This window comes from Enterococcus sp. DIV2467a, assembly GCF_050532945.1.
Taxonomy (GTDB): domain Bacteria; phylum Bacillota; class Bacilli; order Lactobacillales; family Enterococcaceae; genus Enterococcus; species Enterococcus faecalis.
Genome location: NZ_CP172896.1, coordinates 282,672 through 513,357, shown reverse-complemented (window position 1 = coordinate 513,357; position 230,686 = coordinate 282,672). Strand labels below are relative to the sequence as shown.

Below are 230,686 nucleotides of genomic sequence, written 5' to 3'. Positions count from 1 at the left end.
GATACCAATTTCCTTAATCCGTTCTGAGACCGAAATGTACATCATATTCATAACGCCGACCCCAGCAATTACCAGTGAAATGGCCGCAATTGCGGAAATAAACAAGGTTAAATTATTTAATAAAGAGCCCATTTCTTTGATGGTATCTTTAACATTATATTCTTGATATGTCCCGCTGTTTTTCATGGTTCCTTGTTGAGAGAGAGTTTTTATTGTTTCTTTCAATACTTGATCTGGTTGATAGCCAGGTGCTACTGTTAGCTTCAACGTAGATGTATCTTTTAGCTTGCCGAAATAATGTTCATAGGTCTTTTTGGGAAAATAAAGCAATGAGTCATCATTACCTGGACCAATGGCACCGCTGGTATTGGTTGTCACGCCAACAATGGTAAAAAGTTGCTCTTTATATGGAAAAGTTCGATTAACTGCTGCAGTTGGGTCTTGGTAGAGTTCTTTGGCAACCAGTTCATCCACCACCACTGTTTTATCCAGTTTTGCATTGTCTCCATCATTCAGTTGGCGTCCCGCCAACAATTCTTTGGTGGTTTTGTCGGCAAGTTCATAGGTTACGGAAAGATTTTTCGGTCCTGCTTGAAAATTCAGTGTACCTTTTTGGGCGCCATCAACTTCTCTTTGATCAAAATCAATTTTTTCTACGCCAGGAACCATGCGCACGACCCCTAAATCATTGTCGGTAAACATCGCTTGGTCACTAAACATATCCGAAGTGTTGTAGGCCGAAAAAGAAATCTTTTTCACATTTTCTTTTTGTTTTTCAGCAGATAATTTATCGACCATGTCTTCTTTAAAGCCGTTACCGATAGCCACGATGGTAATCACCGAAGCGATCCCGATGACAATCCCTAGCATCGTTAACAAGCTGCGTCGCTTATTTTTCAAAATGGAACGGAAGGCGGTTTTCCAAATAATTGAACGTTTCATGTCAGCACCTCCTCTAAAATCTTTCCATCACGAACTTTAATCAAACGATTGCAGTATTCAATTGTTTCTTCATCATGTGTCACTAAAATAATGGTGACACCTTCATTGTTTAATTGCTGAAAGAGCGTTAAAATTTCTTCCGATGTTTTACTATCTAAAGCCCCAGTTGGTTCATCTGCAATAATAAAACTTGGCCGATTGACAATCGCACGCGCAATGGCAACACGTTGTTGTTGTCCGCCCGAAAGTTGTTTTGGATGCTTCTTGCCTTTATCTGGCAAGCCGACTTTTGTCAGAACTTCGTGGACACGATCTTTGGCTTCTTTTGGGGTTAACCCACTATATAAAAGAGGTAATTCAATGTTTTCTTCAACTGTTAGTGTTTCAATTAAACTAAAATTCTGAAAGACAAAGCCGACTGCTTCATTTCTAATTCGGGATAGTTCCTTATCAGAAAAGTCGCCAATTTCACGGTCTTCAAATAAATACGTTCCTTCAAACTTTTTATCAATAAAGCCTAGCAAATTAATCAAAGTCGATTTCCCAGAACCAGAAGGACCCATAATCGCTAAAAATTCTCCAGCGTCTACTTGGAGGTTAATATCATCTAACACATGCAGTGTTTCTTCTTCGGAATAATAATATTTATGAATATGGGCTAGCTTAATCATTGGCAGCTACCTGAACATCTTGATTATCTTTTAATTCTTTATTGGGATTGGCAATCACTTGGTCTTTCCAATTCAAGCCACTTTTGACAACTTTACGACCTAAATTTGTTTCTGTTTCAATCGGTGTTTTTTTCGCTTTGCCCGCTTTGTAAACATAGACAAATTCTTTTTGGCCTTCTTTTTGGATTGCTGCTGTCGGTATAATCATTTGCTTTTGCGGCACAGCGATGCTAGTAGACAAGCCTTCTGCCCAAGGAAAATCACCTTCTACTGTAAATTGATAACTCACTACTGGATTGCCTTCATTTTTAGCTATTGGGGTTTGCGCAATGGAAACAATTTTGCCTGGTGCTGATTTGCCTGAACCAACGGTCGTCACTGTTACTTCTTCCCCTGTCTGTAATTTATCGTAATCATATTCGGTTACTTTTCCTTGAATATTTTTCTTTTGTGTTGCAATTTTAATGACTGGTTTGTCGGTACTACTCATGGCACTAGCATCAACAGTGACTTGGCCATCAATTGGTGCTGTAACAACTGTGTTGACTTTGCCACGTGTTTGTTCAAGCGTGTTTGCTGCTCCGACGGCATCACTGTTGGCTAATTGAAGGGCTTGGTTAGCTTGGGCGACTTCACTATTCGCAGCACTAACGGCTTCATTCAATTGCTGAATTTCCGCATTTAGTGTTTCTTTCTCTTCAGCCTCTTTTGCGGTGTTTAATTTTTGCTTGGCTGCAGCAACTTTGTTTAACGCTTCATTGTATTTTTGAGTGGCTAAGTTAACGTTCTCTTGTGCTTGTTGAACTTGAAGATTGTTCCGATTAACGGCATTCGCTTGTTCTGTTTCTGTGGCTTGGATGTCTGAGTTATTGTACGTTAACAATGGACTATCTTTCTTGACTTCTTTACCATTTTCAACATTTATTTCGGCAATTTTTCCTAGAGAAGGATCAAAGAAAATATCCCGAGTATCTAGAAAACTCACTTGACCATCTAATTTTAATGAGGCCATTTCTGTAATGGTATACGTTGTGTATTCAGGTTCAACTTCTTTTGAAGAAAAAACTGTTTTTGCTCCGATAAATCCGACGACGACCACTGCGGCACCAATACCGAACCACACTTTTTTATTTCGCTTCTTCTGGCCTGACTTTTTCATTTATTTGTTCCTCCTTGATTTCTGTTGACGAGTTTGTCATTTTATTTAGTATATAATGAATAAAAAAACTGGTCCCTTCATCTTCCTATCATTCCTCTTACAGTTTTGACACATCTTTATCTAACAAAAAAACGTTTATCCTGTGTAAAAGGATAAACGTTTTTTGTTATTTTATTGTTCTAATTGACCCAACCAGCCAGATGTACCACCTAGAACATTGGTTACTTGATACCCTTGTTGACTGAGAAACGCACACGCTTGTGCGGAGCGCGATCCCATTTGACAAATCAGATAATAGGGTTGGTTTTTATCTAATTGCTGATAATTTTCGGTTAAAGTACTTAAAGGTAAGTTGATGGCCTGAGGGACATGCCCCAGTTGGTATTCCATTTCTTCTCGTACATCAATAATCGGTAATTTTTTTCGTTTTGCTTCCTGATAAAATTCAGGCATGCCAATCGTGTTATACATTTTCTAGTTCCTCCGGTTTTACCATTCGATATAGCGCAAAAGCACCATCTAAATTTTTGGCTGAGATGCCTGCTTGTTTTAGCATCCGTTCTGCAATATAACTACGCAAACCACTGTGACAACTAACAATGTACTCCGTTGACTTGTCTAATTCCTCCAAACGTTCTCTTAACTCATTTAAAGGAATAGACACAGCATTTTTAAATTGACCATTGGCTCGTTCGGCGGGATTACGGACATCTAATAAAACAGCCCCATTAGCTAATTCGTTGGATAACTCATACCATTGAACGTTTTCACTCAATCCTTCTACAAGGTTCATCGCTGCATAGCCTAACATGTTCACGGGATCTTTCGCTGAACCAAACGGCGGCGCATAGGTAAACTCTAATTCAGGTAAATCAAAAATAGTTAACTGTCCTTTAATAGCGGTCGCAAGAATATCAATCCGCTTATCTACGCCCTTGGCCCCAATTCCTTGTGCGCCATAAATTTCCCCTGTCGTAGGATGGAAAACTAATTTTAACTGAAGATCTGTTGCGCCAGGATAATACCCCGCATGGTCTTTTCCACTGATATGCACAACAGCTGTTGTTAGTCCAGCAGCTTTAGCAGCCCGTTCGCTTAAACCAGTTGAAGCAGCGGTTAAATCAAAGACTCGCACAATGGCGGTCCCAATGCTTCCTTGATTTTTTCTCTCTAACCCAGCAATCACATCCGCTACTTGACGTCCTTGGCGATTGGCAGGAGAAGCTAAAGAAATCAGCGCATCTTCTTGAGTGATTTGTTGTTTCACTACAATAGCATCCCCAACCGCATAAATATCGGGTTGATTCGTTTGATAGCGTTCATCAACAACAATACCGCCACGTAAACCAGTTGCTACACCTGCTTCAACTGCTAAGGTATTTTCTGGTTGGACACCCACCGACAAAATGGTTAAATCAGAAGCTAATGTTTGACCGTCTTCTAAGCGAATCACTTGCCCTTCTTCTTCAAAAGCAACCGCAGATTGTCCCGTAATTACTTGAACATTGTTTTTGCTTAATTCAGCTTTGACAAAAGCGGCCATTTCTTCGTCTAATGGCGGTAAAACATGGGGTGCCTTTTCCACGAGAGTGACTTCTAATCCGCGTTTTTGCAAGTTTTCTGCCATTTCCAAGCCAATGAAGCCTGCGCCAATCACGACGGCTCGTTTTGTTTCTGGTGTCAAGGCTGTCATAATTTGATCTAAATCAGGAACATTTCTTAATGAAAAAACATTTTTGGCTTCTGCCAATCCTGTAATTGGTGGCACAAAAGGTTTCGCCCCTGGTGATAAAATTAATTTGTCATAGTGTTCTGTTAAAATTTCTGTTTCATGTTTCACTGTGATCACTTTTTCTATTGGATCAATCGCCACGACTTCATGGTGAGGACGAACATCTAAATTAAACCGTGCCTTTAACGCTTCGGGTGTTTGAACAAGCAGTTGCTCTCTTTCTGCGATTTCGCCAGAAACGTAGTAAGGCAAACCACAGTTTGCAAATGAAACAAAAGGGCCTTTTTCCATGACAACAATTTCAGCATCTTCCATTAAGCGACGTAAACGTGTCGCTGCTGACATACCACCAGCCACGCCTCCGATAATTACAATTTTCATTTATTTTCCTCCTTTAATTTGACCAGACCATTGGGACATCCCGCCACGAACGTTAATCACGTGATAGTTTTTTCTCGCTAAAATTTTGGCCGCATTTTTGCTGCGCATGCCGGACTGGCAAATCACATAGACTTCGTTAGCGGATTTGTTGTAGGCGGGAATTTTGTTAAGTGGGACATTAATCGCTTGTGGAATATGCCCTGCGCGGTATTCGCTAGGTGTCCGGACATCTAATAACGTTATCTCTTTAGATAAACGTGACTGAAGTTCTTTTGTTGAAATACTTGGCGTTTTTTTAAACAATTGAAATAACATCTTTTTCTCCTTCTCTTATATACCTTACGGGGTATATTTAACATGAAAAAGTTAGACTTGTCAACTGAAGAGATTTCTGCCATTTTTAGATTCAAAGAAAAGATAGTTGACAAAAATACCTCGTGTAGGTATATTTTAAACCAATCACTACTCTTAAGGAGGGGCAAAATGACTGAAGAAAAAAAGAAAGTGCTGAATCGTTTACGCCGCACAGAAGGTCAAATTCGCGGGATTCAAAAAATGATTGATGAAGAAAAAGAGTGTATCGATGTTATCACTCAGTTGAGTGCGGTCCGTTCTAGTATTGATCGCGTAATGGGGATGATTGTTGCGGAAAATTTAAAGCATTGCTTTGAAAATCCTGAAAAAGATCCTAAAGAACAAGAAGAGCGATTAGCACAAGCGATTAATATGATTGTCAAAAAGTAAAACAACGCAAACTTATTCAGCGAAAGATAAGTTTGCGTTGTTTTTTTATTTATTAGACGAATCTGCCCTGCGTTTTTTTAAATTGACAAGCATAAAAAGAATCGTGCCAATTAGTAAAATCACGACGGCGATATAAAAGCCCATGACTTTCGAACCAGTTGTGTCAGAAATTTTCCCAGTCAAAGCTGGGGCGATCACAGATGACATCATGCCGAAAAAGTTAAACACGCCCAAAGTAGTGCCAATTCCAATTTTTGGTGCATTTTCACCTAGCCAAGAAATAATAATCGGTTCAACAGCTAATTTTCCTAAGAACCCATACATAATTAAAGCAATTAATAACAACGTCGCATTACTTACTTGTACAGTTAACAAAAGCATGGCTGTTGCTAAAAATTCTAAAACAACGATGAATTGAACTTTTTTATGCATGTACTTATCCGCCAACCGACTAAAAAATAACGCTCCTGGAATAGAGGCAAATGCTACCAGTGAAGAGGATAACCCTATTGCTGCTCCTTGGAAACCACGTTCGGTACTTAAAAAATTAGGTAACCAAGTCACAATCATATAATATGCATAACAAGTGCCAAAATATAAAATGTACGCAAATAGCATATGTGGCGCAAACAGTTTTTTAAAGGGCACTTTTTCTTTTACCGCTCCGTTATCTTTTTCATCAACAACGGTTGGCTGAATCAAGGCCATGTCTTCTTTATGATTGCGAATAATCACTTGAAAAGCCACTAACATACAAATAATCATAAAGGCGGAAATGTACATCATCACTTGCCAAGGTAATCCTTTTTGGGCAACTAAATAACTAGATAAAATCATCCCTAAACCTGAACCAACTGCTGAACCACTGTTGACAATAGCTGTTGCAAAACTTTTTTTGGCTTGAGGAATGTTTTGCGACGTCAACGAGTAAGCCGAGCCATAGAAAGAACCACATCCTAAGCCTGCCAATAAGCTACCTAAGTAAATTGTTCCAATCGTTTGGGCTTGGGCAATCAGTAATGCTGCCAGCGCAAACAAGATAAAGCCTGGAATTAATACACGTTTTTTCCCAATTTTGTCTACCAAGAAGCCTGCAGGAATCTGCATGACTACGTAACCGAGAAAATAAAAGCTAGAAATGGACCCTAGGGCCGTATCGGAAGCGTTACCATTTAGAGACGCGCGAATTTGTGGATAAACGGGAGAAAGCGCGGAACGATAAATCCAGATTGTTACCCAGCCCATACATAGTAAAATAACGATTTTTTTCCAATAAGCCAACGAACTTTTTGTCTTGTCTGTCATTTTCTTTTCCTCCACCAATCATTTTTTTGGTTAACGTTTCACAAGGAACAAAAGCACTACGCTTTTTTACGTAGTGACCTTTGTCCTACCTTCTTTTTTAGTTTAAATACTCAGCCAATGCATGAGTACTACCGCTACCGCCTTCAAATTGATAACCTTGGTGTTTCAATACAGTCTCAAAGGCACTTAAAAAATGCAACACATTGTCTTCGCGACTGCTGTAACCCATATTACCGACCCGCCAAATTTTTCCTTTTAAATCACCGAAGGAAGAGGCAATTTCAACTTTAAAATGATCCAGTAATAAGCTCCGCACTTTTTCACCATCAATTCCTTCTGGAATGACCACAGGAATGACTGTTGGTGTTTTTGTGTCTAACTTCCCGAAAATTTCTAAGCCCATTTTTTGCAGACTTCCAACTAAAATACGATCGTTTTTCCGATGGCGTGCGTAGACATTTTCCATGCCTTCTTGAAGTAACAAGCGCAGCCCTTCATGTAGCCCATAAATCATTGTAGTCGCTTCTGTATGGTGATTTAAGCGCTCTGGTCCCCAATATTTTTCTAATTGCGATAAATCCAAGTAGTTACTTTGAATGAACCGTTCATTCCGCGCATCCGCGCCAAGCCCTAACTCTTTTTGGTAACGACCCGCCAGATAATCGGCTACACGTTGGTTGTAGGTAATTAAAGAAAGGCCTGAAGGTACGCTGACACATTTTTGAGTGCCTGCTACCGCAATATCAATTTTCCAATCATCGACCTTTGTTTCGACACCGCCGTACGTCGCCACCATATCTACTACAAAGAAAATTTCATTTTCCCGACAAAAGGCGCCAATTTGATCCAGTGGTTGCATTTGTGCATTCGCCGTTTCGCCGTGGACCATCGCAACAATTTTTGGTTGATGTTCTTTAATCGCTTCAATCACCGTTGTTTGTTCAAACGGTGCGAGCCAGTCCTTTTCTAAATAAATGACTTCGGCCCGGGCGCGTTCGCAAATTTCACCTAATAAATAAGCAAACCGGCCATACGCAGGCACAAGCACTTTGTCGCCTGGCTCAATCAACGCAAATAACCCCGCTTCCAAGCCTGAACGTGACGTGCCATCAATGGCAAAGGCTTGTTGATTCTTTGTGGCAAAAGGTACTTTAATCATTTCCCGAACTTCGTCCATAATCTGTAGAAATTCTGGATCAAATTGCCCTAAAATTGGTTGACCCATTTGACGAAGTACCGATGGATGGGCTTCGACTGGTCCCGGCGTCATGATTGTTCGCCGTACAAAATTTGGTTGTTGATACATAGTAATCCCTCACTTCATTTTTAATTCTTCTCTTTTATTATCTTTGGAAAAACCCAGAAATTCATTGTTCAATTTGCACTATTTTGACTTTGTTTTTTAGACATATTCAATAACTATCTTTTGTACTCCTTTTTATTCTTCGCTATACTATAAAAAAAGGAGGTTGTTGTGATGAAAATATTAGCTGAGGTCTTGGCTTTACCAAGATTTTCTGACTTACAATTATTATCGTCTCACTCAAACTTAACACAGCCCTTGGAAAGTGTAGAAATCACGGAAACACCTGATGTGGCTGATTTTATCCCTAAAAATGTCATGATTTTAACAACGGCAATGATTTATAAAGATGATCAAGAAAAATTGAAACCTTTTATTGACTCGCTAAAACAAGCAGAGTGTACGGCTTTAGGAATCAAAGTTGGGCGGTTCCTTGACGAAATTTCACCAGAAATTGTTGCCTATGCCAGTGCCGTTGATTTGCCCCTGATTAAAATTCCTAGCACACAGCCACTAGGCGGGTTGTTGCATGAAATTGTAGGCTATCTTCGTGATAGCAAAACCGAACAGATGTCTGTAGCATTTGACATACAAAAGCGTTTTTCAACATTATTAATGCAAGATGTTGATACTACGCGCTTCATCGCTGAATTTGCGAAAATTTTAAATGCGCCAATTATTTTATTAAGTCCTTGGCAACAGGTGATTGCCCACTCGAATTATTTTTATGGCAATCAAAAATCGGCGGAGTTTTTCATCGAACAATTATCAAAAGACCACTTTCAACAATTGGCACAAGAAAAGAAAATCTTTCGTTTACAGGATGAGCGACAAGAAAACATTCAAGTAGCTGGCTTTCCAATTCGTGTGAACGATTATTTTCCCTATTATCTATTGGTCTTATCTCCTGAACAGATTCCTTATCCTATTTCTGAATTTGCCATTGATCAGGCCATTTTAGTTTTGACTTTTATGTTATTTAAAAACCAGAAAATTGCTGAATCTTTTGAGCATCTCAAAACAGACTTTTTGGACCGCTTGCTTGATACACATCAAGAAGCGCTGAGTAAACATCAAAATTGGTTGGAACTTTGGAAAAATTATCGTTTAATCAACAGTGATTATTATCAATTAGCGATTGTCTACGGCGTGACTAAACCAGAAAATGAAACCCATATTCGTTATCAGCAAGCGGAAGGGCAACTAATTTTCCAATGGCTCAAAGAACAATTGCCGGAAATCCTGCCAGATGTCGCCTTGTTTAAATTAAAAAATCAAAATAAAAGTATCTTGATTTTTCAATCTAAAAAAAATGACCATTTGATGATTTTGCAAAACCTCGCTGAACGTTTGCAACAGGCTTTGCCTATTACCATTCGCTTTGCTTTAGGCAATGCTTATGAAAACCTAGAAGATTTGCCTAATTCTTATATTGAAGCTTCCTCGACATTAGAGGCTTCTTTACACGCTCAAAAACCAGCGACTGTGCAATTGTTCCATCCCAAAGGCCTAGCTGGACTTTTTGAAAAGATTGGCACTGAAGATGTTGAATACTTTTGCCAGCAACAATTGAAAGAGTTGGCCTATCCGACGGAACCGACGTTACAAGAATTACGAAAAACCTTGAAAGTTTTTTTAGATTTCAATTGTGAAATTACTAAAACGGCCAACGCTCTTTACCTTCACAGAAACACCATTAAATATCGCATGAATCAATGTGAAAAATTATTAGGCACCTCTATTCAAGAGCCTGAGACGAGTTTACTCTTACGGGTAGCGCTAGAACTTTCAGAAAAATAATTAACAGGAAAATAGCCGAATAAAAGTAACGTCTACCAAGAAAAAGGACTCTACCGTTCACCACTGCGTGTTCAAATCCTATTGTTCCGAGGTCATTACTTTACATTCGGCTTTTCGTTATAATTCTGGTTCACGATTGGCATCTTTGGAATAAACGTACATTAGCGGTTCTTCACGGCCAACCGCATAGGCTGCTTGTGGCACATAGGCACTCATGAAAATATAGTCTCCTTTTTCCACTGGATACCATTCATTGTCCAAATTGTACATCCCTTGGCCACTAATTAAATACGCACCATGCTCTTGGACATGCGTTTCAATATAGGCATGACTAGCACCTGGTTCAAAAGATAAGATATGCATATTCATATCAAAGTCAAACTCTTTCGGCAATAAACTCCAAAGCAAGACGTCTGTCATTCCTTCATATTCTTCGGGTTGTTGGTCATGAATTGACCCAACCACTTTATAAGGTTGATGGTCTGCCAACGGCTGATAGCGTTTTTTATATAAGAAAACTTCCGTGTCCGCTTCCTGTGCATTCGCTAAATACATTTTCATTTCAGGCGTAAAGTAGGCATAGCCCCCGGCTTCAAGTTCATGAGTTTCTTGACCATCTGAAACGCGCAAACGACCGTCAATGACATAAACCAACGTTTGAATCCCGTCGCCACCAAAACCAGTTGTTTGTTGACCATTTTTATGAAACGTAGCAATGTAATCCACAAATGTCGCACCTAATTTAGGCGATCCCAAAATGGAAATATCGACATTTTCAAAACCAGGTACTGCATTTTGCACCAAACCATCATGGGGAATAATGGCGTAATTGTCTTTTTTTATCACAGCTCTTGATGTTAACAATTCTTTTTGGTAACCAACTCGATTATTTTTATAACCCATCACAATTCTTCCTTTTCTATCTTATTTATACGCTAATTCATATAAGGTATCTGCTAAAAGCTTGACGCCTTCAACCAAATCTGGAAATGCCGTTGCTTCAGCTGGATTATGACTAATCCCACCAATACTTGGCACAAATATCATCGCTGTCGGGTAATGGGGCGCAATAATTTGCGAATCATGCCCAGCGCCACTATGCATCATACGATACTGATACTTGCCTTCTTTGGCTTTTTGTTCAATAACTTCTACAATTGCTTGATTCATCGGTACAGGGGCTTCATCCATCCAGCGGTCAATTGCAATCGTTAAGCCTAATTCTTGAGCAATTGTCTTCATCCGTTCTTCTAATTCACCGGTAAAATGTCGTAAAAAAGCAGCGTCGGTATGACGGCAGTCAATTGTAAATTCCACTTCTCCAGGCACCACGTTGACTGTATTGGGTTTCGGAATGACTTTGCCGAATGTTAAAACTAACGGATCCCCAATTTCGTTTGCACGATCAATGGCTTCTGCACAAATTTTAGCAAAGCCGTACACCGCATCATGACGGTAACTCATTGGCGTAGTGCCTGCATGATTGGCTTGCCCTTTTAAGTTAACCGTGTAGCGACGTTGCCCTACAATACTATGAACAACACCGACTTGGAGCTTTTCGTTCTCTAAAATATTGCCTTGTTCAATATGAATTTCGACAAATGCTTCAATGTCCTCACGTCTAGTTTGCTCCTGCCGAAAATCAAAGCCTTGGCGATGCATCTCATCAACAAACTTTTTGCCTTCGTTGTCAGAGATGTCGACTACTTCTTCACGTTTGGCTTCACCAACGACATTTTTGCTTCCCCAGAAAACCGTTGGAAAACGACTCCCTTCTTCTTCAGCCATGGAAAGCACTTCTAGAGAACGCCGTGGTTTCCCATATTTGTCTAATAAATATTGAACAGCCGTCATGGAAGCAATAACACCATATTGACCATCTAAGGTTCCACCATTAACTACTGTGTCAATATGCGACCCAGTTAAAATCGTTTCCTGAGGAAATTCCGTTCCTGCCACTCGACAAAACAGATTCCCGACTTCGTCAAATTGCGTTTCCAGTCCAAACGCCTCAGTTTGGCTTTGCACATACTTTTGTGCTGCCAACCACGAATCTGTATAAAGTAAGCGTGTCATCCCTCCTGCAGGATCACTCCCAATTGCTGACAACTCTTCGATTCTTTGTTTTAAAACTTTTTCCAAGTCCATCACAAAACCTCCTGACTGATTACACTCTGATTGTAAACGTTTCCCTAGTCATCTTCATTGTACTTATCAAACAAAATTAAGCCTTTTTTTGTGCAAAACAACCAACGAACATCCTCTAACTCGTGGACAGAGGCGCTAATTCAATTACGCTTCTGTCCCTTTTCATTTCTAAAATAGGTGTTTAATTTTTGATAAATATGCCGTTAAACGCCTCGGTTACCCCAGTTTCTTGTGCGTAAATTGTTTCGCCTCTTAAAATTGTTTGAATCACTTGGGCCCCAATTTCACGACCAATGTAAGGACTAATTTTATTTCGATATTCTAAATCTTCTGCTTTTAAGATATACGGCGCATTAGGTTTAATTAGTACAAAATCGGCATCCTTCCCAATGCTGATGCGGCCCTTTTGTGCTAAGTGATAACGGTCAGCTGGGTTTGCTGCAATCAGATCCGCGAATTGTTTCAAGGATAAACCACGTTTTTGGACGGCTTCATCGAATAACACATCGACGTTATTTTGAACACCAGAAATGCCGCCCCAAGCTTCAAAAGCATTGGTTGTATCTTTTAAGTCTGGCGTACAAGGAGAATGGTCAGAGGTTACAAACGCGATGCCGCCTGTTTGCACGTGGTTCCATAATGCGGCTTGTTGGTCCGCGTCACGAATCGGCGGCGAACATTTGACAACTGGACCAATGGCATCAAGTTCATCCGTGGTAAAATATAAATAATGCGTACATGTTTCACAAGTCACATCTACCCCTTCTGCTTGGGCTTTTAAAACTTCTTCCACGCCTTCTTGACAAGCCACATGACAAATATGAATCCGACAACCTGTTTCTTTGGCAAATAAAATGGCTTTTTGAATCGCTTCAACTTCGGTAAACACAGGACGTGTAGCTACATATGCCGCTAAAGTCGTTTCGCCATTTTGATAAGCTACCGCGCCTAATTTATCCGTAATTGGCGCATTTTCTGCATGGATTGCTAGCACTTTGCCAGTCTTGGCGACTTGTTTCATTCCTTCATATAGTGAATAATCGTCGACATTTTGAAAATCTCCTTCAATTGAACGATCGCCGCACGTTCCCAAAAAGCATTTATAGCCGGAAACGCCTCCTTCATCAAGTTCCTGAATCCCACCAGCCAAGTTGGTCGGGACCACGCCGCCAAATGACCCTACATCTACTTTTAGTTTATTTTCTCCTGCCTTGTATTTGATCTCAAGAGAGGTCTTATCCACAGTTGCTGGAATCTGATTTAAAGGCATTTCCATAAAGGTCGTCACGCCCCCTTTGGCACAAGCGGCCGTTCCTGTGACATACCCTTCCCATTCATCGCGGTAACCACCACCAGGATCGGTAATATGAACATGAGCATCCACCATCCCAGGACTAACGACTAAACCCGTCGCATCAATCACACGTTCTCCTGACAAGTCTTGCCCAATCGCTACGATTTTTCCTCCTTGAACGGCGACATCCGTAATGACTTCTCCAGTTTCTAAAATAACTAACCCGTTTTTAATCACTAACTCTGCTTGCATTTATTTTCCCTCCTGATAAGCTGTTTCTTTCACTTTTTTTGAATCCCAAGTCCATTTTTTTAACACTAAGTACAGCACAAAACCTGTGGCAAAGCCCACAAACCACGAAATATCAGCAATGATTTTAACCTGTGGAATAAATTGACCACTTAAGGAAAGAGCCAACGCTAGAATAGTAGCGACATATGCCGGCTTGTTTAATCCGTAAAAAGGATTAGCTTCCTCTTTTTTGTGTTTATCTACGTATAAAGCATTTAAATCAATTTGTTGCTTTTGAACAAAATAATAATTCGCAATCATCACACCAGCGACTGGTCCTAAAACAGCCCCAATTGCGTTCAGAAAAATAAAAATACTATCGGCGTTTTCCATCAGTTTCCAAGGCATAATAAGAAAGCTAATAACACTGGCAATCATGACGCCTTTTTTATACGTCATTTTTTTAGGAAACAGCGCCGCCAATTGATAACCTGCCGGAATGATGTTCCCCGTTGCATTCGTTGAAATAGTCGTTAATAAGAAAACCGACATGGCTAAGACCACCACCGCCACATTATCTAAACGATCAATAATGTTTAAAATATTCCATTCTTGAATCCCAAAATACAGCGAACCACCTAACAGAATAACCACACTGGAAAAAGCGAAAATCCCATAACCAACAACTAAACCTGCTGTTTGCCCTACAACCTGAGCACGTGTCGAGCGAGCATTCTTAGTAAAATCCGCCACACTCGCACCAGGCGCTGACCAAACGGCCACAACCGAATTAAAAATAATCAGATACGCCACCAGTGGATTGACTGAACGAATCGCACCAGAAACTTGATAGGACAAAATTGGTGTTAAACCTCCCCCAGCTCGAATGGCCCAAATCGTTAATCCAATAATAACGACATAAATCAACGGACTTAAAATGGCGGTAAAACGGTTCAAAATTTTGCTACCACCGAAACCTATTGCCACATTTAAGAGCCAGAAAAGAGTAAACGCCATTAATTCAGGTAGCCTGAGACCAAAAAACTGGAATGATCCACCAATTTCTAAAAAGTTCGGCCAAAATTTCCCGAGAATAATTAATAAAGCCAGCGATCCTGTAAATGTTTGCAGACCAAACCAAGCAATCGCGGCCACACAACCTCTTAAGAACCCTGGCAGTTTTGCCCCGAGACTGCCGTAAGTAGACTGTAAGTGCATCGCAAAAGGAATGCCATATTTAGAGCCAGCCACGCCATTCAAATTCATGAAAGTTGCTACAATGAATGAGCTTAACACAACTGCCAGCATAACTTGCAGCGGCGATAAACCTAAGAAAATAAAGCCGCCCACTGCTGCATAATTCGGGATATTATGAATCGAACCCATCCATAATGTAAAAAAATTGCGCGCGCCCATTGTCCGTTGTTTCGGGCTACTTGGCAACAAATCCTCATTGTAGCCACGTGCTTTCATCGCTGTTTCTTCTTGAGCTGTTACTTGAGACACATTTTTCTCCACGACAAACTCTCCTTTTTATTAAAAATTTTTTTCTATTAAAACACCCTGCCTTCTCTTTTTTGTCACTTTTGCACAAACATGCGTACTACTCTCATCACACAAATTGTAAGCGCTTTTTATAACAACAATCATTAGTTACCCCAACTAAATAACAAACGATTCTTTGTTCACTTTGAACGAAAAAATAGCAACCTTTTTTATATCGTCCTCTCACTCTAGAAAGTAAGAAACAAATCTTTTTATTCACATATTATGTACAACTTCTCTTTTTCAATGCTAAAATACGCTTATTATTAAAAATGACATAAATAAATTATACAATTAAATGAAATCCAACACAACATTTTTTAATCAAACACACACAAAACAGATAAACTGAAGTGGATTTTCAGGAAGAGACCCATCCTGAAAAAAGACGCTGACAAAAGAGTTTTCTCACAAGATTGACAACTTTTCACAGATTCAAAATCTTCTTTTTCAATTTTTACGTTTTAAAAAATAACATTTTGAAAATAAAAAATTGCTTAATTTTAATCAAAAAAATAAACAAAGATTTCTGATTTTATCAGAAATCTTTGTTTCTAAATTTTCTTGCTATAATTCCTTTAACAAAATAAAATCCGTCTGTTCATCGTCTCCCATAAAAAATGAATGTTGACTGTAATAGCGGTAGCCAATCGTTTTATAAAATGCCCGCGCCGCATCATTGTGTTCCCAGACACCTAGCCACAGTGCGTTTTTACCAAATTCACGAGCTTTCTCTTCCGCCAGTTCTAACAATTGTGTCCCCAGCTTCTTTCCTTTAAACGCAGGCAAAATATACAATCGCTCAACCTCGAGCTTTTCTGTCCCCATCGGTTCCGTTTGTGCCCTCTCACGATTTAATTTCATGTAGCCAGCTAATTGATTATCGACAAAGATAAAATAAAAGTCAGAGTGGGGATTAGCCAATTCCTTTTGTAATTTTTCTAAATTGTAGGCTTCTACTAAATAGGCTTGCATATTTTCTGGGGTATTATATGGTCCGAAAGTATCTGTATAAGTTTCAATGCTGATTTCTTGTAACGCTGGTGCATCTTCTATTGTTAATTGTTTTATTTCTCCCATCAATCAGTCGTCCTTTCCTTAATAATTTCGAGTGTTCCCTTTTTTGACAAATTCCCAATCTTCGCTGACATTTTTACGCATCCGGACTAAGTAATCTGCCAATTGTGAAATTTCCATTTCTGACAAGCCTTGCAAAGCAACTTGATTCGAGTGTTGATTTTCGCGCACAATGATTGGATAAACGTTTTTCCCTTTTTCTGTGGCATAAATCCGCTTAATTTTTTTGTTGCTTGCATCTTCTTGACGATAAATAAAGCCTTGTTCTTCCAAACGCTTAATCGCCCGCGCCGCTGTGGTTCGATCAACTTTAATCAGTTCGGCGATCTTTTCTTGGATAATTCCAGGATTTTCACAGACCCTGACCAAATAAAGATATTGTCCTCGTGTTAAAGATAATTCCTTAAATTCAATATTACTGATTGAATCTAAGGCCCGCGCAATCATGCCAATTTCTCTTAAAATATCTGTCACTAGGACACTTCCTTTCGCTAATATTTTATGATTGTCATTACTTTAACTTATTTTTGTTGCAAATGCAACAAAAATAAGTATAAAAACTACAGATTTAAACAATTTGAGCATTCGTGAAAATAAAATAATTATTTCTTTTGTTATATTAACAAGTAAGATAAAATTAGTTATAGCGTCTATAGGAGGAATAGTATGAAAAAATTATTTTGTGTTATTTTAGTTATTTTTTTAACAGGTTGTAGTTCTCAAAAAGCGAATGAACCTAAAAAACAAGAAAATCCTATCAATCATACAACATCAATAAAAAGCAGTACTAATCATTACAGTTCTAGCACAGAAACAAGCTCTAGTAATAAACTAAAAGAAGCTTCAGAAAGTACCAGTACCACTCAGGCTTCGTCAAAGTCTAAAAATGAAGTATCCACAAATGTCGAAGAAACAAATTCTTTAGAAGCAACACCTTATGCTGTCGATCTTAGTAGCTTAAACAATCCACTCGTATTTAATTTTAAAGGAATGAATGTGCCAACTTCAATTACGTTAGAAAACTTAAATTCAACACCAACTGCTACCTTCCGAACTAAATTGTTTGGGGCTGAAAATGGTCAAGTGAAAGAAGCCATTAATAAATATGAGCTATCTATAAATACAATTCCTACAAAAGAGATTAGAATATTTTCAGCGGCCGATAACAGTATTCGCACCGTTAAAGTAAATACAGAGTTAATTTTAGGAACTAATATTTCTTCAAACGATGAACAAAATAGATCGGGCACTTTATACTTATTCAACAATAAAAATGGTTCGATATCTTTAATCACTCCTAACTACGCAGGCAATGTTACGGATGATCAAAAAGACGTTATGCTAGAAGTAATTCAATAAATAACCAAAAAAAAATAATAAAGAGAAAACTTCATACTGAGAAGTTTTCTCTTTATTATTTTTTTAGGAACTCCTCTAGAAACTCGTTTTAGTCCCCACTTATTTTTCTTATTTCTTCACCCATTAAGCCCGCGATAGAAAATAGAACATTTTATTTGAAAATGAATTATTGTTCTGCAATATGCACCGTTTGTAAAAATTCTGCGACTGAGAAATGGTATTCTTTCTCTTGATTTCCTTGAATGGTTCGAATCATTTTTTCAACTTCTGGTTGCAGAGCGGCAAATTGAACTTGTTGTCCACGACCTTCTGCTGCAAGACAAAATTCTTCTAAAATATCTAACGCCGTACTATCAATGCTAGGAACTCCTCGCATTGAAAATACTACACCACTTTTTGTTTCCAATTGCAGTAACGTTTGTTTCAATCGTTCAGAAGACATGAAAAATAACGGGCCACTCAAATAAACCACCACCCAATTTTCCGTACAATCGGTCGGTACTAGCCCCATTCTTGACCAATCAACTTCCTCGACATTAATCGTAATCACGGCACTTTTCGCAATGAAAAACAGGCAACCCGCTAAGACCCCTAAAACAATCGCTAAACTCAAGTCAAAAATAACGGTCGCTACCATCGTTAAGAAGAATAAACATAAGGCTGTGTGGAAACGTTTCTGGAAGAATTCTTTAATCACCGACCATTCATTCATTCGCCACGCTGTCACCACTAAAACACCAGCTAACGCAGGCATGGGAATTTTAGACATGACTGGCGATAAAAGCAACATCGATAACAATAAAAAGACTGCATGAAAAATACCCGCTAAACGTGTTTGCGCACCAGATTTAATCACTACGCTCGTGCGGGCAATCGCTGCCGTTGCAGGTACGCCACCGAAAAATGGCAAAATTAAGTTGCCAATTCCTTGTGCCACTAGTTCCTGATTACTGTCTAATGGTTTCCCTGTCATGCGACCAGCCGAAGCGCCACAAAGCAAACTTTCAATCATACCTAACATAGCAATGCTAATCGAAGGCACCAAAATATCCTGAAACGCACTTAATTGAAGCGAACCAATTTCCAAACGTGTATCACTAAAAATACTTGTCGGAATTTTCCCTACAGTGGCCACTGGCAGTTGAAAAACCACTGTTGCTAACGTAGCTAAAATAATCATCACCAATGAAGCTGGTATCATCGCATTCCACTTTTTCGGAAAGAATACTAATCCAAGCACCACTAAAATCGACATAACCGTCGTTGGTATACTTAAATCAAAGCCCAATGAACGATAACTGCTGATTTTCTCAATTAAATTGTGGCCTTCTGAACGAACCCCAAAGAAATTATCAAGCTGCCCCAACGCAATAATAATAGCAATTCCCGAAGTAAACCCGGTAATGACCGGTGACGGAATAAAAGAAGTCAAGCTCCCTAAACGCAAAATCCCTGCCAAAAGCAAGAAAATTCCCGCCAAAAAGGTGGCCAACAAAATCCCTTGCATGCCATGCACTGCCGCAATTGACATTAAAATAGCTGCCATCGCACCTGTTGGTCCTGAAATTTGATAAAACCCACCCGAAAGGCTCCCAATCACAATTCCAGCGATAATCGCCGTGATCATGCCAGCTGCTGCAGTGGCGCCGCTAGAGACCCCAAACGCTAACGCTAACGGCAACGCGACGGCTGCGACAGTCAAACCTGCCAAGAAATCTTTTTTCAATTTTTTTTGATTATACCCTTTAAATTCATCCCTTATCATTTGTGTGTACTTTTTAAACATTCGCATCCTCTTTTCATGAAATTTCCATTCTAAAGATATCATATTTTCGGAAAGATAATAAGGTGTTTTGTGAAGGAAATCGCTAAAAATTTTTTTCACCTCATTTAGACAAAATTGTCTAATATTTTAAGAATTTAGCCACCGCTGTTTCCTAGAGTATGATATGCTTAACTAGTAAACAGGCTTCACAAACTTACATTAATTGGGGGAAACTATTATGTGTACAGGCATCAAGATTATTTCCAAAAAAAATGATATTTTTTATGGACGTACGATGGATTTTACGTTTGACTTTTTTGGCAACGAAGATCCAATTGCACCAAAAATCCCTACTCTAATTGCTCAATTTCCAAAAGGTACAGTTCTAAATAGCCAACTAAATCCTTGGACGGCAAAATATTCCTTTATGGGACTAGCAATGTCAAGCACAGATCAACCAGCGAACGATGGTAAAACCGTCAGCCTTGCTATCACAGATGGTATCAATGAAGCCGGCTTATCTGGTGATATTCAATATTTAATGGAATCTTCAACAGCACCTGCTGAAAGTTTAGCAGATCGTGGTTTAACACCTCATATTGCAGAAGAAGTTCTCGCTTATATTTTGAGTAATTTTGAAAGCGTTGACGAAGTAAAAGTAGCTTTTGAAAAAATCGGCCTGTTAGATCAAAAATTCCAACTTGATTCATTGGGGGAAGTTCATTTTACCTTACACTGGACCATTAATGATAAAAATAATAATAGTATCGTTTTGCAACCAACAGATAACGGAGCGTTCGTCATTTATGATTCGATTGGCGTAGTCACAAACAGCCCAGAATACAATTATCATTTAACCAATGCACGAAACTATATCGGGATGCGCAACTATGCTATTAAGGAACCTTACACTTTAAAATCAGGCGCAACACTTGACCCAATTGAAGGTGGGACTTCTTACGGACTATTAGGAATCCCAGGAGACTTCACTTCGCCGTCACGCTTCATTCGTGCGTTATACTATTCTGACAATCTCCAAGAATTTGATAGCTCTGAAGGGATTATGCAACTCTATCGCGCCTTCCAAACAGTGATGATTCCTCGGGGGATTGGCCATTTAGGTCAAAGTAATTCTCTGTCTGATTTCACACATTATTGGTCAGGATATGATGTAACTAATTTAACCATGTATGTCCAACCAGAAAGTACTACCTCATTTACAAAATACACTTTGGATCCAGCTTTAACAGAAGTTACTACTTTTGCTGTTTCTAACGAGCTACTACTGACAGATTTAAATCAATAAAAACACAAACAACGTCTCTGACCAGGTCCTTGGTCAAAGACGTTGTTTCGTTCATTTTTCAGATAATGCGTTATACAACGGCGCTAATTCTTGAAGCGCCTGACAACTTTTTTCTTCAATCGTTTCAAGCTTTTCCGTCGCAAACCACAACTTACCGATCTGAAATGAACGATTGCCTATCCGCTCTTCTAGAATTTTCCGTTGTTTTTCATCTGCTAAATAATCTTTTAAAGGCAAATGGTCCACTAGTTCATGCTCCTCCTGCGGCCAAATATAATAGCCTTCGCAGTCGATGGTTTGACTCCAAGCTTCTAAACGATTAAGCAATTGATTGTAAGCGACGACTGAGCCTGTCCGCTCCTCACTTTTGTAATGTTGAAACATCAAATACACTTGAAATTGCTTTTTATTTAATAACAACGCCAAACAAGCATTTTCCGCTTGACGTTGCTCACTGCGATACGCAGCCCAGAAATGACTGCGTAAATTCCAGCCGTTGGTCCAGCTTTCGACTTTCGGCTTAGTTATGCCGAGTTCAGTTGGTAAACCTTGGGCGATTGCGAGGTTTAAGGCTTTCCACTTTTCCCAATGTTGCTTGTAGTTTTGCTTTAAAGCATCGATTTCTGCTGGTGTTTGTTGCTCTTTGAGTTGTTTAAATGTGAAGATTTCTCGGTTGAATAGGTTGAAGTCTTGATGGGTTAGGTTCATTTTATTCCCTCTTTTTAGTATCTTCTAGTTACTCTTAATAATTTTATTTTTCAATAGCCATTGTAAAAATAACACAAGGACTAAAATTGGCCAAAGCGTGATTGGGAAAAAGAGCCCTACAAAAATGCCTGGTACAAGAATCGTCCCTAAAATCTGTGTTGTTAAACTCGTAGCAAAAATTGCGACAACAAAAAGCGAGTCAATTGTTGGGAAAAATTGCGCGACCGCAAACCCGATTAAAATAGCTGAAAAAACGACGGGAAAAATATCGCCACCTATCCAACCTGTCTGTAAACAAACTTGTAAAAATACTAGTTTCATTATCGCAGCGATTACCAAGATATACCAGGCTTGTTGACTACCAAAACTAGGAACTAAATGCATAAAAGATTGTCCTGAAAATAGTAATCTTGGCATTAAAATAACAAAGAGAAAAATACAGGCTGCACCAAAGGTTACCAGTATGCTTTGCTTTTCTTCAAAAGGTTGGCATAGTTTAGCCAGAGCAGCTTGCAACCATTGATAGGCGTTACCAATCACAAAAGCAGTTAATAAAGCGGGTAAAATCAGCCATAACGAAGCCATTTCAATTTTTCCAGTTCCTAACTTCGTAATAAACGATGGGTGTCCCACCAATTTCATTAAAAAGGTAAACACCACCAACCCGTTCACAATAAATAACCCGTTCATCACTTGTTTCAGTTTCTTTTTATCTACAGGAGCGAGCATCGTATCGTAGCGCTGAACAAACTGTTGCGGATGCAGCAAGCGCTGAATTTTTGTCCAAAATACTTGCTGTTCTTGCTCGTCATAATGAAAATAAAGGTATCGTAACTTATCAGATTGCCAGACTGACAACGAAATAATTGCTCCCAACAATGCAGCTTCAGGACCGACACCAGCCCCGAAAATTAAAATTACCAAGGCGGCCAATAAATTTCTAAACACACCTGAATAATCGACCGATTGTTTCGCCTTCAATTCTGTCAGAGCCTCATGCGCCGTTTGTGGTATTTGCCCGAAGCGTTTCTTCAGATAACTCAATACCAACGCTCCTAGCACACACAAGACAAAATAATAGAGAATTGGCCATTTCATTTGCGCTGGCAACACTTCCCAGAGCAGAGTCGTTAGCTCTCCTTCAATGATTAAAAATGCTCCTGAAATTCCCGCGATGATACTACTTAAAAATAACCCACTGACGATAATTGTCCACATTTTTCTGTTACGCATACTTCCTCCAAATGATAGTTGTTTCTTTTATAGTAGCAGATAGTTAGTGGTTTGTGTTTGAAGATTTTGGGAAGGATTTATTTTTTTGAAAAAATTGAGGTTATGAAAAGATTCCATTTTTTATTGATCAAATTATCCTTCTTGTATAATCGTTTCTTTTAGCTATATATATTCCATTAAATTAAAAACCGCCACTTATATTGCTTCTTAAGTTCCCACAAACAACGCCACTTCCAGCGCCAACAAGTCCACTTCCTTATCAAAATCCAACAGCACTAGCTGTTCAATTTTCTCCAATCGCTGTAATAAAGTATTACGATGAATAAAGAGTTTTTTGGCTGTTTGAGACAAGTTTCGTTTTGATTGAAAATAGACATTCAGTGTATGGACAAAGTCGGTATGTTGCTGTTGATCACTTTTCTGCAATGGTTGAAGATATTTTTTTCTGAGGGTTGCTTGTCCTTCTTCTAAAAAATAACGTTGCAATGTCTGTCTAAAATGAAAATTCGCGTAGGAAGCAATCCTCATTTCAGGTTTTTCTGCAACGAATTGGCGTTGAAAGGCTAAAACGTCAATCGCTTGTTGATACGATTCATGAATCTGGGTCAGACCTTGAATCTTAGGTACTATTGTTAGGAAAAGTTCCACATCTTCTTGTACTTTCATTAACTGATTTATGCTACTTTTTGCTAGGCGTTGCATCATTTTCAGATAATCGCCTTCTTTTTCAGGTGGATCTTCAACTAATAAGACAAAGGAACTGTCAATTTCAATACAAACAATTTTTTGTTTGTCCCCTAAGATAACTTGGTTTAACTGGTTACCTAAAATAGACATTCTTTCTTGCCTTTGGCGTTCATTTAAGGTTAATGAAATTAGCAAAATCGCATAGGGCTTATCTATTGCCAAGCGATAATACTGTTGAAATTGTTGGAAAACAGCTTGATCCCTCTTTTCATGCGCAATCAGCTTAAAAAATAATTCGTTTCGTTGTTGGTATTCTTCAAATTTCCGTGAGTATTCCAATTGCAATTGTAAAAGTAAGTAATGAGCTGTGATTTTAAAATGAGCCACATCGACTGGCCGTAATGGGGCCAAGGTGTTCCAGACGAGTAAATAATATAAAATAACATTTTTCTTTTTAATTGGATAAATTTCAATTGACACCACTTGGTTCTGGAGTTTCAACTGTAAATGAATCGGTTCTTGATAAAAGCGTAATAATGGATGACTTTGTTCCAGCAATTGTTTTTGGAACTCTGAGGTTTCTTGTCTATCTTCTAAAATGCTAGAAATACGAATTGGATTTTTAGGCAAGTCAAAAAAATTAACTCCTTCAAAGTGGTCATTCAATAACAAGACAGGATTTTGAATGGTTTCTGCTAGATCCTGCAGCAAATGAAAACTGCTACTTCCCGTTTCTAAGATTTGGTAAATTTTATTATGCAATGCGGTTTCTTGCGCATTCATGTCAAATTGTTCTAACGTGACACGACTTTTCAACACGTCAGCAATTTGCGAAAAGGTGTAATTGTAAGGAATTGCTAAAATAGGAACGTTCATTTCATCTGCTAATTTGATTAGGTCTGGTGGAACTTCTTCAAAATAACGTTGGGTTTTAAATCCTAAGGCAGCACAATGGTGTTTAGCTAGTTCTTTCAAAAAATTTTTCTGTAATTTCCGATCATCTTTAAATATGTACCCTGTCGTTAACAGCAGCTCACCTGCTGTTAGCCAATCTAAAATATCAGGATTTTCTAAAATATTGACTTTTAAAATCGGTTGGTCCTGATTTTTATGTCCTGCCACTAAGGTAATGCCAGGTAATTCTTCTAACGTTAATAAATCACTCACTTTTAACATCATTTATCCTCCCAATGTACAAATTGTCCATTCAAACTTGTAAATCAATGTCATTTTTAGCAATTGTTTAGCGTTCTGGATTCTTTTATTATGAAGTCGTGAAAGCGCTATTAAAAAGGAGGTCGTTGGAATGATAAAAATTTTAGCTTATGACCAAACGATTTTATCGAAACTCCCTCATCAAACATTGACTAGTTTGCAATGTTTTACGCACGCTATTAATTATGGTCATGTAGACACCCAAGAAATTCTCTTGACCATTTCAACGCATCCCGAACATATAGCACCTAACACGATTATACTCGATGAAAAAAACTTAGCCATTTCGCTGATTTACCTGTCCAAATTGAGCCCCTGTTTATCCGGTTAGGCCGACGACAATTAACCCTAGCCGATGCCCAAATTTGGCAACCAACGCCACTTTATTTAACACCCAGTAAAACAAAAATAGCTATTTTTTTAACGTATATTCAGCAAACTCGTTTCAATCCTTGGCAAGCGCTTTTTCCTGCTTCGTCGTCAACCTTTCTTTTTGATTCTTATAGTCGGACCCAGATTCAAAAAGAAATGATTCATTTTCAACAGGCTTGGGAGCAAAAATCTTTTAAAATAGCTCTTGATTGTTTAACGAAGATTTTGGGATTGGGGATTGGTTTAACTCCCACTGGCGATGATTTTATCACAGGATTACTTGCTAGTTTTTCTGCATTACAGCAACTTCCCTCGAATTTCCAACAGCTGGCTGTGCTAGCCAAGGAACGAACGAATGCGGTCAGTTATGCGGAAATCCATGAAGCAGTGAACGAACGGTTTTCTCAACTAGTTCAGCGTGTTTTTTTATCAATTGAAAGTGGAAATACAAACGAAATGGCTCAAGCGGTTTCAGCTTTAGAGGAGGTGGGCTCAACTTCAGGAAGCGACATACTTTGCGGCATTATTTTTGGTTTAAAACTATTTTGTGAGGAGAATAATCATGACAATTCAAACAGTAATTAAAGAGAACGCCTATTTTGATTCAGTTACTTTAATGACCATTTCAACACGAGCCAATGAACTGGCTGGAGTTAAAACTGCAATGATTGGGATGGGAACCGACATGAATCTTGAAGTGATTCGGAATGTTGGTTTATATACACCCGCCTTGGATCATGTTACAACGGGTGATTTATTAATTGTTTTAGATCTTGATGACCAAGCGAACTCAGAAGAAATTTTACAGCAAGTCGACGAGTTATTTACAAAGAAAAAGAAAACCGCTTCTTCTGAAGTAACCTATAAGACGTTAGATTCAGCCCTTTATGAAGAGCCTGATGCCAACTTAGTTGTAATTTCTGTCAATGGAAAATTTGCTGCACGAGAAGCGCATAAAGCTTTAGATCAGCAAAAACACGTCATGCTCTTTAGTGATAACGTGACGGTTGACGAGGAATTAGCGTTAAAACAAAAAGCACACGAAAAAGAACTGTTTGTGATGGGCCCTGATTGTGGAACAGCGATTATTAATGGCGTCGGGTTATGTTTTGCTAACGAGGTACGTTCAGGAGATATTGGAATTGTCGGCGCTTCTGGTACAGGCAGCCAAGAAGTTAGTGTCCAAATCCATAAATATGGTTATGGGATTTCACAATTAATTGGTACTGGCGGCCGTGATTTGTCTGCTGAAATTGGTGGGCTGATGATGCTTGACGGACTGGATGCTTTAATGGCTGACGAACAAACTAAGGCAATTTTGCTTATTTCTAAACCGCCTGCTCCAGAAGTAACAGAGAAAATTTTAAAAAAATTAGCTGTTTCAACTAAACCAGTTGTTATTTATTTTATCGGCAGTGAACAAACGGAACGAAAAATAGACAACGTCACTTTTGCTACTTCTTCTCTGGATGCAGTTCAAAAGGTGATTCAATTTAGTCAAACACAGGAAGCGGAACCCAGCCTCTATCAAAATCCGACAGGCGCAACGTTAACAGCTATCCAACAGCAACAAACCCCTTCTCAAAAATTTGTTCGTGGGTTGTTCTGTGGTGGCACTCTTTGTGATGAACTTTTATATGCTTTAACAGAAGTCTCTGATGATGTTTATAGTAATATTCATAAAATTCCTGAACGACAATTAGCAAATCCTGACCACAGCCAAGCACATACATTGATTGATTTCGGTGATGATCGTTTCACAGAAGGCCGCCCACATCCAATGATCGATCCGACTTCTCGGATTACTCGCATTCTTCAAGAAGCCAAAGATCCTGAAGTGGCAGTTTTAGCGTTAGATTTTGAATTAGGTTATGGTTCTCACGAAAATCCCGTTGGTGTGTTAGCAGAGGCGTTAAAGGAAGCCAAAGCAATAGCGAAAGCAGATGGTCGTGAGTTAGCCATTATTGGCTATGTTTTAGGGACCGAAGAAGATCCACAAGATATTCATGAACAGCGGAAAATTTTAGAAGATTTAGAGGTTCTCGTTGTCGACAGCAGTCATCAACTTTGCGAAGCCACCAAAACTTTTGTAAAAGGAGCGAACGAACATGAGCAGAAATGATCTTTTTAAACAGCCTTTAGATACGATCAATGTAGGCATTGACTTTATTCATGAAGATATGAAAAAACAAGGGATTCCTTCACATCAAGTAAATTGGGCACCGCCAGCCAATGGTGACCCAGAGCTATTGAAATTATTGGATCAATTAAAAAATCCAACACTTTATGAAAAAATCCAACAAGCCAACGAAGAAGCGGTTACCCGCATTATTCAATCAAAACCTATTTTAGTAGGATTTGATAAAGCAATTAATGTCATGCCCGATATGACTGAAACGACCATTTTACATGCTGGGCCACCCATTACTTATGAAAATATGTGCGGACCGATGAAAGGTGCCGTTCAAGGAGCGCTTGTTTTTGAAGGATTAGCAAAAGATCTAGCTGATGCCGATCGGGTTGCTCGTTCTGGCGCGATTACGTTTTCTCCTTGTCATGAACATGATGCCGTTGGTTCTATGGCTGGCGTGACTTCTCCGAATATGTACGTTCATATTATCAAAAATGAAACGTACGGCAACACGGCTTTTACTAATTTAAGTGAACAATTGGCGAAAGTTTTACGATTTGGTGCAAATGATCAATCCGTCGTGGATCGCCTGATTTGGATGCGCGATGTTTTAGGTCCATTACTTCATGATGCCATGACTTTTTGTCCAGAAGGCATTGATTTACGCTTAATGCTTTCGCAAGCCTTGCATATGGGCGATGAGTGCCATAATCGCAATGTAGCCGGAAGTACGTTGTTAGTCCAAGCATTAACACCTTACATGGTTCAAACTGATTTTTCTCGTGAACAATTAAAAGAAGTATTTGAATTTCTTGGCAGTTCTGACTATTTTTCTGGTCCGACTTGGATGGGCGCCGCTAAATGTGCGTTAGATGCTGGGCATAATGTGGAGAATAGTACAATTGTCACCACCATGTGTCGCAACGGGGTCGAATTTGGGATTCGTGTCAGTGGGATTGGCGGAAATCACTGGTTTAAGGGGCCTGCCCAACGGGTGATTGGTCCGATGTTTGCTGGTTACACACAAGAAGATGCTGGTTTGGATATGGGCGATAGTGCTATTACAGAAACGTATGGTGTTGGCGGATTTGCTATGGCAGCTGCACCAGCAATTGTCCCATTAGTTGGCGGAACAGTGGCAGAAGCATTGAATTATTCAAAAGAAATGCTGGAAATTACTACGAAAGAAAATCCCAATGTCACGATTCCTGTTTTAGATTTTATGGGGATTCCTTCAGGCATCGATGTCTTAAAAGTCTTAGAAACAGGGATGCTGCCTGTCATTAATACTGCTATTGCTCATAAAGAACCGGGGATTGGTATGATTGGCGCTGGATTGACTAATCCGCCAGCAAATGTCTTTAACGAGGCACTAAAAGCTTTAGTAGCTAAAATAAACTAATTTCAAAAACTTAGTAAAATGTCATTTTTTTGGAGCGATCATATGAAAAATAAATCGATCAATTACGAAGCCGTTTTAGCTCTTGTTGTAAAAATTTTTTTGGGAATGTTCCTGTATTGGATCATGAATGGCTTTCGACATGTGTCTAACTTTTTTCCTTACAATGACGTAGTTACCAAAGTGAATCAGCAGGGATTTTACAAATTTATCTATTTTGTTATGAACTTCACGGAAGGGGAATTTTACGGTGGACTTTTTACAACGCTTTTCTTACTAATCGGCGGTCTGATTGCTTGGCAACTTTATCGGAAAAATTCAAAATGGCAGGGATTTGCAATTGCTGGTGGTTCTGGTGCTTGGCCTTGGGTACTTGCTTCTCAGCTACTTTCCCTCTTTTTAACTATTTATGTTTTTGATTTTACACGCTTTTTTACAAAAGAAGTGTTGTGGTTACCAACGTTTATTGTGGTGGTCGGCACGCCGCCAGCTTTAACGCTCGTTTATGGTCCTGGCTGGAAAAAATTAGGAACGATTTCTCTGTTGAGTGCGCTTTTCACCTTTCCGTTTGCCAATTGGCTGAATGCGCAATTGATGCCCCTTTTAAATGTACCTGGGACAGTTTCCAACGTTACCACAATGGCTTTTGTTGGCTGGATTGTTTCAGCCATCTGTCATCAACTTCCTTGGATGGTTCCTTCTGTTGCACCAATCGCTCAGAAGCGGCAAAAACAACCTAAAATTGAAAATACGCAAACCTTTCAATGGTCAATACGACGCACTTTTGCTGACTTCTCCGAAGCTTGGTTTTATGGAAATGAGTTAGTTGGAGGTTTGGTAATTCTAGGCGTTTTAACAGATTGGTTTGTCAATATTAATCATATTACAAATGGTTCTGGCTTGGTTCCTGACATTTTAATGGGACAAATGATTGCTTCGGCTGTTGGTGTTTTTCTTTATCGAAAACATTTCGCTGAAGAAGGTTGGTATCCAACGTTTATGCCACTGGTCAGCATTGTTCCTGGTGTGATTTTAATGATGGGTGGTGGCTTTTGGCTTTCCCTGACCATCGCCGTTTTAGCAGGAATTAGTGCGGCCCCTGTCGGTAGCTATATTGCTAAACGATTACCTCCGTTTGTTCCTGGTGCTGTCGGCTTTGTATCAGGAATGGCTGTTGTAACCATTTTATTGTCAGCCGTTTTGCATACATTTGATATTTTTGTATAGTGAATAAAAAGAAGCGAATGACGATTCGCTTCTTTTTTTAATTGACCAATCCCCTTTTTATCCGTATTCTTAAGCAAAAGGAGGTTTTGCCATGTACTCCATGTTAAAACGTGTGATAACGGAAAAAGATTTGCTTCGGCAAATTCGTTTGTTGGAACAGTTGTTAAATGTTCCTCAGCTGACAGCCAAGCGTTTAGCCACGCAAATCCAGACGACAGAGCGAACCGTTTTTTCGGATTTACAGTATATTCGCAGTCAATTACCCGCCGACTGGTCCATTGAAACCGATAGCAGTGGTATTCGGTTACGCAATCAGGGGAATGCGCAAACCAATGAGCTTTGGTCATTATTTTTACCTCAATCCATTAGTATTCAACTATTAAAAGAGCTACTATTTACGAAAGAGTTAGTGACAACTTCTTTTTTGAGCACTAGTGGTGTTTCTTATGAAACTTTGAAGCGACATATCAAAAAGATGAATCTGGCCTTACGTGATTTTCATTTAACGATTCAGCTAACCACAGCCACCATTCAGTTAATCGGGGCAGAAAGCAATATTCGGATTTTTTATCATCGTTTGTTGGTGCCTTTTACTCATAATAATTATTTTTTTGACGATTATTCTATTCATGAGGAGCATTATTTCCAATTTTTGAAACAAGTTTACAGTAGTGAGTTGACGGTGGAAACGGAAGAAATTTTTGGTGCTTGTTGGTTTTTCATTAACACGATTCGCAACAAAGCCAATTGCCGAGTGAGTCAATTTTCTTTTGACTCAAAAGATGTCTTGTTTCAACTTTATCAACCGTCCTTGGCAAAACTTTATGCTTCTGAAGGCATCTATTTGCAAGGAGAAGAAAGTTTTTTCGCCTTCTTTTGTTTCTTAGAAAGTTGGAATTACGATAATGTCTATGGCGAAACGTTGGCTTCTGCGCTCCACACTCATTACAGTCAGCTGCGAAAGTCGTTACAACAGTTTGTCACTAATTTGTCCACTGAAGAAGCCCGGCCTGATTTAATCCAAACAAATTTATTGGATAATCTGTTATTGTTATTCATTAAATATACCGAGTCCCCAACACTTTCTGAGCAATTTCAATTGGAATATCAAGAATTAATGACCGAACAAGCCGCAGAGGACCTTGCGTTATCAAAGAGCAACCAAGAACTTTTGGAGATTTTATCTCGCTACACCACGATTGAAGAACCGACTTATTTTCTTAGTTTGGCTTCTTTGTTAGAAAAACAAGCCAGTTATTCCATTCAGGCGCAAACGATGACTGCCTATTTCCTCTTTCAAGGGGAACCTGCTTGGAAAGCTTTTTTACAACAAGAATTAGCTGCTTATTTAGGTACTCGTGTGAAATTACAAGCTATTGAATATGTGGAACTAAGCCAGTTGACGTTAAATGAAGCCGACATAATTATTTCCAATTTCCCCTTGGATCATCTTGATCTTCCTGTCTTTTATCTCTCTTTAATTCCAACAAAAAATGAACTCCGCCGACTAGCAGAGCTCACTCTTCATTCTTATTTTTAAAGGAACTAGCGAGGACATTCGCTAGTTTTTTGGCTTTCTTTCGTCATGAATCGTTTGGTTATATATTTTTTCCCTTCAACAAGGAAAAACAGACTCACAACATGGACGAAAATCATTGCTAATTGAAGGCCATTTAAAGAAGTTGTGCCAATTAATTGCTGCGCTACTGGCCAGTAAACTACTAGCGCTTGTAGTAAAAAGAGGATTCCTAATGAAGCAAACAACACTTTATTTTGGAAAAAGCCTGTGCTTAACGACGGATCAACCAACTTACGACAGTTGATCATATACGCTGCTTGCGCTAAGACGATACTTTGTAAGAGGAACGTTTGCTGTAAGGCTTGGCCCTCAAATTGTAACGCCATAAGGTAACCTGGTACCATAATGAGTACCGACACATAGACGATTCTAAAAATACTGTACTTTGTTAAAATGCCTTCGTTGACATCTCTTGGTGGTCGTTTCATGGTATCAGCACTCGCTTTTTCAAAACCTAATGCATAAGACAAAGTAATCGTAGTTACCATGTTTACCCATAATATCTGGACAGGTGTCAACGGTAGAGGATGATTCATTAAAAGCGCCCAGACAACAATTAAGCCTTGTGCCAAAGAAGTTGGCAAGAAGAAAGTAATCGTCTTTTTCAAGTTATCAAAAATGCGGCGTCCTTCTTTCACGGCTTTAGCAATCGTATGGAAATTATCATCTGCCAAAACCATATCTGCGGCTTGTTTGGTTACTTCACTTCCTTTAATTCCCATGGCAATTCCGACATCGGCTTTCTTTAGTGCTGGCGCATCGTTCACGCCATCGCCGGTCATTCCGACAATTTCGCCATTGTTTTGTAAAGCCGTGACAATTCGTAATTTATGTTCTGGCGTCGTTCGTGCAAATACATCGACTTTTTGAACGTGCTGAGCTAATTCTTCATCTGACATAGCATCAATTTCTAATCCTTCAAGGACTTTTTTCGTATGCTTTAAACCAACTTGCTCGCCAATGGCTTGCGCTGTATCTTTATGGTCTCCGGTAATCATTTTGACGGAAATACCTGCTTCTTGAGATTCTTTGACGGCTTGAATGGCACTTTCTTTTGGCGGATCGATGATGCCTGCCAGTCCAGCAAACGTCAATCCTGACAATGTTTCATGTGTCAGTTCCTGTTGTGACGTAACTGTCTTATAAGCGAAACCTAATACCCGTTGTCCTTTTTGCGCTAATTGCGCAGCTTGTGCTTGCCAATCACCTTTTTGACTATCAGATAACGTAGAAAGTTGTAACAATACTTCTGGCGCACCTTTGACATAAATAATTGAACCTTCTGCTTGCGGATGGCGAGTGGCCATGTATTTATAACTTGAACTAAACGGAATTTTCTTTTCTACAGGGCGTAAAGACAGTTGATCCTGATCGACATATTGTAGTAAAGCTAACTCGGTAGGATTCCCCTGCAAGTCGGCGATTTTTTGTTGGTCTTGTAATTTCAATTCTTGACAGTTGGCCATAATCTCTTTGACAATGGTCATTTCTTCAGTCACTACATCCATTACCGTCATTTCGTTTTTAGTTAGCGTTCCTGTCTTGTCTGAACAGATAACTGTCATTGAGCCTAATGTTTCAACGGAAGGCATACCTTTAATAATCGCATTTTCTCTAGCCATCTCATGAACACCCATCGATAAAATCATCGTTAACACAGCAGGTAAGCCTTCTGGGATCATTGCTACAATTAATGCAATCATCGCAGAAAATAAGAGGCTCCATTCCATGCCATGACGAAAAGTGGTAAAGAAAATCAGAAACACGATCAAGACCATAATCCCTTGGAAAATTTGCTTGTTTAATTGGTGCATTTTCCGTACGAGCGGCGTTGTTTTTTTATCTACTGACTGCAACGCGTGATTAATTTTTCCAACTTCAGTGGCATCTCCTGTTTCTACTACAACGCCTAAGGCTGAGCCTGCTTGGACAAGTGTTCCTGAAAAAGCCAAATTCTTTTGATCGCCTGTTGGCAATTCTTCATTCAAGGAACCGGTAATTTTCTCCACGGCTTCTGATTCGCCTGTCAAAATTGATTCTTCAATCATCAGATTATGAACATCAAATAACCGCAAATCTGCTGGGACTACATCGCCAGCTTGTAACGTGACTACATCTCCCAGAACTAATGTTTCAGAAGAAACGGTTGTTTTTTGTCCATCAATTAGAACGACTGCCTCTTGGCCCATCATCTGTTTCAGTCCGTCTAATGATTCTTCTGCTTTACGCTCTTGCCAATAACCGACAAAGCCATTGACAAGCACCACTAGAAAAATGATACTTCCTTCGACCACTTCGCCTGTGGCAAATTTTAGAATTGCGGCAGCGAGTAAGACCACCATTAGTAAATCTGTAAAATGTTTGGCTAGCTTTTGCCACGTTTTCAATTGTTGTTTTTCTTCAATTTTATTTGGACCATTCGTTTGTAAACGTTGCTGACGTTCTTCGCTAGAAAGACCCGTTTGCTTCGTCTTAGTCTGCTCGATTACTTTTGTTGAGGAAAGTTGATACCATTTCATTTCGTGTACCTCCTATTTACTTGATACCTTTATTATAGAGAGGATTTTCTTCACAAAATGGTCGATAATTTCAGTGGCCCCTGAAAAAAATGGGGCCGAGATTATTAAAGAAAGGAACAACCCGCATTTTAGCGGGTTGTTCCTTTCTTTTAAATATTTTCTTGTTCGACCACCAATTGACTTTTGCCAATTAACGCTTTGACATCAATACTTTCACCATTTTTACGTCGGTCTGCTAACTCAACTGAGGTGGTAAACAACAAGTCACTAGAAGAGTTCAACGCTGTTTCAATGGAATCTTGGACTACGCCGACGATAAAACCAACGCCGACGACTTGCATGGCAATGTCATTGGAAATGCCAAACAAACTACATGCAAGCGGAATTAACAACAAGGAACCACCAGCAATTCCTGAAGCCCCACAAGCAGAAACAGCGGCGATGATACTCAACAATAATGCTAAATAGATTGGCACGGACATGCCTAATGTGTGGACTGCCGCCAATGTCATAATGGTAATCGTAATGGCTGCGCCGCCCATATTAATCGTTGCGCCCAGCGGAATAGAGACCGCATAAGATTCTTCATTTAAATCCATTGCTTTCGCCAATTCCATATTAATGGGAATATTGGCCGCAGAACTGCGTGTAAAGAATGCGGGAATCGCACTTTCCTTTAATACAAAAAAGACTAACGGATACGGATTTTGCCGAATATTCCAAAAAACAATCGCTGGATAAACGACTAAAGCAACCACGGCCATCGTACCAATTAACAATAATAATAACTGACCATACTTGGCTAACCCTGCAATGCCTGTGGTTGCCACCGAATGAAACACCAAACCTAGAATTCCAATTGGCGCAATGCCGATAATCATTTGAACGACCGTGGTAATCCCTGTTGAAAGATTGGCAATCACATCCTTGGTAGCGACCGAACTTTGACGTAACCCAATACCGATTAATGAGGACCAAAATAAAACAGATAAATAATTGCCTTCAATCATCGCTTGAATCGGGTTTTGGACAACGCTTGTTAACACATTACTTAAAACATCACTAAGTTGCGTTGGGGCTGCTTGCGCTTCCTGCGCCGCCTCCAAGACAATCTTAACGGGAAACAGATAGCTTGCCGTCACAGCAACAACAGCTGCCAAAAATGTCGCTAACAGATACACAACTAAAATTGATCCAACATATGTTTTCGCCCCAGCCTTTTGTTGGGCTAGCGACGCAATAATTAAGACAAAAACTAAAATCGGCGCAATTGCTTTTAAGGCGCCCACAAACAATTCACCAAGAACGCTGATGAAGGTCCATTCTGGCACCAAGAAACCCAAGGTGGTTCCAATCACAATCCCTATCATGATTTTTTGAATTAACGATAATTTCCGAATCGCTTTGACCATTCACTTCACGCTCCTTTAAAATAAAATACAGTTTGGGACATACTACCATAATTATTAAGATAAAAAAAGAGTGTTTCTCAAAAAACTTTCATTTTTCGAGAAACACTTGGTCAACTCATCAATTTCGTCTATTTTTCTGAAGACTTTTCCGCTGAATGTTCTTTGTTTTTATGGTGATGGTGGTGATGACTTTGTTTAGAATACAAGTAGGATTTTGCTACGACCGAAATAAACATAGCCATAATCCCCAAGCCTACTGTAGCATAAACCATGGTGAAAATTTTTCCCAAGTCAGTAACTGGATGCACATCTCCATAACCAATCGTGGTTAACGTCATGAAACTTAAATATAACGAATCTAATGGCGACAATTTTTCCACTGTTGAATAAAAAATGGTCCCACTCAACAACGTGGTTGCCAGTAAAAAGAACAAGGCACGAGTGTCTTCTTTTTTTAAGATACCTAAAAAAGATGAAAATAATTTTTTGACAGAAATAAGTAAAGATAGCAAAAAAATGACCTCTTTCTATTGTTAATCTCTTCTTAACGTTAGCACTTTTTAGATGAAGTTCAACTTTTTAATTGGTGTGGTTAAAGAAAATTTATTTTTTTGTTATTTATAATACACTTCATCTAAAAACAACCCTTGTGCAGGAGCCGTTTCACCTGCGCCTTCTCGGACTTTTGTTGCGAATAATTCGTCAATTATCGCTAATTCTTTGGTGCCTGCACCAATTTCTAAAAGTGTCCCAACGAGGATGCGGACCATTTTATGCAAGAACCCATTGCCCACAAAAGTGAACTGTAACATTTCGCCGTTTCTTTCAATCGTAATCTTTTCAATCGTTCGAGTAGTCGATTTTTTGTTTTTTTTCAATGCTGAAAAGCCAATAAAATCATGGGTCCCTATTAATTTTTGGCAAGCTTGTTCCATTTTTTCTTGATCCAACGCTTTGGGAAAGTGAAAACTATGATACCGTTCAAAGGCATTAGGAATTGGGCTATTCCAAACATAGTAGCTGTATTGTTTGCCTGTGGCATTATACCGTGCATGAAAACGTTCAGGCATTTCTGTAACTTCTTTAACAACAATATCGCCAGGTAAATATCGATTTAAAAAGGATAACATTTCGGTTGTTGTTAGTGAACTAGTCGTTTTAAAATTCGCTACTTGACCACGTGCATGTGTGCCGGCATCCGTTCTGCCTGAGCCAATAATTTCAATCGGTTCACCCGTCATTTGTGTTAAAATACTTTCAATTTTCCCTTGAATCGTTTTCTCTGAATTACCTAGTCGTTGCCAACCTGAGTATCTTTTACCATCGTATTCAATGGTTAATTTTATGTTGCGCATGGGCGAAGCTCCTTCGTATTCTTTTTCTCTATTATCATAGCAGAAATAAGTGGATTTTTCTTCTTTTCCAAGAATAAAACACCTCTTTTCTATAGAAAAGAGGTGTTTTATTTAGTTTAATCCTGCAATTTTCAATTCTTCAACATTCGCTGCTTTAGCATTTTCAGTCACTACGGCTTTAAATGTCACTTGGTCGCCCTCTTCTAAGAATAGCGCCAGCGGACTGTTATTAGTCGTTACGCTAAAAATGGTTTTTTCATCTTCTAGTAAAAATGAAACTACCGTTTGCGCTTCCCCAGCTACTACTGAGACACGAGCTACTTTACCTTGCATCGTTTTCAAGTTGGCTTTGTCTGTATTTTCATTGTTGCTTCCTTTGGTTACTAACTCAATTCGATAAGCGTCTAATGCGCCTTGTGCCGTGTCTGCATCAATCACAATATCATTATCTACGGCGTTTATATAGACATATTTTTTGAAAATCCCTTTACTGTCCATTAACGAAACAATCCACGTTGGCACGCCATCAATGTTATAAAGGACTGGCATACTAGCTTTCCATTTCTTTTCTGGATAAATTTTTGAAGCGATAGAAATGGCGCCATCACTATCCATAATGCCGACTTTAGTATCACGATAATACGTCACTTGGCCTGTTCGGGCATTGATTAAGGAATAACCTAAAGCGGAATCTTGGTCTTTTTCACTACTTGTAAAGTCCGTAAAATAAAGCAACTGGTTCCCTTCCTTGTTCATCATCGGCGTAATTTGTCCTGATGCATAAATACCATTTTCAGTTGGAATTTTGACATCTTTTTTGGCACCAAACATTGTCTGGTTCCACCAGCCTTGACTGTAACGACCAAAGAATTCATTTAAGCTATTCGCCGCTGAGCTAGTAATCGGCGCATCAACGAAACTTGGGGCTTTTTGACTGTCATAAACGTTAACTTCTCCCGTTGTAGCATTTAATACCGCCGTTTTAAATTCATTATAGTGCATGCGACCAGAAACCCCATACTCTTTGTAAAGCGTTTGAATATAGTAAGGATTCCCTTGGTCGTCCAGCTCTAAATTGATTGTGCCAGTTGCTGCATAACCTGGATAAGCGGAATAAATTTTTCGTGCGGCATCTTTGCCAAAGTAAGCTGAAGGAGTATAAACAATTGGTTTTTCTACAAATTCTGGCTGTGCGTTGATATCTGTCGCACTAATGATGAAATAGCCAGGTACTTCCCCCAGTTTTAGCCATTTAAAGAAGCCATTAAATTCGACTGTTGCTACATAAACATACTCGCCATTGACAACTTGTGCCGTTATACCATCCAAAGTAAACATATTGGAATTGGGAATGACAGAAAATTTCTGTAACATTTTTCGTTTCGCCGTTTGTGGTGCAATCGCAATGGGTGTTTCTTTCGCCGAAGTTAAAACTTCAGCTTTTTCTTCCGTTTTTAAAGGAATCGTTTGATAAATTTCATCAATAGAAGAGATTCTGGTAATACTACTGACAATAGTCAACAAAATCATTGCCAAAACGGCAACACCCAAAATTTTGCCAGACCAGTCTTTGTTAGCCGTTTTGTTGGTATTCTTTCCTACTTCTTTGCGGCCCTTTTGGATACCAGGAACTTCGACTTTACTAGCTAAGCGTGTACTCAATAACACCCCACTAGCAATCACTGCGCCAATCAGATTAATCCATAACACGGTTGAAAGATTTTTACTTGGCAAAGTCACAAATAAAAAGATACCTAACAAGAGCAATTCCATCGCCATTAATAGAATGGTCCCCTTACTCTTTTTCCCTTTATTCGCTACAATTTTGGCGCCATTCGCAACTAAGATCCCGATACCAAAAAATAACGTTAACCCAATAAAATTAAAAAACATTCACTTGCCCTCCTCATAGATAAGTAAAAAAAGTGCTCCCACGCATTGTAGAAGCACTTCCTGTGATCCATTCTATTATAACGTTTTCTATTTTTACTGACAATATCGTTGAAGCAAAATCAGTCGGAAGGCTTAGAGTTTGGAAGAATGTTTATTTCTCTGGCTGAATATAAGGAACGATAGGTGCGGTCACGCCAATTGAAGCCCCACGAACAAAAGGTTCATTTTGTAAGGCTTTGAAATTTTTGGTTTGTCCGGTGAGCATGACTCCCCAAATAGGTAATTTTTCGACTTTTTTATTTTTATTTTGTTGGATAAACTTTTGGCCTTCTTGGTTGTCAGCAAACAAGGGGGATTTTTCTAAGGTTTCAAAAAAGTGTTGCTTGTCGTTTTCAGGATCAAATATTTCATTTTGATCGTCCATGCTTAATTGAAAACCATAAGGCAGCGTACCAGAAGGCCCCTCTTTTTCATTAACCGTTTCGGAGTAAACATAGAGCCAAACTAAGTTGACATTGCTCGGTAACATTTTGCGGACTTCTTCATATGGATAAGGTTTATCAAAAGAAATCGCCACTTCCGCTACTTGGTTTTCCATTTTATCTAATTCACTTAATTCGTTTTTGATACCACCATAGTAATTGGTAATCGCTGGATTATAAAAAGATGCTACTTTCTGCTTGGTTTGTCGGTTGTATTCATAAAAATTCTTAGAAGAATAATAGCTACCAGGATAGACTTCATTCCAGTCAATCGAATTTCTGAAAAAGCTATATCTGCTACGTAAATTACTCCACTCCACCGTGTAACCATCAATATTTTTTGAACGATTAGTTACAACTTCGCCCCCAAAAGGCGAACTATTAGCAATTACTTGGGAATCTAATTGAGTGTTTGGTGAAGCAATCATTTCTTGATCATTAATTACTTCTAGTAGGGTATGATAGTTTTTCGTCGAAAGTTTATCCATTCCCACAAAAAAACCGACAAACAATACGGCAAAACTAACAACGGTTATGGCACCAATCACGATAAATTGTTTTCTTTTCGCTTTACGAATACTTTTTTTTAAATCCACTTCTATTCCTCCAGTTCTTTTTTTAATTTTTGACGTGTGCGATACAATTTTTTGCGAACATTTTCAACAGATAATTCTAAAATCAACGCAATCTCGGCATACGATAATTGATAATAATATTTCAAAAGCAATAGTTCTTGTTCCTCATCTTTTAAGGAATCGATCAATAATAATAACTCTTGCCCTTCCATTTTTTCTATTGATTGCACAGGATGACTGTTTGCCACAAAAGTGCGTTCTCGTTTCTTTTTTCGATACATCGTAATGTAGTAATTAAATGTTACTCGGAAAAACCACGGGCGTAGATTTTCTGATGTAATTTCAGGTAATATTGAAAAAATCGTTGTATACGTTTGCGACACTGCATCTTGTGCATCTTCAAGACTTGCTCCTCGGCGAATCAAGACTTGGATGACTTCTTGCCCCAAAGAAAATAGTACTTCGTCAAAATTTGCCTCCTTTTTCATCTGATTTCTCCTTTCACTTATACAACGTTTCAACTAGGGAAAAAGTGGACAGTCCTTCGTTCATTATTTTTATGTATTTTTTCTCTCAATAAAAAATACTCCTGCTTAGGCAGAAGCATTTTTTGTTTTTGCTTATTTATCATTTTCCAATGACTAATCTTCGTGTATAAACGGCTTGCCCAGAATGCATCACTGCATCATCAATCGCTGAAACTAAACGCACTTGTCTAGTCACCGGCGGGGTCCAATTTTTATCAATCACGTCTGACAATTGTTCTTCTTTGACTTGGTCTAAATAGCTTTTGGTAAGTGCCACACTGGCAGCCAAATAGTCACTAAGCAATTGCTTTTCTGTCACCACGACTTTCGCCGCTTCTTCTGGTGTGTGATGCCAGTCTTCTGTTTCATCTGGCAAATCCAAGGCAAATTTTTCTGTCCAGTGTTGGCTAAGCCATAACGGCTCACTATGATTAAGTGCGGAAATTTGTAGGTCTAATTCTCTGGCTGTGTGCCACATTAGCCAAGTAACAGACTTAATTAATGCTGCGGGCATCGTGTTTGCTTCGGCAACGGTCATTTGCTCAAGTGTTTCTTCAAAACGTTCATGCGCTCGGTCAAGGGTTTCACTAGAAAGTTGAGTGACTTTCATAAAAATACCTCCTTTGTGTTGGTGCCTGTTCTTTCGTTTCTATTTTCTATTATACTGCAAAAGAATCCGTTGTAGTTCTTTTTTGGCTGCGGTATCTGCGGAAAGGGTAAAGATCACTTTCTTTCTTCAAAATAACACCCCCCTAAGTAAAAAAGAATTGACAATTCTCGTAGTTTCCCTTAGTATGTGGAAAAGTACCTTTAAGATAGTCCGAGAGGCTAACAAGGCAAAGTTCTGTAAAATTCTGTATTTTTGTATAGTGAATGATACGAGATGTCTTGCCCTTTTTTTGTGTGCAAGGCTTTTTTTGCGCGGTGCTTAATCAATTTATTTGGGAGGCAACAAAGTGGAAAAGAAAAAACGTGAAGTGAAAAGTATCTCATTTACCAAAAAAATGGTGATTTCATTGGTGGGAGGGTTAATCGTTGGGCTCGGCTTTTTATTTTTAAGAGAGCACCTTATTCGCAGCAATCAAGGCGCTGTGTGGCAGACAATCAATCAGATTCTTTTCCAAGATATTTCAGATCCTGAAAAAGGACAATCTGCGATTGGGCTTTTCTATATTATTGGTCAACTATTTATCAACGGCCTACAATTAGTGATTGTGCCGATGGTCTTTACTTCAATTACTTTAGCCATTTGTCATATTACCGATACGCAAAAATTAGGACGAATTTCCTATAAAACAATTTTTGGCTTTTTATCGATGTCACTGATTGCTCTATTAACGGCAGGAATTGTGGGCTATAGCGTATATTTAACTGGCGCTTTTAATGTGTCGTTATCTGAAACGCTAGCTCCTGTCGAAGTAAGTACGAGCGGCAACCCATTAATGGTGATAGTCAATGCTGTCACGAAAAATATCGGTTCTGCATTTAGCGACAATGGTGCGATTTTAGCTGTTGTTGTGTTGGCAGTGATTACTGGTTTATGTATTAATGCATTAGGGGATAAAATTCGTGTTTTCAAAAAATTAATTGAAGAAGTCAATGCGATGGTCACGTTATTTTTAACCTTTGTAATTACTAAATTTGCTCCTATCGCCGTCTTTATGTTGTTAGTTCGGACGTTTGCTTCTTACGGGATTGATTATTTAAAACCAGCATTAGTCTACGTCGTAACAACGACAGCGACGCTCTTAGCCTTTTTGATGATCGGTTACCCATTATTTATCTTATTTGCGACAAAATTAAATCCTGTTCCTTTTATTAAAAAGATTATGAAAGTTGTGGTCTTTGGATTTTCTACTTCTTCTTCGGCAGCCACTTTACCGTTAAATACAAAAACAACGGTTGAAGAGTTAGGTGTCGACAGCGATGTTGCCGCCTTTGTCTTGCCGTTAGGAATGACTATTAATATGAACGGCACAGCGATTATGCAAGTAATTGCGGCTATTTTTGTGGCGGGCGTAGCTGGTTATGAAGTGACACCAGCTAATATTGCCTTGATTGCCATTTTAGCTTTAATGTCATCTATTGGTACACCGGCGGCACCTGGCGCTGGCGGGATTATCCTTTTCACTATTTTAACTGGTTTAAACTATAACAATGAGATTGCGATTGCGACGTATTCATTGATTTTAGCCATTAATCGTCCAATCGAAATGCTCGTTACTAGCCTAAACGTGGTTGGTGATAGCGCCACTGCGATTTATGTTGCACATTCGGAAGATTTGTTGGATGAAGCCACTTATCTGACTGATGTCGCTGACTTGCAAAATGCGGAAGCGGAGTAATTAAAAGCAAATACGCTCGTATGAGATTGAAACAACAGTGTTTAGTTCCTATAAAGCCTTTATCATCGACTATCTAAAAAAAGAGTTTGGGGCATCGGTCATTTTGTAGCGCCCCCAAACTCTTTCTTTTTTTATCAATCCAAAACATTTCTTCACTAAACTGATTTATTTCTGCCGTATTACAAAAGCTTCATATGGTTGCAGCATGATTTCTCCTTGTGGTAATTCCGCTAAATGATAATTGGAAATAATTACTTCTTTTCCCGCTCCTGGCATCGTCCACTGCTGCTGATTCCTGCTGATATTCGCTACAACTAACCAAACTTCGTCATTAAGTGTGCGCTGATAGGCAAATACCTCAGGTGGTGTATTCTCCAATAGTGTGTACTCTCCCCAAACAACAATTTCATTTTTCTTTCGCAACTGGATTAATTTTTTGTAAGTATAAAAAATTGATTCAGCATTTGCTAAATTGGCAGCTACATTAATTTCTCTATAATTTGGATTCACATGTAACCATGGTGTTCCCGTTGTAAAGCCTGCATTTTCTGAGTTGTCCCACTGGATAGGAGTACGTGCGTTGTCTCTACCTTTGGCATTGATTGATTCCATCAGCGTTTCTTTAGAAAAACCTAAAGATAATCGTTCATTATACATGTTAATTGTCTCTATATCCTCCGCTTCAGAAATATCTGAAATTGGGTAATTGGTCATCCCAATCTCTTCTCCTTGATAGATATAAGGCGTTCCTTTCATCATATGCAGCAAAATAGCAAACATTTTGGCGCTCTGTTCTCGGTAAATCGTATCGTCGCCCCAACGAGAGACAATTCGAGGTAAATCATGATTGTTCCAAAACAAACTGTTCCAGCCCTCATCACCTAGTGAAACTTGCCACTTAGATAAAACGGTTTTCAGTTCTGGAATACTTAATGGTTTTAAATCCCACTTATCTTTGCCTACGCCATGTTCTTGGTCCAAACCAATATGTTCAAACTGAAAAACCATGGATAATTCATGCCGTTTCGGATCAGAGTACAGCTTCGCAATCTCAGGTGTCGCTCCCCACGTCTCACCTACTGTCATTAACTCTTTATCGCCAAAAGTTGCTTGGTTCATTTCTTGGAGATATTCATGAAGCTTCGGTCCATTGCCAATTATTTCCTTATCTGGTATTTTACCAATTAGGTCAATGACATCCATCCGAAACCCGCCTACACCTTTAGAAATCCAGAAATTCATCATTTTGTATACTGCTTGACGAACGTTCTCATTTTCCCAATTTAAATCAGGCTGACGTTTACTAAACAAATGCAAAAAGTACTGTCCAGATTCTGCATCAAATTCCCATGCAGAGCCGCTAAATGTTGAACGCAAGCCATTGGGAACCGCTCCAGCCACTCCATCGCGCCAAACATAATAATCTCTGTATTTATTATCTTTACCTTTTTTTGCTTCAATAAACCAAGCATGTTCATCAGAGGTATGGTTGACGACTAAATCCATGATAATTTTAATATTGCGTTTTTTTCCTTCTTCAATCAAACGCTCCATATCTGCCATGGTACCAAATTCCGCCATAATTTCCTCATAGTCGCTGATATCATAGCCATTGTCATCATTTGGCGATTGATAAACTGGAGATAACCAAATGGCGTCAATCCCCAAGTTTTCCAAGTAGTCTAAGCGTTGAATGATTCCTTGTAAATCGCCGATTCCATCTCCATCTGAATCTTGAAAGCTTCTAGGATAGATTTGGTAGACCACTGATTTTTGCCACCACTTTTTTTTCATGTTTGTTCCTCCTACAACTCAATCCATTCAATATCAAATGCTAATTGTTGCTCACAACTGACTGAACGGTCGTCTTTCGTTACTTTTATATGGATTGTATTTCCTAAATAGTCAACAATTGTTTGTTCAAAATCTGTTTTGACTGTAATAATCAGTTTTGGTTTTGTATATTGTGTTAAATCATTTCCGATAGTCTCTCCTAACACTCCTGTATTGCCTAAATTCAAAAAGACAGCTGAATTTTCTTTTATAAAAACAGGGATTTGATGAACTTCAGCAGAAACCTCTACAGTTGTGCCTCCGTCATAAATCTTATGCGTCCAAAAATCTGTCCAACAACCTTCTGGGAATTGCACGTTCCTTGCAATTGCTTTTTCCTCAATCACAGGTGCAACAAGTAAAGATTCGCCAAACATAAATTGATCATAACAATTTTGAAAGTCTTCTTTTGGATACTCAATTTGTAATGCATTCATCAATGGTTTCTGTTGATTCACTGAGTTCATGGCTTGATCATAGATGTACGGTAGCAAATTCATTCGAGTATTTGCAAAAAAACGATATACGTCAATGACTTTCGGTGTGTTCGTTCTTTCCGCTATATTCCATGGCGTTCTATCTTGATTAAATTCCCCTTTACTTTCCGCATGATACTGCATAATTGGACAAAAAGTAGCCATTGAAGTTGCACGCATAAATAGTTCTGCGCTAGGAATATCACCATTGAATCCCCCTAAATCCCAACCCCAAAATAGTACGCCAGACATCCCTGAATTTATTCCTGCAATAAGTTGTCGTTTAAACGCTTCAAATGTAGAGCGTTCATCTCCTGCCCAATGCGCTGGATAAGTTTGAGCTCCTGTATAACCTGACCGACTGAACGTGATGCCTTTGTTTTGCTGTGCAAATTCGTAATATGCTTTGATGTATTCTTTAGGATAGTTATTGCGCATGTTTCTCCCCGTGCTTCCATCTGAGAAGGTCACATCTGCTCCGTAAACCATTTCTCCCCCGTCTGTTTTAAAGCCATCAACACCAATCTCAATTAAATATTGTCGTTTTTCAAACCACCATTTTTTTGCCTCGTCATTCGTAAAATCCATCAAAAGACTATCTGTAAACCAATTTTCTGGAATTCTATACGGCGATCCGTCGGCATTCTTAACTACAAATCCTTTTTCAATCATATACGCTTCGTCTTGATCTTTTAAGGGATGTTTTTGCTGATTTAAATATTTTTCTATCGGAATTTGCCACAATATAAATTTCAACCCATTTTCATGACAATAATCAATCAATCCTTGAGGATCAGGCCAACGCCCCCATTTAGGAAAAGTCATCTGATGATAAGAATGACTCTCACCAGGTTTCAGCATTGGATACTGGGCATCATTAAACATATAATAGGTTGTCTCATCACTCCACTGCTCAAGAACAATCACCGTAGAGGGGATATCATATTGATTAGTCAGTTCTACTTGCTGACGAACAATACTGTCCCGATCCCAATTATTACTAGACATCCAAGGTCCCAATGCCCAACTAGGCACCATAATCGGCTCACCTGTACATGTGATATATTGACCAATCATCTCTTTCATGCTGCCGTGAAGTAGTTTAATTTCAACAAAAAAGTCTGTAGGTTCTGTCTCTATAAATACTGTCACAACACCCGATTGTGCTTTTTGTAAATCAAAGCTTGTATAATAATCTGTGTCTATATACATTCCGTATCCACGATCTGTAAAAAAGTAAGGCATCGGCAGATACGTTCGAGTTCCTTGATCCCGATATTGATTATAGACAAAGCAATCCAGCTGATTTCCTAATTGATTGATTGCGTTATAGCGTTCACCAAAGCCGTAATAAATCTCTGATTGATCGTTAAAATTCATTGAAATGCCACTAATTCCTTGCCCCATTAGCTCGTGTAGTTGAAGCATATTTTCATGAAATTGAAGCAACGGCTCACCAGTCGGTGTCATAATCTGCTGCTGCTCGTTTAAATACATATATCGTTTATTTACTTCCTTTGAGCAAGGTTGTGGCTGCGCCAAAACAAGTTGTACTTTTGCTTGTTGAAACATTAAAAAAAGTGGGGGTCCATTACTCTCCAACTGATAAATATTCCCTTCTACACAAGAACCTAAGAACATAGGCTTAGCCCCAGTCGAAACTTTTTGAATCGTCAATTGATAGGTTTCCGAACGTTCTTTTGTATCTCCTACAGCCAAAAATGAATAGGTTCCACCTGTGTAACCTACAGGAATATTGACAGTTCCTTGATAAATGTTTTGTTGCTCATCTACCAATTCACAAATAACCTCACCTAGTCCATCAAGAATCAAAACAACCTCCTTTACATATTTGCTATTTACTTGAACCTTAAAAGTACAGTCTTCCCCAACGATTGGGTAATGAGGGCTTCTTTCATAAGGTAAGTTATCATAAATATTGCCATTGCCTAATGGCTTATGGATAAAATCATTGGTTGATATACTGGCTTTTTTTTCTTTCAAATAGGTTTCAAAAAGACAGGTGAGTATGTTGCCGTCATCAACTGCTATTTTCGTTTGTGCCAGATAATTGTCTGCTTTCGTAAAATCATATTTTTCTGTATAGTAAATCCCTAACAATGCTGCTTCATTTTTTGATACTAGCTTTTTCTTCTTTGTTAGCTGTTGGATTCCTGCGACCATAACTAAATCTTCTGGTGCAAAAAGGCCAAAAGGCAACACACTTAACACTATGTCAAAATCAGGCTCTCCTTTTTCAATAGACGAAATAAGTGCACCTTTTCGAATCATATGTGCAAAAATATAGTCACGAATTTCTGTAATTTCTTTTTGTAGTTCAAAAAAACTATAATTGTTTTTAACCTCTAACAATGTCATGTAATAAATAGCCAAATTTGATGTATAGATATCCGCGGGTTCTTCAAAGACATTTTTCGTCTTATTTGACCATTCTTTTTGAATTCTATAAATCATCGTATAATCTTCTTCATTTAATATTATGCCAGTTCTTACTTTTACCCAAATTGCTGCGGCTGTGATAGGTAAAGAAGTAGTTGTTAGCTTTAATTTTTGTTCATTATCACGACGACTATTGATATAATTATTATAAAATGAAAGTATTTCTGAGAATTCTTGCGCTAGTTTCATAAATGCTTCCTCTCTTAAAAAAGAGTGTGGTGCGGGGACTCCCCTGTTTCTATACCACACTCAAAAATTTTATCTATTTTCCAAACTCATTTTGAAGTTTATCCAGTGCTTCTTGTGCACTTTCTTCATTCAATAATACTTTTTGGAATTCTTTATCTGCAGTATCACTTACTTTACTCCAATCACTATCTACTGGCGGTAAAATTAGATAGTCTAATGATTCAAATACAGCTTTCCGATTTTCTGGTGGTGTTTGTTCTAAATATGGTTTTAAAGTTGAATCATCCGTAATTGCTGGTAGTTCCCACCCATTTTCTACACGAATTGCCGCAGCTTCTTTGCTCGCACTCATGAATTGAGTAAATTTATAGGCTGCTTCAGCATGTTTGGTATCTTTAGAAACTGCTAAGCCATTCGCAAAAAAGTGCGTTGCTTTTTCTACATTCCCAGCTTCAACTTGAATATCCCAATCAAAATCAGCCTCTTTAAATTGACTAAACATCCAAATTCCAGTATGAACCATTGCTAGTTGACCATTTAAGAAAAGGTCTTCTGAATTTTGACCAGACATTTCTTCTGGCGAAGGGGCTATTTTTTCTTTGGTTACGTTGTTCACCATATATTCCAGTGCTTCAACATTTTTTGAATCATTGATTGTCCAATTTCCAGCATCATCCTTTAATTTCCCACCATTTTGAGCAGTAACTTTGTAAAATTCATTCATTGTAACAGGCGCATACGTGCCATAAATATTTTCTTTTGCATTTGTCAGTTTTTTAGCAGCTGCCACTTCATCTGACCACGTCCAATCTTTTGTAGGATAGTCGATATTGGCTTTGTCAAAGAGATCTTTATTATAAAAAGTCACTACGTTTGAAAAACTTTCAACCATTCCGTATTGCTTTCCATCATACTGATATGCTTCAAAGGCTTCTTTATTCAATGTCTTGCTGTCAAAATTCTGATCCTCTGCAATGTATTTATCCAAGTTTAATAATGCCCCTTTTTCTGCATAGGAAACAAAGTTCTCATAGTTCAGTTCAAAAACATCTGGTGCTTGACTTCCTGCCATCAACGTCTGTAGCTTCGTAAAATAATCGTTGTACGGCACTAATTCAACATCAACTTTGATTTCTTTGTTTGCGGCTTCAAATTTTTCAACCATCTCGTTTAGCTGGTCTTCATAATCAGGTGTAGCTGAAAAACTATAATATTTTATTTCTGTTTTGTTTTTGTCGGATGTAGAGTTGCTTCCACCACAAGCGCCTAATACCAATAACGTCAATGCTGCAATGCTCATAAATAATAATTTTTTCTTCATATTTTTCCCTCCATTTTTTATTCTTTCATACCACTCATGGTCATCCCTTGAATGAAATATTTTTGTGCAAATAGGTAAACTGCTAAAATAGGAATCACGCTAATTACAACGCCAGCCATTACAAGGTTCCAGTTGGTACTCCAACGACCTTGTAATAATGAAAGTCCCAAAGGTAAAGTAGCCATTTCACGACTACTTGTAGCGATTAACGGCCACAAATAATTATTCCATGATTGCATAAATGTAAAAATAAACAATGTTGCTATCGTTGGTTTTACTAACGGCAAATCAACTTTTATAAAAACAGTCCAGTGATTCGCACCATCCATGAAAGCTGCTTCTTCTAACTCAATAGGAATGTTCAAAAATGCCTGTCGCATAAGAAATACACCAAACACACCAAAGATATTTGGTAAAATTAGTCCTTGATACGTATCAATCCAGCCTAAATTTTTCAAGAGAATAAATTGAGGAATCATGATTACTTGTGACGGAATCATCATTGTACTCAAATACAGTAGAAACAATAGGTTTCTTCCTTTGAAACGCATTCGGGCAAAAGCATAAGCTGCCATTGATGCTACAATGATTGTTCCCACGGTTGTCACCAAGGATACAATGATTGAATTTTTCATAAATATTAGCATTGGAAAACGGTCGATTACTTGTTGATAATTTTCAATCATGGGATTTTCAGGAAGAAATGTTGGTGGAAAGACCATTGTCGCTCCACGTTCTTTTAATGACGTGGAAACCATCCATAAAAACGGCAAAATCATAATGCCGCAGCCCATAAGAACGATCAGATATTTCAAAATCGTTACTAGTCTTACTTTTTTCATTTCGTCAACTTCCTTTCTCCCCACATCTGAACAACCGATACGACTAAGATAATCAAAAATAATATCCACGACATAGCCGCCGCATAGCCCATTTCTGAATATTTAAACGCTGAATTATAGATGTTTTGTACCAACACTGTCGTTGCATCTCCAGGACCACCTGCTGTCATGATATTTACTTGATCAAATACCTGAAAAGAATTAATTAACGAAATCATTGAAACAAAAAAGGTTGTTTGTTTTAGCATAGGTAAAGTAATCTTCCAAAATTGATGCCACTTATCAGCACCATCAATATCCGCTGCCTCATAAAGTGATACAGAGATATTTTGCAAACCACCAAGATAAAGGACCATGATAAAACCAATATCTTTCCAAACGCTTGTGATAATAATAGCTAGCATAGCGGTCTTAGGATCATTTAACCAATTAGGTCCATGAAGCCCAATCATTGTCAAAAAATAATTAATCAAGCCATACTTCGGATTAAACAACCATTTCCAAACCAATGATACCGCCACCCATGATGTCACTACAGGTAAGAAATAAACCCCTCTAAAAACAGGTTTTAAGCATAATTTACTATTTAACAACAATGCCACAAGTAGCCCAATTATCATCACGGAAGGTAAATAGCCAATTATAAACAGAAACGTATTTTTCAAAGAATTCCAAAATGTAGAATCATTAACTAAACTTTGATAATTTTTTATCCCAACAAATTTCATTGGATTGATTAAATCCCAATCAGTAAAACTCACCCCAAGAGAATAAAATACTGGATAGATAATAAATACTAAAAAACCCATCAAACTCGGTAGTAAAAATAAACTTATCCATAATGCATTGTTTTTTTTTGAACCAATCATCGCTTTCCTCCCCCCTTAACTTTCTTCTATATAAAAGACTTCCGTTAATAAATCTGTTAACTGTTCATCTTTAAAGCACTTGACAGTTAACAATTTATTTTTAAAATCTGTAGTATCGGCTAGTATTTCCCATAATTGATTTTTTAAATCATAGGAAATTTCTGGTAAATCAATGCGCTCAAAGAGCATATCTGTCATCATTTGTTTGTCTATTTCTTTTACTGGTAACGACAAGTGTTCAACAATCTCTGCTCGGAAAATATTTTCAGGAAAAGCAGAACCATCACCAGCTTCTACACAATGTAAAATCAATCTATGACTTCTGTCACTAGGGATAATCGATAACTCACCATTGATTGCAATTGTCACTTTCAAATTTTCCCAGTCTAATTTGAAAGAAGTAGTACAACGTTTACCCTCTTTTTCTTCGATTAAATGATATTCTCCTGACTGACCAGGAAAAACTTTCCATTCAATGACTTTTGGTAGTTCATCTGGCTTTGTTGTGAGGAAATCTGATGCGGTTGGAATAATAGCTCCTCCTCTGACAAACACAGCGCTTTCATTAATTTTTCGAAAAATACTAATTTCAGTATCCCCTTCATAACGATAGCCATTATGGTAGTCATACCACTTTCCTTCGGGCAGCCAGATATCTTCTTTTGAAAATTTATACGTTTTATCTGTAGGGTGAACGATTGGAACAACCAGAAGTTCATTCCCAAAATAATATTGATTTTTATAGTTATAGGCTGCATCTTTTTCTGGATTTTCGTAATACATAGGTTGTAGCAAAGGGCTTCCTTGTTCACTTAGTTCTACATTTGCTGTATATAGATACGGCAATATGCGATGCCGCTCTCTCAAGGACTCCTTCATGGCCTCTTCAATCATTGGTGGAAAATTCCAAGGCTCTTTTCCATTAAATGGACTGGACGAACTATGTAAACGATTAATTGGACTATAGATACCGAATTGCATCCATCTTAATGTCAACTCATCATCTCTCTTTCCACCCATATGTCCGCCAATATCATGGCTCCACCAAGAATAACCAATGTTAGAAGCAGTCGCTGTAAAATAAGGTTGAAATTGTAGTGATTCCCAACTGATAATCGAATCCCCAGAAAAGCCAACTGGATAACGATGACTGCCCGGGCCTGCATATCGTGAAAGAATCAAGCCATCTTTTGTTTTGTTATTATCTTCAAAATGATACTGGTTCAATAGCCACAAAGGGTCTAAACCATCCTCTTTACTTTGTTCACCTTGTTGCCAGTCAATCCACCAAAAATCAACGCCTTGTTGTTCTAAAGGATGATGGACATCTTTAAAATAACTTTCAACAAATGCTTGACTCGTCATATCAAATTCTGCCGACTCTTCAAGTAAAACGTTTAACTTTAATCGGTCAGCAACTTTCGGATAACAATCTTCAAATGCTCGAATGCCATCAGCAGGGTGAACATTTAACGTTACCCTCAGTCCTCGCTCATGCAACTTTTCTAAAAATTCAGCTGGTTGAGGAAATAATTTTCGATTCCAAGAATAGCCTGTCCAACCACTGCCAAATCGACTGGGAATATCTCGAAGATGCCAGTCCATATCAATCACACTCACTGAAAGCGGGATTTCTTCTTTTTTAAATCGATCCATTAACGCTAAATATTCCTGATCTGTATAAGCCCAAAATCGACTCCACCAATTTCCAAGTGCATAACGAGGCAGAATCGGTGTTGCCCCAGTTAACTTGAAATAATCTTTGAGTGCTTTTTTGTACTCATGTTGGTAACCAAAAAAATAAATATCTTTATGTTCCACTTGTTTTGATTTAGGTAAACCTTTAGTTGATACAATAAATGAGGTGGAATCATCAAGTATGGCATAACCTTGTCTAGAAATGATTCCTTCCTCTAGCTCAATTTCTCCATCTACGTTATCAAGTGTGCGAACAGTTCCTTTTAAAGTATTTACTTGTTGGCCGTAATACCATTTATTATTGTAATCGGTAAAATTAGATTTCATAGTAATTACCAGCCCTTGACTGGTAAAAGCTTTCTTATCATAAGTTAGGTGAAACGCCTCCGTATCAATCTCTAACCGTTCATTTTTTTCCTCTAGTTCAAACTCAAACTCAGGAAACTCTCTATTTTGAATCACCTGTGTCTGCTCATCAATAAAGAAGTTCTCTTTTGAATATTCCATTCGAATTAGCTGTGGCGTTAATACTGTAAATCGATATCCCTTTCCCACTATTTTCTGCTTACTTGATACTTTTACCATCTCACTCTGTCCTTTCCAATACTGACTCTCGACTAATTAGCTGACCTTCAATCATAATATTTCTTTCAAACTGCTTTTCTGACCTTTGAAGCATATCGTTGATTAATTTAACAGCAATACGTCCCTTTTCTTTTTGTCTCAAATCAACGGTAGACAGAGGAGGATTCAATAGTTGAGAAAATATATTATTGTCAAAACTAATCAGTGACTTGAATTGCTGATTTCTTTCTCTTAATTTATACAAATATTGTGCTGCTAAATAATCTGAATTAATGATGGATGCGGAATAAGTTTCTTCAGCTTCTATAAAATTAGTCAATTTTTCTTCCGAAAATAACAGTTTATCGTCAGCAGCCAAGCCAAATTCCAAAAGTGCATCTAAATAACCTAAATAACGTTGTGGGACTACGCCATCATCTTTTAATGAAAAAGCTGGACTGAAAAAGGCAATATTTCGATACCCATAATTTAATAATACTTTTGTAGCTTCATAAGCAAGTTTTCTGTCATCATTATTGACAAATAAAATTTGTGGATTTTGGATAGATAGATCATAATAACTATCAATAAAGACCATGGGTTTACTGATTTTTTTAACAAGTTCTGTAATAATATTTTTAAATGCACCAATAATGATAAAACCATCAAAATTCCAGTTTCTTTGCAATAAATCAATGTCTTTTAATTCATTAAATCCATGAAATAAGATGAACGTCCCTTGTCGTTTTGCTTCAAATTCTAAGCCGGTCATCAAATCAGCAATAAATGGATCGCCAAAATCGATTTCTTCTTTAATAGAGTAATATAAAATACCAATCATCTTTGATTCCTGTGCTACGAGGGAACGAGCATTTAAATTAGGTGCATAATTGTATTTATCCATCAACTCATGAATTTCACGTTTCTTTTTTTCTGAAACACGGTTTGCTTTATTATTAATGACATTTGAAACCGTGGCGATACTGACTCCTGCTTCACGCGCAATATCCTTTATCGTAATTTTTTTCACAAAAACACTCCTATCAAATAAAGTTAAACGTTTAACTTTATGAATTAAGATTAGCATAGTTGCATTCAGCTGTCAACGCTTTCATTAACAAAAAATAACGTTTTTGACCGATTGATTATTCGTCTCGTTAACGAGTTCTATATCTTTTGAAAATCACATAGTATAACTTGTTACCATACCTCCTGCTTATTTCACTACTTTTGCAAAGCTCTTGCTATCCTTTTTACGTTAGGAAACCGCCCCTATTTATGATACGGTTCCCCCTTCATAATCCGAAAACCGCGATAAATTTGTTCAACTAATACCAAACGCATTAACTGATGTGGATAAGTTAAGCGGCCAAAAGAAATTTGTTGGTTACTTCGCTGAAGGACTGAATCACTGAGACCTAAGGAGCCACCAATGACAAAGGTTAGATTACTTTTGCCACTAATCCCTAATTGTTCAATTTCTTTTGAAAATTCTTCACTAGATAATTGTTTGCCATTAATGGCTAAAACAAAGACGTATTCGTTGTCATTAATTTTCCCCAAAATACGTTGGCCTTCTTTTTCTTTGACTTGAAGCATTTCAGCGTCACTGAGTTTTTCTGGGGCTTTTTCATCTGGTACTTCAATGATTTCCATCTTGGCATAGCTATTTAAACGTTTCAGATATTCATTAATGCCTTGAATCAGGTATTTTTCTTTCAGTTTTCCGACTGTTACTAGTTTAATTTTCACCTATTCCACTACTTTCTCGTTTTCTCTTCTTTCTTATTTTAGCACGAAGTTTGGCTACTTTCCACAACGTTTCCACATACTTATACACATATACACAGAGTTATCCACAGAACAAACTAAAAAATTACTTTATTTAACAGCTTTTTCAATACAAACACATATTCGCCACTGATTTGTCCACATTATCCACATTCTGTGGATAACTTTCTTAAAAACTATACACAGAGTTATTCCCGATTTGTTCACATTTTTCTGTGTATAACTTTTTCATTCGTATTTTTTCTGTAATTTTTCCCTAAGTTGTTCATAAAAAATTCAAAGCTATTCGATAGACTAAAGGAGTAGGAAACAGATATACTTAATATAGAAAATTCAGATGCACTTATTGGGAGGTTATTTTATGCAACGAAAAGATGTTACACCTAATTCAGATAAAAAAAGTTTATTGCAAAAATTTGGGATTGGTTTAGCTGGCGGCTTACTTGGTGGCGCTCTTATTCTAGGAGGCGCTTATTCTGGGATTATTCCCACACCCAACGGCGGAAATAATGCGGCGACGACGACGTCCACTAATCACGGCGACACAAAAGTCAGCAATGTGAGTTACAATGTGTCTAGCGATGTCACAAAAGCCGTGAAAAAAGTTCAAAATTCTGTGGTTTCTGTCATTAATATGCAAAGTGCTAGCAACAATTCTTCGGCAGATGATCCTTTTGGGGGATTGTTCGGTGGGAATGAAGGTACTCAAGACTCTTCCGGCAACAATGGTAACGATTTAGAAGCAGCCAGTGAAGGTAGTGGGGTTATTTATAAGAAAGATGGTAAAACGGCTTATGTCGTGACAAATAACCACGTCGTAGATAAAGCGCAAGGATTGGAAGTTGTTTTATCTGATGGTACCAAAGTGAAAGGCGAATTAGTCGGAACCGATGCTTACACGGATTTAGCCGTGATTAAAATTTCTTCCGACAAAGTTGATCAAGTCGCTGAGTTTGGGAATTCTAGTAAAATCACAGTCGGTGAGCCTGCTATTGCGATTGGTTCCCCTCTAGGTTCTGATTATGCTAACTCTGTCACACAAGGAATCATCTCTTCTGTGAATAGAAATATTACCAATAAAAACGAGTCTGGTGAAACCATCAATATTAATGCCATTCAAACCGATGCTGCCATCAATCCAGGAAACTCCGGTGGTCCACTAATCAATATTGAAGGACAAGTCATTGGAATTAACTCAGTAAAAATTGTGCAATCAACTAGTCAAGTGAGCGTTGAAGGGATGGGCTTTGCCATTCCAAGTAATGACGTAGTCAACATTATCAACCAATTAGAAAAAGATGGTAAAGTGACGCGGCCAGCTCTCGGGATTACGATGTCTGATTTAACAGGTATCTCTTCACAACAACAAGAACAAATTTTAAAAATTCCAGCTTCTGTAAAAACTGGCGTAGTGGTTCGTGGCGTTGAAGCAGCGACCCCTGCTGAAAAGGCTGGATTGGAAAAATACGATGTTATCACGAAAGTTGACGGCCAAGACGTAAGCTCTACTACAGATTTACAAAGCGCGCTTTACAAGAAAAAAGTTGGCGACAAAATGGAAGTGACTTATTATCGTGGTTCTAAAGAAATGAAAGCAACCATCGATTTAACCATTGATAAATCAGCTTTAACACAACAAAATAATCGCAGCAATCAATAAAAGAAAGAAACGACCTGTTGTTCAAACAACAGGTCGTTTCTTTCTTTTATTCTCCTACCGCAAATGCAGAACCAACTTCTGCATCAAAAGGCAATTCTAAGATTCCTTTTTTAGCAGGTGCATTTGGTAAACGTAATTCTTTTGCTGAACAAATCATTCCAAAACTTTCTTCACCACGTAAAACCCCTGGCCAAATCATTAAACCATCAGGCATCATTGCGCCTGGTTTGGCCACAACTACTTTTTGTCCTGCTTTGATGTTCGGTGCGCCACAAACAATTTGTAAGATTTCGCCGTTGTCTACTTCTGTTTGTGTGATAGATAAATGATCTGAATCTGGGTGTTTTTTACATGATTTGACAAAGCCGACCACAATTTTAGGGGTGTCGTCTTTTTCAAGTATTTCTGAAAATCCCGCATCTTTAATCGCTGTATTGACTTTTTCAATTTGTTCGTCTGTTAAAGTCACTTGGCCGGTGCCATTAATGTCACCTAGAAGCGCTGAAACATTGAAAATATTCCAAGCTACCACTGTTTCTGGCGCCTCAACTAAACTTACACGTGCCACATCGCCGACACGTTTTACTTGGTTTTCCGCCCCTTGATCGTCCGCAACGATGACAAGTAAGACATCGCCAACGTGTTCTTTGTTATATGCAAAAATCATTTCTGTTCCTCCTAAATTTGAAAGCTATAGGCTGGATAGCTAAATTCTCTCCTGTCCTATAGTAACAAAAAAAGTGGAAAGTTGCACTTACAATTATTGAATTTTAGGCAATCCCTAATGCCGCCAAAAAAATAGATAATAGAATAACCCCAACTAAAAGTGTCGTTGTTTTCACTTTTTTCCCTAATAACCAGTAAATAACTAAGAAGAATAAAGCCGGGAAAAAACCTAACATGATTTGGTCGATATATTCTTGTAATGGCGTGGCGATTTTTCCAGAGCCAACTTTGGCAGTTAACTCAAACACGACATTAGAAGCCGTCATCCCACCAATAACCATTAACCCTAAAATAGAGGCAGCTGTGGTAACTTTTTCGATTACGCCGCTATCTTCAACATCACTAAAAAATTTAGCACCTAATTTAAACCCTTTATCCAAACAGATATACCGTAAAGCAAAATGCGGAATATTGATAATCAGTAAAAAGGCAATCGGACCAAAAATATTTCCTTGTTTAGACAATGAAATAGCTACACCTGTTGCGATAACTTTTAAGGTCCCCCAAAAGAAAGAATCCCCAATCCCAGACATTGGTCCCATTAAACTAGTTTTCACTGCATTAATACTAGCTGAGTTAAATTCATGATTTTTAGCATTTTCTTCTTCCATTGCTCCAGAAATTCCTAATAATAAGGTAGAGATATGCGGAGTGACAGACATAAACTCTAAATGTCGTTCTAAGGCCGCTTTCTTCTCTTCATTATTTTTATACAACCTACGTATAATTGGAGCCATTGCATAAGCATAAGCTAAATTTTGCATCCGCTCATAATTCCATGATGCATCTAACGTTAAAGAGCGAAAAAATACAGACCAAAAATCTTTTTTAGTAATGACAGATTTTGTGTTTTTAGAATTCATTGTCATCGACAACAGCCTCCCTTGTTTGACCATCACTCATATTCATATATAGTAGGACAATCACGATGCCAAACAAAGCAATCCCCACTACTGAAATTTTTAAATAAGCAGCGAATAAAAAGCCTAATAATAGAAATGGAATCATCTTTTTTGTTACCATCATTCTTGCTAACATCGCAAAACCAATTGCTGGAATAATACCTGCCGCAATATCTAATCCATGCGTAATAAAGTCTGGGACATAAGACAATACCTTTTCAATAAACGGCACGCCTAAGTAAAAGCCTAATGCCACAATTAGAGCTAACAAAACTTTATTGCCAACTCCTGCAATTAGTTGAATTCGCTCTACCCCTTGAATATTGCCTCGTTTTGCTTCCTTATCAGCTAAATGGCTAGCGCCTGTAAGTAAAAATGTCATCTGAAGATTATCGATTAAAAGTACTAATGTAGCGATTGGAACAGCTAAAACAACCGCACTAGAAATTGATTGCCCACTCATAATTACATAAGCTGTTGCAATAATCGTTCCTGAAACAAAATCTGGTGGATTACTTGCGCCAACAGGAAATGCACCCATAAATACCAACTCTAATGTTGCGCCAAGCTTAATTCCCGTATCTAAGTCTCCTAAAGCTAACCCTACTAGCGGAGCGACAACAATTGGACGGTTCCACATCGTTGAACCAAACCAGCTATGCATGTAGGCAAAAAAGGCAATTAAAAACATTAATAGAACCTTGATAAATGTCACTTCCATCTATTTGACCCTCCTATTTATTTAATTTAATAACTTGTTTATAGCAACCTTTTGATCGTCAGGGACTAATTGAACGGTTAATTCGATTCCTTCATTAGTTAGTTCTTTAATTTGTGCAATGTCGGTTTCTGATAAATGAACAGCTTTTGAAATTTGTTTGCGCGTTTCCCCATTTTTCATTCCACCTAAATTAACTTCCTTAATTGTTGGCACTTCTTTGACCAATTGATACATATCAGCAACTGATTCACATAAAATAAATAGTTTATATTTATCTGTCACCCCAGAATTTAACGCCTTAATTGAATCATCAATCGTTTTCATAACTAATTTAACACCTGAAGGTTTTGCCATTTTCATAGCGCTCATTCTTAATGGATCCTCAACCAACGTATTACTAGCAATCAAAATACAATCTGCTTCTAAAAATTTTGTCCAAGTAAACCCGACCTGACCATGAATCAACCGATGGTCCACTCTTGTCATTTTAATCATCCTTATTCACCTCTCAGTTCTTTCACAATTTTCATAAACGAATCAACATAAGGAGCATAAATATCTCCCGTATCTTTTCTTGTATCTTTGAAGTTACTCCCTACAATTGCTGCATCGCAAATCGCCAATTGTTCTTTCACATTCTTGTCATTTAACCCCGCTGCGACAATTAACGGAAACTCAGGTAATTGTTTTCTAAACAACTTAATCTTTTCTATTGATGTCTCTTCACCCGTTGCATTTTCTGTCACTGCAATAGCATCACAACGTTGCTGTGCAATTTTCAAATCTTCTTCGACTGATTTTTCAGACAACATTGGTTGATATTTGAAGCGCACGCCACCAATTAATTTTGCTGTTGTTTTTGCACGATATAAATCAAAAAAAGCTTGTAAGGATGCTTCATCCCGCGGTTTCACATGACCAACCACAGAATCAATCTGTAAAAATTGTAAATGATATTTATTGGCTAAATGAAAACCTAATGGGTCAACATTTAACACATTTACACCAATAGGAATCGGTAAATCTAATGAAGTAACATATTGGAGCGCTTTTTCTAGCTGAACATAATCCCCATAATAGTTCTCCATCAAAATTGCATCTATCCCATGTTCACTGTAAATTTGAATCTCTTTTTTTGCTCGCTCTTGAATCTCTTGATCTGTTTTACCTTTTAAATGAATCACCCCAATAATTGGTTTTTCAACAGCAAACAGCTCTAAAAAATCAGCTTTTTTCTTCATTAATACCCCTCCTAGAAATCATCATTTTCTATCTCTTCGATATGAACGCGTTGAATTCCTTGTCGTGCATTTCGAATAATTACCTGAATCTTTTCATCTGTTAATTTTTCTGAACCTGCTAGCATAAGCTCTAGTGCCAAATTCAAATTAACGCCAGAGAAAACGATTACATTTTCAAGTACAGTTAGCCCCATCATAGCTGTAACCACACTTGCACCAAATAAATCACCCATGAGGATAAATTCATCTTCTGGCGCTTGTTCGGCTTTCTTTTTTAACTCTCCAAAAAAATCAACTGCACTTTCACCTGGATACAGACTATATGTATGAACGGCAGCTGCAGAGTGTCCCGCAATCATTTCTAACGAGTGTTTAATCCCCTTAGAAAAATCACCATGTGAAGCAATGTAAAACCTTCTCATTTCATAAACCTCCTTTATTTATTATATGAACGAATGGCTACTTTGTAGGATTCGCTACGGATATATTGCTCATTAAAATATAAAATTTGATTATCATTATCCACAACTGTTTGATTAATTTTGACCAACGCTTCTTCTTCACTAATCGCTAATGCTTCTGCCAACTTTTCATCGGCCAAGGCAATTTCAATGATATTATCAAAATAGCTAGCAATTACTCCTCTATATTGCCGTAAAATATCTAATAATGAAGTATCTGTTAATTCTAAGTCCAACATAAACTGATCTTCTTTTCTAAAATAATCAATCTCGAAAATTGCAGGCATGTTATCTAACGAACGGAGGCGCTCAATAACAATAACTTCTGTCGCTTTTTCAACACCCAATGCTTCTGCAACATGCCCTGTTGCTTTTTTTAAACAAATTGATATGATCTTAGTTGTTGGTTTACGATTCATTTTTAAACCTGACTCAGTAAAACTCCCACCAGCTGTCATGCTCTCAACATAGGATGGCATTGAAACAAATGTCCCTTTTCCATGCCGTTTAATTAAAATATTTTCATCAACTAATTGTTTAATCGCATTACGAACGGTTACTCGGCTCACTCCGTAAATGGCCATCAATTGTTCTTCTGAAGGGATTTTTTCTCCTACTTGATATTCACCACTTCTAACTTTATTTAAAATAGCATCGTATAATTGTTGATAAAGCGGTGCTTTTTTATTTGATTCTAATTTATCCATTAATCATACACCTCATTTTAATACGTCTTAATACGTCTTAAAAATAGCAAATAAAAAAGAGAATGTCAAGAAAGAGTTTCCTTTCTTGACATTCTCTTTTTACTTATTTTTCTTCAGAGTGAACAATTAAGACATCGCAAGGGGCTTGACGAATAATGTAGCTACTGACGCTTCCCATGACCACACGTTCGACTGCGTTTAATCCTGATTGTCCCACCATAATTAAATCAACATTGTATTTTTCAGGTAATTCATGACTCATGACTTCTTTGGGTGAACCAAACATGGTAACTGTTTCAACATTATGAAAATCAACGCTTTCAGCATACTTTTTACAATCGGCCATTAATTCTTCCGCAGCGGCTGTTTCTTGATCAATTAATTGATCATTTAACGTCGAATACCCCATCATTGTATACACTTGATTTTCTAAAATATTTGCAACAATGACTCGGCTTCCGTTTCGACGAGCAACCTCAATTGCACGTTCATAAGCTAAATTGGCTTGATCACTACCGTCTACGCCGACAAGAATATTTTTATACATTTGTTCTTCCATTTTCGTCACCTTCCCGATGGAGGCTGATCTAAAAGGCTTCTTTGACTAAGAAACTAGAGTCAAAAATGAATTTAGGACCCTTGCGCAGAACGCCCTTTTGTCCAGCTGATTCTCTCTTAATTTAATGGTTCCTCTGGTTCATGAAAATTAGCCTAAGCTAGTTAAAAATGCACTGATTTCTTCTTTTGTTTTTCGGTCTTTGTTTACTAAGCGTCCTAACTCTTGACCGTTTTCAATTACGACAAAACTCGGAATACCAAAAATATTCCACTCGGCAGCCACGTCAATAAACTGATCACGGTCAACTTCGATAAATTGAAACGCTGGAAATGCTTCTTCAATTTCAGGCATGACTGGTTTAATGAAACGACAGTCTCCGCACCAATCAGCAGTAAAGAAGAAAACATTTTTACCTTTTTCAACATAAGTTGCTAGTTCTTCTAATGAATTGGGATAAATCATTTAAACATCCTCTACTTTCCGTAAACAATTGTATTAACTGTTGATTTATCCAAGCCACGTAATGCTTGTAACAACATTTCCCGCGCTGCTTCATAATCCGCAATACTAAACATTGTTTGATGCGTATGGATGTAACGACCACAAACGCCGATGACTGTACTTGGTACACCATTATTAGTTGTGTGCGCTGCCCCAGCATCCGTTCCGCCTTTAGAAACAAAATATTGATACGGAATATTGTGTGTCGCTGCTGTATCCAATAAATATTCACGCAAGCGAGGCAATGTGATTAAACCTGGGTCGAAAATCCGTAATAACGTTCCTTCACCTAAATGACCATATGTCCCTTTTTTCGTGTGAATATCATCTGCCGCTGAACAATCCACCGCAAAGAAGATATCTGGATTAAATTTATGAACAGATGGTTTAGAACCACGTAAACCAACTTCTTCTTGTACGTTTGCTCCAGCAATTAATGTGTGGCCTAATTCTTCATTTTGTAACGTTTCCAATGCATCTAATACCAACGTACAACCATAGCGGTTATCCCATGATTTACTGATAATATTTTTGCCATTGGCTGTTTTAATCGTTTCTGTTTGTGGAACAATGGAATCCCCTGGACGAACGCCAAAGCTTTCAGCTTCTTCTTTTGAAGAGAATCCTGCATCAAATAACACATCAGAGACTTCTAATTGTTTTTGACCACTCGTACCACGCAACAAGTGTGGCGGAATAGATGAAGAAATACATGGATAGTTCCCTTTACTTGTTTTTAACGTAAAACGTTGTGCTGAAACAACATAGGGATTCCAGCCACCTAAAGGAACCACTTGGAATAAACCATTATCGTTAATTTGAGTTAACATGAAGCCAACTTCGTCCATGTGAGCTGCTACCATTACGTGTGGCGCTGCTTCCACTTTTGAACGTTTAATCCCAAAAATACCACCTAAACCATCATATTGGACATCGTCCACTAATGGGGTGATATGTTCTTTCATGTACGCGCGAATGTCGTCTTCAAATCCGCTGGTTCCTTGTAATTCAGTTAATTCCTTGATTCGTTGAAATGTTTTTTCTTCCATAGATGTATGTCCTATTGCTTTTGATTTGTTGGAAATTACGCCAACCAAGCGTCACTTTTTCTCTAAAAAGTCACTTTATCCTGTCGATAAAAATAGGTACTCCTTTCATATGATTTCACTCTTATTATAACGCAAATACTAGAAAATGCACATCGCTTTCTCTTTTTAAACGTGACAATGAGAATGCCCTAAAAGAATGATTGAAAAACTTTTTTTATTTCTCAGCGGCCCCTTCTCTATGGTAAAATAAGAGTGATACTGACAAAAGTAATAGTAAGCAGAAACCGACCAAGGGAGGTCATACAAATGAACGAAGAAAATGAGTTGACATACTTTAAAGGCGGCTTAGCGCTAGGCGTTGGTCTTGGTTTAGTAGGCGGCATTGCCTCAACCTTGTTCTACCATAAGAAAAAAACAATCTCCGCTGATCTCGTCTTAGAAAATGTAAAAGCTGCTTTTTTAAAAGAAGGACCGATTGAAGGTTCGTGGATTGAATTTGAGAAAAAGCCCTTGCGGAAATTCGCCATCCACTCCAAAACATATACTGGAGGAATTTGCCGCATTGAAGACGACGGCATTGTTCAATACGAATTCACTGCAGATGCCTACACAGGAACTGTCATTGACATCCAACGATTAAAAGATTAAAAAGATTGTTACAAAAGCACTTATTTGCTTTTGTAACAATCTTTTTTTCTTCTCATTTGTTTTTTGTAAAAGGGATGTTTATTTTATGTCAAAAAAATCAAATCAATGATGAATAAATACTCAAAAATCGAATGTTTTCTGTATGGAAATCACCTCAAATCTTTACTTATCAACGTTTGTCCACTTTTTTCATAAAAAAGATTAGACATTTTTTAAAAATTGATAAAAGAATAATCATTTCTAACGATTTTTTAATTTCTCCTTTTCATTTTTACATTATACTGAGAGTATTGCTAAAAATGAAAAGGAGCGTGTCAAATGAAGAAATCTGTTTTATTTACTTCATTACTTGTATTATCAAGCTTAGCTTTAGCGGCCTGCGGCGGTGGCAGTGACGATAAAGGAGCAAGCAACGGCGGCAGCGACAACCAAGTATACACAATGGTTGAATCCCAAGAAATGCCTAGTGCCGATCCGTCCCTTGCGACAGATGAAGTGAGTTTTACCACTTTAAATAATGTCTACGAAGGAATCTATCGTTTAGATAAAGACAACAAACCCGCGCCTGCTGGTGCAGCCGAAAAAGCGACTGTTTCAGAAGACGGTTTAGTTTACAAAGTTAAATTACGTGAAGAATCAAAATGGTCTGATGGCAAACCAGTTACTGCTGCAGATTACGTTTACGGTTGGCAACGAACAGTGGATCCTGCTACTGCTTCAGAATATGCCTACATGTTTGAACCAGTAAAAAATGCTGAAAAAATTTCTAAAGGGGAACTACCTAAAGAAGAATTGGGCATTAAAGCAATCAATGATCATGAATTAGAAATCACTTTAGAAACAGCAACACCATATTTTGACGATTTATTGGCTTTCCCTTCTTTCTTGCCGCAACGTCAAGATATCGTTGAACGTTTTGGTAAAGATTATACAAAGAGTAGCGATAAAGCAGTCTACAATGGTCCGTTTACGCTAACTGAGTTTGATGGTCCCGGAACAGATACTAAATGGTCTCTAACTAAAAATGAAGAATATTGGGACAAAGAGACTGTCAAGTTAGATAAAGTCGCTATCAACGTGGTGAAAGAAGCCCCAACTGCCTTAAATCTTTATGAAACTGGTGAAGTGGATGATACGTATTTATCTGGCGAACTGGCCCAACAAATGCAAAACTCGCCTGACTTGGTCCAATTAAAAGCCGCTTCTTCTTTCTATTTAGAAATGAATCAAGCAGATGAAAAATCACCATTGACCAACGCAAACTTACGTCGTGCTATGTCTTATGCCATCGATCGCGATTCATTAGCTAAAAACATTTTAGCCAATGGCTCTCTTCCTTCACAAGGCTTCGTTCCTGTGGATGTCGCGAAATCACCAAAAACGGGTGAAGACTTTGTTAAAGAAGCCGGCAGCGACAAATTAGTCAAATACGACAAGAAAAAAGCTGTGGAATACTGGAACAAAGCGAAACAAGAACTTGGTGTTTCCAACTTAACGGTTGATTTAATGGTAGACGACTCTGAAGGCGCTAAAAAAATGGGCGAATATCTTCAAGGATCACTATCTGATACTTTGGAAGGCTTAAAAGTAACTGTGACGCCTGTCCCTATGGCTGTTCGCTTAGATCGTACCTTAAAAGGGGATTTCCAAATCGCTGTTCGTGGTTGGAGTGCCGACTATTCAGACCCAATTAACTTCTTAGATTTATTAGAAAGCTCAACTTCTAATAACCGTGGACGTTACAGCAATCCTGAATACGATAAATTCATTGCTGCGTCCAAAACCACAGATGTTAACGATCCTGAAAAACGCTGGGAAGATCTAATCAACGCTGAAAAAACAGTAATTGCTGATATGGGTGTTGTGCCAATTTACCAAAAAGCAGAATCACACTTACGTGCACCAAACGTGAAAGAAATTATTTATCATCCAACAGGTGCTAAATACGACTTCAAGTGGGCGTATAAAGAATAAAATAAAGGTCTCCTTCAATTTTGGAAGGAGACCTTTATTATTTATAATGACACGTTTCTAAATGATCATTCACCAATCCCGCCGCCTGTAAAAAGGAATAGACTGTCGTGGCACCTAAAAATTTAAATCCTCGTTTTTTTAACGCTCGACTAATCTGTTGCGATAATTCCGTGGAGGCTGGAACCTCTTCTGGCCGCTGCCAGTGATTAACGATTGGTTGCTGATCGACAAAGTTCCAGAGGTAGCGATCAAAGGAGCCAAATTCTGCCTGAATTTCTTGAAAAAATTGCGCATTCGTGATGGTCGCTTGAATTTTTAAACGATGACGAATCACACCAGGATTTGCTAGTAAAGCTAAAATTTTTTCCTCATCATATCGCGCAATTTTCCGATAATCAAACGCATCATAAGCTGCTCTGAGCGTTTCTCGTTTATTCAAAATAATCGCCCAGCTTAAGCCCGCTTGCATACTTTCCAAGGTCAATAACTCAAATAACTGTTGCTCTTCATGAACTGGACGTCCCCATTCATCATCATGATAGGCTTGCATCTCTTCAGTTGTATTCGTTGCCCAAGTACATCGCTCCATTGTCCTGCCTCCTTTTATTTGCTAAAAAAGATGCGAACAAAGGGTACTGCCTGTTGTTCCACACCTTTTCTTATTCCTAATAAAATGCCCAGAAGTTTAACGCTTCATTCATCACTTCTTCGGCTGTAAATGTCCGTTTTGAATGGCCCTTTTCTTCTGAATCGTTTGGATCATTAATCCAGAAATCGCCTTTTTCATCCACACCACTCATCACCATAATGTGACCAGTTGTAGTGAAATAGCCCGGTTTTACAGAAATAATGACTGGATGACCTTCCTTCAAGAAAGCTGCCACTGTTTCAATATCCCCAATTTCTTGACAGTTATAGCCTTTCATTTCAGCATATGCACTAAAAATAGACCACGCCGTTCCTTGCCCTTCCATAAAGAAGTCATTTTTTGCCCAAGCTAACACATCCAGAGGGGTAACTTCTTGGTGATCCATGTATGAACCAACCATCGCAAGCGACACAATCGCACAGCCATTAATTTCGATTGTATTCGGCTTATCCACATTGCCAAATCCGTATGCGGTGTCTTTCCATTTAGCATCTGTCTGCAATTCTAACGGCAAATCCAGATGTCCATTATATTGCTTCTTTTCAATTTCTTGATTGACCTGTTGTCCATAGCTTAAAGGTTTGACTTTTTTCTCAATTTTAACTGGTGCTGGTTCTTTTGTTTTACTTGATTCAGCACTAGCTTTGACATATGAATCATCAAACCAACTTGAAAACCCACCTGATTTCATCGGCGAAAACTGCGCTAACAACCCGCCAAAGCCAAACGATACCAACAACACCGTGAGAACTTTTTTTTGGTAACCTGATGGTTTTTTTGACATACTATTCATCCTTTTCTATCTATTGACTACATCCGATAATCTTATGTATTTCTTATATGCTCACACATTATACTACTTTCTTTTTCGAAAAACAGAAACGTTGGTAAATTCTCATAATTATTGAAGGCGAACATATTTTCTTGAATTTTATCACAAAATTAGGTAAAATACAGGTAATTAGTCATTTGAGTTTTATTCTATTTTATTCGTAAAGGAGGCAGAAGAATGGATCAACATAAAGCTACCATCAAGAGCATTTCTAAACTGATTACGCTCTCTTCCCAACATTTCTTTTCGGCATTTTTAGAAGATTCTCAAGATCAAAAGAATAAAGAAAAGGAACGCAGTGCGCTTTTACAAGAGCTCCAAGTCGCTGCCGCCCAAAAATCCTTAGTGGTCTTACAATTGAAAGAAGTCCCTACAGCGCATAAATTCGAAACGGTGATCGGCTGGATTGTCTCAAAAAATATTTCGGACAATATCGTCGTTCGTTTACAAACGGATGAACAACAGTTGCGCATGATTCCTGTTGCTTCTGTCATGAAAGTCAGCACGTTAGCTAATCGTCACCAACGTCAAATTCACTAGAATATTGAAGTCTTTATAAAATAAATGGAAACCACCAACCCTGGCGATTGCAGGTTGGTGGTTTCTTTTATTTATGACTTTAGTCAAAATCCCATGAAACTTCTGACTTAGGACTCAACTTATTTCTTAGGAACAAATAATTGCGGTGCTACTTTTGCCAATAAGCCTAGAACTAGACTTACATATAAACAATTGACGACGGTACTTGTACCGTTTAGAACAAAGGAATAGAGATATGGGCTCATTCCTTCTGGTGCATACATGCCCCAAACCAATACACCCGCCCAAAAATGCCAAAACCAGCGGGCGAAGACTGCGACAACACTTCCTAAAATAATCGTACGAATGGCTGATTTTAAACGATTCGCTTGAAAATACAGTTGAATTTTTCTAGCGAATACGCCACCCATTCCTCCAAACGCAAAAGCAAAGGGATATTCAAAAATAATCTGCGGAACGGACAAGAAATTTTTCATGGCTGTACCGAGAATAATATTTAACATGCCCCAAACAAAGCCTGCTGCAACTCCAGGAAGCAACCCACGACGAAACGAATAAAGAACTAATGGGACCATTCCCAACGATAGGTCCAAGCCACTATTGGCAAATTCAATCGGTAAAAAAGAGAGGGCCATTGCCATTGCTGCGACGACTGTTCCTTCTACCCAAATACGTAAATCCATTTTTCTAGCCAAACAAATTTCCTCCTATGTTCTGACGCTCTCAACCACTAATACATCGTTATTTTACCATAGGGACTTTAGAAAAACACGTTTGTCGAACAAGCAAAAAAATAGCTGATCAGCATTTAAGGGAATCAACTCCTACTCAAACGCATGCCAGCTACTTTTTATCCATTAATCGTCCCGCTCAGTTGTCAAAATTTTACCAGAATGAGCATCGATTTTTACCTCTATTTTTTGTTGGCCCTCTTTCACTTTCACTTCCCAATAGGTGATTCCTAATTCTTTCTCTAACTTCCAATCTGTTGCCTGGCCGACTTTCGCTTCTTTTTCAGCCAAGGTTGTGGCTTGTTCTCTGGAAATGATATTTGTTAAATCAAGTGCCTCTTCTTGCATTTTAACGCCATTTTGTTCATCGGCATCCAAGGTTTCAACTTTTTCTTTTGTGAATTCGCCTGTTTCTGCGTTCACTTCAACTTGATATTCTTTTTGCTGATCCACGCCTTCTATTTCATAAAAATAACGGCCAAAATCTGTATCTAACTGCAGACTTGTTATTTTAGCTTCTGGATATTTTTTCTCAAATGCTGTCGTTACTTTTTCTAAAGAGACAGCTACCGCACTTGTCTTCTCTGATGTCGTCGTTGCTTCTTGTTGTACGGATGAACTTGTTTCAGTAGTTGATATTACTGTTTCTTTTTGTTCATTTGTTGATGAAACAGCTGTAGGTGTTTTGGATGTACAGCCAGCTACCAAAAAGAGTGCCAAGCCAGTCATAGAGCCATAGAGTATTTTTTTCATTAAACAACCTTCTTTCCTTTTTATCATTTTATTATACTTGATTTCTCATCCAAATCATAGCTACAAAAAAAAGCCCTACTTTAGTTGATAAAGTTAGAGCTCTCTCAGCCTTCATGGGCCAACATAAAAATTTCACCGAAATCATTCTCTTGTTCAATGTGCCAAATGCGTTTTTCACTATTATAGACAAGCGTTGCCAAAATTTCTTCTTTTTGGTAAGAGGTATTTTTCATCTTGCTAAGTGAATCTTCCACCAAGTAAATAGGAATCCGATATTCTTCTTTATCCACTTCCGTTTGTTGGAAGCAAAAAATAACACCTTCTTGCAAGATACCTTTCATATTTTTAAGTAATTCAGGACTTAATTTTTCGACAGGCGTATTTCGTTTAAAGAAGGCCTTTTTCTGGTTGACTTTCTCTAAAACAACACGTGTAATTTTATCAGCAAAGATTCGATAAAATTCATCAATATAACGATAATAGACACGCGTCATCTGATCTGCAAATTCAAAAAAGACAAAATCATTTTGTAGCTTATAAAAGAAAGGCGAATGCAAACTATTCTTCATGTGTCCAAAATAAAGAAGTTCCGAAATTTCTAATGGCGTTAGCTCTTTTAGCATCGTCACATCGGAAAAGTCAATCCATTTAATTTCTTCAGTCATCCAACGACGTTGTAGCGATTGAAAATAGCGATTGACGCTTTCTTCTCCGCGAATAATTTTCAAGCCTGAATGCATATCGTATTCGCCAGCTTCGGCAGAAGGATCTAATAATAGTAAGTTCTGTGGATGATGCACAATTGAACGAACAAAATCGGAATGGGTAATTCCTTTAGATAAAACCGCGTTGCTGGTTACATCTATATGTACATAAATTAAATCAAGCAAATTCCCATCTCCCCTCTACTAACCTCCTTACCATTTTACAATATTTTCAAAAGAAAAGCTTGTTTCTTTTACTTTAAAATTCCATTACAAAATGAGGATTTTTTTGAAAAATCAATCGATTCAGTTGTTTTTTATTAAATCAAGGTCCGGCCAGCTTACCTATTCCCCAAAGAAAATAAATAGGTTTTTCAAATAAATTGTGGTAAACTTGATACATTAAAAGGAGGGAGAATATGCGCCCAAAAGAGAAAAAAAGAGGAAAAAATTGGTTAATCAACAGTTTATTAGTTTTACTATTTATCATTGGCTTAGCCTTAATTTTTAACAATCAGATACGTAGTTGGGTGGTTCAACAAAATAGCCGCTCGTACGCCGTTAGCAAGTTGAAACCAGCTGATGTGAAGAAAAATATGGCTCGTGAAACAACGTTTGACTTTGATTCAGTTGAGTCCTTGAGCACAGAAGCGGTGATGAAAGCCCAATTTGAAAACAAAAACTTACCTGTGATTGGTGCCATTGCGATACCAAGTGTCGAAATTAATTTGCCCATTTTTAAAGGATTGTCCAATGTCGCTTTATTAACTGGTGCCGGGACCATGAAAGAAGATCAAGTCATGGGGAAAAACAATTATGCCTTGGCTAGTCATCGAACGGAAGATGGCGTTTCCTTATTTTCACCTTTAGAAAGAACCAAAAAAGACGAACTCATTTATATCACTGATTTATCTACTGTTTATACATACAAAATAACTTCTGTAGAAAAAATCGAACCAACCCGTGTTGAGTTAATTGATGACGTTCCTGGTCAAAATATGATTACCTTAATTACCTGTGGCGATTTGCAAGCAACGACGCGAATTGCTGTTCAAGGAACATTAGCAGCAACGACGCCTATTAAAGACGCCAACGACGATATGTTAAAGGCTTTCCAATTGGAGCAAAAAACCTTAGCCGATTGGGTGGCTTAATAAAAAAATCCTTGAAAAGTTTTGACACTTTTCAAGGATTTTTTGCTTTATTTCATCACTTGGCGTTCTTGCTGTTTCAGACGAGCAAAACCATAACGAATACCTGCAAATAATAAAACTAACGGAGATAAGAAAACAGAGATCATTAACCATTCACTTGTATACATACTACTAAAAGATAAATGATACGTGACAGCATACACTAGCGGCAGACTCATTATCAACAATAAATAATACAAACTCAATTCAAAAACATAGGATAAATAACTACTGTTCATCTTACTTCCCTCCTGTCTCTTTTTCCCTGAACAATTTGTTAACACTATTGTACCAAGGGGAAACAGAAAGTACTATCGGACTATAGTCCTAATCTTTCAGCTGTGCTTTTATTTTTTTCAACCATTCTGAGGTACCTGCTTCCACTAAGCGGTAAGTTTCCTCAAAATCACCAGTATAATAAGGATCAGGTACGTCCATGGTTTCTTTACCAACCACAACTTCCATAAATAAATGAATCCGCCGTTGCTCTTCTTGAGGAGCTAATGCTTTTAAATCGGCCACATTATTCGCATCCATCCCAATGATATAGTCATATTTTTTAAAATCACTTGGCTGGATTTGTGTCGCCCGCATTCCTTGATAGGAAATTCCTTGTTGCTCCAAAATTTTTCTGGTTCCCTTATGTGGCTGACTGCCAACTTCCCAGTGACTAGTAGCTGCTGAAAATACTTGAATAGTCGATTCTAAACCGGCTTGTTGGACTTTCTGACGAAAAATCGCTTCTGCCATTGGCGAGCGACAAATATTGCCTAAACAAACAAATAACACAGTTACCACAACGTTTCACTCCTTCATAAGACTTTTTATCCTTCACACATTACTCATTGGCTTCTTGTTCATACAAATGATAAGCCATAAATTCTGTATCTTTCGCTAAACGGAATAATTGCGTCGCCATTTCCAAAGGAGTCTGAGGATATTCCTCAAGAATCCATTTCGTTAAGACGCCGCTACATCCATAGGAAAAGAAATTCGCATAAAATTGTTTGTCTTTATCTGTTAAATGGTTCTCAACATCGACTTGTTCAAATAATGAAATAAATAAGCGATTGGTCGAAGCGGAAAAAACATTAAGAAGAACTTCTGAATCTGAGGTCACCGTTGTATAGTAGAAATGGCTCTTCTCTTTAATCGCTTTTAATAACTTCAGGGCTTGTTCCTCCCAGTTTTCCAAACAAATATCTGTTTCCAAGTAAATCAATGCATCGTGACGATAAATCCAACGTAATAAATCATATTTATCTGTAAAGTGATAATAAAATGTTTGACGATTCAAGCCCACTTTTTTGGTAATATCTTGGACACTTATTTTACGAAAATCCTTTTGTTCACATAATTCTATTAAAGCTGAAGCGATTGCTTGTTTTGTATCGTGCGTTCCGCTCATGCTGATTCCTCCGCTCCTAATATGTATATACCTCTATAATTGCAAAAAAACGGCCAGATTACAATATTTTCAGATACATTTTATGCATATATTTAAAATTAAATGAATAAAAAAAGCGGCAACTAACGATTTTTGTTAGTTACCACTCCTTGTTATCAATTATTAATAGATGACTATTTAGCCTGGAAAACGCCATACAACAGCGCGGAATCCTGCTGGTGGTGCTGGTGACCAGTTAGAGTTAGAAGAAACATAACCAGAACCTCCTGGGTTGTTTGCTTCAACGATTTGGACACTTCCACCACTTACACCTGTAACTAAAACAGTATGCACGCCACCAATCCAGCTATCTGGACTATAGGCACTTTCATATTGAACAACATCGCCTGGTTGCACGTTACTCCAGCTAACTTGTGTTGCGCCAGAAGCAACATAGCCACTGTTTGGACCACCATAACCGAAGTTAATACCGCCTGCCGCTAACCAGCGACGAACAGATACTAAACATTCACCTGGTTGATTCCAACCTGTTGCATAAGAATTACCAACATCTGCTAAAGCTGCATTAATTGCGGCTTGTTTTCCTGAAGTCACGCCACCATTCCCTGGTCTTGCTTCATTACCTTTTTCAGGAGTCGTTGGGTTAGTTACAGGAACTTCTTTTTCTTTTTCAGGTGCTGCTGCCACAGGTGTTGTTACAACACTTTCTGTTTCAGTACTTGAAGTTGTTGTTTCTTGCGTTGTGGTACTTTCAGTAGTTGTTGATGATTCTACTACTGGTGTTGCGGCTTTTTCTTCAGCGGCTGATGCTGCTGCCTCATTAGCTGCTTTTGTTGCTTGCGCTTGCTCTGCTGCCGCTTTTTGTGCTGCGGCTTGTGCTTGCGCTGCCGCTTGTTCTTCTGCTTTTTTAGCAGCTGCACGTTGGCGTGCTTGTTCTTCTGCTAAACGTTTTTCCGCTTCTTTTTTCTGTTTAATGAAGCCGTCTTTTTTCCCTTGTTCTTCAGAACGTTGTGCTTCTAAATCATTTTTAGCCACTTCTTGTTGAATCTTTAATGTTTTTAATGATTCTGTTTTATCATTTAATTCTTTTGTTGCTGCTTCTAATTCAGCAATTTGTTTTTCAACATTCTTTGTTTTCTTTTCAACAGTCGCTTTGTCTTCTTTTTGTTGTTCTAGTAATTCATTATTGGCGCTCATCATTGTTGAGACCGCTTGAACGCGACCAATTGCATCTGCTACTGAATCTGCATCTAAGACAGCATCAATAATTGAATCACTTTGACCATTCACTTGGACATCGCGTGCTTGTTTTGTCATTTGTACTTCACGTTTTTGAATACGGACATTCAAATCAGAAATTTCACTATATAATTTAGATACTTCTGATGATAGCTTGTTCTTTTTAGCTGTTAATGTATCGATTTGTTTGGCCGTTTCAACCATATCATTTTCAATCGCGGCAACTTTTGCTTCTGCATCTGACATTTGGCTAGTTAACGCATTAATTTTTTGATCTTGTTGTTGAATCTTTGTATCGTATTCATCTGCAAATGCTGCGGATGGTAACGCTACGCTTGTTAAGGTAATGGAACATACCATTAGAGCCGATAATACACTTTTCTTCAATCTGTTGTCCTCCGAAAATCCTTTTTTGTTAAGCTTTTTTATTATTTATTAAAATTTGAATAAATTTCTCTTTTTCAACGATAGAGCAATTGTAGCATAGCTGTATGTCACTGAGATAATATGGATGTTACAGTAATATTTCAATTTTCTTCTTGTAAATGACAAAAAAAAGCTTCACTTTTTTCACAACTTTCTTCAAGGCTCCAGGGTAAGCTTCTCATCGTTTTGTTATTTAAAGAAAATAAAAAAAGCGAAAAACGCTAACAAATGAGCATTTTTCGCAAACGAACAAAATTTTCAATTTTTATTTTACGGAAAACAGTTTTTTCAGCGGATAAGATAAAATAACATACCACACCATGTTCAATAGCAATGTAGGGCCCAACACACGTGTAATAAATAAAATCGGGCTGACATCCGCTAAATGAAAGGCTACTTGAATCAGTACCGCAATCAGTTCATACAACGTAGTAAAAATAACGATCCCAAAAAAACCAGTTAGTAAATTTGTTTGAATTACTTCTTTAAATGTATACATCAACATAACCGAAATCGTCAGTGCAACTGTATAAATCCCGATAATGCCAATGTAGTAGCTATCGCAAATAAAGCCTAAAATTAACGAAGTAATTAATAAATAACGTTTAGAAAAATTAGGAACGGCAAACATAAACGCAAGTAATAGCAGATGAGAACTGGCGAAGTAAACATTACTTGTCCACGTTTCAAAAGACTTTGTTAAATGAGCATCAATTAACATTAAGAAAAACAAGAGAATAGGTGTGACGTATTTTAAATACTCTTTCCGAATCATTCGCTTTCCCCTGCCGATCTTTTCACGACCGTCACAACGGAGATACCATAGACATCCGCATAAGGTTTCACATAGACTTCACGATCTAAACCAAAACTATCTGGTTTCACTTTAATAACTGTTCCTACCGCTAAATCGGCTGGTGAATTACCACCTAAGCCAGAAGTCTGAACGACATCGCCTTCTTTCAGAGTAGCATCGCCAGTTAATTGTGACACAATTAATGCATTCGTCTTATTGTCGTAATTTTTAAGTAAACCAAACGATTCGCCACTTGCGGAAGTTACTCGCACAGGGAAATGGTTCGAGTTAACATTTTTAGACGTTAGTAGTTCCACTTTTGCAGTCGTTGCATTGACTTCAATAACACGCCCCACTAACCCTTTTTGCGCCATGACCGCCATGCCCGCTTCAATGCCGTCATTGGTTCCTTTATCGATAATTAATAAGTCTTGCCAAGTATCAGGCGAACGCGTAATGACATTCGCAGTTACTTTTTCATAGTTGGCCAACGTTTCGTTCAGATTCAATTCTTGTTTTAAACTATCAATTTCACGTTTATAGTTATTGTTTTGGACAGCTAATTCATTATAGCTATCAATTTTTTCTTTTAGACGTTCGTTTTCTTTAAACGTGTTAATTAAATTGCCCATTGAAGACAAGCCGTTTTCCACCACACGAGCTGGAAAAGAAATCACACGATCCACCATACTAACGCTATTATTGACGCCACCTTGAACGACATTGGTTTTGCCTTTTTCAGAACGTTGCGCAGCAGTTAAACTAATAATGGTTACTAAAATAATGACTAAAATTAAGGTAATGATTATATTTTTATTTGGATTAAATTTTTTCACAAAGACACCCCAGATATTCTTCAGACTGATAGTATTAATTTTACCACTAATTGACTATAAACAAAAGAGTTGGCGATCGTCTTTAGCTTTTTTTATCATTTCTTTTTTAGGGCTTGTTTTCAACGAAAAAACCAACGAAAAGAAAGGAAGCTTCCTTGGTTTTCGTTGGTTTAAAAAGAAATTATTTTTCTTTGTTTTCTTCGTTTAATAATGCTTTTCTTGACACGTTGACACGGCCTTGTTTGTCAATTTCAGTTACTTTGACAAGGACTTCGTCGCCTAATTTCACGACATCTTCAACGTTGTTCACACGTTCGTTTGCTAATTGAGAAATATGGATCAAGCCATCTTTGCCTTTAATTAGGTTAACAAACGCACCAAATTTTTCAATGCGGACAACTTTTGCTAAGTAAACTTGACCGACTTCAACTTCTTTGGTTAATTCTTCAATAATCTTGATGGCTTTTTTAATCATTTCAGCATCTGATGAAGCAATACTTACGTTACCGTCTTGATCGATATCAATCTTAACGCCGGTTTCATCAATAATGCTGTTGATTGTTTCGCCACCTTTACCAATGACATCTTTAATTTTCGCTGGTTTAATTTGAATTATTTCAATTTTCGGTGCATATTGACTTAATTCTTCACGAGGAGCAGCAATCGTTGTTGTTAATTCTTCTAGAATTTCCATCCGTGCTTTCTTCGCTTGGTCTAATGCTTCCGTTAAAATTTGTTCTGTAATTCCTTGGATTTTGATGTCCATTTGTAAAGCAGTGATTCCGTCTTTCGTTCCTGCTACTTTAAAGTCCATATCGCCAAGGTGGTCTTCTAAACCTTGAATATCTGTTAAGATTGTATAGTTTTCGCCATCACTAACAAGACCCATTGCAATACCTGCAACTGGCGCTTTAATTGGCACACCCGCATCCATTAATGCTAATGTTCCCGCGCAAATACTTGCTTGTGAAGAAGAACCATTTGATTCTAACACTTCTGCTACTAAGCGGATTGTGTAAGGGAAGTCTTCTTCTGATGGAATAATTTGTGCTAAGGCACGTTCACCTAACGCACCGTGACCGATTTCACGACGACCTGGTGAGCCCGCGCGTCCTGTTGAACCAACAGAGAATTGTGGGAAGTTATAATGATGGATGAAACGTTTGCTATCTTGGACACCCAACCCATCGATAATTTGATGTTCCCCTAAAGGCGCTAATGTACAAACGGACAAAGCTTGTGTTTGACCCCGAGTAAATAAGCCAGAACCATGCACACGTGGTAAAATACTTACTTCTGATGATAAATGACGAATTTCGTCTAATTTACGGCCATCCGGGCGAATCTTATCGATCGTAATTAACTCACGTACGACATCTTTTTCAAGATCTTCCGCAATTTGTTTCACTTCTTTTAGTAATTGCGCTTCTTCTTCGTGTTCCGCAAATTTTTCAGCGTAAACTTCTTTGACTGTATCTTTTACTTTGTCAATTTCAACTTCACGTGCTAATTTTTCTTCCGTCATTACGGCTGTTTTCATTGTATTGTAGTATGCATCAAAAATTTCTTTTTTAAGATCAGCGTCCACTTGTAATAAGTCCACGTCCATTTTTGGTTTACCTACAGCGGCAACAATTTCTTCTTGGAACGCCACTAGTTCTTTAATGGCATCAAAACCGAAAAGTAAGGCACCTAACATATCTTCTTCTGATACTTCTTTGGCACCACTTTCAACCATGTTGATGGCTTCTTTTGTTCCAGCAACAGTTAATTCAATATCTGTTTGTTCCGCTTGTTCTACCGTTGGATTTAAAACATATTCGCCATTAATACGGCCAACGTCAACACCAGCAATTGGTCCATCAAACGGAATATCTGAAATTGCTAACGCTAAGGAAGACCCAAACATTGCAGCCATTTCTGGTGTACAGTCTTGCTCCACACTCATAACGATGTTCGTAATTTGGACTTCGTTACGGAAGCCTTCTGAGAACATTGGACGAATAGGACGGTCGATTAAACGAGCGGTTAATGTCGCACGTTCACTTGGACGACCTTCACGTTTAATGAAGCCGCCAGGAATTTTTCCTACCGCATACATTTTTTCTTCATAGTTTACAGTTAATGGGAAAAAGTCTACATCTTTTGCTTCTTTAGAGGCAACAGCAGCACTTAAAACGACCGTATCGCCGTAACGTACTAAGACAGCTCCATTGGCTTGTTTGGCTAATTGGCCGATTTCTACTTCTAGTGGGCGGCCGCCCCAAGTTGTTTTAAAGACTTGTTTTTCTGTCATAATTCTTCTCCTTTACTCTTGCTCTTTGGAAAAGTCAGACGGCTACTAAACAAATGAAAAAGTAACAAGTCGTTGCTGCTCTTTCATTTGGTTAGTAGTTCCTAAAAACTTTCCAAAGAGGACCTTCAATAGTGACAATAAGATAAAAAGCGAGATTCTGATTGAACCTCGCTTTATACGTAATGATTAACGACGTAATCCTAAACGTTGGATCAATTCGCGGTAACGTTGGATGTCAGTTTTACGTAAGTAAGCTAACAAGTTACGACGGTGACCGATTTTTTTCATTAAACCACGGTAAGAATGGTGATCTTTTTTGTGTGTACGCGCATGTTCGTTCAATTGGTTAATGTCTTCAGTTAAGACAGCAATTTGTACTTCTGGAGAACCAGTATCTCCTTCATGACGTGCGTATTCTTTAATGATTTCGTTTTTTCTTTCTTGTGAAATTGCCATTCGTTCCACCTCTTTCTCTATTATTCGTCTGATCACTGAGTGAAGCGTTGGTGACTCGCTAAACCAAGTGATAGATGGTGTGTTTCCACACAAGCTTACTTTACAGGAAACACCGCTAAAATGCAAGCTTAATCTCTATTATTCGATAGTTTTTTTAAACAATCTAGCCCCTTTTTTGGTGATTTTGTGATACACTAAATGGTGGTAAACAACTGATTATTTCAGCGCATGAATAAATAAAAGAAGAATTTTTTTATGTTTCAAAGGAGGAACCATTGAATGATTACAATGAAAGATATTATTCGTGAAGGGAATCCCACACTTCGTGCTGTGGCAGAAGAAGTGCCTGTCCCTATCACTGAGGAAGACCGACAATTAGGCGAAGACATGTTGACTTTCTTAAAAAATAGTCAAGATCCAGTCAAAGCCGAAGAATTACAATTACGTGGTGGCGTTGGTTTAGCTGCACCACAATTAGATATTTCTAAACGAATTATTGCTGTCCATGTTCCTAGTAACGACCCAGAAAACGAAACGCCTTCATTAAGTACGGTGATGTACAACCCTAAAATTTTGAGCCATTCTGTGCAAGATGTATGTTTAGGTGAAGGGGAAGGCTGTTTATCTGTCGATCGGGATGTGCCTGGGTATGTCGTTCGCCATAACAAAATTACCGTCAGTTATTTTGACATGGCTGGCGAAAAACACAAAGTTCGTTTAAAAAACTACGAAGCGATTGTGGTTCAACATGAAATTGATCATATTAATGGCATTATGTTCTACGATCATATTAACAAAGAAAATCCATTTGCTTTAAAAGAGGGCGTTTTAGTCATCGAATAAAGAAAAAAACTGCGCCGTTTGTCTGAAAACAAACGGCGCAGTTTTTTTAAATGGCCTTCATTTCTTTTAAGGCTTTCCAAATGCCATCATTATCATTGGTATCTGTGACCATTGTGGCCACTTCTTGAATGGAAGGACTCGCGTTGCCCATTGCGACGCCAATCCCTGCATGGCTTAGCATTTCTCGGTCATTTTCGCCGTCCCCAAAGGCAATGATATTTTTTGCATCAATGCCCACACGTTTGGCTAAATACGTTAACGTAGCTGATTTTGAGCCATCTTTAGGCACAACATCTACGCTATGTTGATGCCAGCGAATAAAGCGAAATTCTGGGTATTCTTCTTCAAACGTACACTGATCTTCTGCGTCATAAAAAGCCAGCGCTTGGTAAATATCATTTTGACGATAAAAGTGTTCATCATAAGCAGGTGAATGAAAATGAAAAGAGTTCATCGCAATTTCCATTTTTTCAGCACGGTGCTGGTTGCTCTTCTTAATATCATCTAAGCCCACACAAGCAAATCCTAAGCCGCGTTGATCACTGTCTTGTGCCAAACGTTCCAACGCTTCAGCGTGCAATAAATTTTGATAATATTGCTCATGATCCACAAAAGCCGCGGCGCCATTACATAATACGTAATTGGTAAAATCTAAATCCCAAATCACCTCTTGCGCCATATAACGACTTCTGCCAGTTGCCAGCGTAACTAAGTGTCCTTGCTCCCGCAATTGTGCTAGCGCTTCTCTCGTGCTATCCAATGCTTTCTTCTCCGAATTTAACAACGTCCCATCAATATCAAATGCAAAAAGTTTTCTTTCCATCATTTCTCCTTATTCGCTCGCTTTCGCTAAATATTTACTGCCTTCTCGTTGTGCTAAAGGACTCAACACTAATTCTTTCATCAATTCCTCGACCCATTGCGGATTCGTTTTACTATATTGGCGTAATGACCAGCCAATCGCTTTTTGAATGAAGAACTCCTCTGTAGTTCTATCATAAATAATCGCCTTTTTCAACAGGTCCTGATTGGTCTTTTCTTTCAACATCAACTGTAAATTCAGCGCAACACGCCGATTCCAGAAATTTTCAGCGCCATAAAAAAGGGCAAAAATCGTTGGCAATTCAGTCAGATGCAACGCCACCCACGACCCAAAAAATTTTCGCCAAGCATCCACACTATCCCACCATGCTTTTTGTGGAACATAGGCTTTAAACGCTACGACCTCTTCTAATGAAAATCTCCGAACATTTTGAAGAGCTAAATCAATAGCGACATACTGATATTCTCGTTCTGTTTTTTGATAATAAGCCTCAATCTCTTGGCATAATTTTTCCTTTGTCCACGTATGACTTTCTTTTAAAAGTTGTTTACTTAACGCTTGACGTTCTGGGGCGGGGATGCCTGCAAAAACAAATTGGTGTTTCATATAAGCAGACATTTTTGCTGCTTTTTCTGGGTTCTTCTGAAATTGAAGTGTGTCCATTCCTTCGCTCCTTATAATAAAAAAACTATACTAAAACAGTGTACCATGTTTTAGTATAGTTGGTTGGTCAATTAATCAAAATACGTTAAGTTTTTGTTGTCTTTATCTAACCAGGCATAGCCGAGACCCATAATTAAGCCACCACCGATAAAGTTACCGATAAAGGCCCAGAACAGATTATGAACAACATTACCAGCTGTGAAAGCTTCAATTGCGCCGTTCGAAGCAAAGTAAGCTAAACTGAAGGCTGGGAAGTTGGCAATCACGTGTTCAAAACCAAGGAACGCAAAGATAAAGATAATGAAAATAATGGCCGCGACTTTGCCGGCGTCATCTTTCATTCGCATACTCACTAATACGGCTGTATTAACTACAATATTGGCGAACATAGCTTCAACTAAAATCTGTAGGGTGGTTTTTTCTAATTTTCCAGCAATCGATGTAAAGAAGAAACTATCTTTTGGCAAATCTTGGAACGGCACCGTAAGTGATACCAAGAAACCAAACAAGACGCCACCAATTAAATTGAATAAGATACAGGTAAATAAAATTTTTGCAGCTAAGGAAAAGTTGACTTTTTTACGATAGACCCCAACAGTCATGTACAACATATTCGAGGTACCAAGTTCGGCATTCATATATAAAATCATCACAAGTGACCAACTGAACATGAAGGCGTAAAGCATTTTCCCTAAACCATGAGAAATTCCTTCTCCTTTAATTGCGATTGCAAAAGCAACGGCTGTTCCCAACGTTAAAAATAGACAAGCAAGCATTGCACGAACAGCGTAGCGGGAAAAGCTGTTTGAGAATAAATTCACTTTCTTGTCGATGGATTTATCAATTTGTTCAAACAATGGTGAACCAGACTTCATTGTAAACTCCCTTTCATTCCGTTTTCAACTTATATTTTCAAAACATCTCCCCTTATTCTAATGAGGAAAAGTGTTTTTGTCTACCTTTTTTTCATATTTCACTTTAAAACCTTGACGTTTCCTATCCTATTAAGTATACTAGATTTTGTGTAAAATAATTGCAGCAGAAGAATAATAACTCGTCAACAGTTCATTGCCAAACTTGGTTCAACTGCGTAACCGCGGCTGCAAAGGCGAAGGTTGAAGAATGAACTGAACGAATATGAATTTTTCATCTAATTATTTTACTCCAAAAAAACATTTATTTATTGGAGGAATTTTTAATGTCTCGTTATACTGGACCATCATGGAAAGTATCTCGTCGTCTAGGTATCTCTTTATCAGGTACTGGTAAAGAACTAGCTCGTCGCCCTTACAAACCAGGACAACACGGACCTAACAGCCGTGGTAAAGTTTCTGAATACGGAATGCAATTAACTGAAAAACAAAAATTACGTCATATGTATGGCATGAACGAACGTCAATTCCGTACGTTGTTCATTAAAGCAAGCAAAATCAAAGAAGGTAAACACGGTGTTAACTTCATGGTTTTACTAGAACAACGCTTAGATAACGTTGTTTACCGTTTAGGTCTTGCAACTACTCGTCGTCAAGCACGTCAATTAGTTAACCATGGCCACATCACTGTAGACGGCAAACGTGTTGATATTCCATCATACCACGTTGAAGTTGGTCAAGTGATCGGTGTTCGTGAAAAATCTCAAAACATCTCAACAATTAAAGAAGCGGTTGAAGCAACTGTTGGACGTCCAGCATTCGTAAGCTTTGACACTGAAAAATTAGAAGGTAGCTTCACTCGTTTACCAGAACGTGATGAACTTTACCCAGAAATCGACGAAGCACTTGTCGTTGAATACTACAACCAAAAACTTTAAGATTTCAAAAGGTCGAACTACGGTTCTTACCTTCTTTCAAAACCTTGCCTTTCTTGGCAAGGTTTTTTTCTTTGCCCTCTTTACAAAATGGTTCACTTCCGCTAAACTATTGTTAACCAAATAAAACAATTGGTTAACAATAGAAAGTGAGGCTTCTTATGAATAAAGCATCGTTACGCTCTTTAATTTTAGCAGCAGAATTCGCTGTGATTATTGCTGTACTTTCACAATTTACAATTCCATTGGGGATTGTCCCACTAACCGGGCAAACATTTGCCATCGGCTTAACCGCTACCGTTTTGGGCAAGCGAACGGGGACCTACGCTATTTTAATTTACTTCTTATTAGGATTAATTGGTTTACCCGTTTACGCTGGGATGTCTAGCGGGTTCGGTGTACTCTTTGGACCAACTGGCGGCTATTTAATCGGCTTTATCTTTAACGGCTTATTAACTGGTTATATTTTAGAAAAAACAACCTTTAACTATACTTGGGCCATCATCGCAAATATTGCCGGTGCCTTAGTTACCTTAGTTTTCGGCATGATTTGGTTGAAATATTCCGCAAATCTGCCGTGGCCAAACGCTTTCGCTGGCGGGTTTGCTCCGTTTATTATTCCTGGTATCATCAAGGCTGTCGCAGCTGCTTATGTTGGTATTTTAATTCGCCAACGCTTTATGAAACGTTTTTTAGCACACCTTTCTTAAGGGGAAAACTTTTTTCTTTTCCTTGTCTGTAGTACACTAAAAGGACAAAGGAGTGAAGTCCATGTCCTCATTATTAAAACGATTGGTTCAGTTGGTTTTGTTAGTCGGCGCTGTCTTGCTGATTCGACACTATGTTTTCTCCCCTGCTGCGGTGAACGGCTCTTCAATGGAACCAACACTTCATAACAACGACCGTTTATGGGTGACCTCGATTAAAAAGCCACAGCGCTTTGATATTATCGCTTTTCCCAGTCCTCGCAACGGCCAACGAGTAGCCAAACGTTTAATTGGTTTACCTGGCGAAACAGTCGAGTATCGCGATGATACCCTTTATATTAATGGTGTATCACTCAGTGAAGATTACTTAGCAAGTGCTAAACGAAATGTCTCTAAAAATGAAAATTATACCCAAGATTTTACGCTAGAGACCTTAGAAGCCACCCAATCCCTGACCGTTCCAGAAGGCATGTATTTTGTCTTGGGGGATAATCGCCCGCGCTCAGATGACAGTCGTTACTTTGGCTTTGTTAAACAAGCGAGCGTGGAAGGTGTTTTGACTTTTCGTTATTATCCATTAGATAAAATTGGCTTTCCATAAAATAGTAAACCGCCCTCAAAAAGTTAGACTTTTTGAGGGCGGTTTACTATTTTTTTAAGGTCCAGTGACTAAGTTCCACGTCACCGTTCCTTGATATTTCTCATTTATTTTCCCTTGATTGGCAGGGACTTCTAATTTCACATTGGCAAAATCAAAATCTAATTGATAGACATCATTACCTGTAAATTGGTTATTAAGAATTACTGGTGTAGATGTACCGTCACTCGTCAAAGTTAAGGCTTTCGTAACCCCAACTTTATTTGTTAACTCTGTGACTTGATTATAGTTTTCGATTGCTATAACATCCGCACTTCCTAATAATAAACGCGTACTAGTTGGCAAACTATCAGCTGATGCTGTTAACTGTGACAATTGTGCTGTTAACTGCCAATTAGGTTGGCTTGTCTTTATTCGTAGATATGGATTACGTGTGCCGTTGCCATAGTAATCAGCTGCTTTTTTCAGTCCGTACTGCTTAGTGCTACTGTTAATCGTAATTTTCCCAAAATCAAACGTTGGTGTACTAATGAAACCTTCTTCTACTGGTGTTGGCGTAATCGTTTGATCTTCTCCTTGAATACGTACAAAGTTACTAGCTGTCATTTCTGCGGTTAAAAGTTGTCTTGGTTCTCCCGTGATTTTCGCTGTACCCACTGTCACTAAGGCTTCACCGTTCACAGGAATCTCTATATCCAAATTAACCCCTGCTTGCCATTGTTCTGCCGTCACTGGAATAATTTTATTTGGTGTATTACCAATGCGAACAGCTAATTGTGTCGGTACCGAAATACCTGCCGCCCATTTGGCAGTTGGGGCTAGTTTAACGTTGGTCAATGGAACTTCACTGGTGTTTTTTAGTCTAACTGTCCAAACCATAGAAGCTTCATTTGGGATCACTTCTAGTAACCGACTAACCGTCATTTCTGCTGTTGGCTGGACTTCCTCATAGACTGCTGTCATGTCGTCTTTATCGTCGTAAGTCACATCGTAACTTGGTGTTTTAGTCGTTGTCAAGGTACCTGGTTTGGTTTTACCTTTGTACCAGCCTCTGAACTTATAGAATTTGTCTCCTGTTGTATAAGTGTCTGGTAAGGCTTTCGTACTAGCGTAAGTGAAATTATCACTATCAATCACTGTTTGTTTCCCTTGCGCGAAGCCTGTTGGCGGTGTAATTTTAGCGCCGCTTGGATCCACAAAGTTTTCAGTGACTCGGCGATTTTCTAAATAATAGTAGATTGTTCCCTCTGGAGAAGCTAGGTTATAGTTTTTTCCGACTGTCCCTGAATAAATTCCCATAGCATACAACGTGTTATTCGGGTCCCATGTCCAAAAAGCTCGTCTGGTTCTAAAAAAAGTTCCAGCGTCAGTTAATTTGAAGGCTTCTGCTCCGTCAGCTTGAGAAACAACCGTATATGGCGCTTCTATATTTTTCCGGACCTCTTTGCTCATAGGATACTTTGTTTTGTCTCCCATATAAGTAGCTAGCGGTGTAATCGACATTGTCTTATATTGTTTAGGAATCGTATGATTAACAGACCTTGCACCGTATGTCTTAAGCTTCTCTATCGGGAAATCATATGACTTGCCAGGAATCGATAATTTTTTTAATTTACTCATCACTTCATCAGTTCCTTGGATTTTCCCTAATACTGTTGATTCAGTTTCGTCACTTTCACCTAATTCGGCTTCTACAGAAAAGCCTGCTGTATTCAATAGGTTACCTGCCTCATCAACATAACCAAAGTACACATCTTTGGCTGGTAAATTATACGTTTTCATCACGACTTCTTCATAGACTACCGTCAAATCATCATCATCATTATAAGTGACTGGATAACTGGGAGCTTTGGTCGTCGTCAAGGTGTCTGGTTTGTTTTTACCTTTGTACCAGCCTTTGAACTGATAGGTTTTCGTGCCGACTTTATAGGTATCTGGCAAATCTCCGCTTTGCTTAAAGGTGTACGAATCACTAGTAATTACTGTTTTTTTCCCTTGAGTGAAACCCGACGGTGCGGTGATTTTAGTACCATTGGTATCTACGAAGTTTTCCGTAACACGACGATTTTCTAGGTAAAGATACATCCGTGCATTTTCATCTAGCGTATAGATAATCGGTTCTACTCCTTTACCAGTGCTAGTAGCACTTAGTAGTGTCGCAAGCCTAACATTTGCAGGCATTGATGACCAGTATATACCGCTCATCGTAAACTTTTGTGGATCTGTTGTCGGGTCAAGACCAATTCGCCATCCAGTTGTATCGATGTCACTTTTGACGCCACTTCTTAAACTAAGACGATACGTTTCTGGAATAGGATAGGCTGTACCTGTATAATTAGGGCCAGGTTGATACGTTACGGTTTTATACATTTTGGGCAACGTAAAGGTTGCATTGCGAACTCCATATTGCAACTGTGTAGGTCTTTCTGTATCGAAAGCCCGACCTGGTATAGTGATTTCTTTTACTGCGCTATTATTGTTAGTCGGAACTGGGCCAATTGGCGTTACTTTGCCATCCGCAACCTCAACTAATTCTCCAGTAAAGCCATAACGATCAGCAAATGTCAGACCTCCTGTTTCATTGATAAATAGGACACGATACATGCGATCAGGCAAAGTCACTGGATTCTGAATCGCCTCATACATCACTGTCAAATCGTCATTCCCATCATAGGTCACCGCATAGCTTGGCGCTTTAGTCGTGGTCAAGGTACTTGGCTTGGTTTTGCCTTTGTACCAGCCTTTGAACTGATAGGTTTTGCCGTCTGCTTGATACGTGTTTGGCAAAGTACCGCTTTGTTTGAAGGTGAAGTCATTGCTGGTCATTGGTGTTTTCTTGTTTTGGGTAAAACCTGTTGGCGGTGTAATGGCTACGCCGTTAGCATCAACGAACTTTTCGGTGACTTGTTTACGGGTGACTTTGTAAACCATTTTTGATTTGATTGTATTTGTCCCATCAAATCCACGTAATATAATAGAGTCATATCCTTGAGCTACCCAATCAGGATAGCCACCACTGGTTATCGACAAGCTATTTGGCTGTATGATTTCAAAAGAATCCAATGTATTTTTTTGGAAGGTCCTATCCTTATTTGTTTCACTTATTGGCGTTACTCTTCCTTCCTCAATACTATCGTCAAAAATACCTGTCGTTGTATTAAATCCTTTGTATATATACAAATACCAGTAACTATCTGCTGTAGCATCATATTCAATGCTCTCCACAAATTTCAATGACGTCGTAATAGTTAACTTGTCTAAAGTAAACGTTACTCGATACTTGGTACCAGGAGTTGTTCCACCAGCACCATATTTTTCTATGAATTGCGGAGTCAAGGGAAGCCCCGCACGATTATTGATACTTAAAATATAGGAACCCGTACCATTTGCCTGACCGTATAGTTTATCATAAGGTGCAGGTAAAGCAGATAGTGGCCCATCTGCGCCCCCACTTCGTGCTAGATAATTTCCCGAAAAACCTAAGGGTGTTGTAAACGGCGCACCAGTTTCATCTACAAAATCATACTGAACTTTCGGATAAACAACTGTTTTTAAGGGGATTCCTCTCGACTCAATTTTGGGTGAATTTGCCTCTGAGGAGGATGTCGGAGCCTCGGTTGATTGCACAGTTGCTCCTTGATTGTCCTCTTCTGAAGTATCCTGTAATGTAGTATCCATTTCGTTATGTACTTGTTGATTCTTGGTCTCTATTGCCTGTTCGGTTTGTTCTGTTGCTACTTTTTTCTCTGTTTCTGTTGTTTCTGTACTTGTTACTGGTTTAGCTGTTTCTTCTGTCTGGTTACTTTCTTTCGGCACAGTTTCTGCAACAGCTGTGACTCCCGTGAATGAATTCACTAATAACGAGCAACATAATCCAAATGTTGCTAAGTGTTTAAATTTAATCTGTTTCATGTTGCTCCTTCTTTCTATGTACCATTCCCGCCAAGCCCAATTAAGGCTCTTCTCCTTTTTATGTATTGGTTTATTGTTCATTGGTATATGTACATCTTTTAATTTTCTCCATTATTCTATCAAAAAAAGGCGGACTTGAAATTTCAAATTTTGCTACAGACAAGTGACTTTTCCGACGATTCCTATTATACCAAGGCGGAAGAGCACTTTTTCACTAGAAAAATGCGCGAAAATCAAGAAAATCTGCCATTTCGCTACTGATTCTCAGTTAAATTCCTTAATCTTTATAAATAAAAGCTCAAAATGTTAGTGTTTAATACTAACATTTTGAGCTTTTCTCATGATTTTTTTACTATTTTAAGGACCTGTCACTAAGTTCCACGTAATTGCGGCTTGGTATTGTTGCCCTTTGACCCCTTGATTGGCTGGCACTTCAAGTTTGACATTGTTGAAGGTGAAGTCCAACTGATAGATATTACTCCCAGTGAATTGCTGGTTGGCAATAATCCTAGTGGCCGTGTTGTTGGCATTCAAACTAATGGCACTCGTAGTACCGACCGCATTTTTCAACTCGGTAGGTTGGTTGTAATTTGAGAAACTCGAAACAGGCGCCGCCCCTAATAATAAGCGGGTCGTTGTCGGCAGGCTGTCTGTCGCTGATTTTGGTTGCGACAGTTGCGCCGTTAAGCTCCAATTCGCTTGGGTTTTCTTGATCCGCAGATAGGGATTGCGTGTGCCGTTGCCATAATAATCAGCGGCTTTTTTCAAGCTGTGCTGTTGCGTGCTTCCCGCTACCCCAACTTGACCAAAATTGAAGGTTGGAACACTAATGAAGCCTTCAGCCGTTGGTGTCACAATTGCTTGATCATTGTCCTTCACACGTACGGTGGCCGAAGCAGAGACACCACTGTAATTCCCACTGGTGGTAATCCCAGCGCGCAAGACTTGCCCCGCTGTCCCCGTCGCTTTCGTAGTGAACTGAACCGTGGCAGATTTTCCTACGGGAATGTCAGTGCCTAAGCTAACACCATTGGTCCACGTAGTCGCTGTGACGGGAACTGTTTTCGCGGTTCCGCCAGCTGGCGTGACAATCATGGCGGTTGGTGCTGCTAAACCGGTTGTCCAAGCGGTTGATTTCTTGATGGTCGCCGTGGTTAGTGGTGCTTGGCTTGTATTGGTAATTGTGGCGCGCCAGGTGACATTGCCGCCGCTAGTCACGGTTTCAGCGGTAGTGCGCGTTAAAGCGACACTTGCTTTGGGCACTTCTTCCTTATAAATCGCCGTCATGTCGTCATTGCCATCAAAAGTTGTGTTATATGTTGGCGTAGTGCTGGTTGTTAAAGTATTAGGCTTGGTTTTACCTTTGTACCAGCCTTGGAAAATATAGGTCTTGCCACCTGCGGTATAAGTTGCTGGCAAGGCTTTTGCGGCTGTGTACTTGAAGGTGTTGCTAGTCATGGGAATTTGATTCCCTTGCGTGAAACCTGTTGGCGGCTTGATTTTAGTGCCGTTGGTGTCCACGAAGTTTTCGGTGACTTTGCGGTTGGTTAGATAGTAGTAAATTGGTTTATCTAACATATGATATAATCCTTTGTTAACTGAGGTAGCCGGATCATAAACGATTTCTCGTAAATTATAAGGCACCTGAACGTCTGCTGGTGCAGCTGCCGTTGTTTGATTAAAGATAAAAGATTGATTATTACTTTTCTTTAATTGAAACAATTGAGGTCTGTTACTTAACGGAGTTGTAGAAGTATTAACTTTTATAGTCGGAAATGGATACGCTGTATCAAAGGTACCATTCTTATTATAAACACTTATATTTTCATAATACTTGGGTATTTTGAATGTTAAGTTAGCGGCACTATATTGTGAATGTCGCCCATTCATTATTTCTAAAGAATGGCTAGGATAAACAATCTCTTTCAAATTATTTTTTGTTAGTGCGACTTGCCCTTTTTCAATATTAGTTGTTTTCCAACCATCGACAGATGATAACAGTTCTCCATGCCAATTATCATACGTCAAATCAATCGTTGAAGCATCTACTCGTTTGCCAGACTCGTCTACGAACCCGAATTGATAGGTCAGCGCTGGGAAGTCAAAAAACTCAATCTCCTCATACACCACCGTCAAATCATCATTGTTATAAGTCACCGCATAGCTTGGTGCTTTAGTCGTGGTCAAGGTGTTTGGCTTGGTTTTGCCTTTGTACCAACCTTTGAACTTGTAGGTTTTGCCACCTGTTGTGTAGGTGTCAGGTAAGGTACCAGCTTGTTTGAACGTATAGTTATTGCTAGTCATTGGTGTTTTTTTGTTTTGCGTGAAACCTGTTGGCGGTGTAATGGCTACGCCGTTGGTGTCCACGAAGTTTTCGGTGACTTGTTTACGGGTGACTTTGTAGTTCATCGTATGTTTGTAATTAGTAGTCCCATCAAAGCCCATCAAAGTTACATTTCTTTGATTAGGCTGATCTTTCCCACCTATTCTTAACAAACGCGGTATTGTGGAAGCAGATCCATTAGCTCCAAAAATAGCATTAATAGAAAATCTCTGATTAGTATTTTTGATAAAAGCTCTTTCTAAAGGATGTAAAATATTAGGGAAATCAATCAAGATTGGGTCTATACCAACATATCCGACTAGATAATCAGTAGCTGGCAATGACGTATTCATCACTTCAATTTTATCTACATATTTCAACTCATTGGTGATTGTTAAATCATGTAACCCGTATTCACGCTTATCGTAGACATCCCCTGTTACATTTCCGTCATAAGTAGCCGAAATTGGAATACGTGACTGTGTTTCAATCTTATATTTATTGGATTGACTAGGATCTTTTGAACCAATCATCGGATACAGATTTCCTGTTGTTTCAAATATATTGACAGTTTTTTTTCTTAAAAACTGTGTATAATTTCCTGAAAATGTCAAAGGATTAGTAAAAGCTTTCCCTTGTTCATCGACAAATTCAGCATAGAAACCTGGATAAACCCATGTATCTCGTGGAACGACTTCCTCATACACCACATTCAAATCATCATTATCATCATAAGTCACCGCATAGCTTGGTGCTTTGGTGGTGGTCAAGGTGTTTGGCTTGGTTTTGCCTTTGTACCAGCCTTTGAACTTGTAGGTTTTGCCGTCTGCTTGATAGGTGTCTGGCAAGGTGCCAGCTTGTTTGAAGGTGAAAGCATTGCTGGTCATTGGTGTTTTCTTGTTTTGGGTAAAACCTGTTGGCGGTGTTATGGCTACTCCGTTAGTATCTACGAACTTTTCGGTGACTTGTTTACGTGTGACTTTGTAATTCATTGTTTGGCGATACGTCGATGTGCCGTCAAAGCCCACTAATATTATGTCCCTCCCTGGTGCCGACCCTGTACCATCTGTACTCATCATCGTTAATACGTCATTAATTGATGGAGCCAAAGCTACTGAATTTAGAGAAAAAATATTTGCACTATTTTTAGAAAATGTTCTATCCCTTTGAGTCAAATTGGCACTACCGTAATTACCAAATTGAGGTGTTTCAGATACTTGTTGATCACTGTAATAAGTCCTTCTTATAGTACCGACCGGAGCAACAATACTGTCGACATATTTTAGTGTGTTATCAATCTTTAATTGTTCAATCGCGTATATATTCACAGCGTAACCTACTGGTAAATTTGTGAGAAAATCGTACGGCATAGGAACCGCTGCATTGACAGCTACTCGATATTGACCACCCCCTGCATTAGAAGAAACAATTGGATATCTAGTAGCGTATGGTCGCCACTGACTAGTTGCCGCGTGACGTGCTAATTTATAATACGTCCCTGATAACGTTAAGTTTTCATCAGCGAAAGTTTTTCCTGTTTCATCCGTAAAAGCAAAGGTCATTCTCGGATAAATCACTTGATTATCAGACACCCAACGTGGAGAAATATTCTTTTGTCGGTCACTCTCACTACTCTTTTCTGCAGGTTGTTCTGTGGTATCTGTTCTCACCTCTGGCGTTTCCGTTGGTACTTCTGCTTCGGCTTGTTCCTCCGCTTCCTTCGTTTCTGCTTCCCGACTCGTTTCAGTCGTTTCTTGACTGCTTTCCGTACTTTCTGGCGTTGCGCTACTTGCTGATGTTGCTTCCTTAGCGCTACTTGCTACTGTCGGACTACTTTCTTCCGCAACTGCGGTCGCGCCAGAAAAGGCGTTAATCACTAAAGAACTACACAAGCCAATGGTTGCTAATCGTTGCCACTTAGTTTGCTTCATGTCGTCCCTTCTTTCTATGTACCATTCCTGCCAAGCCGATTAAGGCTAAGCCGAGAATGCTAAGATTTGCCTGACTCTTGCTCCCTGTACGAGGGAGCTGCGAGCCAGTTGTGGTGGTCTGTGTCGAACCACCACTTCGTTGATCTCCTTGCGGAGGACCAGCTGGTTCCTTGGGATCAGCAGCTGGCGCATCTGTTTTCGGTGGGGGATCTTTTGGAGCGGGTGTTGTCGGATTTTGATAAAATTCAATTCCCACCGAACTAGAACCACCCTCAGATGCTTCAACATTTATAAAAAAACTAGGGGAAAATAGTAAACACGCAATTATTAAATAACGCTTTTTTTTCATTTAAAAACCTCCTTTTAACTCATTCACATTCTTCTATATAAAGAATGCGTAAACAACCTTTTTCATACCTTTATAATAGCAAAGAACTCTTTGTTCAAAACATCATTTTTTTTCATTTGACAACATCTATTCGCGAAAATCCCTTATTAAGCAAGGGTTGCTACTCTTGTTATTTAAACAAAAAAGGCTATCAAAACGTACTTTTCCATAGAAATCAGCCAGTCATCCCTTAATTTTTTTCAAAAAAACTACAGAAAAGCTCACAATGTTAGTAATTAAAACTAACATTGTGAGCTTTTCTCATTTTTGACGATTGGATAATTCGATAAAATAACACTAAAACACAAAATAACTGTCTGTTTCTCTTATTGGGCAACAGCTAATTGATACAATGGCAGGAGTTGTTGATAGGTTGCCAACATATAAGCTCGTGCTTTTTCAGGGTTTTGCCACAAGTCACTATCTTTGGGAATGATGCGCCCAATTTCAAACTCACCTTTTTTTACATCTCTAAAACGAGTTAAGGCTTTTTCTAAATCCGTTTCTGGCAGCGGAGTAATTTGAGGAACCGTATGATCCAAGGAAACATACGTATCTTCTGGTAATGCTTGGAATAATTGCTGATTCTCTAAAAAGGCTTGCGCAATCTGCTTTTCATTTTTAGGATTATCAATGAATGACAACCACATAAACACATAGTCGCCCCAAATGCCTAATTGAAAATGCGGCTGCATTTTATACCCGCGCTTATTCGGACTAAGTGCTGACCAAGTATTTTCTGGTGGATACACGGTGCGACGGCGATGTTGCGCAATATGGACAAACAACTCCGTTCCTAGTTCAGGCGCTAGTTGTTCGGCAAAATACGTGTCTAATTCTTGAAAAATAGGTTGAATTTGCGCACGGATAACCGCCATTCGTTCATCTAATCCAGCAACTTCAAAGGCTGCGAATTCTTTTTCTGTAAACATCAACATTTCTCTAATTCCTCTCTTAACTTGTCTTCCGCTTCTATTTTTGTCGATTTTGCCATGTTTCCAGTGTCATCCCACGATAAACATCTGTGACAATTTTCCCTTTATTAATTCGAGCATTGGGTAGTGTTCCTTCGTAGGTAAAACCAATTTTCTCCATGACACGACCAGAAGCTGGATTGTCTTGATCATGTAAAGCAAAGATTCTCATGAGTTTCATTTTTGCAAAACCCAGTTCAACTAACGCCGTCGCGGCTTCAGGCATGTAGCCATTGCCCCAAAAGGCACGGTTCAAGACATAGCCTAATTCTCCAATATTATTGGTTTCATTGACCCGCAAATCAATCGTGCCAATCATTTTGCCCGTTTCTTTCACTTCGATCCCATATTTTCCTAAAGGTTCCCCCATAAAAAATTTAGCAATGTTTTGTCTTGTCTCAGCGATTGTTTGATTTTTCAAAAACACATAGCGGACCGTTTCCTCATCTGAAGCATATTCGTACATATCTTCTGCATCGGCTAATGTGACAGGTCTTAAAATCAAGCGTTCGGTTTTGATTCGTTGGTTTTCTGCAAAAATCAATGGATAATTCATGAGCAAAACTCCCTACTTTTCTACATACTTTACCGAAAAACAGCGAAACACGCAAGGAAAATCGGCATTTCCTTGCGTGTTTCTTTAATTAGCGTTTAAGCGAATGATGGCAATGATCGTCTGAACAGCTTTGACCATTGATTCAACGGTAATGAATTCATATTGCCCATGAAAATTCTCGCCACCTGTAAATAGATTAGGCGTGGGAATGCCCATGAAAGAAATCTTAGAACCATCTGTCCCGCCACGAAATGGTGTGATGATTGGTTCAATGTCACAACTTTCCATTGCTTGGACGGCCAATTCTACAGGAGTCCAATCTTTTTCGATGATTTCCTTCATATTATAGTATTGGTCTTGGAAAGTAATTGTTAGTCTGGGTTTATCCGCCAGCGCATTTAAACGTTGGACTTGTTTTTCCAAAAATTGCTTTCTCGCTTGAAAGTTTTCTTGATCATGATCCCGAATGATATAGACAAGTTCTGCTTTTTCAATACTTCCTGTAAATTTATTGAGTAAATAAAATCCTTCATTTCCACGTGTTTGTTCTGGCACTTCCTTTTGCGGTAGTGATTGATCAAGTTGTTCGCCTAATTTAATGGCATTTACTAACGAACCATAGGCCGTTCCCGGATGGACACTGGTTCCCTCAATTGTTATCACAGCTTGGGCAGCGTTAAACGTTTCATACTCGAAATGCCCCACGCGGCCACTGTCAATCGTATACGCAAAAGCGACTGGGAAGTTCGGCGCATCAAATTGATCGGCCCCGCGTCCAATCTCTTCATCTGGACCGAAGGCAAGCCAAACATCGCCCCGCGCTACTTCTGGATGTGCCAAAAAATACTCAACAGCAGCTAAAATCTCGACAATTCCCGCTTTGTCATCTGCTCCTAAAAGTGTGGTTCCGTCTGTAGTAATCAACGTTTCCCCTTGATACTCTTTTAAATTGGGAAATTCAGCAACTGATAAAACGATGCCTTGTTCTTGATTCAAGAGGACATCTTGACCATCATAATTAGTGATGACTTGGGGACGGATGTTTTCTGCTGAAAAATCCGCCGTATCCAGATGTGCAATCAAGCCGATACTCTTCGCTGCAGGTTGGTTACCAGGCAACCGTGCCGTTAAAAAGCCGTTTTGTTCGTTATAATGCACATCGGCCAAGCCTAATTCATGAAGTTCTGTTTCAATCATTTTGGCTAAAACCACTTGACCGACCGTCGTCGGTGTGGTTTGACTGTTGGCATCTGAACGGGTGTTAACTTTCACGTAAGTTAAAAATCGTTCGACTAATTTTTCCATTTTTTACTCCTTCTTCCTGAATCATTCTGTTAAATAAGCATTGCGCAAGTGGAAATAGTCCCCATACAAGTGATAACTAATGCCTTTCAATTTAGGATTGATTAGATAATTTGAGGCACTTTGATACAGCGGTACTTGGGCAGCATCTTGATTCAACAAGATGTCTTCCGCTTCTTTGTATTCTGCAAATTGTTTCTCTGGATTATTGGCATTAATCGTTCGCGCATCTTCTACCAGTTGGTCGTATTTGGCATTATGATAATTGCCATAATTGTAACTTGATTCTCCCGCATATAAGTTAAAGTAAGAGTCTAATTCACTACTGCCGGCAATCCATCCTGAAAGGGACAACTCATAATTTTTTTCACGTCGCGATTGATTCACATTATTACTTGGTTGCGATGAAATGGTAATTTCTAAACCTGGCAGATTTTCTTGCAACTGACTTTGAACATATTCAGCAATTCGTTTTCCTTGATCTGTATCTGCCGCCAGCAAGGAAAGTTTCACTTTTTTACCGACATCCGCTTGGGCTTTCGTCCATTCAGCTTGAGCTTTTTTGACGTCATTTTTCAAATATTCGCCACTGTAAGCTCGGAAATCTTCATCTGTTTCTGGGTTCGCATAAAGTTTACTTGGAATCAATCCGTTGAGGGGTTTTGACCCATCGTTTAAGACACTTTGTGTTAAGGCTTCTTTATCAATTGCTTGGCCAATCGCTTTTCGTAAATGAACATTCGCTAATGGCGTTCCTTCTTTTTTGTTGAAATCTAAGAAGTAGTTGGCCACATCTGGATGACTGACATAGCCTGGATCATCTTGATATTGTTGAACATATTGTCCGTTAATGCGAACTAAGTCTAGTTCATTCGCTTGATATAAATTAATCCCAGTATTATCTTCTTTGATTGTGCTAACCGCAACTTCTTCCAGTTTCACTTGATCCGCATCATAGTATTCTGGATTTTTTTTCAATGTCCAAGTATCTGAAGTCGCATCCCAATTGGCTAGCGTAAATGGCCCACTATAAAGTAAATGTTCACTATCCAAGGCGTAATCTTTGCCTTGCGCTTCGACAAATTTTTGATTTTGTGGCGCTAACCAAGCAATCGAAACGACTGCTAAGAAGGAAGGTTGGGCCTGTTTTAATTCAACAATGAATTCTTTGTCATTAGGGGCTGAAATCCCTAATTCATCGACTGACTTTTCACCGTTGCGTATTTCAAAACTATTTTTAACACTGTCTAGTAAATAGGCATTTGGTCCAATCGTCGCTGGTGTCACCAGTTTTTTCCAAGAATAAACAAAATCTTGGGCCGTGATTGGCTCGCCGTTGCTCCACTTAATCCCCTCCCGCAAGGTAAAGTGGTACTTGCGCCCATCGTCACTAATCTTGACATCTTTAGCTAGAGCTGGCACCGTGGCACTATCATCATCAAACCGATAAAGGCCTTCAAATAAATGTTGTGCCATTGTAAAGGTATTTTTATCTGTTGTTTGTGTTGTATCCAATGTTGAGATTGGTGCAGGTGAACTAATACTGATTTTTTGTTCAGCTGCTAAATTTCCCGAATCTACTTTCTCTGCCGCTTCTTTGGTTCCGCCACATGCGGCTAAAAGAAACCCTGTTGCAATCAAACCTACTACTTTTTTCCCCAATTTCATGTTGTTGCCCCCTCATATTTTTTAAACAAATAAAAAAAGCATTCGTCCTAAAAAGGACGAATGCTTATGCAATCGCGGTACCACCTTTGTTGATCTCTTCGCTAAAAAAGATCCGCTCGTTTCCAGTACAATCATACTGTAGCGCTATAACAGGCGCACCTGAATTGGTTTAAGCGAACGGCTTCAACCAACCTGTTCAAAGGCCATTTTCCCCTTTAACGTCACTACCTCTTCTCACCAAACGAGGCTCTCTGCAAGCTATTTTAAAAAGTACTTTCCTTCTCATCACATTTTGTTCTTTTATTTGTTTCATCAATCATACTGATTTACGGATAGTTTAGCAAACATTTTCGAGGCCGTCAACCACATTTTTAATTTAAAACTTTTTTGTTTTTCATCAAAAAAAGAAAAGAGGTTTCAATCCCTCTTTTCTAAAACAATTTTACTCTAATCCTTTTTTAACATCTTCTATCATCAAATGCATTGATTCTAATCCACCACCGCTTAGATACCAAACATCTGGTTGAAGCATAATGACTTTATCATTTTTACCAGCATCGGTTTTTTGAATCAATTCGTTTGCAGCGACGTTATCTTTTGAATCGTCGCCACCAATTGCTTTGGTGCGATCTACCACAAAGAGAATCCCAGGATTTTTTTCTAAAACATATTCGTAAGAAACACTTTGCCCATGAGTGGAAGCTTCAATCTTATCGTCTGCTGCTTTGAAGCCAAATGTATCATGAATTAAACCGAAACGAGAGCCTTTTCCGTAAGCGGAAAGTTGACCTTCGTTAACTAACACAACAAGCGCATTATTCGCGCTAGCTTCTGCTTGTTTTTTCACGTCAGCAATTTCTTTTTCTAAGCCAGTTATTTTTTCTTTGGCTACCTCTTCTTTATCAAAAATAGTGCCTAACGTTTCGATATTTTGTTTCGTTGATGCCCAAGGATTTTTGGCATCTACAGCTAAGTAAATGGTTGGCGCAATGGCTTTTAATTGTTCTTGATAATCTTGTTGACGACCAGAAATAATAATTAAGTCTGGTTTTAGTTGATTGATTTTTTCTAAATCTGGTTCTTTAATGCCGCCTGCTGATTCAACTTTTTGGTATTTTTTCAAATACGCAGGGATATTTTTGGTTGGCGCACCTACCACGCGGTCACCGACACCTAGTGCGTCCATTGTATCCAAGGAACCATTATCAAAAACAACGACTTTCTGAGGATTTTTGGGAACGGTTAATTGACCATTGGTGTCTTTGACTGTGACTTCCGTTTTAGCTGTTGTTTCTGTTGTTGCAGAATCTGCTGTTTTTTTATTTGTTTGACAAGCACTTAACATTAACAGTCCCATCATTGAAACTGCCATCATTGCTAAAAATTTCTTTTTCATTCTTTTCCTCCAAAAATGTTATTTTTAAATTGCCCGATTTAGTGATAAAGACAAAAGCGTTTTCCTTCAATTTCACAAATCCGGATATTCATTTCATAAAGATCATTTAAAATACTTGTTTGAATAACTTCTTCTGTTGCGCCATGCGCATAGAGCTTTCCGCCTTTCATGGCGACAATTTCATCTGCATAGCTTGCGGCAAAATTAATATCATGTAGAACAATCAGAATCGTTTTTCCTAGTTCATCCACTAAGCGTTTAAGAATCTGCATCATTTGAACCGCATAATTCATGTCGAGGTTATTTAAGGGCTCATCCAATAAAATATAATCGGTATCTTGGGCTAAAATCATGGCAATATACGCCCGTTGTAATTGCCCTCCAGAAAGGGTATCAATGTATTCTTCCGCCATTTCAGTTAAGCCCAATTGTTCCAGTGCTTCTGTTACTTTTTCATGGTCAGCGCTTTTTAAGCGACCTTTGGAATAAGGAAAGCGGCCAAAATTGACTAGTTCTCGCACAGTTAATTTAAGTTGTACACCGTTGGCTTGTTTTAAAAGGGCAATTTTTTGTGAAAAAGCCGATTGCTTCCAGGTTTTTACTTCTTGCTTGTCCAGATAAATTTCCCCGGTATCTTTGGGAATTAAGCGACTCATCATGGCTAGCAGCGTGCTTTTCCCAGCGCCATTTGGTCCAATAAAGGCCGTTAATTTGCCTTCAGAAATAGGTAAATCAATGTCTGAAACGACAAATTTATCGCCATATTTTTTTGATACATCACTCATCTGGATCATGTGCGTTGCTTCCTTTCTGCAATAATTTTCCATATAAAATAAACGCCCCCAACAAATTGAATCACCACACTTAGCGGGGTATTCAAATGAAAGACCTGTTCAACCATCAATTGACCGAACACCAGTAAAAAGACTGCTATTAAACTCCCTGCCACAAACAGTTCTCGGTGGCGATAGGTTTTCATGAATTGATAACTCATATTGGCCACGATAAAACCTAAAAATGTAATCGGTCCCACTAATGCTGTTGATAAGCCGACCAGACTACTGATCAAACACAACAACACTAATTGAAACTGATTCACAGCAATCCCCAAATTCTGTGCTTGATGGTTCCCTAAATGTAAAACGTCTAAACGGTAACTTTCCCGCCAAAGTATCCCACAAATCATGAGTACCGCCACACCAACGAAAACGAGATACTGACTATTGACGTTACCGAAACTGGCAAACAACTTTCCTTGGAGTAAGTCGTATTCGTTAGGATCCATAATCACTTGTAAAAACGTACTAATACTACTGAAAAAAGTACCTAAGATCATGCCAATCATCAATAATAAAAATAAATCGGATTGATTTTTGCGTAATAGAAAATACGATAAACTAGTACTTAAAAACACCATTAAAAAGACGTTCATCAAAAACGACCCAAGACTTACTTGACCTAACGCTTGTGCGCCTCCTAAAAGAAAAAATAACACCGTCTGCACAAAGACATACAAGGAATCCATCCCTAAAATGTTTGGCGTTAGGAAATGATTTTGCGTGACCGTTTGAAAACTAATAGTTGAAAAAGCCGCAGCGATTCCAACAAAAATAAAAGCCAATAACTTTTTGCCTCGTAACGCCAAAGCAAAGGACCAATTGCCATAAGTGTTATAAGTTAAATAACAAAGGCTCACAATTACTACGGCAGCTAAAAGCAAAAGTAATGAAAGCCATTTTTTTAAAGGCCGTTTCATTGTTTGCGCCCCCTTAGTAATAATAAAATGAACAAAATGCTCCCTAATGTTCCGACAACCACGCTGACAGGAATTTCATAGGGGGCAATCAATACTCGTGCTAAAATATCACAGATTAACAAGAACAAACTCCCGCAAATCCCAGTTAACCACAAGGTATTTTTCATATGATCGCCATAACGTAAAGACACGAGATTAGGAATCACAACCCCTAAAAACGGAATATTCCCCACCATCAATAAAACGATGGCACTTGCTAAAGCAACCAGCGTCAAACCTAAAAACTGAATTCGCTGGTAATGGACGCCAAGACTATTTGCAAATGCTTCACCCATACCAACGACAGTGAAATGATAAGCAAATAAATAAATAACAAACCACAAAGGAATCATTAAGAATAACCATTCATAATTCCCTTTCATAACTGTGGAAAAATTTCCTTGTAACCAAGCAGACATATTTTGAACCAATTGGTATTGATAGGCAAAAAATGTGGCAATTGAACCTAGAATGTTACCAAACATCACGCCCACCAAAGGGACCATCACTTGATTCTTACTTGGTAATAATCGAATGAGCGCTAAGAATAACAAGGTCCCGCTTAGCGCAAAAATAAAAGCAATTGCCGTTCGATAGAGAAACGGAGCTGTTGGGAAAAATAACATTGCAACTAAAATACCCAACCTTGCACTATCGGTTGTTCCAGCGACACTAGGAGCGATAAATTTATTTTGTGTGAGTTGCTGCATAATCAATCCAGAAATACTCATCGTACTACCAGCAATGATTAAACTCAACGTGCGGGGAACACGGGTGGTAAATAAAACAAATTGTTGCTGCGCATCTAATTGAAACAACTGAGAAAGTGCAATGTCCTTCACCCCTATCACTAATGACAATAAGCTGAAAAGTAATAGTAGAACAAACAAACCAATCTTTTTCATGAGAAAACTCCATTTTTATTTAATTGAGAATGATTCTCATTCTTAGTTACAGTGTATGAGAAAACCATCACAAATGCAACCACTTTTTTTCCTTTATTAAAAACTTCTTCTCAAGCCGACTGACCAACGACTTATCTAAGATATGCTATAATGGAGGGAAACGTTAGGAAAGGAGTGTTACTGAATGGCGAATGATGACTTACAACAACGTCTGGATAAAGGAATGTACGGTACGCCCCTCGTTAATCCTGAAGAACAACACAAATACATGGGCACATTTCGTGAACGCTGCCGTCTCTCCATGACCGTCGCTGAAATGAAAGATGCACAGAACCAAAAACATTTATTAGAAGAATTAGCGAAGCATCCTGAAGTTACAGTACTTTTAAATGGCGAAATCTCTTCTGACCTGCAAAGTACCTATATTAAATTATTAAATCAGCATGGCGCAACCTTTAAGATTGTTAACAATTTTGTGGAGAACAACCCTGACTCTCTCGGCTTACTGTTAGCTGAAAAACATGCAGTCGATGAACCTGTGATTGACGTTACAGAAAAATATCCTCAAGCAACCGAAACGCCAAAAGAAGAGCCAACAGCTAAAAAGGGCTTTTGGCAAAAGCTATTTCACTCATAAAAAGCTCAAGGAAAGTTATGAGTCATTGGATTGTTTAAACATAAGTTATGAGCGCTTCCATTTATAATAGAATTATGCTATTATAAAGATGAAAAAGAGAGGTATGCGGGTACATACCTCTCCTTTATACCAGCGCCAGTTATAAGAACTGGTGGCTTACTGAGTTAAGTTTTGAATCTTAACCGTTCGGCCTACGAAGCTTGTGAACGGTTATTTTTTATTGTTTTTCGGTGCTTCAAGGATACCGAAAATCAGTAGTGCAACAAACGCTAATCAGCTGAACAAAAGCAACACTACGCGTTGCTTCGATCTCAACAACTTCTAAGAGCTAAAGCTCTAAGAGTTGAAGGTCCTTCGGAAATAAGCCGAAATTGTTGAGAATCACGAAGAACGTAGTGATTCGATGATGAACAATACCTACTTGGTCTCCAAAAATCAAAGATCAATTTTCGGAAATTCCTTCTTATTGCTGAGAAACACTATTTGCAAAGCAAATAGATGTTAAACAGTACCTACTTGGTTCTCGGAGCTAAACGCTTTCGCCTTAGCCTCAGAGCAAAACTAATCATCAATTCCAATGCCGCTTCGATTGACAAAAAATGCTCCTTTCGTTAAAGTGCATCGGATACACATAGGCATCACCTGCCTCTCTAACTCAGAGCCACCGTCATACAACTTTCATTGGTAATAGTTTTAGTATAACCTATTGGGTTCACCAAGAAAACGTTTTTATAAAGAATACCGCCAAAAAATCTATTATGAATTTTTTGGCGGTATTCTTTTTTTATTGAACCACTTCTGGGTATAAAAGTTTTAAAACGTCCATTGTCAAGCGTCTACCCTGTCCAGCGTATGGATACACATGCATGTGCATGGCTGGATTAAAGTTTGCTTCGATAATCCCGTATGTTAAGCTATCACGTGTGCCTTTTACGTCTTTGTCAGGAATGATTAAATCAATACCACAAATTTTGGCTCCTAAAGCAGCTACGGCCTCAATGGCGATTTGTTTATAACTATCATCAATGACATCGGTCATATCAATCGAATCCCCGCCCGTGCTAACATTAGAATTTTCTCGCAAGTACACGATTTGCTCTTTTTCTGGCACAGAATAGATAGTTAAACCTTGTTCTTTCAACATTAGTTTTTCTAAATCATTTAACTGGATTAATTCTAGTGGTGCACGGTGATTGGTCCCCCGCAATGGATCACTATTTTTAGCGGCCACCAATTCTTCTACAGTATGTTTGCCATCTCCGGTAACATTGGCTGGCACGCGCAACATGATGGCTTTTACATCATTATCTAACACAAAGAACCGATATTCTGTTCCAGGTAAAAACTCTTCAATTAAAACCGCTGTGTCCTCTTTAAAAGCAATCCGTAACGCTTCCGTAAAGTCTTCCAACGAAGCGCCTTCTTTAAAAATGGTAATTCCTAAACCGTAATTCGTTGATTTTGGTTTCACGACAAACGCTTTATTGGCGTAGCGTAAATGTGCTTCTTGTGCCTCAATAAAAGATGAAAATTCTTCACCGCCAGGCACATGGAACCCTGCTGCAGACAAAATTTTCTTTGTCACGGTTTTGTTTTCCATAATCAATGGTACCACGTAGTTATCTTTACTAGTCATGTTGGCATTTTTGACGTATTCAATGTGCTCGCCATGTTGCAGTTTCAAAAATTGCTCTTGTTCATCTAAAATTTCGATTTCCAAACCTTTTTGAATCGCATCAAATAAGAAAATTTGTGTGGATAATTCCATCTCACGGAAACCAGCTAATTGATAAGGGCGTTCAAAGGCCATACTTTGATATTGGTTTCCAAAAATATTTCCCAGTTCACTGTTGGAGTTTTCTTGAATAATCGTCCACATTTTGCCAGAAACGGTGTCTTGTGGATTCCGCAGTTGTTGATAATACTTACCGACAACTTCTTTACCTTTACGAATGCCTAGAGCATCTAACATATCAATCATTTCTGAAAAAATCCGATCGCCTTCTGCAATTAACTTAATCGTTTCATGAGGATGACCAAGAGCCACTTGTTCATTAAAAATATCGCCAGTTTTTACCCATTCATCCGCTTCTTCTTTTTCATCTGTCCACAATAAATACAACATGAAATAATGTAAGAAATCCACGGTATCTTCCACAATGCCTAAACGTGAAAAAGGATTTAAGTCTAAATTACGCAACTCGATATAGCGAATACCTGTTTTAGGCAGATCAGACATTTGTTTCCCGCCACGTAAGCGCACAGGCGCATAAAATTCTTTTTCTTCAGAAAGTAAACCATTTTCCACCATGCGATGAATATCTTCTAAATAGCGTTCCAATGAGGCATACGATACTTTCACATTGTCATGATTTCTGTAGCCATACGTACTATTCCGAATACTGCGAATGGGTTCTTGCGGTTGGTCGTCATAGACTCTAAAGTAGCCGTCTTCACTAACTGGCGAAGCCCCAAAAAGATACGTAATTAACCAACGATAACGTAAAAAGTTACGGGCAACTTTCATGTACACTTTCGTTTTAAATTGTTTGCAATCTGTCACTTCGGATTGTTCATCATATAATTGCTGAATCAGGGCTTGGTCATATTCAAAATTAAAATGAATTCCGCTGACCATTTGTTTTCGTTTGCCATACTCTTTTGCCAAATAACGACGATATAACACCGCATCATATTGATCTAATTTAGCGATTTTAATCTCTTCATCTTTTGTTGGTAATTGTGGCGGCATACTTAATGGCCACAGCATTTCATCTTCTGGAATCGAACGACGAGCCACATCGTGAATGGCATCTAAAAAACGAAGCATTTCTGTGCCGCTATTTGCTACAGGCGTGATTAGTTCTAATTGTGTTTCACTAAAATCTGTTTGAATATATGGATGATAAGAACGGTTACCAAAAACCGTGGGATGATCAGTTGTCGCTAAAAGCCCTTCTCGTGTACTACGTTGGTTTTCTTTTTCTAAACCAAAACGAGCCATCAATACGTAAGGACGAACATTTTTCTTTTGCATTAATTCTCTATAATTCATCTTGTCGCCTTTCTTTCTACAAACTATCTGTTTCTCTTACTATTATATAGGAAAACGAGTAAATATGCTGTTTTTTTGAACGTTCACTTGGGAATTTTCGAGACACTTTTAGAGAGCGCCTTTTTCCGTTAGACTGAAAACAACTAGTTTATAGAAAATGGGGATTGCTCATGAAAAATCGTGCATTACTTTTAATTGACTTTCAAAAAGGCATCGAAAGTCCGTCGCAGCAATTGTACCGTCTACCAGCAGTGTTGGAAAAGGTCAATCAGCGTATTGCTGTCTACCGCCAACACCATGCGCCCATTATTTTTGTTCAACATGAAGAAATCGAATTAGCTTTTGGCTCAGACTCTTGGCAACTTTTTGAAAAGCTGGATACACAGCCCACAGATTTTTTCATCCGCAAAACACATGCGAATGCCTTTTACCAAACAAATTTAAATGATTTACTGACGGAACACGACATTCAAACGTTAGAAATCGCTGGTGTCCAAACCGAGTTTTGTGTGGACACTACAATTCGGATGGCTCATGGTTTAGGCTATACGTGTTTGATGACACCGAAAACCACTTCCACCTTGGATAATGGACATTTAACCGCAGCACAAATTATCCAACATCATGAAGCTATTTGGGCTGGCCGCTTTTTGACTTTTTTGAGCCTGTGACAAAAATCACTTTGGATTTTTGTTCCGGGCTCAAAATCTGATAAACGGCGGGAACAGAACCAACTCCTTCGGAAATAAGCCGAAATTGTTGAGAATCACGAAGAACGTAGTGATTCGATGATGAACAATACCTACTTGGTCTCCAAAAATTAAAGAGCAATTTTCGGAAATTTCTTCTTATTGCTGAGAAACACTATTTGCAAAGCAAATAGATGTTAATCAGTACCTACTTGGTTCTCGGAGCTAAACGGTTCTGTCCCGACCTCTTTTCCAAAAAATTGTTTGTTCACTATGTTTTCTTGTCGTATTTCATGTTAGTATAAGGAAAAAGTGTTCAGTTGATTAGTTGAAGATTTAGAGTGTGGGACATAAGTCGATTAGGCTTGTCTCTCATGTTCTGTCTTTTTTTATGTCATCATTCACTAAACTAATAAATAATTGGAGGTATTTCATGAATAAATTTTTTACAGCCCAACGTTTAAAAGACACCGCCTATGTAACAGTCGGTGCATTCATTTTGGCCATTTCAATCAATGCGGTCTTATTGCCAAATAAACTTGTCGCAGGCGGAGCCAATGGCATTAGTATTGTTATTAATTATGTTTTCGGGATTAGTCCCGCCATTGTTCTTTACGCCATCAATATTCCTCTTTTAGTGCTTTGTTTCTTACTTCTTGGGAAAGAGGTCGGTGTCAAAACCATTTATGGCAGTCTTATTTATCCATTTTTTGTAGGAATTACTTCGGGGATGCCTGTTTTAACACATAATATTTTTCTAGCAGCATTATTTGGCGGTATTATTACAGGTGCTGGCCTAGGCTTGGTTTTCCGTGGCAATGCTTCAACTGGTGGGACAGCAATCATTTCACAAATTGTCAATAAATACTTCAAAGTTTCCTTAGGTATTGCTATTTTATTCGTCGATGGTTTAGTCATTTTATCAGCAATGTATGCTTTTAATGCAGATATTGTGCTATTCTCTTTAATTTGTTTATTTACAATTGGTCGTGTCGTTGACATGATTCAAGTTGGTCTGGTTCGCTCGAAGAATGTGATGATTATTTCACCAAAATATGTCGCTATTCAAGAACGCTTATTACGTGAACTAGATAAAGGTGTGACCTTGGTGCCAATCGAAGGCGGTTATCGAAACGCGAAAGGCATGCTCTTAATGACTGTCATTCGTGAAAAAGATTTTCCCCGCTTAAAAGAAGCCATTCTTGAGATTGATGAAGAAGCCTTTTTGATTTCAATGAGTGCAAGTGAAGTCTACGGGAAAGGATTTAGCTTGAAAAAAGTAGCTGATTCTTATGGTGTTGAAGCAACTAACGCCAATAATTTACAATAGTTTTTTGTAGGAAAAGAGCCGCAAAATCTGTAGAGATTTTGCGGCTCTTTTTACATCTTCATCCAGACAGGTTCTAAGCTATTGCCATCCAAATCTTGCACCTCTAAGCCATACATTTGCTCTTCTGGTATTCCCATATCAACTCGGTAACAGTTGCCTCCGTTAGCTTTGGCGGTTTCGCCAAACTGTTTTACGGCTTCGGCACTCTCTAAACTAAAGGAAATTAATGCTCCACTGGTTGTTTGCGCATCAATAATTTGCTTTTCTTGGATAAATTTCCCATAAAAGTCATGGTTCAACAACATAATCCAAAATTGATCATCCCACATCATCGAACTAGCTTCCTCTGTTGAAAATTCCTCGTTCTTTTTGAATCCAAGTTTTTCATAAAAGGCTGTAGAACGTTGGACATCCGCTACTGGGAAGTTAACAAAAACCATTGTGCCCATGTGATTCATCCCTTTCTTTTAATCATCTACGACAGCTAACTGTGCGTTGCGACAAAATCAACAAGCTTGTTTGATTTATACTAGCATATTCATAAAAGAAATGTTACTAGAACGTTTTCTTAAGGTAATTCTCGATAAGCCAAGTGCTGAATGATTTCACTATGTTGTGGATAATCGTTTAACAATTCCGCTTGAGTAAATAACTCGAAGTCTTCAAACTCAAAGCCTGGTGTAACTACACAACTGACTAACGCAAATCCTGTCGCTACTGTAGAGCCAAAGATTGTGCCGGCAGGAACTGAGAACGAAAGCTGTTGTCCTTGAACTAAGTCTTTCCCTAACTGAACAGCTTGATACGTTCCATCAGGAAAAATACAGTGAACGGTTAATGGCTGACCATCGTGAAAAAACCATAATTCATCCGCTTTTAAACGATGAAAATGTGACGGACTTTCTGTATTTAATAGAAACAAAATCGCTGTATGCAACGCCCGTTCGCCTCGTTTGGTTGGAATCAATTGTTCACTTTTATTGGTTTGTTTAAAATAACCGCCCTCAGGATGCGCTTCTAATCCTAACTTCTCAATCCACATTTGTTCTGTCATCTTCTCCCTCACTCCTTCATTTTTTCAGAAACGATTTAGGAAGAACTTAGAACATCCGTCCCAATCCTAAAATAAACGGCGGGACAGGAGTAGCTTCTTCATTCTTGAAGCTAAATACTCCTGTCCCACGTTCTTCCCAAACCTGTTATTTTCTACAACTAAACATCTTTTAATAAGCCTTTAAATAAGCCCATTGCGAAATCGTTGGCATTGAATGGTTCTAAATCGTTAATGCCTTCACCTAGACCAACTAATTTCACTGGCAAGTGTAATTCATTCCGAATAGCAATGACAATACCACCTTTGGCTGTTCCGTCTAGTTTGGTTAAAACTAAGCCAGTGACATCGGTTGTTTCTTTGAACTGTTTGGCTTGTGTCATCGCATTTTGCCCAGTAGTTGCGTCCACGACTAAGAGAACTTCGTGAGGCGCATCTGGAATTTCTCGTTGGATGACTCGTTTGATTTTTTCTAATTCTTTCATTAAGTTGACTTTATTTTGTAACCGACCTGCTGTATCCACTAGCAAAACATCGGCCTGCTCTGCTTTGGCACGTTCCACTGCATCGAAAACGACCGCTGCTGGGTCGCCGCCAGCATTCCCACGTACAACTTCAACGCCAGCCCGTTCACCCCAAACAACTAATTGATCGATGGCGCCCGCTCGGAACGTATCGGCAGCGGCCATTAAAACTTTCTTTCCTTCCAACTTGTATTGATGGGCTAATTTACCAATGCTGGTTGTTTTCCCCACTCCATTAACACCGACAAATAAAATCACGGTTAAGCCATTTGGCTGTAAGTTAATCGCATTATTTTCATTAATTCCTGCTTCTTCATACAAATCAACCATTTTTTCAATGATGGTATTTTGAACTTGAGCTGGTTTTTTCACGTTTCGCAGTTTCACTTCTTGTCGCAAGGCTTCTGTAATTTTTAAGGATGTATCAAAGCCTACGTCTGCACCAATTAACGTTTCTTCTAATTCTTCAAAGAAATCTTCATCAACGCTCCGGAAATTAGCAAACAATTCGTTCAACCGTTGACCAAATGTTTTACGCGTTTTTTCCAAGCCTTTTTCATATTTTTCTTGGACCTGCTCTTCTTTTGACTCTTCAATTTCTTCTGAAACCTGCGTGTCTGTTGGTTCTGCCAACGGAGTTACGACACTACTTTCTTCCTCAGGCGCTTCCACAACAACTTCTTGTGTTTCCTCTGTCAGGATTTCTTCTGGCTCTTCTTCTAATGCTTCTTCTACGCCAGCTAATTTTTCCATTTCAGCGTTATCTGTTAAATCGGCTGTTTCTGTGACTTCTTCCGCTGTCGTTTCTGGCATTGTTTGCGCCTCTTCTGCTGCGGTTTCTTTTGATTCAGCAGGCGCTGATTCATCACTAGGTGTTTCGTCTACTGTTTCTTCAACGATCTCTTGTTTTTCTTCTTCCTTTTTTTCAGCGGAAAAAGCTTTTTTAATTTTATCAAAAAATCCCATTCTTATTGGCCTCCTTCCAACGGCGTTAAAATATATTTTTCGACCGCTTTGGCAACGCCATCTTGGTCATTCGTGTCTGTGACGACATCTGCGGCTTCTTTAACTAATGGAATCGCATTTGCCATGGCGACACCTAAGCCAGCGTATTCAATCATCGGTAAATCATTTTCTTCGTCCCCTAGGGTCATGATTTCTTCTGCACGGATTCCTAAATCTTTGGCTAACAAGGAAATACCATAGGCTTTCGTAATCCCTTTTGGCATAAATTCTAATAAGTTATTTCGCGTTTTAATAATTTCAAAGCGCTCATAAAAAGAGGCCGGAATTTCCTTGATGCGTTCATTTAAATACGCTTCATCAATCGCAACAACAACTTTGTTATAAATTCGATTCGGGGTTAACTCTTCTAATTTGTAGGACTCAAAGGTTAATAATTTGTTTAGAGAACTATAAATTGAAGGATAATTAGGTGCAGAAGGCAATTGCATCACGACCTCATCGGATAAGACATCAAACGGCATGTTGAGTGTGGTTGCTAATTGGTATAGCTCATGAATTGCTTCCAAGGGCATCAATGTTTTCTCAATAATGGCCCCTGTATCATTTTTTTGAACCAACCCGCCGTTAAAAGTAATGCTATAATCGCCTTCATCTTGTAAACCTAATTCTTCTAAGTAAGGACCAATAGCTGCCAAAGGTCGACCTGTGCAGATAACAACTTTCACGCCTGCTTGTTTCGCAGCCATCAGTGCTTGTTTATTCCGTAAAGAAATCTCTTTTTGGCTATTTAATAATGTTCCATCTAAATCAATAGCAACTAATTTTATCAAACGTTCGCTCCTCCTTGCTTCTGGCTAATTGCTTTTTTCAATTGCGCCACCTTCTTTGACCTCTTCCAAGCGAACTGAAACGATTTTTGAAACCCCAGATTCTTGCATAGTCACGCCATATAAAACATCTGCGGCTTCCATTGTCCCTTTACGATGCGTCACCACGATAAACTGTGTACCATCTTCAAATTCGCTTAAATAATGGCCAAAACGAGCAACGTTGGCTTCATCTAAAGCTGCTTCTACTTCATCTAAAATACAGAACGGAACGGGTCGAACACGAATAATTGAAAAGAGTAATGCAATCGCCGTTAATGCCCGTTCGCCTCCAGACAACAAGCTTAAATGTTGTAATTTTTTCCCTGGTGGTTGCGCCTCAATCTCAATCCCTGTATTCAAGAGATCCTCTGGGTTGGTTAGCACCAGTTCTGCCCGTCCGCCACCAAACATATTAGGAAATACCACTTTAAACTGGCCACGAATTGCTTCAAAGACTTCTTTAAACCGTTCTTTCACTTCTTGGTCCATTTCATCCATGGTTTCAAATAATTGTTCTTTCGCATTTAATAAATCATCACGTTGACTGACTAAAAATTGATGGCGTTCATCGACTTGTTCAAATTGCTCGATGGCACTTAAGTTAACAGGTCCTAACCGCTCAATTTCTTGTTTTAGGCGTTTCACTGTTTGCTGTGCTTGCGCTAAATCATCGATTGGGAAATACGCTTCATAGGCAGCTTCAAAGGTTAAGCTGTATTCTTCCTGTAAGTAACTTAACGAGCTATCTAATTGCATTTCTGCACGATTTTTTAGGACTTCAATTTGTGTTTTATCTGCTAAATACTGTTGTTGGCGTTTGTTTTCTTCCGCTAATTTTGTATCTAACTCGTCTACTTCTTCTTGCAACGCTTGTCGTTGACTACGTGCCGTTTGTAAAGAGGTTTGCAACGCTGTTTGTTTCTCCGCTAATTGAGCGACTTGTGCCGCTAAGCCTTCTTCGGTTAACTGGTGATCGCTAGAATGGCTACTTAATTGTTGTAGCTGTTGACGGATGGCCGTTTCTCGAATCAACAATTCGTCCAATTGTTCTTGTTTGTCTTGCTTTTGACGAGCAAAATGGGCACATTGTTCCGCCGCTACTGCTTGTTCTGCTTGAACTGTCGTCAAGCGTTCTTGCGCTTGGGCTTTAAAGGTTTCCATTTGGCTAGCTTCTTGTTCCACTTGTTTCATTTCAGCATCTAAACGTTCTTTCGTTGCCGTTAAGCTTGCTTGTTGCTCTGTCAATGTGGCTTTTTTCGCTTGATATTCGGTTAAGAATTGATGCAATTCCCGTGATTCATATTCAAACAAGCGTTTTTCTTTTGTTAAACGAGTAATCGTTTCTGTTTGATTGGCTAATTTATTATCAATTTCTTGTTGTTTTAAACGATTTTGTTCACCAGCAGAGCGCAACATTTCTGCACGTTCCGTGGCTGTTTTCACTTCTTGCGAGAGCGCTTGGACTTCTTGTTCTACACTTCTTAGTTGTGTTTCTAATTGAGTCATTTGTTCAGTGATTGTTTGAAGTTCTTGCGCTTGTGAAAATAGGCTTCCTTGGTTGCCACGTTTATTGGCTCCCCCAGTCATCGAACCGCCAGGATTCATCACATCGCCTTCCAATGAGACAACGCGATATTGGTAATTGACTAATTTTGCTAACTGGTTGGCACTCGTTAAATCTGCCGCTAAAATCGTGACGCCTAAGAGATTTTGAATAACGGTTTGTACTTGTTCTGGATAACGAACTAATTCACTGGCGATCCCCACGAAGCCCGGTGCACCAGCCAAACGATTCTGAACCATCGCCGATACAGAGCGTGGCTTAATGGTTGTCAATGGTAAAAAGGTCGCTCGGCCACTGTGTTGTTGTTTTAAGAAGGTGATGCCTGCTCGACCATCTTTCTCATTTTCCACAACAATATGTTGCGCCGCACCACCTAAGGCCGTTTCAATCGCCAACGTATATTCTTTAGGCACTTCAATTAACTCAGCCACTGCGCCAACAATCCCAGTTAATTGGTTTTTGTGACGCAATACAGCTTTCACGCCTTGATAGAAGCCAGCGTAATTTTCTTGAATTTCTTGCAAACTTTTTTGGCGTGCCTTCGCTTGTTGCACTTGATTCATCGCTTGGTACATATCGTTTTGACGCTGTGCTAATCGTTCACGCTTAGCTTCAAGCGTTGCTTTCAACGCAGTGTATTCTTCCAACTGTTCTTGTAAGCCTTGTTTTGCAACTTTTTGCTCTTTTTCTAGCGTCTCTTTCATTGCGAGAGCTTCAACCATCTGTTCTTCTAGCGCTTCGTGTTTTGCTAGCGATTGTTGATTTTTAGCTGTTTCTTGTTGATATTGTCGTTCTAAATATTTTAAGTCATTGGCTGTATTGGCTTGCTCTTGCATGACTTCCACATACTGACTGCGCAATTCTTCCATTAATTCTTTAGAAGACTTACTATATTTTTCCACATCTTTCGTTGCCAAAGCCAATGCTTCTTTTAACGTCTGACGTTGTGCCGTTTTTTCTGCGATTGCTGTTTCCAGCGTCTGCAATTCTTCTCGATAACGAACAATTTTTTCGGCCGTTTCTGCCAATGTCTCTTCGTATTCGCTTGCCGTTTGGGAGGTGTGTTTGGAACGTTCAATTAAAACATTTTTTTGTCCTTCTGCTTGTTTCAACGCTTCTGTCACTTGTAATAATTGTTGTTGTTCCGTTTCAATTTGTTCATCTAAACGATTGCGCTTGCTGCGTAAACGTACCAATTTGCCTTCTAAGTCATGGACTTGCTTACTTGCGCCAGCTAACTTTTCTTCAATGGCTGTTAATTCTTGCGTTTTCGTTTCCCAAATAGCTTTTGCTTCTTGAATTTCGGTCACAGTTAAATTGACATCAATTTCGGTAAGTTCTTCTTTCAAAGCTAAATACTTTTTAGCCGCATCTGCTTGGGCGGCTAGAGGAACTAATTGGTCTTCCAACTCGTAAATGATATCTTGGACACGGCTTAAGTTGTCCTCAGTTTCGAAAAGCTTTTGTTCAGCCTTTTTCTTCCGTTGTTTGTATTTTAAAACGCCCGCTGCTTCTTCAAAGATCCCACGACGGTCTTCAGGTTTACTATTAAAAATCGCTTCAACTTTCCCTTGTGAAATAATTGAAAAAGATTCTTTGCCTAACCCTGAATCCATAAATAAATCTTGAATGTCTTTTAAACGGCACGCTTGTTTATTAATAAAAAAGTCACTTTCGCCCGTTCGTTTTAAACGACGGGTGACACTAATCTCACTATAATCCAATGCTAAATAATGGTCGCTGTTGTCTAACGTCACGGTAACTTCCGCAATATTTAGCGGCTTACGACCTTCCGAACCGGCAAAGATAATGTCGTTCATTTTGCCACCGCGAAGGTTTTTCGCAGATTGTTCACCTAATACCCAGCGAACGGCTTCCGTGATATTACTTTTCCCACTTCCATTCGGACCAACCACTGCTGTCACATCATCTTCAAATTCAATAATGGTTTTATCTGCAAATGATTTAAATCCTGTAATTTCAATTCGTTTTAAATACACGAATATTGCTCCTTCCAGCCTTACTGAGGAATACTTTTCAGTGCCCGCTCAGCGGCATCCTGTTCAGCTAACTTCTTCGATTTTCCTTGGCCTAACCCAATGAGTTCACCATTCATGTAAACTTCAGTGAAAAAGGTGCGGTCATGAGCAGGGCCTTCTTCTTTAATTAAGCGATATTCAATTGAAACATCGCCTTTGCGTTGTAAAACTTCTTGTAATTGTGTTTTGTGATCCATCTCATGTGAAAAAGCACCGGCATCAATTTTCGGAAAAATAACGTCTTCAATAAATTTCTTGGCTGCGCCAACTTTTTGGTCTAAGTAGAGGGCACCTAAAAAGGCTTCAAATAAGTCACATAATAATGATGCACGTGTTCGTCCGCCCGATGCTTCTTCTCCTTTACCTAATAAAATGTAGTTGTCGAAGTGACATTCTTTCGCAAATTTGGCTAAACTATCTTCCCGAACGATGGCTGCGCGCATCTTCGTTAATTTTCCTTCTGGAAGTTCTGGGAATTTTAAATACAAATATTGTGAAACAATTAATTCTAAAACTGCATCTCCTAAAAATTCAAGACGTTCATTATCGGATAATTTTAAATAGCGATGCTCATTCACATAGGATGAATGAGTAAAAGCTTGCTCTAATAGATTGACATCATGGAAAACAATGCCGTAACGTTCTTTTAACTCTGTTGTTAACTGATTGTCCATTCTCCACATTCCTTTACATTTATTTACACCTTGTTTCATTATACTTTTTTTTTCACTTTTTTTAAATGGTTCTATTCAGAAAAAGCCTGTTATTCACTGTGTTCTCATTATTTTTTAGAAAAAAATAAATAAATAGAGCTGCGACTGAGATAAAAGCGTTTGTTTACGTAAGAGATAGAAAGAGCGTGGGACAAAAATCACTTTGGATTTTTGCGCCACGCTCAAAAACTGATAAACGGCGGGAACAGAAGCAACTCCTCCTTATTTCTCGGAGTTAAACACTTCTGTCCCGACCTCGTTCTATCTCTATTAAATCAGCGGAACGTTGTTTAACGTTTTTCCGCAGTGACACCCACCGTTGCCCATGGATTATCTTTCGTATCAACTGCCCAAGTAAAGTCAACTACACGGTCGTTGACAGGCAAGACTTCATTTCTGTAAAGCGTTGGGATTACAAACGCTTCATCAATGGCATACTCTTGCCAATCGTAGAAGGCTTTTTTACGTTTTTCTTCATCAAATGATGCTTTTGAATCAATCGCATCAAGTAATTTAGTATTTTCTTCTGACTCAAAACGTGTATAGTTAAAGGCTGAGTTTGGACCATATAAGCCGGTTGGTGAAGGATCTGAACCTGTGCCCCACGCGCCTTGATAGATATCTACTTCTGGGTCATCATTTTTCAATTTATCATAGAATGCTTGGAAATCAATTAAGCGTCCTGTTGTATACGTTACGTTTAAGCCAATTTCTTTCCATTGTTGGACATAGTAATCAGCAAGTGGTTGTGCAGTTTCGCCGCCTGACATTGAAGCAAACTTGATTTCTAGTGGTTTGCCTTCTTTGTCTTCGCGAATGCCATCGCCGTCTACGTCTTTATAACCAGCATCGTCTAATAATTTTTTCGCTTTGTCTAAATCAAGCGTATAGCCTTTCGCTTCGCTATCATGCAAGCTCTTGAAGACTGGTGGAATTAACGTTGTTGCCCCTGTTCGTAAGCCGTTGTAGAATTTTTGGCCGACTGCATCATTGTCAATTGCATAGCCCATGGCTTGACGTAAGCTTTTATCTGCCATTTTAGCTTTTGGATTGTATTTCACTGTATTGGTTTCTTTGTCAAACGTACCCATTTTAAAGCCAATATACGTGTAGGCTTGTTCGGGACGTCCTAAGATTTGATACCCTTCAGTATCTTTGTATGTTGGATACGTATCTGTTGGCATTGATAATGCAATATCGTATTGTTTCGCTTTCATCGCTTCTACAATGCTCGCAGAAGGAACAGATTTGAACACTAATTTATCTAATTTAGGTTTGCCACCGTAGTAATGCTCATTTGGTAGGTATTCAACAGATTCACCTGTCACAATATTACTCATGTAGTATGGTCCAATAGTTACAGGGTTTTTACGAACTGCATCGCTTGATTCCATGTCTTTAACAGCAATTCCTTCAAAGGCATGTTTTGGTAAAACTGAACCCCAAACACCGCCACCTAATTGTTGCATTCCTGGGTGAACTTCTTTATAAGTGATTTTAACTTCTTTATCATTGACTTTTTCTATGCCAGAAATGGTTGGCGATTTACCATCATGGTAGTCTTCCATGCCAACAATATTCGTAAAGTTATCATCATAACGAATCCCTGTATAGTCTTTATGACCAATGACTTCATAAGAGAAAATCACGTCATCTGCCGTCACATCTTTACCGTCAGACCATTTCAAATTGTCACGTAATTTAATGGTTGCTGTATTGGCATCTTCATCTAATTTCAGATCCGCAGGACCCCCATCGACAATCTTAAAGTCTGCATCATTGTTAAATAATGGCTGTACCGTTGGAAGCATGTATTGTGCATCATAGTTGTCTTGATAAAATTCTTGCTGGAAAAGTCCTTGGAATTGTGTATCCATAACTACAGCGACATCTAATGTCCCGCCATCAATTGCTTTTTTATCATTTTTAACAGCGATTGGCATTTTTGAAATGTCTTCTGTTTCCGTTGCTTTATTGCCCCCGCCTTTATTGCCGCCACCACATGCAGCTAACCCGAATACTAACACAGAAGCTAACGTGATTGCACCTAAAATCCGTTTCTTGTTCATCTCTTTTCCTCCCTCATTTTTTGGCTAATTAGCCTAATCGTTGTCGTGCATCTGCTGAGCGCTTAAATGCTTGTCCAACATAGTTTATACTTAACATCAAGACTAAAATTAGAATTGATGCAGGTAACCAAACCCATTGTTTATTGACTAATACATCCCCACTGCTGGCGTAGCCAATTAAGGTTCCTAAACTTGGGACACTTTGTGGTAACCCGAAGCCTAAGAAAGTTAACGTTGTTTCGATCCCGATATTGGCCGCGAAATTAATCGTTAAGTTCGTAATAATTAATGAACTTAAATTCGGCATAATTTCTCGAAACATAATTTTAAAATCGCTTGTTCCCATTGTCTTAGAGGCACTAACGTAATCTCGGCGCCCTTCAGATAACGTTTTACTGCGGAACAACCGCGCTTTTCCAACCCAATAAAACGCACACATAATCCAAATAAAGGACCAGATACTATATTTAGGAATCACGGAAACGAACACAATAATAATTAACATAATTGGCAAAATCATAATAAAATCCACAATACGCATCAAAATATTATCAATCATGCCTCCATAATAACCGGAAATAATCCCTAAACCGACCCCGATAATAGACGTAATAATCGTAATGGCAAAACCGATTAAAATCGAGTTCCTAGCCCCGATAATCAATTGTCCTAAAACATCACGACCACCTTCATCGGCACCTAAAATGAACTTGGTGCCATTCATTGTAACGGTACCTGGTTCCGCATATTTATCTAAAATACTTACATGCATAACGGCACTTTGGTCTAACACTAACGAACCGATAAAAACGGCTAATAAGATAATAACCAAAAGGATTAAAGAAAACATCGCCATTTTTTCTTTGACGAATTCTCGCGCAATCATCCGAAAGCCCATTGGTGGAATACTTTCTTGTAAGACTTCTTCTCTTTTTTCTTCTGTCAATTCCATTTTTATCACCCTTTCTTCGTGTTTTTTCTACTGAATTCGAATTCTTGGATCAACAATACTCATTACAATATCAGAAATTAAGGTTCCGATAAGGGTTGCCAATCCCAAAATCAACACGAGAGCGGTAATAACGGAATAGTCACGTTGAATGATACTATCAATAAATAATTTTCCAATTCCTGGGAAAGCAAAAATCTTTTCAATAACGACTGATCCGGCAATCAAAGCAGTAATTTCATAACCTAATTGAGAGGCAATTGGTAATGCTGCATTTCTAAAAATGTGTCGATTAAAAATTTTATTCGTTGGCACTCCTTTTGAACGAGCAGTACGAACAAAGTCCATGTTTTTAACATCAATCACTTCACTCCGCAAATATTGAATAGTGACCGCTGTCCCTAGCAACGCTTGAGTGACCCCTGGTAAAATTAAATGCTTCAGTTTATCTAAATAATACGGCCACGTTCCCTCAGCCAAACCAACAGTCACGGTTCCACTCGTTGGGAACCAGTCTAAGCGATACCCAAAAATAAAGAGCATAATCAAGGCAAAGATGAATAATGGCACGGCAAAACTGAAGAAGTTATAGATAACCACCATTTTGTCAAACCATGAATTTTGGTAACGGCCAGCAATTAAACCGAAAGGAATGGCGATTAAATACGTGATTATAACTGACACAGCAGCCAATGCAATCGTATTCCCCACCCGACCAGCAATGAGCGTGGACACAGGTAATTTAAAGATAAAACTATGACCAAAATCTCCATGTAAGGCATTGCCAATCCAACGGAAATATTGTTCGTACCAAGGATCATTTAACCCGGCAGCTTCGCGCATGGCTTCAATCACTTTCGGGTCTTGGTTCGGATTAATCAATCCTGTAAACGGATCACCTGGCATCATTTTAGCCAACAGGAAAATCAAGACACTTAAAATAATCACTTGCGGAATCATCAATAACAAACGGCGTAAAATTGTTTTCCACATTATTCAGCACCTCCATTTTTTAACGCTACTTGGTGGGTTGGACTAATCGCATGTAAGTTATAAACCCGCCCATTTTCATCATAATAGTCTTTATGATTTTCCCGATACTCTTGCTCAACTCTTCTTCGTTCTTCTTTGTGAGCTTCTCGGTTCGCTACGTCAATTTTAGGAATTGCTGAAAGTAAGCGTTTGGTATAAATGTGTTGTGGATTAGTGTAAATATCTTGGCGTGTACCGATTTCTACAAAACGGCCTTTGTACATAATGGCAATGTTGTCACACATATGTTTAACTACGCCCAAATCATGGGAAATAAATAAGTAACTTAACCCATATTCCTGTTGAATGTTTTTCATAAAATTCAATACCTGTGCTTGCACAGATAAATCCAGTGCTGAAACAGGTTCATCTGCAATAATTAATTTGGGGCTGGTAGCCACCGCTCGGGCGACGCCTAAACGTTGGCGTTGCCCACCAGAAAATTCATGAGGATATTTGTACAACGCATCTTCTGGCATCCCCACAATATCCAACAAACTTTTGACTTTTTTCTTTTCTTCTTGGTCACTTAACCGTTCAAAATTTCGAATTGGTTCGGCGATAATATCTAGTACTCGTTTTTTAGGGTTTAAACTTGACATCGAATCTTGGAAAATCATTTGGACATCTTTGTTGTATCCGATCGCTTTTCGACTTCGCGGCTTGGTTACATCTTGTCCTTGATAAATAATTTCACCATTTGTAATTTTTTCTAAACCAATAATTGCTTTTCCTGTCGTTGATTTTCCAGAACCCGATTCACCAACTAACCCATATGTTTTACCTTGTTCAATCATGAAATCCACACCATCAACCGCCAAAACATGATCAGTGATTCGATTGAAGAAGCCGCTGCGAATTGGATAATGAACTTTTAAATCTTTAATTTGAATAATTTCTGTCATTACGCTTCCCCTTCCCCGTCTCTAAAATGAAAATGTTTATAACATGTACAACGAACAAAATGATTCGGTGCAACTTCATGTAATGTTGGATTTTCTTCATGTTCCGATGCATCAATCCAAGGAATTCGTGGGGCAAACCGACAACCTTTTCTAGGTAATTTGGTTAACGAAGGAACAATCCCTTCAATCACATGAAGTTCTTCTTCATCTGAATTCTCTTGGGGAATGGACTGAAGTAAGGAACGTGTATATGGATGTTTCGGATGACTAAACAATTCTTCAGCAGTGGCTACTTCTACAAACTGACCCGCATACATAACCGCTACACGATCAGCCATTTCCGCAACTACACCTAAGTCATGGGTAATTAAAATAATGCCGCTCCCTGTTTCTTCTTGCAAATCTTTTAACAAATCGAGAATTTGTGCCTGAATGGTAACGTCTAAGGCCGTCGTGGGTTCATCTGCAATTAAAATCGGTGGTTTACACGCGATTGCAATGGCAATAATCACCCGTTGGCGCATGCCGCCAGACAATTCATGAGGATACTGTTTCCCGACACGCTCTGGGTTGGGAATCCCCACTTGATCTAACAGTTCAATGGCCCGTGCTTGTTTTTGTTGTGCGGTCATTTTGGTATGATACGTGAGACTTTCTTTAATTTGGTCTTCAATTCGCATGAGCGGATTCAGTGCAGACAACGGATCTTGGAAAATCATCCCAATATCGTTTCCTCTGACTTTGTTGTACAATGTTTCATTAAACGTAGTTAAGTTTAAATTGTTGTATAAAATTTCCCCAGTAATTTTGGTATGATTGGGATCATGTAAGCCCATAATCGTTGTTGCTAAGGTACTTTTTCCACAACCAGATTCTCCGACGATTGCCAGAATCTCATTTTTCTTCAATTCAAATGAAACATCATCGACGGCATTATAATAATCATCTTTGATTCTAAATGCTGTTTCTAATCCTGAAACCTCTAGTAATTGTTCATTTCCTTGCATCCATACGCACCCCTTACGTCCTTTCAAAAACATTATATAAATTAACTAATATTTAATGATAGCACTTTCTAATTTTTATCAATGTTAATTTACAGCTCATTGTTTTTTCATAATTTTATAGAATTATTCCATAAAAAGCAAGATAAAATAACTTTTTTCGCAGTTATTTTTTTACATGTATGATTTTTTTTACAAAAATATGTGTAAAAATAGCCTTATTGCTTAATAAAATAACCATTATGTACGCAAAAAAAGTCGATTAACAGGAATGTTAATCGACTTTGTCTTATTATTTTTTATGAATTACTCACAATATAATCTACAGCGGCACCAACTGTTTCAATTTTTTCTGCATCTTCATCTGAAATCTCTGTTCCAAATTCATCTTCAAGTTCTAAAACAAACTCCATTACGCTAATTGAGTCAGCGTTCAAATCATCTTTAATGTTTAATTGATCTGTTACTTGATCCGCTTCAATATCAAAGTGGTTTGAGATAATCTTCGCTACTTTTTGAAGTACTTCTTCACGAGTCAACTGTATTCACCTCCACTGCTTTTGAAAAAAGGTTCTTTCTTTTACTAAAACGCTAAGATACATTGTACTCACAATTTGGGTATTTGTCCATCTTTTTTTCATTTGAGTAACAAACTGATGTCAAGACAATTGCAAATTACTCTGCTTTGCCTTCATAATATTCCACTAATTGTGGGACAACTTGGGTTTCTAACATTGTATGAATTTGACGAATGGTGTAGCGGACGGCATCAGGACCCGTGGCCCCATGCGTTTTAATGACTGGCGCTTTTAAGCCAAATAAAACCGCCCCCCCATGTTTTGAGTAGTCCATTTCGTCTTTCATGCCACGCAACGCATTCTTTAATAATAAGGCGCCCATTTTTCCTTTGACACCTTCAGAAAGAATCGCTGTTTTCAGCAAGCTCATCATGTTCATAGCTGTGCCTTCGATGGATTTTAAAACGGCATTTCCTGTGAAGCCATCTGTCACCACCACGTCAGCTACGCCATTTAATAATTCTCGTGCTTCAACGTTTCCGACAAAATTAATCGTTTCATCTGCTGCTAACAATTCGAAGGCTTTTTTCGTTAATTCACTGCCCTTTGTTTCCTCAGTTCCGTTATTTAATAGACCGACACGAGGATTCTGAACGTTCCGAACTTTTTCAGCATAGAATGAACCTAAAACGGCATACTGAACCAAATGTTCTGGTTTATTGTCTGCATTGGCTCCTAAATCTAACATGTCAAACCCTTTGTCTGGTTCTCCCATGACAGGTAAAGTTGACATCAAACCGGGACGTTCCACATTTTTGATGCGGCCGACAATGAACAGACCCGCTGCTAATAGCGCTCCGGTGTTGCCTGCAGAAAAAATCGCATCTGCTTCCCCATTTTTAACTGCTTGCGCTGCTAAAACCATGGAAGCAGTTTTCTTACGACGGATTGCTTTAACTGGCTCATCGTCACTAGCAATTTTTTCATCGGTATGAATAATCGTAATGTTTTTTTCATCGGTGATGTATTTTTTTATTTCGGCTTCTTTTCCATATAATTGAAATTCAATGTCTGGGAAGTCTTGTTTGGCTAGCATAACCCCTTCAACAATTGCTTGTGGGGCGTTATCTCCACCCATTGCATCTACAGCAATTTTCATGAGTGATTCCCTCCTACTTTTTTGTTTCCTAACAAGTATAACATATTTTTTTCAAAGAAATACGCATTGGCTTTTACTTTCTGGCTTCAAAAATTACCTCTTCTAATCGAAAAATTGGGCCGCCTCATCTTGGGGTTTTACTCGATTGGCTAAGCCTTGATAAGCAGGATATTGCCACCATTCTTTCACTTGCCATAGGGCACTTGCTTCTTGGCGCGCAACTTCTAAAATGTTAAAGTCCGTCACGATATCTCCTACCGCAAATTGAGGCACTCCTGATTGCCGTGCACCGAACACTTCCCCAGGTCCGCGAAGTTCCAAATCACGCTCACTCAAGACAAAACCATTGGTGGTTTCTGTCATGATTTTCATACGCTCAACGCCCATTTCATTTTTCGGATTGGCTACTAAAATACAATAAGAAGCACTGGAGCCACGCCCCACACGGCCCCGTAACTGATGTAACTGTGCTAACCCAAACCGGTCCGCATCCATAATTAACATCACCGTGGCATTTGGTACATTCACGCCAACTTCAATAACTGTGGTAGAAACCAATAATTGCAGCTGATTGTCTTTGAACTCCTGCATAATGTCATCTTTTTCTTGGTTTTTCATTTTACCGTGTAGCAATCCCACTTGATATCTTGGGGAATAAAAGCTTTGCATATGTTCAAAAATTTCTGTTGCGTTTTTCACATCTAAGGCTTCGGATTCTTCAATCAAGGGACAAATAATATAGGCCTGATGTCCTCGAGCTAGCTCTTTTTCCATCCATTCTAAAACAGTATCTAACTGCGGCGGCCGAATCCAACGTGTTTCGATTGGAATCCGTCCAGCTGGCATTTCATCAATGATTGATACATCCATTTCGCCATAGGCTGTAATGGCCAGCGTTCGAGGAATCGGAGTGGCCGTCATAAATAGAACATCTGGTTTTAAGCCTTTTTCTCTTAATATTTTTCTCTGATTCACACCAAAACGATGTTGCTCATCGGTGATTACCAAACCTAATTGATGGAAACTGACATCTTGTTGTATCAAAGCATGGGTCCCTACCACAATGTCAATCTCGCCATTGGCCAGTTCTTCGAGAATTAGACGACGTTCTTTCGTTTTGGTGGAACCTGTTAATAAGGCCGTTCGCACTTCTAATGGATCAAACAACTGCTGTAAGCTTTCCATGTGTTGTTGCGCTAAAATTTCAGTCGGAACCATTAACGCCCCTTGAAAGCCAGCGGTCATGGTGGCGTATAGCGCAATCGCAGCCACTACCGTTTTCCCACTCCCCACGTCACCTTGAAGCAATCGTTGCATATGCTTCGGACTTCGCAAGTCTCGACAAATTTCATTGGTCACTTTTTTTTGGGCGCCTGTCAATTCAAAAGGCAGTCCTTGGGTGAACGTTTTTAAGCGATCCACGTCATATTGAATAGCTAAACCATTTTTTTCCGCTTTTTCTTGTTTCTTCAATCCTTGCATTTTAAGTTGGAAAAGGAAAAACTCTTCAAAGACTACTCGTCGTTTAGCTTGATGGCTTTCTTCTGGATTACTGGGAAAATGCATCGCCCACATTGCTTCTTTTCTAGGCATCAAGCGGTACTTTTCTAATAAATCATTCGGTAAAATCTCTTCAACCAGTGAACCATACTCTTCAAAAGCAGTGCGGATTAACTGAACCAACGTGCTTTGGCGGACTTTTTTATTCACATGATAAATGGGGGCGAAATCTTCATTGTCTCCTTTAGAAGCTAAGATTTTCATGCCATTTAATGATTTTCTCTTGGCGTCCCACTTGCCATAAACAGCAATTTCTTCGGAAAGAACTACTTTGTCTTTTAAAAAAGGTTGGTTGAAGAAGGAAACATTAATGACCGCATGTTCCTGCATCATTCGAAACGTTAACCGGCTCTTCTTATAACCGTACCGACTAACGACTGCTTCCGAAACCACTAGCCCTTTTAGCGTAACTTTTTCCTGATCCTGAATCTCGCTTAAATCCTTTTCTTGGATATCATCGTAGCGGAAGGGATAATACGTCAATAAGTCTTCAATTGTAGCAATCCCCAGTTCTTGTAAATTTTCAGCACGTTTTGGGCCAACACCGGGCAATACGCTGACTAAATCTGTGATGTCCATAAAATCCCCTCCTCATTAATATACGCAAAAAAATGGATCATTCATTAAATAGGCTGGTTCATTAGCCCTAACTAATGAACCAGCCTATTCGTTTTTATTTTTTCATCACGAAAACCTATTCTGCTGAGAATAAGTATGGATACACAGGTTGTCCACCTTCATGAAGTTCTGTTTCTAGTTCATCGTTTTCAGAAACTAAAATAGCGATTAGCTTTTCAGCTTCTTCAACCGAACCATCTTCGCCGACAATAATTGTCACGATTTCAGTGTCTTCATCAATCATGCGGTTCAACGTGTCTAATGATGCATTAAAACGATCTGCTTCAGAAACGACGATTTTACCATCAATCATTCCTAAGAAGTCATCTTTTTTAATTTCAACGTCATCAATGGTTGTGTCACGAACAGCTGTGGTTACTTGACCACTCACAACGCTGTCTAACATTTCCGTCATACTTGCTTTGTTTTCTTCTAATGATTGTTGATCATTGAAAGCTAACATTGCTGTCATTCCTTGAGAAATGGTTTTAGATGGAACAACCGCTACTGGTACATCGGCAACTTCTGCTGCTTGATCAGCCGCCATAAAGATGTTTTTGTTGTTTGGTAAAATAATGACTTGCTCTGCATTCACTTCTTTGACTGCTTTTAAAATATCTTCCGTACTTGGGTTCATTGTTTGGCCACCACTAATAATGTAGCTTGCACCTAAACTTCGGAATAATTTTTGAACGCCTTCACCGGCTGCAATAGCAATCACAGCAAACGGTACGCGAACTTTTTCAGTCAACGCTTCTTGCTGAGCATCGCGTTCAACTAACGTTTCATGTTGTAAACGCATATTGTCTACTTTTATTTTTACTAACGAACCAAATTTTTGGCCGTAGTTCATCACTTCACCTGGATGCTCAGTGTGTACGTGAACTTTGATAATTTCGTCATCGTTAACGACTAATAGAGAATCGCCTAGTTCATTTAAGTAGTTTCTGAATGTTTCATAATCAAAAGCGCTGTCCACGGTTGGGCCTTCGCCGATACGAACCATAATTTCTGTACAATAGCCAAATTTAATGTCTTCTGTCGCAACGTGGCCACTAACACCACGGTGATGTTCAGCATTAACCATTTCGTCCATTTCGGCAGGACTTGGTTCATACGTTTCAGTTGGTAAAAATTCACCACTAAGCGCTTCTAAAAATCCTTCATAGATAAATAGTAGTCCTTGACCCCCACTATCTACAACGCCGACTTCTTTTAGGACAGGTAATAAATCAGGTGTTTTCGCTAAGGCACGTTTAGCGCCTGCTACAACAGCTGTCATAACTTCGATACAGTCATCTGTTTCTTTCGCTTTACGTTCACCAGAACGCGCCGCTTCACGAGAAACAGTTAAGATTGTTCCTTCAACGGGTTTCATCACTGCTTTATACGCTGTTTCTACACCATGTGTAAAGGCAGCGGCCAAGTCTTTGGCATTTAATGTTGTAACCTCAGGAATTTGTTTTGAGAAGCCGCGGAATAATTGAGATAAAATAACCCCAGAGTTTCCACGAGCACCCATTAATAACCCTTTGGATAACGCACCTGCTAATTCTCCTACTTTTTCAGAGCGAGAATCGGCCACAGCCTTTGCACCACTGGTCATTGATAAGTTCATATTTGTTCCTGTATCACCATCGGGTACAGGGAAAACGTTTAATGAGTTGACATATTCTGCATTTGTGTGCAGACGAGTCGCACCTGCCTGGACCATTTCCTGGAACTGACCTGCGCTGATTTCTGTTACATTCACCTAAAAAATCCTCCTTCAGATTTACCGCTAACGGCAACACACGACTTCCTTGTGCAATTGCATCGTTGACAGTACACTACCTCTAATCCGGTAATACACGAACTCCTTGAACAAAAACGTTAACTGAATTCGCAGTGACACCTAATAATGTTTCAAGATTATATTTTACTTTTTCTTGGACGTTACGAGAAACTTCAGAAATTTTTGTACCATAACTAACAATCGTGTAGACATCCACTGCGATTCCGTTGTCTTCTTGACGAACAACGACACCACGTGAGTAATTCTCACGACGTAAAATATCGTTTAAGTTATCTTTAATTTGATTTTTGCTTGCCATTCCGACAATTCCGTAAATATCTGTCGCAGCTCCGCCAACTACTGTAGCGATCACATCATTGGTAATCTCAATGGTACCTGCGGGTGTTTGAATTTTTACAGCCATTGATGAAAGCCTCCTTATAAGAGCACATTCGCCCTATTTTCTTCCATAACATTTTATCATATCCAGCCTTTAATTAAAAGGAAGTTCGTCAGATATTTTCATTCTTCCACTTCTAAGTGAACATTCTAGCAAGATTTCAATTTACTCTTTTTGATTGCTAAAGTCAAATCATAGAAAAAAATCTTCTTGCAAATCAGTGCCTAATATGATAAATTAAGTTAGTATGAGCTGAATATTATCGCTCCAAGATCAAGGCAAAGGAGGAAACTTAAAATGGCAAAAGTATGTTACTTCACTGGTCGTAAGACTTCAAGTGGTAATAACCGTTCACATGCGATGAACTCAACAAAACGCACTGTGAAACCTAACTTACAAAAAGTTCGCGTATTAATCGATGGTAAACCTAAAAAAGTTTGGGTGTCAACTCGTGCTTTGAAATCTGGTAAAATCGAACGTGTTTAATAAACTTAAATAAGCAAAGCTGGACGTTCGTTGTTCGGCTTTTTTTATTGCAAAAAAAAAGAAGTTGGACCTTCATCACTTTGATGAAGGTCCAACTTCTTTTTACTTGTCTTTACTTTGAATAACTGCAATCATCCCTGCATCGAAGGAAAAAGCAGCGGCTTCTTCGATAAATTCATTACTTGCATACGATGTTGGGTAAGGAACATCTTGATTGGTTAATAAATATTTACTGCGTCGTAGCGTCAAGTTTTCTACAGGCGTCAAACAGCAGTAGGCCAGATATTCTTTATCTGGCTCTTTCGGTACGATATACGAACCAGGGGCGTAATACTGGATGCTATTTTGACGATCGCATAGACGGATTTGACGAAGTACGCCTTGAAATCGTGGTTCAAAGGGTAACCAAAGATTGGCTAACAGGTGGTCAATTCTGCCCCCTGTCGCACCGATAATCGTCATCTCTGCTTGTGGAAATCGTTGTAAAGCTTCTTGAAGCGCTAATTGTGTATCTGTATCATCTTTTTCAGCAGGTGCTTGAATGAGTGTTTCGGCAGTTTCTTGGACAAAATGGTATTCTTCTCGTGATAATGAATCAAAATCGCCCACCGCTAATTGTAACGGTAAATCGACCTCTAATAAATGGAGACAGCCGCGATCAATACCTACGAAATAATCATACGTAGCTGGTTCAATGGTTGGCCAATCACTTGGATTGCCCCCAGCTACCAGTAAGACACGACTCATTTGTCTAGCACTGCTCTCAGTGCATCGATTCGTTCTTGAGGATTTTCAGCATTATAAATGTAGGAGCCTGCAACAAACACTTCCGCACCAGCTTCTTTGCAACGTGCGGCAGTTTCAGGAACAATCCCGCCATCGACTTCAATTTCATAGGTGTATCCTTTTGTTTCTTTCCATTCTTTTAATTGAGCAATTTTTTCTAGTGAGTTTTCAATAAATGATTGTCCGCCAAAGCCTGGATTGACAGTCATTACCAAGACTTGGTCTGCTAAGTCTAATACATTTTCAATCATCGAAAGTGGTGTCCCAGGATTGATGGTTACGCCAGCTTTCACACCTGCATTTTTAATCATTTGTAAGGCACGATGAATATGGGGTGTTGCTTCTTGATGGACGGTAATAATATCCGCACCAGCTTCCGCAAAAGCATTGATATAATTTTCAGGTTGTACAATCATCAAATGAACATCCAATGGTAGTTTTGTCACTGGACGAATCGCTGAAACGATATTCGGTCCTAAGGTAATGTTGGGCACAAATTGACCGTCCATGACATCAACATGAATATAATCTGCTCCTAATTCTTCTACTAAACGGATATCTCTTTCTAAATTGGCAAAATCGGCACTTAAAATGGATGGTGCTAGTTTCATTTGGCTCGCTCCCTTTATATTTGCTATGATTTTTTCTTATAAACAGGTCGTCGATTCTCGATTTCCATTAAAAACTGTAAATAATTTTCGTAACGACTCGTCGCAATGGTTCCCGCTTCCACTTGACGTTTCACTTCACAACCAGGTTCTTTGTGGTGCATACATTCACGAAACTTACAGTGAGAGGCCGCGGCAACAAATTCAGGAAATTGCTTTGGTAATTCCACTGCTTCCATCTCCAAGAAATCGATGGCACTAAATCCTGGTGTATCAGCAACCAAACCGTCGTATAACGGAATCAATTCCACGTGACGGGTCGTATGTTTGCCCCGTCCTAAAGATTGGGAAATTTCCGCAGTTGCTAGTTGTAATTCTGGTGAAATTTGATTCAACAATGTTGATTTTCCAGCGCCTGATTGTCCCATAAAAACAGTCAATCGTTCTGGGAAAAAGCGTTCTAATTCTTTGGTGGCTTCTACGTCTTCCGAAGCGATTACCGCATAACCTAACGCTTCATAAATCTGTTTAATTTCAGTGACTTCTTGACGTTGCGGCTCATCTAATAGATCAACTTTCGTTAAATAAATAACTGGTTCTATATCCTTATACTCTAAGCTGACTAAGAAACGATCCAACAAATTAAACGAAAAATTTGGCGAAACCATACTCATGACAACCACACCTAGATCCACATTTGCAACAGGCGGGCGCACTAATTCATTTCGTCTTGGTAAAATTTCCAACACATAACCATCTGTTAAATTATCGCTTTCAAAAAGTACTTCATCTCCCACGAGTGGCGTAATTTTTCGATTACGAAAATTCCCTCGCGCTCTTGTTTGATATGTTTCTCCATCTGCGTATACATAATAAAAACCGCTTAACGCTTTTCTGATTTGACCTTTCAGATAAACCACTCCTAACTACTTTCGAATATACAGGATAGTGGCAGAGAAATCAAGGGAGCCTCTCGATTCTATTAATTAAAAAGAGCCTAGGACATAAGTCGAAATGACTTACCTTCCTAGACTTAAATCTTAAGATAAACGGCGGGACAGGAACAGCTTCTTCTTATTGCTGAGAAACACTATTTGAAAAGCAAATAGATGTTAAACAGTACCTACTTGGTTCTTGAAGCTAAACCCTCCTGTCCCAACCTCTTGTCTTAATTACTCGTACTACTTTCACTAGTGGTGCTTTTTGAATCATTTGCTTTTGAATAATAAACTGTAACAGAGTCGCCTTTTTTGACTTTGCTGCCAGCGGATGGGCTAGTTCGTTCAACGACTTGGCCATCGCCAGAGCCAGATAATCCTTGTTCATTGATTTTAAGGCCAGCGTTATTGATGCTGTCTTCTGCAGCTTTTGGCGAATAACCTGAAATATCAGGAACAGTTACTGAGTCACTGCCTTTGCTGACATGTAAAGTAATCGTGTCATTTTTCGGATCAACAGCGGTACCAGAAGCTGGTTCTTGACTAATCACGGTATCTTTTTCAACCTTGTCGCTTTCTTCGTCCACTCGTTTAATTTGAGATTCTGGGATACCTAAAGCAATTAAGCGACTTACCGCATTATCGTAAGAAATTCCGCTATAATCAGAAAGTGTCACTTTGTCGCTACCTTTACTTACATATAACGTCACTTGGCCATTTTTAGGTGTCACGGTGCCACCTGGTGCGGGGTCTTGCGTAATGACTAAACCTGGTTCTACCGTATCGCTTGCTTGGTCGACACGCGTAATTTGAGATTCAGAAATACCTAATTGTGCCAATGCATTTACTGCATTTGTGTAAGAATAACCGGCGTAACTAGGCAAAGTAACCGCTTCTGGTCCTTCACTGACCGTTAAAGTGACTTTGTCTTTTTTCGGATCAACTTTTTTACCTGCAGCTGGTTTTTGTTTAATAATGTTATCTGTAGACACAGAATCACTGTATTCTTTTTTCGTTGTAATTTGGTCTTCTGAAAACCCTAGTTTTTTCAAGGCTTCGACAGCAGATTCATACGATTCGTTTGTATAATCGGCCATCTCAATTTTTTCTGTTCCAGAGCTGATGTACAAAGTAACAGATCGGCCTTTTTTCACAGATGATTTTGCTTCGGGGTCTGTTTTGACCACCTTGCCTTCTTCAATCTTATCATCGGGAATTTTTTTGGTTTCACTATCGACTTTCAGCCCGGCACTTTGTAGCGCTTGTGAAGCGTCCGCTTTCGTTTCATTTGTAACATCAGGAACTTCAACGTCTTTACCACCCGACATTGCAAAGGCTAAGCCACCTATTGCTAAAGCAATTAATGCCGCAATTGCTAAGCCAATCCACAATTTTTTGCGGTTTTTCTTCGGTGGTTGTTCAGCTAAAATGTCATCTGCGATATCTTCTGGGACTTCGACAGGCGTTGTCTCTTCCGGTTCAGCGATGTCTTCGGGAATCGGAGTTAATACTTTCGTTTCTCCTAATAAAGCCGTTGGTTCCCACGCAGGTTCGTTTAAACGACTGGCTGACAAGGACGTGTATAAGTCTTCTGCCATCTCATTCGCTGTTTTGTAGCGATCGCTTGGGTCTTTTGCGGTTGCGTGACGAACCACATTTTCCAATGATTGAGGAATCCCTGGATCAAACATTTTAACAGAGGGAATTTCTTCTTGAAAATGTTTTAAGGCAATCGTTACGGCTGATTCACCATCAAAAGGTACATTCCCCGTTAGCATTTCATAGAGAATAATTCCCACAGCGTAAATATCTGATTGGTTAGTCGCCATGCTTCCGCGTGCTTGTTCTGGCGATAAGTAATGCACCGAACCTAACATTGTGTTCGTTTGCGTAATTGACGTTTCTGACAAGGCAATCGCAATCCCAAAGTCAGTAATTTTGACTGTGCCGTGTTCGTCAATCAGAATGTTTTGCGGTTTTAAATCCCGGTGAATAATTCTATGTTCATGTGCCATTGCGACAGCAGATAAAATTTGTTGCGTAATGTCCACAACTGTGGAATAAGGAATTGGGAAATGCGTTTGGATGTACCGTTTTAAGTCCATTCCTTTCACATATTCCATGACTAAATATTGTAGTCCATCTTCTTCGCCTACATCGTACACACTGACGATATTCGGGTGAACCAGCTCAGTTGCGGCTAGTGCTTCACGCTGAAAACGTCGGATGGCGGCTTGATCGTTTTGGAAGTCAAAGCGCAAGACTTTTACTGCAACGTCTCGGTCTAAAATTAAATCGTGTGCTAAATAGACGTTGGCCATGCCGCCGCTTCCGATGCTGCCAATAATGTGATATCGACCATTCAGCTTCTTGCCGATTTCTATCATTGGTTTTCCTCCTTCTGTTCGTCAAAGTGTATCACTAACACGGTAATGTTATCTAAACCACCCGCTTCATTTGCTTGGGCAACGAGTTGGCTTAATTTGGATTCTAAGGGATCTGACGTCTCTAAAATTTCTAAAATTTTTGTCTCAGGAACCATATTGGTTAAACCGTCCGAACATAACAGTAAATAGTCATTAGGCAGCCATTCATGATTGGTTACATCGACTTCGACAGTGCCAGGCATTCCCAAAGAACGTGTTAGGACATTTTTTCGTGGATGATTTGCAGCCATCTCACGAGTAATCTCCCCTGATTTTACTAGTTCATTCACTAAAGAATGGTCTTCTGTTAATTGTAACATGTGTTGGTCACGAACTAAATAAGCACGACTGTCCCCCACATTTGCTAAGACAAATGAATCCGGTAAAAGAATGGCACCAACCACGGTTGTCCCCATTCCTAAATACTCTGGTTTCGATTGTCCGCGTTCATAAATTTTTTCATTTTCCTTTTGAATTGCTTGAATTAACCACTGTGCAGATTTTTCAGCTGAGTCGACAGACGCATTGGACCAACTCTCACCTAAATTATTGACTGCCATTTGGCTAGCGACATCACCTGCTTGGTGGCCACCCATGCCATCTGCTAAAACAGCAAAGGTTATGTGTTGTTGGTTCTCAAAAACGTTGGCATAATCTTGGTTCGTATTTCTTTTGCGACCGACATCTGATTGAACGTTGATTTCCAAATTATTTCACCTCATTTGAACTAACTTTCCGCATACAGCAAATAAAGAAGCCATCTGTCATGTATTGATGGGGATACAGAACCAGTTCTTGCTCTTTTACTACTGCTTGGACGTTTTCATTTGCAACAATTTCAATTTTTTCAAATTCAGGGTGTTTGGCTAAAAAGGCTGCCACCACTTCCTGATTTTCTTCTGGCGTAATAGTACAAGTGCTATAGACCATTATACCCCATTGTTTTAGTGTTGGGGCAACACTTTCTAAGATTTCTAACTGAATTTTAGGTAAATTTTGAAAATCATTGGCCGTTTTATGGTATTTAATGTCTGGTTTACGGCGCATCAGCCCTAAGCCTGAACATGGTGCATCAACTAAAATCCGATCAAAGGTTTCTGCGGGAAATTCTTCGGCCACTTGTCGCGCATCAAGCTTTTCTGCTTGGACGACATCCGCCACGTGGAGGCGTTGCGCATTTTCATTAATTAGCTTAATTTTGTGCGCATGAATATCTAAAGAAGTCACACGACCACCTGCTTCAGCCTCTAAAAAAGTTGCGATATGAGTCGTTTTGCCACCAGGAGCCGCACAAGCATCCAAGACACGATGATGCGGTTCAATTTGCATCGCTGGAGCCACGAGCATAGAGCTTTCATCTTGAATGGTTAAACAACCGTTAATAAACAGTTCACTGCCAGCTAAGTAGCCTTTTTCAGCGACAACACCATAAGGGGAAAGTTGACTTTCCTTCGCGGCAATCCCTGTTTCTTGTAATTCTTCCAGCGCTTCTTCTCGTGAAATAAACCGTGTGTTTACTCGGCCACTCGCATGGCTTTTTTCAAATAATGACAAGCCTAACTGCCGTGTTTCTTCTTCGCCTAATTGGGCAAGCAATTTTTCTGTTAACCAACGTGGCATGCTAATTTCCGTTGCTAAACGATCAACTGGATCGCTAATTGCGGCCAAACTAGGTGCTCCATTTCGTTGGAACGCCCGCAGCACGCCATTCACGAATTTACCAATCCCAGGATTGCCACGACGTTTGCCAATTTCAACCGCTTCATTAATGACTGCATGATCAGGCACTTTATCTAAATAAAGTAATTGATATAACGATAAAATCAATAAATTTTTCACCCAATTATCGACTTTTTGCGGTTTCTTAACAAATGGTGTTAAGTAGTATTCCAACAATAATTTGCGACTAATTGTGCCGTAGACAAGTTCTGTAAACAAGCGGCCATCTTTCTCGCTTAGTTCTGATTTTGTCATCATTTCATTAAGTAAAAGATTGGAGTACGCCCCACCTTTATCCACACGTTCGATGGTTTCTAAAGCAACGTATCGAACAGAACGTTTTAATTTCTTGGGGATTTTTTCAGCCATTTTTGTTAGTCCACCTTATCTTTTTCTGCGACATTTTGACCAACGCCATTTAAAAATTCTTGAATCGTTAATTGACCTTTACCTGCTGGTTGCAGGCGATCAATTTGAAGAACTGTCCCTTCGCCACAAGCAATCCATAGCGCTTTTTTACTACGTTGGATAATCGTTCCTGGGGCGCTGGTTGTTGTTTCAGTCAGTGGTGTCACTGCCCAAATTTTCCAGTTGGTCCCTTGATAGGTTGTGAACGCTGTTGGCCAAGGACGCATACCACGCACTTGGTTATCAATTGCCTCAGCAGTTTTTTGCCAGTCAATTCGTTCTTGTTCCCGGGTAATATTTGGTGAAAAAGTAGCTTCTTCTTCCACTTGTGGAATAGGCGTGATTTCGCCAGCAATTAGCTTAGGTAACGTCTCTAATAAAAGTTCTTTTCCTAGAATGCTTAATTTTTCAAACATGGTGCCTACATCGTCTTGTTTCGTAATCGGAATTGCACGTTGCGATAAAATCGCGCCAGCATCCATTTTTTTCACCATTTCCATAATCGTGACGCCTGTTTCTTTTTCTCCTTCAATAATCGAGTAATGTACAGGTGCGCCGCCACGATATTTTGGTAAAAGTGAGGCATGGACATTAATCGCACCTAGTTTGGGCGCTTTTAAAATTTTCTCTGGTAAAAATTGTCCAAAGGCTGCTGTCACAATTAAATCTGGTGCTAAGTCAATCACTTTTTCCATTTCAGGAGAACCTGAAATTTTCTCTGGTTGTAAGACTAATAAGTTATGTTTTAAAGCTGCTTCTTTGACAGGCGTTGGGGTAATCACTTTTTTTCGGCCAACTGGTCGATCTGGTTGCGTGACAACCGCTTGAACGTCATAGCCTGCCTCGATTAAACTTTCTAAAATCGGAACAGAAAAGGCTGGTGTGCCCATAAATACAATTTTAGTCATCAAAATGTTCCTCCATATACGCTTCTAAATCTTCTGGTGCAATTTTCTCAATCATTTTATCGATAAATAACTCGCCGTTCAAATGATCAATTTCGTGTTGAAAAGCTCGAGCTAAATAGCCGTAAGCCGTAACTTCCATTTCTTCACCTTCACGGTCAAAATAACGGACAGTCACTTCATCTGCTCGTTCAACGGTTCCATATGTTTCTGGAATACTTAAACAGCCTTCCACATCAATACTGGTTCCCTTTTTTTCAATAATCACTGGATTAATTAGTTCAAAACGACCAGATTCTTCATCAATTTCAATTACTGCCATTTGCAAATTTTTGCCAATTTGCGGGGCTGCTAAGCCAATCCCATCATGGGCCAGCATTGTTTCATACATATCCTCTAGTAACTGCACAATTTCATCGGTAATAATCGTCACAGGTTGAGCCTTCATTTTTAAGTGTTCGTTCGGGTGAATCACAACTGGATAGCGCATAAGTGCTCCTTTCAAAGCTGTATTTTTTAAATAAAATTCATGGGTTCTGCATCAATGGAAAGCTTTAAGCCACGAGCCGTTGCTCGTTGTGTATCGGTTAAAATTTCTTTCAATAATGGTTGAAGCATTGGTTCTTGTTTATACTTGATAATCACTTGATAAAAGTATCGATTATTGACACGCATAATTGCGTTGGGCGTTGGTCCCAACAAAATAGCTTGCGGCGATAAGCCTTGTTTTAATTTCGTCGCAATTTGAAACATTTGTTTCGCTGCTTCATTTTCTTCAGGATGGCTAGCCGTAATTTGGACCGTAAAATAGTACGGCGGATAATCCCCACGATGACGAATATACATTTCTTTTGTATAAAAATCTTCATAATCTTGGGCTTTTGCCAATTGTATCGCATAATGCTCGGGGTTAAAAGATTGAATGATGACTTCCCCCGGTTTTTCAGCTCGACCAGCTCGACCGCTGACCTGTGTCAATAACTGGAAGGTCCGTTCACTGGAACGAAAATCGGGTAAATTCAAGGCGGTATCAGCATTTAAGACACCGACTAACGTCACATTTGGAAAGTCCAGTCCTTTGGCAATCATTTGTGTGCCTAATAAGATATCCGCTTGTCCTTCACCAAATGTTCGCAAAATCTTTTCATGCGCACCTTTGCGACGGGTCGTATCAACATCCATTCGGAGAATACGACTGTCTGGTAACAACGTTTGTAATTCTTCTTCTACTTTTTGTGTGCCTGTTCCGTAGTAGCGAATTTTATCTTGGCCACAGTTAGGACAGCGATAAGGAATCCGTTCTTCATGCCCACAATAATGACATTTCATTGTTTTACTATCCATATGCAAAGTCAAGGAAATATCACAATTCGGACACGGCAACACATAGCCACAATCGCGACACATCACAAATGACGAATAGCCACGGCGATTAAGTAGGAGAACACTTTGTTCGTTTTTCTCTAAGCGTTCTTGGAGTTTTTCTTGCAACGACATGGAAAAAGAAGAGACATTGCCATTTTCTACTTCTTGCCGCATATCCACTACATCAATCGTAGGCAAGGTTGCCGCTTGATTGGCACGCTGTGTTAATCGTAACCGCTGATAAACATTTTTTTGTGCGCGAGCGCGTGATTCCAAGGACGGCGTGGCACTACCTAAAACAACAGGGCAATGATGGTACTCCGAACGCCAAATCGCTAAATCTCTCGCGTGGTAGCGGGGGGTTTCTTCTTGTTTATAACTTGCCTCGTGTTCTTCATCAATAATGATCACACCGATGTTTTCGATTGGCGCAAAAATGGCTGAACGCGCGCCAACCACCACTTCCGCTTCTCCTCGTTCGATCTTCCGCCACTCATCGTATTTTTCACCTTGCGATAAGCCACTGTGCATTACAGCAACATGTTCGCCAAAGCGACTTTTAAAGCGTTGCACCATTTGCGGAGTTAAAGAAATTTCAGGGACAAGCATAATGGCTGTTTTGCCTTGGTTAAGAACTTCTGCAATGACCTGTAGATAAACTTCTGTTTTCCCGCTTCCTGTAATACCTTCCAATAAGTAGGTTTGGCTTTGCTGTTCTTGGACCGATTGTAAGATTGTTTCCACAGCCACCTGTTGTTCTGCATTCAAAGATAACGCAGTCGTTTTTTCAAACGTCTGATTAGCAAACGGATCACGATACGCCTCTTTTTCAATGAACGTTAACCAGCCGTTTTTGGCCGCTTCATTTAAAAGCGCGGTACTGAAACCTAATTCTTTCATTTCCTTCACAGCGGTGATTTTTTCAGTGCCCAAGCGTTGTAAATAGTAAAGAAGTTGCTCCTTCTTCTTAGCTCCCTTGCGTAAACCCAAACGAATTTCCTCTAATTGTTCAAATTCCTTAGCGGCTTGAATGAAGCGGACCATTTTGACTTTATTTCTCGTCGTAACTTCGTAGCGAATATCGACTTTTTGCTGTTTACGCAACGCCATTAGTTGAGGCAAAAGCCCACGTTCTTGCGCTTGGTCCCACGAAATTTCCTCTAAACCATAAAATAACTGATCTTGTAATTCTTCAGAAAGCTCATCCGTTAAATAAATATATTTTTGGTAATCGGCACGCATTACGCTAGGCAACATGGTTTGCAAACAAGTGATTTTAAAAGCAAACGTTTTTTCCTTCATATAATCAGCTAAAGCCAACATTTCTGTATTTAAGACAGGTTTTAAATCCAACACCGCCACTAGTTCTTTCAACTGAATATTGGTTTCGTCAAGAACCGCTGCAGCCATTGGTTCAATGGCTAAAACAAACCCTTGAACATGCCGATTACCGTTACCAAAAGGCACTTCTACACGCATGCCGACAGCCAATTGCTCATTTAAATTTTCAGGCACTAAATAAGTGAATGGTTGATCGGTTTGCATCGTTGGTACATCCACAATAACTTTGGCTACTTTTTGCATGGTGCGTCCTCCTTTTTATGTAAATTCTCTTTGCCTATTGTACTAAAGATTGACTGATTTGTCTTGTGTGTCTCGTTGTTGTTAAGCTTAGTTAATTTCTCCTTAAAATATAAAAAGCTAGCTTTCCTAAACAAATGATCTAAGAAAGTAGCTTTTAGTAATCCTCTTAAAATACTTTGAAACTTACACTGCTAACTAGTGTTAGCACTCTACATTTTTTTATGGTATAATCATTTTGAAAGAGAGATATTGGTCCATCTCTCTAACTGTAGAATCATGACAGTAACTTAGTTTTTACTTAATTAAAAAGAAATAACCAGTTAACCGTTCAAAGTTTATGACTGGTTATTTCTTTTTGTCTTTTTTAGCAAAGTGACAACCAAACTAATCAACGCAATGGTATATAAACCAAAGTCGAAAATTAGTCCGATTACATCTAATGCGGACAAATACGGCTTTCCCCTTTCATAGATTTTAGTACTTATGCTCATAAGCACCACCAAAAGGGTCTCCAGTATGCTCCTACGATTCTCATTTCATTGCGATTCTCGTCGCAAAGCACATTTTCTTTTGCGCTTGCCACCGTCATAACTTATCTACAAAAACAGTATACCACAAAAGTCATCCCACAACATTTGCAATCACAAAAAAACAAGCCTTTACTTGAAGAAAGCTTCAATCATAGGCTTGTTTTTCATTCAATTAATTTTTTTCGTCACGTAAACGGTTTTCTAATTCTTTTTGTTCTTGTTCACGTTGGCGTTTGCGTTCTTCACGTTCAATGCGTAGACGTTCGCGTTTTTCTTCAGGATTTGGATCACTGATCACTGTTCCTGCTTCAATTTCTTCTAACGCACGACCTACACTTTTTACAGAATCAAAGGATTCAACGGTTGGTTGAACGCCTTCATCTAATTCATGCGCACGTTTGCTTGCTAAAATAACCAAAGAATATTTTGAAGGGACTTCTTTTAACAATGAGTCAATTGACGGTTTTAACATCATAAGGCTACATCTCCTCTAACATTTTAATATATTTTCCAATTACACGGTCAACACGGAAGTGCTCACTCGCGATAATGTCTTTAATTCGTTGCACGGCTAAAGGAACTTCATCATTCACTACCGCATAATCATACAGCGCCATCATTTCGATTTCTTCTCTGGCCACAGCCATTCGTTCTTCAATCACAGACATTTCGTCTGTTCCGCGGCCAATAATTCTTGATTTTAATTCCGCTAAATCGGGGGGTGTCAAAAAGATAAATACGCCATCAGGCACTTTGTCTTTGACTTGTTTAGCCCCTTGGACTTCGATTTCTAAAAAGACGTCTTTGCCTTCATCTAGCGTCTGGTTAACATACGTTAATGGTGTCCCATAATAGTTACCAACATATTCCGCATATTCCAACATTTCTCCAGCTTCAATCATCGCTTCAAATTCTTCTCTTGAACGGAAATAGTAATCTACTCCATCCACTTCGCCTTCTCGCTGTTTCCGAGTGGTCATTGAGATTGAATATTGAAAATCATTTTCTTCACTGTCGAAAATAGCCTTTCTTACAGTCCCTTTCCCCACTCCTGAAGGACCTGACAATACGATTAATAACCCGCGCTCTGACATAACGACTTCCTTTCAAAACATAATTTCACAGTATTAGTTCTATTTTGCACTTTTTTTCTGCAATTTTCAAGACTTTCTTGGAGATTCACTGAAAAAATAACATTTCTTCTTTAATTTGGCTTTCATAACTTGTTCTTTTTTTAAACAAATTACCTAGAATTCCTATACAGGCAGCCATTTTTTAAGTAAAATGAAGTGATGACTCCTTTAGGATGAAAAAAACGTGAATAAGAAAGGACTGAGAAACATCGCACGAATTAAACCATTTACATTGTTTCTGCTAGGCTTAGTTGTCAGTTGTGGGGCCTTTTTTGCCCAACCTACTGTGACTCACGCAGAAGAAGATATTACCGCGATTGCTAAAAAAATGGGGACGACCCTGAAAGCGGATGGCATTCCCAAAGCAGCCATCGTTGTTGATGCTGATTCTGGAGAAATTCTCTGGTCGCAGCAACCAGATTTAGCGTGGAATCCTGCCAGTATTGCCAAAGTGATGACCATGTACTTGGCCTTTGAAGCAATGGAGCAAGGAAAATTTACAATGGATACGACTGTGACTGCTACGCAAAAAGATGTCGATATTTCTAAAATATATGCCATTAGTAATAACAAAATTACGTTAGGTGTTGCTTATCCAGTCCGTGAACTGTTAAAAATGATTGCTGTCCCCTCTTCTAATGTGGCGACTCTCATGTTGGCAAACTTAATTTCAGGGAACCAGCCTACTGACTTTGTTCATTTAATGAATCAAAAAGCGGCTGAATTAGGGATGACAAATACTACCTATTACAACTGCAGTGGGGCGCAAGCAAGTGCCTTTAACGGCCTGTATCAAATGCAAGGAATTGACCCAAATGGCGATAACGTCTCTACAGCTAGAGATTTAGCTTCACTAACCTATCATTTTCTGAAAAATTATCCAGAAATTTTAGAAATCACCAATAAACCAGTAGTGAAAACAATGGTCGGCACGCCTTACGAGGAAACGTTTGAAGCGTACAATTATTCTTTACCAGGCGCTAAGTATGGTTATCAAGGCGTGGATGGTTTAAAAACAGGCTCTAGTCCAACAGGCGGCTTTAACTATATTGCGACTGTCAAACAAGGAGATTTCCGTTTAATTGAAGTCATTTTAGGCGTTGGTAATTGGCAAAACCAAGATGGTGAATACGAACGGCATGTTGCTGGGAATGCTTTGCTGGACTATGCCTATACGACATACGAACGCAAAAAACTTTTAGACAAAGGACCACAAACCATTGATCACAAAAAAGTCACTTTGGCTAACGATTTATACGGTGTCATTCCCAAAGGCAGTCAGCCTACTTTTAAATTAGTAGCAGGGCAGGTGCAAGTCGACACGCCTTTGACATTGTTAAATAGTACTGTTCAAGCGCCGAAAGTGGCTTACCAAGAAGTTAAGCCAAAACAAACAACAGCGGAAGCTGCGTCAGAATCAAACGAACGTTCTGGGGATACCACCGTTGCAGAACCGAATCATTTTATTCCCAAATCGATTGCCACAAGTGTTTTAGTCCTTTTCGGGCTAATCTTCTCAGTAATTACCCGTCAGCTTCAAAAACGTTTAGAACGTCAGAAAAAACACGGCAAAGAAAGCAGTAAAACTGCATCCATGCGGACAATCTTTTTAAGTGCCGCAGTTCTTTCTTTCCTATGCGCCGTTGGCTTGTTTCTTTTATTCTAATTAAAAAAAAATACCACCAAGCGTGAAATGCTTGGTGGTATTTTTTATAAGCCCATATTAGAAAGCGTATTGACCACGTTCATCAATTCATCGCGACGACGAACTTGTTTGTCGACAGGGCCGTCAACTTCTTTCACGTCAATGCGAACAACAAAGTGACGATTCAAAGTAACAAACGTGTCTTCGTTAATTTGGATATTTAATTCTGTTTCAGAATAGCTTGCACAAGCATCTTGCCAGACGTCAAATGGTTCTCTGTCTGAAGCGACTTCTGTTTTTACCACAGAACGACCACTTAATTCTTGAAAGGTTACATCATAAAATTTAGTCATTGCTTTCACCTCTGTCATTTATTCGTTACTTCTATATTATAGCGTTTTCTGGAAAAACACGAAACCATTTTCTCTATTCGACATTTTGAATTTGTTCACGAATCTTTTCTAAGGTTGTTTTCATTTGAACGACACTATTTTTTATTTCAATTGGACTTGATTTCGAACCAATCGTATTGACTTCACGGTTCATTTCTTGAATTAAGAAATCTAGTTCTCGGCCCACTGGTTCTGTTTCGTCAAGCAACTGATGCAACTTATCAATATGGATATCCAAACGATCTAATTCTTCATGAATATCGCCTTTTTCCAATAAAATGGCCATTTCTGTTAATAAGCGTGTTTCATCCACTTGGCTACCTAACCATTCGTTTAATTTCGCTTCAAAACGTTGACGGTATTCTTGTTCAAAAACGCCCACAAACGCTTGCAGTTCTTGAATTGATTGGGTCAACACTGCTACATAGTCAAGCAGGACTTGTTTAATTTGCGTTCCTTCTTGCACACGGCTTTGGTCAAGACTAGCGATGGCTGCTTCAAATGCTTGAACAAGAAATGGTTCAAATGTCTGATCAACGATTTCTGCTTCCACTATTTCGACAAAATCATTTTGCTTTAATAAATGGTTGACCGTGTCCCCTGCATCAAACGTTGCTTCCGGATAGTTTTCCTTTAAATGTTGATCTACCGAAGTTAATAATTGATCAATTAAGTCCCACTGCACGCGCACTTCTTTTTGATTGTTGCCGATTTTTTGGAGATTTACATAGACTTCCACACGTCCACGTTTTAACGTGCGTTTGATTACTTGCCGAATCACCAGTTCATAGGCATTCAGTTCCTTTGGCATACGCAATTGAATATCTAAAAACCGCTGGTTGACACTTTTGACTTCAACATCCAATTGATAATTTTCATTTTGAATGGTCTTTTTTCCAAATCCAGTCATACTTTTCATTGACAGGGTGCTCCTTTTACATGGATTTAATTGTTTTGCTTAATTCAGCAAATTCTTCGTTGGTTAAGGTGATGCCTTTACCCATTTTTTCGTGATCAGGGGCCCACTCACGCAAATCAAATTTTGGTGGACGACCATTCCAACTAATTAAATTCAATTCTTTACGCCAGCCACGAGCATTCTCAGATAACACAGCGACTTCTTCTAAAATTTCATATGAAAATTCTTCTTTCATAACATTCACTCCTTGTTAGTATTCCTTAGGTTATTGTACCATCTTTTCCTCGACACTTAAAATACACATCTCTTTTCTATCACCCTGTCTATATAAACATACGCAACTTTTTCAAAAAATCAGTAAAAAAAGCGACAACTGCTCGTTTCAATCGTGTCAGTCACCGCTTCTCTGTCTATTCTTTTTCTGTATAAAGATCCACCACTTCAAAACTTTGGCAAACTAACAGCATGTCGGGATAAAATTGTAGCTGATAGGGGGCCAGTTCTTCTTTAAAGAACCGCGCATGCTCTTCATACCAATAATCCAGCGTCAAATCTCCTTCACCTTCCGCTTGTGCAAAAGATTCTGAGACCTTATTCATGGGCATAATTTCAACTTTGGTTGTTCGAATAATAGCCAGCGGTTGAGACTGACCATCTAAAATTATGTCGTATTGACCAGCTTTAGGGAGTTGTTCTTCTTCCATCTTATAAATATCTAAAGAAGAACATGTCGCTGTCTTACGACCAGAAACAACCAATTGACCCAAACGATTACCCATCTCAGAAGAGCCATCACCAAACATCCACACATCGGGCATCAACATATCTAATTCATGTTTATCTAAAAAGTTTTGCCAGAACACTTCTACATTTTTTAACATCCTTTGCTCTCCTTTTTATTTTTACTTCACGCAACCTTCTTTCACTAATTATACATAACTGATTGCTTTTCTCCTATACTATTTTTACAAAATGAAAACTAAAATAATGTCAGTAGTATTTGGACAGAAAAAAAAGAGAGCGTGGGACAAAAATCACTTTGGATTTTTGCTCCACGCTCAAAAACTAATAAACGGCGGGAACAGAAGCAACTCCTTCGGAAATAAGCCGAAATTCTCCAAAAATTAAAGAACAATTTTCGGAAATTCCTTCTTATTTCTCGGAGTTAAACGCTTCTGTCCCGACCTCATCTTTTTATTTTGCTTGTCGTTCTTTGATTTTCGTAAGTAAAGATTGAACATGCTGGCGTGCCGAAGCTTCATCTTCTTGAAGCATCTTTTCCGATAAAATAAAGGAGCCGCCCACTGCTAATACTTCTTCTGCTTCCACATACTCTATAAAGTTTGTTTCATCAATCCCACCAGTTGGTAAAAATTGAACATCATAAAACGGGCCACTTAAACTTTTGATGGCTTTTAACCCGCCGTAAATATCGGCTGGGAAAAATTTAACCACTCGTAAGCCATACGCCAGCGCTCGCTGAATCTCCCCAGGCGTAGCTGTTCCTGGAAAAATAGGCACCTCATTTGCCAGACAAAAATCAATGACTTCTGGAACAATCGCTGGGGAAACAATGAACTGTGCACCGTTCGCTACTGCCTCTTGGGCTTCTTTCAAGGTTCTAACAGTTCCTGCGCCTACTATTAAATTCCCTGAAGCAGCAAGTTGTTTGATGGCAGGCAAGGCCAGCTGACTCCGAAAAGTGACTTCAATAAACGGTAATTCGTTTTCTACTAAGACCGATTCTACTTGTGGCAAATAGCGTAAATCTGTTGCAGTGTATAGTGGTAAAAGTTTACATGTTGCTAATTGTTGATACAGTTGATTTTTTTCAACTTTTGTTTCCATTCTGTCACTTCCTATTTTGTTTGGCTTTGGTTGCTTCGTACAGTCCTTGAATATAGGTCAACCCCATTGCTCGATCATATAAACCATAACCAGGCATCGCTTTTTCATCCCAAATTGCCCGACCATGGTCAGGACGAATAACGCCTTCATACCCTACGTCTACCAGTGCTTGCATTAATTCCGCCATATCTAACGAACCAGCGACACTAGGATGCGCCGTTTCTTCAAAACGATGCTCACCTAAATACTTCACATTGCGGAAATGAACAAAATTAATTCTGTGACCTATTTCACGAATCATAGTAGGCAAATCATTCGTCGGATCCGCACCAAGGGAACCTGTACAAAATGTAATCCCATTTGCTGGTGAGTCCACTAAGGAAAGGATCCGTTTCAAATCCGCTAAATTTTTAGTGATTCTTGGCAAACCAAAAATTTCCCAAGGTGGATCATCGGGGTGAATCCCCATTTTGATATTTTCTTCTTCACAGACAGGAATCACACGTTCTAAAAAGTAGCGCAAATTTTCGACCAAATCTTCTTCTGTTACGCCGGCATACATGGCTTTCAATTCTTGAAATTGTTGCAAACGCTCCTCTTCCCAACCTGGTAACCGGAATCCTTTTGACTGACTGTGAATCAATTGATACATGTCTTCTGGCTGCATGTTCTCTACCACAGCTTGATCAAATAACAACGATAAGCTGCCATCTTCATTCTCATACGCCAAGTCCGTTTTAGCCCAACCAAAAATAGGCTTGAAACTGTAGCACACTAAGGAAATTCCGCATTTCCCCAAGTTACGCAACGTCTGGCGATAATTATCAATATAGTGGTCTCGTTGATCCGTCCCCGCTTTAATGGCATCATGAATAGCGACACTTTCAATTCCTAAAAGTGCTAATCCTTCTTGTTCCACCGATTGTTTAAGTGCCTGAATTTCGGCTACTGTCCAAACATCACCTGGTAGTTTATTTAACAAGGTACCGACAACACCAGTAATTCCTGGAATCTGTCGAATATGTTTTAACGGAATGGCATCGCCTGCCGCTCCGTACCATCTAAATCCCCATTTCATTGCTTTCACCCTTTACTACATTCTTAAAAATCATCGTCCTCATCCTCTTCGTCCTCAAAGGAAGTCATAGAAATATCCCATGCTTGCACACTTTCTTTGCCTTGCGCAACAATCGCTTGCGCCGCTTCAGCAATCGGTGTGCCCAATAATTGATGGTTTATCGCTTCTAAGACCATTGGTAGGTTGGTACCACTCACCACAAAGATTTTCTTTTGTAGAGCTGGTTCGAGTTCGTTAATCACCAAAACTGCCTGATTGTAAGGACTCGCACTTAATAAGTCAACCATGACCAACACGCCATCCCCTTGTTGGACGTTCTCAATCGCTGTTTTAATTTGTCCGCCTAGTGCTTGGACATCGTCTCCACTATTTAGATTAACGGTTTCGATATTTTCGGTTGCGCCCATAATCACGGTAGCTGCGTCTTTCGCACCGTCACTTAGTGCACCGTGTGTAGCAATCACAATCCCTAACATAAAAGTTCCTCCTTCAATTCAGTGGCTTGAGTCATTACTTCAAACAGTCATGCAATGACTCAAGCGACTGGCCTTTTTTATAAATTAAATTTGCCTAAAACCTCTTTTAAACTAGTTTTTGGTGCAGAAGGCGTTGCTTGGAAATAAATATCTTCTACGCCATACACCTCATGTAGTTCTTTTAATTTTTCGGCATCTTCTTTGTTTAAATAAACTGATTTGGTTACTAATAAATCTTTTTCTGGATTCTTCTGTGCAATACCGCCGATGTTTAACTCCTTCATAGGGACTCCGTGTTTTACTAAGTCATAAATTACAGAGACGGTTTTAGCGATTAAAATACAGTTGTACTCTTTGAATTGGTATTCATCCCAATAAAATTTAGCTTTTTCCGGCGTAATGACAATGGTTTTTTGTCCTGTCCGACTGCCTGCACTTTTGTATAAATCACGCATAAATTTATCCTTTGCCACCACTTCATCGACAACGAAAATGGAATTAACGCCACTTTTTTGGGACAAGGTCACCATCACTTGTCCATGAATTAATCGTTCATCTACTCTTGCTAAATTTACTACGCCCATCTGATTCACGTCCTTTTCTTTTTATAAAATACCGACTGTTGCTAAGACAATTAGGATACCTGTTAACCACAATAATGCTTGCGTAACTTTCAAGCCTTTTTTCGTATAGAACCAATACACGCCCATTACGACAGCTAGCGGCAAGAGTCCTGGGACAATCTGATCAAGGATATCTTGGACCACAAACTCACGGCCAGAAAGTTTAAATTGAAGAGTTGAAGAAACTTTGACATAATTACCAGCTAAAATCCCCATCATGAACAACCCTAAAACAGATAACATTTCAATAGCTTTTTGAATCCCCGCACTTTGCATTAAGCCTGTGGCATTCCGCCCCATTTTGAAGGATTGTCTCGCAAAGAACACACCTAACAGTACTTGATAAAGGGCAAACGCCACAAATGGGAAAATCGCACCTAATGCGCTACCTTGTTGCGCCCACGGCACCGCAATCGCAATAAAAATATATTGAACCGTGCCTGAGTCAATCGCATCACCAATCCCAGCTAACGCGCCCATCAAGCCAGCTTTGGTGTTATACATTAAATCATCTTGCATCATGATTTCGCGGCCTTCATGTTCTTCTTTGGCCCGCTCTTGTTCCATAGAAGCCATCAACCCAGTAATGACCCCGCCGCCCCAACTTAATTGCGTATTGAAAAACAGCAGTTGACGCATATAAGCGGCTTTTAATTGTTCATCGTCTTTATACAATTTCTTTAAAAGTGGCATCATTGCGTACAATAACGAAGGCGCCAAGTAACGTTCAAAGGAATGGGGAATTTCATTGGCAAAATGCCAACGGAGATAGGCTTTTGTAACATCTTTATTGGTAATTTCTTCTGGTGCTAAATTCGTTGTTTTCGGCACGACTTTTTCTGTTGTTTCCGTCATTTCAGTTCCTCCTTTTTCTTTTAAAACCCGTCATCGTAATCGTCATCATCATCAAAATCAGTGGTGGCACTGGCGGAACCAGCACTTTCTGCTACAGGTTTGCCTTTTTGGACTTGCACAAAAATTAACGCAATAATTACGCCAAAGATGGCATACGTTACCATGGTAATTTCCAATGACTTAAAGACGATACTCATGAAGTATGCAAGGAAAAAGAAAACCAAGAAATCTTTTCGACCAATGACATAGACCGTTGTCGCAATCCCAATTGCGGCTAAACCACCACCGACTACTTCTAACACGTGAATCACAACGGTTCCTTCTAATGCTTTAATAATATCGGCAATGACTGGTGCCCCTAAATAAAGAGCAAAAAAGACTAATGGAACGAATAAAATAAATGAGGCAATCGTTGGATACCAGATAATTGAGCGGGCAATTTTTTTAGAATTTAGTTCAGCCACCGCACGATCGGTATACTTCCCTAAAAACGTGTTAATAAAGAAACGGAATTGATATAAATAACTCCCTAAAAGACCGACAGGAACCGCTACGGCGATAGCCGCTTCCGGCTTCAAATTCCCTAGCAACGCAACTGGCACAGCAATCGCTGCCGCAATTGATGGTTCTGCTGGCATAGAGCCACCTGGTGAAAAAACGCCCATGTAAATCATTTGTAATGCTGCGGTGACAATCATCGCTTTCGGGACATCGCCCATCACTAAACCTGCTACTAACCCTGTCATTAAGGGCGAGAAACGCAACGTTAACGTTGCTCCTCCTCCAAGCCATCTGGACATAATTGCTGCCACCCAAAGCGCCATTATCAAACTTTGTAAAACACTCAACGTTTCCATAGTTCCTCCTTCTTATCCTTGGTTTTGGATATACTTTTCTAGCTCTTCAATCCCTTGACGTAAACGTTCTTCCGAAATCTCAATAGGAATTAAATGAACCTTTTCTTTTGAATCAATAAATTGAACCATTGCATCGAGTACTGCTTCTTCTTCTGGGTAAAGGCCCATTTGTCGTAACGACATGGGCAAGTTTAGCTCTTGATAAAAGGGGATTAATGCGTCTATGATGGCCCACCTTTTTTCCAATGCTAATTGATAGAAGATGCCGTAAGCTACTTTTTCGCCATGTAAATAGTCATGACTTTTTGGTAAAAATTTACTCATAGCATCATGCATGGCGTGTGCTGCTGCATTGCGGGCGTATTTGTCGCCGAAGCCGCCGACTAATCCAGAAACAGCGAAAACAATTTCTGAAAGATGGACAAATTCAGGCGTGAGTTTGCCCTCATCCATCGCTGCTAAGGCTGCTTTTGAGTCCCGCATAATCGCTTCTTGCGAAAGCTTGGCGGTCGCTCCCGCTAATTGTAAAAAGGGTTCCCCTTGCAAATGGGCTTGGCGTAAAATGGTCTCTGATTCATACCATTTCGCTAACGTATCAGCTAAACCAGCGACAAAATAATCACGGGGCGCATCCAGAAGCAACTTAGGATCAGTGATTAAAAACGCAGCTTGGCGAAAGAAATGTTCCGTTTTGCCTTCGGCCGCGCCATTTTCTTGATACATCACAGCTAACGGTGTCCACGGCGCACAGTTACTAGCCAAAGTGGGGACCAAGCCAAAATTCAGATTGTTTAAATGGGCGCTGTAGCCCACTAAATCGGCTAACTTACCGCCGCCGACTCCCAGAAGAAAGTCAATCTGGTGTTCCTTTATTTGCTGTGAAATTTGTTCGGCGCCAAAATAACTACATTCTCCTGTGTAAGTGTGATAGAAGAATTGATACTCTGAATCTGCCAAGAATGGCAAAAATGGCTGAGCTTTTTCAAAGGATACGGTGCCATGCACCACCAAAATTCGTTGGGCGTGATATTCCTTGAAAAGTGACGGCACCGAAGCTAAGGCGCCTTCGTGGTAACGATAAAATTGCGGTCCAACTTTCACTTTTAAATCAGTTAACATGCTCCTCCTCCTTCTTAACTAACGTAACGACTGACTTCTTGCACTGCCCGTTGAGGTAAAATACCTTGCACCACGTCTTCCACATCTTGCACGCATTTTTCTCCCATCGCTTGCAGGCATTCCATGGTATAAGCGGAGGTGTGCGGCGTCATTACTACATTTTCAAACGCAAGATAAGGATGATTTTCCCGACCTGGTTCCTCTTCTAAAACATCTGTCCCAAGCCCAGCAATTTTGCCCGATTCTAAGCCGGCAATCATGGCTTCTTCATCAATCAAGGCGCCTCGTGCGCTATTGGAAAGATAGACGCCGTCTTTCATCTTGGCAATTTCCGCCGAGCCAATCATGTGATAACTTTCTTCAGTTAAATTGGCACATAAACAAATGATGTCTGCTGAAGCTAGCAACGTATCTAAGTCTACTTTTTTGGCTCCATAACTTTGCAGATAAGTGGCGGATTTATAGGGATCATACGCTAACACGTTACAGCGAAATCCGTTTCGTAACGTCTCCACGACACAACTTCCTGTGTTCCCAACACCAATGACACCCACAGTTTTGTTAAATAACGTCCGACCGACAAAATTCGCTCGTTTTTCCCATTGATCTGCTTTAACGCTGGCATCTGCAGCCACAGTTTGCCGTAAAACAGCTAGTAAATTTGTGACATTGTTTTCCGCCACGGCATCTCGTTCTACTAAAGCTGGGATGATGGAAACAATTGTCTCGTGCTGTTTTGCAGCGTCTAAATCGATGTTGTTATACCCAATGCCATGGCGAGAAATCAGCAACAATTCATCTTTATGTTCAAAAAATTCTTTCGTGAAAAATGGCGTCACGCTAGCAATAATAATCGTATATCCTTGTAAACGTTCCGCTAACTCTTTGCCACCAATTTCACTGTCGACTGTAAAATGCTTCACGGTGCCTATTTTTTCTAAGCGCGTCAAGTGTTCAGGAAAAATTTGACCAAAACTACTGGAATTCACTATGGCAATTTTTTGTTTTTTTAACATGACTAAACTCCTTTACTGACTTTTTACGACTTCATGCCCGCCAAATCCTTGTCGCAAAGAAGCGACCACTTTGTTTGAAAAATGATTTGCTAGCATACTTTCATTTCGAGTAAATAAGGACAACGCCGTAGTTGGGACGGGCATCTCCAAACGCAATGCTTCTTCAATCATCCATTTGGCTTCGCCATTTGCTGCCACTTTCCCTTCTAGATTGGTTAACGTAGGATTTTCCGCAAAAACCTCTTTCGCTAAGCCCATCAAGCGAGCTTCAATAATCGAGCCGTGATTCCACACATCGGCTACTTTCTCCAACGCAAAATCATATTCGGCGGCTTCTAATAAATTGAATCCTTCGCCCATGGCTTGCATCATGACGTACTCAATCCCGTTATGCACCATTTTCAAATAGTGACCAGCTCCTGATTTCCCAGCATAAAGATACCCTTGTTCACAAGCTAAATCTTCAAAAAATGGGGTTAACACTTTGACAGCTTCAGGCGCACCGCCAACCATTAAACACGCTCCTTCCCGCGCTCCTTTGATGCCACCAGAAGTACCACAATCAATAAAATAAATTCCTTTTTCCTTAGCAAATTGAGCATTCGCAACACTATCATGAAAATTTGAATTGCCACTATCCACAATGATATCCTCTGGTGCTAATTGCTCTACCAATTCTGCCACTAATTGATTGGTAATCTGACCAGCGGGGGTACTTAAAAAAATCACCCTCCTTTTGTTAAGCGCTTTCAATAGTTCCGGCAACGAATCTACAACGGAAAGCCCCTGCTCTCTAGCAGTCGCTCTTGCTTCCTTTGTCACATCAAAGCCAATAATGGGCCAGCCTTGTTCGTGAACATTTAATGCCATGTTCAAACCCATTTTCCCAAGTCCAATAAAGCCAATGTCCATTTTTCTTTCACCTGCCTCTTTTGATACTTCAATCATAAAGGATAAAAAAAATAATGTAAACGATTACACTAATTAAAAAATATTTTTTATTTTTTAGCAAAAATCTTGCCTGCTCAAAAGGTAAAACGTTTTTATTTTTAAGGAGCTTTCATACAAAAAACACAAGTAAATCTCTTGGTATCACGTTCTTTTTACTGGCTACTTTCTTTAGTTGAGAGAAGTCTTTTCAAGACCCCTTCATTTTTCAGAAAAAAGATTATTTATTTTTTTTGGGCTTTTTTTAAAGAATTTCTTTTTTGTGGAGAAAAAGAGAAATTGTATTTGTCCTCTTTTTCCACTATAATCAGTCTATACCAACAATGAAAAGGCATTCATTTTATTTTTAAAAAAATAAGATTGGAGGAACGTGTTAATGAAAAACCACTATTTGGATCAACGGATTCGGATCAAAAAACCGAATTTGAGCCTCACAGAAAAGAAAATTTCCGATTACTTTGTTCATTCTGAATCATTATTGACACAAATGACGTTAGAAAGTCTTGCCAACGAAATTGGCGTCTCCCAATCTTCCGTGTATCAATTTGTAAAAAAGATTGGCTATTCTGGGTTCCAAGAATTTAAAATTGATATCGCCAGGAATTCTAATTATCAGCCGACTTTTCAAAACGTCAATAGCCTGAATGGCGCCGATGATATTTCACCAGATGATGATAGTATTACGATTGCTAAAAAAGTCTTACAAGCCAATATTTATTCCCTCAGTAACGCCACACAGTTCTTAACAAAGGAGCTGTTAGATAACGTGTTGGCTTTGATGTACTCTGCCAAAACGCTTCACTTTTTTGGGCAAGGTGGCTCCTCGATTGTGGCTTTTGATAGTTTCCATAAATTCATTCGGACCAACTATCGGTGCAACTACATTTTTGATTACCACATGCAGTTAAGTTTTGTCACAAAATTAACCAGTGAAGATTGTGTGTTTATTTTTTCCCATTCAGGCAAAACCAAAGAATCAATCAACCTAGCACGACAAGTTAAAAAAACCAACGCAAAAATGATTACGTTAACCGGTAACAGCGGTTCAGAGTTGGCAGGCTTGTCCGACGAAGCAATTATTGTCGTCACCGAAGAAGGCTTGTTTCGTGCGGAATCCTTGGCTTCACGGATCAGTTACTTAACGGTAATGGATATTTTATATACAAATACGATGTATCACAATTTTGATCAAAATGCCGATTCCTTGAAAAAAATCCGTGATAACATTAGCACGACTAAGACAGATCCGCATTATTTGTCGTAAAGATCTGAATGGTGCTTATTTTTGTAATATCGGTCCTCGCGAATTGGCTTTATACCGTGACTCTACATTTTATGAAGTAAGTGAACTACCATGGAGGTATTTAAAGAGGTCGGGACAGAAGTGTTTAACTCCGAGAAATAAGAAGGAATTTCCGAAAATTGTTCTTTAATTTTTGGAGAATTTCGGCTTATTTCCGAAGGAGTTGCTTCTGTTCCCGCCGTTTATTAGTTTTTGAGCGTAGAGCAAAAATCCAAAGTGATTTTTGTCCCACGCTTTTTATCTTGTGGGTAAAAATAAGTTAGAAAAAAGAACTTGGGGGTTATGTCCAAGTTCTTTCTAAATCTTAAGACAATTAGTTAAATGCATGTGTTGTCTTAGCTTCATTTTAAGTTTGCTTATTTCGTTCATTCCGTTACTTTAAATTGTTCGGATACATATTTAGCGTAAGTTTTATGTTTACTTACTAGCTCATCATGTTTTCCTGAACCAGTTACTTTCCCTTTTTCAACAAAGTAAATGCTATCCGCATCAACAATTGTCGACAATCTATGGGCAATAACCAATGTCGTTCGGCCCTTCATTAAATTAGACAATGCCTCTTGGACCTTCATCTCAGATTCTGAATCTAGGCTAGCAGTAGCTTCATCTAACATTAAAATCTTGGGATTCCGCAAGAATGCACGAGCAATTGCAATACGCTGTCTTTGTCCTCCAGAAATTTTAACGCCACGTTCACCGACTTCCGTATTCAATTTATCTGGCATTTCTTCTACAAATTTTCGCGCATATGCTAGTTCCAAGACATCCCATAGTTGTTCATCTGAGAAGTTTTCTGCTAAGCCATACGTTAGATTATCTCTGATTGTCCCTGCCATAATCGCAGAATCCTGTGATACAAAGCCGATTTGACGACGATAATCTGATAATTTGATATCTTTTATGTCAATATCTCCAAATTTAATTTGTCCTTCTGTAGGTTCATAAAACCTTTCAATTAAACTAAAAATCGTCGATTTCCCGCCACCTGATGGGCCAGCAAAAGCAATTACTTGGTTTGGCTGAGCAGTAAAAGAAATGTCTGTTAAGATAGGTTCCTCTGGTGCATCTTCATAAGAAAATTTTACATTTTTAACTAATAAAGTCTTTTCCGATAAATCAATATCTTGTCCACTTTCAAAGTCTTCAGGTTCTCTAGATAACAATTCTTGCACTCGTCGCGTTGATCCTGCTGCTTTAGCTACTTCAGAAAATAACGTCGCAATGATTGGCATGGCGCCAATAAGATTAAATAGATACATTAAGAAACTCATCAATGTTCCGATTGTCATCACACCAATGGCAATTCGATGCATCCCATATGCTAATAGCCCAAATACCATGCTCATAAAGACCATCATCATAATTGGTTGCATAGATGCATCAAATATTGCTTCTTTTTTCCCTACATTAAATAACCGATCCACTTCATTTGCAGCACGAACCTGCGCCTGAGATTCAGCATTAGAAGTTTTGACTAAACGAATTTCACTCAACGTTTCAGTAGCAAGTCCGTTAAATTGACTCATAGCATCTTGGCGAATGTGACTAACTTTTGAACCAAATGCCATTACTGGAATCATACAAAGGATTACAACAGGAACAGCAATTACCATAGCAAGCGACATATGCCAATCCATTTTAATCATCATATATACCGTACCAATAACTGTAATCACACTGGCAACTGTTTGAGGAAAAGTAACGGCTAACAATTGCTTAACTTGATTAGTATCATTTACGACCCGGCTGGATATTTCACCCGCTTTAACAGAGTCAAAATAAGAAACTTTTAGAATAGTTAATTTATTCCATAAGCGTTTACGCATATTTTGGATGACATTTTCACCAAAAATACCTAAAATTGTCCCTCCTAATGCAGAAACGAGTGCTGAAAATATAAATAATCCAACAACTTTACCTAATAAACTATAATCTACTCCCTTTTGAAAATTATTGACTAAACTTGAAGCAAGTTTTGGAACGTACACTTGGATACTAGAAGAAATCACAAGAAATATCATCCCAATGCCAAGCAGTAAATAGTTAGGCTCTGTCATCTTGATTAAGCCTAAAAATTCTTTAAACGAAAATTTTGTTTTATCTGCTCGGATAGAATCATGACTATTTTTGCCGCCTCCACCTACTGCCATTATCTTCTCCGACCTCTCTTCCATCCTTCAAAGCCACCGTATTCACCGTTGAATTCACCAAATCTACCAAAGCCATCATGTCCCATCATCTGTTCTCTAGCTCTACCATATCTAGCTGATATTTTTCTGAAATGTTCCCAATTTTTATCGTCGCCAAAAATTGTTTCAATTTTATCTAAAAATTCTTCACTAGAAATATTCTTTTCTATACGTTCTAAATAATTATTTAAAGACTCTAGTTCCTCCTCTGAAAAGCCCTTAAACATTTCTTCATTAAATCCATTGGAAATATTTCCTTGAGTACTTAAACTTTCTCGTCCCTTATCGGTCAATACAACGAATGTGACCCGAGCATCTGATTCATTTTTGACTCGTTTAACTGCTTTAACAGACTCTAATTTTTTTATGATTTGTGTCACACTAGAAGGTTTTATATCTAAATATTCAGCGATTCTTCCAGCTGTTACATTTTCTTCAGAAGCAAGCAATTTTAACGTTTCAAAAGTGTTATCTGGCTTCTCCTCTATGCTAGAAGCAAAGATTAAGTAAGGTTGTTGAGCAATTTTTAATAGTTTATTTAAAATATCTGTTTTTTTCATAATTTCCTCCAAAAAATTTATTTAGTTTATATATAATCTAACGAACTAAATAGTAATCTATTTAGTTTACTTTGTCAACAACAAACTAATTATTTGCATGTAGATATAACCAAAATGAAAAATAGCATACAGAAACTGCCGATTTGTTTTATCGATTCATCTGTTCCTCTACTTAAAAATCTATTTGCCGATTCAATCATGAATACTAAAAAAACGCTTGGCACAAGCCAAGCGTTTTGATTCTCTCTTTACATCGAACCTTTAAAAACATCTTTATTCTTAGCAAAATAATCAACACCAGAGTAAATGGTGAAAATCAAGCAGGCATATAGCATGATTTGATCTAGTGGTAGATGAAGTGCTGAAAATGGAATGTTGTTAATGAATAGTAAAATAATTGCAACCATTTGGGTAGCTGTTTTTACTTTTCCTGGCCAAGCTGCTGCCATTACTTCGCCATGTTCGACTAATAACAACCGTAAACCAGTTACTGCCAATTCACGACAAACAATAATTGCTACAATCCAAGCAGGTACTTTGCCTTGACCAACTAAGACGATAAAGGCGGTCATCACTAGCATTTTGTCCGCTAATGGGTCCGCAAATTTTCCGAAGTTCGTCACCAAGCCTTGTGCACGGGCAATTTTGCCATCCAACCAGTCTGTAAAACTAGCAACTGCAAAAATAATCGCGCCCACTAATTGGGTAACGGCTAACGTTGTGTCGCCAAAACTAATCGTTCCCCAGTCCATCGGCACCGACACAATAATAATAAAAATCGGAATCATAAATATTCTTAAAACTGTTAATTTATTTGGTAAATTCACTTCAATTGCCCCTTCCTTCTCCTGTTCTATTTTACGTTATCTTGCTGGCAGTGTCACGAAAAAAAGAAAAGAATCTGGAATAATTGCCGTTTGACCGTTTATTCAGAAATATTCTTGCCTTTTTTTAGAAAGAGCTGGTAATAGCCTAAACCTAAATTAATCATTCCAATCAATGTGATACTGTCTAAAAATTTAGAACCATAGATAAAGTAGAAATACAGTTGTAAGCCAACAATCAAGAAGCCCATGACCAACAGAGCGATTGAAAATATGGTGATAAGATTAAATTTTTTATTAACTATTTTAAGCATTGATAACCCCTTCTCTCTTGAATTATTATTGTCGTCTTTTTAACCATTCGCTGTTAATTATAAAAGAAAAGAATCTGGAATAATTGCCGTTTGACAGTTTATCCAGATTCTTCTTACACCATTTCTAACGATACGTAATCCCTAATGTAACATCCTTACGAATTAAAACTGGCGTTTTTTCCAGTGTTAAATCGGCGCCATCGACTTGAATGGCGACGTTATTTGAGGCGCCTAGAATCAGTGTTGCATTGGCGGCATTCGCAGGTAAAGCTGTTGTTTGGGTCTCTCCTGCTTGCAGGGTGTGTTGGTACGTATAGTTGCCATCGACCATCACGCCAATCCAGCAAGAGCCTTCAGTCCCTTTAAAGGTAATGTTGATTGGACTATTCGCATCTTTAACCGTTGCAGTCACTTGATTGTTAGCATCACTCACCACAGCCACAGCTGTTTTCTTCTCTGGTTCGCTTGAAGAAGACGGCGGTGTACTACTTTGTGTGCTACTTTCTGGGGCTTGACTTGATTCTTTGGGTTTTTCCACACTGGCACTAGTTGCCGGTGTTTGAATAATCGGTTCGGCTTTTTGATCTTGCCACATAATATACAGCACTACGACCGCAATGGCTAAACCAATTAACGAAAAGGCAATGGCTGGTAAGTTCCGCAGTAACCAACTGGATTGCTTTTCTTCGTCATGCAATTGCTTACGTGATCCTTCAAGCTCTTCATACACTGGCTTGGGTTCTTCGACAATTGCTGGTTCTTTGCCATCATAGATATCTACCAATTGATTGCCATCTAAGCCGACCGCACTTGCATATTGGCGGATAAACGCCCGCACATAAAAGGTGCCTGGTAAGGACTCAAAATCGTTTTGTTCAATAATTTCTAAATATCTTTTTTGAATTTTTGTCATTTGTTGCAGTTCATCAATTGAGATGTTCTTCTGCAATCTTGCTTCTTTTAGTGTTTCTCCAATATTTACGCTGGCCACTCGTCCATCTTCTCCAGTCTATTTTGTTAATTTATCGATTGTCTCATCAGTCTTTTTCAATTGCCAAGGAAAACATTCCCGTCCTTTAAGAATACCACAAAAGAAGCCAACTGAGGATAACAAAATTGAAAGATTTCAAAGATTTTTCTTTTTCTTAAACAGTTGGTTTATTGCTCGGTTTCTCCTTTAGGATACATGTAGAAACGGCTCAATCCTTCTTCACGAATCAAGGTCTCTGCTACTTGGCGGACGTCGGCTAATTGAATGCTTTCAATGACTTCAATCTTATCAAACAGCGTGGTTTCCCCAAACAATGATTGTGAAAATTGGTTGGCGATATACTCTAAAGAGTTTAAGGATTGGAAGTATTTACCAATCATTTTTTTCTTCAATAAGGACAAATTTTCTTCCGTTAATTCTGGACTTGTTGTGGCAGATAATAAAATAGCTTCAATTCGTTCTGCTAAGACTTCTGGTTGCTCACTATCGCCGCCAATATCCGCAAAATGGAAACTGCGATCTAAATTAAAGTCATAACTAAAACTATCATCTAACAAGCCTTCATCATAAAGAGCCAAATAGTTTTGAGAGGTATTACCAAACAATAATTGTAACAACAAGTTCACGGTGACTTGATATTTCATTAAGTCACGACCCGTTGTTGGCACTTCATCTAAGCCTTTCAAGCCAACAAGCACTTTTGCCCGTGTGACTGCCATTTCAATGGCGCTCTCTTTGACAATGTCAGCAGCTGTTTCTTCAGGGAAATGCCGACGAATAGGTTGGGCGGCAGGAAACTCTTTCGCCGCTTGATTTTCACGAATGAAGGCCATTAACGCTTCAGGGTCCATTTTCCCTACCACGAATAAGGTCATATTACTTGGATGATAAAACGTATTGTAGCATGTATACAAATCTTCTGCGGTAATCTCCGCAATACTTGCCACTGTACCGGCAATATCAATGTGCAATGGATGTTTCGGATAAAGGTTGCCTAAAATGCCAAAGAACAAGCGCCAGTTAGGATCATCTAAATACATTTGAATTTCTTGTCCAATGATGCCTTTTTCTTTTTCGACCGTTTCCTTCGTGAAATACGGCGATTGCACAAAATCAAGCAACGTTTCTAGATTTTGTGTCACTTGATCCGTCGTTGAAAACAAATAACTCGTCTTCGTAAAACTGGTAAAGGCATTCGCTGAAGCCCCTTGTTGCCCAAATTTTTGGAAGACATCGCCATCTTCTTTTTCAAACATTTTATGTTCTAAAAAGTGGGCGATTCCGTCAGGCACTTCAATCATTTCCTCTTGACCAATTGGCACGAACGTATTGTCAATGGAACCATAATCGGTCGTAAACAAACCATACGTTTTTTGGAAATCATTTTTCGGTAATAGGTAAACCTTTAACCCATTCGCCAGTGTTTCTGTATACAATGTTTCTTTAATTTGTGCATAGTCTTTTTTAATCATTTTCCGTTTCTCCTTCCAAAAAGAAGATCGCTTGAAGTTCCAAGCGTTTGGCCACTTCTTGGATTTCTGAAATGGTCACGGCATTGATCCGCGCAATCCATTCCTCCGCCGTCAGCATCGTCTGCGGCATTAATTCGTTCAAGTATTCTTTTTCCAGCCACGCGCCTGCATTATCTAACGCTAAGATATACTGATTTTTTAGCATCGCTTTCGTTTGTTCAATTTCTAATTCGCTAATCTTACCTAAGCGAATATTTTCCAATTCTGTCGAAATCAAACGCAAGACCTGATTCCGATTTTTGCCATCGATTCCTGTTTGAACCGTCATGAAGCCACGGAAGGTGTCGATACTACTAGAAGCATAATACGCTAAATGCTCTTTTTCACGGACATTCATAAATAATTTAGAATGCGGGAAACCGCCAAAAATCCCATTAAACACTTGCAACGCAAAATAATAGCTATCGCCATAATAAATATCCGTGTTGTAAGCCAAGTTTAATTTTGATTGGGCTAACACCTCACGCTCGGTCCGCTCTTCAATCACATTGCGAATTGGTTGATTGTAGAAAATCGCGGCTTTGCCTTCTTCACGAGGCGTAAACGGTAATTGCTTGAATAACGGCACTAGCTCCGCCTCATTGACATCACCTAAAACAAAAATATCCACTTGATCTTCCGCCAGCATTTTTTGATAATACGCTGCTAATGACGCCGCTGTTTCCTCAGCTAACGCCGCAACGGTCCCGAAACTAGGGATTTTTTGATCCTCTGATTGATTAAAATAGACACTTTGAAGCGCCAAAGAAGCATAGGTTTGCTTATCCTCCACAATACTTTCCAAGTACGCTTTCAAGTTCTCTTTCTCCCGTTGGAAGGTTTCTGCCTCAAATTGGCCCGCTTGAATATTGGGGGCAAAAATAATTTCCTTCAAAAAGTCCACCGCTTCGGCGAGAACCTGACTATCCTGTAAATAATGATCATTGACAATGTTCATAGAAATATTAAACCAATGTTGATTGCCTTTTTTGGAAACGCCAATCCCAAAGCTGGCGCCGTAAAGTTCCGCCAAACGCTCACTTAACTTGACTTGATTCGGGTAATTCAAGCTGTTGGTTTCCATTAAACTGGACAACAGCGTTCTTTTTGTAATGGTTTCATGATTTAATCGTGTATTAAAGCGGACTAAAAGACGCACCGTTTTATATTTTTCTGTAGGAATGACGTGTAAATTCACGCCTTTAACTAATTGAACAGACATTGCCGCATCGCTCCTTCATTTGCTTCATCTTACCTAAAGAATGCTGTGAAATATATGTATCGCGTAAATTCTAAAGCATTTTTTAATGTTTTTTCCAATAGCTCCATTATAACACAGCTTCAGGTGCTTTCTGAATGATAAGAGTTTTTCAGTTCAAATTTTCAAGAAGATTCGGTATACTGTTTTTAAAGTGAGGAGGGAAAAAAGAATGATTAAAGAATTTAAAGAGTTTATCATGCGCGGGAGTGTCTTAGACCTAGCCGTTGGTGTTGTCATTGGTAGTGCGTTTACAGCGATTGTGACACAAGTGGTGGAAGGCTTGATTACCCCGTTGATTAGTCTGATTTTTGTCTTGACGACTGGGAAAAAGAGTGCCGACGATGCATTGGGTGCCCTTGTTTATAAAGTCGAAGGCGTTGAATTCAATATTGGTAGCGTGATTAGTGCACTTATTACATTTTTAATTACGGCCTTCGTCCTCTTCTTGATTGTCAAAGCGGCCAACAAAATGAAAAACCGCGGCAAAAAAGAAGAAGCGGCAGAAGAAGAAGTGGTACCAACGAGCGAAGATTACTTAAAAGAAATTCGCGACTTGCTAGCGGCGCAAACACCGCCTGCTGAAACTGTCAAAACAGACAGCACCGTCACAGAGAAATAAGTAAAAAGTCATCCTGAGGGGATGACTTTTTTGTTTGGACTTAGATTGATGGTCCTGCGACGAGGTTCCAGGTGATGTTGCCTGTGTAGGCGCCTTTTTTAAGTTCTTGCATTGGTGTGGTAACATTTAATGTCATATCTCCGAAACGTCCTGCCCAAGTTCCTTGCCCTTTGCCAACAGTGGCATTCATTAATACAGTGGCGCCACCACCAATTTTCATGCTTGTTCCACTGAAATCAGGAGCTGTTGGATCATTAGCAATGCTTACACCATTTAAAGTAGCAGCTAGTCCATAATAAGGTTCTTGAGTAAGATCAGTAATATATTGTGCATAGTAACCTTGTAACCCAAAGTTAATATCACCCGCTAGTTCATCTGTTCCATTATTCATCTTCATTAGTTCACCTGTTACATGCCACCCTTCTTTAGTACCACGTACATCGCCTACCATAAGAGCTCTGTATGTCATTGAATTTGCTTTGATAGCAGATAAATCATCATTAATTTTTGCAAGAGGAAAGTCAAAACTTCTTGGAATGGCTAATAAGTCAAAATCTGTATTTGGTTTAGTTGGGTCTGGATCCACAATTCCACCAGTATTATCCTCGTGGTCTGGCAACACACCCCCACCAAACTCAACCTGTACAGGCGTATTCCCTGTCGTCACCGCCTGTGCTGAAAGTGGTGCCAAACTTGCGCCAACTACAGCGCTACCAACCAATAAACTTGCCATGATTTTCTTTTTCATCTATGTACGCTCCTTTGTTTTCAATTCGTCTATAAAGTACAGAACAGCAAAAGTGACGACTGCTGTTCTGTACTTGATTCTTTCATTTCTTGTATTTAGATTGATGGTCCTGCGACGAGGTTCCAAGTGATGTTGCCTGTGTAGGCGCCTGCTTTGATTTCGTAGGCTGGGGTGGTGATATTTAGAGAAGTACGGAACATTGTAAATTGCCATAATCCTTGACCTTTACCTACAGAGGCATTACTAACAAGAACAGCATCACCACCTAAATCCAGTGTCCAATTATCAGAATTAACAAGATTTGGACTCGTATTTGGGTCTAAGAAAGTAAAATCTAGAATCCTAAAGTAATTATTTACCACGTCATATTCGAGTGGATATAAAGAATTACTACTAGTTGTAATATTTCCTTCTAAACTCTCTTCGTCAAACTTCATTCCGTTTGATTGCGCGGTAACGTGCCAACCTTCTTTTGTTCCCCGTAAATCACCTACACCAACAGCTTCTACATGTCCGTTAGTACCTACATCATTCTTATTAGGAATAGATTTTGTCAAATCATCTGAAATAGAAAGCTTACCAAAATCATATTCCCTTGGAATAAATAGTAAATCAAAATTACTATTTGTAGCTCCTGGGTCAGGTCTTACTGTATTCGGATCTCCACCAATATCTGGTAATGATCCTCCCTCAAACTCCGCTTGCACAGGTGTATTCCCTGTCGTCACAGCCTGTGCCGACAGTGGTGCCAAACTTGCGCCAACTACGGCACTACCAACCAATAAACTTGCCATTATTTTCTTTTTCATATGTACATCTCCTTTAACATCCTGAATTTCCAGTGCGCCCTAGTTGTTTCTTTGGCGCTGCTGAAGCTATGGCTTTATTATACAAGATTCCCCCTTGTCTGTGATTTTAAATATTGAACAGTTCTTGCAAAAAAACAACATTTCCTTTAAAAGCAACGTTTCCCCTTAGTTTAAAGGCTTTTTTTCAACACTTATTGATATTTTCGGCTGTTATTTAATGGTTTTTCCGAAAAAATGCTTTAATAAACAACGAGAAAACGTCACAAAGTAGAGGTCAAACTCTAACTTTGTGACGTTTTCTCCTAAAATCTTATACATTTATTCGCAGATGCAGCAAAAAACCCGTAATTTTTTATTTAATGACAGCCGTTTTTATATTTGTTCGTCACTAAGACTTACAATTTACGGCGACGGGCGAATTCCACAAACTTAAATTTGTTTAAGCGGTGACGAGATTCCGTATAGCCAAAACAGCGGGTATCTTCCAAGTTCATGATACTGCGGACCACGACGACATGATTGCCTTCCACTTCACCAATCAGCTGCTTGTCCATCTCTGTGAGCGGTTCCACGGTAATTTCTTTCTGGGCATAACTAATCGCCAAGCCAAGGTCGTTTTCCAGATAATCGAAAATCGAATCTTCGGCACGGTGCTTCGGCAGTTCTGGGACGATCTCTTTAATCAAGTAATCAATATCTAAAATATCGACTTCCCCTTCAATCTCCCGTTGCCGAACTAAGCGCCACACAGGGGCCCCTTCCGTCCAACCAGTCAACTGAGCCAAGTTGCGCTCCACAGGAATTTCTTCTAAGGAAACCACATGAGTATGACTTTCAATATGTTGCGTTTGTTGTAACTCCTTGTAACTGGTCACCCCTGAAATAGGAAAATTAAACTTTTTAAAGTTGAGCACAATCGAGCCTTTGCCTTGTTTTTTCTGAATGTAGCCAGCGTTAATCAGTAAATTCAAGGCTTTCCGAATTGTTTCACGGGAAACATTGTAAGTTTCCACTAATTGATTTTCACTAGGTAATAAATCGCCTGGCTGATAGTCGCCTTGGACAATTTGTTGTTCTAATTCTAAAAATATGTCATGAAACTTGTTCATGCCGATCCTCCTCTACCAACAATTTCTTTTCTAAAAGCATAGCATATTCCCTCCGAAAAACCTAGAGCTGGTCAGAAAAATCCCCCGCACTTTCTGCCTTGCTTACGCCACAAACTCCCCCAGCCAAACCACTGCTTGACCGCCTTTTTTTCGGACCCAGCACAGTCGGTTGCTGCCCCCTTCTGGAAAAGTTTTCCCAAGAATCTAGGGAAAATCCTTGTAATTCTGATTCGTTCATACTATACTGTAGTCAAACGAAACATGTCTATACAAGTTCATAAGGAGGCGCCAAACATGACTATTTTAGAATTAACATTCGCAACGAACCAACTAACGACGACTTTTTTTAACCATAAATTGGAACCGCTTCACCAAAAAACGTTCCCTTTTGAAGCTTTGACTATCGAAGAAACGGTTCCTGAACTGTGCCAATTGATTGTGGCAGAGGCTGCGCCGATTCTGGGGGGGATTGTGGCTGATTTCCCAGCGGATTTCTTTTCGCCAGAGGAAACGTTGGCGCTGGTTCCGCAAGCGGTGATTCAAGCATTCGCGGAACAGTTGAACACACCACTTTTAACGGCAGCCGAACAAGCGGCGGCACCAAACCTGCTGGCAGCATTTGAAGAAAAACGGCAGTATTTGGCTTGGCATTTGGACTATTATGGCTACGTGCCTGGGAAAAATGAATATGCGGTGGAGTCCCTGTTAACTGTCGGCAATGGCTTTTTAGGCTTGCGCGGCACGACACCTGAGATGACGATTTCTGATGATCATTATCCAGCGACCTACATTGCGGGGCTTTATAATACAGCGGCTTCGGAAGTTGCGGGTCAAGTAGTGGAAAATGAAGATTTCGTCAATGCTCCTGACAACCAACACATCGCTTTAAAAATTGGCGATGCCACTGACTGGTTAACGATTTCTCCAGACACGCTACAACAATTACACCGTCAATTGAACTTGAAAACGGGATTGTTTGTCGCAGAAATGATTTTGAAAGATGCGGACAATCAGCAAATTAAATTAACGACGAAAAAAATCGCCAATATGGCACAGCCGAATGACTATCATCTGCAATATACGTTTGAGCCGTTAAACTTTTCGGCCCCGATTACTTTGAAAACCGTCACGGATGGCAGTGTCTACAACTATAACGTGGCGCGGTATCGCAACTTAACAGCCAAACATTTTCAGGTGACAGCATTAAGCGCGCAGGAAAACAAAACCGTGATTGAGGTTTGTACCAATCAATCCAACTTGAGCGTCCGAGAAACGGCCTTGATAACCGGTGATTTTTTTGAAAAAGAGGCCATTATGATTCAAGAAGAAGCGGAAAAAATCGCCCAAGTGGTGACCGTGATGGCGCACCAAGGAACGCGCTATACGCTAGAAAAACAAGTCTTTGTGCAAGCCAGCCACGCCGAACAAAGTTGGCAAGTACCGTTTACGCCGAGGGACTCTTTTGCGGCCGCCGCTCAGGAAAGCGCCCGCGCTTGGCAAACCCTTTGGCAACAAGCCAACATTACCGTGACAGGCGATTTGATGTCTCAAAAACTTTTACGGATTCACAGTTATCACTTGCTGGCTTCGGCTTCGCCTTTTAGTAACCAAGCCCAAGCATTGGACGTCTCGATTACCGCCCGAGGCTTGCATGGTGAAGCGTATCGTGGACATATTTTTTGGGATGAAATTTTTATTTTACCTTTTTATATTCAACATTATCCTGACACAGCGAAACAATTGTTGCTGTATCGCTACCACCGATTAGAGAAGGCGAAGGAAAATGCGGCGGCCAGCCAGTATCGTGGCGCAATGTATCCGTGGCAATCAGGACGTGATGGGCGTGAAACCACGCAAAAGCTTCACTTAAATCCGTTGAATGGACATTGGGGCGAGGATCATAGTATTCTGCAACGGCATGTGTCCCTAGCGATTGCTTACAATGCTTGGTTGTATTGGCATAGTACACAGGATCATGAATTTATGAAACAATATGGCGGCGAAATGTTGTTAGAAATCGCTCAATTTTGGAACAGCGCTGCGACGTTAGATGACGCAACAGGACGGTTCTTTATTGATAAAGTGATGGGACCTGATGAGTTTCACGAGGGCTATCCAGACCAAACGGAAAGCGGCTTGAAAAACAACGCCTATACGAATTTGATGGTGGTTTGGCTATTCGAAGAATTAACCAACATTTTGGCACTTTTCTCTGAGGAAGAACAGGCACAACTTTTTGCCAAAACGCAGACCACTTCGGCTGATTTAGCCCGCATGCAACAAATTCAAAATTCACTGGAAATTGAAGTTAATTCTGACGGTATTATTGCGCAATATGAAGGGTATTTCGGCTTAAAAGAGATTGACTGGGCGGCGATGAAAGAGAAATACGGCAATATTTACCGCATGGATCGAATTTTAAAAGCCGAAGGGGAATCTCCCGATGATTACAAAGTGGCGAAACAAGCCGACACGTTAATGTTGTTCTACAACTTAGACAAAACTCGGGTGGATCAAATTTTAGAAGATTTAGGGTATCAATTGCCTGCGGATTATTTGGAAAAAAATCTTTTGTATTATCTAAAACGGACGTCTCATGGTTCGACTTTGTCACGAATTGTTCATGCCCAATTGGCAGAAATGGCGCAATTCCATGAGCTATCTTGGCAACTTTATCAAGAAGCGTTGTATTCCGATTATCGTGACATTCAAGGTGGCACGACCGCTGAAGGGATTCATACAGGAGTCATGGCTGCGACGATCCACGTTACTTTAGCGACGTATGCAGGCGTTGACACGCGCCAGAACGAGTTATCAATTTGTCCAAACTTACCTGAACATTGGCAATTGCTGGCCTTCCAGTTTATTCATCAAGGCGTGACCTATCAATTTTCATTAACACAAACCAGTGTCACGATTACAGCAGATAAAGACACACAATTATTGGTTCAGGGCGCGTTGATTCCGTTAACCGCCGAACGACCAAAAGAAGTACATTATCAATAAAGGAGCGAACCACAATGACGATTGGATTTATTTTTGATTTGGATGGTGTCATTACAGACACCGCCAAATTTCATTATCAAGCTTGGAAAGCGTTGGCCGATTCGCTAGGTATTCCCATTGACGAAACCTTCAACGAAACATTAAAAGGCATTAGTCGGATGGATTCCTTGGACCGCATTTTAGCTCATGGCCACCGTGAAAATGCGTTTACTCCAGCAGAAAAAGAAGCCTTAGCTCAGCAAAAAAATGACCACTACGTTCAATTATTAGAACATTTAACAACAGAAGATGTTTTACCTGGTGTCGTGCCATTGCTACAGCAAGCTCAAGCACAACACATCCCCTGTGCCGTGGCTTCGGCGTCAAAAAATGCGCCCCTGATTTTGGAAAAATTAGGCGTGCGCGCATACTTCGCCACAATTGTCGATCCCGACTCCTTAAGCAAAGGCAAACCTGATCCTGAAATCTTTTTAGCCGCCGCTGACAGTATTGGCGTGCTACCGCAAAACGCCATTGGCTTTGAAGATGCCCAATCAGGCATTGACGGCTTGAAAGCCGCGGGCATCTATGCCGTCGGCTTGTCGGCCAGCCAACCCTTAATCGGAGCCGACATGCAAGTTTCTGAAATGACTGAACTAAGCGTTGATGCACTGCTCAATCGCTAAAGAATGACAAGAACCTTTAGCAGCAGGCACCTCTTTTCATCTACATTGTATCTATGCTAGAATGTAGATGAAAAGAGAGAGATGCGTCAACATACCTCTCTGATGTAGAGCCGTTTGAGACGGTGACCAATTGTATTATTTAAAAATAACCGTACTGGTCAAAGTAGACGGTTATTTTTTCTTGTCATTTTTAAGCAATTTCACAATCAGCGCAATCAAAGAAATGGTAAACATACCAAACCCTAGGATCGTCTGAATTGTTTCATATGCTGACAAAAGGCCTCTCCTTTCTGTAAATTTTGGAAGTACGCTCATACGCACCACCTCACCGAAAGAGGAAAGTCTCTGCTCCTACGCTTCTCACTTTGTTGCGATGCTCGTCGCAAAGCGCATGTTCCTTTGCGCTTGCCTCCGCCTTAACTACTCTACACTTATCGTATATCATGAATGCCTAATAAATATTCAGGTTACAATATATTTTTAGATAAAATGATTTAGAGAAAAAACCGCCCACATCAGAAAAATGATGTGGGCGATTTTTATAATTATTTATTTTTTGTTTCAAATAACGGACTAACTGGTTTGTTTTCGTGGATACGTTTAATCGCATCTCCGATTAATTCACCAACGCTGACTTCGTCAATTTTAGCAATTTTACGATCATCAGATAGGTAAATAGAGTCTGTTACAACTAAGCGTTCAATTGCTGAATCTTCAATACGTTGTAAGGCTGGTCCTGATAAAACGGGATGTGTACAAGAAGCGTAAACGTCTTTTGCTCCGGCTTCTTTCAATGCGTTTGCAGCAAGAGAAATTGTCCCCGCTGTGTCAATCATGTCATCAATTAAGACACATGTTTTGCCTTCCACATGACCAATGATATTCATTACTTCTGCTACGTTCGCTTTTGGACGACGTTTGTCAATGATCGCAATTGGTGCTTTTAAGAATTCTGCCAATTTACGCGCACGCGTTACACCACCATGGTCAGGGGAAACAACAACGACGTCATCGCCTTGAATGCCGTGTTCGATGAAGTAATCGGCAATTAATGGTGCACCCATCAAATGATCCACTGGAATATCAAAGAATCCTTGAATTTGGACCGCATGTAAGTCCAATGTCAACATTCTTGTTGCGCCAGCTTTTTCAATCATGTTTGCAACAAGTTTAGCAGTGATTGGTTCCCGGGCACGTGCTTTACGGTCTTGACGTGCATACCCATAATAAGGCATAACCACGTTAATTGTTTTAGCACTCGCACGTTTTAACGCATCAATCATGATTAATAGTTCCATTAAGTTATCGTTAACAGGGCTACTTGTTGATTGAATGACGTAAACATGTGCACCACGAATACTTTCTTCAATATTCACTTGAATTTCGCCATCACTAAATTGTGTTACAGAGCACTTTCCTAGCTCCACACCCACAGCATCCGCAATTTTTTCTGCTAAGGGACGATTAGAGTTCAAAGAAAAGATTTTCAATCTTGGATCAAAATAATGTTTCGACATTAGAACCTCCACTTTCTATTTCAGCCAATTCGTTAAAACTGAACAATACTTTCCTTCTAAAATAATAGTAGTCCTAGCCAAATAAATCAAGAGATTTTCTGTATTTCATACAAGATATTCATCAAAAGTCGCTTTCTTCTAACTATTTTATCGTATTTGTCTAAAAAATGAGGATTATTTGAATAAAGAAAGGTACTCGCCATAGCCTTCTTTTTCTAAATCTGCCACTGGCACAAATCTCAAAGCTGCCGCATTAATGCAATAACGTAAGCCGCCTTCTTGGAGTGGGCCATCAGTGAAAACATGCCCTAAATGTGAATCCGCTTCTTGACTACGAACTTCTACTCGGTGCATGCCGTGACTAAAATCAGCTTTTTCTTTGACGCCACGTTTTTCAATTGGTTTGGTAAAGGATGGCCAGCCGCAACCAGCATCGTATTTGTCCAGGGAGCTAAACAACGGTTCGCCACTAACAATATCTACATAGATTCCGTCTTGGTAAAAGTCATCATATTCTCCTGAAAAAGGGCGTTCTGTTGCGTTTTCTTGTGTGACGGCATATTGAAGATCCGTCAAGGTTTGTTTTAATTCTTCTTCTGTTGGTTTTGTCATTCTGTCCACTCCTTTTCTTCTGTTCAATTTATTGGGTTCAATGATACCACGTTTGCCAAACAGGCACCTAATAGTTTGCATAGTAAAAGACAGTCCTTTCTCTTTTTGACGAATGAAAAGGACTGTCTTTTATTAGTTGAATTCTTTTAGCAGTCGGGCTACTTTGGCAATTGGTAAGCCCATAATGGCGTAATAATCGCCAGCGATTGCTTCAATTAGTAATGCTCCTTGTCCTTGGATACCATAAGCGCCTGCTTTGTCGGCATATTCTGCGGTGTCTAAGTAAGCATGGATTTCCGTGTCTGTCAGTGGATAAAACGTCACGGTTGAATGAACTGTCGCGGAGCGTTCTTTTTCCCCTTGTTTCAACGTCACACTTGTATACACGTTATGTGTTTTGCCACTTAGAAGGCGCAACATGCGATAACCGTCTTCCCGAGAAGTGGGTTTGCCGAGGATTTCTCCCGCCAATGCCACAATTGTATCGCAGCCAATGACTAGTGCTTCGGGGGATTGCTCTGCTATAGCCGCTGCTTTTTGGGCAGCCATTTGCGCCACATATTCTGCTGGTAAGCCGTCTTTGCCAACAGTTTCATCGATATCGGCTGGTGCAATCGTAAAAGTTGGGACCACACGCTTTAATAACTCCTGACGGCGAGGAGATTGGGATGCTAAAATAATTTGCATAAAATGATGACGCCTCGTTTCTTTTTAATGGGGGTCTTGAATGCGTTTAAACATTCGTTCCATATCTGAATTCGTAAAATGAATCAGCACCGGACGTCCATGCGGACAATTAAACGGATTTTCGCACAAGGCTAAATCTTTTAATAGCACGCGTGCTTGTTGCTCATTGAGGTAATGATTGGCTTTGATGGATCGCTTACAGCTCATCATAATGGCGGTTGCTTCACGGAATTTTTTCACGCTGACCGAGCCAGTTGTTAGCAACATGTCAATCATCTCGCGAACAATGCTTTCCTCTTCGCCTGCAGGATACCAAGTTGGGTGCGCCCGCACAATGAAACTATTTTGTCCAAAGTCTTCCAAATGGATGCCGACTTCCGCAAGGGTTTCTTTCTGCTCTTTAATTTTCAAGGCATCGCTATTTGGATAATCAATAACGATTGGTACCAATAGTTCTTGTAAATCATCACTGACTTCGCCAATTTTTTCACGGAAGTATTCGTATTTAATTCGTTCTTGGGCAGCGTGTTGGTCGATAATAAACAGGCCATCTTTGCTTTGTGCGAATAAATAAGTTCCGTGCATTTGACCGAAGTATTCTAGCTCAGGAAAACGTTCTGTTGGTCGTTCTTCTTCCAACTTATTCAGGGCTTGTTTCAGTTCTCTTTGACTCGCAGCGCTATTGGCATCGAATTCTGGGTGAAGTTTCATTTCTTCTTGGAAAACCTCGTCAGCAGCCTCTGATGAACGCAGAGAAGGTTCTGAATCAGATACTTCAGTTATTTTCGTTTCTTCGGCTATTACCTGTTGCTCATTACTAGCTGTTTCCCAATGATTTGCGGAATCAGCAGCTGCCGAAGAGGTTTCGTAAGCTGACGTTTCTTCCGCTACACTCGTTGATTCTGGCACTGGCGGCGCAAATGGATCGTCCATTGGGTCCACTGCTCTTTCTGTCTGGTTGACAGCTTCAGGGGCGCTTGAGGCTGGTGTTTCGTCTGTCGCATGTTCCGCATAGAAGCGACCCGTTGCGGGATTATAGCTTAAGCTGCCCGGTCGTTGTTTTACCGCAGGTTGTTCAGTCGATAAAGGAATTTCCATTTGTTCGGCTTTAGGTTCTGGCGGTAGTTTCTTTTTAAAACGCAAATTGTCTGCCGCATTGGGAATCAACTGTTCTTGGCTCAACACTTCTTGAATCGCCTGTTCAATTAATGCCATTAAATCTTTTTCTTTACTTAAACGAACTTCTTGCTTAGTAGGATGGACATTGACATCGACTAACAGCGGATCCATTTCAATTTCTAACACAGCAATTGGAAAACGCCCCACCATTAGTTTCGAACCATAGCCGGCTACAATTGCTTTATTTAACGCGAAATTTTTAATATAACGACCATTGATAATCGTTGATAAATAGTTACGGCTGGCCCGTGTGACTTCTGGCAATGAAACATACCCTGTCAAAGTAAAATCAAGGTCTTTTCCTTCAATTTTCAACATTTTCTTTGCGGTACTAATGCCATAAATCCCGGCAATCGTTTGTTTTAAATCACCATTGCCTGTTGTACTCATCATTTTGTGGCCGTCATGAACCAAGCGAAAAGCGACTTTAGGGTGGCTTAACGCCAGACGATTGACAATGTCACCGATATTGGCCAATTCCGTTTGGATCGTTTTGACGTATTTCAAACGAGCGGGCGTATTATAAAATAAATTAGAAACGGTCATTTTTGTGCCTTTACGGAGTGCTGCTGGTCGGTTTTCTTCGACCTTGCCCCCTTTTAGAATCACATAGCTGCCTTCTTCTTCCTCAGCTGTGGCAGTTTCGACAATCATTTCAGAAACTGAGGCAATACTTGGTAAGGCTTCGCCTCGGAACCCCAAGCTGCGAATTCGGAACAAATCATCTCTTGTATGAATTTTGCTTGTGGCATGGCGTTTGAAGGCATTCAGTACATCTTCTTTGGCAATTCCTTCACCATTATCAATAATTTGAATGGTTTTCAAGCCAGCTTCTTCAATAAAAATATCAATTTGGGTGCTTCCTGCATCCAGTGCATTTTCCACCAATTCTTTGACGACAGAAGCGGGACGTTCAACAACTTCACCAGCAGCAATCTGGTTGGCTAGTTGTTCGGATAGTTCTTGAATTTTCCCCATTTCACGACCTCCTAACCGGTTCGGTTCCTAATTAGATACGTTTTTGCAATTGATGAAGCATGTTTAACGCATCTAGTGGTGTCATTTCTAATAGATTCATTTTCTTCAATGTGTCAATGACACTTAATTCTTCTGTTGAAACTTCTTTAAATAATGAAAGTTGCTCGGTTTCTTCATGGACTTCTGAAACTTCTTCATGATGAACTGAACTTGGAATCGTTGTTTCTTCCGCTTCTAAAGCGGATAAAATGGTGGCTGCTCGTTCTAAAAGCGGACTTGGTAAACCAGCGATTTTAGCAACATGTATCCCATAGCTCTTATCAGCAGGTCCTTCCATCATTTTATGAAGAAAGACCACTTCGCCATCTTTTTCGACAGCGCCCACGTGAATATTCTTCAAGCCTTTTAAAGTTTCATCTAGAACAGTTAGTTCATGATAATGTGTAGAGAATAGCGTTTTGGCTTGTACTTCACGATGGATATATTCAATGATGGCTTGCGCTAGCGCCATTCCATCATAGGTTGCTGTGCCGCGTCCTAATTCATCAAATAAAATTAGGCTGTTAGGCGTGGCGTGCCGCAGTGCTTGGTTGGCTTCCATCATTTCTACCATAAAGGTACTTTGCCCTGCAATTAGATCATCAGAGGCCCCAATCCGTGTAAAAATTTGATCGAAAATTGGCATTTCAGCACTTTCCGCTGGTACAAAACAGCCAATTTGCGCCATGACCACCGTCAAAGCCAATTGACGCATGTAGGTACTTTTCCCTGACATGTTTGGTCCAGTAATCAAGAGAATATCTGTTTCTGGGTTCATGCGGATACTGTTTGGAATGTATTCTTGGTGCCCTAAAACTTTTTCCACGACTGGGTGTCGTCCTTCGACAATCGCCAAATTTTTCGTGTTACTTCTTAACGTTGGTCGAACGTATTGATACCGTTCACTAATTGTTGCAAAAGATTGTAAAACATCAACCGCACTAATGGTTTTAGCCAGTGTTTGCAATCGATCAATATTCGTTTTCACTTGTTCTCTCACGGCCAAGAACAATTGATATTCTAGTTCAACTGATTTTTCTTCGGCTTCTAAGATTAAACGTTCTAATTCTTTTAGCTCTGGCGTAATAAAGCGCTCCGCATTGGCTAATGTTTGCTTACGCTCGTATTTTCCTTCTTCTAAATTCGCTAAATTTGACTTAGTGATTTCAATGAAATAACCAAAGACCCGATTGTAGCCAATCTTCAAGTTTTTAATCCCTGTTTCTTGGCGTTCTTTCGCTTCTAACTCCGCTAACCATTGCTTACCATTGCGCATGGCATCACGGTATTCATCTAATTGGTCGTTATAGCCGTCTTTAATAACATTTCCTTCAGTAATTTGTAAAGGGGCTTCTTCATTAATCGCCGTCGCAATCAATGCCACTAAATCTTCAACAGGGTTTAAGTCGACTAACAAATCATCCCATTCCCCTTGATTGATCCCGACAATTAACTGTCGAATCGTTGGTACTTGTTCTAAAGAGGTCCGTAATTGAATTAAATCACGCCCATTCACACTGCCGAATGCCACGCGTCCTGCTAACCGCTCTAAATCATACACGTTCGTCAATGCTGCTTGCAAATCTAAGCGTTCAAAATAGGCATTTAATAAGGATTGCACCATTTCTTGACGCGTCTTAATTTGACGTTCCTGAATCAGCGGACGATCCAACCATTGTTTTAATAAACGGCCGCCCATAGCTGTTTTCGTTTCATCTAATAGCCACAATAGAGTCCCTTTTTTCTGTCCTGTTCGAATCGACTGACTCAATTCTAAATTGAATTTAGAATAATGATCCATTTTCAAGAAATGATCTGGCTGATATTCCACAGCTTTCTGAATATGGGACAAGCTCCGCTTTTGGGTAACGGATAAATAAGATAATAATTTGCCTGTAATTTCAATTTCTAATGGATTAATCAGTTCATTGGTTAAAAAACTAAACTCGGCATTTTCTTCCACCGTTTCTTGTGTCGAAAAGATGATATTTAAACGTAAACTTAAGTTCTCTTTTAACGATTCAGGAATCCCTGAACCTAGGACCATTTCTTTTGTTTGCAACGCAGAAGCTTCGTTCAAAACGCCCTCTTCATCAGCCAAGACTGCTGTTTTTAATTCGCCTGTACTCAAATCTACATAGGCAAAACCGAACTGATTACCATCTGTTAGCACAGCGGTTAAGTAATTATTGTCTTTGGCTTCCAAGCCTTTACTATTCATCACCGTTCCTGGCGTTACCAACTGGACCACTTCTCGTTTGACCATGCCCTTGGTAGTCTTTGGATCTTCCACTTGCTCACAAATCGCTACTTTATAGCCTTGCTCAATCAACGTATCAATGTAACCTTGCGCGGCATGATAAGGAACGCCACACATAGGAATCGGATCATCCGCATTGCGGTTACGACTGGTTAACGTCAATTCTAAGATTTGCGCTGCATTGATAGCATCTTCATAAAATAATTCATAAAAATCACCTAAGCGATAAAATAAAAACGCATCCTTGTATTGGGCCTTAATGGATAAATATTGTTCCATCATGGGTGTATTTTTTGTCTTTTGTGGCATTTAATTCCCTTCCTTCTCTAGCTCTTCGTTCACGCGGTATTGAATGAGCGCCGTGACATGTTGGACTAAGTCATTGGCTTCGATCAGTTGTTCGCGGTAGGCTACAACGAGTGGGTGCTCATCAAATTCTTTTGTTTTCGCATCAGCTCGTTGAATGGCTTCTTTTTCAGCAGTTGGTTTGCCATAGTGAGCAAATTGAACCGCATCTTTTTGCGCAGCTTTAATTTCTTCCACTAATTCTGTCAGCTTTTTGTTTTTCTTTACCTTTTCTTCAATCGCTTGGTAGCGCTGAATGACTTCATCTTGTCCAATTAAATGTAACAATTTTTCTAATTCTTTATTACTTTGTGCATCTAAATTCAACGGCTCCATTTTTTTCACCTTCATCTTTCACCGGCACTTTTTCTATAAGAGCAGAAAAAGTTAACCTCTTAATGATCCGAGATTAACTTTTCTTCTATTATTCTTGAAACGGGCGATCTTCGCTAATCTGAATCGGCTCAATCATCTTCGCTTGGCCCGTTTGGTCATCAATCTCTAAAATACAGGCAGATAAAATTGTCCGCCCTGTTTCGACTACCTCAAAGCGCTTCGGCAATGCTGTCATAAACTTCTCAATAATCGGTTCACGCTTCATTCCTAGAATCCCATCATAAGGACCGGTCATACCGACATCACTTAAGAAGGCTGTCCCTTTCGGTAAAATCCGAGCGTCATTTGTTTGAACATGCGTATGTGTTCCAACAACGGCTGAAACTTGGCCATCTAAAAACCAGCTCATGGCTTGTTTTTCGCTTGTCGTTTCGCCATGAAAATCCACAAAAATGAGCGGTGTCCGTTTGCGAGCGATAGCCACTAGCTCGGCGGCTTTCTTGAAAGGATCTTCCAATGGCACCATAAATGTGCGGGCCTGTAAATTAATCACCGCTAGTTCCAATTGATTGACTTTCACAAAAACCATTCCTTGACCAGGCACATCTTCTGGAAAGTTCGCTGGACGAACCATTTTCTTCGCATCATCAATGAATTCAAAGATATCCTTGTTGTCCCACGTATGGTTACCCATCGTAACAACATCGACACCATCTTGCAAAAATTTCTTATAAATCTTGCCAGTAATTCCCCGACCAGATGCCGCATTTTCACCATTGGCAATGGTCACTTGTGGACGATATTTCTTCTTTAATTTAGGGACATACGTTGCTAGGGCTTCTCTTCCTAAAGAACCGACAACATCTCCTATAAATAATATACGCAAAAAGGTTCCTCTTCTCTTTTTAACATCTCTTGTTTATTATAGTTGTTTTCGCTTTGAAAAGAAAGTTTTGGTTTTAAAAGATTAAAAAAAGTGTCTCAACGAACAATCCTTGCAATTGTTCGTTGAGACACTACACGCGATACTTATTCGCTTTTTATTTTATTTCGCATAGTCAACGGCACGTGTTTCACGGATAACCGTTACTTTGATATGTCCTGGATAATCCAAGTCATCTTCAATTTTCTTCCGAATGTCTCGAACTAAACGAACAGATTCTAAATCAGAAATTTCTTCTGGTTTCACCATGACACGAACTTCACGTCCTGCTTGAACAGCAAAACTTGAATCAACGCCTTCAAAACTATTAGAAATATTTTCTAAGTTTTCTAAGCGGCGAATGTAGTTTTCTAACGATTCACTACGTGCACCTGGACGGGCTGCAGATAACGCATCTGCGGCTGCCACTAAAACAGAAATAACTGAGGTTGCTTCCACATCACCATGATGCGAGGCAATGGCATTAATAACTACTGAATTTTCTTTATATTTCGCAGCTAATTCTGCGCCAATCTCAACGTGAGAACCTTCAATTTCATGATCCAATGCTTTCCCAATATCATGTAGTAAACCTGCACGTTTGGCTAATTGAACATCTTCGCCTAATTCGGCGGCTAAAACGCCAGCCAGTTTTGCTACTTCGATTGAGTGGTTCAAGACATTTTGACCATAACTTGTTCTGAAACGTAAACGGCCTAAAATTTTAATTAAATCAGGATGTAACGTATGAGCACCTACTTCAAAGGCTGCTTGTTCTCCGTATTCACGAATCCGTTCATCCATTTCTTTACGTGATTTTTCTACCATTTCTTCGATACGAGCGGGATGAATCCGACCATCTTGGATTAATTTTTCCAAGGTCATTCGAGCGATTTCTCGTCTGATTGGATCAAATCCGGATAACACAACCGCTTCTGGCGTATCATCAATGATTAAGTCAATCCCTGTTAATGTTTCCAATGTACGAATATTACGTCCTTCACGACCAATAATGCGACCTTTCATCTCATCATTTGGTAAAGTGACCACGGAAACAGTTGTTTCAGAAACAGAATCGGCGGCGCAACGTTGAATTGCTAGGGAAAGCAAGTTCTTCGCTTTGCGATCAGATTCTTCTTTGGCACGTTGTTCTGACTCCTTGACCATCAAGGTTAGTTCATGATTCAACTCTTCTTCTGTTGACTTCATAATAATCGATTTTGCTTCTTCTTTTGAAAGGGAAGCAATTCGTTCTAATTCTTGATGTTGCTGATTAATTAAGTTTTCTACTTCTTTTTCTCGCTCATCAATTAATTGCTGTCTAGCACCAAGTTTCTCTTCTTTTTCTTCCAGTGAGCCTTCACGTTTTTCAAGAGAGTCATCTTTACGATCCAACGTTTGTTCCCGTTGAATTAAACGATTTTCTTGAGATTTAAGTTCTAATCTGCTTTCTTTCAACTCACTTTCAATTTCTGAACGATACTTCTGGTTCTCTTCCTTAGCTTCTAGCAATGCTTCTTTTTTCAGTGTTTCTGATTCTTTCCGAGCGTTCTCGAGAATACTCGACGCTGAAATTTTTGCACCATTTATTGCTTTATCATGACGTGACTTTGCAATAACAAATCCTAAACCAAGACCGACAATCAAACCGACGATAGCGAGGAGAATATTTAAAACCATATTTCCACCTCCATACTATCTTTTTGTTAATTCATATCTTGTAGTTTTTTGATAAACTAAAATCAATTATCAATATGCCTACTTGCATATTTGTGCATACACACAATTTTATTCTAATGTTTGTCGTGAAAGGTGTCAACTTAAAAAAGCCCTTTCTTTTGGAAAGGGCAGCAAATATTAGACAACGTCACATTTTTAGGTTTCCGCCGTCACGAATTGTTTAAATTTTAGAACAAACGCCGCATAGTCTGCTGTTTGACTAAGCTGCTTGATGTGGATGGGTTCGGACATGATTTCAATAAATTTTTCAAAAAAGTCATCAAAGATCGGTGCGTCTTCTTGACGAATTGCTACTAAAGCCACCAACTTCACCTCATAATTGGCCCACCGAATAGGCTCTTGTAAGGTCATGATTGAAATACCACTTTTCTCTGCTGTTCGATCAATAGCATGGGGGACAGCGATACCTGATGGAAAGCTTGTTGGAGAAAGCTGTTCTCGTTTTTTCACACTTTTTTTAAAATCACTCGAACAATATTTTTGTATACTCATTCGTTGAATCATTTGATCAAGTAACATTTCAGGGGTTAAATCTGCTGGATCAATCTGGCTAAAATATAACTCCTTAGCAATGAACTGATCTGTTCTTATTTCCATCTGCCGCTTTCGCTTTTGTCCTTTTAAAAGATACATTCGATTTTCAATTTTCCGCAGTTCTTTTGTTGTAATAAAGGAATGAATAAAGATTGCTCCTTCATATTTTGTGGCTAACCTACGATTAGTAGTGACTAGCAAATCAAATTTTTTCTGATCAATATTGGTCTGACGAACGACTTGTATATTTATTTGATTTCCAAAATGTTCTTGAAGTTTTTTCTGAAGCACTTCACGCATATTATGATAATCCTCCACCACCAGTAAAAGGAGAAATGGTTGCTGTTCTGTTCGCTGACTTTCCAAAAATGAGCCAAGATGTAAAGCGATAAAAGAAATCTCATCTTCTGTAAACCAAATATTTAAACGTTCTTGAATAAAGGAAGAAATGTAAACAGAAATGTCATAAATCAAAGGATAGCCTGTCTTTAAGTCCCATAAACGACTATTTCTTGTAAAAGCTTCAACATTTGAACGATCGTATAGTCCCTGTAAATGAATTGCTAATTTATTGAAAAACTCTTTGTTTTTCAATTGAATAAAATAGATTTGCTCAACCTTTTGTAAAACTTCTTCTAACACTTCAATAATTTTCGGATTCACAATCTGTTGTAATTGTGTTTTTTCACTATTCACTGTGTGTTCTTTTTGAATTCCTACAAATAATAACGAAAGTTGCGCTAACTCTTCTTTCGAGAATAGAATGTCGTAAGTTTCTTCTAAACGTAGGGCAATTTCTTTGGCCATTTGATATTCTTCTGAGTGATTTTCTGCTAATTTTGGTTTCGTTAACAAGGTGTGGCCTTGTCGGATACGCTCAATGCTAATCGCATAATGTAAAACAATATTGTTCAAGACATACTGGTTTAACCTTCTTTCATAATTAAAAAAAGTTTGTTGAATCATTTCCTCTAACTCTTCTAACGAAATATAGCCAATCATTTCCCGTACACTACGGGTCAATTTTTCTTGAAAATCACTTTCTGCATATAATAATGAAACCATGTATTGCCGTTTAGCGCGTTCTGTTCCTGTTAACCAAATATTCGCTCCTTTAAAACAAATCGTTGTTTGTTGATTTGCTAACTCTTCTTTTAATTGTTGAAGGTCATTTTTGGCGGTTGATTCAGAAATGTATAAACAATCTGCTAAATCATACAGGTTCACTCCTTCAGAGGAATGTTTTAATAGTTCAAGAAAAATTCTAGCTTTTCGTTCCTTACTGGGCGTTTCCTGTAAAATCGAAATTTGATCATTTCTACGATAGCCCCGTTGACTAGACAAAATAGCTTCTGGGTAGGCTTCATTGATTTTTGCGACACGGTTGCGAATTGTTCTTGTTGTACAGCCACAAAATTCTGCTAACTCTTTGGCTGTCACCCAATGATGTTGCTGACTTTCTAAAAAAAGTATTATCTCTCTTTGCTTACTTTCCAACCTTCCCACATCCCTTTAAAAGAAAAGAAGAAGACGATTGCTTTTTATTAAAACAATAAGCAACTTCTTCAATTAATCTAGATTTCTTCACCATTGGTTGCAATCACTTTTTGATACCAAGTAAAGCTATCTTTTTTCATACGTTTTCCTGTTCCCTTCCCTTCATTATCCAAATCAACATAAACAAACCCATATCGTTTTTCCATTTGCGCTGAAGAACAACTAATGATATCAATCGGTCCCCAAGCACAATAAGCAATCACATCTACGCCATCATACATGGCTTTTTTCATTTGTTGGATGTGTTCAGATAAATAAGAAATTCGATAATCATCATGGATTTGACCATCTGTCACTTTATCATACATACCAAACCCATTTTCCGCTATAATCATCGGTTTCCCATAACGATCCCAATATTGAGAAAGTGAGTTGTATAATCCCTGAGGGTCTACTGCCCAGCCCCAAGGATTGACTTTCAGTGTTGGATTTGGAGTGACAGATGCTGGATTCATTGAATTTTTTTCTGAATTAACCATCTGTGAATAATAATAAGAAATTGCTAAATAGTCCATCGTATTTTCTTTTAGTATCTGTTGATCTTCAAGTGTAATATCTATCTCAATTCCGTGTTCTTCAAAATAGTTCAACGCATATTGCGGGTACTCACCACGAAATTGAACATCTGTATAAAAGTATTCCATTCGATTTCGCTTCATAGCTAAAATGACGTCATCTGGCTTACACGAAAAAGGATAGGCAGTACAGTCGGCAACCATTGTTCCCATTTGCATTTGGGGATTAATTTTTTTAGCGTACGCAACTAATTGTGCACTTGCGATAAACTGATGGTGAATCGCTTGAAAACTTGCTTCTTCATAATTATCCACTGTATCATAAGGAATTGCTGTTGAGTTAAACGGCTCAAATTGAATCAGATTAATTTGATTAATGACAATCCAATATTTTACTTTTTCTTTGTAACGTTCCAAAAGAACTTTGCCATATTTTACAAATAAATCAATAACTTTTCGATTGTTCCAACCACCATATTTCAATGAAATTTGAATTGGTGTCTCATAATGTAGAATAGTGATGATTGGTTCCATCCCTAATTCAATGATTTTGTCGATTAATCGATCATAATAATCCAATCCCGCTTCGTTTGGTGTTTCTTCTTCCCCTGTTGGAAAAATCCGTGTCCAATCAATAGAAGTTCGGAATGTTTTGAAACCTAATTCTTTAAGCAATGCTAAATCTTCTGGATAAGTATGATAAAAATCAATCCCATGACGTTTAGGATAGTAGCCATCCGTATCTGCTAGATTCGCTTGAATGTCTGCTACAGACATGCCTTTTATTTGTTCTTGGCTGATTTCTGCATTTGTTTTATCTGGATAGTATTTGTGTACATCCGCTAAACTGATGCCTTTACCATCTACTTGAAACGCTCCTTCTGCTTGATTTGCGGCAATTGCGCCACCCCATAAAAAATCCTTTGGCATCTGATAATCTTTAAACATTATTTTTCCTCCTGACATAATTGTTGACTAAACTTTTTAAAAAGCTTCACTAAATGCTCACCAATTAAGATTTCACTTTGAGCCGTCATTAAGGTATCTTGTGCATGACAAAACAGCGTCGAGTAACGAATTTGTTCTCCTGAAGCTTCTAATTGTAACGTATCTGTCTGTATGCCATGTGCTAAAACGACTTCTTTTCGTGCCTCTATTAACTCCTTTTGTGCCTGCTCATACGAAGTCTCTTCTAATTTTTCTAACGCTTGAACTAGATGGTCTCTCGCATTTCCTGCATGAATTAAAATATTCATTGATAACTGATTTAACTGCTCATTTTCTTCCATAATAACCTCTCCTTTAACCTTAAATAATTACTTCTTTTTGCGCTTCTTTTTCTTGCTTAAGCAGTGATTGATCATATGCTTTGAAAAATGGCAAGAATACCAGCCATGTAATGACAAAAATAAGCACGCAAACAACAACCGCTCGAATATCTTGTGTCGCTAAATAAGAGGTAAATGGATATGGCATATACCATAATAAGAAGCTTTGCGTAGGAATATTGACGAATCCCCAATACATCGTAGCGTAGGCAATTGATGGAACAACGAGTGCATTAATCCACATAGGAATCATCAAGTATGGATTAAAGACAATTGGCGCACCAAAAACTAGTGGCTCGTTGATATTAAAAATTGAAGGAATCAACACGGCTTTGCCAATTGCTTTTAGTTGTGCAGATTTGCTAAGTAAAACCATCATGACAGACAAGGACAATGTGGCACCAATCCCGCCCATCGATGAAAAAGCGTAACACGTTTCTTGTGTCGCAATATTCACTGCATGACCACCATTCGCTACAGCTTCCGCATTTGCAGCTAAACCAGCCATATAAACCGGATAGATTACAGGCATCATCACCCAACCAGAGATTCCAAATGTATAAAGAAAGACTGGAATAAACACAGATAAAACAAACCCCGGATATGATTGCACAATATTTGCTAATGGACTGAAAATTAGAATAACGATATCAAAAAAATCAATCTTAAATTGAATAGTGATCAACCAACCGACAAACAAGATAAAGGTAATTGGCAGCAGACTATTAAACCAACCACAAAATCGGGAATTGGTGTATCTTCATCAAAAAAAGATTTTTTGGCAGCCAAATGCATCACAAGACTAACAAAAAGGCCTGTAATCATCGCTAAAAACATCCCTGTTGCACCAAATCTTGAAAGAATAAAGGTAATTTCACCTTTCTCAGATAACGTTGGAAAGAGCAACATCATAAACAAAACAATGCTAGTAGCACCTGCTATTAATTTTTGTCCGCTATGACCTTTCTTCTCCATCAAATAATAAGGAATCATAAACGAAACGATTAACCCAAACATTCCAAAAGAAAAATTACTAATCATTGAAAAATCCGGCATGCTTGGAAAGAGATTTTTTAACAAAGAGACCACTGTAACTAACGAACCTACAAAAACCAATGGAAGAGCCGCCATAATTGCATCCTGTATAGCAGAAATCCAAGGATTTTTAACTACTTTATTCACTTTCGGCGCGAAAGAGTTCATCATAAAATCCATAATTTTTTTCATTCACTCATTCCTCCATTGTCATTATTAGGTCTAAGGCTTTTTCTCCATCTAAGCTTCCATAAATAGCTTGTGGAATAACCATAGCCTTCACTTTTTTCTCAGCCATTTGCTCTTGAATATCATTTAATATATAAGCTAAATGTGGTCCAATTAACAAACAATCAATTTCATTTATACGTTCATCCAGTTGAGATTCACTTGTCGCTTTAACTGTCACTTCAATCTGTCTTTTTTTAGCAGCTTTTCTAATCGCTGCAGCCATGAATCCACTTGATGCACCCGAACCACAAATTAGTAAAATATTTTTCATTTTCTCCACCACTTTCTTTTTTGTGTCTTAATTATAGAAAAAACTTGTATCCGCTTACAAATAAATATTTTTCCTATCCTTAGGAAACAAAAAAAGACAACACCTGTTCTGTTCAGTAAGTGTTGTCCTTCTTCTTAACGAGTCGTATTCACTCGTTATTTATTCGTCTAAGGGTAATTCTTCTTGACCTTCTGCTTCTTCTGTAATGGTTGAACCGTCACCGATGCCGTATGCATCACGGACCAATTTAGACACTTCTGCCATCATTTCAGGATGATCCGCCATGTATTGTTTGGCATTTTCACGGCCTTGGCCAATTCGTTCTTCTTTGTAGCCATACCAAGCACCACTTTTACTGATAAGGTCTTTTTCCACAGCCATATCTAGTAATTCGCCTTCTTGGGAAATACCTTGGCCATACATGATATCAACTTCTGCCACTTTAAATGGTGGCGCCACTTTGTTTTTAACGACTTTAATTTTTGTGCGGTTACCGACGATGTCTGTTCCTTGTTTTAACTGTTCTGCACGACGGACTTCTAGACGAACCGTTGCGTAGAATTTCAATGCACGTCCACCAGGAGTTGTTTCAGGATTTCCGAACATCACGCCAACTTTTTCACGAATTTGGTTAATGAAAATAGCAATTGTTTTTGTCTTATTAATTGAGCCTGATAATTTACGTAGTGCTTGAGACATTAGTCGAGCTTGTAAGCCGACATGGCTCGCTCCCATCTCACCATCAATCTCTGCACGAGGAACTAACGCAGCAACCGAGTCGATGACAACGATGTCAATCGCACCACTTGAAACTAAGGCATCGGCAATCTCTAAGCCTTGCTCGCCCGTATCTGGTTGAGATAAAAGTAATTCATCGATGTTAACGCCTAGTTTCTCCGCATATTGAGGATCCAATGCATGCTCAGCATCGATAAAAGCGGCTGTTCCACCATTTCGTTGCACTTCTGCAATTGCGTGTAAAGAAACAGTTGTTTTACCTGAACTCTCAGGACCATATACTTCAATAATTCGGCCACGTGGATACCCACCTACGCCCAATGCAACATCTAACGCTAAAGACCCACTAGGGATAGTTGAAATTTTTTGATCAGCTTTTTCGCCTAATTTCATAATAGAACCTTTCCCAAAGTTCTTTTCAATTTTTTTCAGTGCGGCATCTAAAGCCACTTTACGATCATCTGCCAATGGATAATCCTCCTTTAATTTATATAAACTTATTTTTCATTTCCTGTTAGTAGGTCTATCATATCTCTTTTGTACCAAAAAAGCAAGAAAAAACCGAACAAACATTCGCATATTTATTTTTTATTAATGATTCGGCGCCGCAAAAGATCTAACCCTCGCATAATCGCACTCTGTCTAATATAATTTCGGTCACGGTTAAAATGGAAACATTCTGCAACGGTTGGTTGGCCTTCTTCCGCCAGCCCAATCCAAACAGTGCCTGTCGGTTGACCTTCGATTGGGTCACCAGCGACCCCAGTAAATGATAAACCATAGTTAGATTTAGCTAACTGACGCGCTTTCTCTGCCATTTCTTTGGCACACGCTTCACTTACCGTGCCATGTTCTTCTAAAAGTTCATGAGAAATTCCTAAAAAGTTCTCTTTTGTTTCTTGCGAATACGTCACGAAGCCTCCCTTAAAAATCTTCGAAGCACCCGCAATTTCCCCCAGTGTACTTTGGAATAGGCCAGCAGTGAGGCTCTCAGCAGCCGTGACGGTTTGTCCGTTTTGTAATAACAAATCCACTGTTACCTTGGCTAAACTATTGTCATCCCCATACCCATAAAAATAGTCTCCCACTTTAGCTAAAACCTTTTCTTCCGTCGCTGTTAATAATTCTTCGCCAGCTACTAAGTCTTTTGTTTTAACTGTTAAACGAAGTGTCACTTCATTAGGCTTAGCATAAGGCGCAATGGTTGGATTCGTTTGGTGCGCAATCAACGATTGAATCTCGGTCACCAGCTGTGATTCACCAATCCCATAAAAACGCAAGACTCTTGAAATCAATTGTTCTTCTTGTGGAAACGCATCAATCAATAAAGGTCGTGCCGCTTGTTGGAACATCGGAATTAATTCATTGGGCGGCCCTGGTAAGAGCAAATAGCTTGTTGTGCCTTCTGTTACGAAAGAACCAACCGCTAATCCTGTCGGGTTTTGAAGAACTTGTCCACCTTCAATGGCTAACACTTGTCGTAGATTATTTTCCGTCATTGGCCGCTTAGACTGTTGGAAAAACTGGTGCAAGCGGTTCAATCCTTCTTGATCTTCTACTAATGATTTATGGAGATGTTGTGCGACAACTTGCTTGGTTAAATCGTCTTCTGTAGGTCCTAGCCCTCCACAAAGGACAATTAAATCACTTCTTTGTTCTGCTTCTGTTAGTAGCGTTTCTAAGCGGCCGCCGTTATCGCCAACAACGGTCTGATAGTAAACATCGATGCCTAGCGCAGCTAACTCTTCTGATAAAAAGGTGGCGTTGGTATTCACTACTTGTCCCAGTAATAATTCTGTTCCGACTGCAATGATTTCTGCTTTCATTGATTTCCCCTTCTCTAATAACATACGTAGTTAAACTCACTTTCCATTTTAGCACAACAAAATTTTTACAAAAGAATTTGAGCTTCAGGAAATAATTTTTTTATCAGGAAATTTATTAATTATTACGAAAAAAATGTTCATTTTCTCACAATACATTGTATAATAACGTTATATCGAAAGGAGAGAAATGAATGAGTGTAGTATTAGGACTTTTGGGTCTATTAGGGTTACTTGTCAGCGGGGGACTGACTATCAAAGCATTAATTAAGAAACAACCGAAAAAACAATATGGCTATGCCGCATTAGCAAGTGCCGCTCTATTTATTGGTGGGGTTGCCACGACAGATTCTTCCCCAACGCTTTCACTTGATGCAGAGAGTGTTGAAACCGATGCCAATGGCTCAGCCACCATCAAAGGCGAATACGACGGCAACAGCAAACTAACGGCCAATGGCAAGGAAGTAAAAACGAAAGACAAAACGTTTGCTTACAAAGTAAAACTGTCCGATGAAAAAACGCAAAAAATCACCTTTGTTGCTGAGAAGAAAGATACCAAAGTTGAAAAATCAGTCGAAGTCACACCGTCAAAAGAATTTATTGCGAGCATCACAGATTCTGAGCAAGAATTGGCCAAAACAGAAAAAGCCTTAGCTTACGCTGAAAAACAACCTTCTCAGAAAAACTATGATGAAGCCGCAACCTTAGTATCTTCATTAAGTCAAGAATACGAGGAATACAATGATCGCCTTGAAAAAATCAAAGAAGCAGTACCTGTTGATGAAGCAGTTACAACTGCTGAAAAATCTAAAAGTAAAAGCGATTATCAAGCAGCTGAAAAATTAGTAGCTGCTGCCCCAGTTGGCAAAGAAGGATTTCAACAACGATTAACGACTGTTCAAACCGCTATCGCTGAAAAAGAAAAAAATGAACAATTAGTCGCCAGTGCAACTGCCGCTGTTGAAAAAGCTGAACAAGAACCAACCAATGAAGCTTACTATAATGAAGCGATCAAACAAATTGACGCTTTAAACTCCCCAAATCAAGCTTTAACAAAACGGGTAGCCGTTGTTAAAACTCAATTAGATGCCCACAAAGAAAAACAACGAAAAGAAGCAGAAGCTCAAAAACTAGCCGCTGAAAAAGCGCAAAAAGAACAAGCCGAAGCGGCAGCAAAAGCGCAAGCTGAAGCAGAGGCGCAACAAGCCGCACAGGCGCCAGCGGAAGTCGAGACGGCTGCTGCAGAAGCACCAAGCGGTAACGCTTTAATTAAAGGGTCACGTAATGGAATTTATCATGTACCTGGAAGTAGATATTATAATAGAACTACGAATCCAGTAGCTTGGTTCTCTACTGTTGAAGAAGCAGAGGCAGCAGGATACCGAGCACCCAAACAGTAAATACATTAGCAATAATTAATCAAACAAGAAAATGGGGCCTCCGTTGTTTTAACGGAGGCCCCATTTTCTTGTTTTTTTTATTGATACACACTGATTCGTTGATTTGGGTGTGCATTACTTTCCACTTCATCTAACATGGCAACGGCGTAGTCTGCGTAACTAATGTAGCTGTCACCTTGACTATTGGTTGTTAATTCTTCGCCAGCGACTTCATAATGGCCTGTCGCAGGACCATCAGCATCAAACATGGCTGCAGGACTAATATAGGTCCAGTGGATGTTTTGAGCTTCTTTCAATAAGTTTAAAGCTTCGCCCATCGCCGAAGCTAATGGCTGAATTTCTGCTGGGAATGATGGTGTATCTTTTAATTGAGTTGTGTGTTCTGGGTCCACATACAAGGTTCCAGCGCCCCCAACGACAAACAAGCGCGTTTTTTGATTGGTTAAAATCTCAATCAAATGCTGGGTAGATTTGGGGAAATCTTGCACATCAGGGAATCCTAAGGCACTAATTAATACATCAAACGCTTGAATATCTTCTGTTGTTAATTGATAAACATCTTTTTCAATGGTCGGTGTGCCATCTGTTATTTTTGAGGCATTACGAACGATGGCTGTCACGTCCATCCCGCGACGTTTAGCTTCTGCTAAAAGTAATTGTCCTTCTTTTCCTGTTGCTCCTAATACTGCTACTTTCATGTAAATCATCCTTTCATTTTTAAATAGAACTAAAATAGTTACATTTAATACTTTAAAAGTAGAGAGATTACTTATCTCTCTTAACTTCTATTTCATGAATCACATCTGCTAAGGTGATGCTTTTCAATTCTTCTTCCATTTTTTGTTGCACTTTAGTAAATTCAGTTTCTAGTACCGATTGGATATTTGCCCCAACGGAACAGTTTGGATTAGGATTTTGATGAATATTGAAAATCTCTCGTTCCAATTCAACCGCTGTGTAAATTTCATACAGTGAGATCTCTTCTGGTTTCTTTAATAAGGTATTTTTATTGGCTCCACGCATGGAATGAATCAAGCCGGCTTTTTTTAACTGACTCATTAGTCGTCGAACAACGACTGGATTCGTATTCACGCTCGAAGCAATGTATTCAGAAGTCACTTGTTCTTGAGGACCTGTTTCAATCAAACTTAAAATATGAATCGCAACACTTAATTTCGTTGACATGGCCATGTCTAATCACTCCAAACTAAATGTAACGTTATTTGTTACATTTACAGAATACGCTGTTTCGTTTTATTTGTCAATGAGAAACCTCTGACTATTCAAAATAAAAATCATTTGTTGAAACAACACGGGCCCCAAACGGCATTAACGCTAATTTCGCCAATTTAAAGGATTGTTGCCCAAACGGAATACCGATGATTGTCAGACAAAGCAACAAGCCACTAATACAATGCCCAATTGCTAATGGTAGTCCACTGATAATCAGCCAAATAATGTTTACCACCAAAGATACGCCGCTATCACTATACACGACTCGCTTTTTAAACGGCCAAAAGCTCAACCCCGCTAATTTAAAACATTGTAAACCAATCGGAATACCGATAATTGTAATACACCAAATCACGCCTGCGAATAGCCAAGATAAGCCACCAAAAAAACCGCCAAAGATGAACCATAAAATATTGCCAAGTGTTTTCATTCTTGTTCCTCTACTTTCCTCATTAAAAATTATGTATGTGAGTAAGTATACCATGAAAGCTTCTTTTTGTTTCAAACAATATTGTAAGGTTGCTGACTCGTTAAAAGACGAAGACGCTGTTTCATGATACAATGAAGAAACTAACGATAAAGGAGCAGACTTCATGGACTTACATTTAACCGTTGATCTAAAAAAAACAAAGACACTCATTGATTTAGCCGATCAGGCCCACTTAATCATTGAACAAACAACTAAATTACCGAAAAAAGAGGCAGCGATTCTTTTCTTGCTAAGAGATAACCAACTAGTTGCTTTAGGACTTGCTGAAGAAAAAGCTACATATAAAGAAGTTTCTTTTGATCACTCGATTTTGTTGAAACCGACTTGGGACACAGAACTTGCCTACTTAGCGCAAGCTTTCCTAGATGATGCGAAAGAAAGTGGTTTAACATTGGAAGCAACCCCAGCGACAGTCAAAATTCCGAAAAGTGCGGTAGCGACAGTGACTAACTATAAAGAAACAGTCACCTTTATCTTGGAACGTTTTGGCTACTCTCTGTTTAAAAAACCGGCGCCGAAGAAAGCCAGACCAGCCAAAGCACGCCACAAATGGACAAAAGAAGTTAGCCAAATTCCTTTTTATATTGATACTCGACAAAGCAAAGCAACTGTTTTTTGGCAAAAGCGCAATGAAATGCTTATTAAAGCTGGCGCGACAATGATGCCCGAAGCCCCTTTAAATAAAGACGGGTCTGTCGGTTTCTCCGCTAGATTTGGTGAAAAACTTCGTGATGAACGCAAGGGCCAATTTAAAGACTTTGTCACAACGGAAGATATCGTCTTAAAAAGCGTTAATGAAGTCGGCTTGTTTCTCTATTTTGCTGGAACAAACAGCTGGTTAGAGCTAGTTGATGAGAACGGCAAAACCTTAAATGAATGGACTGTGGTGGAATAAACCTTATAAAAAATGTCGCACCTGATTTTTATGATTCAGGCGCGACATTTTTTTAATTTAAATAACTTTTTGCTATCGCTTGATACTTATCAATCATATCTAAGTAATTATCAATTTCGACATATTCGTCGACTTGGTGTGGCAAAGTTGGAACGCCTGGACCAAAGACAACGCAATCAAATTTATTTTTTGATTTAGTGAATTCAGCTAAGTCTGTTGTTCCTGCTGCTGTTATCAATGGCAACGGTTGGTCAAATTGGGCTTGAATGGCTTGAATTAACGCAGAATCTTTCTCAGCTTTTACAGGAATTTTATTGTAATCAATCGTTAATTCTAACTGATGTTTTTCTTTTTTGTTCAATTCATCAACAATTTTTTGTAATAACGCAATAACTTGGTCGTTGCTGAATTCTGGAATTGAACGGATATTCCCTTGCAAGGCTGCTTGACCTGGAATACTGTTCACTTGTGTGCCACCTTTAATGACGGTTACATTGTGAATCGTTCGACCCAATTCAGGATTTTCATAGTTTGCTGTGACTTCCGCCATTTGTTGGTTTGCTTCTGTAATAAATTCGTTCAAATTATTAATCGCGTTAATGCCTTCTTCTGGCATCGAACTGTGGGCTTCTTTTCCGTGTGACACAACAGAATAGTTAATTGAACCCATGTGCGCATACATCAAGTTATAATTGGTTGGTTCTCCAATGACTAAGGCACTTAAATCATCCGCATAGCCTTTTTCAGTTAATTGGCCAGCACCTAGCTCACCGACTTCTTCACCAACTGTACCTAAAAATTTAACCGCTCCATTTAATGGAACTTCCTTTTCTTTTAATTCAATCATTGCTAGAACCATTGCGACTAAGCCGCTTTTCATGTCCGTTGCGCCACGGCCATACAATTTATTTCCTTCAATATGGGCCGCAAATGGCGGGAAAGTCCATTGACTTTCGTCCCCTTCAGAAACCACGTCCATGTGGCCACTAAACCCTAAGACTTTTTCTCGGTTTTCACCTAAATAAGCAACCAAACTACTACGATTTGGTGCATAAGAAACAAGTTCAGAAGGGATCTCATATTTTTTCAAAAGATTTTGTAAATAGATTGCCACTTCTTCTTCGTTTCCATTTACAGATTTAATTTTAACCACATCTTGTAAAATACTAATTTTTTCTGATTTTTCCATTGCCATTCGCCCTTTCTTGTTATGCTTAATTCTAGTGTACGCTTCTCTCAGTAAAACCGCAACTGACTTGGTTAGGTCAGCAAAAAACACGCGACAGTTTTAAGAAATGTCGCGTGTTTTTTACTGAGTTTATTTTAAATAATTAGGCGCTGCCAATTCATTTTCAATGACTTGATCAGGAATCACAAATTCAGGAGTGCCCATATAGTAAGGCGCAATCTCTCCTTGGGGAAACACAATCACTAATTGGTGTTTTTCATTGATATAGAAAGGTTGGTCCTTTTTAATTTTTTTGAAGGGTTGAACATCACTGGGGGCATCCTCTTTTTCGGACCAGTATATTTTATTGCTATCGTTCTTCATTTGGTCTGCTATTTGTTGTTTAATTTCACTACTAATGACATCAATGTAAAAATCATTTTTAAAAATTAAGGGGAGTGAAACGACAACATTGGCTCGTTTGTCGATGGTGTCATATTTTGTTGTCGTCGCAGAGCTGCCTTTAATTTCTGTGAAGGTTCGTTTGACCACTAGGAAGCGACGGTCGTCCACGACTTTTTCATAATCTCCAGTGACTGAAACACGAGAACCATCAAACAATTGCCCTTTGACTTGTTGAAATTCTGTTTGGGCTTCTTTCAAGTATTTTTTGTTGAGCGTGTCGGCTACTGAAGATTCTTGGGATGTTTGGATTTTAGGGACATCGATGTTTACTTCACTTTCCTGTTTTTTCGCTGTCAACGTTTTGATGGTGACTAATTGAACAATTTTATCTAACACAGGAATGTTGCGGGCTGCTTCACTAAAACCTGGAAACAAATTGACTGATAAGACAAAGCCACAAGCTACCACTACACTACTTTGCAGTGAGCGGTTTCTAAAACGAAGCCAGGTGTACCGCTTTTTCTCTTTATGAAAACGCGCTTTGACTTCCGCTTGTAGATCCGTTGGCAACGGTTGTTGGCGGTATTCTTTTGAAAAGTTTTTAACAACACTTTTTACAAAATCTTCCATTATTTTTTCGCTTCCTTTCTTTTACTAATTCAATAGACTTCGGAGTTCATTCAAACTGCGGTACATCTTCGTTTTAATCGTATTTTCGTTAATATCCAGGATCAAGGCAATTTCTTTTAGCGTAAATCCTTCAAAAAATTTTAATAGAATAATTTCACGATTGGGACTATCTAATTGATTAATAATTTCTTCAATTTCTAAAAAACTGCGTTGGGGATTATTTAAAAGGGCTAACACCTGTTCATCTTTTTCAATATGAACAGCTTCTCGTTTCTTTTTACGCCAATAATCTGTCGCTACAGAAAGCAGAATTCGAAAGAACCACGCTTCAAAATCATTAATATCTGGTCCTTTTTGGATGGCCTTCAGTGCCTTTTCAAAGCTTTCTTGAATCACATCCAAGGCATCTTCTTTCGAATGTGTATAGTTAAAGGCAATGCGATACATTTTTTCATATTTGGTATCCACAAGCGTTTCTAACGCGCGAATTTGTTTTTTTCTTTTCCAACCATCGAAAACCATCGATTTCTGGAACCTCCTTTCCTGTACACTTATATAGACGAATCACAAGCATAAAAAGTTTCAACTTTTTTATTATTTTTAATTTTTATATTCTAAAAGAAAAAGAAATCACCGTCTAGTCTACGATGATTTCTTTTTCTCTTCTCCCGAGTGCGGTCTTAGTGCACTCAGCGTTTTAATAAAATGCGACCAATCAACAGGACGTGGTGGCGCTAGCCAAATAATTTGGGTAATCTCAGGCCAATCGACAAAATGAATATCCGATAAAATTAATTGTACACTTTCATCTACATGTGCTTTGAAAATGATATTCCATTCCGTAATTTTTTCAATATTTTTTTGTATCATACGATTATAGGCTTCACCAAAGGAAAAGTCGACACACAATGTAATCGGAGCCAAAACTTTTTTCAATGGTAACGCATCCACCATTAACAACAGATACCGATAAAATAAAAACCGTCTGGCATCCCAAACAGCGGGATTCGTTTTTTGTTCTTGAATAAATTGTCGACTAGCAGAAAAATACTCTGTATACGTTTCTGCAAAGTAGGTTATATCCATTTTGCGATAACTATAGTTTGCTTCTATTGGAAAATGGAACAATTTAAAATGTACGATTGTTACTTTTTGTTCAAAACCTTGCAGGACTTCCTCGGAAAGCTGAAATTGTATTTTTAAATAGCTTAACAAGTCACGATTCAATTGTTGAATTTCTGCAAATCTTTGGCAAAGTGCTGCTGAAGCTACTTGAAGCCACTCTTCAGCAATTAAAAATAAGAGTAAATAATTGCCTTCGTTTGTTCGTTGTGGTTCTGGGATTTGAAGACTCTCTAACCAATTGAAAACATTCTGCTGATTGTCACCGGCTAATTGTTTTAACACTTGCGAATCTACTTTTTTCTCTACATAAAACTGTTGCTGCGTTCGTACTAAAGAAACCGCCAAAAAATGAAAACATTTAGCTTGTGCATAGCCCGCACGCTGATTAAGATGAACCTTCTCAGAAAAAAATAGCTCAAAGTTCCGAATCTGCTCTAAAACTTTTTTACCGTACAATGAAAAATCACGTTGGTATAATTGTAAAAAAACCAGTGTTGTTACTTCGCGTAAATTGGTTTCATTTCCCACCAAGTGAAATTCTTTATTAATTGTAATTTGATAATTTTCCAGCATTTTCTTTAATTCCTTGAACTCCTTATAAGCCAATGTGTGACTAACAAAGTGTTCTAACGCAAACTCATTCACAGAATCAAAACGCTGAAAAAAGAAATCTTGAAACATAGCAAAACGTAACGACTCTTTAATATAGCAATCAATCAAAGTATCGGAAGTTTCCGTTCCTGATTCATTAAGAGTTAAGAAAATACCATCGCTCACAATTTGAAAATCCTCTGATAAACCAAATTCAATAAAATCGGCATTTAATTCAGCGACCGTTTTGTTCACGATAAATTCAGATAATTCTAACTCCTGCATTACGGTTTCTTTTGACTCTGTTAACATCGGTGCATTTTCCAGTAACTGAAATAAGGCGATTTTTCTTTTATCCACTTTATTTAAAAACATCATCAATATCATAGACTTCTCTCACATCCATTTTTTTCCCATACAATCCATTTCCTGAAAGAAAGTACCCAACCGCTGCTAAATAGCTTTCAGATTCTTCATCGCCGCCTGCACCAAGTCCGTTAGGAAAGACAAAATCTTTATTCACTTGTAGGGGATGAGCCGCTGTTTCTTTTGTTTGTTTCTTTTTTTCTTTTGACATTGCCGGTTTCTCCACAGGTTTGTCTTTTTTCTTGGGTGAAGGCTTTTTTTCTTCAGAAGGAACCGTAGTTTTTTGATCTTCCTGAGGGGTTGGCGCAGGTTGTTCCGGTTCTGACTTTTCCTGAGGGGTGATTGATTCTGGTTTTGGTTGAATTTCTTCCGTTGGTTCTAAGGGATTATAAATAGGTGTCGCCAATGTTTGAATTGGTTCTATTTCGACAGCCGTAAAAATTAGCAAAGAACTAAATAAAAAAAGATACTTTTTTCTCATGGCTTCTCACTCTCTCTACCTCTACTTTATGGGAAGCAATTCCTTGTAAAAGTACCTTTACTTTTACAAGGAAAACCCTTTTTGTCAATAGATAGCCCTTTTTATTGCTCAGATTGTTGTTCTTCCTCTTTTTTCTTTTTACGATACAAGAAGAAAATCAATAAGAGCAGCGCTAGAATGATTAATGCAATCAGTAGATACAACCACCAATTGGTTCCTTTAATAGTTACGTCTTTTTCATTTAATTCTTTAGCGACGTCCCCAGAAATAGTAAATTCTTTTGTAAATTCCCATTTGTACAGGTACCGTTCTTCACCATTGGCACCTTTGACTTGATAGGTACCCTTTTCATCTTTTACACCATAGGCCGTTGATTTCAAGACATATTTTCCTGGCGTTAATCGTTCCCCTTTTAAAGAAATTGGGTAACTAAAGTTAGAGTTTGGCGCCACTTGCATATCCTCAGTATCGGATTGGTAAAGCGTTTCGCCTCCTTTTGAAACAGTGTTGATTAAATGTAATTGGTTTAAGTAGGCCGCTTGTGGGTTTTGTAAAGAAACATTGATGACGTTTCGCGCGTTGACTTGGCCTGGTTTAACCCCCAGTAATTTTAAATCTGGTTGAACCTTTGTCTCATTTTGCTGAAGAATAATAGCCACAACATAGGAGTATTCATTATTAATAGCTAACCCTTTTGATTGATCCGCAGAAGTCGTGGTTTCTTTCTTTTTCTCTTTGAGTGTTATGCCGCCAGCCATCACGCCATCAAAAGAATCTTTAGGCATCGTGATGGTTAAAGGTAAGGTCTTTTGGGAATGCTTCGGCAAGATGATTTCTTTCGGTGCTTCCACATAATCTTTTAAGTTAAAGCGTAAAGTTTTGTCAGGTTTGATCCCGTTTTGGCCATATTCTACTACGCCATTTAAATTCGTTGTCGCTGAGTTCACTGTATTTTCAATGGTAATGTCTTCATCTGTATCATTACGTAACTGAATTTCTACGGTTTGTTTGGCACCAGGCGCCATTTTTAAGTCAAAGTAGGTTTTTGATTTGTCCACTTGATTTTCGGGAATTGTTGGTGTGACCGCAAAATTAAATTCAGAAGCGTGCGCCTCCACGCCAATCCAGCCAAATAACATACAAGCGATTACCGTTGCATATACTTTCCATCTGTTCATATTCATTCTCCTATGTCTGTCATTCTTTGTTGTATTATAAGCACCAAAAGACCGAAAGATAAGCCAAAAATTTTTGACTTATATCCCGATCTTGCGTGTATGCTGTCGTTCTTAGTTTCCTGTGTTAGCAGGTGTATCTGTCAAAGTCCAAGTAAAAGTTGTCGTGTATTTTTTCGCATATTTTGTGGTTGAACCAGGTACTTCTAAGGAAATACTTGTTTTAGCGGTATCTACACTATCGCCCCAGCTCATTAAGTACGTACCCGCACCTTCTTTATCGCCAGCAGCCATGACCACTGATTCAGCCCCAGTTGGGTTTAATTCAATCGTAGCTGGCGCTGTCGTTGGTTTTGCAGATTGTGAAGCTGAAACCACGCGTCCGTTGCTTAAAGTTACTTTGGCCGCTGTTAGTTCTTGGTTGGATTCAGTTTTGAATTGACCATTTTGTTTTACTTTTAACGTCCAACCTGTTTCAGTCCCACGATTATCTGAGACTTGAACAAAGTTCGGGCCTTCTTGGTCGGCACCAGCATTATCTTTGTATTTTTGTGTTTCTGCATAGTAGGTCATATTTTTTGAGGTAATCGTTTGTTCCCCAAAAGATAAGCTAGATGCATAGTCAATGGATAACGGACCTGCTGTCCCTGGCTTAGGCCCTGTCGGATCAGTTGGATCAACTGGCGTAATTGGTTTATCCGGATCTGGATTCGTCGGATCAACTGGATTCGTTGGGTTCGTATTTGGTGCAAATTGAATCGCTCCGTTTGTTTGGTATTCACCACCGTCGACTGCTAATGCACTCATTGGTACAAGTGCTAGTGCGCCTAAAGTTGTGGTTGCCATCAATGTCATTACTTTTGTCTTTTTCATTTATTTCCCTCCATTATTTACTGGTACATCTGAAAGTAGCCAAGTCAAAGTTGTTTTATATTGTACTGCATCCTTAGGGGTTTTCCCGGGAACAGTTAGTGAGATTGCCCGTGTGATTGTGGCATTTACTTGCTGTCCTTGTTGATTTTTTTCAGTCACTTTTTCTGCTTGCCCCCACAGCGTGATCCACGTTCCGGCGCCGGTCTTTTCTGGGGCTTGCATGACAACAGTTTCTGCGCCCGCAGCATCTAATTGAATGTTTGCGGTAGCAGTTGGCGGCAATACGTCCGTCGCATTTGAGCGAACACTGGGCTCAGTAAAGGCGACGGTGGCGCCTGTTAATTCTTTGTGTAATGTTTCTGCATTACGAAATTGACCATTTTGTTTCACTTTTAAAACCCAGCCAGCATTGGTTCCCCGTAAATCACTTACTTGTACATAATTAGCAGTTGCCAATTCACTTGCTGAACCATCTGGATTTTTATAGGTTTGCGCTCTGGCAAAATACGTTTGATCCTTATTCGATATCTCATTACTCCCAAAATCCAAACTTGAGGCATAATCGATAGAAAGTGGCCCAGGGGTGCCTGGATTAGGTCCATCAGGATTCGTTGGATCGACTGGTCGAACTGGTTTTTCTGGATCGGGATTTTCTGGATTCACTGGATCCGTCCCATCTGTGCTTGGGGTAAAAACAATCGACTGTTCGCTATCAAAAACGACCGTCGCCGCTTCAGCAGGAACAGTGGCGCCAAGCAACATTGTTCCGAATAACAAGGAGTAGACGACTGTTTTTTTCATTTACTTAGCCTCCAACATTCGTTGGTACAGATTTCAATGTCCATGTTAAGGTCGTACGATATTCTTTTGCTAATTTAATCGCTTTACCTGGGACATTTAATTTCACGGCAGTAGCACCTTCTGTCGCATCTTTCCCAAAACGATAGACCCAAGTCCCCATTCCTTTGCCATCTTCTGCTTTGACTAATTCTACTTCTGTTCCAGGAACAAAGGTATGTGCTGCTGTTGGTGTTGGCGCGTATGCGGCATCAACAATCGATGTCACACCTGCATTGGCAATCGATAAAGCGGCCCCCACTAATTCTTCATTTTGGGCTGTTTTGAATTGCGCATTTTGTACAGCGCTTAACGTCCAGCCTTCTTGTGTCCCACGTTTATCCGTTACCTGAACATAGTTGGGACCTGTTGTTCCATCTTTAAATGTTTGAATTTGTGCGTAATAATCTTTCGTATCGGAAGTGATTTTTTGGGCGCCAAATTGAAAGCTTGAAGCATAGTCAATTGATAAGGGGCCTGCAGTCCCTGGTTTTGGTCCAGTTGGGTCAGTTGGATCTTCTGGTTCAACTTTTTCATCTGGATTGGTTGGGTTAACTGGCTTCGTTGGATCTGTATCTGGTTCAAATGTAATGGCGCCATTACTTGTATAGTTCACGTTAATGTCTTCCGCAAATGCTTGTTGTGTCGCTAGGACACCGCTAAATCCTACAATCCCTACTACTGCTAATACTGTTTTTTTCATCTTCTCTTCTCCTTTTAATAAATAATATGCCTATAGTGATAAGGCTGATTCCCAAATAAATAAATGGTGCTTGATTGGTGGTACCTGTCGCTGGTAATCTTCCTTGTCGCGACCCATATACGCCAGAAGAAAGGACGGATGAAGCGCCTCCGTCAGCTGGCTTGGTGGGTTCGGTCGTTGTGGAAGAATTACTAGTCGCTGTTGTCGACTCTTCTGTGGGATATTCATACGTTCCATAAAAGGAGACAACACCACTATTTTCATAAGCTGCTTCCCCAAACGCAGTGTCTGAATGACAGAAGCTGAAAAGACCTAAAAAACAACTAAGCAAAAGGTATTTTTTCATCTCACTTCTCTCCTCCTTGTTATGGTGCCATGACTAATGACCATGACAATGTCCCTTTGAATTCGCCAACTTTTTGTTTCTCGACTGGCACAGATAGTTTAAGCCCCCGTTGGTTTGCCGCACCCCAACCTTGGTTAATTGTATAACTACCTGAACCGGAGCCTTCATTTTCTGTAACAACCGTATCTCCTTTATTGAGTAAAAATTCTCCTTTGTCTGTAACCAATGACAAATCTTCCAATTGATCTGTGCCGTTCGTTAAGGGATTCGTTACCTGAACATTCAGTTTCCAAGGCGTACTTTCTGTCCCGCGTGTGTCTTGAACGACTAAATCATCTGAAAGAGTTGGCCAGTAAACTTCTGGCTTGGCAGAAATTTTTTGTTTGCCAAAATCAATTGTTTTAGGTACTTTTTCTAACGTTAATTCACCTGAAATAGACACATTGACTTTTTTATTTAACGTTTCACCAGCTTCTGTAAATTGATAATTGGCTGGCACCGTTTTGGCTAATTCTTCTGGTTTCGCTTGCTGAATGGCTTGGAAGGTTGCGGCATCAAGACTTGGTGTTTGATTGGCCCGACCATCTGCGAAAATCACCGTTGCTTGTGTCCATTGTGCCAACTCGTCTGAATTCGTTAAGCCATTTGCTTCTTTTAACTTCAAATGCGCACTTGTCGCATACAAGGCAAACGAACGATCTTTGGCAAGGACACTTTCATTTTTCACAACAACTAAATGAACCGTTTTGTTTTGCAAATTATCTCCTGACGTCCCTGCTTCTAATTGAATATCATGTGTCCGCGATACAGTTTTTTCTGCTAACGGCGCTTGAATTTGTGGTAAATCCGTCTCTTTTAATGAGGTTTTGAAAAACGGCCGACCTTTTGCACCGAGCATTTCTATTACTTTATCGACAGTCGTTAGTTGCGCTGCCTCATCTTCTGTGACAATCACCGATTGCCCCGAAAGTTCCACTTTATTTGAAAATTGAACTTTCACCTGATAACTGTAGTTCATATTCGTCGCTTTCCATGAAAGCGGGGTGGTATCTTTTTGCTCTGGAATTTGCTCTATCGCGCTCCCAACTTCACTAGACTTAACCGTTCCTTGGTGCAACCAAGAACCTGTTACTTCGTCAGGAAGGAAGCTTAGGGTTGGTGTTAAAGCACTTGAGGTCGGAATCATCAAACGTCCTTTTTGAACTTTTTGTCCAGCTACTTCGGTGCCCCACGCTTGTAAGGTTAATGGCGCATTGCCGGCTTTGACCTCTTTTACATCATGAGAAATAGTACCTGCACCTGCCACAATTCCAGGCGTTTCCACTTCATAATCGATGATAGAGCCAGGAATTGCTATTCCATAGCCATTGGCGCCCTTGGTCACATCGTTATCGCCAATAAATGTTTTTCCAGTCGCTTTTTCAATCCCATGAAACGTTGTTGGCGTAAGTTTTGTAGCATTATTGACCGTTGGATTAATCGTCAAGACCTGATAGGCTTTGACATTTCCAAACCAAGTCCCTGTGCTATCCACCAAAGCAGTTGTATCTGTCGTTGGTTTAATCCATAAAAGTTCATCTTTTGTTGGATCGACAGCTTCAAAATCCGCAATGTTTACTTTACCTGTACCAGGAATTGTTTCTAATGTTGCATGATCCTGAACCGTTAGTTTGCTAGCTGAGATTAAATTGGCTGTGTTGGTGATCCCAATTCCAGCGTTTTTAGATAGATGAATTGATCCGAATTCATTGTAAGTCGTACTGTGGTTCGCGGCAGTAGCAGAAACGCCATTTTTGATGTTCCCACCATTAGCCATTAATTTAATGCCATTGGTGACATTTAATTCCGTAAAGTTGACAACGCCTAAGCCTGTCGCATTTAGTGGTTCTGTTTGATAGTTATTGGTGCCGTCAACGTTAGTCCCAAAGTTAAAGGCCACTTTATTTGAACTAGCATTCACAATTGCATTAGTGAAATTATCTGTTGATGAACCACCGGATAAACCGTTAATACTAACTGCACCTTGAACATTTGCGGTAACATCACGTAAGATTTTTCCGCCACTGATATTGGAATACTGTGTCGCATATAAATTTCCAATACTAGAACCCGCTGCTTGAATATTCATTGTAATCTTGCCGTTCTTGGTATACGCAGCATTGGTTCCACCATCACCGTAAATGCTGGCCCCATTTAGAGATTCCACACCTGTTTTAGTGAAAATATTTAAAGTAATTGTGTTTGATTCATCCGTTCCTAGTGTCGTATTTTGACCATAGGGCCGACCACCAGTAATGTAGGTATTACCAGGCAACTTAAACTCTCCGTTGTAATTTCTTAAATCAATTAAGAGTTTGGCATTTCCAAGAAGTGAGCCCGCATTGGTAATCCCACCTGAAAAACCGTTCGCGCCTGTCCGAGGAGTTCCTGAGAAATTTCCTCCGTAGATGCGATTGTCTGAATTACCAGTAATTGTATGGCCACCGCTTGCTCCATAAGAAGCGCCCATCGAAGCATTAATTACTCCTTCATAAACCGTTACACCGACATTCCCAACATTTTTGGCATCATTCCAGCCACCGCCTGAAAGAAACCAATCGACTTGACCATTATTAACGATTGTTTGACCGTTTCCATAAACTCGAGCTGCTTGATAGCCTGTTCCTTCTAATGTGTCAGCAATCCCGCCATTCAATGTGTTAGAAGTATTGCCTTCAACGACACCTGAAAAAGAGCCACCATATGTCCAGCGAGCAATGGTATTATTTAAAACAGTCTTAGTATCTCCTTTTATATAGATATCCCAAGTATCATTACTAGCAGGATAGCCGCCGCCACCAACAATATCCCAACCTGAATTATTACCACGACTTTTATTGGTCGTTGAATAATCTAAGCTTGTCGGTTTTGCACCTGAATAAGCCATACCATCGCCACCTAAGGACCCATCACCATTCGCTGTTCCCACTTCAATTGTTGTATTTCCTTCAATATAGCCACCGCGGCCAGCTGCAGTTGAGTAAATTGCACCATTATTAAACGAACCGCTGACTAATTTAGAAGAAATATTTCCAAAAACTTTAAAAGCTGCTGCTGATTTGGCTAATTCTGCTCTTTGTTGTGGTGTATAAGCATCATACGTTGCTTCATTTGAGGCCCCAATTTGACTCTTGTTAAATTTCGAAACATTGTTACCAGCACCGCCGTTAAAATCATTAATACCACCAGCGGAATTCGTTCCTGCTGTTACCACATTCGTAATATCTCCGATGATCGTTCCAGAATATTGGTTGCCTCCTTCAAAATCTGCACGACCCGCACTATACAACTGTGTATTTAAATTTGTAGTAATTCCATCAGTCGTACGATTCGTTCCTATATCGCCACGGGAAGAGCCACCAATAAAACGTTGACCCGCTGTATACCAACGGCCATATCCAGAAATATCGTTTGTTACTTTTCCACCAATATTTCCGTATTGAACACCGCCATAATACGTACTTAATTGGAAACCTGTAGCAGCATTCGTAATCGCAACCTTTGTTGAGACGTTACCAGTAACATTCGCTGTGTTGGTTGCGTTGGTCCCATAACCGCCCCCATAAATTGAAGCAATTCTGCCACCAGAATCATTGACAATCAATGAAGTATTCCCAGTCACTGTCCCAATATTGGCGCCCCCACTTAATGTATTTAGTCCGCTCCGTGTATTGTTAATAACAATCGTAGGATTTCCAGCTAAATTACCACCATTTTGGTTTCCGCCATAGAAATTCCATGTCCCTGTACCTGTACTATTTACTGTTAAAGTTGGGTTTCCTGAAACATCTCCTGTATCCGTTCCACCGTATACGGTCAGACCGTTTCCACTAGAACCGCCATTCAAGTTCAAACTGTAACCATTTAAATACATATTCGTACCTGTATAGTTTAGATTTCTCAAAGTGATGTTTGAGCCAAAATAGATATTTTGATTAAATCCTAACGTCTTAGAACCCGTTGGCGCCGTTTGATCCATACTAATCGGATCCGCGCTGTTTCCAGTAATCACTAAATGATTGACCTTGCCTTGCAAGGCGTAAAAGGTCATATTACTTGCCGTAACGGTGTCAGGAATCACTTTAGCGGTGGTCGCCGCACTCGTCGTAATATTGTTTCCTATATAAAGAGTGAAATCGCCATTGTTCCCCTGTTGATACAAATCAAACAAGGCTTCTTTCAAGCCAGCCTCTGTCGATGCATATTCTTTGTACGCTGCTCCATCTCCTGCAGGACTTGGCACAACAATCACTTTTGTTTTATCCGCAGGGGCAATTGTGTCCGCAATGGACTGATCAACTGAAACAGCTCTGGCCATGCGTGTCAGTTTCTGTTTAAAGACAGCCGTAAGTTGTGTATCTTCTGAAAACTCTAATTGAAGAAGTTCTTCATTTGTATATGTTTTTCCTTGGTAAGACCAGCCAACGAAAGTCGCATTTTCCTCACTATTCGCCCATTTTGGTAATTCTTCTGTCCGAAGTGGCTGATTTTTTTCTTTTACCACTTGATAACTTTTGGCATCATTTTGAAACAAAGCTTGATCCGTTGTTTCAAAGGTCAACGTGATTTGCTTCTGCTCTTCGCTTGGTTTTGTTTCTGTGGAAGAGGTGGTTACTTTTTCTGTGATAGCACTAGATTCCGTCATTGATGACTGTTCTATAGAATGTGCGCTGCTTTCTTTTGTTGCTTCACTTGTACTGGTTTCTGCTGTTTTTGGCTGTGTCTGCGTACGTTCTGTTTGTTGCTCCCCTTCAATCGCCCACGCTGAAACAGATAAAAATGGTTGTACAAGTAAACAAGTTGCCAATAAAACAGCGATTTTCTTTTTCATTAACTTCATCACTCCTCCCTCGAAGTAAACTTTCCACAACCAACCTATGGCTCAAGTATACGAAGTTTTCTTCTGATTTTTTTAAAGATATTTTCTTAATTTCAAAAAAAAAATTTATTTTTTAATTTTCTTTTTGTTAACTAAACGAATTTTTTGCTGTTTTTGTAAGATAAAAATGTTAATTTGTTCACAAAAATAACAAAAACGTTGTTTTTAACATTAAAATTAACAAACGAGTTCGTAGTATAGCACGGATTTTTTCTCATGTAAACATCATTAAATAAACATTTTTGTTTAATTTATACATATTTCCCAGCTAAAAAAATGACAAAAATAAATAAACAGAGGCCTTAGAAATATTTCTAAGGCCTCTGTTTATTTATACGTATTCACAAACTGGACTGTTTCTTGGTAACATTGTTTAGCTTCTTTTGTTTGATAGTCGAATTGATATTCATGGGTGATCGTTGCTTTCTTATCTTTGAAAAAGAGAGCTGAAACTGGAACATTTAAAGTTTTTAACCGCTGAACCAAGGCTAGTCCTTGCTCTTGGAATGAAAAACTATTGCCATCTGTTAGATACGTCGGGGGAAATTCTTTGGTGACTTTATCCACTAAACTCACTTCTTGCAGTTCTGCACTCGTCTGCCAGTCTTTAGTGCCGAGCAAAGACCAAGCCACTGTTTTAACGAAAAATTTCATAAAACGATTATCACTTTGTTGGTTGGCCATTTGTTTCAAATCCACTGGACCACAATACGAGAGTGTGCCTTTTAAATGGCTAGCCGGCAACGCTGCAGTCATCCCTAGTTCTTTGGCATAGTTGGCATTGGTTTGAACTGTTGCATATTGTAGAGCAATCTGTGCACCCGCACTGTCCCCGCCAATAAAAAGCTTAGATAAATCTAACATGGGATATGCTTGTTTCTTTTCTAATAAAAATTGAACAAGTTCATCGACCTGCTGGAGCTGGCTTGGATAAGGTGCGTCTGGTGCTAATTCATAATTCATTGAAATAAAGGCAACTGAGGAATCAGCCACTAAACGTGTCGCAAACTCTTTCATCCCAGACTTATCTCCTCCCACATAGCCACCACCATGGACCCATAAAACGACTGGTACCGCTTGTTTTGACGTTTGGGGATAATACAAATCAAAGGTATTCTTTTTTCTTGAAGAAGGGTATGTTTGATTTTCTTGCAATTGGACATTGGGCAATGCTTTATCATAGGAATCTGAATCTTTTATTTCAACTTCACCTGCGAATAACTGGTTGATGACCCAAGCGCCTGGCTTAGGAGATAATTGAAAGGCGAGAAACACGCCTAAGCAAATAACCACAAGGATTCCTAACAACCAAAGGATAAAACGTACGATTTTTCTTTTCACTCTATTCACCTGCTTTAATTTGTAGCAAAATTATAGCATGTTTTTTAGCCAAAGCGTTTATTTTGAAACAGCTTTTTTAGAATTTGATGTACTTTTATCATTTGAAATGCTTTCTTAAAAGCTGTAAAATGAACAAAATGACTTTAACCTTTAGGAGGTTGCCAAATGAAAGCTCTGATTTCCATTGATTATACGAATGATTTTGTCGCCACAGACGGAAAACTAACCACTGGTGCCGCTGGACAAGCTATTGAAACGGCCCTTGTTCAACAAACAAAGCACTATTTTGACAATGGCGATTTTGTGGTTTTTGCCATTGATGGGCATGACCCCCTAGATCGCTATCATCCTGAAAATAAACTTTTCCCGCCCCACAATGTCTTAGGAACTGACGGGCGTAATCTGTTTGGCTCGCTAGCTGATTTTTATCAAGCTCACAAAAATGAGGCAAGCGTTTATTGGATGAACAAACGACACTATTCTGCTTTTAGTGGTACAGATTTGGACATTCGATTACGAGAACGAGGAATTACAGAGCTTTGTTTAACTGGTGTTTGTACAGATATTTGCGTGTTGCATACGGCTGTCGATGCCTATAATTTAGGCTATCAATTAATGATTCCTGAACGCGCCGTTGCTAGTTTTGATGAACAAGGACACGAATGGGCGTTACGCCACTTTAAACAAACTTTAGGAGCAACCATTCTATAAAAAGACTGGTCAATCCTTCCATGCGCCCTATCTATACTCAAAAAATCGTGTGAACAACACAAAAGCCAACCTTACTATGGATAAGGTTGGCTTCTTTATGCTCATTTTAACTCCGAGCCTGCGGATTAGTGATAACTAGCATTCACAGAATAAGCAGAGACTGCTAGCTGATAGAAATTAGCTACTCATAAAAGAGTGAGGAAGCCCACTTTTTTATAGACCAATGACCGTTGCAAAGAAAGGAACTACTAAAACAGTAACTACGCCAACCACTACGACAGAAATACTAGCCATAGCAGCCTCTGTTTCGCCCATTTCCATGCCAACTGCCACACCTAGGGCATGTCCGGCCGCACCTAAAGCTAAACCTTTGGCGATTGGATTGTTAATTTTAAACCATTTCAATGCAATTCGGCCCAAGGCATAGGTTAGTACACCATTGAAGATTACAGTAAACGCCGTAATGGAAGCAATGCCGCCAACAGTTTGAGAAATAGGTACGGCAATCGCTGTTGTAGCTGCTTGTGGTAAGATTGAGGCCACTAAATGATTATCCATGCCAATCACTTTTCCTGCAAAATAAACAGCCACTAGCGAACCAAAAGAACCAATTGTTAACGCCGTTAAAATTTCTAACCAATATTTTTTCAATACGTCTCTCTTTTTATATAAAGGAATCGCAAACGCTACTGTCGCAGGCTCTAGAAAGAAGCTGATATATTTGCCACCTTCATTGTATTGCTCGTAACTAATTCCTGTTACTTTTAAAACGACAACGCCTAAAATCATCGCAACGAATAATGGCGTAAATAAGAAGAAACCTTTACTTTTTTTAAACAACCAAGTACCTATGCCAAATACAGCTAATGAAATAATAATGCCAACATACGGATTCATGCGCGAACCTCTCCTTTCGCTTTCTTCGTTGCTGCGGGTTCTTTTTCTTTTCGAGCATCTTTCATATGCAATAAAAAGGCGCCCGTCCAACCAGTCGTTGCTAGTAACGCTAGTGTCGCTACTAAAATAACAAAAACAATTTGAACGCCAAATTGTTGCATAATCCCTAAAGAATTAACTAAGGAAATCCCTGAAGGAACAAATAAAAATGTAATAACCGTTGATAAGCTATTACCTAGTCCTTCCACTTGCTCCAATTTAACAACTTTTGTACATAAACCAATGAACAATAACACCATGCCAATTACTGAAGCAGGCATTGGTATTGGGGAAATGAACGCCAAGCCGTTGGCGATTAACATAATAATGGCAAAAACTGCTGCTTGTTGTAAAAATGAATATACTTTCTTTTCCATTCTTCTTCGCTCCCTTTTGTCTGTTTTCTATGGGTTAAGTATATAAAGAAAACGTTTTTTTAAGGGCTTTTTTTCATGAAATGCCAGAATTTCTTCACCAAATGCAAAAATCACCACTTGAAATGCATTCGACATTTCAAGTGGTGATTTTTTAACTTAAGCCAAGTTTTTCTTTAAATTCTTTGACGTATGAACGGCTAACAGGTACTTTTGAGCCGTTGGTTAAAATTACTTGCAACGTGTTATTAAACCACGGCTGAATTTCTTGAATTTTTGTTCGATTCAAGATGAAACTTCGATGCGTTTTAATAAAGAGCGTGGCAGGTAATTTTTGTTCGATACTGTTGAGGGTCCCTGTCATCTTATAGACCTGTTGATCCACAAAAATGCTCAGTTGCCGTTCTTCGACAGAAACGAGGTAAATATCTTCTGGCGCCACAAGATAAATGCGGTCTTCCCCTTGAATAGGTATTGCTTCAGATTTTGGTCCTTTTTCGGCAGTGTTTTCTGGGACAGCTTGCCCCATTTCTTTCGATGCTTTTTCAATGACTTGTGTTATTTTTTCTTCTTCAAAAGGTTTCAAAATATAATCTTTTGCATTCACTTGAAAGGCCTTTAACGCATATTGATCATAGGCGGTTGCAAAGACCAAGTAGGGCGCTTTTTTAAGATGGGTTAATTTTTTCGCTAAATCAAACCCGCTTTCATCGGTCAAATGAATATCTAAAAATAACAAATCTGGCTTTTGATCCATCATCTCTTCCATTGCCTCCGCCACAGAATCCGCTTCTGCAACGCTCGTCACTTGCGGATGTTGGGAAACAAGATAGCTCAATTCTTCTCGTGCTAAGGGCTCATCATCAACGATTAATACGTGCATCTAATTCCTCCTGTTCCATCGGGATTTCTAAATGAACATGGCTCCCGCCTGTCTCTAAATTTTCAATTAAAAAACAACCTTCTGATCCATAAAGGTTCGCCATTCTGCGGGACAAGTTTTCCAGTGCCGTGCCGGTGCCTTTTTCCGAAGTCACTGTTGTCTTTCCTAATAGCAAGCGGCGTTCTTCAGGAATCCCTTGCCCATTGTCATACACATCCACATGTAATTTATGTTGTTTTGCTTTGACCACTACCCGAACTTGATTGTTCTCCTTCCGGCTGCCAAATGCATGCTTGATGGTATTTTCCACTAACACCTGAATCGCATACGGCGGTACTTTTTCTGAAGCAACCGCTTCTTCCACGTCAAATGTTACTTGATAACGATTCGGAAACCGTGCTTGTTCTAATGACAAATAGGCTTTTACTTGTTCTAGTTCTTGTGAAACTGGGATCGTAGTTTGCACGGCTCCTTGCAAGTTGCCTCGAAAGTATTTACTTAATTGGAGCAATAGTTTCCGCGCTTTTTCACTGTCTTTCCGCATTAATGCGGAAATAGTATTGATGGCATTAAAGAAGAAATGCGGGTTCACTTGCGCTTGCAAGGATTTAATTTCAGCTTCTTTAAGTAATTTTGATTGTACTTCCGCTTCCCCTAATTCAATTTGTGAAGAAAAAATTGTCCCAAGACCTTCTGCTAACTGCTCCTCGACATGCGTTAACTGCGCTGGATCCGTAAAGTACATTTTTAAGGTGCCAACAATTTGCTGATGGGAAAATAACGGAATCACAATCGCCGCTTGCAACGGACAATTAGGGTCTGAACAACCGACTTCTTCTTTGGCATGTGCGATGGTCATTCGGCCCGTCCGTAACACTTCCCGAGAAAGCTCTGTAATGACTTCTAGCTCTGGAATATGATGATCGCTTCCTGCGCCAACATGAGCTAAAATTTGATGACTGTTTGTCATGCTAATCGCACTGACTTTTGTATAATGCTTAATAATCTCCGCAACTTTTTTGCTGGAATTTTTATTGAGGCCTTCTCGAAAATATGGCAGTGTTTCCGCTGCTAATTCCAAAACATCGTGCGTCTGAACCGCTTTGGCCTGCTCTTCTTGTTTCAATGTCGTCGTTAGAATCGACATAAAAATGAACGTTCCTACGCTATTTAATAAAATCATCGGCAGCGCAATAAAACGAACCAACGTGGCCCCATCCGATAGATCACCGCTGAAAAAGAAAATAAAAATCATCTGAATCATTTCCATGCACGCTCCGACAATGGCAGAAAAGCCGGCAGACGGAAAAACGGTTTGCTTTGCCATACGGCTCCCTAAAAAACCGGCAATTAAGCCAACAATTAAAGAAGCAGGCACATAAAAGAAACTATGCCCCCCGCCTTGAATAACCCGATGAAAGCCAGCAATTAAACCAACCGTACTGCCGACAATCGGACCACCCACTAATCCAGAAACGCCAATTACTAACGTACGCGTATTCGCAATGGAAGCATTGCTGCTTAAATAGGTTAGTAAATTATTGGGAACAATCTGATTCTTAGCGATTTCGATACCTGTAAAATTAGAAATAATAGCAAATAAACCAAAAATCAAAATCAATTGAACTTTTGAAGACATTTTTTCACGACTTAATAAAACACGCTTAAAATAAGGCACATTCACTAAAAGAAAGGCCAGTAAAATAATTAAGCCCACCCGTTCCATCATTAAAATAAATAATTCGACCACACCGGCACCTCCTTCCTATTAACTATACTATAAATCAAGGAAAAGAAAAAAATGAAGCTTCTCAAAAAAGAAGCTTCATTTTTTCTATTTATTAAAACGCAGGAATATTGGCACCTTTAGAATTTTTCTTGATGTATTCAGCAACTTCTTTTGTTGTCATCGCTTCTTTTAAAACCTTGATCTTTTCGCTATCTTTTTCGCCTTTGCGTGTCACAACTTGCAATGCGTAATGTTTACTTGCTTCTTCATCTTCTAACAAGATCGCATCTTTCGTTGTTAAACCAGCAGGTTCTAAGTAGGCTGGGTAGCAGAACACCATAGCGATGTCTTTTTCATCATAGGCTTTAGCTAAATTCAGTAAATCAATGCTTTCAAAAGTGATGTTTTTAGGATTTTCCACGACATCTGCCACCGTACCGTTAAAGCCGACACCTTCTTTTAATTTAATCACGCCGTTTGCATTTAAAATTGCTAAAGCACGACCTTCATTGGTTGGATCGCTAGGAATCCCCACTTTGGCATTTTCAGGTAAATCTTTCGCATCTTGATATTCTTTTGAATAGAAACCACCAGCAAAATAATAAATCGGTTGAACAGCCACTAAATCAGCTTTTTTCTCTTTGTTAAACATTTCCATGAAGGGTTGATGTTGCGCAAAATTAGCATCCGCTTCGTCATGTTGCACGGCATCGTTGTAGGCAACATTGTCGCTCACTTCCATAATGTTAATTTTGTACCCTTTTTTCTCAGCTTCTTTCTTGGCAATCTCCAAGATATCTTTTGAAGATTCCAATTGCACGGCCACGGTAATCTCCTTGTCTTCTTTCTGATCTGCTTGTTTATTTCCCCCACAGGCAGCTAAAATAACTGTTGCAATAACAGCGAATGTTGCTAAATAAAACTTCTTCATTCTTTTGTCCTCCTACTTTCTTTTGTCTAGTTTTTGGGCAATGAAGTTCCCAAGCATTTGTAAAATGAAGACCAGTGCAATCATAATCACAATGGCAACATACATAATACCGTATTCATACCGTTGATACCCGACACGAACTGCAAAATCGCCAATCCCGCCGCCACCAACAACACCCATCACCGTGGAATATGAAACCATACTCACTGTCGTGGTTGTGTAAGCAAGAACCAATCCGCTACGTGCTTCCACCAATAAAAAGTGCCAAATGTATTGGACTTTCGAGGTACCTAACGAATTAGCTAAAAAATAAATTTCTTCTGGAACATCCAACAGCACTTGTTCAACCAAGCGAGCAAAAATCGCGATCGCAACAATACTCAATGGCACAGATGAAGGAATTGGGCCAAATGCCTTTCCTAAAACAGAACGAGTGACTGGAATCAACGCAATCACAAATAATAAATAAGGAAACGAGCGAATAACAGTTACAATGAAATTTAAAACCCAGTACAGCCAAGGTTGATGCCCTTTGACTTTCGGATTAGCCAAAAATAGTCCTAAGCCTAAAGGCAAGCCGACAAGCAAACAGATAGCCATCGAAATCGACATCATAATCCCTGTTTCTTTTAAACCAATCAGCATAGATGGCCAATATTCGGCAAAGGTTTCTGAAAAAGTCATGGGCGCAAACTCCTTTCCACTTTTTCTAAATAGGAAAGCGGTTCTTCCTCATATTGCTGAGGATTATTCAGAAATTCGCCAATTAACTGACCTTTTTCCATCACTAAGATACGATTACATAAGCGCTTCACGGTTTCTAATTCGTGACTAACAAAGAAAATAGTCGGTCGGAATTCCTGATGCGTCTTATGTAATAGTCGAACGACACTTTCTGTATTTTCTTCATCTAATGAACTCGTTGCCTCGTCACATAATAACCATTTTGGATTACGGCTCAACGCTCGAGCAATAGAGACACGCTGTTTTTCCCCACCAGAAAGCTGAGCAGGATACGCTTCTGCCTTATGGGCCATATCAACAAACGTTAATAAACGCTCAATTTTTTCAGGCTGTTTCTCTTTTAAAAGTTTCAAAGGCAACGCAACATTATCATAAATTTTCAAATTTTCTAACAAATTGTAATGCTGAAACACCATCCCCATTTGTTGTTGCTGCTGGCGAACTTCTTTTTTAGAGAAGGTTTGAACATTTCTGCCATCAATACGAATCTCCCCTTCACTCGGTTGTTCCATTAAATTCAACAAACGTAACAACGTGGACTTGCCAGAGCCACTTTTCCCAACAATCCCAACGATTTCTCCTGGTTGGACAGAAAAGTGAATATTTTTTAACGCGTGTGTCTCTTGATAGACTTTCGACACATTCACTAACTCAATCATGATTACCTCCTAAAGGCCGACAAACAAACTATAACAACTAAAAAAACTGTATAACAATTAAAGTAATTCTGTGAAACGATTTAAAAAAACTATTACGAATTAAAAAATAACACACGTTTCGAAAAACAGCGTTATATCAGATATGTAACTACTTACATCATCTACTAAAACAGAAAAAAAAGCAACCTTTTTATTTGTGAAAAAAACACTATCTGTTTTTTGTCTGTATTATTTTGTACAAATGAATTAAAAATTTCCTGTTTCTACAGCTATTTCCCTACGCTCCTCTAAAAAAAGACATTCTCAGAAACGAGGCATCCAAAAAGGGAAAAGCGCTCGTAACGATAATGTCTCTAATGGTTTACTTTTTAAATACAACTGTTTCTTCGACAGTAATTCTTTCAGCCAATGATTGAATCACTGGACAGTTTGGGGAGACAAGCTTCAAACACCGTGTCGCCCGTTCTTGAAAGGCTTCTGGAACAGTCACATAAAAGAGAATCGTCACCTGTTTTAATGGTTGTGCTCGTCTCTCTACTTCTCTTGAATACGTGACTTCTATTTTTTCAAACTCAAAGGGAATGTGCGAATTTTCCAAAACGGATTGATACACGTATCCCCCACAAGCGCCAATTGCCGAAACGAGCATTTGAACTGGCGAATATCCCTCTTCTTTTGCTAACACCCAGCGCGCTGTTTTCGTTTGTAATTCAAATTTTTCCACACCACGAATAATCGTCAAACGTTCTACCATTGCCATCTTCACTCCTTTTTACTCTTTCTTAAAAGATACTACAAAACAGCGCTAAAACAAACATTTCTAACTTCTCAACTTAGCAAGTCCTAAAAAAAACGAAATTCTCACTTGACAAATAACGCAACACCTGATAATATACTTCCGTTCAAATCGTAAACGTTACGATTTATATTTTATAAATCCAAAAAGAAAGGAAGTGCCTTATGGCTAAAAAATCAAAAATTGCTAAAGCAAAAAAACAACAAGCAATGATTGCAAAATATGCGCCTATTCGCCAAGCCTTAAAAGAAGCTGGCGATTATGAAGGTCTTAGCAAATTGCCAAAAGATGCTCATCCAAGTCGCTTAAAACTCCGCGATCAAACAGATGGGCGCCCACGTGGCTACATGCGTAAATTTGGCATGTCTCGGATTCGTTTCCGTGAATTGGCTCACCAAGGCTTGATTCCTGGCGTCAAAAAAGCAAGCTGGTAACTCATTATTTCGATAAAGACAACTAGCGAGGACAGTCGCATTTGGGCTGACCTCGCAGCCCCCTTTATCTTTTATACGCAATTAAAAAAATCAAATTGGAGGACGGCACTATGCGCCAAACCATTACGTTAGCTTGCGCTGAAACTGGCGAGCGCCTTTACTTAACAAGTAAAAACAAACGAAATACACCAGAAAAATTACAGCTGAAAAAATATTCACCAAAACTACGGCGCCGCGCACTTTTCACTGAAGTCAAATAACAGGAGGAAAACTTGATGGGCATTCCAATCACCATTGTTTCTGGCTTTTTAGGCGCAGGAAAAACAACCTTAATTAACCATGCGCTTGCGCAGTCACCGTTTCCTAAAGAAGAAATTATTATTATTGAAAATGAATTTGGTCAAACAGGCGTTGACCACGCATTACTATTACAAACCACGGAACGAATTATTCAATTAAATAACGGTTGCATGTGTTGCAGCTTACGAGGAGATCTTCTTGCCTCTTTATCAGCAATCTTAGAAGTGTACCAAGAAGAACAACAAACCGTTGCCCAAGTCATTTTAGAAACAACGGGCATTGCTGATCCGCAACCAATCATTCAAACAATTTTAACGACCCCGCACATCAAAAATCATTTCTATATAGACAGTCTCTTAACGGTCGTTGATGGGCATCATTGGCAACAGCAGCTTCAAGAAGCCGAAGCCATCAAACAACTGGCCTTAGCAGATCGCCTCTTTTTTTCTGTCAAGGAACCAGCAGACAGCACTCAGCTACCAACGTTCCAAGAAACCCTTCGTACCATTAATCCTTTTGCTGATATTTTATCCTTTCAAGCCAACGAGCCTCTTTTGGCTAGTGACTTTTTTCAATTAAATAAGTTTACGGCGACACTTACAGAACACGAAATGACTCATTCCCCGCATGAGCACGCCCACGAGCATCATCACCATACCTTTCACTCCCTCACGCTAACGGCGTCCTCAGCCATCAACGAACCTCTTTTCACTCGTTGGCTTGATTGGTTAATGTATACGCATCAGGAAAAGTTATACCGTTTCAAAGGGATTCTCGCCTTACAGGAGCATGACTTGGCCATTGCCATGCAAGGCGTCAACCAGCAAGTGGCCTTTCAAATGACGAATCAACCCCCTCAAGAAACGACAATTGTTCTGATTGGCAAAGAATTAGAGACAAAAAAAATCCAAGAAACCTTTCAAACCCTCAACAAAATAGCTACTCCGTAAATTATTTTTTACGAAATGGAGGTCCTATATATAATGGAAAAAACTGACTTATCTAGCGCTTATCGTCGACTGAAAAGTCCCAACATCAAAACACGAAAACGCGCACTTAAAATCATTAAAGAACATAAGCGCAATAAACAAAAGAAAATTGCGTAATTCACTAAAGGAGCACACCTATGAAAAAATTTACTCTTCCCCTGTTAGCCGCCTTATCGCTAATCCTTTTCGGCGCTTGCGGCAAAACAAACACCTCTGATAAAACCGCTGACGGCAAAGAAAAACTATCCATTGTCACGACTTTTTATCCTATGTACGATTTCACTAAAAATATTGTAGGCGATGAAGGAGACGTCAAATTGTTAATCCCTGCTGGTTCTGAACCACACGATTATGAACCATCCGCCAAAGATATGGCTACCATCCATGATGCGGATGTTTTCGTTTACCACAATGAAAATATGGAATCTTGGGTACCAAAAGCTGCTAAAGGCTGGAAAAAAGGAGCCCCGAACGTCATTAAAGGTACCGAAAACATGGTCTTACTTCCTGGCAGTGACGAAGACGGACACGACCATGACCACGAACATGGCGAAGACGGACACCACCATGAATTAGACCCGCATACTTGGGTTTCGCCCCATCGTGCCATCCAAGAAGTCACAAACATCAAAGAACAATTAGTCAAACTTTACCCTAAAAAAGCCAAAACATTTGAAACAAACGCAGAAAAATACTTAACAAAATTAACAGCCTTAGACAAAGAGTTTCAAACAGCTTTGAAAGACGCTAAGCAAAAAAGTTTTGTTACCCAACATGCTGCATTTGGTTATCTTGCCTTAGATTACGGCTTAAAACAAGTACCAATAGCTGGTTTAACACCTGAACAAGAGCCCACTGCAGGGCGCTTGGCAGAGTTGAAAAAATATGTCACAGATAACCAAATTCGCTATATTTATTTTGAAAAAAATGCCAACGATAAAATTGCTAAAACGTTAGCTGACGAAGCAAATGTTCAATTGGAGGTCCTAAACCCGCTAGAAAGTTTGACACAAAAACAAATGGACAATGGCGAAGATTATCTTTCTGTAATGAAAGAAAACTTAACTGCTTTGAAAAAAACAACAGATACAGCTGGGAAAGAGGTTCAGCCAGAAACCTCTGAAAAAACAGAAAAAACCGTGGCTAACGGCTATTTCAAAGACAGTGAGGTGGCTGAGAGAACACTGCCAGATTACGCTGGAAATTGGCAATCCGTCTATCCTTTATTAAAAGATGGCACATTAGACCAAGTCTTCGATTACAAAGCGAAACTGAAAAAAGATAAAACACCAGCCGAATACAAAACCTACTATGATGCCGGCTATCAAACCGATGTCGACCACATCAACATCACTGATTCCACCATCGAGTTTCTGGTCGATGGCAAACCACAAAAATTCACCTATAAAGCAGCCGGTTATAAAATTTTAAACTATGCAAAAGGCAACCGTGGCGTCCGTTTCCTTTTTGAAACAGACGATGCCAATGCTGGGCGGTTTAAATACGTCCAATTTAGCGACCACAACATCGCACCAACGAAAGCCGCTCATTTCCACATCTTCTTCGGCGGCGATAGCCAAGAAAGTCTGTTCAATGAAATGGACAACTGGCCAACGTATTATCCAAACGACTTAAGCAAACAAGAAATTGCCCAAGAAATGATTGCGCATTAAGCATTCAAAAGAGAGAAGGTAGCATTAGCTAAAATGCTACCTCCTCTCTTTTTTTATTTAGTCAAGCACACCATGTTCTGCTTCAAACGTCGCTAACAACTGGCGCACTTCATCCGTTGATTTTGTATTCATTAATTGTGCTCTTAAATCACTGGCACCTGGAAAGCCTTTGACATAAATTTTGAAGAAGCGATGCAGCCCAACGATGGAGCGAGGCACCAATTCTGCATACTTGTCTTGCAAATCCAATTGTAAACGTAGCAAGCCCAGCAATTCTTGTGGCGTATGCGTTTTGGGTTCTTTTTCAAAGGCATAAGGATTTTTAAAAATCCCCCGACCAATCATGATGCCATCTACACCATATTGTTCTGCTAATTCTAGGCCCTTTTGACGATCGGGAATATCCCCATTAATCGTAATTGTCGTTTGCGGTGCGACACGGTCCCGAATAGCCATAATTTGCGGAATGACCTCCCAATGGGCATCCACTTTGCTCATCTCTTTTCGTGTTCGCAAATGAATGGATAGATTCGCAATGTCTTGCTCTAATAAATGCGTGATCCACGCCTCCATTTCCGCCATTTCAGTAAACCCAATGCGTGTTTTGACACTAACAGGTAAGCCACCTGCTTTGGCGGCGTCAATCAATTCAGCCGCGACTTCTGGGCGCAAAATTAGCCCGCTGCCTTTTCCACGCTCAGCCACGTTAGGCACAGGACAGCCCATATTTATGTCTAACCCTTGAAAGCCCATCTCCGCTACGCCGATACTCATTTCACGGAAAAATTCCGGTTTATCTCCCCAAATATGTGCCACCATCGGCTGTTCATCTTCTGTAAAAACGAGGCGCCCGCGCACACTGTCTTTCCCTTCAGGATGACAATAACTATCTGAATTAGTAAACTCTGTAAAAAACACATCTGGTGCCCCAGCTTCTTTCACGACATGACGAAAGACCACATCAGTGACGTCTTCCATCGGTGCTAAAACAAAAAAGGGCTTTGGCAATGTTGCCCAAAAATTCTTGCTCATCTTCATATACTCCGTTTCTGATTTTTTCTTTATTTTCAACGACAACTTGTCGACATATTCTGGTGCGAAACATTGCTATTATACAGGGAAATGCACGAAGAATCAAAAAAGGCATACTTAGAAACAAGAAAACTGTCTGAATCTGCTCGCTAGAATGAGTGATTCAGACAGTTTAATCTTTTTACGGCTTAACTACGTAAACCACGCCCTGTTTCTACAAGGTACCAGCAAATGCCATATAAAACGACAATAAATAAGATTAAAATGGTCATAGAAATACCAATTGGCACATCTTGAACCCCTAGGAAACCGTAGCGGAACCCAGAAATCATGTAAACAATCGGATTAACTTTTGAGACAGCTTGCCAAAATGGCGGCAACATGGAAATGGCATAGAAAACCCCACCCAAATAGGTTAAAGGCTGTAACACAAAGGTCGGCACAATCGATACATCATCATAGGATTGCGCAAAAATACCATTTAACAAACCAGCTAAAGAAAAGAGAATCGCTGTCATCAATAAAGTCATGATGACCATCAGCCAAGAAACAACGTGCAATGGGACGAAAAATAGAGAAATGATGGTGACTAACGCACCGACCAAAATACTACGACCAACGCCACCAATCACAAATCCCCAAATAATCACATGAGTTGGAACTGGCGCCACGAGAATTTCTTCGATATTTTTCTGGAATTTTTGTGAGAAAAAGGAAGATGAAACATTGGCGTACGAGCTTGTAATGGCTGACATCATAATTAAACCTGGCACGATAAATTCCATATAAGAAAAACCGCCCATGTCGCCAATTCGCCCGCCAATCATTTTCCCAAAAATCACAAAATATAAGGACGTCGTAATCACTGGCGGTACCAGTGTTTGGACCCAAATCCGTAAATAACGGTTGGTTTCCTTCACAGCTAAACTTTTTAAAGCAGTAAAATACAGACTAAACATGTTGATCCTCCCTTTGGTACGTATCCTCGGTAATCTTCAAGAAGAGCTCTTCCAAACGGTTGGACTTATTCCGCATTGACAATACTTTGATTCCTTGTTGACTTAGCTGTTCAAACAAGTGATTGACTCCTTGGTTTCGTTCCACTTCCACCGCTAACGTTAACTCGTCCTCAAATACGCTTTGATAGCCTTCAATAACTGGCGCCTGCGTATAAGGTGCTAAATCAAAAATAAACGTTTCAAATTGTAATTTTGCTAACAAGTGCTTCATGCTGGTGTTTTCAATCAATTCACCAGACTGAATAATCCCAATGTTGCGACACAACATCTCAGCTTCTTCTAAGTAATGGGTCGTCAAAATAATCGTGGTTCCCTGCGCATTTAACTCTTGTAAAAAGGCCCACATTTCACGGCGCAATTCAATATCGACACCTGCAGTTGGTTCATCTAAAATCAATAACTTCGGCTCATGCATCAGCGCGCGAGCAATCATCAAGCGACGTTTCATTCCGCCAGAAAGCATTCGCGCCCGTTCGTTCCGTTTTTCCCATAAATTGGATTGTTTTAAATACTTTTCACTCCGTTTCATGGCTTCTTTACGAGACACCCCATAATAGCCCGCTTGATTGACCACAATCTGCTGGACCGTTTCAAACGGATTGAAGTTAAACTCCTGCGGCACTAACCCAATCTGTTGCTTCGCCCGCACCATTTCCGTATCTAAATCATACCCAAAAATTTTGACTTTCCCCGAAGTCTTATTAACTAACGAGGTCACAATCCCAATCGTCGTTGATTTTCCTGCGCCATTCGGTCCCAAAAGAGCATAAAAATCGCCTTCTTCGACTGTTAAATCAATCCCCCGCAACGCTTCAACACCTGAAGCGTACACTTTGCGTAAATCTTGTATCACAAGAGCATCAGTCATTCGTAACTCTCCTTAATGTATAAATATTCATGAATATTATTGTAACACTTCTCGATAAAAACGGGGGTTATTTTGATTAAATTTCACAGTTTTGCTTAGCTATTTTTCAACAACAAACTAGCCAACGATTAACGTGTTTATTTTGACTTGAAACTGTTTAAACAGTTTCGAGAGCGTTAAAACCCTTTCAAATCAAGGATTTAGAGTTCTCTTTTTTTGGCACAGAACTTGCTTTATATAAAAGTGAGGTGAAAAGAATGAAAAGAAAATTTTTAATTGCTAGTCACGGAAACTTAGCGAAAGGCTTCCAAAGTTCCTTGGATATTCTCGCAGACAAAGGAAAAGAGCTGGCGGTCATCAATGCCTATGTGACTCCTGAGGACTACACGCCAATTATTCAAACGTTTCTTCAGTCCCTTGGCGCAGAAGAACAAGCTATTATTTTAACAGATTTATATGGTGGTAGTGTCAATCAAAAAATTGTTCAAGAAGTCATGACGACAAAACCAGACAATGTTTTTATCATTTCCAATGCCAACTTAGCCATTGCCTTGTCGCTGATTTTCTTAAAAGAAGGCGAAAAGCTAACCAAAGAAGATATTCAAGCAGCAATTGCTGAAGCACAAATTCAATTCGTTGAATTAAACCCATCAAATGAAGAAGAAAACTTTTTTTAGGAGGAAATTAAAATGATTACACAAGTACGAGTAGACGACAGATTAATTCACGGCCAAGTAGCCGTAGTTTGGACCAAAGAATTGAATGCCCCCTTATTAGTTGTAGCGAATGATGAAGCAGCCAAAAACGAAGTAATGCAAATGACATTAAAAATGGCTGTCCCTAATGGCATGAAACTATTAATTCGCTCAGTTGATGATGCGATTGATGTCTTCAATGATCCTCGTGGTAAAGACAAACGAATTTTTGTAATTGTGAACAGTGTAGCGGATGCTACTAAAATTGCGAAAAACGTGACAGATATTGAAAGTGTGAATGTTGCCAACGCTGGCCGCTTTGATAAATCAGATCCAGCCACCAAAACAATGGTTTTCCCGAGTGTCCAATTAAACCCTGAAGAGTTAGAAGCTGCCAAAGAATTAGCCAGTTTGACTCACGTGGAAAGCTATAACCAAGTACTGCCAACCAACTCAAAATTAAGTCTAAAACAAGCCGTCAATTAAAAGGAGGAAATGAACAATGCTTATGCATGCAACAATGGCAGCCTTAGCTGTATTTATCTGTTTTGCTGGGAATTATTTAACTGGTCAAAGTATGATGGAACGTCCCTTAGTCGTTGGATTAGTCACAGGAATTTTAATGGGCGACATGAAAACAGGGGTCTTAATGGGGGCCTCTTTAGAAGCAATTTTCTTAGGAAATGTTAATATCGGTGGTGTTATCGCAGCGGAACCTGTAACTGCGACTACTTTAGCCACAACGTTTGCAATTATTTCAAATGTCGAACAAAAAGCCGCCATGACGTTAGCCGTACCAATTGGGATGTTAGCCGCTTTCGTGGTGATGTTTTTAAAAAATGTCTTTATGAATATCTTTGCTCCTTCTCTTGACAAAGCAGCACGTGAAGGCAACCAAAAAATGGTTGTGACACTGCATTACGGAACGTGGATTATTTATTATTTAATCATCGCTTCGATTTCATTTATCGGAATTTTAGCAGGAAGCGGGCCAGTAAATCTGTTTGTTGAAAGCATTCCACAAAATTTGATGAACGGCTTAAGCGCAGCTGGCGGACTTTTACCTGCCGTTGGGTTTGCTATGTTAATGAAACTGTTATGGGATAATAAATTAGCCGTCTTTTACATTTTAGGCTTTGTTTTAACCGCGTACCTACAATTACCAGCCGTTGCGGTGGCGGTTATCGGGACAGTAATTTGTGTCGTGAGTGCCCAACGGGATGTAGAATTTCGCGACATTCTAAAAAGAAAACCTGCGGCGTCTTCTGCGGTTGAAGGCAGCGCGAAAGAAATCGAAGAGGAGGACTTTTTCGCATGAAGTTAAAAGAGAATTTATCTAAAGAAGAGAAAAAAATTATGCGCTCTGTTTTCTGGCGTTCTTGGACGATGAACGCTAGCCGGACAGGAGCTACACAATACCACGCAGTGGGTGTCATGTACACTTTACTCCCAGTTATCAATCGTTTTTATAAAACCAAGGAAGAACGGGCCGAGGCATTGGTGCGTCACACCACTTGGTTCAATGCAACCATGCATATCAATAACTTCATCATGGGGCTCGTTGCTTCGATGGAAAAACAAAACAGTGAAGACGAAAATTTTGATGCTAGCTCTATTACAGCAGTTAAAGCCTCACTAATGGGGCCACTTTCAGGCATCGGTGATTCCTTCTTCTGGGGCATCTTACGTGTTATTGCTGCTGGGATTGGGATTTCATTAGCCAGCACTGGTTCGCCATTAGGGGCGATTGTCTTCTTACTTTTATACAACGTCCCTGCGTTCTTAATTCACTATTATGCGTTGTATAGCGGCTACTCAATCGGTGAAAGTTTTATCCAAAAAATGTACGAATCAGGCGGAATGAAGATACTCACAAAAGTATCGAGTATGCTAGGCTTAATGATGATGGGCAGTATGACTGCTTCGAATGTAAAATTCAAAACGATTCTTGAAGTTTCCGTTAAAGGAAGCGAAGACGTAGTTAAAATCCAAGACTATTTGGATCAACTATTCGTCGGTATCGTACCATTAGCCGTGACGTTACTTGCTTTCTGGCTATTACGCAAAAAAGTCAATGTTAACGTGGTGATGTTTGGCATCATGTTCTTAGGCATCTTGCTAGGATTACTAGGCATCTGTTAAAATTGAAACAATAAACATTTAATTATTAAACACTTAGAGCCTGAGACAAAAATCCAAAGTGATTTTTATCTCAGGCTTAAAAGCTGATAAACGGCGGGAACAGAAGCAACCCCTTTCCCGACCTCTCTTTTGGAAGGACGATGAATCATGCGCTTGGAGACCTACCAACACTTAGTTGATATTTTAGAAACCAGCAACACCCCGATGAGCACACAAGAAATTGCCACAAAAATTCAATTAAGCCGCTCGGTAACCAGCTTATACTTAAATAAATTATTGGAAAAAGGTGAAGTCCAACAAACGGGAAAAAAACCCGTTTATTGGCAATTAACCCGTGCAACAACCCCCACGACCGATGTGTTTCGACAATACATCGGTAGCCAAGGCAGCGCCAAAAAAGCCATTGAACAATGCAAAGCCGCTATGTTGTATCCCCCATTGGGTATGCCTTTATTAATCCATGGAGCCAGTGGTGTCGGCAAAAGCTTTTTGGCAAAGCTGATTTATGAGTATCTGAAAAATGAACAAATCATTGGCCTGGAAAAATTCTACACCTTTAACTGTGCCGATTATGCCAATAATCCCGAATTGCTATCATCTATTCTCTTCGGCCATACCAAAGGCGCATTCACTGGGGCTGAATCAGAAAAACAAGGACTCTTGGCCCAAGCTAATAATTCCGTACTCTTTTTAGATGAAGTACATCGATTATCCAACGAAAACCAAGAAAAACTCTTTCAGTTTATGGATACAGGGACCTTCCGCCCTATTGGTGAAGAAGGAAAAATGGTGCATTCCAAGGTCCGGCTACTATTTGCGACCACCGAAAACCCGAAAAAAGTCTTATTACCAACCTTTTATCGCCGAATTTCCGTAATCGTCTCACTTCCGAACTTCAAAGAGCGCCCCATTCGAGAACGGATTGCGATTTTAAAAAACTTATTCCACCGAGAAGCGAAACGAATGACCAAAGACATCAACGTGGACGAAGAAATCTTTACGGCATTATTAGAAAATGACGAACCTGGCAACGTGGGAAGTTTATCCAACAAAGTGCAGCTCCTTTGCGCGTCGCAATTACGAAAAACTTTGCCCAATCAACCCGTCGTCATTGGCGATGCGACTCAACCAATGATTGCGATTCCTTTAGACAAAGAAGTGTTAGAAGAAGACACACTTTCTTCCGATATTTTCGCAACATTTGAAGCCTTATTTACAAAAGAAAAAACACTGGCCCACTTAAAAACTGAACTGACACAATTCATTAAATATTGTTTAGACGATGAAATAACCTTAGAAAATGATTACTTTTTACAAAACCTAGTCACGGAAGTCCAAACCAAAAACAAACTAATTATTAACCAACCTGAACAAACTGAAAAACCGATGAAAGATGTTGCCAAATTGCTGAAAATTTTACCGCCAACATTTAACGAAACAATGCTCCTTCCAGTCCAAGCACAGTTAAAAGAACACTATCCGCGAACGGTTTCCCTCGTGAAAAACTTAGTCAGTCCGCTGCCAGAAGAATACCGTTTCTTGACAGAGGTACTCTTATCTGTATTACTCAGCGGGGAAATTTCTGAAACGATTCCTTACCAAGCGCTCCTCGTGGCGCATGGTGAATCGACTGCCACAAGTATTCAAGCCGTTGCCAACAAATTATGTGGTACCTATATTTTCGATGCGATTAACATGCCCTTAACCTCCTCCGTCCGAGATATCGTCGCCGAAGTTAAAGACTGGCTTTCTCAGCGGGACACATCACAAGGCGTCATCATGCTCGTCGATATGGGTTCCCTGACACAACTTTATAAAAGTTTGAAACCGCAAATTCTTGGAGAACTTTTGGTGATCAATAACCTGACCACTGCCTATGCGTTGGAAATTGGTCATCAATTAATGAACGAACAACTTTTCTATGGTATTGCTAAAACCGCTGAAAAAAAATTTAAAACCGATGTACAGTACTTTGAAGGCTTTTCAGTGGAAAAAAATATCATTGTCTCTAGTATTTCAGGTCTGGATATTGCCAAGCAAATCAAACAAATCTGTCAAAAATACTTGTATACTGATATTAAAGTCATTACCCTAAAATACAAAGATTTGGTGAACACGTTAGACATTGCCAACGCCGAAGAAAATTATTTAAAAGAAACCTCGCTCATTTTGACGACGTCCTACTTAGACAATCATACGAATGTTGCTAGCGTGAACCTCTTAGACATGTTAGACGAAGATGCAGGAACCCAGTTGATGGAACCTTTCCAAAACTTGATGCATCCCAATAACATCGATAGCATGATTAACGAATTTGTTCACTTCTTCTCGAAAGAAGGCTTGTCAGAAAAACTAGAATTTCTAAATCCTGACGTCATTATTAAACAAGTCGAAAACGTTACAAAAAACATTGAAAAACGCTTCGACCTCACACTCAGCGGCAAAATGAAATTTAACTTAATGATGCACAACGCGCTCATGGTAGAGCGGACAATGCTCGGCGTTGAAGACTATGAAATCCCTGCTAACCTCGAGGAACTAACCATTAACCAAAAACCATTTTTCCAAAATGCTAAAAACATTTTCTATACTCTAGAACAGTTTTATCGAATAGAGATTTCCAACTGGGAACTCTATGTGATTTATGAAATTTTGTCTTCTCGGTGAGGGTTATAGGGAGAGTCTCTTTTGTTCAGATGATTATCTTAAAATATAGCTAGTGGGCCATAAGTCATTTCGACTTATGGCCCACTTTTTTTATTTTGTGTTAAAACACTTTCTATCAACAGAAAGTGTTTCAATAAATATTTCGTTTAGGCAGCGCCATTTCCTGTAGTGTAAACGAACAGGACAGTGAACAGGATGGACACGCCAACCATTATTAATTTTTTCGTTTTGTCGGGGTCCTCTTGAAGTAGCCATTTAATCAACAGACTGCCTCTAATCCGTTGACTTGCCTTCTCTTTTTCAGTCGCTGACTTTGTATAACGCCAACCATAAAAGTGCCAACGAAGTAAATTGGCGTACCAAGCTCGATAGTTTTTAGAAAGAAAACCACCACAGATAAACAATGCTCCTAATAAAATATCCAAATACAACCAAACAATAAATGTTAACGGAATATCGATTAATGAATAATTCTTCACTTCAATCACTTGATCTTTCAAGCCAAATTGATGAATAATCCGTTCTTGGTATTCAGAATCCGTCTCCGCTTCTTCTTTTCCCCCAACAACTTTTATGGCTGACTCGACGCCCATACCTTTTATAAAAGCTTGCTTGGAATGACAATACTTACATTCCACCACTTGATCAGCGGTATCGTACCATCTAAACGCATTCGCCCCACAACTTTGACAAACCACACTACTCATTTTCTGCCTCCGATATTCGTTATTTTTTATGACTATGTTTCATTACTTAATGATACCATTTTTTGGAGAGGGTTGGGTTAGAGAGATTGATAAAAAAGACACTTTCTCATTGCGAGAAAGTGTCTTGAAACATTGTAATTGATTAGTAAGCGAACACGTTCGCAACGACTCCAAGTAATTAACGTTTTGAGAACTGTGAAGCTTTACGGGCTTTCTTAAGACCTGGTTTTTTACGTTCAACCATACGTGCGTCACGAGTAAGTAACCCAGCGCGTTTTAAAGCAGAACGGAAGTCAGGATCTACTTGTAACAATGCACGAGCGATTCCGTGACGGATAGCTCCTGATTGTCCAGCATAGCCACCACCGTTTACGTTTACGATTACATCGTAAGCGCCTTTTGTTTCAGTTACGCCAAATGGTTGGTTGATAACTTCACGCAAGTCAGCATGTGGAATATATTCTTCTACGTCTTTTTTGTTTACAGTAATTTTACCAGTACCTGGTACTAAGCGTACGCGGGCAACTGCATTTTTACGACGGCCTGTGCCGCTATATTGTACTTGTGCCAATGAATTTCCCTCCTTAAATTAAGTTCGTGATATCTAATACTTCTGGTTGTTGTGCAGCATGTGGATGCTCAGCTCCACCGTATACGTTCAATTTAGTAAATTGTTTACGTCCTAAAGTGTTTTTAGGTAGCATACCTTTTACAGAAGTTTCGATAAGACGGCGAGAGTTTTTGTCGCGTAATTCACCAGCAGTCACTGATTTTAATCCTCCAGGATACATTGAGTGACGGTAGTAAATTTTGTCTGTAGCTTTTTTACCTGTTAATTTTACTTTATCAGCGTTAATTACGATTACGAAATCTCCAGTATCCACATGTGGTGTGAATGTTGGTTTATTTTTACCACGTAGTACAGAAGCAACAACTGCTGATAGACGTCCTAAAGGAACATCTGTTGCATCTACTACGTACCATTTACGTTCTACTTCGCCAGCTTTGGCCATATATGTTGTACGCACGTTTCTTTCCTCCAATTTTGTTTTCGATGTTTGACATACACTTGAGTTTCCGGGGCTCATTGTGGGGCAAACAATACCATTTAATATTTTACCTTCAATCACTGATAAAGTCAATGTTTTTCTGCGCTTTCAGAAAATAGATTTTCACTTATTTTTTTGTGCCTTTTAAACAGAAAAAAACCGCCAACGTCAACGTCAGCGGCTTTGGGAGTTGTTTTAAATTATGCGTCAATACCAGGCGCTTTGCCAAGTTTGGCTTGTAACATCCAAATATTTTTTTCGATGTCTGTTTTGTTTGCGATGAAAATGTCTTGTGTGCAGTCGTCGCCTTCTTCACCAGAAACTTCGATTCCTTTTGCGTAAAGGTCTGCTAAGTAACGGTAGCCTGCTACTAATTTTTCCATACGTTCTGGAATGGTGCGGTCCCAGTTACCAATTTCATCTTCAATTTTTGTATTTTCTGCGAATTCACGCAATGTTGAGAATGGAGAGCCGTCCAAAGTGATTAAACGTTCTGAAACAACATCTAACTGCTCATTGATTTGATCCATGTATTCATCCATTTGTGGGTGAAGTGTTAAAAATTCAGGTCCACGCATATACCAATGTGTTTGATGAATTACCACGGAAAATTGGCTTAAATCTGCAACGAGTTGGTTCAAAATTTCTTTTGTTTTTTCAAATTTCATTCTTTGTCATCCTCCTAAATATTATTTCTACACTCTTAGTGTAATATGAATTGTGAAAAAAGTACACTGAAAACCTTTCTTTTTTAAAATTATTATCAAATTATAATAATTACAATAAAGAATCTAATTAATTTCCTGAAATCGCTGTTTTTTCATCCGCAGCGACGACTTTTTGTTCTGCTTGAGTGAGAATCGTGTCGAGTGCCTCTGTCAACTGGTCAGTATCTTCTTTTCCTGTGACGAAAGCTAAAAAAAACTGATTCAGTCTCAGTTGCTCCACTGCTGGCAAGTACCATTGTCCTTCTACTTGCTTAACCGTTAATGGCAGTTCAACTGGCTCATGGCTGACATTGATTTGTTGGATTTCTTTTTTTAAAACGGCTAACGTGTGCTGCATGTCTAGCGCTTGTGTCGCCTGTTGCGTTTGCTGAAGAAGAGCAGTGGTTGTATCTTCAATCGCCGTCACAAAATCTAAGCCCTTAATCTGAAAAGTGATTGTCGCTTGTCCATTCAATTCTTTCGTGGCTACTAGTTGATATGACGCTTTTTTCTTCACTTGAGCCAGTAATTCTGCGCTAAGCTTCTGGGCTTCAGTCTCGGTGACTTCAGCGTTCATTTCTTTTAAGCTATTGAAAAATTGCTTCTGGAACTGTTGACGGCTCGTCTGCAAATGCTCCGCTAAGACTTTCGGTTCACGAAAAGTTTGAGAGAATGTCGCTGGCTTTTCTTGATAAATAAAGTAATCTACCAACTGTTGCGCTGCTTTTTCGCCGGAACGAGACGGTGCACTGCAGCTTGCTAACGCCCCAATGAATAACAGAAATAGTGGTAGTAGCTGTTTCTTCATTCCTCATCCTCATTTCCTCAAGTCTTCGTCTCTCTTCTAGTTAAGCAACTTCTCAGCCATTTGTCAAAGCTATTTACTATCAATTATTTGCGGAATTCTGCTAATTTTTGATAACTTTGTGCTAAAACTTGTTGGGTTTCTTGAAAAACAGGATACAGTTCTTGATAAACTAGCAATTGATCCGCTCGTGGCGTGACCGTTTCATGAATCAGCACCTGTTGCGCCGCTGCTTGTAAATTGGGTAACTGACCTAAGCCTTGCCAGCCTAGCAAAACAGCGCCTAATGCCGAAGCTTCGGTGCTATCAGTGAACGATAACGTTTCTCCCAGCACATCAGCCATGATTTGACGGAACACAGGGGAATCAGCAAAGCCGCCTGTCGCTCGAATCTCCTGAACGGGTCCACCGAGTTGTTTCAAATCTTCTAAAATGGTTTTTAAATTGAAACAGATGCCTTCCACCACCGCTCGAGCTAAATTTCCGGCATGGTGATTTTTGCGCAAGCCAATAAAACTTGCGCTCGCCTCTGCATTCCACAGCGGTGCTCGTTCACCTAGCAAATAAGGATGAAACAGTAAGCCATTTGCCCCAGCTGGCACGGTTGCAATTTTGGCCATAATTGGGTCATAGAGATTGGTCCCGTTTTGGAGAGCTTGCTGACGTTCTTCTGCAAAAATCGTTTGGCTCGCCCAATCTAACGCAACTGCACCATTACTACTTGCGCCACCAATCACCCAGTGCTGTTCATCTAGAGCAAAACAAAACGTTTCACCTTGCGGATGCAAAAAAGGTTCTTCGACAATATACCGAAGTGCGCCGCTCGTACCAACGGTCAAAGTCGCTACACCCATTCCTAGCGCTCCCAAACCTAAATTAGACAACGGGCCATCCGCACCACCAAGAACTAAAACCGTTTCCTCCTCAACACCAAGCATCTCTTGCCAAGAAGGCGCTAACGCTGGAAAAATGAACGTTGACGGGGCAACTTTTGGCAACTGTTCCTCCTCAATAGATAAATACGCTAAAATCGACGATTCCCATTGCCGCGTGTGAATATTAAATAAACCCATCCCTGAAGCACTACTATAATCTGTCCAGTATTCGCCAAAGAAACGGTAAAAAATGTAGTCCTTAATCCCAATAAACTTGGCCGCGCTCTGCGCAACGGCTGGCTGATTTTCCTGCAGCCAGCGAATCTTGTACAAAGGCGCCATTGGATGAACTGGCATGCCTGTCAATTGATAAAACAATTGGGCCGCTGGCGTTTCTTTTAACGCTTCCGCATAATCAGATGCTCGTGTGTCAGCCCAAGTAATCACTTGGGTCAATGGGCGTCCTTGCGCATCCATGGCAATTAAGCCATGCATCGCTGAAGCAAAAGAAATGAGCCCAATTGGTTGATTCTTCACTTGTTGTGTGACGGTTCGAATACAGTTCACCACAGCTTGGAACAGCGTTTCTGGGTCTTGCTCTGCCATTCCTTCAGTCTCTTGAATTAATGGATAACGCACATAGCTAGAAGCTACGACTGTGCCATTTGCTTGAAAAGCCACTGCTTTGGCTTGCGTGGTGCCAACGTCGACACCAATCGCTAATTTTTCCATTTGATTCCCTCATTTCTTGTTTCTTTTATTATTCCTAACAAAAAAAGATTTGTCTAGTCAAACGAAAAAGTTTAAAAAAAGCGTAGTTTATTTTTAAGGAGGTAACCTATGTTTTTCTTGAGTCTCTTTTTGATTGGTGCCTGTTTCGGTTCTTTTTTATGCTTAGTGGCGGAGCGCTTACCAGTAGGGCGTTCTTTGTGGTGGCCCCCTTCCCACTGTCAAGGTTGCCACCAGCCTCTACAACTCTATGAATTAATTCCAGTTGTTTCGATTTTGCTGCAGCGCTTTCGTTGTCTAAAGTGTCAACAGCCAGTAGCTAAGAGTTATCTTTTAGCAGAACTTGTCATGGGCGGGTTAACCGCAAGCTGTTTTTCAGCTGGCCTGACGATTGATGCTTTGATTCTCTGGTGGTGGCTGACGAGTGCTTTCACATTATCCTTGATTGATTACTGGTATTTAGTGGTTGAACCGAAGATTCTTTATCCTAGTTTTCTTGTGCTTTGTTTGCTGAAAATTGCGGGTCAGCATTCGTTTTACTTACTGACTGGTCTTTTTTGTTTTTGTTTTTTCCAAGCCGTCTTACATTATTTTCCGGAAGCCATGGGGCGAGGGGATCTTTTATTACTGGGTTTGTGGGGCTGTTTTTTACAGGTACCTCAGTTGCTGATGCTACTATTTTTTGCCAGTAGTTATGGCCTAATCTATGGCTACAGCTGTAAATTTTTGGGGTATCCAGTTGAACAGACACTTCCCTTTGTCCCCTTTTTAAGTTTGGGCTTACTCACAATCAGTTGCTTATAGCAAATAAAAAAAAGCCGCAAGGAGCATGCTCCTTACGGCTTTTTAGGGTTTATTTATTGATGTTTTTCATTGCATCTTCAGCAGCCATTTGTGCTTCAATGTCTGAAATACTATAAACGTTTTCGCTAGCTACGCCAACTTCTTTTGGTTCCATGTTACGGTAACGAGCCATACCAGTACCAGCTGGGATGATTTTACCAATGATAACATTTTCTTTCAATCCAAGTAATGGATCTTTTTTGCCACGGATAGCAGCATCTGTTAACACGCGTGTTGTTTCTTGGAAGGATGCAGCAGATAAGAAGCTGTTTGTTTCCAATGACGCTTTGGTAATACCAAGTAAGACTGGACGACTAGTAGCAGGGACGCCACCAGCAACTAATGTGTCGTAGTTACGGTCTTTAAATTCTGCGATGTCCATTAATGTTCCTGGAAGGATTTCAGTGTCACCTGGATCCATTACGCGGATTTTACGTAACATTTGACGAACCATTACTTCGATATGTTTGTCGCCGATTTCTACCCCTTGCATACGGTAAACACGTTGTACTTCACGTAATAGGTAGTTTTCAACAGATAAAACATCACGAACTTGTAATAATTGTTTTGGATCAATTGAACCTTCTGTCAACGGTGCACCACGGTGGATGATGTCGCCTTCAGCAACTTTCATACGTGCAGTGTAAGGGACAGTATAGGTACGTGTATCTGTTTTTCCTTTGATGGTTACTTCTTTTTGACGT

At 39.3% G+C, this 230,686-nt stretch carries 214 protein-coding genes, 1 pseudogene and 1 other annotated feature (2 of these 216 only partly in view); of the genes and pseudogenes, 43 read left to right on the top strand and 172 right to left on the bottom strand.

Translation table 11 applies throughout. The annotated features are described in order from the left end of the window. The 6 genes from IGL80_RS02390 to IGL80_RS02365 form a co-directional block, all read right to left on the bottom strand. Positions 1-942, bottom strand: the 5' portion of a protein-coding gene (locus IGL80_RS02390) for an ABC transporter permease (RefSeq protein ID WP_002359134.1). Its footprint begins 267 nt before the window's first position; 942 of the gene's 1,209 nt are visible here — the first part of the coding sequence; it begins with the start codon at positions 940-942; its stop codon lies off the left edge, out of view. Then, complete coding sequence (locus tag IGL80_RS02385) at positions 939-1,613, bottom strand: ABC transporter ATP-binding protein (protein WP_002365285.1); 675 nt, start codon at positions 1,611-1,613, stop codon at positions 939-941. The genes IGL80_RS02390 and IGL80_RS02385 overlap by 4 nt, the downstream gene beginning before the upstream one ends. Beyond that, positions 1,606-2,772 (bottom strand): efflux RND transporter periplasmic adaptor subunit, encoded by a 1,167-nt coding sequence (locus tag IGL80_RS02380; RefSeq protein ID WP_002359132.1) that lies wholly within the window; start codon positions 2,770-2,772, stop codon positions 1,606-1,608. Before IGL80_RS02380 ends, IGL80_RS02385 begins: the two co-directional genes overlap by 8 nt. A 171-nt stretch (positions 2,773-2,943) precedes the next feature. After that, positions 2,944-3,243, bottom strand: coding sequence for a rhodanese-like domain-containing protein (locus IGL80_RS02375; protein WP_002355066.1), 300 nt, complete (start codon positions 3,241-3,243; stop codon positions 2,944-2,946). Next, positions 3,236-4,885, bottom strand: coding sequence for an FAD-dependent oxidoreductase (locus IGL80_RS02370; RefSeq protein WP_002359131.1), 1,650 nt, complete (start codon positions 4,883-4,885; stop codon positions 3,236-3,238). Before IGL80_RS02370 ends, IGL80_RS02375 begins: the two co-directional genes overlap by 8 nt. After that, on the bottom strand, positions 4,886-5,200 hold the full coding sequence (locus tag IGL80_RS02365; protein WP_002365287.1) for a rhodanese-like domain-containing protein: 315 nt from the start codon (positions 5,198-5,200) through the stop codon (positions 4,886-4,888). Between the two features lie 168 nt (positions 5,201-5,368). Here IGL80_RS02365 and IGL80_RS02360 point away from each other — a divergent pair, with 168 nt between their 5' ends. Further along, on the top strand, positions 5,369-5,629 hold the full coding sequence (locus tag IGL80_RS02360; protein WP_002355063.1) for a metal-sensitive transcriptional regulator: 261 nt from the start codon (positions 5,369-5,371) through the stop codon (positions 5,627-5,629). Between the two features lie 45 nt (positions 5,630-5,674). Here IGL80_RS02360 and IGL80_RS02355 read toward each other — a convergent pair whose 3' ends face one another. Both IGL80_RS02355 and IGL80_RS02350 read right to left on the bottom strand, forming a co-directional pair. Then, the gene (locus tag IGL80_RS02355) at positions 5,675-6,934 is read right to left on the bottom strand and encodes an MFS transporter (RefSeq protein ID WP_002378762.1); all 1,260 of its coding nucleotides are present in this window, start codon (positions 6,932-6,934) and stop codon (positions 5,675-5,677) included. A gap of 97 nt (positions 6,935-7,031) precedes the next feature. Beyond that, positions 7,032-8,240, bottom strand: coding sequence for a pyridoxal-phosphate-dependent aminotransferase family protein (locus tag IGL80_RS02350; RefSeq protein WP_002359128.1), 1,209 nt, complete (start codon positions 8,238-8,240; stop codon positions 7,032-7,034). A gap of 171 nt (positions 8,241-8,411) precedes the next feature. On the opposite strand from IGL80_RS02350, the gene IGL80_RS02345 reads away from it, so the two are divergent. Further along, positions 8,412-10,037 carry a PucR family transcriptional regulator gene (locus tag IGL80_RS02345; RefSeq protein ID WP_002359127.1) on the top strand — a complete coding sequence of 542 codons (1,626 nt, stop codon included), beginning with the start codon at positions 8,412-8,414 and terminating at the stop codon, positions 10,035-10,037. A gap of 117 nt (positions 10,038-10,154) precedes the next feature. Here the strand turns inward: IGL80_RS02345 and allE are convergent, their stop codons facing one another. The 6 genes from allE to sylA all read right to left on the bottom strand — a co-directional run bounded on the left by allE (position 10,155) and on the right by sylA (position 16,806). Beyond that, on the bottom strand, positions 10,155-10,940 hold the full coding sequence (gene allE / locus IGL80_RS02340; protein ID WP_002404331.1) for a (S)-ureidoglycine aminohydrolase: 786 nt from the start codon (positions 10,938-10,940) through the stop codon (positions 10,155-10,157). A gap of 21 nt (positions 10,941-10,961) precedes the next feature. After that, positions 10,962-12,185: an allantoate deiminase gene (gene allC / locus IGL80_RS02335; RefSeq protein WP_002383320.1), complete on the bottom strand. Its 1,224-nt coding sequence runs from the start codon at positions 12,183-12,185 to the stop codon at positions 10,962-10,964. Positions 12,186-12,366: 181 nt separating this feature from the next. Beyond that, positions 12,367-13,731, bottom strand: coding sequence for an allantoinase AllB (gene allB / locus IGL80_RS02330; RefSeq protein ID WP_002404332.1), 1,365 nt, complete (start codon positions 13,729-13,731; stop codon positions 12,367-12,369). Next, positions 13,732-15,228, bottom strand: a complete 1,497-nt coding sequence (gene allW, locus IGL80_RS02325) for an allantoin permease (RefSeq protein WP_002375657.1) — start codon at positions 15,226-15,228, stop codon at positions 13,732-13,734. Positions 15,229-15,822: 594 nt separating this feature from the next. Then, positions 15,823-16,335, bottom strand: a complete 513-nt coding sequence (locus IGL80_RS02320) for a GNAT family N-acetyltransferase (protein WP_002404333.1) — start codon at positions 16,333-16,335, stop codon at positions 15,823-15,825. 18 nt (positions 16,336-16,353) lie between these two features. Further along, positions 16,354-16,806 (bottom strand): transcriptional regulator SylA, encoded by a 453-nt coding sequence (gene sylA / locus IGL80_RS02315; protein ID WP_173965710.1) that lies wholly within the window; start codon positions 16,804-16,806, stop codon positions 16,354-16,356. 192 nt (positions 16,807-16,998) lie between these two features. Here sylA and IGL80_RS02310 point away from each other — a divergent pair, with 192 nt between their 5' ends. After that, the gene (locus IGL80_RS02310; RefSeq protein ID WP_002359120.1) at positions 16,999-17,691 is read left to right on the top strand and encodes a hypothetical protein; all 693 of its coding nucleotides are present in this window, start codon (positions 16,999-17,001) and stop codon (positions 17,689-17,691) included. Between the two features lie 166 nt (positions 17,692-17,857). Here IGL80_RS02310 and IGL80_RS02305 read toward each other — a convergent pair whose 3' ends face one another. Then, positions 17,858-19,519, bottom strand: coding sequence for a SulP family inorganic anion transporter (locus IGL80_RS02305; RefSeq protein WP_025186160.1), 1,662 nt, complete (start codon positions 19,517-19,519; stop codon positions 17,858-17,860). Positions 19,520-19,694: 175 nt separating this feature from the next. Between IGL80_RS02305 and IGL80_RS02300 the strand changes: the two genes are divergently transcribed. After that, positions 19,695-20,762, top strand: a complete 1,068-nt coding sequence (locus IGL80_RS02300) for a choloylglycine hydrolase family protein (RefSeq protein ID WP_002359118.1) — start codon at positions 19,695-19,697, stop codon at positions 20,760-20,762. Positions 20,763-20,813: 51 nt separating this feature from the next. On the opposite strand, the gene IGL80_RS02295 is transcribed toward IGL80_RS02300, so the two are convergent. The 3 genes from IGL80_RS02295 to IGL80_RS02285 all read right to left on the bottom strand — a co-directional run bounded on the left by IGL80_RS02295 (position 20,814) and on the right by IGL80_RS02285 (position 24,569). Continuing rightward, positions 20,814-21,470: a glucose-6-phosphate 1-dehydrogenase family protein gene (locus IGL80_RS02295; protein ID WP_002359117.1), complete on the bottom strand. Its 657-nt coding sequence runs from the start codon at positions 21,468-21,470 to the stop codon at positions 20,814-20,816. A 24-nt stretch (positions 21,471-21,494) separates the two neighbouring features. Beyond that, a complete protein-coding gene (locus IGL80_RS02290) occupies positions 21,495-22,703 on the bottom strand; it encodes a chloride channel protein (RefSeq protein ID WP_002359115.1) in 1,209 nt (402 codons plus the stop codon). Positions 22,704-22,910: 207 nt separating this feature from the next. Continuing rightward, complete coding sequence (locus IGL80_RS02285; protein WP_173951082.1) at positions 22,911-24,569, bottom strand: PucR family transcriptional regulator; 1,659 nt, start codon at positions 24,567-24,569, stop codon at positions 22,911-22,913. 127 nt (positions 24,570-24,696) lie between these two features. On the opposite strand from IGL80_RS02285, the gene IGL80_RS02280 reads away from it, so the two are divergent. The 6 genes from IGL80_RS02280 (at position 24,697) to IGL80_RS02255 (ending at position 31,274) form a co-directional block, all read left to right on the top strand. Beyond that, on the top strand, positions 24,697-24,936 hold the full coding sequence (locus tag IGL80_RS02280) for a hypothetical protein (RefSeq protein WP_002404336.1): 240 nt from the start codon (positions 24,697-24,699) through the stop codon (positions 24,934-24,936). 272 nt (positions 24,937-25,208) lie between these two features. Continuing rightward, positions 25,209-25,562: a DUF2877 domain-containing protein gene (locus IGL80_RS02275; RefSeq protein WP_229203090.1), complete on the top strand. Its 354-nt coding sequence runs from the start codon at positions 25,209-25,211 to the stop codon at positions 25,560-25,562. Beyond that, a complete protein-coding gene (gene fdrA / locus IGL80_RS02270; protein WP_002404337.1) occupies positions 25,540-27,099 on the top strand; it encodes an acyl-CoA synthetase FdrA in 1,560 nt (519 codons plus the stop codon). Before IGL80_RS02275 ends, fdrA begins: the two co-directional genes overlap by 23 nt. Then, entirely contained in the window at positions 27,086-28,510 is a 1,425-nt protein-coding gene (locus IGL80_RS02265) for a DUF1116 domain-containing protein (protein WP_002359112.1), read from the top strand. The genes fdrA and IGL80_RS02265 overlap by 14 nt, the downstream gene beginning before the upstream one ends. Positions 28,511-28,552: 42 nt before the next feature. Beyond that, on the top strand, positions 28,553-29,734 hold the full coding sequence (locus tag IGL80_RS02260) for a hypothetical protein (protein WP_002359110.1): 1,182 nt from the start codon (positions 28,553-28,555) through the stop codon (positions 29,732-29,734). Positions 29,735-29,834: 100 nt separating this feature from the next. Then, positions 29,835-31,274 (top strand): helix-turn-helix domain-containing protein, encoded by a 1,440-nt coding sequence (locus tag IGL80_RS02255; protein WP_002400483.1) that lies wholly within the window; start codon positions 29,835-29,837, stop codon positions 31,272-31,274. A 5-nt stretch (positions 31,275-31,279) separates the two neighbouring features. On the opposite strand, the gene IGL80_RS02250 is transcribed toward IGL80_RS02255, so the two are convergent. From IGL80_RS02250 to gst, 8 genes are all read right to left on the bottom strand, one after another. Then, a complete protein-coding gene (locus IGL80_RS02250) occupies positions 31,280-33,832 on the bottom strand; it encodes a cation-transporting P-type ATPase (protein WP_085366550.1) in 2,553 nt (850 codons plus the stop codon). A gap of 149 nt (positions 33,833-33,981) precedes the next feature. Continuing rightward, positions 33,982-35,244, bottom strand: a complete 1,263-nt coding sequence (gene sstT, locus IGL80_RS02245; RefSeq protein ID WP_002359106.1) for a serine/threonine transporter SstT — start codon at positions 35,242-35,244, stop codon at positions 33,982-33,984. A 128-nt stretch (positions 35,245-35,372) separates the two neighbouring features. Further along, on the bottom strand, positions 35,373-35,756 hold the full coding sequence (locus tag IGL80_RS02240; RefSeq protein WP_002355036.1) for a potassium channel family protein: 384 nt from the start codon (positions 35,754-35,756) through the stop codon (positions 35,373-35,375). Between the two features lie 102 nt (positions 35,757-35,858). Next, positions 35,859-36,599, bottom strand: coding sequence for a tRNA pseudouridine(38-40) synthase TruA (gene truA / locus IGL80_RS02235; RefSeq protein WP_002359105.1), 741 nt, complete (start codon positions 36,597-36,599; stop codon positions 35,859-35,861). Positions 36,600-36,710: 111 nt separating this feature from the next. Continuing rightward, positions 36,711-38,492, bottom strand: coding sequence for a hypothetical protein (locus tag IGL80_RS02230; protein WP_002404338.1), 1,782 nt, complete (start codon positions 38,490-38,492; stop codon positions 36,711-36,713). Positions 38,493-38,643: 151 nt separating this feature from the next. Then, on the bottom strand, positions 38,644-39,570 hold the full coding sequence (locus tag IGL80_RS02225; protein WP_002359103.1) for an anti-sigma factor: 927 nt from the start codon (positions 39,568-39,570) through the stop codon (positions 38,644-38,646). Positions 39,571-39,572: 2 nt separating this feature from the next. Continuing rightward, positions 39,573-40,037, bottom strand: coding sequence for an RNA polymerase sigma factor (locus tag IGL80_RS02220; RefSeq protein WP_002383292.1), 465 nt, complete (start codon positions 40,035-40,037; stop codon positions 39,573-39,575). A gap of 139 nt (positions 40,038-40,176) precedes the next feature. Next, positions 40,177-40,686: a DinB family glutathione transferase gene (gst, locus tag IGL80_RS02215; protein WP_002359101.1), complete on the bottom strand. Its 510-nt coding sequence runs from the start codon at positions 40,684-40,686 to the stop codon at positions 40,177-40,179. Positions 40,687-41,017: 331 nt separating this feature from the next. Here gst and IGL80_RS02210 point away from each other — a divergent pair, with 331 nt between their 5' ends. Continuing rightward, the gene (locus IGL80_RS02210; protein ID WP_223302467.1) at positions 41,018-42,421 is read left to right on the top strand and encodes a dicarboxylate/amino acid:cation symporter; all 1,404 of its coding nucleotides are present in this window, start codon (positions 41,018-41,020) and stop codon (positions 42,419-42,421) included. A gap of 165 nt (positions 42,422-42,586) precedes the next feature. Here the strand turns inward: IGL80_RS02210 and IGL80_RS02205 are convergent, their stop codons facing one another. The 8 genes from IGL80_RS02205 to rlmH all read right to left on the bottom strand — a co-directional run bounded on the left by IGL80_RS02205 (position 42,587) and on the right by rlmH (position 54,425). After that, entirely contained in the window at positions 42,587-44,215 is a 1,629-nt protein-coding gene (locus IGL80_RS02205; RefSeq protein ID WP_002359099.1) for a glycoside hydrolase family 13 protein, read from the bottom strand. An 11-nt stretch (positions 44,216-44,226) separates the two neighbouring features. Continuing rightward, entirely contained in the window at positions 44,227-47,379 is a 3,153-nt protein-coding gene (locus IGL80_RS02200; protein WP_002404339.1) for a TIM-barrel domain-containing protein, read from the bottom strand. A gap of 73 nt (positions 47,380-47,452) precedes the next feature. Further along, complete coding sequence (locus IGL80_RS02195; protein ID WP_002359097.1) at positions 47,453-48,700, bottom strand: ABC transporter substrate-binding protein; 1,248 nt, start codon at positions 48,698-48,700, stop codon at positions 47,453-47,455. A 17-nt stretch (positions 48,701-48,717) separates the two neighbouring features. After that, positions 48,718-49,542, bottom strand: a complete 825-nt coding sequence (locus IGL80_RS02190) for a carbohydrate ABC transporter permease (RefSeq protein ID WP_002404340.1) — start codon at positions 49,540-49,542, stop codon at positions 48,718-48,720. After that, positions 49,539-50,411: a carbohydrate ABC transporter permease gene (locus tag IGL80_RS02185; protein ID WP_002359095.1), complete on the bottom strand. Its 873-nt coding sequence runs from the start codon at positions 50,409-50,411 to the stop codon at positions 49,539-49,541. Before IGL80_RS02185 ends, IGL80_RS02190 begins: the two co-directional genes overlap by 4 nt. 15 nt (positions 50,412-50,426) lie before the next feature. Further along, entirely contained in the window at positions 50,427-52,694 is a 2,268-nt protein-coding gene (locus IGL80_RS02180) for a TIM-barrel domain-containing protein (protein WP_002404341.1), read from the bottom strand. 1 nt (position 52,695) lies between these two features. Then, positions 52,696-53,703, bottom strand: a complete 1,008-nt coding sequence (locus IGL80_RS02175) for a LacI family DNA-binding transcriptional regulator (RefSeq protein WP_002359092.1) — start codon at positions 53,701-53,703, stop codon at positions 52,696-52,698. A gap of 242 nt (positions 53,704-53,945) precedes the next feature. Further along, the gene (gene rlmH / locus IGL80_RS02170; RefSeq protein WP_002355021.1) at positions 53,946-54,425 is read right to left on the bottom strand and encodes a 23S rRNA (pseudouridine(1915)-N(3))-methyltransferase RlmH; all 480 of its coding nucleotides are present in this window, start codon (positions 54,423-54,425) and stop codon (positions 53,946-53,948) included. A 400-nt stretch (positions 54,426-54,825) separates the two neighbouring features. On the opposite strand from rlmH, the gene IGL80_RS02165 reads away from it, so the two are divergent. Beyond that, a complete protein-coding gene (locus IGL80_RS02165; protein WP_002368406.1) occupies positions 54,826-56,124 on the top strand; it encodes a S1C family serine protease in 1,299 nt (432 codons plus the stop codon). Positions 56,125-56,170: 46 nt separating this feature from the next. Here IGL80_RS02165 and ytpR read toward each other — a convergent pair whose 3' ends face one another. The 10 genes from ytpR to pepA all read right to left on the bottom strand — a co-directional run bounded on the left by ytpR (position 56,171) and on the right by pepA (position 62,991). Next, positions 56,171-56,791 (bottom strand): YtpR family tRNA-binding protein, encoded by a 621-nt coding sequence (gene ytpR, locus IGL80_RS02160; RefSeq protein WP_002359091.1) that lies wholly within the window; start codon positions 56,789-56,791, stop codon positions 56,171-56,173. 103 nt (positions 56,792-56,894) lie between these two features. Then, complete coding sequence (locus IGL80_RS02155) at positions 56,895-57,719, bottom strand: PTS system mannose/fructose/sorbose family transporter subunit IID (protein WP_002385250.1); 825 nt, start codon at positions 57,717-57,719, stop codon at positions 56,895-56,897. Beyond that, positions 57,703-58,473 carry a PTS mannose/fructose/sorbose/N-acetylgalactosamine transporter subunit IIC gene (locus tag IGL80_RS02150; RefSeq protein WP_002359088.1) on the bottom strand — a complete coding sequence of 257 codons (771 nt, stop codon included), beginning with the start codon at positions 58,471-58,473 and terminating at the stop codon, positions 57,703-57,705. Before IGL80_RS02150 ends, IGL80_RS02155 begins: the two co-directional genes overlap by 17 nt. Before the next feature lie 21 nt (positions 58,474-58,494). Further along, complete coding sequence (locus IGL80_RS02145) at positions 58,495-58,968, bottom strand: PTS sugar transporter subunit IIB (protein ID WP_002359087.1); 474 nt, start codon at positions 58,966-58,968, stop codon at positions 58,495-58,497. A gap of 2 nt (positions 58,969-58,970) precedes the next feature. After that, on the bottom strand, positions 58,971-59,714 hold the full coding sequence (locus tag IGL80_RS02140) for a BtpA/SgcQ family protein (protein WP_002359086.1): 744 nt from the start codon (positions 59,712-59,714) through the stop codon (positions 58,971-58,973). Between the two features lie 11 nt (positions 59,715-59,725). Further along, on the bottom strand, positions 59,726-60,136 hold the full coding sequence (locus IGL80_RS02135; RefSeq protein ID WP_002359084.1) for a PTS sugar transporter subunit IIA: 411 nt from the start codon (positions 60,134-60,136) through the stop codon (positions 59,726-59,728). 14 nt (positions 60,137-60,150) lie between these two features. Further along, positions 60,151-60,882, bottom strand: a complete 732-nt coding sequence (locus tag IGL80_RS02130) for a GntR family transcriptional regulator (protein WP_002359083.1) — start codon at positions 60,880-60,882, stop codon at positions 60,151-60,153. Between the two features lie 103 nt (positions 60,883-60,985). Further along, a complete protein-coding gene (locus IGL80_RS02125) occupies positions 60,986-61,441 on the bottom strand; it encodes a universal stress protein (RefSeq protein ID WP_002385249.1) in 456 nt (151 codons plus the stop codon). 147 nt (positions 61,442-61,588) lie between these two features. Then, entirely contained in the window at positions 61,589-61,903 is a 315-nt protein-coding gene (locus IGL80_RS02120) for a thioredoxin family protein (protein WP_002355015.1), read from the bottom strand. 11 nt (positions 61,904-61,914) lie between these two features. Next, positions 61,915-62,991: a glutamyl aminopeptidase gene (gene pepA, locus IGL80_RS02115; RefSeq protein WP_002359082.1), complete on the bottom strand. Its 1,077-nt coding sequence runs from the start codon at positions 62,989-62,991 to the stop codon at positions 61,915-61,917. A 306-nt stretch (positions 62,992-63,297) separates the two neighbouring features. Between pepA and IGL80_RS02110 the strand changes: the two genes are divergently transcribed. Together IGL80_RS02110 and IGL80_RS02105 are read left to right on the top strand one after the other, a co-directional pair. Beyond that, positions 63,298-63,639: a PepSY domain-containing protein gene (locus IGL80_RS02110; RefSeq protein WP_002355012.1), complete on the top strand. Its 342-nt coding sequence runs from the start codon at positions 63,298-63,300 to the stop codon at positions 63,637-63,639. Positions 63,640-63,957: 318 nt separating this feature from the next. Then, positions 63,958-65,613 carry a peptide ABC transporter substrate-binding protein gene (locus tag IGL80_RS02105; RefSeq protein ID WP_002355011.1) on the top strand — a complete coding sequence of 552 codons (1,656 nt, stop codon included), beginning with the start codon at positions 63,958-63,960 and terminating at the stop codon, positions 65,611-65,613. Positions 65,614-65,650: 37 nt separating this feature from the next. On the opposite strand, the gene IGL80_RS02100 is transcribed toward IGL80_RS02105, so the two are convergent. Both IGL80_RS02100 and IGL80_RS02095 read right to left on the bottom strand, forming a co-directional pair. Further along, positions 65,651-66,202 carry a DNA-3-methyladenine glycosylase I gene (locus tag IGL80_RS02100; RefSeq protein ID WP_002359081.1) on the bottom strand — a complete coding sequence of 184 codons (552 nt, stop codon included), beginning with the start codon at positions 66,200-66,202 and terminating at the stop codon, positions 65,651-65,653. Positions 66,203-66,278: 76 nt separating this feature from the next. Beyond that, complete coding sequence (locus IGL80_RS02095) at positions 66,279-67,055, bottom strand: peptidase C39 family protein (RefSeq protein WP_002355000.1); 777 nt, start codon at positions 67,053-67,055, stop codon at positions 66,279-66,281. Positions 67,056-67,271: 216 nt separating this feature from the next. On the opposite strand from IGL80_RS02095, the gene IGL80_RS02090 reads away from it, so the two are divergent. After that, complete coding sequence (locus tag IGL80_RS02090) at positions 67,272-67,634, top strand: hypothetical protein (protein ID WP_002354999.1); 363 nt, start codon at positions 67,272-67,274, stop codon at positions 67,632-67,634. 119 nt (positions 67,635-67,753) lie between these two features. Here IGL80_RS02090 and thiT read toward each other — a convergent pair whose 3' ends face one another. From thiT to IGL80_RS02075, 3 genes are all read right to left on the bottom strand, one after another. Further along, complete coding sequence (gene thiT, locus IGL80_RS02085; protein WP_002354998.1) at positions 67,754-68,329, bottom strand: energy-coupled thiamine transporter ThiT; 576 nt, start codon at positions 68,327-68,329, stop codon at positions 67,754-67,756. A 162-nt stretch (positions 68,330-68,491) separates the two neighbouring features. Next, entirely contained in the window at positions 68,492-69,145 is a 654-nt protein-coding gene (locus IGL80_RS02080; RefSeq protein ID WP_002385242.1) for a PepSY domain-containing protein, read from the bottom strand. A gap of 77 nt (positions 69,146-69,222) precedes the next feature. Beyond that, a complete protein-coding gene (locus IGL80_RS02075) occupies positions 69,223-70,008 on the bottom strand; it encodes a hypothetical protein (RefSeq protein WP_002354996.1) in 786 nt (261 codons plus the stop codon). A gap of 233 nt (positions 70,009-70,241) precedes the next feature. Between IGL80_RS02075 and IGL80_RS02070 the strand changes: the two genes are divergently transcribed. After that, positions 70,242-70,976, top strand: a complete 735-nt coding sequence (locus IGL80_RS02070) for a class A sortase (protein ID WP_002354994.1) — start codon at positions 70,242-70,244, stop codon at positions 70,974-70,976. 47 nt (positions 70,977-71,023) lie between these two features. On the opposite strand, the gene IGL80_RS02065 is transcribed toward IGL80_RS02070, so the two are convergent. From IGL80_RS02065 to rpsO, 8 genes are all read right to left on the bottom strand, one after another. Continuing rightward, positions 71,024-71,254, bottom strand: coding sequence for a hypothetical protein (locus IGL80_RS02065; RefSeq protein ID WP_002385239.1), 231 nt, complete (start codon positions 71,252-71,254; stop codon positions 71,024-71,026). Positions 71,255-71,342: 88 nt separating this feature from the next. Further along, entirely contained in the window at positions 71,343-71,813 is a 471-nt protein-coding gene (locus IGL80_RS02060) for a low molecular weight protein-tyrosine-phosphatase (RefSeq protein ID WP_002365336.1), read from the bottom strand. A 40-nt stretch (positions 71,814-71,853) separates the two neighbouring features. Further along, positions 71,854-72,423 carry a TetR/AcrR family transcriptional regulator gene (locus IGL80_RS02055; protein ID WP_002354991.1) on the bottom strand — a complete coding sequence of 190 codons (570 nt, stop codon included), beginning with the start codon at positions 72,421-72,423 and terminating at the stop codon, positions 71,854-71,856. 177 nt (positions 72,424-72,600) lie between these two features. Beyond that, complete coding sequence (locus IGL80_RS02050; RefSeq protein ID WP_002404344.1) at positions 72,601-74,022, bottom strand: CHAP domain-containing protein; 1,422 nt, start codon at positions 74,020-74,022, stop codon at positions 72,601-72,603. 331 nt (positions 74,023-74,353) lie between these two features. Further along, positions 74,354-74,863 (bottom strand): rod shape-determining protein MreD, encoded by a 510-nt coding sequence (gene mreD / locus IGL80_RS02045; protein ID WP_002359075.1) that lies wholly within the window; start codon positions 74,861-74,863, stop codon positions 74,354-74,356. After that, positions 74,860-75,720, bottom strand: coding sequence for a rod shape-determining protein MreC (gene mreC / locus IGL80_RS02040; RefSeq protein ID WP_002404345.1), 861 nt, complete (start codon positions 75,718-75,720; stop codon positions 74,860-74,862). The genes mreD and mreC overlap by 4 nt, the downstream gene beginning before the upstream one ends. Positions 75,721-75,901: 181 nt before the next feature. Continuing rightward, entirely contained in the window at positions 75,902-78,016 is a 2,115-nt protein-coding gene (pnp, locus tag IGL80_RS02035; RefSeq protein WP_002359073.1) for a polyribonucleotide nucleotidyltransferase, read from the bottom strand. A gap of 186 nt (positions 78,017-78,202) precedes the next feature. Further along, positions 78,203-78,472: a 30S ribosomal protein S15 gene (rpsO, locus tag IGL80_RS02030; RefSeq protein WP_002354983.1), complete on the bottom strand. Its 270-nt coding sequence runs from the start codon at positions 78,470-78,472 to the stop codon at positions 78,203-78,205. 279 nt (positions 78,473-78,751) lie between these two features. Here rpsO and def (IGL80_RS02025) point away from each other — a divergent pair, with 279 nt between their 5' ends. Next, a complete protein-coding gene (def, locus tag IGL80_RS02025) occupies positions 78,752-79,315 on the top strand; it encodes a peptide deformylase (protein ID WP_002354981.1) in 564 nt (187 codons plus the stop codon). A 46-nt stretch (positions 79,316-79,361) separates the two neighbouring features. Here def (IGL80_RS02025) and IGL80_RS02020 read toward each other — a convergent pair whose 3' ends face one another. From IGL80_RS02020 to IGL80_RS02010, 3 genes are all read right to left on the bottom strand, one after another. Continuing rightward, positions 79,362-80,138 (bottom strand): Cof-type HAD-IIB family hydrolase, encoded by a 777-nt coding sequence (locus tag IGL80_RS02020; protein WP_002359072.1) that lies wholly within the window; start codon positions 80,136-80,138, stop codon positions 79,362-79,364. Positions 80,139-80,147: 9 nt separating this feature from the next. Then, complete coding sequence (locus IGL80_RS02015; RefSeq protein WP_002359071.1) at positions 80,148-80,801, bottom strand: DNA alkylation repair protein; 654 nt, start codon at positions 80,799-80,801, stop codon at positions 80,148-80,150. Between the two features lie 71 nt (positions 80,802-80,872). Then, positions 80,873-81,676 carry a formate/nitrite transporter family protein gene (locus IGL80_RS02010; protein ID WP_002365340.1) on the bottom strand — a complete coding sequence of 268 codons (804 nt, stop codon included), beginning with the start codon at positions 81,674-81,676 and terminating at the stop codon, positions 80,873-80,875. A 323-nt stretch (positions 81,677-81,999) separates the two neighbouring features. Here IGL80_RS02010 and rpsD point away from each other — a divergent pair, with 323 nt between their 5' ends. From rpsD to lepB, 3 genes are all read left to right on the top strand, one after another. Then, positions 82,000-82,611 carry a 30S ribosomal protein S4 gene (gene rpsD / locus IGL80_RS02005; protein ID WP_002365342.1) on the top strand — a complete coding sequence of 204 codons (612 nt, stop codon included), beginning with the start codon at positions 82,000-82,002 and terminating at the stop codon, positions 82,609-82,611. A 158-nt stretch (positions 82,612-82,769) separates the two neighbouring features. Then, positions 82,770-83,318, top strand: coding sequence for a biotin transporter BioY (locus IGL80_RS02000; protein WP_002354975.1), 549 nt, complete (start codon positions 82,770-82,772; stop codon positions 83,316-83,318). 61 nt (positions 83,319-83,379) lie between these two features. Then, the gene (gene lepB, locus IGL80_RS01995; RefSeq protein ID WP_010707024.1) at positions 83,380-83,916 is read left to right on the top strand and encodes a signal peptidase I; all 537 of its coding nucleotides are present in this window, start codon (positions 83,380-83,382) and stop codon (positions 83,914-83,916) included. A 54-nt stretch (positions 83,917-83,970) separates the two neighbouring features. On the opposite strand, the gene IGL80_RS01990 is transcribed toward lepB, so the two are convergent. The 11 genes from IGL80_RS01990 to IGL80_RS01940 all read right to left on the bottom strand — a co-directional run bounded on the left by IGL80_RS01990 (position 83,971) and on the right by IGL80_RS01940 (position 101,063). Beyond that, the gene (locus tag IGL80_RS01990; RefSeq protein ID WP_010708382.1) at positions 83,971-87,825 is read right to left on the bottom strand and encodes a WxL domain-containing protein; all 3,855 of its coding nucleotides are present in this window, start codon (positions 87,823-87,825) and stop codon (positions 83,971-83,973) included. A 357-nt stretch (positions 87,826-88,182) separates the two neighbouring features. Further along, positions 88,183-92,079, bottom strand: a complete 3,897-nt coding sequence (locus tag IGL80_RS01985; protein WP_010784350.1) for a WxL domain-containing protein — start codon at positions 92,077-92,079, stop codon at positions 88,183-88,185. Continuing rightward, positions 92,066-92,428: an LPXTG cell wall anchor domain-containing protein gene (locus IGL80_RS01980; RefSeq protein WP_002404799.1), complete on the bottom strand. Its 363-nt coding sequence runs from the start codon at positions 92,426-92,428 to the stop codon at positions 92,066-92,068. The genes IGL80_RS01985 and IGL80_RS01980 overlap by 14 nt, the downstream gene beginning before the upstream one ends. 365 nt (positions 92,429-92,793) lie before the next feature. Further along, positions 92,794-93,405, bottom strand: coding sequence for a YktB family protein (locus IGL80_RS01975; RefSeq protein WP_002359064.1), 612 nt, complete (start codon positions 93,403-93,405; stop codon positions 92,794-92,796). A 34-nt stretch (positions 93,406-93,439) separates the two neighbouring features. Further along, positions 93,440-93,997 carry a GNAT family N-acetyltransferase gene (locus IGL80_RS01970; RefSeq protein WP_002404797.1) on the bottom strand — a complete coding sequence of 186 codons (558 nt, stop codon included), beginning with the start codon at positions 93,995-93,997 and terminating at the stop codon, positions 93,440-93,442. 84 nt (positions 93,998-94,081) lie between these two features. Beyond that, entirely contained in the window at positions 94,082-95,302 is a 1,221-nt protein-coding gene (pepT, locus tag IGL80_RS01965; RefSeq protein ID WP_002359062.1) for a peptidase T, read from the bottom strand. A 21-nt stretch (positions 95,303-95,323) separates the two neighbouring features. Next, positions 95,324-96,967, bottom strand: a complete 1,644-nt coding sequence (locus IGL80_RS01960; protein WP_002359061.1) for a peptide ABC transporter substrate-binding protein — start codon at positions 96,965-96,967, stop codon at positions 95,324-95,326. Between the two features lie 49 nt (positions 96,968-97,016). Further along, positions 97,017-97,262 (bottom strand) — a binding site (T-box leader). Between the two features lie 147 nt (positions 97,263-97,409). Continuing rightward, complete coding sequence (locus tag IGL80_RS01955; RefSeq protein ID WP_002359060.1) at positions 97,410-98,363, bottom strand: siderophore ABC transporter substrate-binding protein; 954 nt, start codon at positions 98,361-98,363, stop codon at positions 97,410-97,412. Between the two features lie 38 nt (positions 98,364-98,401). Further along, positions 98,402-99,157, bottom strand: coding sequence for an ABC transporter ATP-binding protein (locus tag IGL80_RS01950; protein ID WP_002354962.1), 756 nt, complete (start codon positions 99,155-99,157; stop codon positions 98,402-98,404). Further along, positions 99,154-100,119: an iron chelate uptake ABC transporter family permease subunit gene (locus tag IGL80_RS01945; protein WP_002371665.1), complete on the bottom strand. Its 966-nt coding sequence runs from the start codon at positions 100,117-100,119 to the stop codon at positions 99,154-99,156. The genes IGL80_RS01950 and IGL80_RS01945 overlap by 4 nt, the downstream gene beginning before the upstream one ends. Beyond that, positions 100,116-101,063, bottom strand: coding sequence for an ABC transporter permease (locus IGL80_RS01940; RefSeq protein ID WP_002359058.1), 948 nt, complete (start codon positions 101,061-101,063; stop codon positions 100,116-100,118). The genes IGL80_RS01945 and IGL80_RS01940 overlap by 4 nt, the downstream gene beginning before the upstream one ends. 184 nt (positions 101,064-101,247) lie before the next feature. Between IGL80_RS01940 and IGL80_RS01935 the strand changes: the two genes are divergently transcribed. Beyond that, entirely contained in the window at positions 101,248-101,700 is a 453-nt protein-coding gene (locus IGL80_RS01935) for a YueI family protein (protein ID WP_002359057.1), read from the top strand. Positions 101,701-102,484: 784 nt separating this feature from the next. Here IGL80_RS01935 and gshAB read toward each other — a convergent pair. Beyond that, on the bottom strand, positions 102,485-104,755 hold the full coding sequence (gene gshAB, locus IGL80_RS01930; protein ID WP_002354955.1) for a bifunctional glutamate--cysteine ligase/glutathione synthetase: 2,271 nt from the start codon (positions 104,753-104,755) through the stop codon (positions 102,485-102,487). A 170-nt stretch (positions 104,756-104,925) separates the two neighbouring features. On the opposite strand from gshAB, the gene IGL80_RS01925 reads away from it, so the two are divergent. After that, the gene (locus IGL80_RS01925; protein ID WP_002359055.1) at positions 104,926-105,426 is read left to right on the top strand and encodes a cysteine hydrolase family protein; all 501 of its coding nucleotides are present in this window, start codon (positions 104,926-104,928) and stop codon (positions 105,424-105,426) included. A gap of 451 nt (positions 105,427-105,877) precedes the next feature. Further along, positions 105,878-106,774, top strand: coding sequence for a YitT family protein (locus IGL80_RS01920; RefSeq protein ID WP_002354953.1), 897 nt, complete (start codon positions 105,878-105,880; stop codon positions 106,772-106,774). A gap of 50 nt (positions 106,775-106,824) precedes the next feature. Here the strand turns inward: IGL80_RS01920 and IGL80_RS01915 are convergent, their stop codons facing one another. From IGL80_RS01915 to IGL80_RS01840, 16 genes are all read right to left on the bottom strand, one after another. Further along, positions 106,825-107,223, bottom strand: coding sequence for a VOC family protein (locus IGL80_RS01915; protein ID WP_002354951.1), 399 nt, complete (start codon positions 107,221-107,223; stop codon positions 106,825-106,827). 119 nt (positions 107,224-107,342) lie between these two features. Next, positions 107,343-107,828, bottom strand: a complete 486-nt coding sequence (locus IGL80_RS01910; RefSeq protein ID WP_002381091.1) for a cupin domain-containing protein — start codon at positions 107,826-107,828, stop codon at positions 107,343-107,345. Positions 107,829-107,986: 158 nt separating this feature from the next. Next, a complete protein-coding gene (gene ftsY / locus IGL80_RS01905) occupies positions 107,987-109,315 on the bottom strand; it encodes a signal recognition particle-docking protein FtsY (RefSeq protein WP_002404795.1) in 1,329 nt (442 codons plus the stop codon). Positions 109,316-109,317: 2 nt separating this feature from the next. Next, entirely contained in the window at positions 109,318-110,145 is an 828-nt protein-coding gene (locus IGL80_RS01900) for a Cof-type HAD-IIB family hydrolase (protein WP_002359053.1), read from the bottom strand. Positions 110,146-110,169: 24 nt separating this feature from the next. Further along, the gene (gene smc / locus IGL80_RS01895; protein ID WP_002359052.1) at positions 110,170-113,748 is read right to left on the bottom strand and encodes a chromosome segregation protein SMC; all 3,579 of its coding nucleotides are present in this window, start codon (positions 113,746-113,748) and stop codon (positions 110,170-110,172) included. Between the two features lie 20 nt (positions 113,749-113,768). Continuing rightward, a complete protein-coding gene (gene rnc, locus IGL80_RS01890) occupies positions 113,769-114,461 on the bottom strand; it encodes a ribonuclease III (protein ID WP_002354946.1) in 693 nt (230 codons plus the stop codon). A 329-nt stretch (positions 114,462-114,790) separates the two neighbouring features. After that, positions 114,791-116,569: an oligopeptide ABC transporter substrate-binding protein Opp2A gene (gene opp2A, locus IGL80_RS01885; protein ID WP_002354945.1), complete on the bottom strand. Its 1,779-nt coding sequence runs from the start codon at positions 116,567-116,569 to the stop codon at positions 114,791-114,793. Positions 116,570-116,597: 28 nt separating this feature from the next. Beyond that, positions 116,598-117,521 carry an oligopeptide ABC transporter permease Opp2C gene (opp2C, locus tag IGL80_RS01880; protein ID WP_002365358.1) on the bottom strand — a complete coding sequence of 308 codons (924 nt, stop codon included), beginning with the start codon at positions 117,519-117,521 and terminating at the stop codon, positions 116,598-116,600. A 27-nt stretch (positions 117,522-117,548) separates the two neighbouring features. After that, positions 117,549-118,511, bottom strand: coding sequence for an oligopeptide ABC transporter permease Opp2B (opp2B, locus tag IGL80_RS01875; protein ID WP_002354943.1), 963 nt, complete (start codon positions 118,509-118,511; stop codon positions 117,549-117,551). Beyond that, positions 118,511-119,455: an oligopeptide ABC transporter ATP-binding protein Opp2F gene (opp2F, locus tag IGL80_RS01870; protein WP_002354942.1), complete on the bottom strand. Its 945-nt coding sequence runs from the start codon at positions 119,453-119,455 to the stop codon at positions 118,511-118,513. Before opp2F ends, opp2B begins: the two co-directional genes overlap by 1 nt. Next, complete coding sequence (gene opp2D, locus IGL80_RS01865; protein ID WP_002365359.1) at positions 119,455-120,495, bottom strand: oligopeptide ABC transporter ATP-binding protein Opp2D; 1,041 nt, start codon at positions 120,493-120,495, stop codon at positions 119,455-119,457. The genes opp2F and opp2D overlap by 1 nt, the downstream gene beginning before the upstream one ends. Before the next feature lie 263 nt (positions 120,496-120,758). Beyond that, positions 120,759-120,998 carry an acyl carrier protein gene (gene acpP / locus IGL80_RS01860; RefSeq protein WP_002354939.1) on the bottom strand — a complete coding sequence of 80 codons (240 nt, stop codon included), beginning with the start codon at positions 120,996-120,998 and terminating at the stop codon, positions 120,759-120,761. A 136-nt stretch (positions 120,999-121,134) separates the two neighbouring features. Beyond that, a complete protein-coding gene (plsX, locus tag IGL80_RS01855) occupies positions 121,135-122,136 on the bottom strand; it encodes a phosphate acyltransferase PlsX (protein WP_002354938.1) in 1,002 nt (333 codons plus the stop codon). Positions 122,137-122,238: 102 nt separating this feature from the next. Further along, positions 122,239-124,275, bottom strand: coding sequence for an ATP-dependent DNA helicase RecG (gene recG / locus IGL80_RS01850; RefSeq protein WP_002359051.1), 2,037 nt, complete (start codon positions 124,273-124,275; stop codon positions 122,239-122,241). A gap of 115 nt (positions 124,276-124,390) precedes the next feature. Beyond that, positions 124,391-126,067 carry a DAK2 domain-containing protein gene (locus IGL80_RS01845; protein ID WP_002359050.1) on the bottom strand — a complete coding sequence of 559 codons (1,677 nt, stop codon included), beginning with the start codon at positions 126,065-126,067 and terminating at the stop codon, positions 124,391-124,393. 82 nt (positions 126,068-126,149) lie between these two features. Continuing rightward, positions 126,150-126,512, bottom strand: coding sequence for an Asp23/Gls24 family envelope stress response protein (locus IGL80_RS01840; RefSeq protein ID WP_002354933.1), 363 nt, complete (start codon positions 126,510-126,512; stop codon positions 126,150-126,152). Positions 126,513-126,785: 273 nt separating this feature from the next. On the opposite strand from IGL80_RS01840, the gene rpmB reads away from it, so the two are divergent. Next, positions 126,786-126,974, top strand: coding sequence for a 50S ribosomal protein L28 (gene rpmB, locus IGL80_RS01835; protein ID WP_002354928.1), 189 nt, complete (start codon positions 126,786-126,788; stop codon positions 126,972-126,974). A 102-nt stretch (positions 126,975-127,076) separates the two neighbouring features. On the opposite strand, the gene IGL80_RS01830 is transcribed toward rpmB, so the two are convergent. From IGL80_RS01830 to gmk, 12 genes are all read right to left on the bottom strand, one after another. Next, complete coding sequence (locus IGL80_RS01830; protein ID WP_002359047.1) at positions 127,077-127,721, bottom strand: thiamine diphosphokinase; 645 nt, start codon at positions 127,719-127,721, stop codon at positions 127,077-127,079. Continuing rightward, positions 127,718-128,371 carry a ribulose-phosphate 3-epimerase gene (gene rpe, locus IGL80_RS01825; protein ID WP_002354925.1) on the bottom strand — a complete coding sequence of 218 codons (654 nt, stop codon included), beginning with the start codon at positions 128,369-128,371 and terminating at the stop codon, positions 127,718-127,720. Before rpe ends, IGL80_RS01830 begins: the two co-directional genes overlap by 4 nt. A 23-nt stretch (positions 128,372-128,394) precedes the next feature. Further along, the gene (rsgA, locus tag IGL80_RS01820; protein WP_002359046.1) at positions 128,395-129,288 is read right to left on the bottom strand and encodes a ribosome small subunit-dependent GTPase A; all 894 of its coding nucleotides are present in this window, start codon (positions 129,286-129,288) and stop codon (positions 128,395-128,397) included. A gap of 248 nt (positions 129,289-129,536) precedes the next feature. After that, positions 129,537-131,693, bottom strand: coding sequence for a serine/threonine protein kinase IreK (ireK, locus tag IGL80_RS01815; RefSeq protein ID WP_002365367.1), 2,157 nt, complete (start codon positions 131,691-131,693; stop codon positions 129,537-129,539). Then, entirely contained in the window at positions 131,690-132,439 is a 750-nt protein-coding gene (locus IGL80_RS01810) for a Stp1/IreP family PP2C-type Ser/Thr phosphatase (RefSeq protein WP_002354922.1), read from the bottom strand. Before IGL80_RS01810 ends, ireK begins: the two co-directional genes overlap by 4 nt. A 1-nt stretch (position 132,440) precedes the next feature. Continuing rightward, positions 132,441-133,820 (bottom strand): 16S rRNA (cytosine(967)-C(5))-methyltransferase RsmB, encoded by a 1,380-nt coding sequence (gene rsmB, locus IGL80_RS01805; RefSeq protein WP_002354921.1) that lies wholly within the window; start codon positions 133,818-133,820, stop codon positions 132,441-132,443. A 5-nt stretch (positions 133,821-133,825) separates the two neighbouring features. Then, positions 133,826-134,767 carry a methionyl-tRNA formyltransferase gene (gene fmt, locus IGL80_RS01800; protein ID WP_002365369.1) on the bottom strand — a complete coding sequence of 314 codons (942 nt, stop codon included), beginning with the start codon at positions 134,765-134,767 and terminating at the stop codon, positions 133,826-133,828. Further along, the gene (gene def / locus IGL80_RS01795; RefSeq protein WP_002371656.1) at positions 134,760-135,254 is read right to left on the bottom strand and encodes a peptide deformylase; all 495 of its coding nucleotides are present in this window, start codon (positions 135,252-135,254) and stop codon (positions 134,760-134,762) included. Before def (IGL80_RS01795) ends, fmt begins: the two co-directional genes overlap by 8 nt. 26 nt (positions 135,255-135,280) lie before the next feature. Then, positions 135,281-137,713, bottom strand: a complete 2,433-nt coding sequence (gene priA, locus IGL80_RS01790) for a primosomal protein N' (RefSeq protein WP_430598443.1) — start codon at positions 137,711-137,713, stop codon at positions 135,281-135,283. 335 nt (positions 137,714-138,048) lie between these two features. Next, on the bottom strand, positions 138,049-138,204 hold the full coding sequence (locus tag IGL80_RS01785; protein ID WP_074653361.1) for a putative holin-like toxin: 156 nt from the start codon (positions 138,202-138,204) through the stop codon (positions 138,049-138,051). A 211-nt stretch (positions 138,205-138,415) separates the two neighbouring features. Continuing rightward, complete coding sequence (gene rpoZ / locus IGL80_RS01780) at positions 138,416-138,718, bottom strand: DNA-directed RNA polymerase subunit omega (protein WP_002354916.1); 303 nt, start codon at positions 138,716-138,718, stop codon at positions 138,416-138,418. A gap of 4 nt (positions 138,719-138,722) precedes the next feature. Next, a complete protein-coding gene (gene gmk, locus IGL80_RS01775; RefSeq protein WP_002354915.1) occupies positions 138,723-139,337 on the bottom strand; it encodes a guanylate kinase in 615 nt (204 codons plus the stop codon). Positions 139,338-139,560: 223 nt separating this feature from the next. Between gmk and IGL80_RS01770 the strand changes: the two genes are divergently transcribed. Continuing rightward, positions 139,561-141,042 (top strand): DUF1958 domain-containing protein, encoded by a 1,482-nt coding sequence (locus IGL80_RS01770; RefSeq protein WP_173965684.1) that lies wholly within the window; start codon positions 139,561-139,563, stop codon positions 141,040-141,042. A 44-nt stretch (positions 141,043-141,086) separates the two neighbouring features. Here IGL80_RS01770 and IGL80_RS01765 read toward each other — a convergent pair whose 3' ends face one another. The 13 genes from IGL80_RS01765 to gnd form a co-directional block, all read right to left on the bottom strand. Continuing rightward, complete coding sequence (locus IGL80_RS01765) at positions 141,087-141,392, bottom strand: hypothetical protein (protein WP_002383233.1); 306 nt, start codon at positions 141,390-141,392, stop codon at positions 141,087-141,089. Positions 141,393-141,447: 55 nt separating this feature from the next. Next, complete coding sequence (locus tag IGL80_RS01760) at positions 141,448-142,332, bottom strand: YicC/YloC family endoribonuclease (RefSeq protein WP_002359037.1); 885 nt, start codon at positions 142,330-142,332, stop codon at positions 141,448-141,450. A 16-nt stretch (positions 142,333-142,348) separates the two neighbouring features. Further along, the gene (locus IGL80_RS01755; protein ID WP_002381076.1) at positions 142,349-142,567 is read right to left on the bottom strand and encodes a YdbC family protein; all 219 of its coding nucleotides are present in this window, start codon (positions 142,565-142,567) and stop codon (positions 142,349-142,351) included. Positions 142,568-142,742: 175 nt separating this feature from the next. Further along, a complete protein-coding gene (locus tag IGL80_RS01750; protein ID WP_002354908.1) occupies positions 142,743-143,213 on the bottom strand; it encodes an ASCH domain-containing protein in 471 nt (156 codons plus the stop codon). Between the two features lie 313 nt (positions 143,214-143,526). Further along, on the bottom strand, positions 143,527-144,180 hold the full coding sequence (locus IGL80_RS01745; protein WP_002359031.1) for a bifunctional 4-hydroxy-2-oxoglutarate aldolase/2-dehydro-3-deoxy-phosphogluconate aldolase: 654 nt from the start codon (positions 144,178-144,180) through the stop codon (positions 143,527-143,529). 4 nt (positions 144,181-144,184) lie between these two features. Next, positions 144,185-145,258, bottom strand: a complete 1,074-nt coding sequence (uxuA, locus tag IGL80_RS01740) for a mannonate dehydratase (protein WP_002388613.1) — start codon at positions 145,256-145,258, stop codon at positions 144,185-144,187. A 23-nt stretch (positions 145,259-145,281) separates the two neighbouring features. After that, complete coding sequence (locus tag IGL80_RS01735; RefSeq protein WP_002354905.1) at positions 145,282-145,734, bottom strand: PTS sugar transporter subunit IIA; 453 nt, start codon at positions 145,732-145,734, stop codon at positions 145,282-145,284. Between the two features lie 77 nt (positions 145,735-145,811). Next, entirely contained in the window at positions 145,812-146,318 is a 507-nt protein-coding gene (locus IGL80_RS01730; RefSeq protein WP_002354904.1) for a PTS system mannose/fructose/N-acetylgalactosamine-transporter subunit IIB, read from the bottom strand. Between the two features lie 21 nt (positions 146,319-146,339). Next, positions 146,340-147,212 (bottom strand): PTS system mannose/fructose/sorbose family transporter subunit IID, encoded by an 873-nt coding sequence (locus IGL80_RS01725; protein WP_002354903.1) that lies wholly within the window; start codon positions 147,210-147,212, stop codon positions 146,340-146,342. Between the two features lie 20 nt (positions 147,213-147,232). Continuing rightward, a complete protein-coding gene (locus IGL80_RS01720; protein WP_002354902.1) occupies positions 147,233-148,069 on the bottom strand; it encodes a PTS mannose/fructose/sorbose/N-acetylgalactosamine transporter subunit IIC in 837 nt (278 codons plus the stop codon). A gap of 12 nt (positions 148,070-148,081) precedes the next feature. Further along, the gene (locus tag IGL80_RS01715) at positions 148,082-149,188 is read right to left on the bottom strand and encodes an iron-containing alcohol dehydrogenase family protein (protein ID WP_002359028.1); all 1,107 of its coding nucleotides are present in this window, start codon (positions 149,186-149,188) and stop codon (positions 148,082-148,084) included. Between the two features lie 14 nt (positions 149,189-149,202). Further along, positions 149,203-150,204, bottom strand: coding sequence for a D-isomer specific 2-hydroxyacid dehydrogenase family protein (locus IGL80_RS01710; RefSeq protein WP_002359027.1), 1,002 nt, complete (start codon positions 150,202-150,204; stop codon positions 149,203-149,205). Between the two features lie 12 nt (positions 150,205-150,216). Then, a complete protein-coding gene (gene gnd, locus IGL80_RS01705; RefSeq protein ID WP_002359026.1) occupies positions 150,217-151,152 on the bottom strand; it encodes a phosphogluconate dehydrogenase (NAD(+)-dependent, decarboxylating) in 936 nt (311 codons plus the stop codon). 376 nt (positions 151,153-151,528) lie between these two features. Here gnd and IGL80_RS01700 point away from each other — a divergent pair, with 376 nt between their 5' ends. Beyond that, positions 151,529-152,416 (top strand): MurR/RpiR family transcriptional regulator, encoded by an 888-nt coding sequence (locus tag IGL80_RS01700; protein WP_085366670.1) that lies wholly within the window; start codon positions 151,529-151,531, stop codon positions 152,414-152,416. Between the two features lie 404 nt (positions 152,417-152,820). Here the strand turns inward: IGL80_RS01700 and IGL80_RS01695 are convergent, their stop codons facing one another. The 7 genes from IGL80_RS01695 to yfmF all read right to left on the bottom strand — a co-directional run bounded on the left by IGL80_RS01695 (position 152,821) and on the right by yfmF (position 160,066). Further along, positions 152,821-154,605 carry an ABC transporter ATP-binding protein gene (locus IGL80_RS01695; protein ID WP_010821161.1) on the bottom strand — a complete coding sequence of 595 codons (1,785 nt, stop codon included), beginning with the start codon at positions 154,603-154,605 and terminating at the stop codon, positions 152,821-152,823. Continuing rightward, complete coding sequence (locus tag IGL80_RS01690) at positions 154,605-155,204, bottom strand: MarR family winged helix-turn-helix transcriptional regulator (RefSeq protein WP_002359022.1); 600 nt, start codon at positions 155,202-155,204, stop codon at positions 154,605-154,607. Before IGL80_RS01690 ends, IGL80_RS01695 begins: the two co-directional genes overlap by 1 nt. A 248-nt stretch (positions 155,205-155,452) precedes the next feature. Continuing rightward, positions 155,453-156,031, bottom strand: a complete 579-nt coding sequence (gene pgsA / locus IGL80_RS01685; RefSeq protein WP_002365382.1) for a CDP-diacylglycerol--glycerol-3-phosphate 3-phosphatidyltransferase — start codon at positions 156,029-156,031, stop codon at positions 155,453-155,455. Positions 156,032-156,129: 98 nt separating this feature from the next. Next, positions 156,130-156,342, bottom strand: a complete 213-nt coding sequence (locus IGL80_RS01680; RefSeq protein WP_002359021.1) for a hypothetical protein — start codon at positions 156,340-156,342, stop codon at positions 156,130-156,132. A 124-nt stretch (positions 156,343-156,466) separates the two neighbouring features. Further along, entirely contained in the window at positions 156,467-157,333 is an 867-nt protein-coding gene (locus IGL80_RS01675) for a RodZ domain-containing protein (RefSeq protein WP_002359020.1), read from the bottom strand. A 167-nt stretch (positions 157,334-157,500) separates the two neighbouring features. After that, complete coding sequence (gene yfmH / locus IGL80_RS01670) at positions 157,501-158,805, bottom strand: EF-P 5-aminopentanol modification-associated protein YfmH (protein WP_002354885.1); 1,305 nt, start codon at positions 158,803-158,805, stop codon at positions 157,501-157,503. Next, complete coding sequence (yfmF, locus tag IGL80_RS01665; RefSeq protein ID WP_002354884.1) at positions 158,798-160,066, bottom strand: EF-P 5-aminopentanol modification-associated protein YfmF; 1,269 nt, start codon at positions 160,064-160,066, stop codon at positions 158,798-158,800. The genes yfmH and yfmF overlap by 8 nt, the downstream gene beginning before the upstream one ends. A 208-nt stretch (positions 160,067-160,274) precedes the next feature. On the opposite strand from yfmF, the gene mscL reads away from it, so the two are divergent. Beyond that, positions 160,275-160,724, top strand: coding sequence for a large conductance mechanosensitive channel protein MscL (mscL, locus tag IGL80_RS01660; RefSeq protein WP_002359018.1), 450 nt, complete (start codon positions 160,275-160,277; stop codon positions 160,722-160,724). Between the two features lie 40 nt (positions 160,725-160,764). On the opposite strand, the gene IGL80_RS01655 is transcribed toward mscL, so the two are convergent. The 3 genes from IGL80_RS01655 to treR form a co-directional block, all read right to left on the bottom strand. After that, positions 160,765-161,472 carry a WxL domain-containing protein gene (locus IGL80_RS01655; protein WP_002359017.1) on the bottom strand — a complete coding sequence of 236 codons (708 nt, stop codon included), beginning with the start codon at positions 161,470-161,472 and terminating at the stop codon, positions 160,765-160,767. Between the two features lie 95 nt (positions 161,473-161,567). Beyond that, complete coding sequence (locus tag IGL80_RS01650) at positions 161,568-162,281, bottom strand: WxL domain-containing protein (RefSeq protein ID WP_002354879.1); 714 nt, start codon at positions 162,279-162,281, stop codon at positions 161,568-161,570. A 395-nt stretch (positions 162,282-162,676) separates the two neighbouring features. Beyond that, complete coding sequence (gene treR, locus IGL80_RS01645) at positions 162,677-163,390, bottom strand: trehalose operon repressor (protein ID WP_002354877.1); 714 nt, start codon at positions 163,388-163,390, stop codon at positions 162,677-162,679. Between the two features lie 261 nt (positions 163,391-163,651). Between treR and IGL80_RS01640 the strand changes: the two genes are divergently transcribed. Together IGL80_RS01640 and pgmB are read left to right on the top strand one after the other, a co-directional pair. Further along, positions 163,652-166,396, top strand: a complete 2,745-nt coding sequence (locus tag IGL80_RS01640) for a glycoside hydrolase family 65 protein (protein WP_002404790.1) — start codon at positions 163,652-163,654, stop codon at positions 166,394-166,396. Between the two features lie 14 nt (positions 166,397-166,410). Continuing rightward, positions 166,411-167,061 (top strand): beta-phosphoglucomutase, encoded by a 651-nt coding sequence (gene pgmB / locus IGL80_RS01635; RefSeq protein WP_002359015.1) that lies wholly within the window; start codon positions 166,411-166,413, stop codon positions 167,059-167,061. A gap of 171 nt (positions 167,062-167,232) precedes the next feature. Here pgmB and pepG1 read toward each other — a convergent pair whose 3' ends face one another. The 16 genes and pseudogenes from pepG1 to IGL80_RS01555 form a co-directional block, all read right to left on the bottom strand. Next, positions 167,233-167,376 (bottom strand): type I toxin-antitoxin system toxin PepG1, encoded by a 144-nt coding sequence (gene pepG1 / locus IGL80_RS01630; protein ID WP_156194032.1) that lies wholly within the window; start codon positions 167,374-167,376, stop codon positions 167,233-167,235. 230 nt (positions 167,377-167,606) lie between these two features. Then, positions 167,607-168,578: a ribose-phosphate diphosphokinase gene (locus tag IGL80_RS01625; protein WP_002381060.1), complete on the bottom strand. Its 972-nt coding sequence runs from the start codon at positions 168,576-168,578 to the stop codon at positions 167,607-167,609. Positions 168,579-168,752: 174 nt separating this feature from the next. Beyond that, positions 168,753-169,190, bottom strand: coding sequence for a peptide-methionine (R)-S-oxide reductase MsrB (gene msrB, locus IGL80_RS01620; protein WP_002354871.1), 438 nt, complete (start codon positions 169,188-169,190; stop codon positions 168,753-168,755). Positions 169,191-169,322: 132 nt separating this feature from the next. After that, positions 169,323-169,877 (bottom strand): Maf family protein, encoded by a 555-nt coding sequence (locus IGL80_RS01615; RefSeq protein WP_002359011.1) that lies wholly within the window; start codon positions 169,875-169,877, stop codon positions 169,323-169,325. Between the two features lie 24 nt (positions 169,878-169,901). Beyond that, entirely contained in the window at positions 169,902-172,034 is a 2,133-nt protein-coding gene (gene mutL, locus IGL80_RS01610) for a DNA mismatch repair endonuclease MutL (RefSeq protein ID WP_085366626.1), read from the bottom strand. A 31-nt stretch (positions 172,035-172,065) separates the two neighbouring features. After that, a complete protein-coding gene (mutS, locus tag IGL80_RS01605; RefSeq protein ID WP_002359009.1) occupies positions 172,066-174,642 on the bottom strand; it encodes a DNA mismatch repair protein MutS in 2,577 nt (858 codons plus the stop codon). After that, complete coding sequence (locus IGL80_RS01600; protein ID WP_002359008.1) at positions 174,643-175,029, bottom strand: RicAFT regulatory complex protein RicA family protein; 387 nt, start codon at positions 175,027-175,029, stop codon at positions 174,643-174,645. A gap of 73 nt (positions 175,030-175,102) precedes the next feature. After that, positions 175,103-175,900, bottom strand: coding sequence for a TIGR00282 family metallophosphoesterase (locus IGL80_RS01595; RefSeq protein ID WP_002354864.1), 798 nt, complete (start codon positions 175,898-175,900; stop codon positions 175,103-175,105). Between the two features lie 159 nt (positions 175,901-176,059). Further along, a complete protein-coding gene (gene rny, locus IGL80_RS01590; RefSeq protein ID WP_002354863.1) occupies positions 176,060-177,616 on the bottom strand; it encodes a ribonuclease Y in 1,557 nt (518 codons plus the stop codon). A 195-nt stretch (positions 177,617-177,811) separates the two neighbouring features. After that, a complete protein-coding gene (locus IGL80_RS01585) occupies positions 177,812-179,716 on the bottom strand; it encodes a BglG family transcription antiterminator (RefSeq protein WP_002404789.1) in 1,905 nt (634 codons plus the stop codon). A gap of 68 nt (positions 179,717-179,784) precedes the next feature. Further along, on the bottom strand, positions 179,785-181,248 hold the full coding sequence (locus IGL80_RS01580; RefSeq protein WP_002404788.1) for a glycoside hydrolase family 1 protein: 1,464 nt from the start codon (positions 181,246-181,248) through the stop codon (positions 179,785-179,787). Beyond that, positions 181,230-181,571, bottom strand: a complete 342-nt coding sequence (locus IGL80_RS01575; RefSeq protein ID WP_002359005.1) for a PTS lactose/cellobiose transporter subunit IIA — start codon at positions 181,569-181,571, stop codon at positions 181,230-181,232. The genes IGL80_RS01580 and IGL80_RS01575 overlap by 19 nt, the downstream gene beginning before the upstream one ends. Positions 181,572-181,590: 19 nt before the next feature. Then, positions 181,591-182,837: pseudogene (locus IGL80_RS01570) on the bottom strand (PTS sugar transporter subunit IIC). A 4-nt stretch (positions 182,838-182,841) separates the two neighbouring features. Further along, positions 182,842-183,147, bottom strand: coding sequence for a PTS lactose transporter subunit IIB (locus IGL80_RS01565; RefSeq protein WP_002359003.1), 306 nt, complete (start codon positions 183,145-183,147; stop codon positions 182,842-182,844). 159 nt (positions 183,148-183,306) lie between these two features. Next, positions 183,307-184,353 carry a recombinase RecA gene (gene recA, locus IGL80_RS01560; protein ID WP_002354860.1) on the bottom strand — a complete coding sequence of 349 codons (1,047 nt, stop codon included), beginning with the start codon at positions 184,351-184,353 and terminating at the stop codon, positions 183,307-183,309. 113 nt (positions 184,354-184,466) lie between these two features. Beyond that, positions 184,467-185,711, bottom strand: a complete 1,245-nt coding sequence (locus tag IGL80_RS01555; protein WP_002359002.1) for a competence/damage-inducible protein A — start codon at positions 185,709-185,711, stop codon at positions 184,467-184,469. 191 nt (positions 185,712-185,902) lie between these two features. On the opposite strand from IGL80_RS01555, the gene IGL80_RS01550 reads away from it, so the two are divergent. Next, on the top strand, positions 185,903-187,108 hold the full coding sequence (locus tag IGL80_RS01550; protein ID WP_002359001.1) for a hypothetical protein: 1,206 nt from the start codon (positions 185,903-185,905) through the stop codon (positions 187,106-187,108). A gap of 77 nt (positions 187,109-187,185) precedes the next feature. Here IGL80_RS01550 and IGL80_RS01545 read toward each other — a convergent pair whose 3' ends face one another. The 3 genes from IGL80_RS01545 to IGL80_RS01535 all read right to left on the bottom strand — a co-directional run bounded on the left by IGL80_RS01545 (position 187,186) and on the right by IGL80_RS01535 (position 188,771). Continuing rightward, positions 187,186-187,815 carry an NAD(P)-dependent oxidoreductase gene (locus IGL80_RS01545; protein WP_002365397.1) on the bottom strand — a complete coding sequence of 210 codons (630 nt, stop codon included), beginning with the start codon at positions 187,813-187,815 and terminating at the stop codon, positions 187,186-187,188. A gap of 58 nt (positions 187,816-187,873) precedes the next feature. Further along, positions 187,874-188,299: an Rrf2 family transcriptional regulator gene (locus IGL80_RS01540; RefSeq protein WP_002383201.1), complete on the bottom strand. Its 426-nt coding sequence runs from the start codon at positions 188,297-188,299 to the stop codon at positions 187,874-187,876. A gap of 88 nt (positions 188,300-188,387) precedes the next feature. Next, positions 188,388-188,771, bottom strand: a complete 384-nt coding sequence (locus tag IGL80_RS01535) for a YccF domain-containing protein (RefSeq protein WP_002358999.1) — start codon at positions 188,769-188,771, stop codon at positions 188,388-188,390. Between the two features lie 163 nt (positions 188,772-188,934). On the opposite strand from IGL80_RS01535, the gene IGL80_RS01530 reads away from it, so the two are divergent. Continuing rightward, entirely contained in the window at positions 188,935-189,726 is a 792-nt protein-coding gene (locus IGL80_RS01530; RefSeq protein WP_002354848.1) for a hypothetical protein, read from the top strand. Positions 189,727-189,778: 52 nt separating this feature from the next. Here the strand turns inward: IGL80_RS01530 and IGL80_RS01525 are convergent, their stop codons facing one another. From IGL80_RS01525 to IGL80_RS01470, 12 genes are all read right to left on the bottom strand, one after another. Further along, complete coding sequence (locus IGL80_RS01525; protein ID WP_010708373.1) at positions 189,779-190,915, bottom strand: ArgE/DapE family deacylase; 1,137 nt, start codon at positions 190,913-190,915, stop codon at positions 189,779-189,781. A gap of 129 nt (positions 190,916-191,044) precedes the next feature. After that, a complete protein-coding gene (locus tag IGL80_RS01520; protein ID WP_002358997.1) occupies positions 191,045-191,929 on the bottom strand; it encodes an RsiV family protein in 885 nt (294 codons plus the stop codon). 24 nt (positions 191,930-191,953) lie between these two features. Continuing rightward, complete coding sequence (locus IGL80_RS01515) at positions 191,954-192,451, bottom strand: RNA polymerase sigma factor (RefSeq protein WP_002358996.1); 498 nt, start codon at positions 192,449-192,451, stop codon at positions 191,954-191,956. A gap of 120 nt (positions 192,452-192,571) precedes the next feature. Next, on the bottom strand, positions 192,572-194,032 hold the full coding sequence (locus tag IGL80_RS01510) for a helix-turn-helix domain-containing protein (protein ID WP_002358995.1): 1,461 nt from the start codon (positions 194,030-194,032) through the stop codon (positions 192,572-192,574). Then, complete coding sequence (locus IGL80_RS01505) at positions 194,007-194,492, bottom strand: hypothetical protein (protein ID WP_002358993.1); 486 nt, start codon at positions 194,490-194,492, stop codon at positions 194,007-194,009. Before IGL80_RS01505 ends, IGL80_RS01510 begins: the two co-directional genes overlap by 26 nt. 101 nt (positions 194,493-194,593) lie before the next feature. Next, positions 194,594-195,676 carry a DUF916 and DUF3324 domain-containing protein gene (locus IGL80_RS01500; protein WP_002358992.1) on the bottom strand — a complete coding sequence of 361 codons (1,083 nt, stop codon included), beginning with the start codon at positions 195,674-195,676 and terminating at the stop codon, positions 194,594-194,596. A gap of 105 nt (positions 195,677-195,781) precedes the next feature. After that, complete coding sequence (locus IGL80_RS01495; protein WP_002391219.1) at positions 195,782-196,540, bottom strand: WxL domain-containing protein; 759 nt, start codon at positions 196,538-196,540, stop codon at positions 195,782-195,784. Then, positions 196,541-197,341, bottom strand: a complete 801-nt coding sequence (locus IGL80_RS01490) for a WxL domain-containing protein (protein ID WP_002385162.1) — start codon at positions 197,339-197,341, stop codon at positions 196,541-196,543. Positions 197,342-197,345: 4 nt separating this feature from the next. After that, positions 197,346-198,080, bottom strand: coding sequence for a WxL domain-containing protein (locus IGL80_RS01485; RefSeq protein ID WP_002354838.1), 735 nt, complete (start codon positions 198,078-198,080; stop codon positions 197,346-197,348). After that, entirely contained in the window at positions 198,037-198,426 is a 390-nt protein-coding gene (locus tag IGL80_RS01480) for an LPXTG cell wall anchor domain-containing protein (RefSeq protein ID WP_002354835.1), read from the bottom strand. Before IGL80_RS01480 ends, IGL80_RS01485 begins: the two co-directional genes overlap by 44 nt. Positions 198,427-198,445: 19 nt before the next feature. Then, positions 198,446-203,305, bottom strand: a complete 4,860-nt coding sequence (locus tag IGL80_RS01475) for a hypothetical protein (protein ID WP_010784353.1) — start codon at positions 203,303-203,305, stop codon at positions 198,446-198,448. A 366-nt stretch (positions 203,306-203,671) separates the two neighbouring features. Beyond that, positions 203,672-204,685, bottom strand: coding sequence for an alpha/beta hydrolase (locus tag IGL80_RS01470; protein ID WP_002404781.1), 1,014 nt, complete (start codon positions 204,683-204,685; stop codon positions 203,672-203,674). 165 nt (positions 204,686-204,850) lie between these two features. Here IGL80_RS01470 and IGL80_RS01465 point away from each other — a divergent pair, with 165 nt between their 5' ends. Beyond that, on the top strand, positions 204,851-205,396 hold the full coding sequence (locus IGL80_RS01465) for a cysteine hydrolase family protein (protein WP_002358986.1): 546 nt from the start codon (positions 204,851-204,853) through the stop codon (positions 205,394-205,396). A gap of 213 nt (positions 205,397-205,609) precedes the next feature. On the opposite strand, the gene lrgB is transcribed toward IGL80_RS01465, so the two are convergent. The 8 genes from lrgB to IGL80_RS01425 form a co-directional block, all read right to left on the bottom strand. Beyond that, positions 205,610-206,293, bottom strand: coding sequence for an antiholin-like protein LrgB (lrgB, locus tag IGL80_RS01460; RefSeq protein WP_002354830.1), 684 nt, complete (start codon positions 206,291-206,293; stop codon positions 205,610-205,612). Next, positions 206,290-206,709, bottom strand: a complete 420-nt coding sequence (gene lrgA / locus IGL80_RS01455; protein WP_002354829.1) for an antiholin-like murein hydrolase modulator LrgA — start codon at positions 206,707-206,709, stop codon at positions 206,290-206,292. The genes lrgB and lrgA overlap by 4 nt, the downstream gene beginning before the upstream one ends. A gap of 151 nt (positions 206,710-206,860) precedes the next feature. Beyond that, positions 206,861-207,589, bottom strand: coding sequence for a LytR/AlgR family response regulator transcription factor (locus IGL80_RS01450; RefSeq protein WP_002358985.1), 729 nt, complete (start codon positions 207,587-207,589; stop codon positions 206,861-206,863). Next, positions 207,570-209,339, bottom strand: a complete 1,770-nt coding sequence (locus IGL80_RS01445; RefSeq protein WP_002358984.1) for a sensor histidine kinase — start codon at positions 209,337-209,339, stop codon at positions 207,570-207,572. Before IGL80_RS01445 ends, IGL80_RS01450 begins: the two co-directional genes overlap by 20 nt. 91 nt (positions 209,340-209,430) lie before the next feature. After that, positions 209,431-210,249 (bottom strand): MetQ/NlpA family ABC transporter substrate-binding protein, encoded by an 819-nt coding sequence (locus tag IGL80_RS01440; RefSeq protein WP_002354826.1) that lies wholly within the window; start codon positions 210,247-210,249, stop codon positions 209,431-209,433. A 12-nt stretch (positions 210,250-210,261) separates the two neighbouring features. Further along, complete coding sequence (locus IGL80_RS01435) at positions 210,262-210,933, bottom strand: methionine ABC transporter permease (RefSeq protein WP_002354825.1); 672 nt, start codon at positions 210,931-210,933, stop codon at positions 210,262-210,264. Beyond that, positions 210,930-211,652 carry a methionine ABC transporter ATP-binding protein gene (locus tag IGL80_RS01430; protein WP_002354824.1) on the bottom strand — a complete coding sequence of 241 codons (723 nt, stop codon included), beginning with the start codon at positions 211,650-211,652 and terminating at the stop codon, positions 210,930-210,932. Before IGL80_RS01430 ends, IGL80_RS01435 begins: the two co-directional genes overlap by 4 nt. A 361-nt stretch (positions 211,653-212,013) precedes the next feature. Further along, the gene (locus IGL80_RS01425) at positions 212,014-212,412 is read right to left on the bottom strand and encodes an OsmC family protein (protein WP_002386234.1); all 399 of its coding nucleotides are present in this window, start codon (positions 212,410-212,412) and stop codon (positions 212,014-212,016) included. 200 nt (positions 212,413-212,612) lie between these two features. Between IGL80_RS01425 and rpsN the strand changes: the two genes are divergently transcribed. The 5 genes from rpsN (at position 212,613) to IGL80_RS01400 (ending at position 215,844) form a co-directional block, all read left to right on the top strand. After that, positions 212,613-212,882 (top strand): 30S ribosomal protein S14, encoded by a 270-nt coding sequence (rpsN, locus tag IGL80_RS01420; RefSeq protein ID WP_002354822.1) that lies wholly within the window; start codon positions 212,613-212,615, stop codon positions 212,880-212,882. Between the two features lie 110 nt (positions 212,883-212,992). Further along, positions 212,993-213,142, top strand: coding sequence for a 50S ribosomal protein L33 (gene rpmG / locus IGL80_RS01415; RefSeq protein ID WP_002354818.1), 150 nt, complete (start codon positions 212,993-212,995; stop codon positions 213,140-213,142). Positions 213,143-213,157: 15 nt separating this feature from the next. Then, the gene (locus IGL80_RS01410) at positions 213,158-214,132 is read left to right on the top strand and encodes a CobW family GTP-binding protein (protein WP_002379001.1); all 975 of its coding nucleotides are present in this window, start codon (positions 213,158-213,160) and stop codon (positions 214,130-214,132) included. Positions 214,133-214,165: 33 nt separating this feature from the next. After that, positions 214,166-214,288 (top strand): putative metal homeostasis protein, encoded by a 123-nt coding sequence (locus IGL80_RS01405; protein WP_002383181.1) that lies wholly within the window; start codon positions 214,166-214,168, stop codon positions 214,286-214,288. Between the two features lie 20 nt (positions 214,289-214,308). After that, positions 214,309-215,844 (top strand): zinc ABC transporter substrate-binding protein AdcA, encoded by a 1,536-nt coding sequence (locus IGL80_RS01400; protein WP_010708369.1) that lies wholly within the window; start codon positions 214,309-214,311, stop codon positions 215,842-215,844. A gap of 57 nt (positions 215,845-215,901) precedes the next feature. Here the strand turns inward: IGL80_RS01400 and IGL80_RS01395 are convergent, their stop codons facing one another. The 3 genes from IGL80_RS01395 to IGL80_RS01385 all read right to left on the bottom strand — a co-directional run bounded on the left by IGL80_RS01395 (position 215,902) and on the right by IGL80_RS01385 (position 218,763). Continuing rightward, complete coding sequence (locus IGL80_RS01395; RefSeq protein ID WP_002413934.1) at positions 215,902-216,876, bottom strand: tRNA dihydrouridine synthase; 975 nt, start codon at positions 216,874-216,876, stop codon at positions 215,902-215,904. 188 nt (positions 216,877-217,064) lie between these two features. Then, positions 217,065-217,835 (bottom strand): ABC transporter permease, encoded by a 771-nt coding sequence (locus IGL80_RS01390; protein WP_002354811.1) that lies wholly within the window; start codon positions 217,833-217,835, stop codon positions 217,065-217,067. After that, on the bottom strand, positions 217,828-218,763 hold the full coding sequence (locus IGL80_RS01385) for an ABC transporter ATP-binding protein (RefSeq protein WP_002354809.1): 936 nt from the start codon (positions 218,761-218,763) through the stop codon (positions 217,828-217,830). Before IGL80_RS01385 ends, IGL80_RS01390 begins: the two co-directional genes overlap by 8 nt. A gap of 257 nt (positions 218,764-219,020) precedes the next feature. On the opposite strand from IGL80_RS01385, the gene IGL80_RS01380 reads away from it, so the two are divergent. From IGL80_RS01380 to IGL80_RS01360, 5 genes are all read left to right on the top strand, one after another. Beyond that, positions 219,021-219,440, top strand: a complete 420-nt coding sequence (locus IGL80_RS01380; protein WP_002354802.1) for a PTS sugar transporter subunit IIA — start codon at positions 219,021-219,023, stop codon at positions 219,438-219,440. A gap of 12 nt (positions 219,441-219,452) precedes the next feature. Next, entirely contained in the window at positions 219,453-219,944 is a 492-nt protein-coding gene (locus tag IGL80_RS01375) for a PTS system mannose/fructose/N-acetylgalactosamine-transporter subunit IIB (RefSeq protein ID WP_002354800.1), read from the top strand. Positions 219,945-219,960: 16 nt separating this feature from the next. Continuing rightward, the gene (locus IGL80_RS01370; protein WP_002365419.1) at positions 219,961-220,776 is read left to right on the top strand and encodes a PTS mannose/fructose/sorbose/N-acetylgalactosamine transporter subunit IIC; all 816 of its coding nucleotides are present in this window, start codon (positions 219,961-219,963) and stop codon (positions 220,774-220,776) included. Further along, entirely contained in the window at positions 220,773-221,600 is an 828-nt protein-coding gene (locus IGL80_RS01365; protein ID WP_002358979.1) for a PTS system mannose/fructose/sorbose family transporter subunit IID, read from the top strand. The genes IGL80_RS01370 and IGL80_RS01365 overlap by 4 nt, the downstream gene beginning before the upstream one ends. Positions 221,601-221,747: 147 nt before the next feature. Continuing rightward, the gene (locus tag IGL80_RS01360; RefSeq protein ID WP_002358978.1) at positions 221,748-224,267 is read left to right on the top strand and encodes a sigma 54-interacting transcriptional regulator; all 2,520 of its coding nucleotides are present in this window, start codon (positions 221,748-221,750) and stop codon (positions 224,265-224,267) included. 146 nt (positions 224,268-224,413) lie between these two features. On the opposite strand, the gene IGL80_RS01355 is transcribed toward IGL80_RS01360, so the two are convergent. The 6 genes from IGL80_RS01355 to IGL80_RS01330 all read right to left on the bottom strand — a co-directional run bounded on the left by IGL80_RS01355 (position 224,414) and on the right by IGL80_RS01330 (position 229,142). Next, entirely contained in the window at positions 224,414-224,974 is a 561-nt protein-coding gene (locus IGL80_RS01355; RefSeq protein ID WP_002354788.1) for a hypothetical protein, read from the bottom strand. 178 nt (positions 224,975-225,152) lie between these two features. After that, positions 225,153-225,545 (bottom strand): 30S ribosomal protein S9, encoded by a 393-nt coding sequence (gene rpsI / locus IGL80_RS01350; protein ID WP_002354786.1) that lies wholly within the window; start codon positions 225,543-225,545, stop codon positions 225,153-225,155. Positions 225,546-225,558: 13 nt separating this feature from the next. Beyond that, entirely contained in the window at positions 225,559-225,987 is a 429-nt protein-coding gene (gene rplM, locus IGL80_RS01345) for a 50S ribosomal protein L13 (protein ID WP_048670019.1), read from the bottom strand. A 236-nt stretch (positions 225,988-226,223) separates the two neighbouring features. Beyond that, complete coding sequence (locus IGL80_RS01340; protein WP_002354782.1) at positions 226,224-226,691, bottom strand: Dps family protein; 468 nt, start codon at positions 226,689-226,691, stop codon at positions 226,224-226,226. A gap of 127 nt (positions 226,692-226,818) precedes the next feature. Beyond that, positions 226,819-227,538 carry a DUF5105 domain-containing protein gene (locus IGL80_RS01335; RefSeq protein ID WP_002358977.1) on the bottom strand — a complete coding sequence of 240 codons (720 nt, stop codon included), beginning with the start codon at positions 227,536-227,538 and terminating at the stop codon, positions 226,819-226,821. A gap of 83 nt (positions 227,539-227,621) precedes the next feature. Beyond that, positions 227,622-229,142 (bottom strand): gluconokinase, encoded by a 1,521-nt coding sequence (locus IGL80_RS01330; protein ID WP_002358976.1) that lies wholly within the window; start codon positions 229,140-229,142, stop codon positions 227,622-227,624. Positions 229,143-229,250: 108 nt separating this feature from the next. Here IGL80_RS01330 and IGL80_RS01325 point away from each other — a divergent pair, with 108 nt between their 5' ends. Next, positions 229,251-229,943 carry a prepilin peptidase gene (locus tag IGL80_RS01325; protein WP_002358975.1) on the top strand — a complete coding sequence of 231 codons (693 nt, stop codon included), beginning with the start codon at positions 229,251-229,253 and terminating at the stop codon, positions 229,941-229,943. A gap of 49 nt (positions 229,944-229,992) precedes the next feature. Here IGL80_RS01325 and rpoC read toward each other — a convergent pair whose 3' ends face one another. After that, on the bottom strand, positions 229,993-230,686 hold the 3' portion of the coding sequence (gene rpoC, locus IGL80_RS01320; RefSeq protein WP_430598423.1) for a DNA-directed RNA polymerase subunit beta'. The gene runs 2,960 nt beyond the window's last position; 694 of the gene's 3,654 nt are visible here — the last part of the coding sequence; its start codon lies beyond the right edge, outside the window; the stop codon is at positions 229,993-229,995.

Bases quoted from the DNA above. Each gene is read 5' to 3' on its own strand.
- IGL80_RS02385 (WP_002365285.1), bottom strand. From the start codon at position 1,613: ATGATTAAGCTAGCCCATATTCATAAATATTATTATTCCGAAGAAGAA.
- IGL80_RS02380 (WP_002359132.1), bottom strand. From the start codon at position 2,772: ATGAAAAAGTCAGGCCAGAAGAAGCGAAATAAAAAAGTGTGGTTCGGT.
- IGL80_RS02375 (WP_002355066.1), bottom strand. From the start codon at position 3,243: ATGTATAACACGATTGGCATGCCTGAATTTTATCAGGAAGCAAAACGA.
- IGL80_RS02370 (WP_002359131.1), bottom strand. From the start codon at position 4,885: ATGAAAATTGTAATTATCGGAGGCGTGGCTGGTGGTATGTCAGCAGCG.
- IGL80_RS02365 (WP_002365287.1), bottom strand. From the start codon at position 5,200: ATGTTATTTCAATTGTTTAAAAAAACGCCAAGTATTTCAACAAAAGAA.
- IGL80_RS02360 (WP_002355063.1), top strand. From the start codon at position 5,369: ATGACTGAAGAAAAAAAGAAAGTGCTGAATCGTTTACGCCGCACAGAA.
- IGL80_RS02355 (WP_002378762.1), bottom strand. From the start codon at position 6,934: ATGACAGACAAGACAAAAAGTTCGTTGGCTTATTGGAAAAAAATCGTT.
- IGL80_RS02350 (WP_002359128.1), bottom strand. From the start codon at position 8,240: ATGTATCAACAACCAAATTTTGTACGGCGAACAATCATGACGCCGGGA.
- IGL80_RS02345 (WP_002359127.1), top strand. From the start codon at position 8,412: ATGAAAATATTAGCTGAGGTCTTGGCTTTACCAAGATTTTCTGACTTA.
- allE (WP_002404331.1), bottom strand. From the start codon at position 10,940: ATGGGTTATAAAAATAATCGAGTTGGTTACCAAAAAGAATTGTTAACA.
- allC (WP_002383320.1), bottom strand. From the start codon at position 12,185: ATGGACTTGGAAAAAGTTTTAAAACAAAGAATCGAAGAGTTGTCAGCA.
- allB (WP_002404332.1), bottom strand. From the start codon at position 13,731: ATGCAAGCAGAGTTAGTGATTAAAAACGGGTTAGTTATTTTAGAAACT.
- IGL80_RS02320 (WP_002404333.1), bottom strand. From the start codon at position 16,335: ATGGGAGAAATAAAACAATTAACAATAGAAGATGCACCAGCGTTACAA.
- IGL80_RS02310 (WP_002359120.1), top strand. From the start codon at position 16,999: ATGAAAAAATTATTTTGTGTTATTTTAGTTATTTTTTTAACAGGTTGT.
- IGL80_RS02305 (WP_025186160.1), bottom strand. From the start codon at position 19,519: ATGATATCTTTAGAATGGAAATTTCATGAAAAGAGGATGCGAATGTTT.
- IGL80_RS02300 (WP_002359118.1), top strand. From the start codon at position 19,695: ATGTGTACAGGCATCAAGATTATTTCCAAAAAAAATGATATTTTTTAT.
- IGL80_RS02295 (WP_002359117.1), bottom strand. From the start codon at position 21,470: ATGAACCTAACCCATCAAGACTTCAACCTATTCAACCGAGAAATCTTC.
- IGL80_RS02290 (WP_002359115.1), bottom strand. From the start codon at position 22,703: ATGCGTAACAGAAAAATGTGGACAATTATCGTCAGTGGGTTATTTTTA.
- IGL80_RS02285 (WP_173951082.1), bottom strand. From the start codon at position 24,569: ATGATGTTAAAAGTGAGTGATTTATTAACGTTAGAAGAATTACCTGGC.
- IGL80_RS02280 (WP_002404336.1), top strand. From the start codon at position 24,697: ATGATAAAAATTTTAGCTTATGACCAAACGATTTTATCGAAACTCCCT.
- fdrA (WP_002404337.1), top strand. From the start codon at position 25,540: ATGACAATTCAAACAGTAATTAAAGAGAACGCCTATTTTGATTCAGTT.
- IGL80_RS02265 (WP_002359112.1), top strand. From the start codon at position 27,086: ATGAGCAGAAATGATCTTTTTAAACAGCCTTTAGATACGATCAATGTA.
- IGL80_RS02260 (WP_002359110.1), top strand. From the start codon at position 28,553: ATGAAAAATAAATCGATCAATTACGAAGCCGTTTTAGCTCTTGTTGTA.
- IGL80_RS02255 (WP_002400483.1), top strand. From the start codon at position 29,835: ATGTTAAAACGTGTGATAACGGAAAAAGATTTGCTTCGGCAAATTCGT.
- IGL80_RS02250 (WP_085366550.1), bottom strand. From the start codon at position 33,832: ATGAAATGGTATCAACTTTCCTCAACAAAAGTAATCGAGCAGACTAAG.
- sstT (WP_002359106.1), bottom strand. From the start codon at position 35,244: ATGGTCAAAGCGATTCGGAAATTATCGTTAATTCAAAAAATCATGATA.
- truA (WP_002359105.1), bottom strand. From the start codon at position 36,599: ATGCGCAACATAAAATTAACCATTGAATACGATGGTAAAAGATACTCA.
- IGL80_RS02230 (WP_002404338.1), bottom strand. From the start codon at position 38,492: ATGTTTTTTAATTTTATTGGGTTAACGTTATTTTTTGGTATCGGGATC.
- IGL80_RS02220 (WP_002383292.1), bottom strand. From the start codon at position 40,037: ATGAAAAAGGAGGCAAATTTTGACGAAGTACTATTTTCTTTGGGGCAA.
- gst (WP_002359101.1), bottom strand. From the start codon at position 40,686: ATGAAAGTCACTCAACTTTCTAGTGAAACCCTTGACCGAGCGCATGAA.
- IGL80_RS02205 (WP_002359099.1), bottom strand. From the start codon at position 44,215: ATGAAAAAAAAGTGGTGGCAAAAATCAGTGGTCTACCAAATCTATCCT.
- IGL80_RS02200 (WP_002404339.1), bottom strand. From the start codon at position 47,379: ATGAAACTAGCGCAAGAATTCTCAGAAATACTTTCATTTTATAATAAT.
- IGL80_RS02195 (WP_002359097.1), bottom strand. From the start codon at position 48,700: ATGAAGAAAAAATTATTATTTATGAGCATTGCAGCATTGACGTTATTG.
- IGL80_RS02190 (WP_002404340.1), bottom strand. From the start codon at position 49,542: ATGAAAAAAGTAAGACTAGTAACGATTTTGAAATATCTGATCGTTCTT.
- IGL80_RS02185 (WP_002359095.1), bottom strand. From the start codon at position 50,411: ATGATTGGTTCAAAAAAAAACAATGCATTATGGATAAGTTTATTTTTA.
- IGL80_RS02180 (WP_002404341.1), bottom strand. From the start codon at position 52,694: ATGGTAAAAGTATCAAGTAAGCAGAAAATAGTGGGAAAGGGATATCGA.
- IGL80_RS02165 (WP_002368406.1), top strand. From the start codon at position 54,826: ATGCAACGAAAAGATGTTACACCTAATTCAGATAAAAAAAGTTTATTG.
- ytpR (WP_002359091.1), bottom strand. From the start codon at position 56,791: ATGATTTTTGCATATAACAAAGAACACGTTGGCGATGTCTTACTTGTC.
- IGL80_RS02155 (WP_002385250.1), bottom strand. From the start codon at position 57,719: ATGACAATGAATTCTAAAAACACAAAATCTGTCATTACTAAAAAAGAT.
- IGL80_RS02150 (WP_002359088.1), bottom strand. From the start codon at position 58,473: ATGGAAGTGACATTTATCAAGGTTCTATTAATGTTTTTAATTGCCTTT.
- IGL80_RS02145 (WP_002359087.1), bottom strand. From the start codon at position 58,968: ATGATTAAAATGACAAGAGTGGACCATCGGTTGATTCATGGTCAGGTC.
- IGL80_RS02140 (WP_002359086.1), bottom strand. From the start codon at position 59,714: ATGAAGAAAAAAGCTGATTTTTTAGAGCTGTTTGCTGTTGAAAAACCA.
- IGL80_RS02135 (WP_002359084.1), bottom strand. From the start codon at position 60,136: ATGAGAAGGTTTTACATTGCTTCACATGGTGATTTTTCTAAGGGGATT.
- IGL80_RS02130 (WP_002359083.1), bottom strand. From the start codon at position 60,882: ATGGATAAATTAGAATCAAATAAAAAAGCACCGCTTTATCAACAATTA.
- IGL80_RS02125 (WP_002385249.1), bottom strand. From the start codon at position 61,441: ATGGAAGAACAAATGTATAAAAATATTCTTGTCGGCGTAGACGGTAGT.
- IGL80_RS02120 (WP_002355015.1), bottom strand. From the start codon at position 61,903: ATGATTTATCCCAATTCATTAGAAGAACTAGCAACTTATGTTGAAAAA.
- pepA (WP_002359082.1), bottom strand. From the start codon at position 62,991: ATGGAAGAAAAAACATTTCAACGAATCAAGGAATTAACTGAATTACAA.
- IGL80_RS02110 (WP_002355012.1), top strand. From the start codon at position 63,298: ATGAACGAAGAAAATGAGTTGACATACTTTAAAGGCGGCTTAGCGCTA.
- IGL80_RS02105 (WP_002355011.1), top strand. From the start codon at position 63,958: ATGAAGAAATCTGTTTTATTTACTTCATTACTTGTATTATCAAGCTTA.
- IGL80_RS02100 (WP_002359081.1), bottom strand. From the start codon at position 66,202: ATGGAGCGATGTACTTGGGCAACGAATACAACTGAAGAGATGCAAGCC.
- IGL80_RS02095 (WP_002355000.1), bottom strand. From the start codon at position 67,055: ATGAATAGTATGTCAAAAAAACCATCAGGTTACCAAAAAAAAGTTCTC.
- IGL80_RS02090 (WP_002354999.1), top strand. From the start codon at position 67,272: ATGGATCAACATAAAGCTACCATCAAGAGCATTTCTAAACTGATTACG.
- IGL80_RS02080 (WP_002385242.1), bottom strand. From the start codon at position 69,145: ATGATAAAAAGGAAAGAAGGTTGTTTAATGAAAAAAATACTCTATGGC.
- IGL80_RS02070 (WP_002354994.1), top strand. From the start codon at position 70,242: ATGCGCCCAAAAGAGAAAAAAAGAGGAAAAAATTGGTTAATCAACAGT.
- IGL80_RS02065 (WP_002385239.1), bottom strand. From the start codon at position 71,254: ATGAACAGTAGTTATTTATCCTATGTTTTTGAATTGAGTTTGTATTAT.
- IGL80_RS02055 (WP_002354991.1), bottom strand. From the start codon at position 72,423: ATGAGCGGAACGCACGATACAAAACAAGCAATCGCTTCAGCTTTAATA.
- IGL80_RS02050 (WP_002404344.1), bottom strand. From the start codon at position 74,022: ATGGTATGTTCCATTACCTTAACAAGCGTAGCGTTACCATCCGCAGCA.
- mreD (WP_002359075.1), bottom strand. From the start codon at position 74,863: ATGATTCGGAAAGAGTATTTAAAATACGTCACACCTATTCTCTTGTTT.
- pnp (WP_002359073.1), bottom strand. From the start codon at position 78,016: ATGACAGAAAAACAAGTCTTTAAAACAACTTGGGGCGGCCGCCCACTA.
- rpsO (WP_002354983.1), bottom strand. From the start codon at position 78,472: ATGGCAATTTCACAAGAAAGAAAAAACGAAATCATTAAAGAATACGCA.
- def (WP_002354981.1), top strand. From the start codon at position 78,752: ATGATTACAATGAAAGATATTATTCGTGAAGGGAATCCCACACTTCGT.
- IGL80_RS02020 (WP_002359072.1), bottom strand. From the start codon at position 80,138: ATGGAAAGAAAACTTTTTGCATTTGATATTGATGGGACGTTGTTAAAT.
- IGL80_RS02015 (WP_002359071.1), bottom strand. From the start codon at position 80,801: ATGGACACACTTCAATTTCAGAAGAACCCAGAAAAAGCAGCAAAAATG.
- IGL80_RS02010 (WP_002365340.1), bottom strand. From the start codon at position 81,676: ATGAAGTCTGGTTCACCATTGTTTGAACAAATTGATAAATCCATCGAC.
- rpsD (WP_002365342.1), top strand. From the start codon at position 82,000: ATGTCTCGTTATACTGGACCATCATGGAAAGTATCTCGTCGTCTAGGT.
- IGL80_RS02000 (WP_002354975.1), top strand. From the start codon at position 82,770: ATGAATAAAGCATCGTTACGCTCTTTAATTTTAGCAGCAGAATTCGCT.
- lepB (WP_010707024.1), top strand. From the start codon at position 83,380: ATGTCCTCATTATTAAAACGATTGGTTCAGTTGGTTTTGTTAGTCGGC.
- IGL80_RS01990 (WP_010708382.1), bottom strand. From the start codon at position 87,825: ATGAAACAGATTAAATTTAAACACTTAGCAACATTTGGATTATGTTGC.
- IGL80_RS01985 (WP_010784350.1), bottom strand. From the start codon at position 92,079: ATGAAGCAAACTAAGTGGCAACGATTAGCAACCATTGGCTTGTGTAGT.
- IGL80_RS01980 (WP_002404799.1), bottom strand. From the start codon at position 92,428: ATGAAAAAAAAGCGTTATTTAATAATTGCGTGTTTACTATTTTCCCCT.
- IGL80_RS01975 (WP_002359064.1), bottom strand. From the start codon at position 93,405: ATGTTGATGTTTACAGAAAAAGAATTCGCAGCCTTTGAAGTTGCTGGA.
- IGL80_RS01970 (WP_002404797.1), bottom strand. From the start codon at position 93,997: ATGAATTATCCATTGATTTTTGCAGAAAACCAACGAATCAAAACCGAA.
- pepT (WP_002359062.1), bottom strand. From the start codon at position 95,302: ATGGAAAAATTAGTCGAACGATTTTTAACTTACGTGAAAGTTAACACC.
- IGL80_RS01960 (WP_002359061.1), bottom strand. From the start codon at position 96,967: ATGAAATTGGGGAAAAAAGTAGTAGGTTTGATTGCAACAGGGTTTCTT.
- IGL80_RS01955 (WP_002359060.1), bottom strand. From the start codon at position 98,363: ATGAAAAAGAAATTTTTAGCAATGATGGCAGTTTCAATGATGGGACTG.
- IGL80_RS01950 (WP_002354962.1), bottom strand. From the start codon at position 99,157: ATGATCCAGATGAGTGATGTATCAAAAAAATATGGCGATAAATTTGTC.
- IGL80_RS01945 (WP_002371665.1), bottom strand. From the start codon at position 100,119: ATGAAACGGCCTTTAAAAAAATGGCTTTCATTACTTTTGCTTTTAGCT.
- IGL80_RS01940 (WP_002359058.1), bottom strand. From the start codon at position 101,063: ATGAAAAAGATTGGTTTGTTTGTTCTACTATTACTTTTCAGCTTATTG.
- IGL80_RS01935 (WP_002359057.1), top strand. From the start codon at position 101,248: ATGGCGAATGATGACTTACAACAACGTCTGGATAAAGGAATGTACGGT.
- gshAB (WP_002354955.1), bottom strand. From the start codon at position 104,755: ATGAATTATAGAGAATTAATGCAAAAGAAAAATGTTCGTCCTTACGTA.
- IGL80_RS01925 (WP_002359055.1), top strand. From the start codon at position 104,926: ATGAAAAATCGTGCATTACTTTTAATTGACTTTCAAAAAGGCATCGAA.
- IGL80_RS01920 (WP_002354953.1), top strand. From the start codon at position 105,878: ATGAATAAATTTTTTACAGCCCAACGTTTAAAAGACACCGCCTATGTA.
- IGL80_RS01915 (WP_002354951.1), bottom strand. From the start codon at position 107,223: ATGGGCACAATGGTTTTTGTTAACTTCCCAGTAGCGGATGTCCAACGT.
- IGL80_RS01910 (WP_002381091.1), bottom strand. From the start codon at position 107,828: ATGACAGAACAAATGTGGATTGAGAAGTTAGGATTAGAAGCGCATCCT.
- ftsY (WP_002404795.1), bottom strand. From the start codon at position 109,315: ATGGGATTTTTTGATAAAATTAAAAAAGCTTTTTCCGCTGAAAAAAAG.
- rnc (WP_002354946.1), bottom strand. From the start codon at position 114,461: ATGGACAATCAGTTAACAACAGAGTTAAAAGAACGTTACGGCATTGTT.
- opp2A (WP_002354945.1), bottom strand. From the start codon at position 116,569: ATGAACAAGAAACGGATTTTAGGTGCAATCACGTTAGCTTCTGTGTTA.
- opp2C (WP_002365358.1), bottom strand. From the start codon at position 117,521: ATGGAATTGACAGAAGAAAAAAGAGAAGAAGTCTTACAAGAAAGTATT.
- opp2B (WP_002354943.1), bottom strand. From the start codon at position 118,511: ATGTGGAAAACAATTTTACGCCGTTTGTTATTGATGATTCCGCAAGTG.
- opp2F (WP_002354942.1), bottom strand. From the start codon at position 119,455: ATGACAGAAATTATTCAAATTAAAGATTTAAAAGTTCATTATCCAATT.
- opp2D (WP_002365359.1), bottom strand. From the start codon at position 120,495: ATGTTTTTGAAAGGACGTAAGGGGTGCGTATGGATGCAAGGAAATGAA.
- plsX (WP_002354938.1), bottom strand. From the start codon at position 122,136: ATGAAAATTGCTGTAGATGCAATGGGTGGAGATAACGCCCCACAAGCA.
- recG (WP_002359051.1), bottom strand. From the start codon at position 124,275: ATGGACATCACAGATTTAGTCAGCGTATTGCCCGGTGTTGGCCCAAAA.
- IGL80_RS01840 (WP_002354933.1), bottom strand. From the start codon at position 126,512: ATGGCTGTAAAAATTCAAACACCCGCAGGTACCATTGAGATTACCAAT.
- rpmB (WP_002354928.1), top strand. From the start codon at position 126,786: ATGGCAAAAGTATGTTACTTCACTGGTCGTAAGACTTCAAGTGGTAAT.
- IGL80_RS01830 (WP_002359047.1), bottom strand. From the start codon at position 127,721: ATGAGTCGTGTCTTACTGGTAGCTGGGGGCAATCCAAGTGATTGGCCA.
- rpe (WP_002354925.1), bottom strand. From the start codon at position 128,371: ATGAAACTAGCACCATCCATTTTAAGTGCCGATTTTGCCAATTTAGAA.
- ireK (WP_002365367.1), bottom strand. From the start codon at position 131,693: ATGATAGAAATCGGCAAGAAGCTGAATGGTCGATATCACATTATTGGC.
- rsmB (WP_002354921.1), bottom strand. From the start codon at position 133,820: ATGGCTGAAAAAATCCCCAAGAAATTAAAACGTTCTGTTCGATACGTT.
- fmt (WP_002365369.1), bottom strand. From the start codon at position 134,767: ATGACTAAAATTGTATTTATGGGCACACCAGCCTTTTCTGTTCCGATT.
- def (WP_002371656.1), bottom strand. From the start codon at position 135,254: ATGCGCTATCCAGTTGTGATTCACCCGAACGAACACTTAAAAATGAAG.
- priA (WP_430598443.1), bottom strand. From the start codon at position 137,713: ATGCAAAAAGTAGCCAAAGTTATTGTGGATGTACCAACGATGCAAACC.
- IGL80_RS01785 (WP_074653361.1), bottom strand. From the start codon at position 138,204: ATGAGCATAAGTACTAAAATCTATGAAAGGGGAAAGCCGTATTTGTCC.
- rpoZ (WP_002354916.1), bottom strand. From the start codon at position 138,718: ATGATGTTAAAACCGTCAATTGACTCATTGTTAAAAGAAGTCCCTTCA.
- gmk (WP_002354915.1), bottom strand. From the start codon at position 139,337: ATGTCAGAGCGCGGGTTATTAATCGTATTGTCAGGTCCTTCAGGAGTG.
- IGL80_RS01765 (WP_002383233.1), bottom strand. From the start codon at position 141,392: ATGACAGAGGTGAAAGCAATGACTAAATTTTATGATGTAACCTTTCAA.
- IGL80_RS01760 (WP_002359037.1), bottom strand. From the start codon at position 142,332: ATGAAAAGTATGACTGGATTTGGAAAAAAGACCATTCAAAATGAAAAT.
- IGL80_RS01755 (WP_002381076.1), bottom strand. From the start codon at position 142,567: ATGAAAGAAGAATTTTCATATGAAATTTTAGAAGAAGTCGCTGTGTTA.
- IGL80_RS01750 (WP_002354908.1), bottom strand. From the start codon at position 143,213: ATGTTAAAAAATGTAGAAGTGTTCTGGCAAAACTTTTTAGATAAACAT.
- IGL80_RS01745 (WP_002359031.1), bottom strand. From the start codon at position 144,180: ATGGAAACAAAAGTTGAAAAAAATCAACTGTATCAACAATTAGCAACA.
- uxuA (WP_002388613.1), bottom strand. From the start codon at position 145,258: ATGAAATGGGGATTTAGATGGTACGGAGCGGCAGGCGATGCCATTCCG.
- IGL80_RS01735 (WP_002354905.1), bottom strand. From the start codon at position 145,734: ATGTTAGGGATTGTGATTGCTACACACGGTGCACTAAGTGACGGTGCG.
- IGL80_RS01730 (WP_002354904.1), bottom strand. From the start codon at position 146,318: ATGGGCGTAGTAAATTTAGCAAGAGTAGATGAACGATTAATTCATGGA.
- IGL80_RS01725 (WP_002354903.1), bottom strand. From the start codon at position 147,212: ATGACGGAAACAACAGAAAAAGTCGTGCCGAAAACAACGAATTTAGCA.
- IGL80_RS01720 (WP_002354902.1), bottom strand. From the start codon at position 148,069: ATGGAAACGTTGAGTGTTTTACAAAGTTTGATAATGGCGCTTTGGGTG.
- IGL80_RS01715 (WP_002359028.1), bottom strand. From the start codon at position 149,188: ATGTTAACTGATTTAAAAGTGAAAGTTGGACCGCAATTTTATCGTTAC.
- IGL80_RS01710 (WP_002359027.1), bottom strand. From the start codon at position 150,204: ATGTTAAAAAAACAAAAAATTGCCATAGTGAATTCCAGTAGTTTTGGT.
- gnd (WP_002359026.1), bottom strand. From the start codon at position 151,152: ATGATTGAAGTATCAAAAGAGGCAGGTGAAAGAAAAATGGACATTGGC.
- IGL80_RS01700 (WP_085366670.1), top strand. From the start codon at position 151,529: ATGAAAAACCACTATTTGGATCAACGGATTCGGATCAAAAAACCGAAT.
- IGL80_RS01695 (WP_010821161.1), bottom strand. From the start codon at position 154,605: ATGGCAGTAGGTGGAGGCGGCAAAAATAGTCATGATTCTATCCGAGCA.
- IGL80_RS01690 (WP_002359022.1), bottom strand. From the start codon at position 155,204: ATGAAAAAAACAGATATTTTAAATAAACTATTAAAAATTGCTCAACAA.
- IGL80_RS01680 (WP_002359021.1), bottom strand. From the start codon at position 156,342: ATGCTTAAAATAGTTAATAAAAAATTTAATCTTATCACCATATTTTCA.
- yfmH (WP_002354885.1), bottom strand. From the start codon at position 158,805: ATGATTAAAAAAGACTATGCACAAATTAAAGAAACATTGTATACAGAA.
- yfmF (WP_002354884.1), bottom strand. From the start codon at position 160,066: ATGTCTGTTCAATTAGTTAAAGGCGTGAATTTACACGTCATTCCTACA.
- mscL (WP_002359018.1), top strand. From the start codon at position 160,275: ATGATTAAAGAATTTAAAGAGTTTATCATGCGCGGGAGTGTCTTAGAC.
- IGL80_RS01655 (WP_002359017.1), bottom strand. From the start codon at position 161,472: ATGAAAAAGAAAATCATGGCAAGTTTATTGGTTGGTAGCGCTGTAGTT.
- IGL80_RS01650 (WP_002354879.1), bottom strand. From the start codon at position 162,281: ATGAAAAAGAAAATAATGGCAAGTTTATTGGTTGGTAGTGCCGTAGTT.
- treR (WP_002354877.1), bottom strand. From the start codon at position 163,390: ATGAACAAGTTTCATGACATATTTTTAGAATTAGAACAACAAATTGTC.
- IGL80_RS01640 (WP_002404790.1), top strand. From the start codon at position 163,652: ATGTCTATACAAGTTCATAAGGAGGCGCCAAACATGACTATTTTAGAA.
- pgmB (WP_002359015.1), top strand. From the start codon at position 166,411: ATGACGATTGGATTTATTTTTGATTTGGATGGTGTCATTACAGACACC.
- pepG1 (WP_156194032.1), bottom strand. From the start codon at position 167,376: ATGAGCGTACTTCCAAAATTTACAGAAAGGAGAGGCCTTTTGTCAGCA.
- IGL80_RS01625 (WP_002381060.1), bottom strand. From the start codon at position 168,578: ATGTCGAAACATTATTTTGATCCAAGATTGAAAATCTTTTCTTTGAAC.
- msrB (WP_002354871.1), bottom strand. From the start codon at position 169,190: ATGACAAAACCAACAGAAGAAGAATTAAAACAAACCTTGACGGATCTT.
- IGL80_RS01615 (WP_002359011.1), bottom strand. From the start codon at position 169,877: ATGCAAATTATTTTAGCATCCCAATCTCCTCGCCGTCAGGAGTTATTA.
- mutL (WP_085366626.1), bottom strand. From the start codon at position 172,034: ATGGGGAAAATTCAAGAACTATCCGAACAACTAGCCAACCAGATTGCT.
- mutS (WP_002359009.1), bottom strand. From the start codon at position 174,642: ATGCCACAAAAGACAAAAAATACACCCATGATGGAACAATATTTATCC.
- IGL80_RS01600 (WP_002359008.1), bottom strand. From the start codon at position 175,029: ATGAAGGTGAAAAAAATGGAGCCGTTGAATTTAGATGCACAAAGTAAT.
- rny (WP_002354863.1), bottom strand. From the start codon at position 177,616: ATGGTTTTAAATATTCTCCTCGCTATCGTCGGTTTGATTGTCGGTCTT.
- IGL80_RS01580 (WP_002404788.1), bottom strand. From the start codon at position 181,248: ATGTCAGGAGGAAAAATAATGTTTAAAGATTATCAGATGCCAAAGGAT.
- IGL80_RS01575 (WP_002359005.1), bottom strand. From the start codon at position 181,571: ATGGAAGAAAATGAGCAGTTAAATCAGTTATCAATGAATATTTTAATT.
- IGL80_RS01565 (WP_002359003.1), bottom strand. From the start codon at position 183,147: ATGAAAAATATTTTACTAATTTGTGGTTCGGGTGCATCAAGTGGATTC.
- IGL80_RS01555 (WP_002359002.1), bottom strand. From the start codon at position 185,711: ATGAAAGCAGAAATCATTGCAGTCGGAACAGAATTATTACTGGGACAA.
- IGL80_RS01550 (WP_002359001.1), top strand. From the start codon at position 185,903: ATGAGTGTAGTATTAGGACTTTTGGGTCTATTAGGGTTACTTGTCAGC.
- IGL80_RS01545 (WP_002365397.1), bottom strand. From the start codon at position 187,815: ATGATTTACATGAAAGTAGCAGTATTAGGAGCAACAGGAAAAGAAGGA.
- IGL80_RS01540 (WP_002383201.1), bottom strand. From the start codon at position 188,299: ATGGCCATGTCAACGAAATTAAGTGTTGCGATTCATATTTTAAGTTTG.
- IGL80_RS01535 (WP_002358999.1), bottom strand. From the start codon at position 188,771: ATGAAAACACTTGGCAATATTTTATGGTTCATCTTTGGCGGTTTTTTT.
- IGL80_RS01530 (WP_002354848.1), top strand. From the start codon at position 188,935: ATGGACTTACATTTAACCGTTGATCTAAAAAAAACAAAGACACTCATT.
- IGL80_RS01525 (WP_010708373.1), bottom strand. From the start codon at position 190,915: ATGGAAAAATCAGAAAAAATTAGTATTTTACAAGATGTGGTTAAAATT.
- IGL80_RS01520 (WP_002358997.1), bottom strand. From the start codon at position 191,929: ATGGAAGATTTTGTAAAAAGTGTTGTTAAAAACTTTTCAAAAGAATAC.
- IGL80_RS01515 (WP_002358996.1), bottom strand. From the start codon at position 192,451: ATGGTTTTCGATGGTTGGAAAAGAAAAAAACAAATTCGCGCGTTAGAA.
- IGL80_RS01510 (WP_002358995.1), bottom strand. From the start codon at position 194,032: ATGATATTGATGATGTTTTTAAATAAAGTGGATAAAAGAAAAATCGCC.
- IGL80_RS01505 (WP_002358993.1), bottom strand. From the start codon at position 194,492: ATGAGAAAAAAGTATCTTTTTTTATTTAGTTCTTTGCTAATTTTTACG.
- IGL80_RS01500 (WP_002358992.1), bottom strand. From the start codon at position 195,676: ATGAATATGAACAGATGGAAAGTATATGCAACGGTAATCGCTTGTATG.
- IGL80_RS01495 (WP_002391219.1), bottom strand. From the start codon at position 196,540: ATGAAAAAGACAAAAGTAATGACATTGATGGCAACCACAACTTTAGGC.
- IGL80_RS01490 (WP_002385162.1), bottom strand. From the start codon at position 197,341: ATGAAAAAAACAGTCGTCTACTCCTTGTTATTCGGAACAATGTTGCTT.
- IGL80_RS01485 (WP_002354838.1), bottom strand. From the start codon at position 198,080: ATGAAAAAAACAGTATTAGCAGTAGTAGGGATTGTAGGATTTAGCGGT.
- IGL80_RS01480 (WP_002354835.1), bottom strand. From the start codon at position 198,426: ATGAAAAAATACCTTTTGCTTAGTTGTTTTTTAGGTCTTTTCAGCTTC.
- IGL80_RS01475 (WP_010784353.1), bottom strand. From the start codon at position 203,305: ATGAAGTTAATGAAAAAGAAAATCGCTGTTTTATTGGCAACTTGTTTA.
- IGL80_RS01465 (WP_002358986.1), top strand. From the start codon at position 204,851: ATGAAAGCTCTGATTTCCATTGATTATACGAATGATTTTGTCGCCACA.
- lrgB (WP_002354830.1), bottom strand. From the start codon at position 206,293: ATGAATCCGTATGTTGGCATTATTATTTCATTAGCTGTATTTGGCATA.
- lrgA (WP_002354829.1), bottom strand. From the start codon at position 206,709: ATGGAAAAGAAAGTATATTCATTTTTACAACAAGCAGCAGTTTTTGCC.
- IGL80_RS01450 (WP_002358985.1), bottom strand. From the start codon at position 207,589: ATGCACGTATTAATCGTTGATGATGAGCCCTTAGCACGAGAAGAATTG.
- IGL80_RS01440 (WP_002354826.1), bottom strand. From the start codon at position 210,249: ATGAAGAAGTTTTATTTAGCAACATTCGCTGTTATTGCAACAGTTATT.
- IGL80_RS01435 (WP_002354825.1), bottom strand. From the start codon at position 210,933: ATGACTTTTTCAGAAACCTTTGCCGAATATTGGCCATCTATGCTGATT.
- IGL80_RS01430 (WP_002354824.1), bottom strand. From the start codon at position 211,652: ATGATTGAGTTAGTGAATGTGTCGAAAGTCTATCAAGAGACACACGCG.
- IGL80_RS01425 (WP_002386234.1), bottom strand. From the start codon at position 212,412: ATGGCAATGGTAGAACGTTTGACGATTATTCGTGGTGTGGAAAAATTT.
- rpsN (WP_002354822.1), top strand. From the start codon at position 212,613: ATGGCTAAAAAATCAAAAATTGCTAAAGCAAAAAAACAACAAGCAATG.
- rpmG (WP_002354818.1), top strand. From the start codon at position 212,993: ATGCGCCAAACCATTACGTTAGCTTGCGCTGAAACTGGCGAGCGCCTT.
- IGL80_RS01410 (WP_002379001.1), top strand. From the start codon at position 213,158: ATGGGCATTCCAATCACCATTGTTTCTGGCTTTTTAGGCGCAGGAAAA.
- IGL80_RS01405 (WP_002383181.1), top strand. From the start codon at position 214,166: ATGGAAAAAACTGACTTATCTAGCGCTTATCGTCGACTGAAAAGTCCC.
- IGL80_RS01400 (WP_010708369.1), top strand. From the start codon at position 214,309: ATGAAAAAATTTACTCTTCCCCTGTTAGCCGCCTTATCGCTAATCCTT.
- IGL80_RS01395 (WP_002413934.1), bottom strand. From the start codon at position 216,876: ATGAGCAAGAATTTTTGGGCAACATTGCCAAAGCCCTTTTTTGTTTTA.
- IGL80_RS01390 (WP_002354811.1), bottom strand. From the start codon at position 217,835: ATGTTTAGTCTGTATTTTACTGCTTTAAAAAGTTTAGCTGTGAAGGAA.
- IGL80_RS01385 (WP_002354809.1), bottom strand. From the start codon at position 218,763: ATGACTGATGCTCTTGTGATACAAGATTTACGCAAAGTGTACGCTTCA.
- IGL80_RS01380 (WP_002354802.1), top strand. From the start codon at position 219,021: ATGAAAAGAAAATTTTTAATTGCTAGTCACGGAAACTTAGCGAAAGGC.
- IGL80_RS01375 (WP_002354800.1), top strand. From the start codon at position 219,453: ATGATTACACAAGTACGAGTAGACGACAGATTAATTCACGGCCAAGTA.
- IGL80_RS01370 (WP_002365419.1), top strand. From the start codon at position 219,961: ATGCTTATGCATGCAACAATGGCAGCCTTAGCTGTATTTATCTGTTTT.
- IGL80_RS01365 (WP_002358979.1), top strand. From the start codon at position 220,773: ATGAAGTTAAAAGAGAATTTATCTAAAGAAGAGAAAAAAATTATGCGC.
- IGL80_RS01360 (WP_002358978.1), top strand. From the start codon at position 221,748: ATGCGCTTGGAGACCTACCAACACTTAGTTGATATTTTAGAAACCAGC.
- IGL80_RS01355 (WP_002354788.1), bottom strand. From the start codon at position 224,974: ATGAGTAGTGTGGTTTGTCAAAGTTGTGGGGCGAATGCGTTTAGATGG.
- rplM (WP_048670019.1), bottom strand. From the start codon at position 225,987: ATGGCCAAAGCTGGCGAAGTAGAACGTAAATGGTACGTAGTAGATGCA.
- IGL80_RS01340 (WP_002354782.1), bottom strand. From the start codon at position 226,691: ATGAAATTTGAAAAAACAAAAGAAATTTTGAACCAACTCGTTGCAGAT.
- IGL80_RS01335 (WP_002358977.1), bottom strand. From the start codon at position 227,538: ATGAAGAAACAGCTACTACCACTATTTCTGTTATTCATTGGGGCGTTA.
- IGL80_RS01330 (WP_002358976.1), bottom strand. From the start codon at position 229,142: ATGGAAAAATTAGCGATTGGTGTCGACGTTGGCACCACGCAAGCCAAA.
- IGL80_RS01325 (WP_002358975.1), top strand. From the start codon at position 229,251: ATGTTTTTCTTGAGTCTCTTTTTGATTGGTGCCTGTTTCGGTTCTTTT.